This is a genomic window from Bradyrhizobium sp. 159 (genome assembly GCF_023073795.1).
In the GTDB taxonomy this organism is placed as follows: Bacteria; Pseudomonadota; Alphaproteobacteria; order Rhizobiales; family Xanthobacteraceae; genus Bradyrhizobium.
On sequence record NZ_JADPKE010000029.1, the window covers coordinates 1 to 215,386 of the forward strand.

180 protein-coding genes, 3 tRNA genes and 5 pseudogenes are annotated in these 215,386 nt (G+C 61.4%); 91 read left to right on the forward strand and 97 right to left on the reverse strand.

What is annotated here, in order from left to right:
- Positions 1–139: 139 nt before the first annotated feature.
- A complete protein-coding gene (gene pgm, locus IVA96_RS05250) occupies positions 140–1,786 on the reverse strand; it encodes a phosphoglucomutase (alpha-D-glucose-1,6-bisphosphate-dependent) (RefSeq protein WP_247415797.1) in 1,647 nt (548 codons plus the stop codon).
- A gap of 320 nt (positions 1,787–2,106) precedes the next feature.
- On the opposite strand from pgm, the gene IVA96_RS05255 reads away from it, so the two are divergent.
- Positions 2,107–2,904, forward strand: a complete 798-nt coding sequence (locus IVA96_RS05255; protein WP_247415799.1) for an MBL fold metallo-hydrolase — start codon at positions 2,107–2,109, stop codon at positions 2,902–2,904.
- Between the two features lie 8 nt (positions 2,905–2,912).
- On the opposite strand, the gene IVA96_RS05260 is transcribed toward IVA96_RS05255, so the two are convergent.
- On the reverse strand, positions 2,913–3,803 hold the full coding sequence (locus tag IVA96_RS05260; protein WP_247415801.1) for an aldose 1-epimerase family protein: 891 nt from the start codon (positions 3,801–3,803) through the stop codon (positions 2,913–2,915).
- A gap of 956 nt (positions 3,804–4,759) precedes the next feature.
- On the opposite strand from IVA96_RS05260, the gene IVA96_RS05265 reads away from it, so the two are divergent.
- On the forward strand, positions 4,760–5,050 hold the full coding sequence (locus tag IVA96_RS05265; RefSeq protein ID WP_247415804.1) for a hypothetical protein: 291 nt from the start codon (positions 4,760–4,762) through the stop codon (positions 5,048–5,050).
- Between the two features lie 628 nt (positions 5,051–5,678).
- Complete coding sequence (locus tag IVA96_RS05270) at positions 5,679–6,833, forward strand: glycosyltransferase family 2 protein (protein WP_247415806.1); 1,155 nt, start codon at positions 5,679–5,681, stop codon at positions 6,831–6,833.
- A 55-nt stretch (positions 6,834–6,888) separates the two neighbouring features.
- Here the strand turns inward: IVA96_RS05270 and IVA96_RS05275 are convergent, their stop codons facing one another.
- Together IVA96_RS05275 and IVA96_RS05280 are read right to left on the reverse strand one after the other, a co-directional pair.
- Entirely contained in the window at positions 6,889–7,347 is a 459-nt protein-coding gene (locus IVA96_RS05275) for a DCC1-like thiol-disulfide oxidoreductase family protein (RefSeq protein WP_247415808.1), read from the reverse strand.
- Positions 7,337–8,977: a hypothetical protein gene (locus tag IVA96_RS05280; protein ID WP_247415810.1), complete on the reverse strand. Its 1,641-nt coding sequence runs from the start codon at positions 8,975–8,977 to the stop codon at positions 7,337–7,339. The genes IVA96_RS05275 and IVA96_RS05280 overlap by 11 nt, the downstream gene beginning before the upstream one ends.
- Positions 8,978–9,398: 421 nt before the next feature.
- Here IVA96_RS05280 and IVA96_RS05285 point away from each other — a divergent pair, with 421 nt between their 5' ends.
- Positions 9,399–10,868, forward strand: coding sequence for a lipopolysaccharide biosynthesis protein (locus tag IVA96_RS05285; RefSeq protein ID WP_247415812.1), 1,470 nt, complete (start codon positions 9,399–9,401; stop codon positions 10,866–10,868).
- Here IVA96_RS05285 and IVA96_RS05290 read toward each other — a convergent pair.
- The 7 genes from IVA96_RS05290 to IVA96_RS05320 all read right to left on the reverse strand — a co-directional run bounded on the left by IVA96_RS05290 (position 10,855) and on the right by IVA96_RS05320 (position 24,877).
- Positions 10,855–16,077: an Ig-like domain-containing protein gene (locus tag IVA96_RS05290; RefSeq protein ID WP_247415814.1), complete on the reverse strand. Its 5,223-nt coding sequence runs from the start codon at positions 16,075–16,077 to the stop codon at positions 10,855–10,857. The two genes, IVA96_RS05285 and IVA96_RS05290, sit on opposite strands and share 14 nt — an antisense overlap.
- Before the next feature lie 208 nt (positions 16,078–16,285).
- Positions 16,286–18,079: an ABC transporter ATP-binding protein gene (locus IVA96_RS05295; protein WP_247415815.1), complete on the reverse strand. Its 1,794-nt coding sequence runs from the start codon at positions 18,077–18,079 to the stop codon at positions 16,286–16,288.
- A 47-nt stretch (positions 18,080–18,126) separates the two neighbouring features.
- A complete protein-coding gene (locus tag IVA96_RS05300) occupies positions 18,127–19,122 on the reverse strand; it encodes a glycosyltransferase family 2 protein (protein ID WP_247415817.1) in 996 nt (331 codons plus the stop codon).
- Positions 19,119–22,049 carry a trifunctional glycosyltransferase/class I SAM-dependent methyltransferase/polysaccharide deacetylase gene (locus tag IVA96_RS05305; RefSeq protein ID WP_247415819.1) on the reverse strand — a complete coding sequence of 977 codons (2,931 nt, stop codon included), beginning with the start codon at positions 22,047–22,049 and terminating at the stop codon, positions 19,119–19,121. Before IVA96_RS05305 ends, IVA96_RS05300 begins: the two co-directional genes overlap by 4 nt.
- Positions 22,046–23,206, reverse strand: coding sequence for a glycosyltransferase (locus tag IVA96_RS05310; protein WP_247415821.1), 1,161 nt, complete (start codon positions 23,204–23,206; stop codon positions 22,046–22,048). The genes IVA96_RS05305 and IVA96_RS05310 overlap by 4 nt, the downstream gene beginning before the upstream one ends.
- 12 nt (positions 23,207–23,218) lie before the next feature.
- Positions 23,219–24,202 (reverse strand): UDP-glucose 4-epimerase GalE, encoded by a 984-nt coding sequence (gene galE / locus IVA96_RS05315; protein WP_247415824.1) that lies wholly within the window; start codon positions 24,200–24,202, stop codon positions 23,219–23,221.
- Between the two features lie 288 nt (positions 24,203–24,490).
- Entirely contained in the window at positions 24,491–24,877 is a 387-nt protein-coding gene (locus IVA96_RS05320) for a hypothetical protein (RefSeq protein WP_247415826.1), read from the reverse strand.
- 227 nt (positions 24,878–25,104) lie between these two features.
- Between IVA96_RS05320 and IVA96_RS05325 the strand changes: the two genes are divergently transcribed.
- Positions 25,105–26,124 (forward strand): glycosyltransferase family 2 protein, encoded by a 1,020-nt coding sequence (locus tag IVA96_RS05325; RefSeq protein ID WP_247415829.1) that lies wholly within the window; start codon positions 25,105–25,107, stop codon positions 26,122–26,124.
- On the opposite strand, the gene IVA96_RS05330 is transcribed toward IVA96_RS05325, so the two are convergent.
- On the reverse strand, positions 26,113–27,309 hold the full coding sequence (locus tag IVA96_RS05330) for a glycosyltransferase (RefSeq protein ID WP_247415831.1): 1,197 nt from the start codon (positions 27,307–27,309) through the stop codon (positions 26,113–26,115). The two genes, IVA96_RS05325 and IVA96_RS05330, sit on opposite strands and share 12 nt — an antisense overlap.
- Positions 27,310–27,412: 103 nt before the next feature.
- Between IVA96_RS05330 and IVA96_RS05335 the strand changes: the two genes are divergently transcribed.
- A complete protein-coding gene (locus tag IVA96_RS05335) occupies positions 27,413–28,462 on the forward strand; it encodes a glycosyltransferase (protein WP_247415833.1) in 1,050 nt (349 codons plus the stop codon).
- A gap of 63 nt (positions 28,463–28,525) precedes the next feature.
- Here the strand turns inward: IVA96_RS05335 and IVA96_RS05340 are convergent, their stop codons facing one another.
- Positions 28,526–29,344, reverse strand: a complete 819-nt coding sequence (locus tag IVA96_RS05340) for a glycosyltransferase family 25 protein (protein WP_247415836.1) — start codon at positions 29,342–29,344, stop codon at positions 28,526–28,528.
- A 257-nt stretch (positions 29,345–29,601) separates the two neighbouring features.
- On the opposite strand from IVA96_RS05340, the gene IVA96_RS05345 reads away from it, so the two are divergent.
- Positions 29,602–30,750, forward strand: a complete 1,149-nt coding sequence (locus IVA96_RS05345) for an acyltransferase (protein ID WP_247415839.1) — start codon at positions 29,602–29,604, stop codon at positions 30,748–30,750.
- A 46-nt stretch (positions 30,751–30,796) separates the two neighbouring features.
- On the opposite strand, the gene IVA96_RS05350 is transcribed toward IVA96_RS05345, so the two are convergent.
- From IVA96_RS05350 to IVA96_RS05370, 5 genes are all read right to left on the reverse strand, one after another.
- Positions 30,797–31,975 (reverse strand): acyltransferase family protein, encoded by a 1,179-nt coding sequence (locus IVA96_RS05350; RefSeq protein ID WP_247415842.1) that lies wholly within the window; start codon positions 31,973–31,975, stop codon positions 30,797–30,799.
- 228 nt (positions 31,976–32,203) lie between these two features.
- On the reverse strand, positions 32,204–33,841 hold the full coding sequence (locus IVA96_RS05355; protein ID WP_247415845.1) for a glycosyltransferase: 1,638 nt from the start codon (positions 33,839–33,841) through the stop codon (positions 32,204–32,206).
- A gap of 81 nt (positions 33,842–33,922) precedes the next feature.
- Positions 33,923–35,512, reverse strand: coding sequence for a lipopolysaccharide biosynthesis protein (locus IVA96_RS05360; RefSeq protein ID WP_247415847.1), 1,590 nt, complete (start codon positions 35,510–35,512; stop codon positions 33,923–33,925).
- 57 nt (positions 35,513–35,569) lie between these two features.
- On the reverse strand, positions 35,570–36,928 hold the full coding sequence (locus IVA96_RS05365; protein WP_247415850.1) for a glycoside hydrolase family 16 protein: 1,359 nt from the start codon (positions 36,926–36,928) through the stop codon (positions 35,570–35,572).
- A gap of 148 nt (positions 36,929–37,076) precedes the next feature.
- The gene (locus IVA96_RS05370; protein WP_247415853.1) at positions 37,077–38,270 is read right to left on the reverse strand and encodes an acyltransferase; all 1,194 of its coding nucleotides are present in this window, start codon (positions 38,268–38,270) and stop codon (positions 37,077–37,079) included.
- A gap of 138 nt (positions 38,271–38,408) precedes the next feature.
- Between IVA96_RS05370 and IVA96_RS05375 the strand changes: the two genes are divergently transcribed.
- On the forward strand, positions 38,409–39,689 hold the full coding sequence (locus IVA96_RS05375) for a hypothetical protein (protein ID WP_247415856.1): 1,281 nt from the start codon (positions 38,409–38,411) through the stop codon (positions 39,687–39,689).
- 26 nt (positions 39,690–39,715) lie between these two features.
- On the opposite strand, the gene IVA96_RS05380 is transcribed toward IVA96_RS05375, so the two are convergent.
- Positions 39,716–40,786, reverse strand: coding sequence for a glycosyltransferase family A protein (locus IVA96_RS05380; RefSeq protein ID WP_247415858.1), 1,071 nt, complete (start codon positions 40,784–40,786; stop codon positions 39,716–39,718).
- A 300-nt stretch (positions 40,787–41,086) separates the two neighbouring features.
- Here IVA96_RS05380 and IVA96_RS05385 point away from each other — a divergent pair, with 300 nt between their 5' ends.
- From IVA96_RS05385 to IVA96_RS05410, 6 genes are all read left to right on the forward strand, one after another.
- A complete protein-coding gene (locus IVA96_RS05385; RefSeq protein WP_247415861.1) occupies positions 41,087–41,539 on the forward strand; it encodes a hypothetical protein in 453 nt (150 codons plus the stop codon).
- A 447-nt stretch (positions 41,540–41,986) separates the two neighbouring features.
- Positions 41,987–42,970 carry an NAD(P)-dependent oxidoreductase gene (locus IVA96_RS05390; RefSeq protein ID WP_247415863.1) on the forward strand — a complete coding sequence of 328 codons (984 nt, stop codon included), beginning with the start codon at positions 41,987–41,989 and terminating at the stop codon, positions 42,968–42,970.
- Between the two features lie 633 nt (positions 42,971–43,603).
- On the forward strand, positions 43,604–46,021 hold the full coding sequence (locus tag IVA96_RS05395) for a polysaccharide biosynthesis tyrosine autokinase (RefSeq protein WP_247415866.1): 2,418 nt from the start codon (positions 43,604–43,606) through the stop codon (positions 46,019–46,021).
- A gap of 56 nt (positions 46,022–46,077) precedes the next feature.
- On the forward strand, positions 46,078–46,719 hold the full coding sequence (locus IVA96_RS05400; RefSeq protein WP_247415869.1) for a hypothetical protein: 642 nt from the start codon (positions 46,078–46,080) through the stop codon (positions 46,717–46,719).
- A 273-nt stretch (positions 46,720–46,992) separates the two neighbouring features.
- Entirely contained in the window at positions 46,993–48,264 is a 1,272-nt protein-coding gene (locus tag IVA96_RS05405; RefSeq protein WP_247415871.1) for a hypothetical protein, read from the forward strand.
- 62 nt (positions 48,265–48,326) lie between these two features.
- The gene (locus IVA96_RS05410; RefSeq protein ID WP_247415873.1) at positions 48,327–48,965 is read left to right on the forward strand and encodes a hypothetical protein; all 639 of its coding nucleotides are present in this window, start codon (positions 48,327–48,329) and stop codon (positions 48,963–48,965) included.
- A gap of 1,057 nt (positions 48,966–50,022) precedes the next feature.
- On the opposite strand, the gene IVA96_RS05415 is transcribed toward IVA96_RS05410, so the two are convergent.
- The gene (locus IVA96_RS05415; protein ID WP_247415875.1) at positions 50,023–51,453 is read right to left on the reverse strand and encodes an undecaprenyl-phosphate glucose phosphotransferase; all 1,431 of its coding nucleotides are present in this window, start codon (positions 51,451–51,453) and stop codon (positions 50,023–50,025) included.
- A gap of 599 nt (positions 51,454–52,052) precedes the next feature.
- Between IVA96_RS05415 and IVA96_RS05420 the strand changes: the two genes are divergently transcribed.
- Positions 52,053–52,790: a metallophosphoesterase gene (locus IVA96_RS05420; protein WP_247415877.1), complete on the forward strand. Its 738-nt coding sequence runs from the start codon at positions 52,053–52,055 to the stop codon at positions 52,788–52,790.
- Between the two features lie 90 nt (positions 52,791–52,880).
- Here the strand turns inward: IVA96_RS05420 and IVA96_RS05425 are convergent, their stop codons facing one another.
- Positions 52,881–53,159 (reverse strand): hypothetical protein, encoded by a 279-nt coding sequence (locus tag IVA96_RS05425; protein ID WP_247415878.1) that lies wholly within the window; start codon positions 53,157–53,159, stop codon positions 52,881–52,883.
- A 577-nt stretch (positions 53,160–53,736) separates the two neighbouring features.
- Between IVA96_RS05425 and IVA96_RS05430 the strand changes: the two genes are divergently transcribed.
- Positions 53,737–54,003: a hypothetical protein gene (locus tag IVA96_RS05430; protein ID WP_247415880.1), complete on the forward strand. Its 267-nt coding sequence runs from the start codon at positions 53,737–53,739 to the stop codon at positions 54,001–54,003.
- Positions 54,004–54,635: 632 nt separating this feature from the next.
- On the opposite strand, the gene IVA96_RS05435 is transcribed toward IVA96_RS05430, so the two are convergent.
- Both IVA96_RS05435 and IVA96_RS05440 read right to left on the reverse strand, forming a co-directional pair.
- Positions 54,636–54,974 carry a hypothetical protein gene (locus tag IVA96_RS05435; RefSeq protein ID WP_247415883.1) on the reverse strand — a complete coding sequence of 113 codons (339 nt, stop codon included), beginning with the start codon at positions 54,972–54,974 and terminating at the stop codon, positions 54,636–54,638.
- Between the two features lie 77 nt (positions 54,975–55,051).
- Positions 55,052–55,291: a hypothetical protein gene (locus IVA96_RS05440; protein WP_247415885.1), complete on the reverse strand. Its 240-nt coding sequence runs from the start codon at positions 55,289–55,291 to the stop codon at positions 55,052–55,054.
- A gap of 176 nt (positions 55,292–55,467) precedes the next feature.
- Between IVA96_RS05440 and IVA96_RS35690 the strand changes: the two are divergent.
- A pseudogene (locus IVA96_RS35690) lies at positions 55,468–55,599 on the forward strand (hypothetical protein); the annotation flags it as partial.
- A gap of 187 nt (positions 55,600–55,786) precedes the next feature.
- On the opposite strand, the pseudogene IVA96_RS05450 reads toward IVA96_RS35690, so the two are convergent.
- A pseudogene (locus tag IVA96_RS05450) lies at positions 55,787–56,047 on the reverse strand (transposase); the annotation flags it as partial.
- 35 nt (positions 56,048–56,082) lie between these two features.
- Between IVA96_RS05450 and IVA96_RS05455 the strand changes: the two are divergent.
- The 4 genes and pseudogenes from IVA96_RS05455 to gmd form a co-directional block, all read left to right on the forward strand.
- Positions 56,083–56,492: pseudogene (locus IVA96_RS05455) on the forward strand (ERF family protein); the annotation flags it as partial.
- Between the two features lie 434 nt (positions 56,493–56,926).
- Positions 56,927–57,319 carry a transglutaminase-like cysteine peptidase gene (locus IVA96_RS05460; RefSeq protein ID WP_253075124.1) on the forward strand — a complete coding sequence of 131 codons (393 nt, stop codon included), beginning with the start codon at positions 56,927–56,929 and terminating at the stop codon, positions 57,317–57,319.
- Positions 57,228–57,458 (forward strand): transglutaminase-like cysteine peptidase, encoded by a 231-nt coding sequence (locus IVA96_RS35450; protein ID WP_253075125.1) that lies wholly within the window; start codon positions 57,228–57,230, stop codon positions 57,456–57,458. Before IVA96_RS05460 ends, IVA96_RS35450 begins: the two co-directional genes overlap by 92 nt.
- Positions 57,459–57,651: 193 nt before the next feature.
- On the forward strand, positions 57,652–58,743 hold the full coding sequence (gmd, locus tag IVA96_RS05465) for a GDP-mannose 4,6-dehydratase (protein WP_247415888.1): 1,092 nt from the start codon (positions 57,652–57,654) through the stop codon (positions 58,741–58,743).
- On the opposite strand, the gene IVA96_RS05470 is transcribed toward gmd, so the two are convergent.
- Positions 58,703–59,719 carry a methyltransferase domain-containing protein gene (locus IVA96_RS05470; RefSeq protein ID WP_247415889.1) on the reverse strand — a complete coding sequence of 339 codons (1,017 nt, stop codon included), beginning with the start codon at positions 59,717–59,719 and terminating at the stop codon, positions 58,703–58,705. The genes gmd and IVA96_RS05470 overlap by 41 nt on opposite strands.
- A 319-nt stretch (positions 59,720–60,038) precedes the next feature.
- Between IVA96_RS05470 and IVA96_RS05475 the strand changes: the two genes are divergently transcribed.
- The gene (locus IVA96_RS05475) at positions 60,039–62,042 is read left to right on the forward strand and encodes an acyltransferase family protein (protein WP_247415892.1); all 2,004 of its coding nucleotides are present in this window, start codon (positions 60,039–60,041) and stop codon (positions 62,040–62,042) included.
- 121 nt (positions 62,043–62,163) lie between these two features.
- On the opposite strand, the gene IVA96_RS05480 is transcribed toward IVA96_RS05475, so the two are convergent.
- The 3 genes from IVA96_RS05480 to IVA96_RS05490 form a co-directional block, all read right to left on the reverse strand.
- Entirely contained in the window at positions 62,164–63,471 is a 1,308-nt protein-coding gene (locus IVA96_RS05480) for a WcaI family glycosyltransferase (RefSeq protein WP_247415895.1), read from the reverse strand.
- Between the two features lie 60 nt (positions 63,472–63,531).
- Complete coding sequence (locus IVA96_RS05485; RefSeq protein ID WP_247416152.1) at positions 63,532–64,506, reverse strand: GDP-L-fucose synthase; 975 nt, start codon at positions 64,504–64,506, stop codon at positions 63,532–63,534.
- 769 nt (positions 64,507–65,275) lie between these two features.
- Positions 65,276–66,268 carry an ABC transporter substrate-binding protein gene (locus IVA96_RS05490; RefSeq protein ID WP_247415897.1) on the reverse strand — a complete coding sequence of 331 codons (993 nt, stop codon included), beginning with the start codon at positions 66,266–66,268 and terminating at the stop codon, positions 65,276–65,278.
- Positions 66,269–66,585: 317 nt separating this feature from the next.
- On the opposite strand from IVA96_RS05490, the gene IVA96_RS05495 reads away from it, so the two are divergent.
- The 4 genes from IVA96_RS05495 to IVA96_RS05510 all read left to right on the forward strand — a co-directional run bounded on the left by IVA96_RS05495 (position 66,586) and on the right by IVA96_RS05510 (position 71,579).
- A complete protein-coding gene (locus tag IVA96_RS05495) occupies positions 66,586–68,028 on the forward strand; it encodes an undecaprenyl-phosphate glucose phosphotransferase (RefSeq protein ID WP_346347883.1) in 1,443 nt (480 codons plus the stop codon).
- Positions 68,029–68,084: 56 nt separating this feature from the next.
- On the forward strand, positions 68,085–69,236 hold the full coding sequence (locus IVA96_RS05500) for a glycosyltransferase family 4 protein (protein WP_247415900.1): 1,152 nt from the start codon (positions 68,085–68,087) through the stop codon (positions 69,234–69,236).
- Between the two features lie 13 nt (positions 69,237–69,249).
- On the forward strand, positions 69,250–70,566 hold the full coding sequence (locus IVA96_RS05505) for a hypothetical protein (RefSeq protein WP_247415901.1): 1,317 nt from the start codon (positions 69,250–69,252) through the stop codon (positions 70,564–70,566).
- 437 nt (positions 70,567–71,003) lie between these two features.
- Positions 71,004–71,579: a glycosyltransferase gene (locus tag IVA96_RS05510; RefSeq protein WP_247415904.1), complete on the forward strand. Its 576-nt coding sequence runs from the start codon at positions 71,004–71,006 to the stop codon at positions 71,577–71,579.
- A gap of 29 nt (positions 71,580–71,608) precedes the next feature.
- Here the strand turns inward: IVA96_RS05510 and IVA96_RS05515 are convergent, their stop codons facing one another.
- From IVA96_RS05515 to IVA96_RS05560, 10 genes are all read right to left on the reverse strand, one after another.
- Positions 71,609–72,910, reverse strand: a complete 1,302-nt coding sequence (locus IVA96_RS05515) for a hypothetical protein (protein WP_247415906.1) — start codon at positions 72,908–72,910, stop codon at positions 71,609–71,611.
- Between the two features lie 225 nt (positions 72,911–73,135).
- The gene (locus tag IVA96_RS05520; protein WP_247415908.1) at positions 73,136–74,617 is read right to left on the reverse strand and encodes a hypothetical protein; all 1,482 of its coding nucleotides are present in this window, start codon (positions 74,615–74,617) and stop codon (positions 73,136–73,138) included.
- A gap of 14 nt (positions 74,618–74,631) precedes the next feature.
- On the reverse strand, positions 74,632–75,534 hold the full coding sequence (locus IVA96_RS05525; RefSeq protein WP_247415910.1) for a glycosyltransferase family 2 protein: 903 nt from the start codon (positions 75,532–75,534) through the stop codon (positions 74,632–74,634).
- Positions 75,531–76,706 carry a glycosyltransferase gene (locus IVA96_RS05530; protein WP_247415911.1) on the reverse strand — a complete coding sequence of 392 codons (1,176 nt, stop codon included), beginning with the start codon at positions 76,704–76,706 and terminating at the stop codon, positions 75,531–75,533. Before IVA96_RS05530 ends, IVA96_RS05525 begins: the two co-directional genes overlap by 4 nt.
- A gap of 409 nt (positions 76,707–77,115) precedes the next feature.
- Positions 77,116–77,850 (reverse strand): hypothetical protein, encoded by a 735-nt coding sequence (locus IVA96_RS05535; protein WP_247415914.1) that lies wholly within the window; start codon positions 77,848–77,850, stop codon positions 77,116–77,118.
- An 11-nt stretch (positions 77,851–77,861) separates the two neighbouring features.
- Positions 77,862–80,132 carry a polysaccharide biosynthesis tyrosine autokinase gene (locus IVA96_RS05540; protein WP_247415916.1) on the reverse strand — a complete coding sequence of 757 codons (2,271 nt, stop codon included), beginning with the start codon at positions 80,130–80,132 and terminating at the stop codon, positions 77,862–77,864.
- A gap of 273 nt (positions 80,133–80,405) precedes the next feature.
- Positions 80,406–81,032 (reverse strand): hypothetical protein, encoded by a 627-nt coding sequence (locus IVA96_RS05545; RefSeq protein WP_247415917.1) that lies wholly within the window; start codon positions 81,030–81,032, stop codon positions 80,406–80,408.
- A 139-nt stretch (positions 81,033–81,171) separates the two neighbouring features.
- The gene (locus IVA96_RS05550; RefSeq protein ID WP_247415919.1) at positions 81,172–82,674 is read right to left on the reverse strand and encodes an O-antigen ligase family protein; all 1,503 of its coding nucleotides are present in this window, start codon (positions 82,672–82,674) and stop codon (positions 81,172–81,174) included.
- Between the two features lie 31 nt (positions 82,675–82,705).
- Positions 82,706–83,374 (reverse strand): hypothetical protein, encoded by a 669-nt coding sequence (locus tag IVA96_RS05555; RefSeq protein WP_247415921.1) that lies wholly within the window; start codon positions 83,372–83,374, stop codon positions 82,706–82,708.
- A 59-nt stretch (positions 83,375–83,433) separates the two neighbouring features.
- Positions 83,434–84,636 carry a polysaccharide biosynthesis/export family protein gene (locus IVA96_RS05560; protein WP_247415923.1) on the reverse strand — a complete coding sequence of 401 codons (1,203 nt, stop codon included), beginning with the start codon at positions 84,634–84,636 and terminating at the stop codon, positions 83,434–83,436.
- A 617-nt stretch (positions 84,637–85,253) separates the two neighbouring features.
- On the opposite strand from IVA96_RS05560, the gene IVA96_RS05565 reads away from it, so the two are divergent.
- The 3 genes from IVA96_RS05565 to IVA96_RS05575 all read left to right on the forward strand — a co-directional run bounded on the left by IVA96_RS05565 (position 85,254) and on the right by IVA96_RS05575 (position 87,255).
- On the forward strand, positions 85,254–85,487 hold the full coding sequence (locus IVA96_RS05565; RefSeq protein WP_247415925.1) for a hypothetical protein: 234 nt from the start codon (positions 85,254–85,256) through the stop codon (positions 85,485–85,487).
- Between the two features lie 76 nt (positions 85,488–85,563).
- The gene (locus IVA96_RS05570) at positions 85,564–85,839 is read left to right on the forward strand and encodes a hypothetical protein (protein WP_247415927.1); all 276 of its coding nucleotides are present in this window, start codon (positions 85,564–85,566) and stop codon (positions 85,837–85,839) included.
- 78 nt (positions 85,840–85,917) lie between these two features.
- Positions 85,918–87,255 (forward strand): hypothetical protein, encoded by a 1,338-nt coding sequence (locus IVA96_RS05575; RefSeq protein ID WP_247415928.1) that lies wholly within the window; start codon positions 85,918–85,920, stop codon positions 87,253–87,255.
- Between the two features lie 11 nt (positions 87,256–87,266).
- Here IVA96_RS05575 and IVA96_RS05580 read toward each other — a convergent pair whose 3' ends face one another.
- On the reverse strand, positions 87,267–87,893 hold the full coding sequence (locus IVA96_RS05580) for a transglutaminase-like cysteine peptidase (RefSeq protein ID WP_247277329.1): 627 nt from the start codon (positions 87,891–87,893) through the stop codon (positions 87,267–87,269).
- 193 nt (positions 87,894–88,086) lie between these two features.
- Between IVA96_RS05580 and IVA96_RS05585 the strand changes: the two genes are divergently transcribed.
- Both IVA96_RS05585 and IVA96_RS05590 read left to right on the forward strand, forming a co-directional pair.
- Complete coding sequence (locus IVA96_RS05585) at positions 88,087–88,824, forward strand: metallophosphoesterase family protein (protein WP_247415929.1); 738 nt, start codon at positions 88,087–88,089, stop codon at positions 88,822–88,824.
- A gap of 59 nt (positions 88,825–88,883) precedes the next feature.
- A complete protein-coding gene (locus IVA96_RS05590; protein ID WP_247415932.1) occupies positions 88,884–89,546 on the forward strand; it encodes a hypothetical protein in 663 nt (220 codons plus the stop codon).
- Positions 89,547–89,593: 47 nt separating this feature from the next.
- On the opposite strand, the gene IVA96_RS05595 is transcribed toward IVA96_RS05590, so the two are convergent.
- Positions 89,594–89,929 carry a hypothetical protein gene (locus IVA96_RS05595; protein WP_247415934.1) on the reverse strand — a complete coding sequence of 112 codons (336 nt, stop codon included), beginning with the start codon at positions 89,927–89,929 and terminating at the stop codon, positions 89,594–89,596.
- A 2,169-nt stretch (positions 89,930–92,098) separates the two neighbouring features.
- Entirely contained in the window at positions 92,099–92,272 is a 174-nt protein-coding gene (locus IVA96_RS05600; protein ID WP_247415935.1) for a hypothetical protein, read from the reverse strand.
- A 177-nt stretch (positions 92,273–92,449) separates the two neighbouring features.
- Between IVA96_RS05600 and IVA96_RS05605 the strand changes: the two genes are divergently transcribed.
- On the forward strand, positions 92,450–93,193 hold the full coding sequence (locus IVA96_RS05605) for a hypothetical protein (protein WP_247415937.1): 744 nt from the start codon (positions 92,450–92,452) through the stop codon (positions 93,191–93,193).
- Between the two features lie 11 nt (positions 93,194–93,204).
- Here IVA96_RS05605 and IVA96_RS05610 read toward each other — a convergent pair whose 3' ends face one another.
- The 3 genes from IVA96_RS05610 to IVA96_RS05620 form a co-directional block, all read right to left on the reverse strand.
- The gene (locus IVA96_RS05610) at positions 93,205–93,483 is read right to left on the reverse strand and encodes a hypothetical protein (RefSeq protein ID WP_247415940.1); all 279 of its coding nucleotides are present in this window, start codon (positions 93,481–93,483) and stop codon (positions 93,205–93,207) included.
- A gap of 305 nt (positions 93,484–93,788) precedes the next feature.
- Positions 93,789–94,205, reverse strand: a complete 417-nt coding sequence (locus tag IVA96_RS05615) for a hypothetical protein (protein ID WP_247415943.1) — start codon at positions 94,203–94,205, stop codon at positions 93,789–93,791.
- A gap of 40 nt (positions 94,206–94,245) precedes the next feature.
- The gene (locus IVA96_RS05620) at positions 94,246–94,536 is read right to left on the reverse strand and encodes a hypothetical protein (protein WP_247415945.1); all 291 of its coding nucleotides are present in this window, start codon (positions 94,534–94,536) and stop codon (positions 94,246–94,248) included.
- 1,026 nt (positions 94,537–95,562) lie between these two features.
- Here IVA96_RS05620 and IVA96_RS05625 point away from each other — a divergent pair.
- The 3 genes from IVA96_RS05625 to IVA96_RS05635 all read left to right on the forward strand — a co-directional run bounded on the left by IVA96_RS05625 (position 95,563) and on the right by IVA96_RS05635 (position 98,677).
- Complete coding sequence (locus IVA96_RS05625; RefSeq protein WP_247415948.1) at positions 95,563–95,736, forward strand: hypothetical protein; 174 nt, start codon at positions 95,563–95,565, stop codon at positions 95,734–95,736.
- Positions 95,737–96,700: 964 nt separating this feature from the next.
- Positions 96,701–98,239 carry an EAL domain-containing protein gene (locus tag IVA96_RS05630; protein WP_247415950.1) on the forward strand — a complete coding sequence of 513 codons (1,539 nt, stop codon included), beginning with the start codon at positions 96,701–96,703 and terminating at the stop codon, positions 98,237–98,239.
- Positions 98,240–98,311: 72 nt separating this feature from the next.
- Positions 98,312–98,677: a VanZ family protein gene (locus tag IVA96_RS05635; RefSeq protein ID WP_247415953.1), complete on the forward strand. Its 366-nt coding sequence runs from the start codon at positions 98,312–98,314 to the stop codon at positions 98,675–98,677.
- A gap of 48 nt (positions 98,678–98,725) precedes the next feature.
- On the opposite strand, the gene IVA96_RS05640 is transcribed toward IVA96_RS05635, so the two are convergent.
- The 3 genes from IVA96_RS05640 to IVA96_RS05650 all read right to left on the reverse strand — a co-directional run bounded on the left by IVA96_RS05640 (position 98,726) and on the right by IVA96_RS05650 (position 100,198).
- On the reverse strand, positions 98,726–99,172 hold the full coding sequence (locus tag IVA96_RS05640) for a CHRD domain-containing protein (RefSeq protein ID WP_247415955.1): 447 nt from the start codon (positions 99,170–99,172) through the stop codon (positions 98,726–98,728).
- A gap of 134 nt (positions 99,173–99,306) precedes the next feature.
- Positions 99,307–99,591 carry a hypothetical protein gene (locus IVA96_RS05645; RefSeq protein WP_249816471.1) on the reverse strand — a complete coding sequence of 95 codons (285 nt, stop codon included), beginning with the start codon at positions 99,589–99,591 and terminating at the stop codon, positions 99,307–99,309.
- Between the two features lie 163 nt (positions 99,592–99,754).
- Entirely contained in the window at positions 99,755–100,198 is a 444-nt protein-coding gene (locus IVA96_RS05650) for a hypothetical protein (RefSeq protein WP_247415959.1), read from the reverse strand.
- Positions 100,199–100,531: 333 nt separating this feature from the next.
- On the opposite strand from IVA96_RS05650, the gene IVA96_RS05655 reads away from it, so the two are divergent.
- The 5 genes from IVA96_RS05655 (at position 100,532) to IVA96_RS05675 (ending at position 107,457) form a co-directional block, all read left to right on the forward strand.
- Positions 100,532–101,200 carry a hypothetical protein gene (locus tag IVA96_RS05655; protein ID WP_247305260.1) on the forward strand — a complete coding sequence of 223 codons (669 nt, stop codon included), beginning with the start codon at positions 100,532–100,534 and terminating at the stop codon, positions 101,198–101,200.
- Positions 101,201–101,220: 20 nt separating this feature from the next.
- Complete coding sequence (locus IVA96_RS05660) at positions 101,221–103,371, forward strand: adenylate/guanylate cyclase domain-containing protein (protein WP_247415960.1); 2,151 nt, start codon at positions 101,221–101,223, stop codon at positions 103,369–103,371.
- A gap of 344 nt (positions 103,372–103,715) precedes the next feature.
- Entirely contained in the window at positions 103,716–104,321 is a 606-nt protein-coding gene (locus IVA96_RS05665) for an NYN domain-containing protein (RefSeq protein WP_247416156.1), read from the forward strand.
- Positions 104,322–104,599: 278 nt separating this feature from the next.
- The gene (pncB, locus tag IVA96_RS05670; protein ID WP_247415962.1) at positions 104,600–105,904 is read left to right on the forward strand and encodes a nicotinate phosphoribosyltransferase; all 1,305 of its coding nucleotides are present in this window, start codon (positions 104,600–104,602) and stop codon (positions 105,902–105,904) included.
- A 245-nt stretch (positions 105,905–106,149) separates the two neighbouring features.
- Positions 106,150–107,457, forward strand: coding sequence for a GGDEF domain-containing protein (locus tag IVA96_RS05675; RefSeq protein WP_247280778.1), 1,308 nt, complete (start codon positions 106,150–106,152; stop codon positions 107,455–107,457).
- Between the two features lie 14 nt (positions 107,458–107,471).
- On the opposite strand, the gene IVA96_RS05680 is transcribed toward IVA96_RS05675, so the two are convergent.
- Complete coding sequence (locus tag IVA96_RS05680; protein WP_247416158.1) at positions 107,472–108,092, reverse strand: TetR/AcrR family transcriptional regulator; 621 nt, start codon at positions 108,090–108,092, stop codon at positions 107,472–107,474.
- Between the two features lie 675 nt (positions 108,093–108,767).
- On the opposite strand from IVA96_RS05680, the gene IVA96_RS05685 reads away from it, so the two are divergent.
- Positions 108,768–112,172: an acyl-[ACP]--phospholipid O-acyltransferase gene (locus IVA96_RS05685; RefSeq protein WP_247415964.1), complete on the forward strand. Its 3,405-nt coding sequence runs from the start codon at positions 108,768–108,770 to the stop codon at positions 112,170–112,172.
- A 21-nt stretch (positions 112,173–112,193) separates the two neighbouring features.
- Here the strand turns inward: IVA96_RS05685 and tcuB are convergent, their stop codons facing one another.
- Together tcuB and tcuA are read right to left on the reverse strand one after the other, a co-directional pair.
- On the reverse strand, positions 112,194–113,300 hold the full coding sequence (tcuB, locus tag IVA96_RS05690) for a tricarballylate utilization 4Fe-4S protein TcuB (RefSeq protein ID WP_247415966.1): 1,107 nt from the start codon (positions 113,298–113,300) through the stop codon (positions 112,194–112,196).
- Positions 113,287–114,678, reverse strand: coding sequence for an FAD-dependent tricarballylate dehydrogenase TcuA (gene tcuA, locus IVA96_RS05695; RefSeq protein ID WP_247415970.1), 1,392 nt, complete (start codon positions 114,676–114,678; stop codon positions 113,287–113,289). The genes tcuB and tcuA overlap by 14 nt, the downstream gene beginning before the upstream one ends.
- 152 nt (positions 114,679–114,830) lie before the next feature.
- Here tcuA and IVA96_RS05700 point away from each other — a divergent pair, with 152 nt between their 5' ends.
- On the forward strand, positions 114,831–115,514 hold the full coding sequence (locus IVA96_RS05700; RefSeq protein WP_247415972.1) for a GntR family transcriptional regulator: 684 nt from the start codon (positions 114,831–114,833) through the stop codon (positions 115,512–115,514).
- 12 nt (positions 115,515–115,526) lie between these two features.
- On the opposite strand, the gene ybaK is transcribed toward IVA96_RS05700, so the two are convergent.
- From ybaK to mobB, 7 genes are all read right to left on the reverse strand, one after another.
- Complete coding sequence (ybaK, locus tag IVA96_RS05705; protein ID WP_247415974.1) at positions 115,527–116,000, reverse strand: Cys-tRNA(Pro) deacylase; 474 nt, start codon at positions 115,998–116,000, stop codon at positions 115,527–115,529.
- A gap of 278 nt (positions 116,001–116,278) precedes the next feature.
- Positions 116,279–119,047, reverse strand: a complete 2,769-nt coding sequence (fdhF, locus tag IVA96_RS05710; RefSeq protein WP_247415976.1) for a formate dehydrogenase subunit alpha — start codon at positions 119,045–119,047, stop codon at positions 116,279–116,281.
- Positions 119,044–120,747 carry an NADH-ubiquinone oxidoreductase-F iron-sulfur binding region domain-containing protein gene (locus IVA96_RS05715; RefSeq protein ID WP_247415978.1) on the reverse strand — a complete coding sequence of 568 codons (1,704 nt, stop codon included), beginning with the start codon at positions 120,745–120,747 and terminating at the stop codon, positions 119,044–119,046. The genes fdhF and IVA96_RS05715 overlap by 4 nt, the downstream gene beginning before the upstream one ends.
- Before the next feature lie 149 nt (positions 120,748–120,896).
- On the reverse strand, positions 120,897–122,549 hold the full coding sequence (locus IVA96_RS05720; RefSeq protein WP_247415980.1) for an OFA family MFS transporter: 1,653 nt from the start codon (positions 122,547–122,549) through the stop codon (positions 120,897–120,899).
- A gap of 315 nt (positions 122,550–122,864) precedes the next feature.
- Positions 122,865–123,128, reverse strand: a complete 264-nt coding sequence (locus IVA96_RS05725; RefSeq protein ID WP_247415982.1) for a sulfurtransferase TusA family protein — start codon at positions 123,126–123,128, stop codon at positions 122,865–122,867.
- A gap of 46 nt (positions 123,129–123,174) precedes the next feature.
- On the reverse strand, positions 123,175–124,431 hold the full coding sequence (gene glp / locus IVA96_RS05730; RefSeq protein WP_247415984.1) for a gephyrin-like molybdotransferase Glp: 1,257 nt from the start codon (positions 124,429–124,431) through the stop codon (positions 123,175–123,177).
- Between the two features lie 9 nt (positions 124,432–124,440).
- Positions 124,441–124,968 carry a molybdopterin-guanine dinucleotide biosynthesis protein B gene (mobB, locus tag IVA96_RS05735; RefSeq protein WP_247415986.1) on the reverse strand — a complete coding sequence of 176 codons (528 nt, stop codon included), beginning with the start codon at positions 124,966–124,968 and terminating at the stop codon, positions 124,441–124,443.
- Between the two features lie 104 nt (positions 124,969–125,072).
- Here mobB and fdhD point away from each other — a divergent pair, with 104 nt between their 5' ends.
- Both fdhD and mobA read left to right on the forward strand, forming a co-directional pair.
- On the forward strand, positions 125,073–125,963 hold the full coding sequence (fdhD, locus tag IVA96_RS05740) for a formate dehydrogenase accessory sulfurtransferase FdhD (protein ID WP_247280789.1): 891 nt from the start codon (positions 125,073–125,075) through the stop codon (positions 125,961–125,963).
- Between the two features lies 1 nt (position 125,964).
- Positions 125,965–126,600 carry a molybdenum cofactor guanylyltransferase MobA gene (gene mobA / locus IVA96_RS05745; RefSeq protein ID WP_346275309.1) on the forward strand — a complete coding sequence of 212 codons (636 nt, stop codon included), beginning with the start codon at positions 125,965–125,967 and terminating at the stop codon, positions 126,598–126,600.
- 32 nt (positions 126,601–126,632) lie between these two features.
- On the opposite strand, the gene IVA96_RS05750 is transcribed toward mobA, so the two are convergent.
- From IVA96_RS05750 to IVA96_RS05760, 3 genes are read right to left on the reverse strand one after another with little or no spacing between them, the layout of a single operon-like run.
- Positions 126,633–128,582, reverse strand: coding sequence for a molybdopterin biosynthesis protein (locus IVA96_RS05750; protein WP_247415987.1), 1,950 nt, complete (start codon positions 128,580–128,582; stop codon positions 126,633–126,635).
- A gap of 13 nt (positions 128,583–128,595) precedes the next feature.
- Complete coding sequence (locus IVA96_RS05755) at positions 128,596–129,702, reverse strand: molybdopterin-binding protein (protein ID WP_247415989.1); 1,107 nt, start codon at positions 129,700–129,702, stop codon at positions 128,596–128,598.
- A gap of 54 nt (positions 129,703–129,756) precedes the next feature.
- Complete coding sequence (locus IVA96_RS05760) at positions 129,757–130,590, reverse strand: substrate-binding domain-containing protein (protein ID WP_247415991.1); 834 nt, start codon at positions 130,588–130,590, stop codon at positions 129,757–129,759.
- Positions 130,591–130,620: 30 nt separating this feature from the next.
- On the opposite strand from IVA96_RS05760, the gene IVA96_RS05765 reads away from it, so the two are divergent.
- Both IVA96_RS05765 and IVA96_RS05770 read left to right on the forward strand, forming a co-directional pair.
- Positions 130,621–130,872: a hypothetical protein gene (locus IVA96_RS05765; protein ID WP_247415992.1), complete on the forward strand. Its 252-nt coding sequence runs from the start codon at positions 130,621–130,623 to the stop codon at positions 130,870–130,872.
- A 97-nt stretch (positions 130,873–130,969) separates the two neighbouring features.
- A complete protein-coding gene (locus IVA96_RS05770; protein WP_247280793.1) occupies positions 130,970–132,199 on the forward strand; it encodes an ABC transporter substrate-binding protein in 1,230 nt (409 codons plus the stop codon).
- A gap of 19 nt (positions 132,200–132,218) precedes the next feature.
- Here the strand turns inward: IVA96_RS05770 and IVA96_RS05775 are convergent, their stop codons facing one another.
- Positions 132,219–133,184 carry a TAXI family TRAP transporter solute-binding subunit gene (locus tag IVA96_RS05775; protein ID WP_247415997.1) on the reverse strand — a complete coding sequence of 322 codons (966 nt, stop codon included), beginning with the start codon at positions 133,182–133,184 and terminating at the stop codon, positions 132,219–132,221.
- 106 nt (positions 133,185–133,290) lie between these two features.
- Here IVA96_RS05775 and IVA96_RS05780 point away from each other — a divergent pair, with 106 nt between their 5' ends.
- Both IVA96_RS05780 and IVA96_RS05785 read left to right on the forward strand, forming a co-directional pair.
- Entirely contained in the window at positions 133,291–134,265 is a 975-nt protein-coding gene (locus tag IVA96_RS05780; RefSeq protein ID WP_247416000.1) for a tripartite tricarboxylate transporter substrate binding protein, read from the forward strand.
- Positions 134,266–134,606: 341 nt separating this feature from the next.
- Positions 134,607–134,682 (forward strand) — tRNA-Ile (locus IVA96_RS05785).
- A gap of 674 nt (positions 134,683–135,356) precedes the next feature.
- Here the strand turns inward: IVA96_RS05785 and IVA96_RS05790 are convergent.
- From IVA96_RS05790 to IVA96_RS05800, 3 genes are all read right to left on the reverse strand, one after another.
- Positions 135,357–138,167, reverse strand: a complete 2,811-nt coding sequence (locus tag IVA96_RS05790; protein WP_247416002.1) for a winged helix-turn-helix domain-containing protein — start codon at positions 138,165–138,167, stop codon at positions 135,357–135,359.
- 294 nt (positions 138,168–138,461) lie between these two features.
- Positions 138,462–139,469, reverse strand: coding sequence for an aldo/keto reductase (locus IVA96_RS05795; protein ID WP_247416005.1), 1,008 nt, complete (start codon positions 139,467–139,469; stop codon positions 138,462–138,464).
- A 55-nt stretch (positions 139,470–139,524) separates the two neighbouring features.
- Positions 139,525–140,256, reverse strand: a complete 732-nt coding sequence (locus IVA96_RS05800; RefSeq protein ID WP_247416163.1) for an alpha/beta hydrolase — start codon at positions 140,254–140,256, stop codon at positions 139,525–139,527.
- Between the two features lie 152 nt (positions 140,257–140,408).
- On the opposite strand from IVA96_RS05800, the gene IVA96_RS05805 reads away from it, so the two are divergent.
- From IVA96_RS05805 to IVA96_RS05845, 9 genes are all read left to right on the forward strand, one after another.
- Positions 140,409–140,570, forward strand: coding sequence for a hypothetical protein (locus IVA96_RS05805; RefSeq protein ID WP_247416008.1), 162 nt, complete (start codon positions 140,409–140,411; stop codon positions 140,568–140,570).
- A gap of 48 nt (positions 140,571–140,618) precedes the next feature.
- Complete coding sequence (locus IVA96_RS05810) at positions 140,619–141,554, forward strand: AraC family transcriptional regulator (protein WP_247416011.1); 936 nt, start codon at positions 140,619–140,621, stop codon at positions 141,552–141,554.
- Between the two features lie 102 nt (positions 141,555–141,656).
- Positions 141,657–142,328, forward strand: a complete 672-nt coding sequence (locus IVA96_RS05815; protein ID WP_247416013.1) for a type 1 glutamine amidotransferase domain-containing protein — start codon at positions 141,657–141,659, stop codon at positions 142,326–142,328.
- A gap of 176 nt (positions 142,329–142,504) precedes the next feature.
- Positions 142,505–142,660, forward strand: a complete 156-nt coding sequence (locus IVA96_RS05820) for a hypothetical protein (RefSeq protein ID WP_247416166.1) — start codon at positions 142,505–142,507, stop codon at positions 142,658–142,660.
- A 122-nt stretch (positions 142,661–142,782) separates the two neighbouring features.
- A tRNA-Met gene (locus tag IVA96_RS05825) sits at positions 142,783–142,860 on the forward strand.
- A gap of 1,284 nt (positions 142,861–144,144) precedes the next feature.
- The gene (locus IVA96_RS05830; RefSeq protein ID WP_247416016.1) at positions 144,145–145,581 is read left to right on the forward strand and encodes a hypothetical protein; all 1,437 of its coding nucleotides are present in this window, start codon (positions 144,145–144,147) and stop codon (positions 145,579–145,581) included.
- Between the two features lie 232 nt (positions 145,582–145,813).
- The gene (locus IVA96_RS05835; protein WP_247416019.1) at positions 145,814–146,305 is read left to right on the forward strand and encodes a hypothetical protein; all 492 of its coding nucleotides are present in this window, start codon (positions 145,814–145,816) and stop codon (positions 146,303–146,305) included.
- A 141-nt stretch (positions 146,306–146,446) separates the two neighbouring features.
- Positions 146,447–148,183 carry an ATP-binding cassette domain-containing protein gene (locus tag IVA96_RS05840; protein WP_247416022.1) on the forward strand — a complete coding sequence of 579 codons (1,737 nt, stop codon included), beginning with the start codon at positions 146,447–146,449 and terminating at the stop codon, positions 148,181–148,183.
- Positions 148,184–148,233: 50 nt separating this feature from the next.
- Entirely contained in the window at positions 148,234–149,652 is a 1,419-nt protein-coding gene (locus IVA96_RS05845; RefSeq protein ID WP_247416025.1) for an HlyD family type I secretion periplasmic adaptor subunit, read from the forward strand.
- Here IVA96_RS05845 and IVA96_RS05850 read toward each other — a convergent pair.
- Both IVA96_RS05850 and IVA96_RS05855 read right to left on the reverse strand, forming a co-directional pair.
- Positions 149,649–150,431 carry a response regulator transcription factor gene (locus IVA96_RS05850; RefSeq protein ID WP_247416028.1) on the reverse strand — a complete coding sequence of 261 codons (783 nt, stop codon included), beginning with the start codon at positions 150,429–150,431 and terminating at the stop codon, positions 149,649–149,651. The two genes, IVA96_RS05845 and IVA96_RS05850, sit on opposite strands and share 4 nt — an antisense overlap.
- A 214-nt stretch (positions 150,432–150,645) precedes the next feature.
- Complete coding sequence (locus tag IVA96_RS05855) at positions 150,646–151,230, reverse strand: hypothetical protein (RefSeq protein WP_247416031.1); 585 nt, start codon at positions 151,228–151,230, stop codon at positions 150,646–150,648.
- A 336-nt stretch (positions 151,231–151,566) separates the two neighbouring features.
- On the opposite strand from IVA96_RS05855, the gene IVA96_RS05860 reads away from it, so the two are divergent.
- Positions 151,567–151,639 (forward strand) — tRNA-Met (locus IVA96_RS05860).
- Positions 151,640–151,707: 68 nt separating this feature from the next.
- Here the strand turns inward: IVA96_RS05860 and IVA96_RS05865 are convergent.
- Positions 151,708–152,052: a hypothetical protein gene (locus tag IVA96_RS05865; protein WP_247416034.1), complete on the reverse strand. Its 345-nt coding sequence runs from the start codon at positions 152,050–152,052 to the stop codon at positions 151,708–151,710.
- A gap of 451 nt (positions 152,053–152,503) precedes the next feature.
- Here IVA96_RS05865 and IVA96_RS05870 point away from each other — a divergent pair, with 451 nt between their 5' ends.
- Complete coding sequence (locus tag IVA96_RS05870) at positions 152,504–154,624, forward strand: MASE1 domain-containing protein (protein ID WP_247416036.1); 2,121 nt, start codon at positions 152,504–152,506, stop codon at positions 154,622–154,624.
- Here IVA96_RS05870 and IVA96_RS05875 read toward each other — a convergent pair.
- The gene (locus IVA96_RS05875; protein ID WP_247280805.1) at positions 154,619–155,281 is read right to left on the reverse strand and encodes a response regulator transcription factor; all 663 of its coding nucleotides are present in this window, start codon (positions 155,279–155,281) and stop codon (positions 154,619–154,621) included. The two genes, IVA96_RS05870 and IVA96_RS05875, sit on opposite strands and share 6 nt — an antisense overlap.
- 549 nt (positions 155,282–155,830) lie before the next feature.
- On the opposite strand from IVA96_RS05875, the gene IVA96_RS05880 reads away from it, so the two are divergent.
- Positions 155,831–157,243 (forward strand): OpgC domain-containing protein, encoded by a 1,413-nt coding sequence (locus tag IVA96_RS05880; protein ID WP_247416038.1) that lies wholly within the window; start codon positions 155,831–155,833, stop codon positions 157,241–157,243.
- Positions 157,244–157,593: 350 nt separating this feature from the next.
- Here IVA96_RS05880 and IVA96_RS05885 read toward each other — a convergent pair whose 3' ends face one another.
- Positions 157,594–158,391 (reverse strand): adenylate/guanylate cyclase domain-containing protein, encoded by a 798-nt coding sequence (locus tag IVA96_RS05885; RefSeq protein WP_247416040.1) that lies wholly within the window; start codon positions 158,389–158,391, stop codon positions 157,594–157,596.
- 193 nt (positions 158,392–158,584) lie between these two features.
- Between IVA96_RS05885 and IVA96_RS05890 the strand changes: the two genes are divergently transcribed.
- The 4 genes from IVA96_RS05890 to IVA96_RS05905 all read left to right on the forward strand — a co-directional run bounded on the left by IVA96_RS05890 (position 158,585) and on the right by IVA96_RS05905 (position 160,249).
- Positions 158,585–158,953: a rhodanese-like domain-containing protein gene (locus tag IVA96_RS05890; protein ID WP_247280808.1), complete on the forward strand. Its 369-nt coding sequence runs from the start codon at positions 158,585–158,587 to the stop codon at positions 158,951–158,953.
- Positions 158,954–159,329: 376 nt separating this feature from the next.
- Positions 159,330–159,536 carry a hypothetical protein gene (locus tag IVA96_RS05895; protein ID WP_247416068.1) on the forward strand — a complete coding sequence of 69 codons (207 nt, stop codon included), beginning with the start codon at positions 159,330–159,332 and terminating at the stop codon, positions 159,534–159,536.
- Between the two features lie 87 nt (positions 159,537–159,623).
- The gene (locus IVA96_RS05900; RefSeq protein ID WP_247280810.1) at positions 159,624–159,803 is read left to right on the forward strand and encodes a hypothetical protein; all 180 of its coding nucleotides are present in this window, start codon (positions 159,624–159,626) and stop codon (positions 159,801–159,803) included.
- A 158-nt stretch (positions 159,804–159,961) separates the two neighbouring features.
- On the forward strand, positions 159,962–160,249 hold the full coding sequence (locus IVA96_RS05905) for a hypothetical protein (RefSeq protein ID WP_247280811.1): 288 nt from the start codon (positions 159,962–159,964) through the stop codon (positions 160,247–160,249).
- A 38-nt stretch (positions 160,250–160,287) separates the two neighbouring features.
- On the opposite strand, the gene IVA96_RS05910 is transcribed toward IVA96_RS05905, so the two are convergent.
- The 3 genes from IVA96_RS05910 to IVA96_RS05920 form a co-directional block, all read right to left on the reverse strand.
- A complete protein-coding gene (locus IVA96_RS05910; RefSeq protein WP_247416070.1) occupies positions 160,288–161,481 on the reverse strand; it encodes an adenylate/guanylate cyclase domain-containing protein in 1,194 nt (397 codons plus the stop codon).
- A 60-nt stretch (positions 161,482–161,541) separates the two neighbouring features.
- Positions 161,542–162,180 carry a HutD family protein gene (locus tag IVA96_RS05915; RefSeq protein WP_247416071.1) on the reverse strand — a complete coding sequence of 213 codons (639 nt, stop codon included), beginning with the start codon at positions 162,178–162,180 and terminating at the stop codon, positions 161,542–161,544.
- A 71-nt stretch (positions 162,181–162,251) separates the two neighbouring features.
- Entirely contained in the window at positions 162,252–162,434 is a 183-nt protein-coding gene (locus tag IVA96_RS05920; RefSeq protein WP_247416072.1) for a hypothetical protein, read from the reverse strand.
- A 313-nt stretch (positions 162,435–162,747) separates the two neighbouring features.
- Here IVA96_RS05920 and IVA96_RS05925 point away from each other — a divergent pair, with 313 nt between their 5' ends.
- The 5 genes from IVA96_RS05925 (at position 162,748) to IVA96_RS05945 (ending at position 166,329) form a co-directional block, all read left to right on the forward strand.
- A complete protein-coding gene (locus IVA96_RS05925; protein ID WP_247416074.1) occupies positions 162,748–163,053 on the forward strand; it encodes a DUF2282 domain-containing protein in 306 nt (101 codons plus the stop codon).
- Between the two features lie 45 nt (positions 163,054–163,098).
- Complete coding sequence (locus IVA96_RS05930; RefSeq protein WP_247416077.1) at positions 163,099–164,013, forward strand: DUF692 domain-containing protein; 915 nt, start codon at positions 163,099–163,101, stop codon at positions 164,011–164,013.
- A complete protein-coding gene (locus IVA96_RS05935; protein WP_247416080.1) occupies positions 164,003–164,782 on the forward strand; it encodes a DNA-binding domain-containing protein in 780 nt (259 codons plus the stop codon). Before IVA96_RS05930 ends, IVA96_RS05935 begins: the two co-directional genes overlap by 11 nt.
- Entirely contained in the window at positions 164,782–165,291 is a 510-nt protein-coding gene (locus tag IVA96_RS05940) for a DoxX family protein (protein ID WP_247416168.1), read from the forward strand. Before IVA96_RS05935 ends, IVA96_RS05940 begins: the two co-directional genes overlap by 1 nt.
- A gap of 225 nt (positions 165,292–165,516) precedes the next feature.
- A complete protein-coding gene (locus IVA96_RS05945; protein WP_247416083.1) occupies positions 165,517–166,329 on the forward strand; it encodes a class I SAM-dependent methyltransferase in 813 nt (270 codons plus the stop codon).
- A gap of 28 nt (positions 166,330–166,357) precedes the next feature.
- On the opposite strand, the gene IVA96_RS05950 is transcribed toward IVA96_RS05945, so the two are convergent.
- Complete coding sequence (locus IVA96_RS05950; protein ID WP_247416084.1) at positions 166,358–167,911, reverse strand: L,D-transpeptidase; 1,554 nt, start codon at positions 167,909–167,911, stop codon at positions 166,358–166,360.
- Positions 167,912–168,187: 276 nt separating this feature from the next.
- Positions 168,188–169,624, reverse strand: coding sequence for an oligosaccharide flippase family protein (locus IVA96_RS05955; RefSeq protein WP_247416086.1), 1,437 nt, complete (start codon positions 169,622–169,624; stop codon positions 168,188–168,190).
- Between the two features lie 262 nt (positions 169,625–169,886).
- Here IVA96_RS05955 and IVA96_RS05960 point away from each other — a divergent pair, with 262 nt between their 5' ends.
- Together IVA96_RS05960 and IVA96_RS05965 are read left to right on the forward strand one after the other, a co-directional pair.
- Complete coding sequence (locus tag IVA96_RS05960; protein ID WP_247416089.1) at positions 169,887–170,975, forward strand: glycosyltransferase family 1 protein; 1,089 nt, start codon at positions 169,887–169,889, stop codon at positions 170,973–170,975.
- A complete protein-coding gene (locus IVA96_RS05965; RefSeq protein ID WP_247416092.1) occupies positions 170,972–172,039 on the forward strand; it encodes an endo-1,4-beta-xylanase in 1,068 nt (355 codons plus the stop codon). Before IVA96_RS05960 ends, IVA96_RS05965 begins: the two co-directional genes overlap by 4 nt.
- A gap of 83 nt (positions 172,040–172,122) precedes the next feature.
- Here the strand turns inward: IVA96_RS05965 and IVA96_RS05970 are convergent, their stop codons facing one another.
- Together IVA96_RS05970 and IVA96_RS05975 are read right to left on the reverse strand one after the other, a co-directional pair.
- Positions 172,123–173,073 (reverse strand): DUF6492 family protein, encoded by a 951-nt coding sequence (locus IVA96_RS05970; RefSeq protein ID WP_247416095.1) that lies wholly within the window; start codon positions 173,071–173,073, stop codon positions 172,123–172,125.
- Between the two features lie 261 nt (positions 173,074–173,334).
- Positions 173,335–176,799 carry an AAA family ATPase gene (locus tag IVA96_RS05975; protein WP_247416098.1) on the reverse strand — a complete coding sequence of 1,155 codons (3,465 nt, stop codon included), beginning with the start codon at positions 176,797–176,799 and terminating at the stop codon, positions 173,335–173,337.
- 208 nt (positions 176,800–177,007) lie between these two features.
- Here IVA96_RS05975 and IVA96_RS05980 point away from each other — a divergent pair.
- Positions 177,008–177,124: pseudogene (locus IVA96_RS05980) on the forward strand (LLM class flavin-dependent oxidoreductase); the annotation flags it as partial.
- Positions 177,125–177,154: 30 nt separating this feature from the next.
- Here the strand turns inward: IVA96_RS05980 and IVA96_RS05985 are convergent.
- A complete protein-coding gene (locus tag IVA96_RS05985; protein WP_247280824.1) occupies positions 177,155–178,180 on the reverse strand; it encodes a histone deacetylase family protein in 1,026 nt (341 codons plus the stop codon).
- Positions 178,181–178,557: 377 nt separating this feature from the next.
- Between IVA96_RS05985 and IVA96_RS05990 the strand changes: the two genes are divergently transcribed.
- The 4 genes from IVA96_RS05990 to IVA96_RS06005 all read left to right on the forward strand — a co-directional run bounded on the left by IVA96_RS05990 (position 178,558) and on the right by IVA96_RS06005 (position 181,221).
- The gene (locus IVA96_RS05990) at positions 178,558–178,791 is read left to right on the forward strand and encodes a hypothetical protein (protein WP_091884042.1); all 234 of its coding nucleotides are present in this window, start codon (positions 178,558–178,560) and stop codon (positions 178,789–178,791) included.
- Positions 178,792–178,801: 10 nt separating this feature from the next.
- Positions 178,802–178,978, forward strand: a complete 177-nt coding sequence (locus IVA96_RS05995; RefSeq protein ID WP_247280825.1) for a hypothetical protein — start codon at positions 178,802–178,804, stop codon at positions 178,976–178,978.
- A gap of 265 nt (positions 178,979–179,243) precedes the next feature.
- A complete protein-coding gene (locus IVA96_RS06000) occupies positions 179,244–180,833 on the forward strand; it encodes a gamma-glutamyltransferase (protein ID WP_247416102.1) in 1,590 nt (529 codons plus the stop codon).
- A 148-nt stretch (positions 180,834–180,981) separates the two neighbouring features.
- Complete coding sequence (locus IVA96_RS06005) at positions 180,982–181,221, forward strand: hypothetical protein (protein WP_247280827.1); 240 nt, start codon at positions 180,982–180,984, stop codon at positions 181,219–181,221.
- Positions 181,222–181,278: 57 nt separating this feature from the next.
- Here the strand turns inward: IVA96_RS06005 and IVA96_RS06010 are convergent, their stop codons facing one another.
- Genes IVA96_RS06010 through IVA96_RS06025 form a run of 4 tightly spaced genes read right to left on the reverse strand, consistent with a single transcriptional unit; the run spans position 181,279 to position 184,735 of the window.
- Entirely contained in the window at positions 181,279–182,565 is a 1,287-nt protein-coding gene (locus tag IVA96_RS06010) for an FAD-binding oxidoreductase (protein WP_247416105.1), read from the reverse strand.
- Between the two features lie 12 nt (positions 182,566–182,577).
- A complete protein-coding gene (locus IVA96_RS06015) occupies positions 182,578–183,309 on the reverse strand; it encodes an amino acid ABC transporter ATP-binding protein (RefSeq protein WP_247280829.1) in 732 nt (243 codons plus the stop codon).
- Entirely contained in the window at positions 183,306–183,959 is a 654-nt protein-coding gene (locus IVA96_RS06020; RefSeq protein ID WP_247416108.1) for an amino acid ABC transporter permease, read from the reverse strand. Before IVA96_RS06020 ends, IVA96_RS06015 begins: the two co-directional genes overlap by 4 nt.
- 17 nt (positions 183,960–183,976) lie before the next feature.
- Positions 183,977–184,735 carry an ABC transporter substrate-binding protein gene (locus IVA96_RS06025; protein ID WP_247416111.1) on the reverse strand — a complete coding sequence of 253 codons (759 nt, stop codon included), beginning with the start codon at positions 184,733–184,735 and terminating at the stop codon, positions 183,977–183,979.
- A gap of 191 nt (positions 184,736–184,926) precedes the next feature.
- On the opposite strand from IVA96_RS06025, the gene IVA96_RS06030 reads away from it, so the two are divergent.
- On the forward strand, positions 184,927–185,574 hold the full coding sequence (locus IVA96_RS06030; protein ID WP_247416114.1) for an XRE family transcriptional regulator: 648 nt from the start codon (positions 184,927–184,929) through the stop codon (positions 185,572–185,574).
- A 163-nt stretch (positions 185,575–185,737) separates the two neighbouring features.
- Here IVA96_RS06030 and IVA96_RS06035 read toward each other — a convergent pair whose 3' ends face one another.
- Together IVA96_RS06035 and IVA96_RS06040 are read right to left on the reverse strand one after the other, a co-directional pair.
- On the reverse strand, positions 185,738–187,003 hold the full coding sequence (locus tag IVA96_RS06035; protein WP_247416117.1) for a D-amino acid dehydrogenase: 1,266 nt from the start codon (positions 187,001–187,003) through the stop codon (positions 185,738–185,740).
- A gap of 71 nt (positions 187,004–187,074) precedes the next feature.
- Positions 187,075–188,403 (reverse strand): aspartate aminotransferase family protein, encoded by a 1,329-nt coding sequence (locus IVA96_RS06040; protein ID WP_247416118.1) that lies wholly within the window; start codon positions 188,401–188,403, stop codon positions 187,075–187,077.
- Between the two features lie 159 nt (positions 188,404–188,562).
- Here IVA96_RS06040 and IVA96_RS06045 point away from each other — a divergent pair, with 159 nt between their 5' ends.
- Complete coding sequence (locus IVA96_RS06045; RefSeq protein WP_247280835.1) at positions 188,563–189,111, forward strand: cupin domain-containing protein; 549 nt, start codon at positions 188,563–188,565, stop codon at positions 189,109–189,111.
- Between the two features lie 144 nt (positions 189,112–189,255).
- Here IVA96_RS06045 and IVA96_RS06050 read toward each other — a convergent pair whose 3' ends face one another.
- The 3 genes from IVA96_RS06050 to IVA96_RS06060 are packed head-to-tail and all read right to left on the reverse strand — an operon-like array spanning position 189,256 to position 193,059.
- A complete protein-coding gene (locus tag IVA96_RS06050; RefSeq protein WP_247416120.1) occupies positions 189,256–191,517 on the reverse strand; it encodes a xanthine dehydrogenase family protein molybdopterin-binding subunit in 2,262 nt (753 codons plus the stop codon).
- Positions 191,510–192,565: a xanthine dehydrogenase family protein subunit M gene (locus IVA96_RS06055; RefSeq protein ID WP_247416122.1), complete on the reverse strand. Its 1,056-nt coding sequence runs from the start codon at positions 192,563–192,565 to the stop codon at positions 191,510–191,512. Before IVA96_RS06055 ends, IVA96_RS06050 begins: the two co-directional genes overlap by 8 nt.
- Entirely contained in the window at positions 192,562–193,059 is a 498-nt protein-coding gene (locus IVA96_RS06060; protein WP_247280838.1) for a 2Fe-2S iron-sulfur cluster-binding protein, read from the reverse strand. Before IVA96_RS06060 ends, IVA96_RS06055 begins: the two co-directional genes overlap by 4 nt.
- 238 nt (positions 193,060–193,297) lie before the next feature.
- Here IVA96_RS06060 and IVA96_RS06065 point away from each other — a divergent pair, with 238 nt between their 5' ends.
- Positions 193,298–193,939, forward strand: coding sequence for a TetR/AcrR family transcriptional regulator (locus IVA96_RS06065; protein WP_247416171.1), 642 nt, complete (start codon positions 193,298–193,300; stop codon positions 193,937–193,939).
- A 55-nt stretch (positions 193,940–193,994) separates the two neighbouring features.
- Here the strand turns inward: IVA96_RS06065 and IVA96_RS06070 are convergent, their stop codons facing one another.
- On the reverse strand, positions 193,995–195,260 hold the full coding sequence (locus IVA96_RS06070; protein ID WP_247416174.1) for an MFS transporter: 1,266 nt from the start codon (positions 195,258–195,260) through the stop codon (positions 193,995–193,997).
- A 176-nt stretch (positions 195,261–195,436) separates the two neighbouring features.
- Here IVA96_RS06070 and IVA96_RS06075 point away from each other — a divergent pair, with 176 nt between their 5' ends.
- The 8 genes from IVA96_RS06075 (at position 195,437) to IVA96_RS06110 (ending at position 202,784) form a co-directional block, all read left to right on the forward strand.
- Positions 195,437–195,856 (forward strand): hypothetical protein, encoded by a 420-nt coding sequence (locus tag IVA96_RS06075; RefSeq protein WP_247416125.1) that lies wholly within the window; start codon positions 195,437–195,439, stop codon positions 195,854–195,856.
- Positions 195,857–195,929: 73 nt separating this feature from the next.
- A complete protein-coding gene (locus IVA96_RS06080) occupies positions 195,930–196,226 on the forward strand; it encodes a hypothetical protein (RefSeq protein WP_247280841.1) in 297 nt (98 codons plus the stop codon).
- A 9-nt stretch (positions 196,227–196,235) separates the two neighbouring features.
- The gene (locus IVA96_RS06085) at positions 196,236–197,675 is read left to right on the forward strand and encodes a TolC family protein (protein ID WP_247280842.1); all 1,440 of its coding nucleotides are present in this window, start codon (positions 196,236–196,238) and stop codon (positions 197,673–197,675) included.
- Between the two features lie 13 nt (positions 197,676–197,688).
- Positions 197,689–199,023 (forward strand): copper oxidase, encoded by a 1,335-nt coding sequence (locus tag IVA96_RS06090; protein ID WP_247416129.1) that lies wholly within the window; start codon positions 197,689–197,691, stop codon positions 199,021–199,023.
- Positions 199,024–199,054: 31 nt separating this feature from the next.
- Complete coding sequence (locus IVA96_RS06095) at positions 199,055–199,510, forward strand: cupredoxin family protein (RefSeq protein ID WP_247416176.1); 456 nt, start codon at positions 199,055–199,057, stop codon at positions 199,508–199,510.
- A gap of 17 nt (positions 199,511–199,527) precedes the next feature.
- Entirely contained in the window at positions 199,528–199,827 is a 300-nt protein-coding gene (locus IVA96_RS06100) for a copper-binding protein (RefSeq protein ID WP_247416132.1), read from the forward strand.
- A 321-nt stretch (positions 199,828–200,148) separates the two neighbouring features.
- Complete coding sequence (gene flhA, locus IVA96_RS06105; protein ID WP_247416135.1) at positions 200,149–202,290, forward strand: flagellar biosynthesis protein FlhA; 2,142 nt, start codon at positions 200,149–200,151, stop codon at positions 202,288–202,290.
- A 293-nt stretch (positions 202,291–202,583) separates the two neighbouring features.
- The gene (locus tag IVA96_RS06110) at positions 202,584–202,784 is read left to right on the forward strand and encodes a hypothetical protein (protein ID WP_247280847.1); all 201 of its coding nucleotides are present in this window, start codon (positions 202,584–202,586) and stop codon (positions 202,782–202,784) included.
- 307 nt (positions 202,785–203,091) lie between these two features.
- On the opposite strand, the gene IVA96_RS06115 is transcribed toward IVA96_RS06110, so the two are convergent.
- The 6 genes from IVA96_RS06115 to fliI all read right to left on the reverse strand — a co-directional run bounded on the left by IVA96_RS06115 (position 203,092) and on the right by fliI (position 209,374).
- The gene (locus tag IVA96_RS06115) at positions 203,092–204,309 is read right to left on the reverse strand and encodes an NAD(P)/FAD-dependent oxidoreductase (protein WP_247416137.1); all 1,218 of its coding nucleotides are present in this window, start codon (positions 204,307–204,309) and stop codon (positions 203,092–203,094) included.
- A 144-nt stretch (positions 204,310–204,453) separates the two neighbouring features.
- Positions 204,454–205,413 carry an AraC family transcriptional regulator gene (locus tag IVA96_RS06120; protein ID WP_247416140.1) on the reverse strand — a complete coding sequence of 320 codons (960 nt, stop codon included), beginning with the start codon at positions 205,411–205,413 and terminating at the stop codon, positions 204,454–204,456.
- Positions 205,414–205,668: 255 nt separating this feature from the next.
- Positions 205,669–206,709, reverse strand: a complete 1,041-nt coding sequence (locus tag IVA96_RS06125) for an anti-sigma factor (RefSeq protein ID WP_247416143.1) — start codon at positions 206,707–206,709, stop codon at positions 205,669–205,671.
- Positions 206,710–206,786: 77 nt separating this feature from the next.
- Positions 206,787–207,332 (reverse strand): sigma-70 family RNA polymerase sigma factor, encoded by a 546-nt coding sequence (locus IVA96_RS06130; protein WP_247280851.1) that lies wholly within the window; start codon positions 207,330–207,332, stop codon positions 206,787–206,789.
- Between the two features lie 175 nt (positions 207,333–207,507).
- A complete protein-coding gene (fliJ, locus tag IVA96_RS06135; protein WP_011084990.1) occupies positions 207,508–207,927 on the reverse strand; it encodes a flagellar export protein FliJ in 420 nt (139 codons plus the stop codon).
- Between the two features lie 121 nt (positions 207,928–208,048).
- Positions 208,049–209,374, reverse strand: a complete 1,326-nt coding sequence (gene fliI, locus IVA96_RS06140; RefSeq protein WP_247280852.1) for a flagellar protein export ATPase FliI — start codon at positions 209,372–209,374, stop codon at positions 208,049–208,051.
- 415 nt (positions 209,375–209,789) lie between these two features.
- Between fliI and IVA96_RS06145 the strand changes: the two genes are divergently transcribed.
- The 4 genes from IVA96_RS06145 to IVA96_RS06160 all read left to right on the forward strand — a co-directional run bounded on the left by IVA96_RS06145 (position 209,790) and on the right by IVA96_RS06160 (position 212,620).
- Entirely contained in the window at positions 209,790–210,491 is a 702-nt protein-coding gene (locus IVA96_RS06145) for a response regulator transcription factor (RefSeq protein WP_016848562.1), read from the forward strand.
- 166 nt (positions 210,492–210,657) lie between these two features.
- Complete coding sequence (locus IVA96_RS06150; protein ID WP_100181150.1) at positions 210,658–211,062, forward strand: DUF350 domain-containing protein; 405 nt, start codon at positions 210,658–210,660, stop codon at positions 211,060–211,062.
- Position 211,063: 1 nt separating this feature from the next.
- Positions 211,064–211,456 (forward strand): hypothetical protein, encoded by a 393-nt coding sequence (locus IVA96_RS06155; RefSeq protein ID WP_247280853.1) that lies wholly within the window; start codon positions 211,064–211,066, stop codon positions 211,454–211,456.
- A gap of 3 nt (positions 211,457–211,459) precedes the next feature.
- A complete protein-coding gene (locus IVA96_RS06160) occupies positions 211,460–212,620 on the forward strand; it encodes a glutathionylspermidine synthase family protein (protein ID WP_247416146.1) in 1,161 nt (386 codons plus the stop codon).
- Positions 212,621–212,638: 18 nt separating this feature from the next.
- On the opposite strand, the gene IVA96_RS06165 is transcribed toward IVA96_RS06160, so the two are convergent.
- From IVA96_RS06165 to IVA96_RS06180, 4 genes and pseudogenes are all read right to left on the reverse strand, one after another.
- The gene (locus IVA96_RS06165; protein WP_247416148.1) at positions 212,639–213,511 is read right to left on the reverse strand and encodes a protein-glutamate O-methyltransferase CheR; all 873 of its coding nucleotides are present in this window, start codon (positions 213,509–213,511) and stop codon (positions 212,639–212,641) included.
- Entirely contained in the window at positions 213,508–214,695 is a 1,188-nt protein-coding gene (locus tag IVA96_RS06170; RefSeq protein ID WP_247416150.1) for a chemotaxis response regulator protein-glutamate methylesterase, read from the reverse strand. Before IVA96_RS06170 ends, IVA96_RS06165 begins: the two co-directional genes overlap by 4 nt.
- Before the next feature lie 75 nt (positions 214,696–214,770).
- Positions 214,771–215,136 (reverse strand): response regulator, encoded by a 366-nt coding sequence (locus IVA96_RS06175; RefSeq protein ID WP_008138864.1) that lies wholly within the window; start codon positions 215,134–215,136, stop codon positions 214,771–214,773.
- 72 nt (positions 215,137–215,208) lie between these two features.
- Positions 215,209–215,386, reverse strand: a pseudogene (locus tag IVA96_RS06180) (chemotaxis protein CheW); the annotation flags it as partial.

Here is a 215,386-nt window from a genome sequence, read left to right on the forward strand (position 1 = left end):
CCTGACACCACCATCTCCTTGCGCCTCAAGCTCAAGCGCGCCGGGTGGAACGATGCCTTTCTTTTTGAGCTCCTCGGCCACATGCGATAGCCCTGCCCTCCAGGGGAGGGTAAGAGAGCGTCCGCCGCCACAAGATGCCTTACGTCCCGAACACCTTCTTCAGCCCGGCCTTGGCCTCCTCCTGAATTCGCGTCAGGTGCTCGGTGCTGCGGAAGCTCTCGGCGTAGATCTTGTAGACGTCCTCCGTCCCCGAGGGCCTTGCCGCGAACCAGCCGAAATCGGTCTCGACCTTGATGCCACCGAACGGCTGGCCGTTGCCGGGCGCCTTGCTCAGGGTGGCGCGGACGGGGTCGCCGGCGAGATCTTTCAGGCCAAGTTGCTCGGGCGTGACCGATTTCAGGATGGTCTTCTGCGGCCCGGTGGCCGCGACGTCGGTACGCGCGTAATGGGGCACGCCGAACTCGGCGGTGAGGTCGCCAAAGAGCTGGCTGGGGTCACGGCCGGTCCTGGCCATGATCTCGGCAGCAAGTAGACCAAGAATGACGCCGTCCTTGTCGGTGGTCCAGACCGTGCCGTCCCGGCGCAGGAACGAGGCCCCCGCGCTCTCCTCGCCGCCGAAGCCGAAGCCGCCGGTGAGCAGGCCGTCGACGAACCATTTGAAGCCGACCGGCGTCTCGATCAGCTTGCGGCCGAGCTTTTTCGCAACGCGATCGATAATCGAGCTCGACACCACGGTCTTGCCGATCGCGGCATCCTTGCCCCAGTCCGGACGGTGCGCGAACAGATAGGAGATCGCGGTCGCAAGATAATGGTTCGGATTCATCAGGCCGCCGGTCCGCGTCACGATGCCGTGGCGATCCGCGTCGGTGTCGTTGGCAAAGGCGACGTCGAAGCGGTCGCGCATCCCGATCAGGCTCGCCATCGCATAAGGCGAGGAGCAGTCCATACGAATCTTGCCGTCCCAGTCCACCGTCATGAAGCGGAAGGTCGGATCGATCGCCTCGTTCACGACGGTGGCCTTGAGGCCGTAGCGATCGATGATCGGATGCCAGTAATGCACGGCGGCACCGCCGAGCGGATCGATGCCGATCGTGACGCCGGCGGACTTGACCACGTCGAGATCGACGACATTGCCGAGATCGGCAACATAAGGTGTGATGAAATCGTAGGCGTGGACTTTCGAAGACTTGCGCGCCTTGGCGTAGTCGACGCGCTTCACGCTCCTGAGGGCATCGGCGAGATAAGCATTGGCGCGCTTCTCGACCACGCCGGTGACGTCGGCGTCGGCGGGGCCGCCATGCGGCGGGTTGTATTTGTAGCCGCCGTCTTCCGGGGGATTGTGCGAGGGCGTGATCACGACGCCATCGGCGAGGCCGCTCGTACGCCCCATGTTGTAGGTCAGGATCGCGTGCGAGATCACCGGCGTGGGCGTGTAGCCGCCGTCCTTGTCGATCATGACATCGACATCGTTGGCCGCGAACACCTCGACGGCGCTCGTGAGCGCGGGCTCTGCCAGCGCATGGGTATCGATGCCGATGAAGAGCGGGCCCGTCAGCCCCTTTTCTCGGCGGTAATCACAAATCGCCTGCGTGGTCGCGACGATGTGGCCCTCGTTGAAGGTGTTCTTGAACGATGTGCCGCGATGACCCGAGGTGCCGAACGCGACCCGTTGCGCGGGGTCGGCCGCGTCGGGCTTGCCGGCGAAATAGGCGGTCACCAGCCGCGGAATATTGGTGAGCGCGTCCGGCGAGGCCTGCTTGCCCGCCGCGAGATCAACATTAGCCACTGAAATACCTCGTCCTGTCGCAAGCGATCGCGGGATACAATAGCACCGACCGGCACCCCGCCAAGGGCACAACACGCGCGAAGGAGGGGGCGTTCCTTCCGCCGGCTGCGCCTCACATTCGGGTGTCGTTCTGGTGAAACCGGCCCATAGAACGACGCCATCTGCGCATCTCGGTGACGGAAGGCGAGCCAACCTAATCACCTCGCAGCTTGCCCCGCCGCGAGTTTCGCATCTAGTGTGCGTCGCAAGAGGCTGTATCTGGAGGAGCGCCATGGAGGTCATACTGCTCCACCGGCGGCCCACGCCCCGATCCGCGCCGGATGGCGACGACCACGCTGATCAGGCTCGGCGACCTAAACATCCTGATCGACGCCGGCCGCGGCGTTATGGTGCAGCTCAGCAAGGCTGGCGTGCCGCTCGGCGCCATCAACACGGTCTTCCTCACCCATCACCATTTCGACCACATCGGCGATCTCTACGACGTGATGCTGAATTCGTGGATGCATGGACGCAAGGACGAGCTGCGCATCTATGGCCCGCCGGATACCGAACGACTGGTCAACACGCTGATCACGCAGGTCTACGACAAGGACATCATCTGGCGGGATCGGGGCGAGCCGACCTTCGGCGGCTGGAAACCGGTGGTCGCAACGGACATCGTGCCGGGTCCGGTTCTCGACACCGGCCGCTGGAAGATCAGCGCCGAACTCGTCTCGCATGGCGACGGTCTCGACATGCCGCCTGCCTTCCTCCAACGCTGGATGTGCGTCGGCTACCGCTTCGAGGCGGAAGGCAAGGTCATTGCGATTTCCGGCGACACCGTCCCCTGCCCCGGCCTCGAGCGATTGGCGGAGGGAGCCGACCTGCTCGTTCAGTGCTGCTTCCTCGCAACGCCGGAGATCAGCAACGAGCACCTGCGCCGGCTTGCGAAATTCACGATCGCCTGCGGCGATACGGTCGGAAAAGTCGCAGCCAAGGCCGGCGTCAAGAAGCTCGCGCTGACCCATCACCGGCCGCGCACTGACGATGCCATGCTGAGCGCGCTGCTCAACGATGTCCGGCAGGACTACTCAGGTCCTGTCGTGCTCGGCGAGGACCTCACGCGGATCGAGCTCTGAGCGCGGTCTCAGGACGATCCGACTTCGATCCGAAACGACAAGCACTCTTGCGCACCCGGCGCGATATGCATCAGGCCGGGCTTTTCGGTGAACTCGCCGTCGAAGCCGGTGGGGCTGGCATGGCCGCGCCAGGGCTCGATGCAGAGGAACGGCGCGCCCGACGGTTTCGACCAGACGCCGAGTTCGCGAAAGCCGCGCCAGGACATTTTCAGCCAGGGCCCGGTTGCCGCGCCCTGCCCGGCGGCATAGCGGACCGAATTGCTCTCGATGCGGTCGAAGATGATGGCGTCATCCACGAACAGGGCTTCGGACAGGCGCAGCGCTCTATTCTTGACCGGGCTCGGCTCCGTTGCTGCGCGCAGCAAGCCGCCGTCGAGACGGCGGACGGGAGCCGATTCCGCGTTTGCAAAGGTCAGCGCGTAGCTCTCCTTCGCTCGTCCGGCTTGGAGCGGCCAGTTGAAGGCGGGATGGCCACCGAGCGAAGCCGGCAATGTCTCCTTGCCGGTATTGGCGATCGTGAACGTCAGATCAAGGCCGGAATCGTCGATCGCATAGGCAGCGGTGAGCCGGAATGCGAACGGATAGAGCGCGCGCGTCGCCTCGCTGTCTTCGAGCACCAGCGTGCAGCGGCCCTCGCCGCGTTCTGTCCACGCGAAACGGCTGTCGCGTGCAAAGCCGTGCTGGGTCATCCGATAGGTCTTGCCCCGGTGCCGCAATTCGTCATTGGCCAGGCGCCCGACAATCGGAAACAGCAGCGGCGCGTGGCGCTGCCATTGCGGCCCCGCTTGCCAGACGAATTCGATGCCGCCGCCGTCCTTGAGCGAGCACAGTTCGGCGCCATGCGCCTTGACGGTCGCGCTGAGCCGGCCGCTTCGAAGCTTGTGAGTGTCATCGCTCATGCGCGACATCTACACCGCGACCTCCGACGCAGCAAGGCGACGCCAGCGGAGGCGGTCATCCATGGCGCTTGAATTTGAGGCGAGCGCAGCCCCACCCGGACACGCCGGAACGACGTGCCTTCAAATCGTCAATTACGGCAGCTATCAACTACAGGATATAGACGGCAGCAGGTTGACTCCGAGGCAGAATTATGAGTGGGCACGTATAGTTCGATGGTGGGTCTCCTCATCATATTTGTTCTGCTCGCGATTGGCTTCGCGGCCGGCTACGGCACGCGCGAGCTGATCTCTCGTAAGCGGCACGCCGAGTACCTGCACTTGCAGCCCTACGTTTCGCCCGCGCTCAGAACCAGGCAACCATCTTCGGATGAAAGCACCAGGTCGCGATACGCCACACCTCAACCCGCAATGACTGAGCAGACGTACCATGACATGCCTCAGTCGTTTAAACCCGTATCCATTCGGGAGCCGACGCCAGTGAGACCCGCCGGGCCTGCTGGCGCAAACTTGCGTCTCATCGAGCCGCATTCGTCTGAGCCCGATACCAGATCTTTGCAGTCCGTGGATATTGAGCAGAGCCTCGAAGAACTGGTCGGGCGCCTGCTGCGTAAAAGCCAGGGGAGCTAGGACCGCTCTCCTCCCGGGGGCGTCTTGATCACAAACCTCTTGCCGCATCTGCGAGTGGGCCTGTTGCCGAGGTCGACCACCCGGGTGGAAAGTAACCTCCTGGAACCGAAAGCACCAAGTATTCAGCAGGAGAACTCCCGGATCCAAGGGTCCGGGTCGACGACCGCGCACGTTCCAGGACAGAACCGCCCGCCCGCAGCGCAGCGGCACGCCCAGCCAATGGCTGGCCACGGCTGCGCAAAAGTGGTATGTTTTTAGCAGTTCTGTGGCTACAATACGACCCGTCGTGCGTCCGGAACATCTCTGGTGCAAGAGCAGGAGGGCAGATTTTGGTCGTGCTGATAATCGCAAGCGGCGTGGCGGGTGTTCTTCTGGGGCGTTTTTTTCGCGCGTACGCCCTTATTCCGGCAACGATGCTGATCCTGGTTCCAGCGTGGTATTTGGGTCTTGAGCATGGTTTCGCCTCGGGCGCGATAGCATTCGTCGCCAGCGCGGCAATTTTGCAAGTCGTCTATTGCGCGAGCCTGCTGATCTATCTGCTCGTCGCCAACCTCTCGTTGCTCGATCAGGTGCAGTCGGAGGCATCACCGCAGATGCCTGAATCGCAAATCGCCGTCTAATCAGACTCGTCCTTCACCAGTTGCCAGCGAGGATGTTGTCGCATGGTCCGTGCATTGCGACATCCCCCTGTATAAGCTCCATACCTACTCGATTGCCATGCAGATCATGCCGCAGGAGTCGCATTCCTGCCGGTGCGCTTGTGAGCGCTTCGTTTGCGCGGATGATCCCGTGCACGAGTGATGCTCCGTAAAAAGTTGACCACAGCTCAAAGCTGCTCAACGGCTCGAAAGATCTCCTGCACCCAACTGAATACGCGCGTGAATACGCGTGGCGGAGGCTCCTTCCTTTGACTTCGCCTCCTTGAAACATTTCAGCGGATTGGCGGTGTTGCACGAAGTCGACCGGGCAAAATGCATTTGGACACACGACTGCGCGACAGGCTCGTGCGACACATCACTGCATGCTCGAGACGTTTCGGGAATGAATGGCAATGCAATCTACCTGGAACCGACGCGAAGCCGCTGGCCGATATTCCTCGATTGCAAAGAAGAAGCGCACATTTGTGGCTCGCCACGGGCTTACGAGACTAGATCAACCCGATGGGACAACGTGACCGTCCATAGCACCTATATTCGCCGTCTTTCTCGTAGATAATGCAGATGTGATCGGTTGGCTGGAAGATCTAAAATGGAATTGCCGGCGAGAGCAGCGGCGGGCAACGGCGCGCGGAACGCGTTAAAAGAGTCGATTGGAAGGGCTCAAGCGGCTGTCGCTCTGTTGACGCCAACGCGATCACGGGCCAAGCAGCGTCCCGATCCGGTCATTCACCGGATTGATACCCGGCCGCTCGACTTCGGTGCCGATGAGATCGTGGCGGTCGGCAAGCTCCGCAACGAGATGCTACGATTGCCCGATTTCCTGCGCCATCATCGCCGGCTCGGGGTCGGACGTTTCCTCGCGATCGATGACCGTTCGGATGACGGCACGCGAGCATTCCTGCTCGATCAGCCGGATGTTCACGTGTTCGAGATCCGGGAACCCTTTGCAGAATCAAATGGTGGTGCGCGTTGGACCAGCGCCGTGCTCGACCAATTCGCGCAAGGACGGTGGGCGCTGACGCTCGATGCAGACGAACTCTTCGTCTATCCCGACTGCGAAAATTTTGATCTTCGATGGCTGTGCCGTTATCTGGAGAGCACCGGCGCTGATTGCATGACCGCGGAAATGGTCGATATGTATCCACGCTGGCTCGGCGGTCCGGAGCGCTACCATGCCGGCGAGAGCCTCGTCGCTTTCTCGCCCTACTTTGATTCCGATACGTATGTGAAGCGCCGTCGGCGCGGCTTTCCGACCAACTATCTGGTGGGTGGTGCGCGAGCGAGGCTGTTTTATGACGAACCGATGCCGCCGAAGATCGCTCTGTACGACACACTTGTACAATTGCTTGAGCCATACGGGCTGGCGCGGCTGCTGCCTGCAGTTAACATCACGCGCTGGCAGCCACCGCTGCTCACTAAAGTGCCGCTCGCCCGATGGTTGCCCGGCCGTCGCTATATCGCCGCCGGTCACCTGATGGCCCCACGAGGCAAGGCAGGCGACGTCACAGGCGCCCTGCTCCATTTCAAATTTCTCCACGACTTCACCGACAAGGTCGCAATCGCGGTCCGTGAGGGGAACTACTATCTCGGATCGGTCGAATATCAACGCTACGCGGAGCGGCTCGATCAGAATCCGTCATTCGAGCTCATTTATCCGAAAAGCCTGATCTACCAATCATCAGACGATCTTGTCCGTTGCGGTCTGATGCGTCTCTCCCCGGCCTACCAGGCCGCGACGCGATAACCCTGACCCACCGCTTCCTGGACACAGGAAGCGCGCTGGAGCTTTCCTCCAATCGTCAGCGGACCCCGTCGTTGTGCTTGATGTGTTCGTCGGAAGGACCGACCGATATCTGCTGTTCTGGAGCATTGATTTCATCGATCAGCTTGCGGCCGAGAAGCCGAAGGAGAAGCTTCCTTCCGCGCACCAGCGCCGGATAAAGCGCCCTTGCGAGGCGCGGCCGCGAGAACACGAGCCGATTGAGGCGATTGAAGACGGTCGCCTCCCCGGCAAGCGTTGCCAACAGATGCATTGCAGCGGCCCCATAGTAGTGCCGCCCACGCCAGCGAACCACCATGCCTTCATTGAGATCGAGGTTACGCGCGCGGATATCGCGCACGATTGGATGCTCCGAACGCGCGTCGATCAGGTGAATGCGCTGCCCACGCTCCCGCAACTGGTACAGCAGAACATAGCGGCTGCATAACGGGCATTCGCCGTCATAGACCACCCAGATATCGTCATCACTATGGGTCAATTCGATAGTCCGTTCGCTTCCGAACGTCGCGCACAAGCTTGCCCTCCGCCAGGCCGAGGCATACTGAGTCCACCACATAGTGATAGGCGACAATATCGTCCATGGCCAGCTTGTTGAATTCGCCGTACAGCCATGGATTGGACAGCATGTGGTGCGGATAGGCATAAAAACTGTTGTTATCCTTCACCCAGGGATAGACACGGAAAAAGCGATCCGTCTCGCGGACCATTTTTTCCACGGCCTCCATGGCTACGCCTGTGTCCTGACGCGGAAGGATCTCCGGGCCGCAGGTGGTCGCGTCGTGCCAAGTCGCAAGATCGTGGTTGTTGCCGCCAACGCGAGCCCGGAAATGATTCTCAGGGATGTACATGGTTCCGGTCCCGATCATGTACGAGTAGATGCCGAAATACGTGGAAGGCGCGAGAACCTGGCGACCATCGCGGGTCTCGACGAAAAGCCGCGGGCTTGCCAGCTTCGGCCCGTCCAGCCATCCAAGGTAATTGGTGTAGAAGAAGAACCGGCCACAAATGACGGTCACGACCATCACAACCTTCATCGCCGGGGTGAACCCATCACGCGGCAGCGTGCGTGCCGCGGCTACGATGAACAGGTTGAGCGCAATCCAGAAGAAGAACAGAGCCCCCAGTGTGAAGTACACGCCGATGTGGAAGATGTCGAACAGCAGGCAGAAGAACGACAGCGCGCGCGTCGAGATCGCAGCCAAGGGCGACAGGAGCTGGGCACCCAGCACGAAGACGTTGAAGATCAGCTGGTTGCTCACGATCGCGTCCCAGATCGTCTGCAACGCGCCCGGCCATAGGCCGAGCGGGGCGTCGCCGCGTTCGAGACCCATCAGGATTGAGGTTTGCGTGGGATTTGCGAGCAGCCAGGTCCATGGCTTCTCGCCACCAGCCTGCAGCTTTGCGATTCCCGACCAGAAATAGCTGCCGAGATGTGCCCCGACGGCGCACGCCCAAATCAAGCCATAGGCGCGATCGCGAAGCTGCTTCACGTTGTCTGCAGAAGCGAACAGAGTTCGCAGCCACGGCACTCGATCCATCACCCAGGCGCTGGTGAGGACGATCGTGCCGAGCACGCCAAGGACGGCGAAGTTACCGACGTCGAGCATCCCGAGATAATCGGTCTCGGTCACGAAGATGCCGGACACGACGCTCACCATTTCGCGCCATGCATGATAAAAATAGAACAGCGGCACCAGAAATGAAGGGCGCCAGATCGCGGCTATTCCTGCCACAACTGCAAGCACCGCACCGTAGCGGAAGAACAGAATATTGTCGTTCGAACCGAACAGGATGTTGGGAGGCCCCGCGAAAGGCCCCAATGAATCGAACAGCAACTGCACGAAGATCGCCATTCCGATCGCGAAGGCGGTGATCCGCAATGGCGGCGAGAAATCACGGTAGCGAATGGAGCTGAAGGCGAGCGCGCCAGTAAATGCCAAGCAAACCAGCATCAAAGCGTAAATGTCAGACCAGCGCGCGAGATGCGTGACGGCCCGCCGCGAAATCGCAGAAAGAATGACGGCTACTGCGAGGAGGAAAAGAGGTCCCGCGAGCGACGAGACGCTAGACCGGGCTCCTTGCTGTGATGCAACGGTATACAACGTCATCCCGTCTTGGACCTCCGGAGCTTCGCAATCGAGATCAACCGAACATTATCGAATCACTAGCTGTCTGCAAGCATCGCAAGCGCAGCTTGCCCTTCTCCTGATGTGAGTGCTCACAAAAATCATCTCGCGGGAACCTCCACATTGCGAATTAAAATATGACAAACTACGGGCATTGATGTGGCAGAAGGCTCCGCATTGACCTTAGTGACGGGCAGGCCATCGTTGAAGTCAGTTTCGACCACACTCGCCCAGGTCCGCCGATCCCACATGGCCCGGTCACGTCTTCCGTTCGTGTCAAGGCCAAGCTAAAAGCGGCGACCATCGGAACCGCCATCGTTCAGTGCGCTGGATTTTCCCCGGCATTTGCTGGCAGCTGCAAGACCGAGCAGGAACCGTTTGAGATCGCGGGGGGGTGAGCTCGTTGGACAGAGACAGCAAGTCACGGGCCGTAACCAACATCCTCATAACTGGCGGGTCTCAGGCCTGGAAACTGTCGGCTGGTTTTGTCTTGACGATATTCTCGACGCGAAATCTTGCCCCGTCCGACTTCGGCCTGCTGGCCATGTCTGCGACCGCCGCGACGTTCCTCGGGCTCATCAAGGACGTCGGCGTTGGGCAGGCTATCATTCAACGCACGGAAATCGCCAAGGGCCAGATCGATGCGCTGTTCTGGTTATCGGTGCTCGCTTCCGCGGCATCTGCTCTCGTTCTGGCGCTGAGCGCGCATCCGATTGCGCTGTTTTACGGCGATACGAGGCTTCAACAGCTCATGATCGCAATTGCCGGCCTAAGCTTCATTGCTGGCCTTCCGACCGTTCCGTCGGCGCTACTTGCCAAAGAATCCCGGTTCAAGGCCCTGGCAATCCTGGATGTCGTTGCGACAACCGCTTCCGTTGTCGCAGGGATCGTCGCCGTAATCATCTTGAGAAACTATTGGGCCCTTTACCTGTCCACGCTCGTTCTCACGCTCATTTCGACAGTGGGGATCTGGGCCTATTCTGGCTATCGCCCGGGATATCCTCATTTGGACAGCGAGACGCAACACATGGCGCGATTCGGCTTGCACGTGTCAGGGTTCAATCTGGTCAACTATCTCTCGAGAAATGCGGACAACATTCTCATTGGCAAATTTCGAGGCGGCGACGAACTCGGCCTGTATGATCGGGCCTATAAGCTGTTGCTGCTGCCGATCGTCCAATTACACAACCCCATCGGCCAGGTGATTGTCCCGCTGCTTTCGCGGCTTCGTTTCGATAAGGAGAGATATCTGAGCACCTACAGCGATGCCCTTTCCATGGTCATGCTTATATGTCAGCCGGGCATTGTCTTCGCCATCCTGCTCTCGGAGCCACTCTTCAGAGTTCTCCTTGGTGAGCATTGGGTGGGTGCAGCCCCGATTTTTTCTTGGCTTGGCGTTGCGGGTTTGATCCAGGTCGCAACCGCGACGGCCGCTTGGCTGTTCCTCAGTCAAGGCCGTGGCCAGGAGTACTTCAGGCTCGGCGTTTGGACCGCCCTGATCAACGTGACCTCATTCCTCGTCGGTCTTCCCTGGGGCGCGCTTGGAATCGCTGCGGCGTATACGCTGGTGAACTGCACCGTCGTGCTGCCGCTTTATGCGATATCGATCGGTCGTCATGGCCCGGTGACGACTAGGAGTCTGGTCAAGACGACTGTCCCGCATTGGGTCGGTTGTGGCGTTGCGGCGGTCGTCACAAGGATTTCGATCATCTCATTGCTGGATGGAAACTCTTTCGCTGGGCTGGTTACGCTGCTGGCGCTTGCCTATGCATCATATCTCCTCGCGATGAGCTTCTTCCCGCGGAAACGGGAACTTGCGAAACGCGTATTGCGCAACGTTTTTCGAAAGGCAAAGACGCTCAGCGAAGGATGAAGTCATGCAACTCCGTCAGATGGACATCGATCGGGGCTACCGCGTGAACGGCTTCGACCTGATGAAGGCTTGAGTCAACATCTGGGTAAGTGGTGGCCACGCGGAGCACTGCCTGGGCCGATTCATGAAACGCCTCGTTGACTAAGTCATATACGTTGGGGGTAGCGGATTGCTCGAACACGAACCCGCCGTCTCCGAGGGCCCGTGCGGTAGCGGGAGGCTGCGACGGCGCAACCGCCGAAAAATCAAAGCTGGCTTTCGGAGGATCGATCACAAGCGTGCCGCCCATTCCGTCGCTCGAGAGGTTGAAGGTCGACCTGGTGTAGTCACCAACAAGCGAAATATGTGCCGTGTGATCCTGGGCATCGACCACGGTCAAGGTACCGCCGGCTGTGTTGCCCGAAAAGGACGCCGACGTTCCCGTTCCGTATGCGATGTCCTTTAGGTCGATATGGTTGGAATTGGAGGCGGTGCCGTCACCCGTCAGACCGATGAGCGTTCCCGTAAATTGCGACGCGTGGTCCAACACCAGATTGCCGGTCGACGCCTTGAAGGCGATCGATCCGGAAGCGGCGCCTGACAATTCGAGCGTGGCGCCGGGGTCGATCGTCGCGGCCTGTGACATATTGCCCAGGTTCAATACGACATTTCCGGAGATCTTGAGGACGGTCGATGACGTATTGATGACGCCATCGCCATTGAGGTCCTGATAAAACGTCGTCTCGATCGCTTTAACAGCGGGGTCAGTCGGGGACACCTTGTTCAGGAGGTTCGATACCCAGTTGCCATTGCTGTCCGTGGTCCACACACAGAGTTCGCCGGTGGCCGGAATCTTCCAGGCCACGTCATAGCCGCTGGTCGTTTGCTCCACGCCCACCGGCGTCCAAGCGCCGAATTGTCCCGACACAACCGCCACACCACCGTACTTCAACGTCGGCCCCGCGCCGCTGGCCATCGAGTCGAGCAAGTAATTCGAGCCGGCCAGAACCAGGCTGGTTGAGCCGGACGCCTCGACTATGGTGCCTGAAACCTTCTGGGAAGTCGGTGGAAGACCAATTACGCCATCACCGTTGAGGTCCTGGTGAAAGAGGGTCTCATTCGACTCAAGAGCCGGGTCGGTGCCGGACATTTTGTTCAGATAGGTGGATACGAAATTGCCGTTGCGGTCGGTGCTCCAGATCGTGAACTCACCGGTCGAGGGGATCTTCCACGCGACAAGATAGCCGTTCGACGACGCTTCCGCACCCACTGGCACCCATGAGCCAAGCTGCCCCGCGATAACCGCCGTTCCGCCATACTTCAGCAGAACCGACGACCCGGCTGTCGAAAGGTAGAAGTTGCTTCCCGACTTGATAAGCGATGTCGTGCCGGTCGCTTCGATCACCGTACCGACGGCGGAGCTGAAAGCGTTCGAAAGCTGGCTCCGATTGCCGGCGATGTCGGTGGCGGTCGCGATGAAGCTGTGTTGCCCTGCCGTGAGCGATCCGGTGGTGACGCTCCAAGCCCCACTCGTCGCCGCGACGCCGGTGCCGAGCAGGGTCGAGCCTTCGTACAGCCGGACAATGCTTCCGGCTTCTGCCGTGCCGGAAACAATTATGGCGTTCGAAGCGGCAGGAGCGCCCGAGGTCAGAATGGGCGCAACCGGGGCACGGGTATCGACCGTGACGTTCAGCGCGCCTGAGGACGCGCTGACATTTCCGGCGGCGTCCGCGGACTTGCCCGTAAACGTGTGATTACCGTCCGCCAACGTTGCGGTGGCAAAGGACCAGGCTCCGTTGGTATCGGCGATCGCCGTTCCGATCATCGTCGCGCCGTCGAAAACCTGCACCGCGCTCCCCGCGTCAGCGGTTCCAACCAGGTTCACCTGGTTGATGTTGGTGACGCCGTCGCCGGCAACGTTGCTGTCGGGAGAGAACGACGCGACTTTGGGCACGTTCGGGGCGACGGTATCGACGGTGACATTGACCCCGGCTGAGAGCGCGGTGAGATTGCCGACACCGTCCACCGCTGCCGCGGCAAAGGCATGCCCGCCTTCGGCCAGCATCGCGGCCGCCATGCTCCAGCTACCATTGCCGTCGGCGATCGCCGTGCCGATCTGAGTGGTCCCGTCGAAAACCTTGACGGTTACGCCTGCCTGCGCGTGACCCGTGAGGATCAGATGATTTGTATTGACAAGGCCCGATACGATCGAGCCGCCGTCGTTGACAGCTGAGATCGTCGGCACGGCGATAGATGTCATTGCCATCGGTGAATTCGTCGCGGAGACGAATGAATAGTCCGCTGACGTCATGCTGGTGACACCGGCAATGCGCAGGGTATCTGTTCCACCCGCGTAGTGAACAGTCCACACGTCGTTCAAATGGGTCAAATAGGCGCCGCTGTCGTAGCCTTTCACAATGAGCTTGTCATGCTCGGCAGTCGCGCTCGTTAAGATGTGGAAATCCGCGATCGTATCGTTGCCGCTGCCTGCATTGTAAATGAAAGTATCGTTCCCAGCTCCTCCAGAGAGCCAGTCATTCCCGCCGGCGCCGTCCAGAGAATCGTCACCGCTCGAGCCGACCATACGGTTTGCCATTTGGTTGCCGACGCCCGCGAGCCCGCCCATCATCAACGTCAGATTCTCGACGTTTGCTGGTAACGTGTACGACGTCCACGCCTCCACGCTGTCAATGCCGCCGCCGGGATTCTCGACGATTTTCTGGTTCGCGTTACCGATGACGTAGGTATCGTCGCCGTTCCCTCCGACGAGCATGTCATCGATATTGACCGCCGAGAGCTTGTCGTTCGCCGCGGTGCCGTACACCATGCGGCTGCTCGCTTTGCCGCTGATCCAGGACGTGATTGTCCCGCCGACCGGAAGTGTTGCTGGCAATTGGAAATCGTCGCTGGTGAATGCCGAGACCGTCGTGTTGCGGAACACCAGAGTGTCCTGGCTGGTCAACTTCAGATAGACGTCGCTTCCGACCTGGGTCATTGCCGCCCGCACGTCGTCGAATGAGGTGAAGGCAAAGCCGTTGAGCTGGACGACATCGTGGGCGGCGCCCGATCCCGGAGAAAAGTCGGTGATGATGTCCGAACCATCGCCGGAGTTGATTACGAACCTATCCGCACCGCCGCCGCCGGTCAGGATATCATTGCCGAGCCCGCCGGTGATCACATTCGCCGCGGAATTGCCGATGATGATGTTGGACTGAATATTTCCAGTGGCGTTGATGGCCGCCGAACCGGTGAGCGTCAGATTCTCGACGTAGCTCGAAAGCGTATACGTCACCGAGGAGTTTACCGTGTCGATGCCTCCGCGATAGGCTTCGACAATCTTCGCACCGGAATCGGTGACGACATAAGTGTCATCGCCGGCACCGCCGGTCATGACGTCGGCCCCTCCTGCCCCGCCGATCAGGTCATTGCCGGACGTGCCACTCAGCGTGTCAGCAGCCGCACTTCCCACGATCGTGTTGGTCGGTGTCCCACTCGTGAGCAGAGTGTAGTTCGCAAGCGTGTACTCCGGCAATTGATAGGCTTTGATTGAATCGATGGTCATCGTCGCCGTCGATCCTGGCGCGGCGTTGCCCGGCCAGCTCCCGCCCATCGCGAGGTTGGCGATCATGTACATCGCCGTATTCATGTCGGAGGGCGTCGCCTGCTGTGCGACCTCCTTCCCGTCGACGAAAAACGTCAGGTCGTAAGGCGTCCATTTGAGCGCGAACGTGTGTTCTCCAGTGGTCAGGTTGGCCGTATTGGCCCAGGCCCCATTGGTCGCGGGCGCGTAGGGTGAGTGAATGGCCCAATGCGCCTGGTCAGGATCCTGACCAAAGGCCTCGAGCACATCGATTTCCGTGTTGAGGTTATTGGCAGTGCTGGGCAGCATCCAGAACGCCGGCCACGCGCCGCTTGTGCTGGGCAGCGTGGCCGTCATCTCGAAATAGCCGTAGGTCTGGGTAAAGCTGTTCTGGGTCGAGATCATGCCCGACGAAAATATGGCACTCCCCGTATAAGGCGTCGCGCTCGCAGGCAACGGTTGCGCCGTAATGACGAGGTGACCGTCCTGAATCGAGAACGGATTAAGCCCGAGCGACGTTGATGCCTGAGTGGCCGGCAGCCCGGAAAAGCTGGGATCGACATAGACTTCCTGTTCGCCGGCCAGACCGTAGCCTGCGGCTCCGCTCCAGGCATAGCTCGTGCGCCAGGTTAGGCTCGGATCCTGGCCCGCGGAGAGCGTGTTGAAGTCGTCGTTGAAGGTCTGGACCAGTCCGTTCAGGGGACTGACGATGTTTATATTGGCGGCCGTGAGATTCTGGAGACTGGTGTTTTCAAGCGTTATGGTCTCGCCGCCAGCGATGGTCAGGACAAGGTCGGTGCCCACCTGCTTCATGGCCGCCGTGACATCGGCGAACGTCTTGAAGCCGGTGTTGTTGAGCTGCAGGATGTCCCCGCCCGCACCCGCCTGAAAGTCGGTGACGATGTCGTTGCCGTTGCCCGCTCTCACGACAAAGGTGTCGCGACCGGCCCCACCGGTCAGCACATCGTTGCCTCGCCCGCCGTCCATCATGTTGTCGCCGGCATTGCCGACAATGATGTTGTTGAGGTCATTACCCGTGGCAGGGGACGGAACGCTATCTGTCAGGACAAGATTCTCGACGTTCGGCGCATTGACGAGGCTGTATCCGTTGATGTTCCAGACCCGGATCGTATCGATACCCTCACCGGCCTGCTCGACGACCTTGGTGTTGTGGTCATAGACATAGTAGGTGTCGTCCCCTGCTCCGCCGATCAGCGTGACGCCCGTGCCGCCGGCCTGCATGCCGTCATTTGTCGCTCCCGTAGTCAGCGTGCCGCCCGCGGCGACGGTACCCGCCCAGTTCCATGCCGTTCCGCTCGTTGGCAGCGGGTTGTCCAGTGCAACATTGCTCGCAACCAAGGTCGAAAGCGCGACATTCTGCAGCGTCAGGGTTTCGGTGGACGACAGCGTTACGACCGTATCGGCGCCCACTTGGGTGGCCGCTGTCAGGAAACTGGCGAACGTCGCAAAGCCGTAGTTCTGTAATCGCAACACATCGCCGCCTAAGCCCGCCTGAAAATCAGTGAGGGTATCGGAGCCGTACCCCTTCGAGACGACGAAAGTATCGCTGCCTGCTCCCCCGGTCAGAACATCATTTCCGGTACCGCCAAACAGAACGTCAGCACCGGCGCTTCCATTGATAATGGCCATGATGGATTGCGTGCTCCCTTTTCATGGCACACAACTATGCACGCGTTCAAAAGAGCCTTATGGATTCGACGCAATTTGACGCATGACGAGAGAATCAGCTGACGGGTGCGGATTTCTGCGGAGACACCGTAATGCTACGGCTCATGCGAGGTGCGCGCTGCTTTGCAACGAGCGCGTTCGCCGCAGGACCCGTCCTAGTGGGTTCCGATTAGGGAACCGTATTCCGCATCCGAAATGTCAGCACATCGGCTTGCGAAGTTCCTGCTACGCACGTTCCTCGATCCACCAGGACTTTCGCCGGAGGGCCCTCAGCACGAACCCGGCCGTTTTCAATGCACACCACGTGGTCCGCATCGCGCACGGAATCCAGGCGATGTGTTATGAGCAACAAGGTTCGGTTCTTGAAGTGTAACTGGATCGCGCGTCGAATGCTGTCCTCAAGCGTCAGATCGAGCGCGCTCATCGCTTCGTCGAGGATGAGGAATTTCGGATTGCGCACAATCGCGCGTGCAAGACCAAGACGCTGCCGCTGACCGCCCGAGAAGCGCAGGCCATGCTGTCCTATCCAGGTGTCGTATTTGTCGGGTAAGGCCTCGACGACCTCTGAAATGCCCGCGACCCGCAGCGCCTGCCGCACCTCTTCCTCGGAAGCGTCGTTCTTGGCCATCCGAACGTTCTCGATCACCGTGCCTTCGACCAGGTCGACATCCTGGCCCGCAATGGCGAGCATGCCGAGCCAATCGGTTCGACGAACGTCTTCGATGGATCGCCCATCAACCCGTATGACACCCTCGTTGGCCGAATGGAGCCGCAACAATAGATTTACGATCGTGGTCTTGCCGGCGCCACTGGCTCCAATGAGCGCAGTGGTCTTCCCCGCAGGAATGTCAAACGAAACATCCAAAAGAGCCGGCTCCGTACCGGCATCATAGTGGAACGTCACGTTGCGAAATGAGATGCCGTCCTCGAGTTTAGCCACCGCCACGTGCCCGGCGTTCGGGTACTCCTTGTCATCTGTCGAGAGCATATGTCTGATGGACCGAAGCTGCGGCTCGATCTGCGCCATATACAGCAAGTTCCCTTCCAGATCTCGCATATGCGGCTGCAATCGATAGAGCAACGCGACCGCGGTCAGGCTCGTCGCGAAGCCGATTCCCCATAAATCAGCGAGCGCGATGACGAGAAACAGCACGACGAGATACCCCACCTCCGTCAGAGGCGAGACCAGGGCGGATAAGCGCGCAAGCCGCAGTGCGACCTGTCGGGCCTGAGTCGAGGCCTGCTCGAAGCGCTTCTGGTGAGTTTCCTCCTGGCCATATGCGCGGATCGTGCGCATACCCTGGAGTGTCATCAGCATATGCTCACCCAGTCTTTGATGAACCTGCTTTACTCCGGCGCCCAACTGCTGCATGGGCAACGAAAGATGGCGCAATCCGGCCGATACAATCAGCGAGGCGACGATGGCAAGGACCGTTACCTTGATCGAGAGCGCTAACAGAAAAGACGCGAAGAGAAAAATCGAACACGAGCTCACGATAATGCGGGTAAGGCTGGCGTATGCTCCAGAGATTATCCATGTCTCGGTTCCCAACACCTCCATGAGATATGCCTCCTCATGGCGCTGGAAGAATGAATACGAAGTCGACAGATATTGCAGATGGACGCGGTTGCGCGCGGCTTCATTGATCTGCTCTCCAACACGTGCACTGATTAGTGCGTTGATGAAGGAAATAGCACCACGAGCAATGATGAGAAGGAGTAGCACGACAGCAGTTTCGGTCGAGCTGTGAAACCAGTTCGCCGCATCTCGGAGCGCTTCGCCCAAGAGGCCGCTGGTCGACGTTGCAAGTTCCACCTGACCCATGGCAAAATAGAAGAACAGGAGCACGAGGGTAATCCCGACCGTCTCCGCCAACGATGCAGCCAGGCCAAGGACAATCAGCGCTGGCGTCACCCAACCGGGCAACGGCGCAAGTTTGAGCAGCTTGAACAGTTCGACCAACGCTGCGCGGCGAGCAGCTCTCGGTCTTGCATTGCCTGCGTTCTCTGTCATAGCGACTGATTTGGATCGCCGATAGCAAACGATGAAAGCGGATGTCGAACCGACTGGCGACGCTGATGACGCCATTTCCACCGGATTTCGGAGACGATATCCCGCGGCACATCGTGCACGCAGACCCTGAGCGCCAGCAAGGGATTCCGTCTGCACAGGAGTCCAACGATCGAAGCGAAGTACCACAACTGACCGCCCGTCAGAGCCCTCCGGAGCAGCCAACGTGCATAGTTTCTGAAGCCTTGCTCAAGCAACGGTCCGCGCCCGGGATGCCGCGTCATGATCTCATCGGCGACCAGCATCCACGACCGGAACATCCGGGGCATGTTGCTTGACATGTTGTTCGGAAGGTAGCGATAGCCGATCTGGTACTCGGGCACGACCGCGAAATGATAGGCCTCCGCGACACGGCAATAGAACAGCAGATCTTCGCAGCCTTCGGCGCCCGACGCCCGGAGTCCGCTCTCGAAACCTCTTGCAGCTGTGAGGGCTTCCCGGCGAACCAGTGCCGAGCTGCCGTTACCAATAAAATTTCCCTGACAGAGATAGTCTAGCACCTCGCCCGCATGGAACACGGGATCGGACCTGGCACTTACGCAACTATCGGCGTCGATCCAATCGTACCAGCTATAGACGAGACCTGTACTTTTGCCTCCATCGAGCAAGGCTCGAAGCTGTTGCTCAATCTTGTCGTGCGTCCAGAGATCATCGGCATCAATGAACGCAACGAAGTCCGCGCGCGCCACCTGCCATCCCGCATTCCGGGCGGCCGCCACTCCTGCATTCTGCTGTGCTATGATGGTTATTCTAGAATCCTCAGCTAAATGCCGCTGGATGACTGCAATCGTATTGTCGGTCGAGCCGTCGTCCACGACTATGATTTCCAGCTTCCGATGCGACTGGGACCTGACGCTGCGAAGCGTCTCGTCGATCGTTGCATCGGCGTTGAAGGCGGGAATGACCACGCTGACCAGGAGCGCCCCCGTATTCATTGGTACTGCTCCAGGCAACGAGCGAATGTGTCCAACGTAAAATCGCCTCTGACCTCAATTCGCGGCAGATCCAACAGATTGTCCTTCAGTGTTACGGCCCGTCCGACCGTGTTGAACAGAGTTTTGTAACCACATTCGGCGGCGAGAATTTCAAGCCGCTGATCGGTAGAGCCAAAAGGCGCGGCAAGCGACGTTATCGATTGCCCAAGCCACTGTTCCAACTGGGCGCGAGATCGCGTCAATTCCTCGGCGAGAGCCCGGGTCGCAAGTTGCTCGCTCCGCGGGTGGCTCGCCAAATGACTGCCAAAGGATACGCCCTCGGCGGCAAGCGCGGCGATCCTGGTCGGCCCAAGCAGCGACGCGGGCTGCCCAAACGGCGCATCCCACTCAGCCCGCTTTCCCACGAAGTCGGTCGCGACGAACACTTCTGCCGAGAAATCGTTGGCCTGGAGGATCGGCCATCCATGCTCGGCGAAATCTTCGTAGCCATCGTCGAAGGTGATCAGCACCGGCCTGCCGACGAACGGATGATTGTTTGCCACGAACCAGGCGAGCTGATCCGAATTGATCGTGTGGTAGCCATTTCGGCGTAGCCACAGCATCTGTTGCCCGAACACGTCCGGAGACAAGCGGTAACGCGCCAGTTCGCCTGGTCCTTCTGCCGCAATTCGGTGGTACATCAGAACCGGAACGTGCGTGCGTCTTTCGGATTGCGCGACGTCAAACCTGCGTGCCACGGCCCCATCCCACACGATGGACCGCGCAACCTCGACCTCGATCGGCGCGTCGATAGCCTCCCGTTTGACCTGTGTGTCAGGGGGCGCTTCGTCCGGGAGTAGCCGCCTGAACCGATCGATGCGGTAGAGTTCTGTCTCGATCGATGTCTCCAGGGCGAGTCCGGGTATGCCTTGGATAATCCGCGTGATCGTCTCCGCCCCATACGGACTCTCCCAGTCGAAACCCGTTCGAGACATGTTGTCCTTCAGCACAAAGGCGTGGCCAACCACTAGGTAACCGCCAGGACGCAGCGCCTGCACCAGTCGCTTCGCCACCGATTCGAGTTCAACCTCATCATTGAGGTAGTAAAGGACCTCGGAGCAGACGATCAGATCGATGTCCTGCGGGAGCGGATCGGCGGACAAATCCAGTTGGGAGAACTCGACATTCTGATGCCCATTGCATCGGACACGGGCCCGATCGAGCGCCTTGGTCGAAATATCGGCGGCACGCAGGAGTCTGACCCTGCTGGCCAATTGGCGCGTGAAGTGTCCTTCCGCGGATGCGAGCTCGAGTGCGTGATCCACTGGCTGGTCTGGCAGAAGTTCGAGCTGCCGAGTGTACTTTTCCTGTTCATACGGCGAACCATAGTTCCAGGGATCCTCTTGCTCGAAGAGACCCTCCCAATATTGCTTGCGTGCGGTGTCTCGAGATCCTCTGGCACATCGCATCGGACTGCTGGAAGCGGAGATGCCTGTGATGGCTCGCGACCGCGCCTCACGTGAGGCCCGCGAGGTCAACTCGCGCAGCCGCCCCCGGTGAGTATCTTGGCCGTCTCGCATGAAAGATCGAACCCGTTCGGTCCGCTTGTGGAATGCGATTTTTGCCCGAACCAGCCTTCCGATCTGGTCTTTGACGTGCAAATGAACGAGGCCATCGGCAGCCAGCGAGATCCAGAAGCGGCTGCCGACAACGCCGAGGACACCAATATCGACCAGCGTCAGGATGCGCGGGCCATCGCAGAGATAGACGTAAAATCGATCGACAGTCCCGATTGGCCGGATAGGGCGGATATGGCGAAGGTCAACGCGCGTGCCGAGCGTCAGTGTGAGGACCCTGGGCGCCGAAAGGTCATCATAGTCGAGCACTTTCCGCTCAAACCTGTATTGGCACTTTCGCCCCGCCGCGGGGTCGTTCCACGCACAACCGATTGCCAAGATGAGGCCGGTTATCCCGTCCCCGTACTGCGCCCACCGTTCCGCCAACTTGGCGGGCACCGTTCTTGCCCCGACCATCACGGCTTCGAGCAGGACGCTGGTGATCTCGTCCGCCGACGTCTGGGTCTTTGGAATGTCGCTGAGCGTTTCCAGCGATGGATCGCTGGCATTCCTGCGGCCGCATTCAAATCCGGCACACCAGAGCGCGAAATACGCGTACGCCGCCGCGGCGCTGCCGTATGCAGTTGATGCTCCAGCCCGATGTGCGGGTGCCGGCTCGCTGACGCGAGCATCGCTCGAAAATCCGCGCGCAATGACCAGCTGCGCGTCGGCCAGCATCCGTTTGACGTCTTGTGTCAGAGAATGGTCGCTCGCTCGATAATAGCTCAATTTCTCATCGACATGGATCCACCTGCCGCCGCAGCGAGCGATCCGTTGCCACAGGTCCCAATCTTCGCACGTGCGGAGACTGGTCTCAAAGCCACCGACCTTTGCGACCGCGCTCTTTAGGACAAGCACGCCATGGATGAACGTGGCACACGTGCGGGCAAAGCGCTCAAATGCGTTGTCCTGGATGGACGGGTCGCTCCGAGCCGGGGTCTCACCACCGTCAGGCATGACCCGGCAACCGTTGCAATAGGCGGCCACCGCCGAGGAATCGAGATCCAGCGCAGCATTCATCCGTGCGAGGAAGGATCGATCGATCCAGTCATCACTGTCCAGGAAGAGTATTCGTTCGCCGGTCGCGTTTGAGATCCCCCTGTTGCGAGCACTGGAAGCGCCTTCTCCGTCACAGGTCAGAACCCGAACGCGGGAATCCCGCGCCGCGTATTCAGCAACGATCGCGGCCGTGGCATCAGTTGAACCGTCTTCCACGACAAGAGCCTCCCAGTCGGGGGCACTCTGCGCGAGCAGGCTGTCGAGCGTTTCAGCGATGGTCCCTGCAGCATCACGGGCGGCGATCACGACGGACGTACGCGGATAGGCCGTCATCTTCGAAACCTTCGGCGATGATAGAATAGCAATCCCGCGAGATACCCCGTCAGCTCCTCCTTCAGGAAGCGGTCGCGAATGCTCTCTCCTTCCATTCCTTTCCGCAGCAGCCGATGGAGATACCAACGCGGCTTGTAATAGTACGCTAACCGTCGGTTTGCCGAGATTCCGGTTCGCTCATACTGCACCAGGAGTGCGGCCGCATGACCGCGCATGTAGTGATAGATCTGGCTGGCTAGGCCATCCATTGTCCTGCGGTGAAAGTGGAATGCGACTGACGCCGGAGTGTAACGACACGTGTAGCCGCCCGCGAGCAATCGATACCAGTATTCCGAGTCGCCCGAGCAGCCGGCCTGACCGACGTCCAGGCGCTCATCAAAAAGCCCGACGGCCTGAAACACCTCGCGCCGGAACGCCATGCTCGCTCCGGCGCCGATGTCCCACGCGGGAAGGACCTGGCCGCGATGCGATCGGAAGGCTGCGCTGTCGTAATCCTGTTCGCAATAGCCCTTACCAAATCCCCAATACGTCTCGAAATGCCGTTGCGCCTCGGTCGCGAGCTCGGCGGGAAGCACAAGCCCGGTCACCGCACCGATCTGGGGAGAGTCAAATGCACGTGTCAGTTGCTCCAGCCAACGCGGGTGAAGCAGCACATCGTCGTCCGTATAGGCGACAATATCTCCGGTCGCATGGAGCGCGCCGGCATTGCGCGCAATATCCAGACCGGGTCGCTCCTCGCGAATATAGGTTGCTGCCGCGGCCAACGCGACATCCCGCGTCCGCCGATCGCGCGATGCATTGTCCACCACAATGATTTCTCGTGGAGGATGGCTCTGTTGCGGCAACGACGACAAGCATTTTTTCAGCTCCTCCGGACGGTCGCGCGTGCAGATCACCACGCTCGCCGAGAGCCTCACTTTAGTCGGGGTTCGCTCTTTGGAGTTGACGGCTGACAGGAAGGTGTCGTCGATATGATCGATCCTGGCGTCGGTTATCTGGCCTTCATGCATCAGCACATGGCCGATCGGCCGGTCGGCGCGCCAGAACACTGTCATGCCTTCGCTCAATGTCGTTTCGGCAACATCGGACGCCGACGTCACGGAGACATGCGCCACGCCTCTTCCCAGTCCAATTTCTACGAATGGGGTGTCGGTCATCTTCGTGCGAAATCATGCCGGCGGGTTGCTATCGCTCCACCTGAGTGCAGTCTCAATAATGAAATCGATCTCGGATTGCCGCGGGCTCCAACCGAGCTCCCGCTTGGCTTTGGCAAAGGAGGCGACGAGCGTGGGCGGGTCGCCCGAGCGGCGTGGGCCGCGGCGGACGACCGGATCGCTTCCGGAGACACGCTTCACGGCATTTATTAGTTCGAGCACACTCGTGCCAACCCCCGTACCGAGATTGAAGACATGAGTACCGCCTCGAGCCACTAGCATGTCACCTGCGAGTAGGTGCGCCTGCGCAAGGTCATTGACGTGGATATAGTCCCTGATTGCACTGCCATCCGGCGTCGGAAAGTCCGTTCCCAGAATGGTGAAAGGCCGATCAGCTCGGCGCACCGCTTCGATCGCCAGAGGAATGGCATGCGTCTCCGGTTCGTGACGCTCGCCGATCTCGCCGTCAGGATCACAGCCCGCTGCGTTGAAATAGCGCAGCGAAACCGACGACATCTGGTACGCGCGACCAAAGTCCTCCAGCATACGCTCGATGATCATCTTGGACCAACCATAGGGATTAATCGGCGCCTGCGGATGTGTTTCGTCTATCGGGGTGTGCTTGGGTACTCCGTAACTGGCACACGTGCTGGAAAAGAGGACGCGCGAACAGCCGGCCGCTCGCATTGCCTCCAGGAGGGCAAGCGTTCCTCGCGTGTTATTGTCGTAATAGATGGCCGGGTCGGCCACGGACTCGCCGACATAGGCCAGCGCCGCAAAATGCGCGACGAGGTCCGGCTTGTAGGTTTCCAAGGCGGCGCGCACGCCGACGGAATCGCGAATGTCGCACTCGATCAGCGATCCCCAGCGTACCGCATCGCGCCAGCCCCGGGAAAGATTGTCGAGCGTCACGACGTTCCAGCCCGCCATCGCAAATGCCTTGCAGCAATGCGAGCCGACGTAGCCGGCACCGCCGGTGACCAGAACGGTCTTCTTCATCTCGCCCCGTCCGCGCGCTGCGCATCGATCGGAAGCGGCGGATTACCGAGATTTGTCGGTCCGGCGACATCGTTACGCGCCTTCATCAACCTTCGCGCCAACAACACTCAACTCCTTGTCACGAAGCATGAACTTGTTCTTGATCTCCAACCTTCCAAATTCCAGTCAAACCTTATCTAGATGGATTGTGGCGTCATTCGTACGATCAATCGCGGCGCGCAGGCGCGTGGAACCGCCGCGACGCGCAAAGGCCCGAAACGGTGCAATTCGTGGATTGATATTGCGAAACTATTGCTTCGCTGCGGTTTCGTCCGCGGGATAGAATCGCGCCTGATGCGCTTCCGATAGAACCTGTCCCGTCGATGATTTCACGAGCGCGGTCCATTCATACAGACCCGGCTTGCAAGGACCAAATGTCCGGATCGTGCCCGATGGCACGAGGCCATTGCTCGGAACCGGAACGTTCTGGCCTCCCATTTCGCGAGTGCCTTCCGCAAGTGTGAGCGTCATCGACGTGGCACCGGCGGGAATATTGCGCAGACGCATCTCCGGATTTGGGAACAGCGTGACACAGCCGCGTGCCCCGCGCCATGAAAAATCCAACGTCATCGGATCGGCCGATGCAGGATGACAGGCCGCCAGCAAAAAAGGGAAGACAACAACAACAGCTCTCACATATTGCTCCGGTCAGGTTCGCTTCCGATCTTCGAGCGATCGGGGCACGCACTATTCACGATTAACGCAGAATAGATCGCCCATTTTAGGGCGCCATCGGTAAGCCCGCTTGCAACCGATGCATCAAAGAAGCAGTCACGAGTTGGCCATTCTTTTGACGGACCGTCAGTACGTCCTTGGCGTGCATCAACGACCATTCCCGCGCCTGCCAACGGATTGAGCAAACAATGGCAAGTGGCAGCGAAACCGTGTCCAGAAACGTCCTGATCGTCGTACCCGTTTTGAACGAGGCTTCTCATATCGAGACCGTAGTCCGCAATCTGGCGCGGGACAGTCTCGACGAGGATCGCACGATAGTGGTTGCAGATGGCGGCAGCACCGATGGGACGCCTGACATTGTCCGCCAGCTCGGCAAGGAGATTCGCGGCGTCCATCTGTTGCACAATCCCCAGCGGCTGCAAAGTGCCGGGGTCAATCTAGCCGTACAGGTCTATGGTGCTGCGGCGCAGGTCCTGGTGCGGTGTGACGCCCATTGCGAATATCCAGCGGATTATGTTTCGAGCCTCCTCAAGACTCTGGACGAGCGCAAGACCGACTCGGTCGTGGTCCCCATGGACTCCCGAGGTGACGGCTGCCTGCAGAAAGCCGTCGCCTGGGTCTCGGACACCAAGGTCGGTTCGGGCGGATCGGCACATCGCGGCGGAAAGCAAAGCGGCTTTGTCGATCACGGCCATCATGCCGCGATGACCATCGACGCCTTTCGCAAGGCCGGTGGTTACGACGAAACCTTCACTCACAATGAAGATGCAGAGTTTGACTGCAGGCTGCGTGCACTCGGCGGCCGGATATTTCTGGATTCGGACATCCGCCTTTCATATCGACCGCGGTCGAGTTTTCTGAGCCTGGCGAAGCAGTACTTCAACTACGGGCGTGGTCGGTCGAGAACGGTGAGACGGCATCCAGGATCTTTGCGACTGCGTCAATTCCTGGTACCCACTCATGTTGCATTGACGCTCGGTGGCATCGTGCTGTCGCCCGCTGCGCCGCTGCTGTTGACATTGCCGGCGGCCTATCTGGCGATACTGGCCCTGACCGCAATGATGATTGCAGCAAAACGTCGCTCAATTTGCGGGCTGCTTGCACTGCCGGCCGCCGTCGTGATGCACTTCGCGTGGGCAATTGGCTTTTTCTGGGGCATCCTGTCGATCCGCCAGACCACCTGGCAGATGACCCCTTCAGTTTCCTGAACGTTGCAGAATTTGGGCACCGGCCGGCGTGTCCACACGCCGGCCGGCCTTCGCATAGGCGGCCTCGGTCAGGCGGGCAATCGAGGTCCACGTCGGCACGGAGTCGCGCAGATCGAGCATTCCTTGACCCTTGGCGTTTCGATAATCAGGGTCGCTGATCAAGCGCTCGAGCGACCGGGACAATGCGGCGGGATCACCTGGAGGAACGAGCGTCCCCTCCGCCCCATCGCTCAGCCATTCCGAAAACGTTCCAAGGTTCGAAGCGACGATCGGACGTCCCGCCGCGATTGCCAGCATCAGCACACCCGATGCGTCGATATCCCGGTATGGAAAAGCCAGGATGTCAGCGCGCGCGACCAGCGAGGTGACTTCGTCTTCCGGAATGAACCGCAGGTCGAATTCGACATGGTCTTCGAGCTGCAGATCCTTCACCATCGCAAACAACGGCTCTATCGGCATTTCCGGCCAGCCCACGATCTTCACCACGCAAAGTGCCCTGACCTCTCGGGGAAGCAGCGCAAGCGCGCGAAGCATGACGTCGACGCCCTTGTAGGGCTTTATCTTGCCGAACAGGAGTATTTGAACTCGCCCGTCCGCGGCCGGGGGCTCATCGGCCGGTCGGGCGATATGATCCGTCAGCAATCCGTGCGCGATGACGGATATCTTCTCGCCCGGGATACCAACGCGCAGCAGGCGATCGCGTGCAACGGTCGTATGAACGATAAGATGGTCAAAGCAATGCAGAATCTTGGAGGCGCCGATTCGCTGTATCCGCGAACTCGGATTGTTATTGAAGGGATTCGAGTCATGAACGGTCAGAACCGTTGGCGCGACCCTCCTGAACTTGGGAATGAACTGGCTATCGACGATCGCCAGCGGTGCCCATTGAAAATGGATCACATCGGGCGGCGTCTTCCTGAAGCGCCTGATCAGCCGTGTCATTGATTCAGCGTGACTGAGGCCCTTCAGCCCCAGTTGCACGTTGCGCGGAAGTTTCTTGAAAAAGCGCGACTGCAATCCCGGATAAAAATGCCGGTCAAGAAACAGGTCTTCATCAACGGAAGGCTTCTGCCCCAGCTGGCGCCCCACAATGCTGACTGCATGCCCAATATCGGTCAATCCTTTGGCCAATTTAAGATCATATGGCCAAGTGAACAGTGACGGATCGATCAGAGCGATTTTCATGCGATTGCCTCACCAACCATGCGGACCGTGAAATTACTTCTGGCCCATCAAGGCATGGATTGATAGCTTCTTCTGCCACTTGCAAATTTGTGAGCGACAAGCGTTGAAGATCAGCATCGTCATAACAGTCTACAATTACGAACGGTATGTCGGATTGGCAATCGACAGCGCGTTGAATCAGACCCGTCCGGCGGACGAGATCGTCGTCGTCGACGACGGATCGATCGACGGTTCCCGCCAGATCATCGCCGGCTATGGTGACAGGATTCGAGCCATATTTCAGGCAAATCAGGGCAACATCGCAGCATTCGAAGTTGGGTATCGCGCAGCGACAGGCGATGTATTGCTGTTCCTTGATGCGGATGACATCCTGATGCCGACGGCGGTCGAGAACGTCGCTGCGCACTGGCGTGAAGGTGTTTCGAAAGTTCAGTTCAATCTGGACATCATCGACGGCGCCGGCAGGCGACTTGGGCGCTCGTTTTGTGCGTTTCCTAAATCCTACGCACCAGACGATGTGCACGCAGAATTTACCCGATCGGGAACGTACATCTGGCCAGTCATGTCAGGAAATGCGTACTCCCGAGCGTTTCTTCGACAGGTCGTCCCGCTCAATCCGCCCGTGGGATACGACGGCGCCCTCAATACGATAGCGCCTCTTTACGGAGACGTGGTCACGGTGCAGGAAATCCTGGGGCAATATCGGCTCCATGGCAGAAATATCAGCCGAAATGACGCGAAGGGCCGGGCGCAGCGCTTTCCGGATTTTCCCAGACAGATCGGATTCCGCGTCGCAGAGTTCGATATCCTGAAAGCACATTGCGACAAGAAGTCCATGCACGTGCAAGCGGCAAGGCCAATCGATAACGAGATCGTCTTTGTCAACTATCGCCTCGCGTCGCGTAAATTGGGACTGCGCTATGTTGGGCAGGACGCGGACACGTCGAGTTCACTTCTGCGCCGTGGGATATGGCTTGCGCTGACCACGACCACACATTGGCGTGCAGCCGCCTCTCATATCGTCTGGTTCACAGGGCTGTTCTTGAGCCCTTCCTGGCTTGCGTACCGGCTGATCATGCTCCGCTTCAACAGGGCAGAACTCCTGCGGCCGCTCGTCAGGTTCGGAAGTGTCATCCGACGCAAGCCCGCCTGAGTGGGCAACGGCGCAAAGGCAACCCGCCTCGTCAGATCTCGTCCCATGCCCTCCAGGCGTCAATCACACGCTTTCGATCGTACGAATTGTGTCCGGCATTGGCCCGGAAAGATTGATTGCGCCGGCGAGGCGGGCGCGAATCCGCCTGTCGGACTGGCGAAGTCGGATATTTTCCGACAGGCGCAGAACGTATTCCTTTGATTTCCACGCAAACCGAGCCGCTCTGTCGAGCGCAGTGGGCCCGTGAACCGACTCCGCCGCCTTTACGATCGAAGATGTCAGCGTCAGCTCAAGACAGGGAAAAGGAAACAAGGCATAATTGTGGAGGCCATTTGCCCAGAAGCGGTCCATCTCCCAGTCGATTGGCCGATGGATCGTTGTCACGCTGTCGCTGAATCGACGCGCGGCATGGCCGGAGATCAGATAGGCCTGCGTTCCCATCGGCGCACGCTCAAACCGTACCAACTCCCGCTGATCCAGCCAGGCCACGTGCTTGCACGGCGCCATGTGTCGCCCATACAGCCGAAGATAGCCGATCTCGGCAGCCTTGCAGATGTCCGGAAGCGATCGAAAGCTGAACCCGGCATCGAGAATGACGTCGTCTTCGATTACAAGTGTCCATGAATCATCGGCGTCTGACGCTGCCACTTGCGCCATGACGCTCATATGACTAGCTGCGCAGCCGATCTCGGCACGTGAAAGGCCCCTGCCCCAAAAGCGGATGGCCAGCGCCTCATCATATTGCGGGAGCCCCTTAGCCGGCACACGCAAGGCATCAAAGAAGGTCCATGGAATCCCAAGCGACTCCAGATTTGCACTCGCGCGCTCGCGGCGCACAGAACCGGCCAAACTAATCGCCACAATTTTGAGATTGCTGTCCATTGATTGATCAGTCCGACGCTGTTGACTGGGAACCGGAATAGCGCGGCGGCACTTCAGGAGCGCACTTCGTTGAAGTCGACAAAGCGCAGGCTGTCAATAGTAACCGCAAGCTAGGCACCCAAGACGCCGACGGGACAAGACCTGCTCAGGTCGCCCGCACTTTTGGACGCGAGCTGCTGCAGCAGTATCGCAGACTTAATCTTGCCAACAACGCTATGACTAATGCCGTCAAGATGAACTCCAAGTGAAGGCACAACATGGTGAAACGCGAGTACTTCAACGAAATCGTTGGGCTGCGTTTTTATCTCGCCCTTTGGGTCGCCATCGGACATGGCCTCCAACTTTCCGGAATTATGGAGTCAGACAATAAGATACTGAAGGTCCTTCTGCGCGGCGACGTGGCCGTTCAACTGTTCATGATCGTGAGCGGGTTCGTCATCACGAATCTGATTATTCAACGAAATGAAACATACACGCCCTACCTGACTCGCCGCTTCTTCAGACTTTACCCGGTGTTCGTCATCGCTTCCGCGATCGGGTTTGCTGTTTTCCCCTACTGGGTTGCCCTATCGACGCTTGTGCCCTGGCAGACTTCTGCGGGCTGGGCCGCATACTCGCAATCGCTTGCCGAGATCGAGCAACAAATGACGACTAACTTTCCAGCGCATTTCTTGGCTCATTGCCTCATGTTTCATGGTGCGATTCCGAACGAAATTCTCAATCGATCAGCCATGACGTTCCTGCCGGCCGCTTGGAGCATCTCGCTAGAGTGGCAGTTTTACATTGTTGCTCCACTGGTCCTCTTGAGTCTGCGGGATTGGCGGTCCACCGTCTGCATGACAATTGTGTTCGGCCTGCTCTACATCGCCCACAGTAGAGGCATGCTCGGCACTTATGATCTCGCCTCCTCCCTGGCAGGCGCCAGCGGATATTTTGCTATTGGAATTGCATCTCGTATTGGCTTCAACAAGATCAGCGAGATGAATTTCCGCTCCATCGCGGTCGCAATTTGTCTGTCAGTCCTTGCCATCATGTTTCTACGCGATCCGCTCGGGCTCGTTATTTGGGCCGCATTTTACAGCTATCTGGCTGGAGCAAAAACGGATCAGATCGATGGCAAGATCTTTAGATTTGCCTTCACAAATCCACTGGTTTTTCGGGCTGGAGAGGCTTCCTATTCGCTCTATTTGATTCACCGCCCGGTGCAAGTATTGGTAGGCTATGCGTTGGTGAGAACAGTGCAGGTAACCAGCGCGACTATGTTGGCCGCTATGGTTGGAGCCATCGCGATCACCGTCTTGCTCAGCCTGATTTCGTATCAGCAGATCGAAAAGCGCGGAGAGCAGGTCGGACGAGCACTTGCGCGACGTTCGACCAGCTTTGCGGTGACATCGTCGGCTGCCTGACGTCTTGAGCTTACCCAAATCGATGGCAAGCCCGACGAATGCTGCCCTAGCGATTCTTTGACGCGGGCTTTGCATATAGCTCAGAGAGAGTATTCCGTATTATTGTCCTTACTGAGTGCGTCCGGCTTTCAAAAGCCCACCAAAAGCCTGCGGAAACGGCCAAGCAACTCGCGGTGACAAAAAGAAATGACGCGAGACTCCTCCAGCTTGGCGAGACCGGATGGATCTGCCCCAAAAGCGACAGCACGAAAACGGCTACCGGAACATGGGTGGCATAAAGCGAAAAGCTTACTTCTGAAGTCGCTTGAGCAAAGCCAAAGTCAGCGAAATAAGCCACGTCCCTCACCTCGAGAACTTTCAGAACGGAAACGAACGCGCATCCCAGCATAAGGTCGCTGGCTAGCCACAAATCCTGTCTTCGAAGATAAAGCCAAAGACAGGCGGAAAGCGCAGAGGCCAGAGCAAGCAGCCTCAACGACGGCTTTTCCAGACAAAACAATAGAGCGCCGGACATCCAGACAAGGAAGTAAACTAAATAGCTTAAGGCGGTGTACTCGGAGACATGGGTACGAGCTAATGAACAAACGACGATCAAAGCGACGACCGTCGGAATGGTCAAGAATATCCGCTGTCGAATACCAAGGACCAGCCCGAACCAGGCGAAATAGTAAAGTCCCTCGTTGGAGATGCTCCACAATGACAGATTGGACCCGTACTGCTTGCACCACAACATCTGTAGAAACGCCGCGTTGCACGCGGCTTCGCGAAGCCGGAGAAACGACCATAGATTTTCGCGATCGGGAAAAAATGAGACTCTCGCGTCTATGACGGACTGACCATTCAGCCAAGCCAGCGAACTTCCATCGAGGATTGCCGTCAAGAAGAGAGCCGGGATCAGAACAACAAACATCCTGGATACTCTTGCAATGAGGTAGTCGGCCGATACCATCTTGTCTTGCAAGAAACGAATGAGAAATGGTCCCCCGACCAGATAGCCGCTTAAGACAAAGAAAATAATGACCGCCTCGTGGCCCCATTTGGCAACAAATCGAAGGACTGAGCAGACGACGCCAAATAGCACTCCAGTGTTCTCGACTGCAGAGGGGATGAAGACCAGGGCGGAAGCATGAAACATCAGAACCGCGAGGGCAGCGAGACCGCGTAACAGGTTCAGCCACATAGAAAGCCGAGGGGCGATACGCGTGTCTTGCCGTAACGTCAACATATGCCTCTCTCTCGCCGATCTAGACGGGCCCAACCAACTCACCCCGGATTTAACTCTTCTCTCGCTCTCGCGCGCGGTCCTAACGAACCCGCGTGAGGCTTTCATTCACGCGATCGCTCCTCGATTGTGACGGCAGAATTGGCATTTCTGTGAAACGCAATTCCATCCAACCCATCTTGGCTTTCGACCAATAGCGCAGCAGGACGCTAAGCTGAGCGGTCGGATCGCCTAGATATACCTGCTCGCAAGGCGGCTGTAGGTCGAGCGGCCATTTCTTATCCAGTTCGAAAGGCCAGCTTCATCGGAGTGCACGAAGTACTTCTTGTAGGAATAGGACTCCCAAAGATGGTGGCAGACTGCATTGTCGAAACTATGGTTCTCTTCGAACATGAGCTTCATGCTCCGATCGTCCCAGCTCGGCCAGTGAAAGCGATCATGAGGCTGCACGTTGATTGACCAGAATCCACTCCGCCACATGACGTAAGGGAGCTGTACCGAAAACTGATCCCAAGTCTTGTCTGAAAATCGCTCGTACGAATTCAACCAGTCGACGAGAAACCCATCGTTCGGTGCGGCCAACATTACGGCATTGCAAAGTCCATCGACCTTATGCCCGATCTGCAGACCGATCGAAAACGAGCTGTCCAACATATCGTCGAACGGCTTTACCGTTATCGTGTCGAGATCGAGATAGATTCCTCCCATCTCCTTCAAGATGCTCATTCTGGTGATATCTGCCTTGTGGGCGAAGTGACTCAGCTTACGTCCCTTGAATTCGTGCGGGATAACGATCTTGTTCATCGAAAGCAGACCCTCGACGTCCCTGAAGCTGGGCGATTCAGGTTTGTAATGGTGATGAAAAAAGACCTCTTCCGGCTTGATCTTCTCGATGGCAGACCTGACTGCAACTTTATGCATGACATTGAATGGCTTTCCGCCGAAGTCCGGCGACAAGCCAAAAATGAAATGAATGATCTTCGGAACCTTATTTCTCAGAATTGCCGGAAAGGGTCTATCTGAGGCCAACTCGTCGGCTCTACGTTCCCGAATCGGATCGGGAACGTACCGCCGCACCTTGGATTTAGATTGGTTGCCTATAAGAGCCTTCACCCGGTGGCAAAAGTCCCTATTGGCATCCCGACACTCCTCCAACGCCGCGTTGTGGATCTCGGCTTCAGAAAATGCAGCAGTCCAGCAGTCCGGCTGCGCTATTGGCACTTGGTGCTTGAGCGTAAGCATCTTACTGCCGCCACCGATCGCGACGACGGGCTTCTTCACGAGCGTGCCCAGGTATGCCGCATGATATGAATTGGTAACGATGCGACGCGCGGAACAGATTGCTTGAATAAATTCCTGGCTGCTACAATCGTTAAACACGATCCTCGCGTCGTCTGGTGATTGCGACACGATGCACGAAATCTTTTCTTTGTCCGATCGAAGATCGCGATGAAGCAGGAAAAGCGTTCCGAAACTCGCATTGCCCGGTTCATCGAGTTGCGGGTTCATGCAGCTTGGGCACGGAACCCACGTAAATCCGGCGTTATAATCGCGAATTCCGACCAGGTTGAACTGGCGTAACTGGCCATACTCCTCAAACCCCGGCTGCCGTTTATCCACCGCGTGGATATCGTGACTGTTGTGACCGGCTCCCCACAAGATTGTCGGTATCTGACCGCGGGTCCAAGACGATATGTCGGCGTCAAAAAATGGCTGCCCGATCAACCCCCCGCCTCCTATGATGACGGCCTTGGCGTTCTCCCTCGTTAGCTTTCGCAAGGCGCGACGGGGCAGGCTTGCACCGGCATGGACTTCCTGGCGAACTGCCCAGTTGAATTCAGAACCGAAATAATTAAGCGGACTGGACATCACATCTCCGATGTTGCCATCGCTCAGTCTGCTTACAAAGATTACTGGTCTTCGCACTTGAACCTCTTTCCCTGATCTTGATCAAACTTCCAAGCAGCTTTCGCCGGCCCTAAACCGCAGCCGCCGGAATTTTCCTAACTGGTCGATGATCCTGCGCTCCGCGCCGGCGGGCGCTCCACACGCTATCCAAAGAAGTGCGTGGCTTATTACGTATATGCTCGCTCCCAGGACAATCTTCCCGGCAAATATCGCAGCGAGCGCCAGGGGACCGACATACCCGAAATGAGAGTTCGGTAAGAGCATCAATGTACCATACATGATTGCGACCGACGTGATGCTGCGCCAACTCGCCGTAATCGGATCCAGCATCCGGCTGTGCGTGATCCTGGCAGCCAGATGCAAGCCATATAAGATGAAAAAGGAGCCCGTTATCACCCTTCCAATGACAATTCCCATCAAGCCTCCCAAATGGAAACCCGCAACCAAGACCGAAACTCGGAAAATCAGGAAAACTGCCGCGCGAACGAAAAGGTCTCGTCCCCTATCCATCGACAAGGCAACTGTTTCGATTCCGGCGAGCATCGTCTGCAGGGCGATCAGGGGAGCAAGGTAAACCACTACGTTTACAGCGATCTCCCACTGCGGACCGACAAACAGATAAACGGCATCTCTTGCCACCGCAGACATGCCAAAGCCAATCGGCAGCGCCATGGCTAGAATAACCGACTGCGCCTCTCGGTACGCCTTTCGAAGTCGGTCCACGTCGTTCGACATCAGAGAAAATGCCGGAAACAGAGCGCGACTGAGAGGCGCTACGCAATCCCCAGTCGTCATCACCGTAATCTGTTGACCGATATGATAGGCTCCTAGAGTTTCGCTACCAAGACGTCTTCCGATGAGCAGATAGTCCACCCTGCCGTTCAGGTAATCCAGAGCTCCGATCAATATCAGCCAAATCCCGAACGAAACTATCTCCTTGGTTTTGGAGAGGTCTAGCCGAGGCCGCCAGGGGATATTGTAGTATGACAAGAAGAGCATGAATGTGCTCGACGCAATCGAGCCAAGGACGATCGCCCAATAGTTACGCAGCATGAACGCCGCTGTGATGCCTACCGCGGCTCCTATGACGGTCGATACGATTTGCCTCTTGCTTTCCCGGGCAAAGTTGAGTCTTTTTGAATAAACGCTCAAGAGCGGGTTATTGAGACAGGCCAGGAGGGATGGAACGGCCATGACGCACAGGACGTCTTTCAGCCGCTCGTCGCCTAGCAAATGCGCCAGGAGGCCTGAGGAAAGAAGCAGCAGAATACCTGTTATCAATCCGCGTATGAGGCTAATCGTAAACGCAGTATCGAGATGAGCTCGTGTCACGTTCTGCGACTTGATGATGGCACCAGCCACCTGAAAATCTGCCAAGATATTTATAAACCCGACTACTGCTGTAGCGAGTGCAATGATGCCGTAATCGTCCGGCGTGAGCATGCGGGCAAGGATGGCCGTCGAAATCAGTTGCGCAGCTCGCGAAAATGCGGTTGTGGCCCACAAGACCGCGGCGCTATTCACCAACCGCCCGCCGACCTCGTGCCGATTCTCATCCGCCAGAACGTCTATTTCGCGTTGCATCCAACTGCCCTTTTTGAATGGTGCCGTCCGCATCAACACCCGCGCCACGCAGGCCTTCCAAGGATCATTGCGACGCGAGGCGTTTTCCGTGAGGCGCGTGCGACTTCAGTGAGGCCGAACGCGCAGCAACGCGAGGCGACACGATCGCGCCTTAACCGGCTGACTTACATGCGTGCTGCACGTCACCGGGCTTGCCAATACCTCTTTCGCGCCATTTTCGCCGATTGTTTCTGCCACTAGCTTTCCGACCAAGACGTAGTCGCCGGAGCGCTGGATAGCGGGCATTGAAACCTCTACGACACGAACGCCGTCGGCGCGCCTCGTCATGGTGTTTACCTCCAGCTTGCTGGAGGTCGTGGACACGACCGCTCCTGTTGCCCCGTCGACCACCGAAACCTGGAGCAACCTGTTGGCAGGATAATTTTCCGGAATATTGAGCGGAATTTCGAAACGCAGTTGGTCGGTCGAACTTAAGGACAACGACCCGCTGCCGGATTGCCCTGCGACCGACGCCGTCTCGGCTCCCAAAAACGCGGGCTTCAGCATGTCGTTGAGTGCTGCCGTATATCCAAATTCATTCGGATCCGGTGTCACGTCGCTCGGACCGCATTTTCGGCTTCCCCGCTCGGAGGACGTGAACTGGCAGACGCGAACGTAGTCGATCTTGAACGTCTGCGGGAAGGCCGCATCATCGACCCCGTGCCGGCCTGCCCAAGCCGCTCCGCCGACGGCAAAATTGAGATCGATGTGCGCCGGCGGGCCGAGCTGACCATCCTTCCTAGTCCACTGATACGTGCGTGTGTAGATGAGCCGGCCGTCCCAGAAGAACGAAATGCGGTCAGGGGCCCAAACGAGGCCGGCAATATGCCAGTCCTTGTTCAGATCTTCCTTGCTGACCATGTCCTGAAACCTGAGCACGAACGAGCTGTCCACATACGTGTAGGACTGCGGCGTCCACTTCTCTTTACTCATGGCATTCGAGTGCAGCATGTTCGGCTTGTCTTCCACACCGTTGATGACGTACTCAAAAATGTCGATCTCCGGGGGATGCCAGAACTTTCCATCGATGTCGTAATCGGCTTCGAGCCAGAATGCCGGCCACGATCCCCGCGCGTTCGGAAGAAAGACCCGCGCTTCATAATAGCCGTAGTAGAATGTCTGATGGCTTCGGATCATCGCGGAATCGAATGTGTCCGCCCCCTCATTCTTTTTTGCGGTCAGGCTCAGCGCACCTTCGGACACCACATGATTGTCGCGGTAGCGCTGCTTTTCATCGTTGAAACGATCCATTGTTTCGTTGTTGTAGATGTATCGGGTCGCCCATTTGGTTCGATCAAGCTTGTCGCCATTGAACTCATCCGAAAAAACCAGCTCCCAGCCAGCGCACCAGGCCGGCGTTGCGCATCCAAGTGCAACAACTATCGAGGCGACACAAAGGACTTGCCTGCGCACGACTGCGATCATCAACGAGATCCTTTCGGTTCGGCTGTTAGTCGCGGCTGGGAACGCTGTGCCGGCTCAATGCCCAAAGACGATGGCGAGGGTGATGCTGCCACGTCGTGAGCCGGCACAATCAACCACACGGCTCTGCGGCTTTTTCCGGAGTAGACATTCAACTTGCGATCGTTTTGGGGCGGTGACTTGTCGAACAATCAAGAACATTTGACTGTTCCCCGATCAGGTTCCCTCCTTGAGCGCCGTCGAATGGTTGGTTGATTGATCGGACTGCCGGCTTCGCTTCCAGGCCCCTGTCGAGCCGTTTTCGAATCTGTCCCGTCACCTTCACTTCAAGGAAGCGGTGGCTGATCGCTGCAATGATAAGCGACGGCGGAAGTGAGACCAGGAGGAAAAGCAGTTGCGAGCCGCCCCCCAATGCCTCGACCATGCCCGTTCGATACATGATGAGCTTGACTCCGGCCATCACGATCGGAGGCCAGAGATAAAAACTGAAGCTGATCGTTCCCAGCCACTGCATGACCTGCCAACGCAGCATTCTTCCGAACAGCCCGTTTCCGCGGGACATGCCGAGCAGAAAAATGGTCCCGAAGACGCCACCAAGAACAACAAATGGAAAAGCAGAGATCCAGTCGTGGAATGACAGATATGCCGGCGTAACAAAGCCCACGTAGTCCGTTGCGCTGGCAAGCTCGAGGCCTCTCCAGACGGTCAGGAACAGCGCGAAGAAGATCGCCGGGTATTTCGCCAGGGAATGCAACAAGGTCGACGATAGATACTTCTCCGCAATGAATACGCCACCGATCATCAGGAGCGCGCGGGGATAGTACACGAGCAAGATCAGCGAACTGGCGGCTAATGCCAGCGCCAGCGGCCGACTGACGCCGCTGATCAGGAAAACGACAGCACATACTCCATAGAACAGGAATTCGTATCCGAGCGACCAAGCAGCGGGATTGATCTGGATGATGTCAATGAAAGGAGGCGGCGCCAACAGATTTGCACCAACCAGCAGCAGACTTGGACCCTTTCCTGAAAGCCAGCTAACGATCGCAATCGCGATCACGGTCGCCCAGAGCACAGGAAGAATCCTCGCATAGCGATCAAGAATAAAGGTCAACACCGAGGATGCGCGATACAGGCTTGGCAGAATGACGATTCCACTGATGCCGAAGAAGAACTCGACACCGAATTTTCCGGTCTGCAGCGCTTCTCCCAACAGCCCCCTGGCAAACAGATCGAACGTCGGGAGGCCGGAATGAACGACGTGATAGACGAATACCATGAGGCAAAACAAACCCCTGGCACCATGAACGTAAGGGTTAAATCTTGCGCTCGCGTTGTGTTCCATGTGGGAAGTCGCTACAGGCTCTAGTATAGAGGGTGAACAGCCTCACGAGAGAGACCAAGGTCGATCGCGATCGTTGCCCTGTGCCCAGACGCACCCACCAACCGAGGCGCCAAGAAACAGTAATCGACGAGTCCCAACATGGTGAGCCTCGACACATTCCCAGCCAGAACCTCGTCTAACAAGTGCGCTGCAGCAGCGTCAAGCGACGAGACCAACAGCGTCATTTTCGCGCATGTCGCCTTCATTCTGTGCATTTGCATGCAGCGTTTCGGACTCCTCATCGGAACCGGACAGATCTTCTTTTCGCTGTTCGGATTCCTCGCGCTCGTCGCGTGGGGATGGTGGGTTGGTCTGGTGAGCATTCGCGGGCCGCAGACGCTCGCCTTCGGATTAGTTGTCATCTGGTTTCTCTTCAGCGCGGTCGCCGCAGCCGAATCTCCCGATCGCGGTGTCGAGAGTAGCCCGGCATCACTTGCGATGGTTCTGGTCACGAATTCGATCTTCCTGTTCGGGCCGTCGACGAGATTCTCGAACGAAGCGGTCTTTCCCGTCTTCCTGTTCTATGTTCGCGTGTGCGCCGTTCTGGCAATCATCCAGATCGTTCTTCAATTCGGCGGAATACGCATCTTCTCGTTCAAGGATGCAATCCCGGCGCTCGATCCGGTCCTCGTCGAGTCCGCCTACAATCAAAATGCGGTGGAATTTTATGGGTCTTCGAATCGGCGCGCGAACGGGTTTTTCCCGATGGAGCCGGGAGCGTTATCCCAATTGCTCGCCATAGGTGTGGTCGTCGATGTGTTCATGTTGCGGCGACTTGCCAGTCTTCCGTTGTACGCCATCTCGTACGTGCTCACTCGGTCCGGATCGGGCCTCCTGGTGCTCGTCGTGTCACTCGGTGCCTATCCCCTGATTGCTCCGCTCAAATCGCTGCGGGTTATCGCCATCGGGACGGCCGTTGCCTTGCTGATCGGCACAACGTACCTCGTTGCACCGGAACCTTTTGAGCCCATCGTTAGTAGACTTAACGAATTCAGTTCAACCAAGTCGAGCGGCTATGCCCGCTACGTCGCACAACTACAGACCTGGGACTATCTCTTTCAGACCGACAGAGTGCTTATCGGCTCCGGACCCGGCGGATTGGAACGGTCGCCCGCCTACTTTGGCGGCAGCGGAAATCCCGTTCTCAAGCTTGTCGCGGATTACGGAATTATCGGGCTACTGATTTTCCTGTTCTATCTTATCCTCTCGATATTCAGGAAGGACAACTCGATGCTCGCACTGACAATGCTGGCCTGCTATCAGCTCGGCGGCGGCAACCTCGCCATGGCTCCATTCCTGATCATGATGGCAATGCTGTGCGTATGGTCGCAGCCACCAGGCGCCGGCCTGAGGTCGATTCGTACCAAAGCTGCCGTCTGACCGAAGGGTCCCAGCCCCGTCCCTGATCATCGAATGATGCGGAATCGACCGAGCAACGCGCGCAACCATTTCGGCCGCTGGGCGGGCACGTACCGCAAACTCACCAGGGCACGACGAAAGTACCGCGGACTGATTAGGATGCAGAAGATCCAAGCCAGCAGGGATACGCGCTGCGACCTTGAGAACCCTTGCGGCGACGCAGCTGCTCCAAGCGCATCGACAGCGATGCTCAATGAACTATCCGCGGCAATTGGATGAAGGTCCGGCCGCAGCCTGAACGACGCTGTCCGCAAACAAAGAAAAATCAAATTACTCTTGAGCGCATCGGGCGCAACCGGAAACTTCTCCGTGCGCGCGATCTCGGAAAAGAATTTGTATCTCCTCCGCGTGAGGTCGATCTCTCTCGCAAAGCGGGTATCGTCTAGTTGAAGGAAAGCCCCGTGATTGAGGCCGTGCACGCGATAATCCGCCAATGGCTTGGTGATCGTCACGATCTCGCCACACGCAGGAGCGGCCGCCAAAAGATAACTGTCCGGAGCCCGATCAACGAAGTCGGAATCAAAGCCGAAGACACGCTCGACAAACCATTTTGGGTAGGCATTTCCTGACCCGGGCGGCGTTGGATAAGCGCCGGTGGTTGCCATCCACTTGCGGACGTCCTCCGAGGACGGACAGGAGAAGTACTGCGGCAGAACATTTCCGGTCGGCTGCCCCTTGGCATCGATCACGCGCATCTGAAACTGATATTTGCTCGCGGCTTTGGACGAGACGGACACAATCTCCGTCATCACATCAGGATGCAAGGCATCGTCCGAGTCGAGAAATATAACGATATCGCCGGAAGACCTGCGAAAGCCGTTGACACAGGACATCATCTGCCCGGCGTTCGCCTGGCTGATGATTGTGACTTCGTCTGCAAATTCGTTGATGACGTCGAGTGAATGGTCCGTCGACCCGTCATCGACGACGATCACTTCGACGTTTGGCCATCGTATGTCCAGCGCGCTGCGGATCGCCGATCCCACGTAAGCTGCGTAATTGTGATTCGGAATGACGACCGAGAGGCGCGGCAGGGTCGCCAGTTCGACTTCCGGCAACACAGCGTGTCCTGGTATCTCCTTCAACATTCGCCGCCTAGAATACTCGCGTTGTAAGTACGTCGCATGACGGCCGACAGAACATCACAGTCGACGGGCGTCAGACACTTAATCCAGGAAAGTGCAGCCTCTAGCACGTGTTTACAAGCGCAAGGAATAGGCAAGATTCCTCGCCTGCAATCCCGGGAACTATTTTACCTGTCATTCTGTTGCCGCAACTGCAATCCTATCCTGCCGCCGACAACCGCGGCTTCTTTCGAGAGCTGGCCCCAACCATCATCGATGTGCAGAGCAGTGAAGATGCATGATAACCGATCTAGGCGCTCAGACGGTTATGTGGTGATATCTGTAGCTATCGCTTCATCGCTGCTCGCAACGACGGCCGATGCTCAAATTTCCGGCTTCGGTCGCACATCTCCTCCGATGTATGGCGGCTCCGGCATTTCCACTCGGCCTTCTAGTTCGATTCGACCGTTGGAAGGTACTTTCGCTCCAAATCACACGACAGCGGACGGAAAGCTTTGCATCTCGATCAATCCGCTGACGCACCCCCAAGCCAACAATCCCAAGATCATCGAGCAGATTGTGCTGGTTCAAAACATTTGCGGTCAATCGATCCGGGTTCGGGTTTGCTACGCGGGAAGTTCCGATTGCATTGTCGTTCCGCTCGCAGGCTACCAGAAGCTGCAAAGGCTATTGGGGATCGCCGCCGGAGCAACGAACTTTCAATTTGAGTATCGCGAGCTCTATTGAGTCGTTGATTCAGACGAAACCGCTAGTTGAACGCCAAATGATATCCTTACAAGAAACGTGCGATCATCCGCGGCGAAGACGACGCCCCATCTTACCCGCGTTGCGGCTTGAACCAGAGCCACCGCATTTCGGGATCGGCCAGCTGGAACTGGTGATTCCGAGCATGTCACACGCACTGCCGGTAACGATGTTGTTATCGCCGTATGAGCGACGCATGACTAACCAATTGCTGCCCCGATTTGCCCGCTTCATTGATGTCCAGCAGCGGAAACGCTCGTGGTCGCGGGCAGGCGCAATGCTCGTCAAGCAACCTTGCTCTTTGCGGGCACAACTCTTGCAAGGGCAGGTCGTGCAGCTCTCCAATGCGCGCGCTCGATCGTCAGGAAGCCTTGACCGAAGTTCGTCGCAGTTGATTCAGCACCTTCACTCACGTTGACCCTCGCGCACATGTCCAATCCCACCCAGGCTATTGTATTTGGAGGCGCAGGCTTCATCGGTACACATCTGATGACGCGGCTGCTGGCCTCCGGGCGCTACAACCGGATCGTCTCCGTGGATATCGGCAAGCCTAGGGCGCACGTCGAAGGCGTCGAATATGTCCATCATGATGTCCGTGAGCCAATCGACCCGAAGCTCGGAGGCGGGCTGCCTGCCGACATCTTCAACCTGGCTGCGATCCATGTCACCCCCGGTCATCCGGAGGGCGACTATTATTATACAAACGTGCTGGGTGCGGTGCACGTCTGCCGATTTGCGAAAGACACTGGCAGCCGGAATATCATCTTTACCAGCTCGATATCGGTCTACGGTCCGACCGAAAACCCACTTACTGAGGATGCGACGCCAGTCCCGGTCAGTGCCTATGGACGCTCCAAACTCTCGGCCGAAGCGATCCATCGTCTATGGCAGTCGGAGGACCCGGACAGGCGGCTGACCATCGTGCGGCCCGCCGTCATCTATGGGCGTTACGAGCGAGGCAATTTCACGCGATTGTCGAGGCTTCTCGAAAGGCGGGCCTTCATCTATCCCGGCCGAACCGACACCATCAAATCGTGCGGCTACGTGAAGGACCTGGTTTCGTCGATGTTCTTCATGGCGTCCCGCAACGACAGTCTGTCGATCTACAATTTCTGCTATGAGCCCCGTTACACCATTAGCGAGATTTGCTCCGCCTTCTCTCAAGCTGCCGAATACCCCAAGCCGACGATAACGATTCCGGTATGGCTAATGAATCTCGCCGTGCTTCCATTCGAGATGCTGCAGGCTATCGGCATCAAGACCGGCATCAATCGTGACCGCATCAAGAAGTTGTGGTTTTCTACGAACATTCTGCCGAAGCATCTGATCGCAAGCGGGTTCAAGTTCGACTACGACCTGGCAAGCTCGCTAGTGGATTGGAAACAGGAATCCTCCATCAAGGATTTTGATTGAGGTCTCGTTGGCTGGGTCTTTCAAGTGCCCGGACGATCACAGATTCACCGGTGGAACTCCAAAGGCGACCCTCACCACCATAGCGGATGCTCCGAAACCCAGGCTCGTTCGCATTCCGGCGTCTCGTGCTCGTGACGCAGAGACCAGAACGCCTTCGCCCGTGGCAGTTGCTCGATCCTCATGCTTGTCCGTCACACTCAGGCCGATATTGCATCGCAGAATTCGAGGCCGGTAGGGCGCTGTTCCATCGGTCGGTGCGTGGGATTTCGTGGAACCTGCCCAATTCATGAGCGAGCCATGATCTTCTCAGGCGGCGTAAATTGTCTCACTCTTGAAAGTCGCTTTTTTGGCAAAGTTGGTGGGCATTATGACGATTGTGCGGCGAGCGGCATCGACGGTAGCCCGGCAGCATTGCCGAAACTTCTCTGACTAACAACGTATCGAATGATCCGACGAGGTGTTTCGCCGAGGGTTTCGATGGCGCTGATCAACTCTCGAGCGCCGCGACCTCGATCACCGCATCAGACGTGTCGAATTCGAACTTTTACGCTGCACTTTACATGTTCGCGAATTCAGCGCGGCGGCAAGGCCAGCCTGATGCCGCATTCACAGAGATTTAGGTAGGCGGGCCGGATGCTCCAAACAAAGATCACATCTCGCGAGATCGAAACCACGGCGCCGCATGCCCCATCGCTGGAGCAGACCATCTCCTCTGCGCTTGCGCTGGTGAGCCGCCAGTATCCAGTGATGATTTTCACGTTGCTCCTGTGCATCTGTCTTGCAGGCGTTTACGTGTTCACGGCACCGAAGCGATATACCGGAACGGCCATCCTGATGATCGACAGCCGCAAGATGCAGGGCCTGCAGACGCAAGCGCCCGCGACCGGCGGAGACAACCCGATCGATTCGGCGATGGTCGATAGTCAGGTCGAACTTCTCAAGTCCGAAGCGATCGCCTCCAAGGTCATCAAGGACTTGAAACTTGTGGAGTCGGCAGACTTCATGAGCGACGGTGGCGGATTGCTCAGCAGCATCAGTGGCGCGATTACCGGAATATTCTCCGAGTCGACCCCGCCCACCGAAGAGCAAATACTGCGCGCAGCACTCGCTCGCTTTGCAAGCGGCCTCAGCATCAAACGCGTCGGCGTGAGCTATGTTATCGAGATCTCGTTTCAAGCATTGTCGCAGGAGCAGGCAGCGCGGATCGCCAACGCTGTCGCCGACAGCTATATCGTGGACTCGTTGGAATCGAAATATCAGGCCTCCAGGCGGGCGGCGGTCTGGCTGCAGGACCGATTGAAGGAGCTGCGCTTGCAGGCGTCTTCCGCCGAACGCGCCGTTGCCGATTTCAAGGCCAAAAACAACATCGTCGACGCCGGCGGGCGACTACTCACCGAGCAGCAACTCGCTGAAATCAATACTTCGCTGACGACCGCGCGTAGCCAGCGTGCGGAGGCACAAGCTAAGCTCGAACGCATCACCGCGATATTGAATGCAGACGGCGACGATTCGAAGGTCATTCTGAATGATTTGGCAACTGTGAGCGAGACGATGGCCAACCCGGTCATCACCAAATTGCGCCAGACCTATCTCGAGTACGCGGCCAAGCAGGCCGATTGGTCGAACCGGTATGGATCGACGCATCTGGCGGTTGTCAATTTACGCAACCAGATGCGAGAAATTCGACGCTCGATCATTGACGAATTGCGACGCACGGCCGAGGTCTACAAGAGTGATCTTGAAATTGCCAAAGCGCGCGAAGAGTCCAGCCAGAAGAGCTTGAACGATACCATCGCGGTCTCGAACAATACCAGCCAGGCCCAAATCATACTGAGAGATCTGGAAAGTAACGCTCAGAGCGCTCGCGCATTGTCTGACAACTTCCTGCAACTCTACATGGTCTCGGTTCAGCAGCAGTCGTTTCCCATTACCGAAGCGAGGGTGATCAGCCAGGCCGCGTCGACCCTTCCCAACAAGACGTCGCCAAGAACGACACTCATCCTGCTTGCAGCGATCGTGGGTGGGTCGATACTCGCAGCTCTCGTCGCAGTCCTGCTTGATATGATGGATCGCGTCTTCCGTACCGTTTCGCAGGTCGAGCAGTTCGTGGATACCCGCTGTCTCGCTTCGATTCCAGTCATAAAGCCGGGTGCCGTCAAAGCGAATTCCGCTCAATCCGGCAAAGCCGCCTGGCGATTCGGTAAACGCGACAAGCCCAAACCGCAGCAGGCACCACCGAGGTACCAGGAATCCGGCACGACCTTGCCAATTCAGGGGTCCGCGCCGGGATTTAGTCACCCGCAGCCGCATCGCGACCGTCTGCTTTCAACCGAGGAGAGCGTCGGGCGGCACGTGATCAATGCCCCATTTTCACGTTTCGCAGAGGGATTTCGGTCGATCAAGCTAGCCAGCGATTTTGCAAATTTCGGTGCAGGGTCCAACAAGGTCCTGGGGATTACCTCCGCTCTTCCGAACGAGGGAAAGTCAACCATCAGCGAAGCGCTGGCACAAACCTTGGCGCAAAGCGGCTGCCGCACACTGCTGATCGACGGCGACATCCGCAACCCAAGCCTCACCGCAAGGCTTACTCCGGCTGCGCAGGGCGGCTTGATCCATGTCGTCATCGGCCAAGCCGACTGGACGGATGTGGTCTGGATAGACCCGCAGACGAATCTACATTTTCTTCCTTGTGCCATCACATCGCGCTTCTCAAATTCGAGCGACCTGCTGGCCTCGCAACAGATGGAAGACCTGTTCCAGCAACTACGGCAGCACTTTGATCGCATCGTTCTTGATCTTAGCCCGCTGGCGCCGGTCGTCGACGTTCGGGCGACCAGAGGGCTGGCTGATTCCTATATCCTCGTCATCGAATGGGCGAAGTCCAAAGTGGATATCGTCCAGCGCGTGCTAAGCGAAACGCCGGTTGTGCAGGAGCGCATGCTCGGTGCGGTTCTTAACAAGGTGAACGTGTCGGTGATGAGCCGCTACGATACGTACGGCGCGGCCTACTATCGCAATCGATACTACAAGAGGTATGGTTACGTCGATTGACGTCCGGAGCTGTGGGCAGCGCTTGCCCGATTTTTGACAGGGCCGTTGGATACAACATGAATGATTTGGCGCTAGCGAATGTTAGGTCGGCGCTTCTGATGGTGCGCTCAGTTCTGCTCTGTGCTGGTCTTCTGATGACGACAGCTCCCGGCCGAGCCGAGCCGGTGCGTCCGGGCATTCTGAATTGCGGGTCTGGGGTCAGCGCCGAGCAGCGTCGACGTTGCGACGAAGAAGCGTTCAAGCAGATCGAGTCCGGCAGCCAATCGACACAGCTTGAGGGCGGATGGCGACTGGTGAAGAGCAAAAATCCAGACGGCGGCGCCGATGCCATTTCAGTGATGCATGTCGTCGATACTGCCAAGTCGGATACAGGCCTTGCTGGCCTGAGCCTGCAATGCGGGAAAGGTGGTATCGAAATCGTACTCATTGTACTAGAGCCACTGTCCCGCTCGGCGCGACCGAACGTGGCCCTCATAGCAGGAGAGAAGCGCGCAGAGTTCCAGACATCTGTGATCCAGGGCGGCATGGCGCTTCTACTACCCGCCGACGCCTCGAAACTTGCTACCAGCGATTGGCAAACCGCAGACGAGCTTGCGGTTGAAATTGGAACCACACCGAGCGCGATCCGCGGCGCGGTCCCGATGGCTGGACTGGCGACGGCTCTCCGTTACTTGTCGCAGTACTGCTATGCTCGATAGTCTAGCCGGTCACGGAACTGTCATGCAGGGCGAATCCCGCAAATCGACTGCATGTGACCAATTGGCAGGCCGCGTTGTGATGATGCGTCATAGCGGCAACTATCCGGCCATCCGTCGCCGAGACGACGGTGGCATTGCATGCTCGGCTATGCGACGCGTATCAATGTCCCACGTGTGCAATGCTGCACTCCATTCGCGCTTCCACGTCTCACGGTTCTCCGATTGCTCACCGCTTCCTGGCTTTTAATCACATTGCTGGCCGCGACTCCGATCTTGGCCATCACAAGCGGCTCCTTCGCACAGCATGTGATTTCACTTGCTACTGCGTTGATGATGACCATGGTAATAAGAGGTCCGGAGGCGCAAATCGCGTCTGCTGCGCAGTTGCTGAAGCAATTTATCCTTATATTCTTGCTTCCGATCGTCTGGATGACATTGCAGATCTTTCCAATCTCCACTTCTTCGCTTGCGAACCCGATCTGGTCAGCGACTTCGATCGCATTGAATCAACCATCGCTGCCAGGCCGCATCAGCGTTGATCCCGGCGCAACGTTGCAAAGCCTCTTTCAATATCTGGTCGATGTGTCGCTCCTGGTGTCGACCGTCATCATCGCCAGGGATCGGCGTACGGCCGAAACAATCTTGTTCGTATTGTGCGCAGTGACGACCCTCATGTCAGTCGAGTTCCTACTCAGCCGGCTCGATTCATTCGCCGGAATCATTCCCCAGACAGGTGCGGCTACGAGCCTGTTTCCAGCAGCAGCCGCTCTTGCGATACTGGCAAATGGCGCACTCGTCGCCAGGGCACTCGAACGCCACCTGCACCAGCAGAACATCCACAATCTGGCCTCGCCCCAGCTGTGGGTGGGCGTTTTTTCCGGTCTGTTGGGAATTGCCGTGGCGTTCGCCGCACTTGCGGCCCTCGGACAACACAAATTGGTGGCGGTTACTGGCTGCGGATTGATGGTCCTCGTGTTCATAGCCACTGTCCGGCGCTTGGGATTCCGGTTTTGGCCTTCGGCGCTTTTGTTCTTGGTCCTTGCAGCAATCGCCAGCGCGATGGCCCTGCCGCACTCTTTATCCGGAGGCTTGGGCCTCCTTGGATTCGTCAGCCTCCGCCCTGAAGTAGTTGCCCCGGCAAAGCACCTGCTCTCTGATGCACCGACGTGGGGGAATGGCCTCGGGACCTTTGAGCTGACTTCGATAGCCTATCAGGAGTTCGGCGGGGCGCTGGCGGACCCTCCTTCCACCGCAGTCTTGATGGCCATCGAGGCGGGAAGATTGGCGAGTGCCATCCTGGCAGCCTTCGCCGGCCAGTTCTTCCTCGTTAGCTTTCGCGGCGCCGTTCAGCGAGGACGCGATTCCTTTTTCGCGGCCGCCGCGGCCGCCGGCGTTGTCGTTGTACTCTGCGAGAGCCTTCTTGATTCGAGCCTCTCAAACCCCACGCTTCAAGCGATCGTAGCGGTGATGGTCGGAGTTGGACTTGCACAATCCGCGGGGCGGACCAGCGGCACTAGCCGCTCGGCGGCATACCGCGCGCCTTAAGATTGGCCTTATATTGAACTAGTCCATCGAAGATGAGTTCATCGAGATTTCGCATTCTTCTGATGGCATTGGCCTTGACGGTCGGACCCTATGCGATTGTGTCGGCCATAACGGAGGTGACGGCGCCGAGGCGGACGGCATTTCCCACGGATGCAGCCAAGATTGGGGCGCGCTGGACTGGAGAGGTGCCCTCATTGTTGGCAACGCTCTCGCCGTTTGGATCGGAGCTGGAGAGCAATCATGCCTTGAGCGCCGCGCTGCAGACAATCGAGTCCGGTCAACAGAGGCCCACGATCCTGCGATCAATAGCGCATACCGACCCTCTCGGCCGGGTCCGGCGGACGCTGTCGATGTCTCCTTACAATCCTGAACTATGGCTGGCGCTAGCTCAGCTTCAGGTCCAGCGCGACCCGCACGATCCGGTCGTGGTCGAGGCCCTGAAGATGGCGTATTTCGTCGCACCGAACGACGCGCGATTGATGCCGGTGCGGATCGACATGGCGGCCCGCTTCGACGCACTCGCCCTTCCCGATGTCAAGGACCTCGTACGCAATGACGTTCGGCTCATCCTGATTCGCCGACCTGGGTCGAGATCGGCACTTGTATCCGCTTATCGGAGGGCATCAAAACTGGGCAAGGCTTTCCTGGAAGATGCCGTTGAATCGATCGACCCGTCCTTCCTGGCGACACTGCGCGGTTGAATTCGGACAGCACTCCTGATGAAGCGCGGGGACTCTCGGCACCAAAGCACGAGGCGTGAACTTGTTCATCTCGGTCACAGTTCATCCAATTTGAGACGAAGATCTAGTCGAAGGTGCGATTTCCAGTGCTGGTACGGCGCTTGGTCCGAAGAGTGCTTCCCGGAGCAAACATCCACTCGTGGCGTTTGGTGGACGCGCTTAGATGTCATACGAACCGAATTGAGCCAGGCCTTCTCAAGCTCACCACGTCGATCCGGGTGATGCCGAAATTGACTTCACAGGTTCCAGATCTTCGATCGTTCAGGCAAACCGGCGTGCTTGGCGCGCCGCTGCGCGTTTTCTGTTCACAATCAATTCTCTTGCGCCGCGCGGGGCGGTTGCCGCCGGCGGCGAACTCACCTAGCGCTCGCGCGATCCATAGGTCCAGCCGACCGTAGTCGTACGGAGTCCACAAACAACGTTCATTGTCGTAGCCGATTTTGCACGGATTGATGAAGGCGGGCGTGAGGTGATCGAGATAGAGTATCTCGGGAACTCATCGGCTGGAAGGAGCCGGCCGGCGCTCCAAACGCGTTGCGCGTCCTTTCCTTCTGAGGTTCCGAGGGTTAATTGACCCATACTTGGTCTTGCATTTCGGTGGGACTCGATGACGGTACTTGCGATATTGAGCATCTGGCTGCTGCTCAACGTTTTATTCGTGCTCATCGTGGTCCCTCCCCGCGGGTCGCGATCGCGGCTCAAGAGGTCGGGAACAATCCTTGCGCCGGTCCCGATTGAAAAGCATCAAGACCAGCCCGATCCCAATGAACAATTCTCCCTTCGTTACGCCCTCGGATCATTCGCAATGGGAGCCTTTTTCGTCCTAGTCCCCCGGCTGATCGCAGTGCGGGAGGTCATCGTGCGGCTGTGGAACAGGATGCGCAGGCATAAGACCTGAAACGTGGTGATTGGCGCGACGCCTAATTCAAAGGCTCCAAAAGGAGCTCTCGCCTCAATCCGCATCTAGCTCAGCGCCTATGAGTCCGTGCCGTCGGCCGCCAAGGCCGCCTGCGCTGACCTAGTACGCCTCCTGGGAAATGACGGTAGCCGCCGTTCGCGCCATGATTTTCAGGTCGAGCCAAATACTCCAATTCCTTACATACCAAACATCATATTCTACCCGCTTTTCCATGAGGTCGATGGTCGGCGTCTCGCCTCGGAAGCCGTTAACCTGAGCCCAGCCCGTGAGGCCTGGCTTCATGTGGTGGCGGTATACGTAATTGCTGATGATCTCGTCATAGTAGTTGTCGTGGGCGAGCGCATGTGGGCGTGGTCCGACCAACGACATGTCGCCGCGCAGCACGTTCCAGAGCTGGGGCAACTCGTCGATGCTGGTCATGCGGAGGAAGCGCCCAATCCTCGTGACGCGCGCGTCCCTTTTGGTTGCCTGAGTAATCGAGTGACCATTCTCGCACACGTACATGCTGCGAAATTTCCAGATATCAAACGGCTTGCCATTGAAGCCGCGGCGCGTTTGTCGAAAGATCACGCTCCCAGGCGAATCCAGCTTGATCAGAATGGAGACGGTGATCAGCACAGGCGCTAGGGCCACTAGCGAAAACAAGGCCAGACCGATGTCGAGGCAGCGCTTCTGGAGACGTTCAAACACGCTGAGTGGTGGTCGCTGAATCTCGATTGCCACCGTGCCGCTGACCGGCAAAAACGGGCGCGACACCAGATCAGCGATGGAATTATCCGGCAAGAGACGGATCGGCTGTGGTACAGCGCGCAAGTGCAGTTCGAGTTGCTGCAACAACGGCAGTTCGTTCCAGTCAACCGCCAGCAGGTACTCCTCGACATCTGCTGCACGGGATTGGAGAATGACATCGCGGATTTGCCTCTCCCAGCCGGTCCCATTGTTGTTAGCGGGAAGCACGAAATGGCGAACCACGTCGAATCCGTTCTTGCGCAGGTCCTTGAAACGGCTCGAGGTGAAATCAAGCGGCTTCAGGCTGAGCAGGGCAACCTTGCGATCGACCAATCGGCCCTTGGCAAAGCTCGTGCCGAGCGCCCACTGCCACACAAAGCGCAGGCTGAGCAACCCAACGCCGCCAACTCCGGTGAAGATGAGGAACGTGCCGCGGGACAGATTGTCCGACGATTTCAATAGAAACGCCGCGACCGCAAGGATTGTTAGTGACACCAGCCAGATGATCACCGCTTTGCGCAATTGCCAGACCAGACTTAGCAAACGGTGCGTTGCGTACACACCCTGAAAATAGGCGATTGCAACGAACAATGCGCTCACGATCAGTCCGGCGCCGAGGGGCGCTCCGTCTCTGGATGACGGCGTGGCGAGGCTGTAAAGCTCCGACGCCACTGCGTAGCAGAGCAAGATCAGCAAAAGGTCGGCCGCGATGACGAGGAGCTGAAAAGGCCTTTGAAGAGCCGTGCCCCGTGCGGAGGAGACCGCATAGGTGCTATCCGAACCATAAGTTGCAACAACCATTCGATCCTCTACTTGTGGAGAGTGCCTGGCGGTCATTGTGATGCTGAAGATTTCCCGCTTCCCAGACGAAGGGTGTTAAGTGATCGCAGCGATATTGTGGCGCCGCACGCAAAACTTTTGCGATGCACGGATAATGCGTGACGTAGACATGCGCATCGACAATTCGTGGCTCTCGTCACAGTGCTGACACATCGGCGACGCGCTGCCCTATTTTGAATCAAGTTCCACATCCAACAGATGCTTCAGCGATCGCGCGAGCGCGTCTTCGCTCATCTTTGAGGGAGCCCAATCCCGTTGCGGGACCGCGACGAGTCATTTGCGGGAACTTCGATTGGTTTCTATCTGTGGATGCATCGCTAGATTTGCAACGAGGGATGCATCTTTGCCGCGCTCTGCACTTCAGCAATGCAATTCGCACGGGCCACTTTTGGGCGCGGCGCGCGCAAACGGGGTATGTAACAATTTCCGCCCTTCTTTTGGCGTGATCACGCCAGAGAACGATGACGCTACTCCATCGACCGTGCGTTGTGCGCGACTTGGGGAGTTCTCAGGTGCCGGCGACTTGGGGAAATTTCTCGACCACCTGATCGATTAGCGCCATGATATCTTTCGCCAGACCACGTCGGCCAATCCACAAGCCGCACCTGCCGGAGGGAGTTCGCATCTATGCGATCTCGGATATTCACGGCTGTGCGCATCTGCTCCAGCCCATGTTGCGGGTAATCGACGCCGACGTGGCTCGCAGTCGCCCGCGCTATGCGATCGAGGTTTTCATGGGCGATTATATTGATCGCGGTCCGAACACGCGCTCTACACTCGACATCCTGGTCGAGCGTAGTCGCCGAGGAAATGCGGTCTTCCTGAAGGGTAATCACGAGGCCTTTCTGGTGAGGGTGTTCGAAGACCCTTCACTGTTCGAGCATTGGATCGCCGTCGGTGGGACCCAGACATTGATGTCTTACGGGCTCGCCCCGCCGGATCTGAAGCGGGACGAGCCGACATCGATCTTGCGCGATTTGATTCGCGCGATGCCGACTGAACATCTGGAATTTCTGGACGATCTGCGGCTGAGCTTTACGTGCGGGGATTTCTTCTTCGTGCATGCGGGCGTTCGACCAGGCGTGGCGTTATCCGAACAGCAAGAGGACGATCTTTTGTGGATTCGCCATGAGTTCCTGGAGAGCGAGAAGCATTTCGGCAAGTATATCGTGCACGGTCACACGCCGGTGCGGAGCGCCGACGTGCGAAATAATCGCGCCAACATCGACACCGGGGCCTATGCGACCGGCAATCTCACCCTGATGAGCATCCAGGGAAGCCGCATGCTCGCGGTGTGACATGGTGGCAACCGCTTGCCATCTGCCTGCCAAAGCCCTTCCGCGACGAGGGTCGAATGGGCCTCGGCGCTCAGAGGTGAAGCGCCTCGCCTAATTGAGCAAGCAGGGTTTCTGCGGCCGGGCACGCGTCTCGGCCATCCAATCATTCCAGGCTCGCTCATGCTTGACGTAGAGCTCCAGCCAACGTGCGCCGTGCTCGTTCTGCTGCAGAGGATGCTCCTGGTCAGGCAAACCGGCGCGCAATCGCGCATCCGGATTGTCCAGCGTTTCGAACTCGACCGTCTCCGAAATCGTCAGGCCGACGAGAACACGCTCTCCCGCGCCATCCACGATGTATCGGCGCGGAGAGTCCTTCTTGGGTTCACTCATCTCGTCATGCCCCTATTCGTTTCAGTGAGACCCCCGAGTGCCCGCCGGCGAGCCGGACGGTGCCTAAAAGACTCGTCTGGCATGGCCGAATGTTGAGGTGGGAGTCTCAACGGAGCTTGCAGCCCTTCGCTGGACGCGCCAAGCACGCAGCGCGTATCCCAAGATGAGGCCAGCGCCAAAAATGGAAGCGGAGACAAATGTAGAAGCCATGGAGAGTCGTCCCGGATAGTCCGGGGACACATCAAGACCGAGCAGTGTGTCGACATCATGATTCTCGATGACTCCCGGCGCCGAAAGATTGTTCACGCCTCGACCACTTGTGTGCATGCAAGGCGATGCCGTGTCCGATCATCCTCCCCCACCTCTCATTTCGGCCGGCAACGATCACTCTCTATATATATATAGAGATGCTTTTGCGAGCTTGCGGGCCCGAGGCTTTGATCGTCGAGCAGGAGCGCTTCGCGCAGACCCCGCTTCCCGCAACGGGAATTTCGGGCCGATCGGTCGGCCGATGCTCTTGCAACTGTCCGGGAGCCGTCGCATTATTTCGCATCGCATTTAGAAGGGATTCAATCCAATGAACTTCCGCGTGCTTATTCCATCGATTGCCCTGTCTGCTCTTGGCCTCACCTTGACGGCGTCCGTAGCGCCAGCCGCCGAGCTCGCGCTTGATCCGGCGTATCATCGGGCGGCCGCCCTCCAAGGCGGAGTTGTGCTGTGGGATGACGTCTACCCGCCCGCCATCTATGGCCCGCAGCTTCGCCCGGTCGAGGAAGTCGCGGCCATGAAGGCGCAGGCACGACCCGTGTCCCAGCGCTGGTGGGGATATTGGTACGTCCGGTAAATTCGAGAGCGCTTGGCTGAGCGCAGCCTGACTCTATCAACGACCGCCGCCGTTTCGGACAACCCGGCCGGCGGCGGTTTGTTTTAAGCCGCGAGGCCAGCCGATCAGCATGGCCCAACGAGCAATCCAGCCGTAAGAAGACCGGCCAACGCAGCGAGCGCAGCTCGGCGATGTACCTCATCGGCCACGACGTGCTTGAGCGCATCCGTCACCGCAAATTGCGCAGAACGAAGCCAATTTTTCAGCAACGCCCCCCACGTATTTGGAATCCCGCAGAAATTGGCAGGCATACGAGCTCATTCAACAACGTTTCTCCGCTTCGATCGGGCGCGCTCGAGATAGCGATCCAGCGCGGCGAGTCTTTTCAGGCTTTCAAGAACGGGCTCGGAGATGGGTCGCCATCAATTCATCGATGGAGCATGCCAGCTTGAGGCGCTCGTCCTCGATTTGCGCGATTCGAGCCCAGATTTCCTCCACTGAGGTCGAAGAGTTCTGATCCCAGGTCTTGTTTTGCCCCGGCGCTTTTGCCGCAAACCCGTGGCGAAGCGCATTCATCCGAGAACGAGCCTTGCCCTGTTGCGTGCGCGGCCCGGTGCTCCGGGCCGCGTTGCGTCGATTTTGCTGCGATTTGCTTACGCGTCGCCATTCTGAGCCGCCTTCTTGGATTTCTCCAGCAAGCGCTCCTGCCTCCTCAGTTCCTTTTCCTCCCGCATCTCATTATAGAGGTTACGCGACGCTGCCATGCTGAGCGGCATACGCTGCTGGGGATGGCGGACAGAAAAGGCGCGCTCAAGCTCCTTAAAGGCCTGATCGCGTTCCTTGATCGCTGATTTGCGCATAGCCTCGATCTTCTGCAACGAAGGAAGGGCACGCTGAAACGCCTCAGTGTCGACAGCATCGCCGCCAAAGCCGCCGCGCGCCAGTCTTGAGCTGAACTCCTTGCGATGATCAGCATCGGCGAAGTAGTCCATCGCGACTTCCCCCGCGAAGCGATCGTAATCGTCCTTTTTCTTCTTGGAGGACGGCACAACGGCGTGCAGCTTCTTATCTAACGCTTCACCGCCTCGCGACGGTTGTTGTTCACAACCCCGGCGGTCAGGCCGTCGAGCCACATGAGGCGGGCGATCGCCATCGCGGCATCGAACACGGCGAGAAACTCCAAGTCAGACTTCGGACGGTGTGGCTTCATCCTCTCGGCGACGGAGGTAAAGAGGGCATGGAAGAGATCCGCCGTCATGCCAGGCGGCAAGGGCGGATTGTCCAGCTTTTTCTTGATGAAGTCGGGCATGTGGTTGCGGGTCTCTTCGTCCTCCTGAAGAGACTCGTAAAGATCCTAATGCTTTCCTCTTCTTCTTCCTCCTCGGCTTCGTCCTCCTCTTCGCCTTCCCCCCTCCTCCTCCTGCAACTCCCGACGGGACAGCCTCGGGTGACCTCGCACGTGTCGGGACAGATGCGTTCACCGGCGTGACTGCCGTCCGTGGTTCGTCGTTTGCCGACGTCATCCTCGGAGATGCCAATGCCAATACGCTCGACGGCAGGGATGGCAACGACCGGATCGATGGCCGTGGCGGTGCCGATATCCTGACTGGCGGGAACGGCTCCGACATTTTCGTCTATGCCGATGGCGGCGGAGCAGACACCATCACGGACTTTGACCGCACCCAAGGCGACACGATTGATCTGACAGGTTTGTCCGGCATTTTCACGCTCGCAGACGTTCAATCGAAATCGACGGTGAGTGCGCCTCCGGAACTAGAGATTCGACAATCTCCTGCCATCTGCCTGTGTCGCGCCAAGCGTAATAGCCCTGCACTGTCGAGTATGGCGGGAACCCCTTCGGCAAGGCTCGCCATTGGCAGCCACTCCACAGGACATAGAAGATCGCCTGGACGATCTCGCGCAAATCGACCTCCCGCGGCCGACCCAATCGCCGTCGCGGCGGCATCTTCCGCGCGATCAGCGCCCATTCGGCATCGGTCAGATCGCTTGCGTAACGCAGTCCATCGCGCTGATACTGGATGCGAGCGGTTTTGGTCCACGGCATGGTGTCCTCCCTCGAATCTTTGCAAATCCGAAGGAATCACAAGCCGGCCAAAACCGCTCACCCTTTTTCGGTCAGGCTCTGAGAATACACTAACGGCTACAATCCAGTCGACCTTCCCGAGAGAGGGAAGCCGAACCTTCCGCTACGCCTCGCTTGCAAGCGGGCTTGACGTGGTGCGGAAGACGCTGAGCCAGCAAGAAATTGCAACAATTCAGACGACGCGAACCGAGCAGGCGACCGGCCATATCTACCTCACCACGCCTCTTGCCCAGTCGTCGGGGGAGTGGATTCCGTCGGACCTCCGGTGTGTGCCGGCAAAGACCTGGAGGCTCCCCATCGAATGGGAGCGGCACTCACATACGCGCGCAGGTATGCGCTCTTTGCACCAGTTGGCATTGCCGGTGAGGATGATCTCGATGCTCCTGATAGCTCGGCCGCGCCGCCCCCGTTCACAGAAGCTCGGCCCCACAATGATGCTCTAGAATTTCTTGTGAGTACTGATGACGATTGAAATTAAAATCTCACCCTCGAACACTGGGCGTCTTGCTCGTATTGAGGTCAGCCCAGGCGGCGCCGAGTTCCTCAAGCAGGTGTTGCTGACGAGGTTCTGCATGGATAGCGCTAGTATGTAGGAAGGGCACGAAGCAGGAACAGGCTGCGTGACACAGGAGGGCAAAGCTCGTGAGAGACGACGTAGCGGATTATGCCTGGTCGCCGTCAGCCGGTCGAGATCGACTCGGCGCATTGCGCCACGATTGTGCACCGATTGCCTCACAATTGTCATAGCGCTTCCATTGCGCCGCAATATAATTCGACTAGCAATCAAGAATGTCAGGCCAACTTTCGATGATCAGACATGCGATCCGCATGCTGGCCATAATGTATTGCGTTTGCAGCCAGCCTGCCTATTCAAACTACGAATCCCAAGCGGTGACGCCACCGCTCTCATTTTCACAATTCTGCATTCAATATCCCGAGGACTGCCAGCACCACGAGGATCGCAGGATCAGAGATTTCCGCTCCTCAATTCAGCGCTGGCGAGAACTCGCCCAGATCAATTCAACGGTGAATTCCGGCATAGCGCCGAAAGATCCGCCCGCAAGCCGGCGTGACGCGGAGTGGCAGATATTCCCTTACGAAGGCAATTGCGCGTTATGCGGTCACCAAGCGCCATCTACTGCTGCGATCCGGCTGGCCCAGCTCATCAGTCCTTCTCGCCGAGGTCATCATCCGATCAACCGGAGAGCACCACCTCGTGCTGCTTGTGCGTGAGGGAAGAGCGGTCCTTGTACTCGATGATCTGAGCCCGGTCGTGACGCCGCTAGTCGATGCGCTGGATCGGTACGTTATCGTGCGCGCGGACTCTGGTACAGATCCACAACGGTGGACACGAGACGTCACCGCCTTCTAGCTAGGCTACTGGCCGACTACCGGGGCCAAGCCTGAAAGCTGTCATCAATCCGATCCACCTTTTCTCTGCGGAGGACTTTTGGCACACCCGCTGCAGCCAAGCTGCCGTTAATCTAAGCTTGATTTTCGTTCGGCTTCACCCTCCCTATCCAAATCAATTTCGTGTAAGCACAAATTTCTATTTTGGGACTGATATGACAAAGAAACGAGCACTTATTACCGGCGTCACCGGCCAGGACGGCGCTTATTTGGCCGAACTTCTTCTACAGAAGGGATACGAGGTCCACGGCATCAAGCGCCGGACCTCCCTCTTCAATACCGACCGAATCGATCACCTTTACCTTGACCCGCATGAGCCGGACCCGCCGTTCCGGTTGCACTATGGCGATCTAACGGATTCATCGAGCCTGATCCGGATCGTTGGCCATGTGCAGCCAGACGAGATCTACAATCTCGCGGCGCAGAGCCACGTTGCCGTTTCGTTCGAGGAACCCGAATATACGGCGAATTCCGACGGCCTCGGTACCCTTCGAATTCTGGAGGCGATGCGGATCGTCGGATTGGAAAAGACGACCCGGTTCTACCAGGCATCGACGTCCGAACTCTACGGCCTCGTTCAGGAAATCCCTCAAAAGGAGACCACTCCTTTTTACCCGCGTTCGCCGTACGCTGTCGCCAAGCTCTACGCTTATTGGATCACGGTCAATTACCGCGAAGCTTACGGGATGTATGCTTGCAACGGCATCCTGTTTAACCACGAATCTCCCGTCCGCGGCGAAACCTTCGTAACCCGAAAGATCACGCGAGCTTTGGCGCGGATCCATTTGGGCCTACAGGAGCGGCTCTATCTTGGTAATCTCGATGCACTGCGCGATTGGGGACACGCGCGCGACTACGTCGAGATGCAGTGGTTGATGCTGCAACAAGAAAAACCGGAAGATTTCGTCATCGCAACCGGCGTTCAACATTCGGTACGAGATTTCGTGAACGTGGCGGCGAGCGAAATCGGCATCAAGATCCGGTGGAAGGGAACCGGTGTCGAGGAAAATGGATACGATGCTGCTACAGGGAAATGCATCGTTTCCGTCGATCCGCGCTACTTCCGTCCCACCGAGGTCGCGACGCTTCTTGGTGATCCGTCAAAGGCCAAACGGAAACTCGGCTGGGAGCCCAAGACGTCGTTCGAAAGCCTGGTTCGAGAAATGATGAAGGAAGATCTCGAATCCGCGAAGCGGGACGAGCTGATCAAGCAGCACGGCTTCCGCTACTTTGCGCGACACGAATAGCCTGTCGGTAGGTCGTCATCGCGATTGATGAGAAGCAAGTAAGTGTTCTCGCGGCGCTTACTGTTGGCAGCTCTTGCCTAAGCGAGGTCATCGGGGAGTCATCCTCTTTAGGCAAGCGAACCGCATCTTCTACCAGCAGTGGGAATGAGGCGTTAGAGACCGGACCGACGTCTCGCTGCTCTTGCCAAGACCCAAGCTTTCCGAGGAGATGTCTTGCCGCTATCGCCGCACTCTTGCCTTCGGTGGCTTCCTGGAGCTTGTACTCAAAGTAGTCGGGCAAGACGCGATCCAGATCGAAGGGGCTGGTTAGAGAGGAAAAACCTTCGGGACAACAATCGCCCCGACAAAAGACGAGAAGGTTCTGTCGATACCAGGGCCGAATTCGGCTGTCGTCATATATCTGCGGTCGGACGCAATCGAAGGCGTTGTAACCATGGCCGCTGAAACGTTCTGCCCAGTAGGATGGCCACTGCTCGTTCAGGTGGTTTCTACCGCCTTGACCCTTGATGGCAGCAGAGAACAGTACGATTGGCGCAGCGTCCACGAGCGCGGAGACGAACTCATTCGCGCTACTCTCGGGCAAATGCTCGGCCACCTCTAACGAACAGGCCAAATCGAATTTGCGACCGAGATCGGTGATGGACCGAAGGTCCATGGATTTGAACCTTTCCGACGGAATCCTGAGCTGATCGCGAGGCACGTAGTCACCGTCAATTCCGAGATAATCGCTCACACCGTTCGTAGCGAATTCGTGCAGCCAGGCACCGACACCGCAGCCGACGTCAACCACCGAATTCACTTTGAAAAGTCGAAGCACCGGTGGGACGATCACCGACGTAGATTCGAAAGACCCGCCTGACTGCTCCTTGAAGAACTGCGGGCGCTGCAATAACGCGGGCTCTGTCGCGGCAATACTTTCGGGTGCTTTCGGAAAAGGCCTTCCAATGAGTGACGGGTTTGCGTTATGCGCCGGCATGGCGCAGCCTTGGTTGTCCGGAGGGTTGGATGCGGGGTGTCGATATGGAGAAGTCTGTCGCTGAGCACCGGTTTGCGAAGCGTGCCTCTGGGGGCGCCTATTTCGATATTTTGTGAACAAGTCTAAGGCTGAAGTCATCGAATGACGGCCACCTCTCGGCTTTGGTCCGAAGCGGATCTGATCTGCTGATTGCCTCTCGACTCCTGGCCGGCCGCGCCCGTTCTCCCGCGCGTATCCGGCGACAGTCGCCCTTGCCTCGCCGCCGCCCTACGAACAACCGAAAACGGCCACACTCCCCGAACGAAATGCGCAGTACTGAATGTCTCCGCGTTTTGATTCAACGTATGCGGCAATAGATATGCAACCCGTATCGCGAGCGGCGGCCCATTTCAGAGCTGATGTCGAGGGGCTTAGGGCGATCGCAGTTCTATCGGTCGTCGCCTTTCACTACGGAGTTCCAGGCTTAACCGGCGGATTTGTCGGCGTAGACGTCTTCTTCGTCATATCCGGTTTCCTGATCACGCAACTTCTGCTTCGGGAGATAGCCGCGACCGGGAAACTCGATTTTCTTGGCTTCTATGGTCGCAGGGCTAAGAGACTCTTGCCTGCCGCCTTCGCAGTCACGCTAGCGACCTTGATCATCGGATACTTCGTGCTGGCGCCCTTTGAACAGAAGGAAATGGCCAAGTCGGCCGCCGCTTCAGCGCTGTATGCCGCCAATGTCTGGCTCCTCCACCAGTCCATGAACTATTTCGCCCCCGAAAGTTCGCTCAATCCCTTCCTTCATACCTGGTCACTTTCAGTCGAGGAACAATTTTACTTAGTCTGGCCCGCGTTTCTCCTCATTGTCGGTCGGTTCAGCCAAAAGATCCTCCTGCTAGCCTTATTGATTGTAGTGTTCGGATCGTTCGCTAGCTGCATCCACCTGACCTACGGCAAGCAAGCTTGGGCGTTCTATCTCGCGCCCCCTCGAGCGTGGGAGTTTGGAGCAGGAGCTCTGATCGCAACAAGACCCTTCGAGCGTTGGGCAAAGCAGCCGGGCTCAAGTTCAATCATCGGATGGTTGTCATTTGCGATTCTCATCCTGTCATTCTTTGCTATCGACGGCTTCATGCCGTTCCCGGGAGTAGTTGCCGTTGTTCCAGTGATAGCTACGGCACTGCTGCTGCTCACAGGGGACAATCCTGCTGGACCGTCCCCTTTGCTCAGGACGCAGCCGTTTCAGTTTTTCGGTGCCCGGTCCTACGCCATCTACCTCTGGCATTGGCCGATTGCAGTTCTCGGTACGGTGCTTGTCGGCAGCACGGCACTCGCTAACTGCCTTTTCTTTGTCATGACGGTCGTTCTCTCCTCGCTCAGCCTCGCCTGGCTCGAATACCCGATCAGAGCTAGTCACTGGCTGGCACAACGATCTGTACGATCAATTGTCATGGGCGGCGCCCTTACGCTAATCGCCACAGTTGCCGGCATCCTCTCGTTCGCGATTGCGCAGTACGTCACGAATGCCGCGCAAGCGAAGATAGTCGCCTCGACTTCGAAATATTCACTTTCGAGCGAGAGTGGTTGTCTGGCCGGGTTCACGACACAAAGTCCCATCCGCTGCGTGTTCGGCCCATCGAGCTATACAAAGACAATTGTGCTGTTGGGAGATTCTCATGCCGATCAATGGACGACCGCGCTTGCGACTGTTGCCGAACAGAGAGGATGGCGGCTTATCACTTACCTAAGGGCTTCCTGTCCTGTCGCCGATATCCCGGTTTCCAAAGTCTACAGTTTGCGACTTCGGCGGCTTTCGCCCCAGTGCGCAAGCTGGCGCGAGCAGGCAATCGCGATGATAAAAACTCAAGATAGCCCGGACGCGATACTGTTGGCGCAGTTTTCGAGCGGAAACGTCAAGGGACCATTCACCAATCTGGGACCTCACGCAGTGAGCATTGAAACGTGGGAGCGTGGATTATTTGGAGTCCTCAAGAAGCTCGAAGCGGCCAAGGCCAAGCTCATTGTGATCCGCGACAATCCCACTCCTTACCACCCGGTCGGCAATTGTCTCGCTCGGGCGGAATGGCGCGGCCTACCATTCAGCACGTGCAGCAGTAGTCTTTCGCTCACTACAAGCAACGAAGTGTTCGAAGCAGAGCAACGTGCCGTCTCGTCCATCAACAACGCGCGCATGATCGACCTAACATCGTCGATTTGCACAGGCTTGGTATGTCCGGCCATGCGCGACGGCGTCGTTGTCTATAGAGACGCAAACCATCTCACAGTCGATTTCACGCTAGTCCTTATGGATCGTCTCGCCGCAGAACTAACAGCTGCCCTCTGAGGAAGACCCAAGCATCGCAGCGAGCGAGACTCGGGTGTAAGCGCGCTCATCGCGGCGCTTTCTCTCGGCTAGTCTCCGTGGACAAAGCTAGCGCGGGCGCAGCTGGTTGAGGCCAGGCACCTCAGGGGACACGAACCGCATTCTCCTTCGGCAGTGCAACGTTGTCGTTGGCGCCTGCCCGGCCGCCGCTCTCTTTCCCAGCTGAGTTGGACTCGCCCGCCATGACTTCCGCCCACCGACGAACGATGGTCCGCCGATCCCATCGATCCAGCGCGCGCTTTCGTCCTTCACCGCCGTAATGCTGGCGAAGCGCGGGCACCTCACTGAGCTGGCATATCGCAAGTTCCAGAGCGGACGAATCTCCGGGCGGGATTACGAGACCGGCGCCGGTCACTTCCGCCGCCAGCCCCGTACCTTCTTCGGCCATCGCTATGACCGGCCGAGCAGACGCGAAGATCGCGCCAAGTTTCGAGGGCAACACCAGATCGGCCGCCTCGGCCTTCTGCGGAATGAGATGAAAATCGGCCGTCGCCATCAGCTCATTGAAGCTCTCGTTGGGCTGAAGCCCAAAGAAATGGATGTTGGAATGTCCCGCGGCCGTCTGCTCAAGCCTCATCTTGTGAGGCCCCTCACCTGCAAGGATGAAATGGATATGCGGATGGCTTTGCTCCAAGCTGACCGCAGCCTCGATTACGAGATCGAGCCCCTGCTTGTTCGACATCGTTCCAGAGTACAGCGCAACAATATCGCCCTCAGCAAGGTTTAACTGCCGGCGGTATTTTGTCATTCGTGATCCGGGGCAGACCGCGCTGGTATCAATCCAGTTTCTGACCTCAAGCGCTTTGTTGGGCGCTAGCCCCTTGATTACCAGGCGCAGCAGCATCGCCTCAGAAATAGTTGAGACGCGATCGAAGGATTTGAGGATTGCAGCTTCCGTTCTCAACATCCACTTGCGCAGTGAATGGCTGCGCAGCAGACCAAGATCGAACGCCGCGTCGACCTCGAAATCCTGAACATGAAGCCATGATTTACCACCGACGCGACGAGCGACGAACGAGACGAAGGCAGCCGACATCAGCGATGGCGCGACAGCGATCATAACGTCGGGACGCCAGGACAGCGCTTCATAGAGGACTGGCGCCGCGCTCGTGAGCGCGAATGAAGCGTGATGGATCAGCCGTTTGGCGCCCGAGGGATGTCCGGGTACATAGATCGGCGTACGTGTCACGCGAACGCCGTCAACATCTCTCGATCTGAAATACGACGATTTGAACTCAGGGGGGATCTTCCAGGCCGGATAATATGGAGGCGCCGTGATCACTCTAACTTCATGACCTTCGGCTAGCAAACTTTCGCAGAGCTCGGCGTTGTATTTCGCCACGCCGATCAGATCGGGGGCATAATTTATGCCGACCAAGAGAACACGCATAAAGCCCGCCCCAATTCAAACTTCAGAATAAAAAAGTCGCTTGCAGTCTAAGTAGTCCACTCAGCGTGTTGCGCCGACTTCCAGATGACGTCCGTAGCCTTCTAGATAATCTGCGTAGGCCGCCACGAGGCCGGCCCGCAAAGCAATTTTAGGTCGCCACCCAAGCCCCCGTATTCTCGAGCTATCGAGCAGCTTGCGTGGCGTGCCATCAGGCTTTGACGTATCAAAAATCAACTTACCTTCATAGCCGACGACCTCCGCCACGGCCGCTGCGAAGTCAGCGATCGATACCTCATCGCCGCTGCCGACGTTTATCGGGAGATCGCTCGAATAATTCTTCAGAAGGAAAACGCAGGCATCGGCAAAATCCTCGACATTGAGAAATTCGCGCAGCGGCGTGCCGGTGCCCCAAACGGTGACTGTCGGCGCCTTGGCAAGCTTGGCTTCGTGGAAGCGCCGGATCAACGCTGCCGGGACGTGACTATGATCCGGATGATAATTGTCGCCGCGGCCGTACAAATTGGTCGGCATCACCGAGATGAAATCATCGCCATATTGCCGACGATAGGCCTGACACATCTTGAGGCCGGCAATCTTGGCGATTGCGTACCACTCGTTGGTCGGCTCAAGCGGCCCCGTCAGCAATTCGCTTTCGGCGATCGGCTGCTTGGCGTATTTTGGATAGATGCAGGACGAGCCGAGGAACAGTAGTCGCTGCACGCCAACCGCGTGACTTGCGCGGATCACGTTCAATTCCAACGCAAGGTTGTCGCAGAGAAAGTCGACCGGGAAATTGTTGTTGGCTGCGATACCGCCAACCTTTGCAGCGGCGTGAACCACGACCTCTGGACGATTGGCCTCGAGCCATTTCAGCGTCGGCTCTTCCTTTGTGAGGTCCAGCTCACGCCGATCGGCCGTGAGTACGGTGCAATTCTCTGAGGCAAGCCTGCGGACGACAGCTGATCCCACCATGCCGCGGTGGCCCGCGACGAAGACACGTTTGCCCGTGAGATCGTAAGTTGAAGCCCCTGTCATCGTATCCTCTATCAGCATCCGCTTGGCCGGATCACCACCACTGTGGCGAGATCCGGCGGCCGGTCGCATTACGCAATCACGCTGTCGATGCAGCCCCGCCAAACAGCTAACACAATCTTCACCATGCGCCAGTCTGTCCCGGCCCGACGAAGATATTCATGGTGAACCTGCGCTGCGCGCACAAAAGGTCAGCACACAATGAAACAAAAACGAGCAAGGCAGCCGCATCAGCTGTGCGGCTGCCTTGGAAGATCGTTGAAAAACGGCAGCCGCCGCTCGGCTAGCTCAACCTCAGTACGCCCGGCGCAGGACAGGACCAACAGGCGCGCAAACCCGATCCATGTACCACCCATAGGGCGTTTCGACCCGCACCACGGGGCAACGACGCCACGGCACATACCGGTAGGGATACGGCTGCGCCCAGAACGTAATAGGCGTTACCTTGCTCTCGCTGGTGAGCAAGGCTGCCGGTGCGGGCATCTGCATCGCGGCGCTTGCTCCACTCGCTGCGCAGAAGGTAACGGTCACGGCCAGAAGGCCCGCTCGCATCAACGTCTTAAACATCCCAAAAAGCTCCTCGCCCCTGCGGATTTGATTTCGACTCGCGCTCGTCAGATCCAGCCAACCGACGTCACAATCCGTAAGCCACTCCGCGACTAGCCCAATAGTGAGCCGAACTTTACCAAGGCCATCGGCAGAAATGCAACCGATGCCCGGCCGGCCACAGGGCTTTTGGGGCGATATGGCGCACGAGTGTGGCTTCTTGGTCCTATCTTTCCTCGCTCCAGGCGCCCGGAGCAGCGAGGTCGGGCGAACGGCGGTACACATCCCGAAGGAACTGGTAATTGACCGTCTGAGCCAAAGGCACGTCCTCCTCCCCGAGCTTGGCGAAGAGGAGGATATCCCGAAGCGTCCGCCAACGGCTTTCGTCGTAGTCGCCGATGCGGCCGCCCGTCGGAAGTACCAGCGGGCGCTGCTGCTGCAGCTCGAATTTGAGCCGCTCGGAATTCAGCCTGGCTGGGCCGGCGCCGGCGAGAACGGGCACGCTCCGTGCATAGTCCGCATAGGCAAATTGCCACCCTCGGATGAGCCCCTGAAGGACGTCGGCGATCGCGGACGGCTGATCATGGATGAGATCATTGCTCGCAAAATAGACCTGGCCTGGAACATGGATGCCGTAGTCCTGCGGTTTGATGACGTTCAGCTTCACGAAGGTCGAACTGGAGGGATCAGGCTGCTCGTCAATCGCGGCAACGATCGCATCCACCTCCCCGACCCTCAGGGCTTCGAAGCTGTCGCGGTCTGGGACCTTGGTGATCTGGCTGCGGGGAAGCCCGAGCTGCGCCATCATGGCATCGAAAACGACGTCTCCCTCACTCGCCCTGCGGTACCCAACCCGCTTGCTGACTAGATCAGCCGGCCGACGCAATCCCGAGGCTTCGAGCGTGAAAACGGCGACAGAGGTGTCGAGAAAGCTCGCAGCGAAGGCGGTTACGGGGACGCCACGCCAGCTGGCCAGCAGGAACTTCTGGCCGCTCGTCACGCCGATGGCATGTTGGCGTGCAATGGTTTGGACGAACTCAAGGTCTTCGGGCTGAGCCGACACCTCAATGCGGGAGGAGAAATATCCCTGCCTCGATGCAGCGAGTTCGCCGGCAAACCGCGCGCCGTATCGCCCGTCAAGGAGGAGCTTGATTGCGACGGGCCTGGAAGTCGTCGGAGCTCGTATGGGGGCGGCATCGGGGCGAAGAAGGAGAAGCACGATTCCCGCCAAAGCGACCGCCGCAAGGCCAATGGCAAGGTACCGCTTCCCTCTCGGCCGAGGTCGCCGCCGGGATTGGGTTGGAGCCAACGTAACTTCCTAACGGGTTGTGAAATTTAAACATATCAGCCGAGGCGAGATGGGCTACAATGCAGCTTGTGGGGTAAGGTTAATTTTTCCTTCGCCTTGTTGTAACAGCGATTTTGACCGATAGCACAGCGCGTTCGGGCAATGAATTTTGCGTTAATGGGTTTGGCAGGATGACGATTCTTTCCACTCGGCCGGTGGCCGTCGCTGATTCTACGGCGGGAATTGGCGTGGTCGAGCCAGTCGCCGAGACATCTGCAGGGTTTGCGCCGAGCTGGCTGCGACCTGTGGTTGTGGAGCGGCTGATGGCGGTGGTCGATGCGGCGCTGATCGTGGTCAGCGGGATCGGCTGCGCGGTCGGCTATCACGTCGTGACCGCGGGCACGCTCGGCAAGGCGGACGTCTATGCGGCGGCCAGCGTGCTGGTTGCGATCAATTTCATCCTGCTGACCATCGTGCAGCAGGGCTATCGCCTCAAGACCGTCACCAACCTGCCGCGCACGTTCCGGATGACGCTGACGACGTGGACCTTCCTGTTCGGCGCGTTGCTGGCGATCGCCTTCACGATGAAGGTCAGCGACGAATTCTCCCGCGGCACCACGATCTCGTTCTATCTGATCGGCCTCGCCGTCCTGCTCGCCTGGAAAACGGCCGCGGCGCGCTGGACCGCGCGGGCCCTGCGCACCGGCGCCTTCGCCAACGGCCGCGCGATCATGATCGCCGAGTTCGGCCTTGCCGCCTCCTCCAACGCGGTCGACGACCTCGGCCAGCACGGCTACCGCCTGATGCGGGTGATGGAGGTCCGGCCCAAGGACCTCGATTCGCCGCTGCTGCTGTCTTCGCTCGCGCCGCGCTTCGAGGAGCTGATCGCCTATGCGCGCGAGAGCCGGATCGAGCACGTCTTCCTCTTGATCAACTGGAGCCGGCAGCATGCGATCGACAGCATTCTGGACGTGCTGAAGATCCTCCCCGTTCCGGTGCATCTGGTGCCGGACGCCAACACGGCGCGCTTCCTGCGCTATCCGCTTGAGGGCACCGGCAACACCTTCACCGCCGAGCTGCGCCGCGCCCCGCTCACCTTGCGCGAACGCGCGCTCAAGCGCGCGCTGGACCTCGTCGGCGCGAGCCTTGCGCTGCTGGTGTTCGCGCCGGTGATGCTGGTGACCGCGATCCTGATCAAGCTGAGCTCGAAGGGCCCGGTGTTCTTCCGCCAGACCCGCAACGGCTTCAATGGGCGCGCGTTCAGGATCTTCAAGTTCCGCACCATGCGCGTGCTCGAGGACGGCCCGACGATCGTGCAGGCGCAGAAGAACGACCCGCGCGTCACGCCGATCGGCAAATGGCTGCGCAAGACCTCGATCGACGAGCTGCCGCAGCTCCTCAACGTGCTCAAGGGCGACATGTCGCTGGTCGGCCCCCGCCCGCACGCGGCCGCCCACAACACCGAATATGAGCAGATCATCGGCAACTACGCCTTCCGCCACCACGTCAAGCCCGGCATCACCGGCTGGGCCCAGGTGAACGGTTATCGTGGAGAAACCCGCACGCTCGAGCTGATGCAGAAGCGTGTGGATTATGATCTGTGGTACATCAATAACTGGAGCTTGTGGTTGGACGTCAGGATTTTTCTCAGAACCGCAACGAGCACATTCGCACAATCTCGCGCCTATTGAACTCCCCAGCGAACTGTTGTCTCAGCATCTTCGGACGAACAGTGGCTCAGGCAACCATGATCTATTCTGTCTCCTTAGAACGCGCGCACAAGTCGCATCTCGTATTTTCTGCGCTCGAAACCTACTCGTTAGTGGGTGGCATGCAGAATTTCAATCGGCGAGTTATTCGAAGTCTAGTATCTCGTACTAAGATCCGAAAAGAAGCTTTACCGCAAATTCAAGTGCTGCGGGACGGATCAAGCGTACCAAAGGCTTTGTCGCCCTTTGTGCAAAGCTATCCAAGTCGATTTGTCTATACTCTTGCGAGCGCATTTGCGGCCCGTCGAGCGAGCGTCTTCATTATCGGACATATAAACCTTCTCCCTCTCGCGGCTCTAGTGCGGTTCCTTCATTGGAAGACACCAATTCTCCTGTTTGTGCACGGGGACGAAGTTTGGAATGAGCCGGGCCGCCGGAAGAAGCGCTGGTTCGAGTCGCTTCTTCTTTGCGCTGTGGATCGAATCGCATCCGTGAGTCGCTATACCGCTGATATTATGTCGCGGGAATTTCACGTGGACGCTGCCAAATTCAGGATTCTTCCGAACGCTGTCGACCTGATCGAACGATCAACGAGCATTCCTCGAACAGACTCGCACATTGTATTGACCGTTTCCCGTCTCGGTTCCGGCGACCGCCCCAAAAACATTGATCAGATGCTCAAAGCGATCGCCATATTGAAGCAGAGATTGCCGAACGTCCGCTATGAGATTGTAGGCGACGGCTCACTGCGGAGCGAATTGGAGGGCTTGGCGCGAGAGCTTGATATCAGCAACAATGTTGCTTTTCTGGGGCGCGTAAGCGAGGCAGACCTTTCGCAGGCCTATGGACGTGCATCCGTTTTCGCCATGCCCTCCTCGAAGGAGGGGTTCGGAATAGTCTATCTCGAAGCGTGGCTGCGCTCTCTACCTGTGATCTGCAGTTCGTTCGGAGCGTCGAAGGAGGTTGTTTCGGACGGTTCTGATGGTTTTGTGGTGGACCACAGGCGACCGGAAGATATTGCAAGTCGGCTTTATGCACTACTTGTCGATACGGAGTTGGCTCGACGACTCGGCGAAAATGGCAGAAAGAAAGTCGAGTTACAGTACCTAAATAATTCCTTCCAAGACAATCTTGACGCAATTATAGACGATCTGCTGGCACCACCAGGTAAGCATCCCTCTTCCAAGTGAGCACCAATGCCTTATGAATAGGTTAGAAGCTGCTTGGTCACGAAAGCGCCTTGCGTTGACTTTTGGCGCGCAGATCTACAACCAAATCGTCACTCTCCTTGTCCAACTAGCCCTCGTTCCCATCCTGTTGCATCAGTGGGGTGCGCAACGCTACGGCGTTTGGCTCTTGTTATCTGCAGTACCCAGTTACTTGGTATTTGCAGACTTCGGCTTCACATTATCCGCAAAGAACGAACTGACCACCAGTGTGGCATCTGGTGATCATAAGAGAGCGATTCACATATATCAGAGCACGTTCGCGCTGCTGAATATTGTCGTGTTCGTCGTCCTTGCGATCTTGTTTTCAGCTATTTCTCCTTCGAACCTGGCGCACACGTTTTCACTTGGTGAAGTGAGCGGCGAGAGTGCGACCCGGATTCTGCTATTCCTCGCCGGCAATGTGCTATTGAATCAATATCTTCTGCTATTCGCAGCAGGGTTGCGAGCGTCAGGACGACCTGCGGAGGAAGTCCTGTGGAACGCCTCCTCACGGCTTGCGGAAGGTATTGTCACCATCATAGCCGCGACGCTTAGCAACGACCTTCCAACCACGGCCCTAACCATATTCTTGTGCAGGGGCGGCATTGCGATTCTCGTCTGGGTTAGACTGCGTACGGTCGCGGGCTGGCTACAACTGGGATTCACCTATGTGAGTCTGTCCGAAGTTCGGCGTCTTGCCGCACCCTCATTTGCATTTCTCGCTCAATCTTTTGCGCAGGTCCTGCTCATTCAGGGACCTGTAGTCCTCCTAGGGAGCTTAACCAATCCGCTAGCGGTTGCCACGTTCTCCACGTGCAGGACTCTTGTTCGCCTCGGAACGACAGCTGCAAACCTACTGAATGCTACCTTCATTCCCGAATATACACGCCTATACGCCTCAAGCAGATCATTGCTGTGGGCAACGTTCAGATGGCATGTGCTTGCGACCGGGTTCATGTTGGCAGGATACATTGCACTTCTCGTTTCTTCCGGAGAATACGTACTGCATGTATGGACGAAGGATAGGATACATGCTGGATATCCGTGGTTCTTCCTCATGATTCTGGCAGCTTCGTCTGAGATGGCATGGACGACCGCTGCGATGCCGATCTTGGCGATCAACAGACACGTCCGTTTATCCTACGCTTATCTCGCAGTCAGCTTCATTTGTTTGGCCAGCCAAGCCGCCGCGCTGGAGAGGTTTGGACTCAATGCCGTTGCGATCTCATTGCTGGTTGCTCACGGAACGATGCTCATCGTAGTTGCATTCGACATACGCAAACAGTTCTGCCAAGAAACCATTCAAAAATGAGAATACTTTACATCGGATCGAGCAGTGGGACATCGCTCCACCGCTCTGTTGCAATGGCTCGCCTCGGCCATAAGATAACCAGCATAGACCCTCATCACGCAGTTCCGCAGGGCCTCAAGAGATGGGCCTTCAAGACAGGCTGCTTGGGTCTAGCCGGCTCAATTTCCCGGCATGTCCTCGAGCGAGCTATGAGCGACCAATTTGATCTGGTGTGGGTCGACCATGGGGATCTTTGTAGCGCCTCACTCGTTCGAGCGTTGAGACGCCTTGGCGCACCTATTGTGAACTACTGTCAAGACAATCCCTATGTTGCACGGGACGGCTTTCGTTGGCGGCTATTCTTACGGGCGGTTGCCGAATACGATCTAATCGTCACTCCTCGTGCTTCAAGCATACAAGCCGCGCGTGCGGCGGGAGCGCGGCGTGTCCTGCGTGTAATGTTCGCCGCCGACGAGATCGCTCACCGCTCAGTGGATCTCTCTGCCGCCGAAAAGGCCAAGTTTACTTCTCAGGTTAGTTTTATAGGGACCTGGATGCCTGAACGAGGGCCGTTCCTAAGACATCTCATTGATAGGGGAGTGCCTTTAACGATTTTTGGGCCAAGATGGGACAAGGCTCCTGAATTCTCAGCGTTGAAGCAGCATGTGAGATTGGGAGCGTTGTCGCCTGAAGATTATGTCAAGGCAGTTCAGTGCACGTCGATTGCAATAGGCCTGCTCTCGAAAGGCAATGAGGATCTCCACACGACCAGATCGATAGAGATCCCGGCAATTGGAACGCTGTTCTGCGCTGAAAGAACCTCTGAACACATCGAAATGTACACGGAAGGCGAAGAGGCAATCTTTTGGAATAGCGTAGAAGAATGCGCAAACAAATGTCTCGGCCTTCTTGAGGACCCGCCTCGAATTGCCAGGATATCGAGGGCGGGGCACGCGAGGGCGCTGCAAAACGGGTACTTCAATGAAAACTTAGTCAACTCGGTCCTACGACATGTCACATGTCTTGCCGTTTAACGAAGCCTACTTGCGCATATCTTTATAGCTCAGTTCGACTCTATACGGATTTCAATTGAATGGTTCTCGCCCAAGAAGACCGGCAACCTTGCCGCCGCGGTGGCTGGAGAGTGAAGAACAGCATTCACATTGCGCAGAGTTACGTTCGAGCTATTCGCATCAAGGATTCCTCCGATCGGTGCGATTGTAGCCTTCTGGGCTCTATCCTCGACTTCTACATTCTCAATGATAACGTTATGATATGGCCCCACCGGAAACCGGACCGCCGGATAGATGTTGTTCAAGAAGGATGAATCGTAAGCGCCCCTAAGTCCATCAATCACGAGGCGCTCGCTCGGAAGAAGGTCCAGCAGCCCATCCGGCCGATAAGATGTGTAGTCCTTTACGCTGGAATCAGAAGCGCTGATCTTGAGAGATAAGGCGTACCCACTACGGTTCGCATCATGCTTGTCCCTTGCCACTCCAACACGCTGGCCCCAATCCAACACCCCTGAAATTTCCAAATGCGAATTGCGAAGATCATTGAATTTTGGTGACGTGATGTAAAAAAGATGCGGGGGCGCAAACCATTTTCCCACTCCTCCTACATTCTCTCCTTCGTCGTCCTGTAGATCGCCATATCGAAACGATCTTATGTTTCGGAAATGCGAACTCTTTAGGCTTCCAAGCCATCCCATGTACGTGCCGTCGAGTTCTAGATTTGACACCTCGATTTCACTGGGCAGAGCCGCCGAGTTTGCATCAATGGGAACCGCAGCAGTTATTACCTGATTGCTCTTAAATCCGACGGTAGTAAGAAAACACACTGGAACGAAGTGAGCTCCGTCCGCTCGCTCTGGCACGAAGATCTTCATGCCGTCAATTTTGACGGAATTGGTGGTCCCCAATATGTAAAATACTGCGGATGTGCCCGTGGGCCCCGGCCAGGGAGAAGTCACAGTCCCGCTGGTCCGATCGAAGCGAATACCCCTGTTTGCTGTCAGCCAGGGAGTTAGAATCATATCGTGAAAGGCTCCAGCAGGCTGATATTTGCCTTTCATTGGCACGAATGTGCCATTTGCTACATATCCTTTTGTATCCGGATCAACTGGGAGCTGGCCTATATACTTGACGCGCCAGTCCCGGAGATCAATTTGGCTGCTATTAGCTATGACCCATGTGGGTATGAAGACGTTGTCCGTAATGAACAACCCATTGCCGACGAATCGGACACTCGTTCCATCTTCTACAAAGATAGGTCGTGAGATGTCGCTACCAACATGAACGTAAACTGGACAATCAACCACCAGGGTGAAAGCATGATTCTTTGCGTCGCTGAAGGCCGCGGCCACACCATTTCGATCATCTTGCTTTCCATCGCATGTAGTCCAATCATGGATACTCCGAGCGGGCGGAGCGTCTGGACCAGCAGCTCTGAGCTCGTCTACGCTAGCATGCGCAAGTATCAGCAGACTAAGTAGAAAGCTTAGTTTTCGCCCAAACTGATCGATCAGGTCCATAGCATTCGGCCAGACAGCTAGACGCCTCATTGTTTCTTGCGAAGCAATGAATTCGAACTAGCCATGCTTTAGCGCCTTAACTAAATTAACTGAGCGAAGACCTTGTAGTACAATCAAGGCAAGAAAGAAGAATGGGATACCCCTCGTCAATTCGGCCAAAAGAACTTCGGTTGTGGATTCGACGAACACATGCTGATAAATCGAGAAGAGAAATATGCTTACAACCGATACGTTGCGGAAGCTCGCAATTCTGGAAAGAACAAACAGTAGCGGCAGCATGAACAGGAACGGGTAAATGAACAAGCCCACCAACCCATACGATGCGAAGCCCTCCATTGCCAAGCTGTAGTTCAAGAACGCCGAATTGCCGACGTGCAGCTGTCCGGTATTCCAAGCAATGAAATCTCCGATGCCATAGTTCATCGCCTTCTTGTCTGGCCAGATAAAGGACGGAGTAACCCGCTGAAGGCTCTCTTCGAGAACCCGCATGCCCAGAGGAGCCCGGCCAGCCATTCCCGTGTAGGCCCAGTCTACCAGCGCGACAAACGACAATCGGTTTAGTACGTTGGATCTACTCCCCAATCGATAATAGTCGTAACCTACAATGTTTTCTTGCTTTATTCTTGCAAGCGAGCTGTCGTTTTGGCTGGACAATGACTGTAGGAACTCAGCATCGACTGCAGCTCGCATTGCCGTCGTCAACGCCAGCTCTGCAAACTCCGCGATCGGCATGTTCTCTTTCTTTGTCCTCAGATACAGTGTGAGGGGTGAGATCAGGAAGCCGAACAACGAGACAAAGATTGCGCCGACGATCACGTGCCTCAGCCTGATCGCCCGGCAGTAATATGAAGTCAGCAATACGCCTAGAAGGGCTGATAGCAGACCCTCACGGTAGTTGAGCACCAAGCTAGTCAAGAATTCGAAAGCAAGAGCTGCGAAGAGGCCTATGGTCAAAAAGCCATCGCGTCCGAACCGCTGGGCCCCGTCGCGTGTCTGCATTATCAGGCCTAGGACGAATAGCTTAGCGAGCGCGGCAAACACGACAAAAAGCCCAGTGCCTGCAGTCTGGGCTGAGGTAGGCTTTACAGCTGCTAAGCCGATGTAAGCCGCTATTCCAAGACCAAGAGCCAAGTTCTTTGTAGACAACAACTCTGATGATTGCTCCTTCAGAGAAACAATCGATGCTCCGTGATCGAAGAACCGGACAGTATAAATCACCACGGTTTCGGCTGAGAGAATACAAAGGGTCAGAGAGAAAGCCTCGAGCGGATAGACAAGATGCTCATCGAGCGATTGTCCGTAGAGTGTCTTGGCTGCCAGAGGAAACACAACGTATCGGATACCTAGGACAATGTTCAGCAGGCCATACAAATCAAAGCGATAGATAAATGCGGGCACAAAGCAAACCGCGATGGTAGCCGCGCAAAGAGTAAGGACAGCGAGGCTGCAGCCTAACGCAAGTTGCGCTAGCATCAGTACGCTGATCAGCACGACGAAAACAACTGCGATTGTTCCTCGCGTCATCTGCCGATCACCCATCCCAATCTTGATGCTCAGATCTTGACGCCGTGGCGCTCTTCCATCATGACCTTGAACGCAGTCAGTCCGTTAGACCTAATGAAGTCAGTTGCTTCAAGTATCTGTGTATCGACGAGCAGTCTGTACCAGAGACCTTGCATCAAGTGGAAGACCAAGCCCGCCCGCCCGTCAAGAAACCCCAATCGCAAGAAATATCGATAGCAAAAGTAGCAGACCGCTCTATAGATCACCGGCAGCCGCGCGTAGACATTCTTTTTGGCGGCCCTCTTTACCAGTGCCTGCGCCGAGAGAACCGAGGTCGACTCCTCGAAAAACTTGAACTCCGGGTTCAGAGCGTCAATCATCTCGCGCGTCGCATATCGGTTGTGTTTATCGACCCAAAAGCCAAGCCCTTTGAGGTTGTCATCAATCAAAAGACCAGACAAATTCGCCGTTCTGCCTTCGAACAGAATTGTATGCTCGTCCATCCATCGATTTTCCACCGCTCCCTTATTTGTCCTCCAAATCTTCAGGACGAACTGAGGAGAAACTCCCCCGCCGAATCGGATCATTCTTCCGAGAAATGTCACTCTACGCTCGACGACAAACCCGTTGATCTCCGGGCTTGCCGTGGGCAGCTGGGAACGCATTTGACCGGCCAGCTCCGCATCGATGAATTCGTCGGCATCGATGCGCATAACCCAATCTGTGGCCACTGCACAGTTTTCTAACGCCCAATTGAATTGAGTTGCGTAGTTCCTGAACGGATGAGTGTATATGTCCGCTCCGCATCGCTTTGCGATGTCCACGGTCTGATCGGTCGATCCTGAGTCAACGATCACGACCCGCTCAACGTTTGATTTAAGGCTTGCGATACAACGCTCAATATGGAGTTGCTCATTGTGAGTGAGCACTATCGCGGTCACCGAAACTGTCATCGCAACAGCCTCTTGGCCGTGCTCGAGCTGCTGTTCTCACCCAAGATCGATTGATACTCCGACTCTAGTTTTCCGGCTATGTTTGACCAGTCATAGTTCTGTCTGCAGAACTCTCGGGCGCGGTTCGATAATGTTTTTCGTCGTTCGGAGTTGACGAGCAGTTGATGCAGTGCGGTTTTAAGCTCGTCTACCTTTGTATCTACTACAACGCCAGCGTCGGCTGCGGCGATTTCCGGCCAACTATTCACCTGGTTTGATATCACTGACGGCGTGCCGCAAGCCAATGCTTCAAAAAGCGCGTTTGCAAAATTTTCCGAATATGAGGGCAAGACAAACACTTCAGCGTCGGCCAAAGCCTCGAACTTTTGCGGAGACCCAAGAAACCCGGTAACCGTGCAGTCAGTAGACAGCCCGTGAACTCCGATTAGCTCTTGGACCGCGGAGAGATGTCCGTCGTCATTGCCAGCGATCACGAGATGGATGTCCGAGATCGTTTGTCTGAGCTGCGCAAATGCCGGTATTAAAAGCTCGAAGCCCTTCTTGTAATTGATACGTCCGAGAAAAAGTATCAGTCTCTTGGATGCAGCCACTCCCAGTGTATTTCGGAATCGTCCTTTTTGGGCAAGGCTTTCGATTTGCGCGATATTCAAGCCGTTCGGGACGACGAAAGCCTTTCTTCCGTATGTCCGCGGCTGGGAAATCTTGCTTTCGATTTCGGTCGTGAAATGGAAGGCGGATGCATTTCGCAAAACTCGGTTGTGAACAAGATGATCGAAAAGTGCCTTCTTTAGTGCTTTGCGGCGGAGGTGGTAGGGATCCAACGCTCCTGCCGGCCTGATGACGTAAGGCACGCCAAACTTGTGCGCCAATTGAGCGGCTCGCACCGTCGAATGGAGGTACAACGCGTGAATGTGCACAACATCGGCGCTTGGCATCAGCGATTCAAGTACGCTCGACATTTCAGGGGCATAAGCGTAAGGCGCGAAAGTTTCCTTCAAAACTGTCACAGTAACATTTTGGAGCGATCCGACATCGGCAACGCCGCCCCGATCGGTCGTAATAAGATGTACTGTGTGGCCTCGATCCGCCAACGCCTTCGACAGATTGATCGCCACGAAGGTGGGACCTCCATGCAACGGCGAAAGGGACGGAATGACTTGAAGAATGTTCATCAAAGCTACTTCTGTATCGTCGAGTAGCGAAAAAATTTCGCACCGCGCATGGACCCGAGAATCGTATCGACTCTCTTGTAGCCCTGAACCACAACATCGTTGCAGCGATACGAATTGAAATAGCAGACCTTCGCATGAATAACGCGCGGACAGTTGTTCTTAAGGCTAACGACGTGATCAAGCATATCGGAATTGCCGGTGTGAGCCCGAGCAGCCGCCTCCACGTCGAGACACGGACGCCCTAGTGCGTCTCGAATGACCGACGCTCCCGCTTGATCAGCAGGGCCTTGCAAAGTGAGGCTGGAAGACGGCGCGGTGGTAGCCGTTTGAGCGCAAGCCGATGATGAGAATTCAACGCCAGCCAGAGCGGCAACCAAAGAGCAGCAAGCCAAAATGGCTAAGATCCGTTTCATTTCCACGGCCTATCTTGGGTTTCAATACCGGGTATCTTGATTTTCACGCCATCCTTCGAAAGCCGCTTAGCAAAGCTTTCCCGGGCGACTATGTCCGTCCCTGCTAGGCTCGCCGCAAGGCGTTCGCGATGTACCCAGCCGACCGTCGTAAGGTTCAACGAAGCATCCTCAATGAAGTCAGAGTCGACCAGGGATGCGAATTCAGCAACAACGCGCTCCTGCGTTGTGCCACCTAGCATTGGCAAAGCGGCTAAGGCCAGTCGATTCCGCCGAAGTGAGATCCACCCCTCATAAGGTCCGATCATGTAGGACTGCATAAGATAGCTACTGTGATCAGTATCAAAGCCGTTGCGGGTCATCTCGATCGAGTGGAGAAGAAGCCAGAGAAATGAATCGTTAGGGCTAGTCGAAAGTGAAGCCCTAAGCTTGTTCTCAGCCTTTTCGACTTCACGATCGGCCTCATCGGGACTCTTCCGCTGTATCGCTTCTTCAGCCTTCTGCAGCCTGATGAGAGCCTCGGCGTGCAGCAGTTCCGGCTGCACGATGAACGGCGCAAAATCATTCGTGATACGAGAGAGCGCGTCGGAGAGAGCGCCGGGCCTGAAGCGCTGGTCCTCCATAATACGTGCCGCGATGGCGCGCGCCGGTGTTGTTAACCAAAAGGAGGGTAGTACTGCTAGTGACCAGAGCATTCCGCCTGCGCCAAGCAGCAGCAGTACACCCCGAAGCATAAGGCTCCCCACTATTCCACGTACCCATAGCGGGCGTAATACTTCTGGTAGTAATAGCGGCCGTGGTATGATTCGTAGCGCGCCAACGCCTTGGTATCGGCTTTGTTCAGAACAACTCCGAGCAGTTTGTCCTGGATCTCGGGCGAACCGCGCAAATTGTGCCTGACCACATCGATTTTGGTCTTGCCCCATTCCACGACGAATACGTAAGAATCGACAAAAGTTGAGGTGACGCGCACGTCGACCACCGGCGCCATCGGCGGCATGTCGAGCACCACGTAATCGAATTTCGAACGAAGCTGCGTTACTAGCGCGTACATCGCCTTCGACGCCAGGATCTCATTGGTGTGCAACAGCTTCGAGGTGGTGCCCGCTGGCAAGATTGAGAGCTTGGTCACGGGATCGACGATCAGCGCGTCCTCAAGCTGCGCCTTCTGCGCGACGACGTCGACAAGGCCAATCTTCGCATCGGGCACCAGCGCGCGTGACAGCGAGGGGTTGCGCAAATCGGCATCGACCAAGATGACGCGCGCCCCGCCATGCGCCATCAGCTGGGCGAGGTTGGTCGAGAGCGTGCTCTTGCCCTCGTTCGGCAGGGTCGAGGTGGTCGCCAGGACGCGGTTCTCGCGCACAATCGAATTGAGGTCGACCGCCACCTTCACCGAGCGGACGGCTTCTGAGAAGCGCGACAGCGGGTTGTCGACGACGTAGCGCAGAAGATCGGGGTGCGGGTTGCCCTTCCTGGCGAGCTTGCCGCCCAGCATTCTTTCGCCAAGCCGCGGCCCGGCGGACGCCGCTGCGCCGAGCGCCGGCAGGATGGCGATGCAGTTTGCGCTCAGAACCTCCTCGACCTGACCAGTGGTGCGGAATACCTTGTCGGCGAGCTCGCGCGCCAGGGCCGCGCCGAACGCCAGTATCAGGCCACCGAACAGGCTGGCGACTAGGACGAGCAGCGACTTCGGAGAACTCTTCTTGAGCGGCGTGGTCGCCGCGCTGATTACCCGTGCCTCGGTGATCGGAAAGGACTGCTGCTGCACGCTCTCCATGTAGCGCTGCAGGAAATTGTCATACATCGCCTGGTAGGACTGCGCGTTACTTTCGAGCTCGCGGAGCTGCACCTGCGCTTGGTTGGTGAGCTGCGATTCCGACACGACGTTGGCGAGGCTTGACTTGATGCTCTCCTCGCGCGTCACCGCGATGTCGTAGTCGCTTTTGTAGGATTCCTGGATGCGCTTCAGCTCATCGATGATGTTCTTCTTGATCTCGGCCATCTGCCGGCGCAGGTTGACGGCGGCGAGATGATCGGAGCCGTACTTCATCGACCAGATAGATTCTTTCGAGGCCATGTCAACATACTGGCCGCGCAGCTTGACGATTGTGTCGTTCTTCAGCGCGTCGGCGACGTTGGCGTCTGGAATGTCCTGCTTGAGAATGTCGTTGATACGGTCGAGCCGCGCCTTCGTCTCGGCGGTGGCCGCATGCGCCATGATGAGCTGGCTGTTGACCTCAGCGAGCTGCTGCTCGTTCATCAGCCGGCCGCCGGCGTCGACGATGTTGTTGGACGTCTTGAAATCAACGACCGCCCGTTGCGCGGCGGACGCCTGAGTGCGCAGCTCTTTGATGCGGTCTTGCAGCCAGACGCTGGCACGGCGGGTTGCCTGGTACTTCGCCTCGAGTTGGTCGACGATATAGGCGTCCGCGATAGCGTTGGCGATCTTGGCGGCCTTCCCTGGGTCCTTCGAGGTGTAGCCGATCTCCATGACGTAGGTAAGGCCGAGCCGCTTGACGGTGCGGCTCTTCTCGAAGCGCTCCAGCGCCTTACGGGTGAGCTCGAATTCAGACAAGGCGTGCCTATCGGAGAACAGGCCGCCAACAAAGCCGAGGACTGAGCCGAGCACGCCGCCGCCGGAGCCGGAGAACTCGGGATCCTCGATCAGATGCAGGTCGCGGATCACCGCGAGGCTAATGTTCTCGGATTTCAGGATCTCGACCTGGGTCTCCACCGACGCGGAGTCGACCGCGATGTCGCCGAGCACGGATTGCTGCTGGAACAGCTGCACCTTGCGGGTGTCGATCACCATCGAGGCGGTGGAGGTGAATTGCGGTGCAGCGGTGAAGAGATAGAGCAGCGCCAGGATCACGCAGGCCGAAACAATGGCGACCATCGTCGGGAACTGGCGCTTGATAATATCGACATAGGAGGTGAGCGTCTGGGCCGGAGAGCTTTCAACCTCGGCATAGTCGCGGTTGATCTCCGACGACGGCTTATTCACCTGCAGCATTGTGCAATTCCTGAAATCGTCCAGTGATTGGCTCTGGAGGATGGCATTGGGATGAGAAAGTCACGCGAGCAAAGGCACTCGAAAAGAACCGGCGGTTGAGGGCGAATATAACACGCAGCGAAATGCGGCTGAACTCAATTGATGCAGCGCAACGATGTGCGCACATTATAATTTGTGTGGAAGCTTAACGCCGTAAACGCGAAACGGCGCTGCAAAGCGCCGTTCCGTCGTGGAACGATCCAGCCTGGACCGCTCCTTGAAGCTCGTCTGCGCTCAGCGGCGCGGGCTGACGTTATTGGAGGCGTTGGTGATCCCGGCGGTACCTGCGGCGGAGTTCGGTGAGACGGTGTTCGCATAGTGGAATCCGCCGAAGCTCGGCGCACCGTTGTTAGCACCACCGGTGTTGCCGGGATTGCCAACCGGCCCGCCCGCGCCGGAGCTACCACCACCACCGCCGCCGCCGGTCGCGGCGATCGCGACGTCGCCGGTCGCGGCCTGATAGGCGGCGATCACGTCGGGGTTGCCGATGCCGGCGATCGCGGTCTGGATCTCAGTGGCGAAAGCCGCATCGCTCTGCGCCGCCATGCGGGCGACCTGGGCGAGGCCGCCGACGATCGCGCGCATTTGGTCCTTGGTGGTCGCGGGATCCTTCAGAAGCGCGATCAGGCCCGGGAGCGTGGTCGGATCGGAGGCGCCGAGGTCGCGCACGCGCGAGATCAGCTGCGGGCCGCCGGTCGGATATTGCTGCAACAGGCTGTTGGGCGAGGCCTTGAACTCGGTAATGACCTGGGCCGGCAGCTGGCGCTGCGGCGGATAAACGGCGGCGCTTGCGGCTGAGGTGATCGTCGCGGCGAGGGCCGCGGCGGCAGCCATGCGAAGCGCAATCTTGATAACGCTCATAAATAGACCTCCAAAAAATCAGTTGCCCCGATTTGCTTCCTCGGCCCGGGCAATGGCTTGCAGTGCAGGAACCTATCCGAAGAGAAAACGACTGTCCACTTATTCTAAAGACTTCGTAAACAGCGCAACTGCTTCAAATCTAGACACTTTTATGAAGCTGGCGCACTCGCCGCGCGGTTGTGTCAACGGTTGTCTGACCGCCCTCGCCTCGCCCGCCGGTATCGAGGGCATCCGCGGCCGAGCGGCCCTGCCGGGTCGGGAATGATTGCGCAAGGCCGGCGCCGAAAAGCGCAAAGAATGGAATGCTGTAGCCGGGCACCTGAAGCGTGAAGTCGAGGCACGAATGCAGCAGCGACAGCGTGGCGGTGGCCGCGGCAGTCAGCGGGATGATGGCATCGCGCCGCCGCCCGAACACGCCCTTGGCCAGAACGAGCAGCATGATGGCCCAGCCGACCGCGACCAAGAGCGCCATCGGGATGCCCACCTCGGAGGCAAGCTCCAGCGGCGTCGAATGCGCCGCATCCCAGATGCCGCGAATCGAAATGTTTGGGCTCCGATAGGGCGGGAAGGCCCATTGGAACGTGCCCATGCCGGTGCCGACCCAAGGATTGTCGGCGATGATCCGAAGCGTCGATTTCCAGGCCTCGATGCGGCCCTCATCGACCAGGCCCTGGCTGTCGAACCGGCTGGAGACGCGGCCGCCGAGCAGCTGCAGGAGGCCGAGCGCGACGGCGAGGCCCGAGCCGAGCGAGATCCAGATGCCGGTGCGCGGCGGCAGGTCTTTTCGCAGGAACAGCGTGAACGAGACGATCATCGCGAGCAGCGACAGGCCGACGCCGGCGCGCGATCCCGTCATGAACATCGCCATCAGACAGATCAGCAGGCAGCCAAGCTGCGGCAGGATTTCTCTTGGAGGGATCGTGCGCAGATCGAGCGACAGACGCCGCCATTCGATATGCCGCTCCGGCAGGCGGCGGCGGACATCTTCCAGGATCAGCAGCATCCAGATCACCGCGCAGGAGCCGAAATAGGCCGCCGCCGTGTTGCGGTTGATGAAGGTGCTGGTGACGCTGCCGAGATAGGCCGTCTTGTCCCGCCACAGGATCATGGTGGGCTCGATCAGAAACGAGAGCACGCCGTACAGCGCATAAGCCGCGCCCGAGATCGCGATCACCCACAGCAATCTTCGCGCGCGCTCGCGATCGGCGCCGACGGTGATGCCGAGCACGATGGCGAGGATGTTGGCGAGCGGGGCGCCGAGCGCGAAGAACGCCTCGTTCTTCACGATGGACGCGGACGGGGCGATCGGCACCCCCAGAAGATCCGCGGCCTGCTTCCAAATCGGCTGGAATGGCGCGAGGAAGGGATGATCGGACAGCTGCTCATGCAGCACGACGGCATAACCCGCGACGATCACGGCGATGCCGGCGAGCAGCCACAGATGCGGCGCCCGCAGCTCACGCGTCGGCGCGAAGATCACCGCGATTCCCAAGCACAGGCACCAGAACGCGATCGACAGATCGTTGGTCGAGCCGAACGGAAACGGTGCGCCCGCGGCCACGAAGAACAGGATGAAGCTCGCGGGCAGGCTCCACGACCAACGAATCCGGGACCAGCTGATGTTGGGAGGCCAAAGGCGCATCGTCGTTCTGGAGCGAGCCTTGCTTTAGCTTCTAGAGGAAACAATCGATCGGATAGATCTTCACATCAACGTTGAGGCGGCTGTTCCGGCTCTGCGCCCGGAAGGCGTAGAATAGCCCAAGATTGTCACGCCCCGGGTCGAGTTTTATTCCAGGGGTTAATTCATCCGGCGGGACTGGGACGCCGATATGCCGGCTGACGGCGGAAATCTCGATCCGTCCCTCCCCCTCGCCAAAATGGCCGCCGAGCTGGGTCACCGTCACCTTCGGCAGCCCACGCCGCTGATGACAGACCTCCTCCTCCCACAGCTTGGTCTGCTGGGCCAACGGCTTGTTGGCAACATCGGGGACGACGATGTCCGGGAACGACGGGTGCAGCATCCCGAAGAACCGGCTCTCCTTGGAATTTGCTGACAAGCGAACCGTGAACGAGAGCTCGCCCTTGGTGCCCTTCAAGCGCCGAAAGATCGGCGCATCGGGCTCGGCGGAGACAACCACGTCGATCCGGTGGCGAACACCGAGCTCTCCAGCCGCGCCGCAAGCTTCGTCAAGCAGAGCGGGGCCGGCGATGGCCACGGTCAGAAATCCCCAGGATGCCTGCGATCTAAAGCGCATGAAGCCCTCGCAACACCGCGGAATGACCGGCCGCCTTTCGGTGGTGCCCTGATCCATAACCCGAACGATACCGATTGGATCGCTCAACGAAAATGGCACCGGGACAAGACCCCGGTGCCATCGCTTTGATCGATCAAGTCGGCGTCTTACGGCGCCAGCTTGACGTTGTTGCGGAAGATCAGCGCATTGTTCGAGAGATTCACGGCATCGTTGCCGGTCGCCATGATCACGCGCAGGTAGTTCAGGAACTTGGCAACTTCGACGTTGCGCGAGTTCGAGACGTAGAGGATGTCGCCATTCTTCATCATGACCTTGGTGGCGAGGAAGAAGCCACCGGGATCGCGGAAGTTCACGTTGAAGATGACCGGGACCGTCTCTGACGTGTACTTGCTGACGTCGATGCCGAGCTGAGCTGCAACCTCGCGCGGCTCGCGGCGATAGAGATACACGGCAGCCGGATCGGCTTGGCCATCCAAAAGACCACCGGCCTTGCCGACGGCTTCGCCGAGGTTGATGCGCCAGGCATCGAAGTTGAACTCGCCGCTCTGGCCGCTGGCACCGAACGCCAGGAACTTCTGCTGCTCACGATAGACATAGATGCTGTCGTCCGGCCGAACATAAATGTTGTTCTCGGGCGCCATCACGAGATTCTCGAACGGCACGGTTGCCCGCCGTCCGCCGCGCTCCAGCATGACCCAGGTCTCGAAGCCCTGGCCCCTGATGCCGCCGGCGCGGGTGATCGCGTCAAGCACGCGATCCTTCGCACCCGCCGCGCTCGCTGGAAAACGGACTGGCGTGTTGACTTCGCCCAGCACGCTGATGAGCTGGGTACGCTGCGACGACATCGCAACGACAACCTGCGGCTCGATCGCGCGATTGGAGATCTTCTCGACGATAGCCCGCTGGATTTGCACCGCCGTAAGGCCGGCCGCCTTGACCTGGCCGGCATAAGGCACGGTAATGAACCCGTCATTGTCGACGGATTGATCAGGAATCGTTACGAAGTTACCCGGACGGACGCCGGCTTCCGCCGGGATGAACAGACCGCCTGCGGCGGCTTCGAAGATGGTAACGCTGACGACGTCGCCGACCCCGAACACGATGCTGGCCGGCGGCCGCTTGTCCGTGAACGCACCGGCGAGTCCCTTGGGCTCGTGGGTATGCAGGATCTTTACGGTAGCCGGATTGAGCGGCACCAGTTCGTAGGCCGGCGCATTTTCAGTCTGAATCTTGTTGTTGACGTCATCCGTCAGCGGACCGGAGCCGGGATTGGTCGAACACGCCCCGAGCGCTAGAGCGGCCACCAGAAACGCCGGCTTCAATAAATAAGATTTGGCAAAGCAATACATCAATCGCGCCCCTGGAGACCCCAATGAGCTTCGATTGGTACGGCGGCGCGGGCGGTGCGACAAGGGTTCCCGCGTGGTTAACGGTGCGATCGGTCGGCTAGTGTTGCGTGGGGGACACTCTTTGGGGCTTGGTTTAACCCTTTGTGACTATTTGTTGTATTTCGTGTGCCCGGTCGGCGAGCAAACCGCCCAACTCGAGGGCCCGACGTGTCAAGCGCAAGGCTTCTTGACCTCGCGGCCGTCTGCTAAGGCTGGGCCATTAAGAGTAGGAATCCCCGTGTCTGGCCTCCTTCTGATTCCGCTGCTGGCGGGTTCCCTCCTTGGCGCCGCCGATCGCTCCTGGAACCCTGCTGCCCCATGCCCTGGCAGCCCGGGGCTCTCCTGCCACGGCGCACCGGTTGTTGCGGTGGCCGCCCCTGCCCCTTCTTCCGTCTGGAAATTCACCCGGACATAAGGAGCGAAGGACGGCGAGAGCTTCGCCGCGATCATGAAGACCGCGGACACGATCCAGTCCGGATCCGGACTTCGCCGGCTTGATCGTCCGGTGTGCGCCGAAGGGCAAGATCGACGTGCTGGTGGCCTAGATCCGGCCCTTCCCGCCCCGGAGCCACCCCAAGGTGACCATTGCCGCGAGCGGCGGTGGCACCCTGACGTTTGACGCCAGCATGGCCGCCGCGGGGGCCGCCGTGCTGTTGCCTGACGAGGTCTCCGCCTTTGCCGCCGGGAAATGGCAGACCAAGCCCTCGCTGTCCGTGGTGGTGCGGGAAGGCGACAGCGAGATCAAAGGTACGGTGGCTCTCAATGGGCTGCGGGAGGCGTGTCATTCGCTGCTGGCAAATTGCAGCCAATAGGCCAAATTTAGCCATACAACTTAAGGGTCTTTTTAGGTTGGGGAACCTAGGGTCCGGAGCACGGAGAGTGTTTCGGATGACCGCGTTTTTGATTTTCAGCTTTCTCGTAGGTGCCGTGCTAGGCCAGCGCTTTCGCGTCCTGGTGCTGCTGCCGTTGAGCTTCGTCCTGATGCTCGCCGCCGTCCCAGTCGGCTTGATGTTCGATCTCAGCGTGATCGAGAGCCTGAAAGGCGCGGTGATCGCAGCGATCGCCCTGCAGGGCGGCTATCTCTTTGGTTCGGGGGCTCGCTTTGGCCTTGCTGCCGCTCGCGCCGGCCGCGTCTTCGCTCGCCCGGTCAAGGCCACCCGCTGATCGCGCCGATCATCGCTGAGACGAAGCCGCGCGCGCGATCGGTCATGTCTTAGGTGTTGGTCCGAAGCAGGCCTCTGTTTGAAAACCCACCGCCCGCTAGTATGGTGGCCTGACCGTTTCAGGATTCCCTTCGAGCGCGCCGTTTTGTCCCTCGCTTATTTTGCCCTCATCGTTTCCATCGTTTCCGCTTCCGCTCTCGAAATCGCCGGCGCCAAGTTCGGTGCGCAGCTCGGGACGATGGCCGCAGCGCTAAGCTTGCTGGCAGCTGCCTCGAGTACGCGAAAGGCCGACTATGAGCACTATGTTCGCGCGACCTCCTGGGGCCGCTGGATCCTGATCGCCATTCCGCTGTGCATCGCGGCTCAACTCGCCCCGCTTCCGCTGGGCTGGGCGCACCCGATCTGGGCCAGCGCTCACGACGTCCTGGGTGGCCGGTCGCTCGGGCCCGTCACCGCCGATGTCGGCTTGACGGTGAATTCGCTGGTGTTGGCGGTTGCGGCGATCTCGTTGCTCGGCGTCACCATCCCGGTGGTCCGTAGCCGCAGCCGTGCCGAACTGGTTCTCTTTGTGCTAAGCGGAGTAACGGCGGTCGCCGCCTTGATTTTGGATCTGCATCGGCTCTCGCCGGCGCTTGCTGCAGCCGTGCCCCATGACCTCACGATGACCTTGGCGGGCCTCGGTCTCATGCTCAATCTGGCGGTCATGCAGCTCGCGGCTGAACGGGCCGAAACCCGTCACTCGGTCCTTCGCTCGGTCACGATCGGCCTGTGCGGCCTCGTCGGGGCCCTGGCCAGCGCAGCCGCGCTCTTTGGCTTTGCGGAAACGAACAGCGCGATCGCAGCGGCCTTTGGCGTTGTGCTGATCCTGCTGATCCTCGTTATCCGCAGACTGGACCTGTCACCATTGGCCGCGAGCGCATTATCGCTGGCAGCCCTGATCGGCGCGGCGATCGTCCTGACCTTCCTCTTCGAGAAGAGCCCCGGACCAATCCTCCTGCGGATCGTTCCGGAGATGGCGACCGAGACGAAGGCCGCGCTCGAGCGCATGTTGGCCGATACACGCTGGTTCGGCGCCGGCGCCGGGACCTTTGCGGCAGTGGGCAGGATCTATCAGAGCGACGCCGGAGCTTTTTTGGCCGCACCCTCGGCGGCCATGGCCGTCTTTGCGGGGATGGGATGGATCGGCCTGACCGCCATGATGGCGGTGAGCCTGATCGCTTTCGTCCGCCTGTTCTTCGGCGCCTTGCAGCGCGGACGCGACTCGTTCTTTCCCGCGGCGGCTGCCGCCTGTGTTCTCTTTGCGCTGGTCCAGAGCTTTGCGGGTCCCGGATTGCTGCGCCCGGCGGCAATCCTGTGTCTTTCAGTGATCGTGGGACTCGGCCTGTCGCAGAGCGTCAGCCAATCCTCATCACGATAGAACGCGGGTGGTCAGACGGCGCGATCGCCGAGAGAGGCCCAGTAGTTCGGGTTCTTGGGCGACTGAATGCGGACCCAGCGATAGGGCTTCTTTGACCAGGGCATGATGTGGCCGGAAAGATTGTCCAGCACGAGATCGCCTGAGAAGGTGCGCACCACGACCACGAGGTGATGCTCGCCCCAGGTGGTCACGACCTCGCTCAACAGCACCGCGCGCGCCGGGAAGCCCTTGGCGATCAAATCATGGCGTTTTGTCACAGCGTAGTCGTTGCAGTCGCCGCTGGTCGGATGCAATAGCCACTTCTCGCCGCGCAGCCCTTCCAGATTGGCCTCGGGACGGATCGCGCTATTGACCCGCTGGTTGACCTCTTGCATTTGCGCCATGCGCTCGGCCGTGAGCTTCAAGCGACCGCCCCTGAACACGATCTGCTGCGGCCGCGGCTTGCATTCATCCTTGTACTTCAGGCAGAACATGGTGAATGCCATCGGCGCCAGCGTGGGCTGGTCGAACTTGATGTACTGGATGGCACCGCGCAACCCCAAGGGCGCGCCGACGAAAGCCGCTTCCGCTTTCTGCTGCACCCCGGCAGCAACCACGATTGCGGCCAGAACCGCCAGGAATTTTACCACTTTGCGCATGTCGCGCTCCCCGTTCTTGTTGAGGAGACGCTACGCGAGATGTCTTGAAATACGGCTCAAAGGCCGCACGATCCTTTAATCAAAATGCGGGCCAATCGGTCGGAAACAATTAAGAATACCGATGTGTGGCTTGTTCTGCTAAGAGCGGTCACGACGTTCCGCTCGTGACGCTGGATGCGATTCGACCGACCTGATGGACCTTTCCTCACGCTTTCGAAAGAAGACCAAGCCTCGGCTTCCCGATGGCGTTCGCGTCTATGCGATCGGCGATGTGCACGGCCGCGCCGATTTGCTTCAATCGCTGTTAACTGTCATCGATGCCGACCTTGCCCGCTCGGCCCCCCAACGCGCCATTCAGGTCTTTCTCGGCGACTATGTCGACCGCGGCCCGGATTCACGCGGCGTTCTTGATCTGTTGATCGCGCGCTCGAAATCTCACGAGACGGTTTGTCTGAAGGGCAATCACGAAGTCTTCCTGCTCGAGGTGCTCAAGGATCCCGCCCGCTTGCAGGAGTGGCGCCACTATGGCGGCCTCTTGACGCTGGTTTCCTACGGCATCACGCCGACCATGAATCCGTCCGCGGAGCAGCAGGTCGAACTGATCGAGCGACTGAAACGCGCGCTCCCGCCGGAGCATTTGACCTTCCTCCAGCAATTGCGCTCGTCCTTCACCTGCGGCGACTTCTTTTTCGTCCATGCCGGCGTCAAGCCGGGCGTCGCGCTCGATCGTCAGAAGGACGAGGACCTGCTCTGGATCCGCGAGGAATTCCTGAACTGCGAAGACCGCTTCGGCAAATATATCGTCCACGGTCATACGCCGGTCGGCGCGCCCGATATCCGTCCGAACCGCATCAATATCGACACCGGCGCCTACGCGACCGGAAACTTGACGCTGCTAACGATCCAAGGCGATAGTCTGCTCGCAATTTAGGCTCTGGCTGGACCTCGGTCCTCTCGTTCGCTCGCCCTCACCGGCTCGTCAATTCCATCATGAACCGCATCATCCTGCTTCGCGTCGTCGGCATCTGCACCGCAACCGCGCTGGCGCTTCACGCCGGCACGGCGTTCTACGGCGATCTCATACGGCCGAACTTTCGCGCCAGCGATTTGTTCTCGGGCGAGATCCCGCCCGGCGAGGCCAAGCTGGCGGCCGCCGGCAGCCTGGCATCTTTTTCATGGGATGGCGACCTGCTGGCGAATTACGCGGCAGCGACGGCCGCTGACGTTCTTCACCGTCCGTCAACCGAAGCGGGCGGGCGGGCCAGCGAAAACAAGGCAGCTCAAGGCGCGGTCGTAGCCGCCTTGAAAGTCTCACCGATCAGGCCTGCGCTGTGGCTCACGCTCGGCACGCTGCAGGCACAGGCCGGCGAGGCGGTAACGCCCGCAGTGAAAATGTCCTACTTGACCGGTTCGGTGCCGATCGACGTTGCCTTCTCTCGCGTCCAGATTGTCACGTCGAGCGCGGCCGCGACCGATGAAGAGATCAAGCTGCTGGCGCAATCCGACATCCGGTCGGCTCTGGCCAATCGCTCTCGTTACGAGCCACTGCTGATCGCGGCCTATGTGCAGGCAACGCGGCAAGGCAAGTCGCTGCTGCTGGAGACCACGAAAGTGACCGATCCCAAATTCAACGAGATTATGCGGCGATACTGAACCTGTATGAGCTTCGTTGCCATCGCTCCTTGGGCTGCAGCGAATTCTCAGCGCACCGATTTCGGGTTGACCGGCACAAAATCCTGATCGCGGCGCGGTTGGTTGGATCGGCCCTGGTAGACGAACATGCCCTTCTTGGTCGCGACGATGTCGCCGCGTTGCAGGCTCTCGTCGCGGAAGAGACGTTCGGTCGCGACAAGGTCCGGATCTTCCGGAATCGGCTTGTAGAGCTCCGGATGCTCCCGCCGCTCGCGCGAGACCTCCTTGGCCCGGCGCCGTGCGTCCTCGATCCGTTGCCGCCATTCCTCGCGCGAGACTTCGGGCTCGCTTGGTGGAAGAAAATCGCTGAGCGAGGGCTCCGGTTCGGTCTGAGCAAAACACAAGGCCAGGCTGGCGAGACCCAGGCCGAGCGCACCGGCAACAATTATGACCGCGCGAGACGGCGCCCCAAACCATTTTCCCTCGTGATCACGCCGACCTGTTCGCAACTTGATGACTCCAGGCAGAACGATAAGGACGACCATTGGCCATTTCGTTATCTTCAGCTCTTCAGTCTATACCTTTGCGAGTAGCAAGAAAGCCGGTTCGCGGGCAGACTTTCCACTTTAGTCCGCAGGGATTTCAGCACGTGGTTCGGGACGCCCGGCGGCAGGCCAGATCGAATATCCGCAACTCATCGATACTAGTATGAAGCTGACCGGTCGATCAGCGCCGGAGGTCACTTCGTCCTATGGTCGGAGCGCGAGAAGATCTTCTATGGCCTCGACCAGAAGCTCTTTCCTGACGCTAGCTACATCGACATCACGCAGGTTACGCAAGCGTAGGATTGATCACGCTGACCTATGCCGAGGTGCGGACCAGTCAGCAGCACCACTTCGGACTTTGGAAATGTCCGCTTCCGGGTCAGCGGAATGACGCTTAAGTCCGGCAACTTTCCCGGCGGTGCCGAAATGACGCCCGGAAGCCAATGAGGGAAGCGCAATGGCGCCGACAAATTCACCCTGCTGATCTCGGGCAAGAACCGTCACCATGCAGGAATATCGCCACTGGAGGCGAGGTGAATCCCCGACAGCGGCTATGACGCCTTCCTTTGAGAAAGGGGATCATTCAGAGCAGCCGAGCAAATCGGTGTCACAGGCCTGGAGCGAGTGAGCCCCTTGAGATCGACGCCTCAGTAACGCTCCATTTGGATGCTCATTGACAGGCGACAGCCGAAGGCCGGCCGATGCCTGGAAGAACACTCGAAGAACAGCTTGACCGAATTTGCCGCGAAATCGACTTGTACATAGAAGCAGACAGGTCGGAGAGATATCGCTTCGAGCGAGAGTCTCTTCTGTGGACTGCCTCAGACCGCATCGAGTGGCAAGAAACTCGAACTGGCAACACTCAACGCTTGCGCGAACTGATTGAAGAGCGTGACATTCTGCTCAAACAGCTCCGCAGCCGCGTATAGATATTAATCGAAGGAACCTATCATTTGATCGGAGGGCGCTCACCGGAAGGCAAGAGCTGAGAACGAGACCGGAACTGGCCAATGCGTCGCCATGCCCTTCAATGGCACCTTTGTCTGCATTCGGCGTCTCGCTTCCCAACGGCCCCTTACTGCCGACGAGGCAACCTCTTACCCGGTCCGAGCGCCTGTGAGGCTTCCTATTGGCCTTTTGGAAAGAGCTAAGGCTCAATCTCTCCAACTGGACAACACAGGGCGAGCTTTCCGCTCCCCAGCCGAGCCGCCAACACAATTACCGCCTGCTCGACTCGCTGCCCCGAGTTCTGTTCCCGTAATAGGGCCGGGCAGAGCCGCTCGTCACGGGGGGCTCGATTCGGCTCGGAATATTTCGCGTCGCCGTGGAGGGCGACGGCTGCGGTGGGTTGACGATGATCACATTGCGATTGGGCGTCGACGGATCGTTGACGCCCTGGGCCCAGGCGGCGGCCGGCACGACAAGCGCGAATATGATCAAGACTAAGCGTTTCATGTGCGACATCTCCCGAGCAGGAACGTCAGGGAGGCGAACACCGTTCCTTCACGGTTGCTTGCGTTGCCTTTACCGAGGCACGGCAATCAGCTTGCCATCCCTCCAGACGCCTTGGGCCGCCCTTCCGGCAGGAAGGCTCCCCGTCACATTTCGGACCGCGGTGGGCCGGGACGCGGCTTGGGTAGTTTGCGCCTTTTTCGTAGGCGTTGTGATGATGCTGGAACTGGTGGTGTTGGCCTGATCTTTGATCCCTTGCGCCGAAGCGGGCTGAACCAGGAGGGCCAAGAAAGTGATTGCCGTCAAAACGCCGCGCATGGTCAAACACCGGAAAAGATGAGCTCGGCGAAATGTCACAGGTTTTTGCCCAAAAGCAAGCTCTTCGAGACGATCGCGCAGGACCTTTGCAGGCCGGATCATGAGCACGATCCACCGCCGCACAGGCATGCGAATGAAAAGGCCTAGCGAAACAGCCCTATCCGGGTTAGTTGATCGGCCTTGATGACCGAGCCCGGCGACACTGCAGCCAACGCCCCGGGGGCGACCGAGATCAAGGCCGGATTTGTCCGCCTGCTATCAGGCCGGATCCGCGAAATCTCCGACGATCCCCGGCAGATGCGGGATGTCGTTTACGAGTTGGCCCGTATCAAGCTCCTGGAACAATTCACCCACGCCGACGCGCAGGAAGCGCGAGCGCTCCAGCAAGTCCTCGAACGCGCCATCGGGGAGGTCGAACGGTCCTTTGAGCAAAGCGCGACGTCCTCACCGGCAAAGACTGCCGCTGCGCCCGCGCCCAATTCTCCGCCAGTCAACCTCCCCGTTCCTCCGCCCATTCCGACGCCGCCGGCTTTGGCTTCACCGGCCGCCTTGAACGCTGCGGAGGCGCCAAGCCGTCCCGCGGCTCCGGCAACCAAACGGCGCGCGGCCTTGAATTCTCTCGTTCGATTGACCGCCATCCTCCTGCTCATTGCGGGCGCCGGGATCGCGGCTGCCTATTGGCCACGGCTGCTGCCTGAGCGCACCCCGAAAAGCTCGGAAACTCAGCCGACCGCCATCCCGACTCCCTCAATGGGAGATACCGGTGAACGGACGCCGGAAAGCCCAAAGGAGCCGGCGCAAGCTGCGCAACCCTCGATGCCCTTGCCGACGACCTTCGGCGTTTACGCCTTGAGCGAAGGCCAGCTGCATGAGCTCAAGCCGGTGCCTGGAAAGATTCCGGACCGTCGCGTGGCGATTTCGGCAGCCATCAACACGCCGAGCGCGACCATATTGACGGACGGCGACGTCAAATTCATCGTGTTCAGGCCCGACGGGGGTGTCGACGCAAGCGGGACCGAAGTTCGGGTGGTCGCGAAAGTCTCCCGGGCGATGGGCGTCGATGCCACGGGGAAAGCCGCCATGGTCAGCGCCGGCGATTCCTGGGTCATTCGCAGCATGTCCTACCCCTACAAGGTGGGTCCGGTCGACGACCAGCCGAGAATGCTATTGCTCCAACCGGAGCAAGACGGCTTTACGCTCGCCCCCGGCCGCTACGTCGTGGTGATCAAGGGCATGGGCTACGACTTCACGGTGGCCGGAACGGTCACTGATCCCAATCAATGCGTCGAACGCATCAATGCAACGAACGGCGCGTTCTACTCGCCCTGCCCGCCGCCCCGACGCCAGCCGTAGCCGCCTTGTTCTTATTTGGCCGGCTTGTTGTCCTTTGGCGCGTCCGCCGGCATGTCGTCGACCTTGCCGTTGTTGGCGACGCATTTTTGGAAGTATTCGCGCTTCTCCTTAGCCGTTCCCTTGGCGCTCCCCGCCGCGGGGTTGCCGATTTGTCTGGGCGGAAAGGCCTTGGCCAGCGCCGCATCGCATGCGCGCGCCACCTCGGCAGTGATGGCCGAAGCCGTCGCCGGCGCGGCCAGTGTCAAAGCACCTGCCAGTCCAATCAACGTCCGCAAATTCTTGACCGGCACCTCGTCGCTCCTTCAATTCGTGGATGCTTGCCGGGACCATAGCAAAAAGGATCGCAGCACCAAACGGCAAAGCGGTGCCGAATTGTCACGCGGCCCTACCTGCTCGGCGCAGGACTATGCATGTGAGAGTGTTTCCCCTGGGGCTATCCTTCGAGACGCCCGCTTTGGGCGGGCTCCTCAGGGTGAGGACGGAGCGCGCGCAAGCAGTTTTAAACGGGCACCGACGCCGATTATCTGGTTCACCTCTGCCTACGGGAGAGGTGCCCTCCTCGGCTCGCACCGATTCAACCAAAGCTCATCTCGCTTTAGCTGTTGAGCTGCGGCGGCTTGAAATCCGGAAAGCGCGTGAGCATTGCGGTCTTGACGAACTTCAAGTGAGCAATGCTGCTTGCCAATTCCTTGAGCCGTCGCTGGCCATTCGAGATGTCGGCCGCGAAGAGATCCTGATGATAATTGTCGAGCGGCTCTCGCTCGAGATATTCATCGGTGCCATTTCCGAAGGTGACGGACGCACGCGCGAGGGCATCATCAACACGCCGGTTGAGGCCGGCCTGCTCCCTCTCCGCCTCCTGCAATGCTGTTTCAATCGCCGCCAGGACGGCACCGATCCGCACGCGGTCGGTCTCCGCATCACGCTCGACAGAGCGCGCCTTAAAACCCTTGGTCTCGCGGCGGGAGCCGAGAAGATTGTGTGCGCGCGCTCTCAGGAACAGCTGAAACATTTGGGCCATCCCACATTCGAGATCAGGCGGCTACCATCGGTCAGACATAGTTAACAAAGCCTAAATCTTGCGCCCGCTCCGCCTGGCTTTGTTCGATCCATGCCCGCCAGGCTCGTTCGTGCCTGGAATAGAGCTCAAGCCAGCGAAATTCGGCCGCGGCGGCGGCTGCTTCGCTCACGCAAATCTCCGACGCGAATTGCACCTTATTGTTCGGTGAAAGATCCAGCGCTTCGAACTCCGCAGTTTCCTGCAGCGAAAGGCCGATCAGGACACGACGCCCTTGGGCGTCGACGAAATACCTACGGGGCGCATTGCGCCTTTGATCAATCATCTCGAATGGCCCTCATCCATGATCCAAGGCCCTGGAAGGTCTTTCAGCCGACGATCAAAGCTACGAACAAACGCGACCAAAATGAGGACGCAAGTCGCGCCCAGCAACACAATCAAATACGCCATCTACGCCTACCCTGCGAGGCGCGAAAAATCGAGATGACTAAACTCTCGCCATGAACTGATCCGTCTTAAGTTGCCTTTCCGAAGCGCTCAAGGACCGCGCCACGTTAACCTAACTGCACATGGTTATTCGACGTTGCCACAACATCAACTCCAACCGAAACGTCGCGCCCGTGGTGTTGCCATCACGATGGACGCTCGCTTTGCCTGACTCTCATCGAGGCCGGCGTGTAGGGCGCATACAGACGATATCGCGCTGATCGCTTGCGCGAGCGCCACGCCCGCACACCATAGCCGCAGCAAAAGCCAGCTGCAAAAATCGACATCAAAACCAGAATTGCAAGCATGTGGAATGTTCCCAGTTTTCGGAACGCTCCTCCCGGTCCATTTCAACGTGATGTCATGACGACTTCAAGATCATCGGCGCTGAAACTTTTGTCAGACGAACATGAAGTTTGTGCAACGTGGTGCTCGGAGTTTGGTCGTCGCGGGAAAACCTAGGCCGGGCGGATGACGAAATCTCTCATTGTTCAAGAGCGACATCCTGCTGGCGATGCTAACCCCTGTTCACCTCGGCAAGCAGCCTGAGCCACGCGCACCGGTGATCGAGCGTGCCTGTACTCTGCGTGATGACGTCGCTTCCGACACATTTTTCGCACGCCGCTGCTGGCGATTGCACACCGACGAAACATCCGTGGTTATACGGAGCGTCATGCACCAACTTCATCCCGGTAAGGTTGAGCAGTTAGCTTAATCCGCGTTGGTTGTTGCGAAGTCTCGCATTTCGCTTATCCATCTTCGCACCGGGTTCCCCCAAGCCCGGCCCCACCCAAGCAAAGCCGTCGAGCGAACATGGGTCGCTTGGCGGCTTTGTCCTTATGTCGACGAGAGGATCATTTCGGTTATGGCTCGCAAGCCCTGGTCGTTCAAGGAAGACCGCCGGCTCATGGAGCTGGCCAAGTCTTCGGCTTCGCTGGAAGAGGCCGCGAAAGTTCTCCGACGCTCGCCTGATGCGATCAAGCGCATGGCGTTGCGACTCGGTCTTTCGTTGAAGTCGAAGTCGGACAAGAAGTCCTAGCAGCGGAAGCGCGGCAGCGCTCGCCTTGCGCCTCGCAGCCGACCTCCCGCGCTGCGGTGCACGCGAACGACGTCACCGACGAGCCCAGCAGGTCATCCCATCCTCCACAGCGCCGCAACACGCCTTCGACGCAGCCACAGCTTCATCCCGGCGGGCGGAACCGAACCAACGCTCGGATGTTGATGCCAGACTTCACAGCGAGGCCTGGCAGTGCTCAACTTGGCCATTTCCGCGATGTTGATTTGGCTGGCGATCAATATCGCCTTCGTGGTGCTTCGGCTCCGGACCCCCCGCCATCCGGCCACGTCCCACACCCACAGGCCCAGCCCACCTTGTCCCGACGTGATTCCTCTGCGCCATCGCCTCAGGCGGTGAGCGGCGATAGACGCCCGAGGGTCCGTTCGGCTCGTTCATACCTAAAGCGCGATGAGATCAGGATGAATCGTCATCGCGCTGAGGTTATTGTTTGAGCATGATCTTTTCGGAAAACCGCTTCGCACTTTTCCGGATCACGCCTTAGTTGTTGGTCTTCTTCTGGGAGCCCATCCCAGGGCTGGTCCCGTAATTGGGCGTCCCCGTTCCTTTGAACGCGCCACCCATGCTGTCCGAACCGGAATTCGTCCCAGTGCCGCTGCGGGTCGCCGAAGTGGGCTGCGTGCCCGATGGCCTGTCTTTGGTTCCCTGTGCCGAGGCCGCAGAGCTCCCGGCAATTAGCGCCAGGAGAAGGATGCTTAACGTCCTGATCATACTGCTCAACTTTCCATGCTCGTTCTAATGCTTGCGCCGCGAGATCATCGGCCAGCCATCACTCCGGTCGGCCCGACCGCGCCGGTCCGCCCGTTAAACCCTATCTTAGCCCCCGCTGGCTAGGATCAATTCTCCAAGCCTTGCCTCATTTCGCCTGACCCGGATGAAACGACCACGACCGAATCTCCCGTTTGCGGCGCTCGTGCTTGCGAGCACGATGGCGTTCGCTTTGTGCGGCCATTTCGCCGTGCAGGCCGTCATTCGCCACCAGCAGGCGCATCAGCTGAACGAGTTGACCGAGGTCGTTCTGCGGCGCTCCGAATTGGCGGTCGATTTTGCCGCGGCCAGCCTGGACGAACTCCCAAAACGCAATCTCGCCAGCTGCGAGCCCGCGGCGTTGCAAGCCATCCGCCTCCACGTCTACCAGCGCTCGGCGATCAAGGACGTCCGGCTCGTCAAGCCGGATGGCTCGGTGATCTGCTCGGCCTATTCCGAGACGCTCGAGTTCGACAAGGGATGGGCGGATCGCCATGACATGCTGCCCTCGCGCGACAAGGCGCTGTCGCTGTTCCGCGTGGAGCAATTCGGCGGGGACGCCCTAGGCGTGCTCAGGGACATCAATGACAGCTCCGCCCTTATCGCCATTGTCGGCATCAATGCCAGCCTGTTCGACATCATGCCCGCCGAGCTGCGCGCGCACAGCGAGGTGATCCTCACCTTGAGCAATGGCGAGAAGCTCGGCGAATTCCTACTCGATGCCGACAGGCCCCTGGTGAGACCAATCAGCTTCGAGAGGCATTCCACGCACTTGCCGCTTCATGCCACGATCCGGCTCGAGCACGCGGTGCTCTCGAGCTGGAACAGCGAGGCTTATTGGCCGGCGCTCGCAGTCGCACTTGGCCTTGGCACACTCTTCGGCATCCTGCTGGCACGCAGCCGCCGGATGGAAGGGCCGGTCGCCGATCTCGATCGCGGACTGGCAGCTGGCGAATTCAAGCCATACTACCAACCCATTTTCGACCTCAGGGCGGGCCGGATCACAGGCTGCGAGGTTTTGGCGCGCTGGGTGCGCCGAGACGGCTCGGTCGTCCCGCCGATGAACTTCATTCCGCTCGCCGAATCCAGTGGACGCATCCAGGCGATGACCTGGCAGATCCTGAGATCGGCGCTGTCCGACCTGCAGCCAATGCTGAGGGCGGACAAAACCTTCAAGCTGTCCCTGAATGTCGTGCCCAAGCAGCTGCTGAGTGCCGGCTTCGTCGAAACGCTGCGTCGCACGGTCCTGACGGCCAGGGTCTCCGCGCGCCAAATCGTGGTCGAAGTCACCGAGCGCGACGAGCTCGACGATCTTGCGCGCGCCGCGGCGGTTGTCGCCGAGCTGCGAGACCATGGCTTCCGCGTCGCCATCGACGACGTCGGCGTCGGCCACAGCGGACTGTCCCGATTGAAAGGCCTCGGCGCCGACACGATCAAGATCGACAAGTTCTTCGTGGACACGATCACCGTGGACGCGTCGACGACGATGATCGTGGAGATGCTGGTGGCGCTCGCGAGGGACCTCCATATGAGCGTGGTCGCGGAAGGCATTGAGACGGAGGAGCAGCTCCGCGCGCTGGTCGCATCCGGCGTGGAAGAGGGCCAGGGCTATCTCGTGGCGCCTCCGCTTCCGTTCGCCAAGTTTAGTGAGCTCGTCGAGTGCCGGCGCGCGGCGCAATCAGGCGCGGCGGTGTCAGACGACACGGCTTTGGTGGCGTAACCGCGGCGCGAGCTTTTAACGATATTTTCTGCTTTCGAGGCAGACCGGCAACCGACCGGCTATGCTGGCGCCATGCGCAGAACCCATCTCATTGCAGCCGCGAGCATCTGCCTTGCCCTCATCGTCTACGCCACGCTGGCGAAGCTGGCAGGAAGACCCGCGCTCTTGGGCCATCACGAGGCGTACTGGGTCGTCGTGATCGAGCGCTTCAGTGCCTATGGGCTGCTCGGCTTCCTTCTTTCCTTCTTGCTGCCAGGACGGCTCGGTTTGGCTTGCTCGCTCGTCATCGCGGTCGCGATGGGGCTGGAGCTGATGCAAGCGTTCATACCCGATCGGGATCCGGGCTTTCTCGACGTGCTCCAGAAGGCGGCAGGAGGCACTGTCGGCGTCATGCTCGCCCAGATGATCCTGACGTTCTTGCCCAGACCGCCGTCCTGAAGCCACCGGTATCGCAGCAAGATGACCGTTCGGACGTACAACCGGTCCTTACTTCATCATCTGGCCGCGCAATTCACCGCCCGGGTTCGCGGCCGTATGGATGTTTGCGTACCATTTTCCGGCCAGTAGATCTGCCGCCTGCGCGTCGGTGAGCGTGGCACTGCCTTGGATTGGGCTTTGCACTGTCTTGAACGGCAAGACGATGCCGGCGTTCTTGCCGGCTTCGCCTGGGCCATGGAAATGCGCGCCCATTGCCGCTCCCGTAAGCCCGGCATAGGTGACGCTGTAAGTCAGAACTTTCGTTTCAGTGTCGTAGCTTGCCTCGGCCTTGCCTGACCCGGTTGAGCTGTTCGGGGGCACTTCATTGCTTCCCTTGAGCTCGGCTTGCAGCTTCACGACTTCCGCGTTTGCCGTGCCGCTCGTCGCAATGACGCTTCCAACGAGCGCGAGCATCCCCAACAGTGCCACCGACGGCCGACACCCGGCTTTGCTCATGCATCCCTCCTGCGGACTTCGCGACCCATCGGCAGTGAACACCGACGACAGCCGGAAATTCCGCCACAGAGCTTATGCTGATTCGGGACGAACGCGGGAATTAGCCTTCGGCGTGGGCCGGAACACGCGGAGGCTCAGGCCGCTCCACGCCTGTTGTGGTGCTGGGTGGGAGCCAGCAGTTCGGCCATCTGCCGATGGGTGTTGTGCAGCGCCTCAATGGCGCAATCCAGATCGAAATCCGCCTCACGAACGGCTGCAAAGAACTTGGCCGTCAGCGCCAGATCGAGTTTGACGCGCGTCGTCCCGTCGCGACTCTTGCGGCGATCGAGCGACAAATGGATGGCACGCTCCCTGGCCTCCATTGTGCCGCAGCCGCAAAGCGCACCGAGCTCGTCGTATGTCATCCAGATTTGAGGCATGTTCTTCCACCACACTTGATCGGCCGCGAGACTAGTTCTCGCGTCTAAAGGCAGGGTTGCTGCAGCGCGGCCGCGGTGTGATTTCGAAACAATAGTGTCAATGCAATGCTAATGATCGCGGCGGCCACCCGTGGAGCTGCGCGGATGATCGTCGATTTGGCTTTCACCTGGGCGGGCCCGCCGTGAACGGATGCCGCGGCCGGGAACGGCTGTCGGACCCCTTGGGCAGCTTGTCGGCATTGAGCTTCACGACCGCGCTCCTGATATCGGCAGCCGGGGCATCTTCCTGACTGTAGATCAGCGTCGCCTCGAATTTCACGTCAGGCGCTTGCTTCGCCGTTCCGGAGCAGGTCGCCATAGCGCCGCTGAAGACGCCGGAGAGATAGACTTCGACCTCGTCACGCCCGAACACGGTCGGCGGCCCGTCGGCATGCCGGCGCGTGGTCAGAACGGCCGTGAAACGCTGGTCGTCATCGAATTGATAGGAGCCGCCATAGGTGAAGAAGCTGTCACTGCCCGAAATCCGGCCCTGGGCCAGATGCACGATACCGGTGCCTTGCGCTTGTGCGGTTCTGAACCACGCCGCGTATTTGCCTTCTTTCAGCATGGGAACATCCGTCGTGATTTTCACCCGTATTTGCAACGAACTTGTGGGGCGCGACAATGGCTGGCGCGGCGAGCATTCCGCCACGGTTAACACGCTGCCAAGTCAATCGATCAAATTCCTGCGGGCCGCGAGGCGAAGCCGGCAGCGACGTCAAAACAGTTCTAAGCCATCGTGCCCATGGCTTGATACCCGGTCGCCGATTTGAACCTGTTCCCGATAAAGTGCACCAATATCAAAGAGTGATTCTGGTCACACTTGCCTGGGCGCCCCGCTGCTAAGCATCGGACCGGGACGGGGACCGGTAGAGCATCGTCGAATTGGATGAGAATTCCCATGAAAAGCCTGATCGGCGCCCTTGTCGGCGCGTTCTGTATTGCGGCCCCCGCTCTGGCGGAGACCCCGGCCGCGATTGTCGAGGATGTGCAAGGCAAGGTCGACGGCGTCGAGTTCATGGATTATGTGGCGCCGGGCAAGATCATCAAGCTCGGGCCCAAGACCAGCGTTACCCTCAGCTATCTCAAATCCTGCTTGCGCGAAACAATCAGCGAAGGCGTCGTCCTGGTCGGCACCGAGCAGAGCACCGTACAGCTTGGCGACGTTCAGCGCGCCAAGGTGCCCTGCGATACCAAGGCGGCGCAGCTCTCCGAACGCGAGGCCAACCAGAGTGCCGCGACCACGTTCCGGACCGTGCGGTCCGATGCCAAGGGGGCTCCGTCCAAGCTGCCGACGATCTATGGCGTCGCGCCGCTGGTCCAGGCCAAGAGCGGCAGCACGCTCGTGATCGAGCGCACCGACGGCAAGGAGCCCACGATCAGCGTGCCGCTCAAGAACGACGTCATGATCCGCGGCAAATTCTATGACTTTGCCAGGGCCGGAAAGTCACTGACCCCGGGCGGCAGCTATCTCGCCATTCTCGGCGCCAAGCGTTACGCCTTCCAAGTCGACGCCGGCGCCACGGCATCGCCTACCCCGGTTATCGGCCGCCTGCTGCGGCTCGAATAGACGGACCTAGCGAGGCCGCGATGCGGCGGATTGGCAGGCGGGACATCGTTGCGGCGATCCTGATTGCGCTCCTCGCGGGCGCGATCGTCACGTCTCCGCCGCTTCAGACGCTGCAAGGCCTGTCGCTCGACATCCTCACCGCGCTGCGCGGCAAGCTGACCGGTGAGCGCCGCGATCCTGCAATGTCGCCAGTCGTTGTAGTCGCGATCGATGCGGAAACCTACGACACGCCGCCCTTCAAGGGATCGCCGACGCAAACCTGGACGCGTGAGATTGGACGGATGCTCGGCAGCATCACCGAGGGCGGCGCCAAGGTCATCGGCTTTGACGTCATCTTTCCGAGCTCGATCGAGCAGTCCGAGATTCCCTTCGGCGACGCGCCGCTCGGCACCCGCATGAAGGGTTTTGATCGGGACTATCTGATCGCCCTGCGGCAAATCTCCGACGGCGGCAAACTGGTGCTCGGCGAAATCCTGAACAACGACCACCCGGAAGTGCCGTATCGCGCACAGCAAGTGGCCGTGCGCAACACCATCCGCGCGCTCAATGTCCACACTGACCCCGACGACGTGATCCGGCGCATGCCATTGAGCTTTGCCATCGAGGGCAAGCCTGTCCCCGCGATGGCGGTCGAGCTGGCTGCGCGTGCGCTTGGCGCAAAGCCTGAGATTGCGCCGTCCGGCGCGACCGAGTTGTCCGGCTATGCGATCCCGAGCGCGATGCCGAATACAATCACACTCAACTTTCGCGGGCTGGGACGCGACGTTCCGACCTTCTCCTTCGCCGACCTGCGCGCCTGCGTCGAGAAGGGCGATCGCGATTTCTTTCGCCGCGCCTTCGACGGCAAGGTCGTGCTGCTCGGCACGGTCCTCAATTTCGAGGACCGTAAGCTCACCTCGCTGCGCCTGTCTGGCGGATATGACGGCACGCCGGCGGCGCGATGCGCCCTGCCCGCGCCGGAGCGTAGCGCGCAACGCCCCCGCAGCGATGTCGCCGGCGTCTTCGTGCACGCCACCGTCGTTCGCAACTTGATCGAACGCGACGCCGTGACCGAGCTCGGCTTTCCCGCGCGGAGCATTCTCACGATCCTGTTCGCGCTCGTCATCGCTTGCGCGGCCTGCGTGCTTGCACCGAGCGGCGCCCTGATCGCCTGGCTCGGCCTCACCGCCGTTTACGCCGCCATGGCTGTCGGTGCGTTCGTTCGCGCACTGGCACTGCCGCTGACCGAGCCTGCGCTCGCAAGTCTTGCCGCGCTCGCGATGATGATCGGCTACCGCTTCGTGCTGGCTGATCGCGACGAGCGCTTCCTGCGCAAGAGCTTTGCGTTCTATCTCGCGCCTGAAGTGATCGACACCATGGTTGCATCCGGCAAGATGCCGGCGCTCGGCGGCGAGATGCGCAACGTCACCATGTTCTTCTCCGACCTCAGCGGCTTCTCCTCGATCGCGGAGACGATGACACCTGGCGAGCTGGTGACCCTGATGAACGAATATCTGTCCGCCATGACCGACATCATCGAGGGCCATGGCGGCTACGTCGACAAATATATCGGCGATTCCATCGTCGCCATGTTCGGCGCCCCGGCCGACGACGTTGCACATGCGCGCAATGCGGTGCGTGCCGCGCTGAAATGCCACGAGAAACTCGCAGAGCTCAACGCCAACAATGCCGCCTTTGCGGGCCACGGCCTGTCGCATCGTATCGGCCTCAACAGCGGCGAAGCCGTGGTCGGCAACATCGGCTCGCGCCGCCGCTTCAACTATACCGTGATGAGCGACACCGTGAACGTTGCCTCGCGGCTCGAGGGCGCTAACAAATATTACGGCACCGCGATCATGGCGTCCGAAACCACGATGGCGCAGACCGGTGACACCTTCGCCTGGCGCGAGCTCGATGCGATCAGGGTGTTGGGACGCGGCGAGGCGGTCAGGGTGTTCGAGCCGCTGGCGGAGAGAGGCGCGGAGAGCGCCGAGCAGGCGAAGGTGGCCGCGGCGTATGCGGAAGGGTTGGCCTGCTGGCGGGCCAGGGATTTTGTGAACGCGGCCGAAGCGTTCGAGAGCGCGGCGAAGATCGATCTACCGTCATCAATGTTCGCCAAACGCGCCAGAATGCTAATCGCGAATCCGCCCGCGTCGGATTGGAGACCGGTCAATATGCTGGAGGGGAAGTAGCAGTTGATCGCCTCCCTCCAGGGCAGGGTAAACGCGTGCCACCCTAAACCGGCAGCTCCGGGAGGCGCGCATGGGGAGGAAGTCTGACGACCTCGGCCTTTGTTGGCCGGCACGGCCACTTACGTTCGTATATGGTGTCCTATCCTTTGAATAGAGGCCGTTTACCTCAGTACAATTGAGTACGGAATGCTCGCGCCTTAGCGTGACTGCATTCGGCGCCCTGGCGCTGGTGGCATGAAACCTCCCTGACCTTGGCGCAAGACGGCCACCCCTGTCCGGTCGTCTGCGCCGCTTTTTTCAGCAAGCCATCGCCAGATTTTTGCGAGACTGGAGATTTGTGCACAATGTCTTCTCTTGAGAAGATCGCACTCTTTATCGATGGCTCCAATCTGTATGCCACCTCCAAAGCGCTCGGCTTCGACATCGATTTCAGGCGGTTGCTCAGCGAATTTCAAAGCCGAGGTGCACTGTTGCGTGCCCTTTACTACACGACCGTCATCGAGGATCAGGAGTTTTCGTCAATCCGCCCGTTGATCGATTGGCTCGATTATAATGGGTACACCGTCATCACCAAGCTCGCCAAGGAGTTCGTCGACGCCACCACCGGCCGCCGCAAGGTGAAGGGCTGCATGGATGTCGAGCTCGCCGTGAGTGCGATGGAGCTCGCCGAACACGTCGATCAGATCGTATTGTTCTCGGGCGATGGGGACTTTCGTTCCCTCGTGGAAGCCCTGCAACGCGGCGGTGTCCGCGTGACGGTCGTCTCCACGCTCTCCACTCAGCCGCCCATGGTCGCCGACGACCTGCGCCGACAGGCGGACGTATTCCTCGATTTGGCAGACCTGAAACCAAAAGTGGGGCGCGATCCCGCCGACCGGCCCCGCGAGCTTCGGCAGCGACCGCAATTCCTCGCGCGCGGATCGATCGATCGGGGCGATCGGGTGGAATGATCCTGGGACGGCCGCCGGCACCGTCGAGCACCCTGCCTTCCAGCGTGATGCGTTCGCCCTTGGTGCTCGGCGTCACCAGGACGTCCAAAAGTTCTTCTTGAAGACGTCGAAGCTGGCCATCGCCCGCACGCGAAGGTTGGCCGGCTGCCGATGTTCATGGCGAGCCAGCTCCAGACTGTCGCGGCGACGGCTGCCGCTTGAGCCGGCCCTACCCCACGAAAACCTGATTCCCGCCAAACCCACTGGTTGCGCAAGGGGAGCCACGCTAAAATCGCGCCATGACAGTGACCGACATTGCGAGCCGAACCTACAATCACAGCTGGCGGCTGGATCCCATCATCCGCAGCCTGCTCGATACCGATTTCTACAAGCTGTTGATGTTACAGATGATTCGGGAGGATTACCCGAATCAGCAGGTGACGTTTTCGGTCATCAACCGCTCGCGCCATGTGCGTCTCGCCGAGATCATCGACGAGGGCGAGCTGCGCGCCCAGCTCGACCATGCCCGCACCATCCGCTTCACCAAGAAGGAGCTGATCTGGCTTGCCGGTAACACCTTCTACGGCAAGACCCACATGTTCTCGGCGGACTTCATCCGCTGGCTGGCCGAATTCCGCCTGCCCGAATACGAGCTGCGCAAGGTCGACGGCCAGTACGAGCTGCATTTCCACGGCCCCTGGACCCACACCACGATGTGGGAGATTCCGGCACTCGCGATCCTCAACGAGCTGCGCTCGCGCGCAGCGATGAAGGGCCGCGGCCGCTTCGAGCTCGACGTGCTCTACGCCCGCGCCAAGGCCAAGCTGTGGACCAAGGTGGAGCGGCTGCGCAAGCTGGAGAACCTCCGGCTGTCCGACTTCGGCACCCGCCGCCGTCACGGCTTCCTCTGGCAGCGCTGGTGTGTAGAAGCGGTGAAGGAAGGCCTCGGCTCGTCCTTCATCGGCACCTCCAACGTGCTGCTCGCGATGGACAACGATCTCGAAGCCATCGGCACCAACGCGCATGAGCTGCCGATGGTCGCGGCCGCGCTCGCCAGGGACGACGAGGAATTGCGCTGGGCGCCCTATCGCATCCTCGACCAGTGGCGCCAGACCTATGGCGGCAACCTCCTGATTGCGCTGCCCGACGCCTTTGGCACGAAAGCTTTCCTGCGCGATGCGCCGGAATGGGTCGCCGACTGGACCGGCTTCCGCCCCGACAGCGCGCCGCCGATCCAGGCCGGCGAAGAGATCATCGCGTGGTGGAAGAAGATGGGCCGCAATCCCAAGGACAAGCTGCTCGTCTTCTCCGACGCGATGGACGTCGGCTCGATCGAGGAGACCTATCACCACTTCGCTGGCCGTGTGCGGCTCTCGTTCGGCTGGGGCACTAACCTTACCAACGACTTCGTCGGCTGCACGCCGGACGGCTCGTTCAATCTCGATCCGATCTCGCTGGTCTGCAAGGTTTCGTCCGTCGACGGACATCCGGCCGTCAAGCTCTCCGACAATCCGGAGAAAGCGACCGGCCTGCCCTCGGAGATCGAGCGTTACCTGCGCGTGTTCGGCGATGCCGGACGCGTGCGCAAGCCGGTGCTGGTCTAGCAGCGGACCAGGCTTCTTTCGATCCGGTAAACCGCGCACGATGAATATGAGGCTTTGGTTCGCCGATGCCGCGCCAGTTCCGATTGACCAGTATTTGACGCGATCTGCGCGCATCCACTTCACAGCGCCTTCACCCTGGATGCAGTCGCTCGCGTTTTCAGGTCGAGTTAAGCAACATTCTGCTCTACTTCCCGTTGCAGGCCCAACGCTCCGCTGGGATCGTTGATCGATTTGGGGAACGCAGGGTGTTTCGTAGAACAGCGACGTCGACGAAGGGACACAGTCTCCTTCACGTCATCAAGCTTGTCTCGCCTTTCGTCATGGTCGTCGTGCTCCAGGCGGCAATCGCAGGATTCAGCCTCGAGGTGATGTCCTCGGTCCGCGCCTATGTCGCCGGCGAAGCGTTGTGGTCGCGCTCGCAGAAGAATGCCGTTTACTTCCTCAATCGCTATCTGCATTCGGGCGAGGCCAGCCAGTTCGCGCAATATCGGGCCGCGCTCGCCGTTCCCATTGGCGACCAATTCGCGCGCTGGGCGCTCGAACGCGATCCGGTCGACGTCGAGGTTGCCCGCATCGGCTTTCTGCAGGGCGGCAACCATCCCGATGACGTTCCGGGACTGATCTGGCTGTATCGCTACTTCAACCGTGTCAGTTTCCTCCATGAAGCCATCCGGGAGTGGGCTGCCACCGATCCCATGCTGCTGGAGCTCAGCGTGTTCGGCGAGGTCATCCGGTCCGAGTTGGAGAACGGCCCCATTCAAAACGACGGTCGCCTGCAATTCCTGTCGTCGCGGCTCTCGGAGCTCAATACCCAATTCACGGTGCATGCCAAGCGGTTCTCCACTGTCCTCGGTGAAGGCTCTCGTGCCATCAAGGTGACGCTGACGTGCATCAACATCGTCACCGCCGCGACGCTGATCCTGCTCCTGATCTGGCATACGCGGCGGCTGGTGCTGCAACGGCAGGCATTCGAGGAGGCCTTGCACGCCGAGAAAGAGCGCCTGGCCTGGCAGGCGTCGCACGACTGGCTGACCGGCCTGTCCAACCGCCGCGCCTTCGAGGCGAGCCTGCAGAGCGAGTTGGACAATGCCGCCGCGGGTCCGCTGGGACTGATCCTGCTCGACCTCGACCAGTTCAAGAGTGTCAACGATACCTGCGGTCACCTCGCCGGCGACCGCCTGCTCTGCCAGGTCTCGCGCCTCCTGCAACAGGACCGGCATGCCCATGATCTGGTGGCCCGGCTCGGAGGTGACGAATTCGGCCTGATCCTGCCGCGGTGCCCGCCCTCGAATGCCGTCGATATCGCCGAACGGCTGCGTCGATCGTTCGAGCTGTTCAATTTCGCCTGGGACGACCGTTGCTTTGCGGTGACCGCCAGCATCGGCGTCGCCTGCATCACCGACCGCAACACCACGCTCGAGGATGCGATGCGGCGCGCGGATGCCGCCTGCTACCGTGCCAAAGAGAAGGGACGCAACCGGGTTCAGGTCGACGGCGTAAGGCCGGATGTCGTCGTCGCGGCAGCCCGGCCGCGCGAAGCGGCGCGCGCTTGACGCTGCCCGCGCCGTCACCGTCGAGGCAAAATTCCAAGGCCGGCGAGATGGGCGTCGAGGAACTGCTCGATCTGCTGACGCAGCATCTGCGGCGGCACGGCCACCATGCGCTCCTCGAGGCCGAGCGAGATGATTCCATGCACGGCCGAAAACAGCGTACGCGACAAAAGCGCGATCTCCACGTCATTCGCATCCGGCAATAGCCGCACCAGCGGTGGATGCATCAGCGCGAAGGCGTCCATGACCATCTGAAGGATGTCGTCCGGATAAGGGCGATCGTCCTCCATCCGATGCTCGAACAACGAGCGCAGCAAATTGGCGTGCTCAGCAAAGAAGTCGAGATAGGTCGCGGCAAGGCCATAGAGCTGACGGACGGGATCGTTGGCAGGAACTCCGCGGAGCCGCGCTGTGAGCGCCTGAACCGTCTCCCGATTGACGGTCAGGATCACCCCATCGAAGTCGCCGAACTCGTTATAGACGCTGCCGACCGAGCAACCGGCGGGTTCCGCGACATCACGGACCTTCAATGATTTCAGCCCCTTAGCTGAAATGATGCCCCGGGCGATCTCCACGATCTGGAGCCGTCGCCCACTTTTTTTCTGCCCGCGCAGTGATTTTTCTTGAACATTGTTCATTTTGAGGCTACCCATGTGAACATTGTTCAAATTAGCCCGGAGACCTGCAAAATGCAAACCCTCGCTTTTGATATCGCCGCCACCTTCGTCGATGACGCCGCAGCTCTCGTGACCGGCTTTGGCCACGCCCTGCTGCGGTTCGCCATGACTCCGATCGATCGCGTCGCAAATGCCTGCGACATCGCCGGCGTGCTTACTGAGCGGCGCGCGACCTTCCGGATGTGGCGGGCCAACCGTGCCCGTGGGCGTCTCGAGGGCCGCCGGTTCAGCCTGCTCGGCCGCCTCTCGCCCTTTCGCCACCTCTCCCATCTCACCTGAGACAGGCACAGCCGGCACGTTCCGATCGGCTCGAATGCAAGATCGGGTTGCAACGAAGGACTCACCATCTCCGGACATTGGCGGTCGATCTGGCGGACTTCGGCGATGCGGTTCAGCTTTTCCTCAGAACCGGCGCGATATCCGGCAAGCGCGGCCATCTCGCCCGAACTGCGGTCGCGCTCAGATATTTGCGAACCTAACGAGACCACTTGGAGACCAACAGGATCGGAAGAATCGAGGCGACGAAGCAGGCCGGCAACCGTCGTCGCCCTGCAATCACTCATCCCATACCCTTCCGGTCGTGACGCTTAACCGACAACGTAAATCTCAGGCTGCCTTTCCAAAACAGGACTAGTCATGATCAGGGAATTGATGTCGTCACGCCGCTTCGCGCCGCTCTTCTGGGCGCAATTCTTCTCGGCGCTCAATGACAACGTGCTCAAGAACGCACTCGTCATCATCCTGCTTTACAGTGCCGCGACCGGCCATGGCGATGCTCTGGTGACGATCGCAGGCGCCGTCTTCATCTTCCCCTATTTCATCCTGTCCGGGCTCGGTGGCCAGCTCGCCGACAAATACGTCAAATCCGTCGTCGCAAGGCGGCTCAAATTCGCCGAGATCTTCGCCGCTTGCTTTGCGGCCGCCGGCTTCTTCCTGCACTCAGTGCCGCTGCTGTTCGCAGCGCTCGCGCTGTTCGGCATCATCGCCGCCATGTTCGGTCCGGTGAAATACGCCATGTTGCCGGACCAGCTCGAGCTCGGCGAGCTCGCGACCGGCAACGCACTGGTCGAAGGCGCAACCTTCATGGCCATCCTGCTCGGCACCGTCGCCGGCGGCCAGTTCGTGGCCGGCTCCGCGCATATGGGGTGGGTCGCGTCGGCCGTGGTCGTGCTGGCCCTGTTGTCCTGGGCCTTCGCCTCCCGCATTCCGGCGACCACGCCGTCTGCGCCCGATCTGCCCGTCACCGCCAATCCCTGGACCTCGACGCTCAGCCTGCTTAGGACCCTGCACGCAGACCATCGGCTGTGGGACGGCACCGTGATCGTCTCCTGGTTCTGGCTCGTCGGCGCCATCGTGCTGTCGCTGCTGCCGGCGCTGGTCAAGGACGTCGTGGGCGGCACCGAGGGCGTGGTGACGCTGTGTCTTGCGATCTTCGCGATCGGCATCGCCGTCGGCTCGCTGTTCGCCGCCAGCCTCAGCCACGTTCGCCCGAACCTCGCTCTCGTGCCGATCGGCGCCATCATCATGGGATGTTCTGGCCTCGATCTCGCCTGGGCTATCGGCGTGACCACCAGGGGTCAGGACATCACCGCGGCCGGTTTCGCAACCTCGTTCGCGGGCTTGCGCATGATGATCGACTTCGTCGCTTTTGCATTCGGCGGTGGCTTGTTTGTCGTTCCCTCATTTGCGGCTGTTCAGGCCTGGTCGGCGCCGTCCGAGCGCGCCCGCATCATCGCCGCCGGCAACGTGCTGCAGGCGGCCTTCATGGTGGTCGGCTCGCTGTTCGTCGCGCTGTTGCAGGCGGCCGGCCTCCATGTCGGCTGGATCTTCTTCGGCCTCGGAGTCGCGAGCTTCGGCGCGGTGTGGTTCGTGCTGACCAAGTGGGGCAAGGAGGGCGTGCGCGACTTCGGCGGACTGCTGTTCCGCGCGCTGTTCCGCACCGAAATTCGCGGGCTCGAAAACCTGCCGCCGTCAGGCACGCGCATGCTGATCGCGCCCAACCATGTCAGTCTGATCGACGGTCCGCTGCTGCACGCCGTGCTGCCGATCGACGCGAGTTTCGCGGTGGATACCGGCATCTCGAAGGCCTGGTGGGCCAAGCCGTTCCTGCGCGTGGTCAAGCACTACACCATGGATCCAACCAAGCCACTGGCTGCGCGCGACCTGATCAAGCTCGTCGCCGCCGGTGAGCCGGTCGTGATCTTCCCGGAAGGACGCATCACCGTCTCGGGCTCGCTGATGAAGGTCTATGACGGCACCGCGATGATCGCTGACAAGGCCGACGCGGTGGTCGTGCCCGTCCGCATCGAGGGCGCGCAGCGCTCGCATCTCAGCTATCTCAATAGCAGCCAGATCAAGCGCTCCTGGTTTCCGCGGGTGACGGTCACCATCCTGCCGCCGGTCAAGCTTCCGGTCGACCCGTCGCTGAAGGGCAAGGCGCGCCGCAACGCCGCCGGCAGCGCGCTCCAGGACGTGATGATCGATGCTCTCGTGAAGAACGCGATGCTCGATCAGACGCTGTTCGAGGCGCTCGGCCACGCCTATCGCGACCGCGACACCGGCAAGGTCATCGTCGAAGACGCGCTCGGCACCAAGCTGACCTATCGCAAGCTGATTCTCGGCGCGCAGGTCTTGAGCCGCAAGCTCGAGGCAGGCACCGCCGCCGGCGAGAATGTCGGCGTGCTGCTGCCGAACTCGGCAGGCGTCGCCGTTGTCTTCATGGCGTTGCAAAGCATCGGCCGGGTGCCTGCGATGCTCAACTTCTCCGCCGGCCCGGTCAATGTGCTCGCCGCCATGAAGGCGGCGCAGGTCAAGACCGTGCTGACGTCGAAAGCCTTCATCGACAAGGGCAAGCTCGACAAATTGATGGCGGCGATCTCCGCAGAGGCGCGAATCATCTATCTCGAGGATGTCCGCGCCTCGATTGGCGTGGCCGACAAGATCCAGGGCCTGCTCGCAAGCACCGCGCCGCGCGTCACCCGCCAGGCCAACGATCCGGCCGTCGTGCTGTTCACGTCGGGCTCGGAAGGAACGCCCAAGGGCGTGGTGCTGTCCCATCGCAACATCCTCGCCAACGCGGCGCAGGCGTTGGCGCGGGTCGACGCCAACGCCAACGACAAGGTGTTCAACGTGCTGCCGGTGTTCCACTCCTTCGGGTTGACTGGCGGAATGATGATGCCGTTGCTGGCGGGCATTCCGATCTACATGTACCCCTCGCCGCTGCATTACCGGATCGTGCCCGAACTGATCTACCAGACCGGCGCCACCATCCTGTTCGGCACCGACACGTTCCTCACCGGCTATGCACGCTCGGCGCACGCCTACGACTTCCGCACCCTGCGCCTCGTGATCGCCGGCGCCGAAGCGGTCAAGGACCGGACGCGTCAGGTGTTCATGGAGCGCTACGGCATCCGCATCCTCGAAGGCTATGGCGTCACCGAGACTGCGCCGGTGCTGGCGATGAACACGCCGATGGCCAACCGTCCGGGCACCGTCGGCCGCCTGTCGCCGCTGATGGAAAGCCGGCTCGATCCGGTCCCCGGCATCGAGGACGGCGGTCGCCTCTCGGTGCGCGGACCGAACGTGATGCTCGGATATTTGCGGGCTGAAAATCCCGGCGTGCTCGAGCCGCTGGCAGAAGGCTGGCACGACACCGGCGACATCGTTTCGATCGACGCGGCCGGCTTCATCACCATCAAAGGCCGCGCCAAGCGCTTTGCCAAGATCGCGGGCGAAATGGTCTCGCTGTCGGCGGTCGAGAGCATCGCGACGACGCTGTGGCCGCAGGCCGCATCGGTCGCCGTCTCGATCCCGGACCAGCGCAAAGGCGAGCGCATCGTGCTGCTGACGACGGAGAAGAACGCCGAGCGCAGCGCGATGCAGGCCCAGGCCAAGGCGCTCGGAGCGTCCGAGCTGACCGTTCCCGCGGCGATCATGGTGGTCGACAAGGTGCCGCTGCTCGGCACCGGCAAGACCGACTATGTCACGGCAACAACAATGGCCCGCGAGCAAGCGTCGGCACCGGAGCGCGAGGTGGCGTGACGACCGATCGGGGCAAGCCTCTCAAGCGCTGGCTTCGCTACGCCGCTCCTGTGCGTAACGCACCAGCGCCGCGAAGCGATAGATGCCGTGCACGAACTTGCCATAGGGCATGGTGATGAACAGCGCGAACACCGCGCCGAGATGCAGCGCCAGCAGCGGCCCCATCGCAGAGGTCTCGCGCAGGAGCAGGAGGGCCATGCCCGTAAGACCCGTCAGGAACAGCATGGCGATGAAGCCCACGTCCATGCCGTAGCGGCTCTCGTCGAGCAACGCTGGATCGCGGCGCATCTTGGCGGCGAAGAGCCCGATCGGCCCAATGATCAGGCCGATGCCGCCGAGCGTGCCGAGCACGACAGGCAGGTCCCACCACGGATAAGGCGCCTCCCGGCCGAGCACATAATGATACAGCGTGGCGACGGACGTCGCCGCAAAGCACAGCAGGAAGCCGTAGAAGGTCAGGTGGTGATAGAGCTTGCGCCGATCGGTCGGCTTGTCGTCTTCGTTGTAGCAGCCGACGCCGCCGCCATGGAGGTAACGCAGCTCGCCGGCATCGCGGATCGCTTGAAAAATCGAACCGCCGTCGGCGCGGCCGCCAATCGGCGGACCGATGTCACGCCAGAAGGCGCGCACGCTCAATACGAGCGCGAGGATCGCATAAAGCAAGGCAGCGCTGAACAGCGCGGCCATCGCGTTATGGGGCATCAGCCTGTAGAACGCGCCGGGTCCGGTGTGCACGCCGAACAGCACGCTGCGGTCGTTCCAAATGGCGAAGCCGAGGATGAAGGCGGCCATGCTGACCGCGGCGATGATGCTGATGACCAGCCCGTTGCGGGCAAATGTCCCTGATAGCGCCTGCGGCCAGGCATAGGCTGCGTAGGACTCGGCGCGCGCAATTGCCAGCGTCTTCGGAACGTTGACGTTGAATTCGTGCGGCGGCGAGAACTGGCAGTCGACATAGCAGGCGCCGCAGCCATGGCAGAGATTGGCGAGATAATTGAGGTCGCCGTCGGAGAAGGCGCGCCGCATCTCCATGGCCGGAAACACCGCGCACAGACCCTCGCAATAGCGGCAGGAATTGCAGACCGTCATCAGACGGTCGGCTTCGTCCAAAATCCTAGTTCCGTGCATGTTTCGCCGCTTCCCGTCCTGCGATCCGCCCGAACACGCTGCCGATGGTCATGCCCATGCCGGCGGCATAACCCTTGCCGAGCACGTTGCCGGCCATGATCTCGCCGGCCGCGAACATGTTGGCCGACGGCCTGCCGTCAGCCATCAGCATCCGCGCCTCCTTGTTCACGCGCGTGCCGAGATAGGTGAAGGTGATGCCGGGCCGCACCGGATAGGCCAGATAAGGCGGCGTCTCGATCCGGCGCGCCCAATGGGTTTTCTGCGGCGTGATGCCTTCAGTGCGGCAATCATCGAGGATGGTGTGATCGAAGGTGCCGGGCTGCACGGCGGCGTTGAATTCGGTGATCGTCTTCTCCAGCGCGGCCGGATCGAGATCTAACTTGCCGGCGAGCTCGGTCACCGTCTGCCCGGCGATAGGCGGAAACAGCGTCGGCATGAAGCTCGTGACCACGGTCGAGTCGAAGATGATGTAGGCGATTTGGTCGGGCTGCGCCGCGACCAGCCGGCCCCAGATCGCGTAGCGCTTCGGCCAGATGTCCTCGCCTTCATCGTAAAAGCGCTGCGCATGCTTGTTGACGACGATACCGAACACGACGGAGTCATGGCGGGTGATGATGCCGCCGTCGAATTTCGGCGCACGGGCGTCGATCGCGACCGCATGGCACTGTGTGGGATCGCCGACTTCCTGCACACCCTTATCGAGCAGCATCTTCAGGATCGAGCCGCGGTTATAGGGCGTGCCCCGGATCAGGAAATTGTCGGCGGCCTCGCCCCAATATTGCTTCAGCCATTCGATGTTGGCCTCGAACCCGCCGGCCGCCGCCACCAGCGAGGTCGCGCGGATCTCGGTCTCGCCGTTGACCGGCCGCTTGAGGCGGGCGGCGAGAAACATGCCATGCTCGATAACCAGGTCGATGACTTCGGCATCATACTCGACCTCGACGCCGAGCTGCTCGGCGGTGAGATAGAGCGCATTCAGCATCGCTCGCCCGCCGCCGAGGAAGAACGAGTTGGTGCGGCCGAGGCTCAGCGTGCCGCCGAGGGAGGGCTGCCAGCGCACGCCCTGCTCGACGATCCAGTTCAGAATGTCCTTGGACTCCCGGATCATGTGACGGGCCAGCACCTCGTCGGTCTGCCCGCCGGTGACGCGCAGCAGGTCCTCCCAGAACTCCTCCTCGGTGTAGGGGCCGGTCAGGATTTCGGTCGCGGCATCATGGGTGCAGCGCATGTTGCGGGTGTGACGGGTGTTGCCGCCGCGATAGAATTTTGGCGCCCCCTCGAGCACCAGCACCGACGCCCCACTGCGGCGCGCGGCGATCGCTGCGCACAGAGCGGCATTGCCGCCGCCGATCACCAGCACATCATACTTGCTGCCCATACCGTCTGCCCGATGGCACGCCAGATTAGAGACAATCCGCCGTCAGCGGCCATGTCCAAGCACGACCGATGTTGCGTACCTTTGTATACAAAGATATACATAAGGGACGCAAGCGGCGCGTCTTGCATGGGCAGGATGCGCATCGAGGAACAATGGCCAAACGCCCGGCAAGGACAGGCGGAACGATCGCGCGCGGCGGTGGTGTCGCGCTGGGCGAAGCGGTGTTCCGTTCGCTCTGCGAGGCGCTTCAGGCCGGCAGCTACCGTGCCGGCGACCGCCTGCGCGAGGAAGAGGTCGCGCAGCGGCTGAAGGTCAGCCGCACCCCGGTTCGCGAAGCCCTGGGACGCCTCGCGGCACGCGGCTTCGTCGAGCCGGCCGGCGGCCGCGGGCTGATCGTGCGCAATCTCGACATATCCGAGGTGCTCGAGCTCTACGCCATGCGCGAGATCATGGAAGGCGCCGCTGCGCGCCTAGCCGCCGAACACGCCTCCGCCACGGAGATCGACGCGCTCCGCGATATCGAGCAAGCCTTTGTCGAGACCTCCGCGAGCCACGCTGCCGAGCTGGCGCGGCTCAACCGCGCCTTCCACGAGGCAATCTGCCGCGCCGCGCGCAACCGCTACCTCGACAATGCGTCGCGCGAATTGCAGGACTGGATCGCCCTGCTCGGACTGACCACCTTCACCGTGACAGGCCGCCCCAAGACAAGCCACGGCGAGCACCAGGCCATCATCGGCGCTATCGCTGCCCGCGACGGCGGCAAGGCCGAGCAGCTCGCGCGCGCCCATATCCGCGAGGCGCTGCGCTGCCGGCTCAAGCTGCTGCAGAAGCAATAGGCGCGAGGCGCCTCAGGCAATCACATCCGCGACGACTGCTGTCAGAACGTCGCGCACATCAGCCGGCCTCACCCGCAGCTGCAAGCCGCGCTGGCCGCCATTGAGATAGACCTGGTCATGCACGAGCGCGCTCCGCTCGAGCACAGTGCGCACCGCCTTCCGCTGCCCGAACGGACTGATACCACCAACCTTGAAGCCGGTCAGGCGCTCGGCCTCTGACGGCTTCATCATCTGCGCCGACTTGCCGCCCGCAGCGATGGCGAGCTTCTTCATGGAGACTTCCTGGTTGGACGGGACGATCACGCAGACCGGCTTGCCGTCAACCACCGCCATCAGCGTCTTCAACACGCGCGCCGGGTCTTCACCGAGCGCGGAGGCGGCCTGGAGCCCGATGCTCTCGGCGTCGGGATCGTAGTCGTAAGTGTGGAGGGTGAAGGCAACTCCGGCGGATTCAAGCGCCCGCGTGGCTGGGGTGGCTTTGGACATCAGTCGCATTTACCACCGTCATTGCGAGGAGCGAAGCGTTGTGGGGGAGCCGTGACCACACGTTCGCTGTCATCGCCCGGCTTGCCGTCTTCGCTAAAGCTTCGCCGGCCGAGCACCATTGGGGGCCCGGCGTAGCTTTGCGGAGACGGGACCGGGTGATCCAGTACTCCGAGACGGCTGTGATCAAACCGATGGGCGGCGGCGTACTGGATGCCCCGCCTTCGCTGAGCATGACACTGATTTGGGAGCAGCCCGAGCGATCGTATCGCGGCTTTCCCCTACTCCGCAGCGTCCCGCATTTCCACGCGTTCGGCCCTGGCCGCGCAGAACTTGAATTCCGGGATCTTGCCGAAGGGATCGAGCGCCGGGTTGGTCAACAGGTTCGCCGCCGCCTCTGCGTAGCAGAACGGCATGAACACCATGTTCTCCGGCACGTCGCGGTCGGAGCGCACTTTGACCTCGACGGCGCCGCGGCGGGTCTCCAGGCGAATGAAGTCGCCCGGCGCGAGCCTCTTCTTGCGCATGTCCTTCGGCGACATGAACGCGACCGCCTCGGGCTCGATCTGGTCGAGCACCTGCGCGCGGCGCGTCATCGAGCCGGTGTGCCAGTGCTCGAGCACGCGGCCCGTCGACAGCACCATCGGATATTCGGCGTCGGGCAGCTCGTCCGGCGGAATGACCTTGGCCGGCACGATCTTGCCGCGGCCGCTCGCGGTCGGGAAGCCCGTGGTGAAGATGATCTCGTTGCCGGGCTTGTCGGGAGAGTCGGCCGGATAGGTGACTGCGCCTTCGCGCACTAGCCGTTCCCAGGTGATGTTCTTCAGCGACGGCATCAGCTCCGCCATCTCGGTGTAGACGTCGCCGGGGCCGGTGTAATTCCACGGCAGCCCCATGCGCTTGCCGATCTCCTGGATGATCCAGAGATCCTGCCGCGCATCGCCGGGCGGCTTGATCACCTGGCGCGCGAGCTGCACGCGACGGTCGGTGTTGGTGAAGGAGCCGTCCTTCTCGGCGAAGGCCGAGGCCGGCAGGATCACGTCGGCGTGGAACGCTGTCTCGGTAACGAAGAGATCCTGCACCACGAGATGATCGAGCATGGCCAGCGCGTGGCGTGCGTGCTGGAGGTCGGGATCGGACATCGCGGGGTTCTCGCCCTCGATGTACATGCCCTTGATCTCGCCGGCGTGGATGGCATTCATGATCTCGACCACGGTCAGGCCGCGGACGGGGTCGAGATCCTGTTGCCACAGCTTCTCGAAAGCGCCGCGCATGTCGTCGCGTCCGACCGGCTGGTAGTCCGGCAGGAACATCGGGATCAGGCCGGCATCGGAGGCGCCCTGCACGTTGTTCTGGCCGCGCAGCGGATGCAGGCCGGTCCCGGGACGGCCGACCTGCCCGGTGATCAGCGCCAGCGCAATCAGGCAGCGCGCATTGTCGGTGCCATGGACGTGCTGGCTGATACCCATGCCCCAGAAGATGATCGACGATTTTGCGCGCGCATAGGTCCGCGCGACCTCGCGCAAGGTCTGCGCCGGGACGCCGCAGATCGGCTCCATCTTCTCCGGCGTGAACTCCTTGATCTTCTCCTTGAGCTCGTCAAAGCCTTCGGTATAGCCGGCGATGTATTGGTCGTCGGTCAAGCCTTCGGTGATGATCGTGTTGATCATCGCATTCAGCATGGCGACGTCGGAGCCCGGCTTGAACTGCAGATGCTTGGTCGCATGACGCGACAGCGACTGCCGGCGCGGATCCATCACGAACAGTTTTGCACCGTTCTGCTTGACCGCGTTCTTGATGAAGGTCGCCGCGACCGGATGGTTCACGGTGGGATTTGCGCCGATCACGACGATGACCTCGGCATCCATGGCTGCGGAGAACGGCGCCGACACCGCGCCCGAGCTCAGGCCTTCGAACAGCGCTGCCACGGACGAGGCATGACACAGACGGGTGCAGTGATCGACGTTGTTCGAACCGAAGCCGGTACGCACCAGCTTCTGGAACAGATAGGCCTCTTCGTTCGAACCCTTGGCCGAGCCGAAGCCCGCCAGCGCCTTCGCGCCCTTCTCATCGCGGATCTTGACCAGACCCTTGGCCGCGATGTCGAGCGCTTCGTCCCAGCTCGCTTCGCGGAAATGGGTGAAGGGATTGGCCGGGTCGACCTGGTCGTTGGCATCCTTCTTCGCATTCGGCAGCCGCACCAGCGGCTTGGTCAGGCGGTGCGGATGGTGGATGTAGTCGAAGCCGAAGCGGCCCTTGACGCAGAGGCGGTTGTGATTGGCGGGGCCGTCGCGGCCCTCCGCGTAGATCACCTTCTCGTCCTTGACCTCGTAGGTCACTTGGCAGCCGACGCCGCAGAACGGGCAGAGGGAATCCACCTTCCTGTCGGCATAGGTGACGCGCGTTTGCTTGTCGTCGAGCATCACGGCCGGCATCAACGCGCCGGTCGGGCAGGCCTGCACGCATTCACCGCAGGCGACGCAGGTCGATTCCCCCATGGGATCGTCGAAGTCGAACACGATCTTGGCGCCGGCATTGCGGTAGGCCATGCCGATGACGTCGTTGACCTGGACCTCGCGGCAGGCACGCACGCACAGGCCGCACTGGATGCAGGCGTCGAGATTGACGCGCATCGCCGGATGGCTCGCGTCGGTCGCCCAGCGCTCGGCAGCGGGGAAGCGGCTCTCGGTGACACCCGTCGTCTCGGCCCAATGCCAGAACTTGGAATCCGGATCGTGCGAGGTCTCACGCGCCGGCTGGTCGGCGACGAGCAGCTCCATCACCATTTTTTGCGCAGCGACGGCGCGCGCGCTTTCGGTCTTCACCTTCATGCCGACCGACGGCGTGCGCTTGCAGGACGCCGCGAGCACGCGCTCGCCCTCGATCTCGACCATGCAGGCACGGCAATTGCCGTCGGGGCGATAGTCGGGAGCCGGCGAATAACAGAGGTGCGGGATCTCGCGGCCCTGGCGCTGGGCCACCTGCCAGATCGTCTCGCCGGGTTTCGCTTCGACCTGCTTGCCGTCGAGCTCGAACGTAATCTTGGTCATTCGGCCGCTTCCTTGAACTCGTCAGGGAAATATTTGATTACCGAGGACAGCGGATTCGATGCCGCCTGTCCGAGCCCGCAGATCGAGGCGTCGCGCATCGCCTGGCTCAATTCTTCCAGCAAGGCCCGGTTCCAGACCGGCTTCTGCATCAGCAGCGCAGCCTTCTGGGTTCCGACGCGGCACGGCGTGCACTGACCGCAGCTCTCGTCCTCGAAGAACTTCATCAGGTTTAGTGCCGCTGCGCGCACGCTGTCCTTGTGCGACAGGATCACGATCGCGGCGGAGCCGATGAAGCAGCCGTATTTCTCCAGCGTGCCGAAATCGAGCGGGATGTCGTCCATCGACGCCGGCAGGATGCCGCCCGACGCGCCGCCCGGGAGGTACGCGTAGAATTGATGGCCGTCGGCCATGCCGCCGCAATATTCATCGATCAGCTCGCGCACGGTGATGCCCGCAGGCGCGAGCTTCATGCCGGGATTCTTGACGCGGCCCGAGACCGAGAAGCTGCGCAGGCCATGCCGCTCATGGCGGCCATTGCCCTTCCACCAGTCGGCTCCCTTCTCGACGATGTCGCGCACCCACCACAACGTCTCGATGTTGTTGATCAGCGTCGGCAGGCCGAACAGGCCGACTTGGAAGGGATAAGGCGGCTTGTGCCTGGGCAGGCCGCGCTTGCCTTCGATGCTCTCCAGCAGTGAGGATTCCTCGCCGCAGATATAGGCACCGGCGCCGCGGCGCATATGCAGCGTCGGACCGCCCGGCGGGAGCTTGGCGATCTCGCGCTCCAGGATCTCGCGTGAGGCCGGATATTCGTCGCGCAGATAGATGTAGACGTCGGAGGCTTGCACCACATGCGCGCCGATCAGCATGCCCTCGATGAAGCGATGCGGATCGGTTTCGAGATAGTAGCGGTCCTTGAACGTGCCGGGCTCGCCTTCGTCGCCGTTGATCGCCATCAAGCGCGGGCCGGGTTCGCCCAGCACCGCACGCCATTTGCGCCCCGTCGGGAAGCCGGCGCCACCGAGACCGCGGAGCGAAGCGTCATCGAGCGCCTTCAGCAGGTTGTCCTTCGGTAATTCGCCGGAGCGGAGGCGATTGAGCAGCTTGTAGCCGCCGCCGGCAACATAGGCGTCGTAATCGACATATTTCGGCAGATGCGCGTGAGTGTCGCCGGCCTTCGCGGCCGCCATGACATTGGCGACGGTCGCGTGGTCGACGAAGTTGTGGCCGACCTCAGCGGCAGGCGCCGTATCGCAACGGCCGACGCAGGGCGCGCGTACCACGCGAATGCCGGGACCCGATGCGCTCTGCAAATCTTGCAGCAGCTTCTCGCCGCCGAGCATCGCGCAGGTCAGCGAATCGCAGACGCGGATCGTCAGCGGGTCGATGTCAGGCTCACCTTCTTTCACCACGTCGAAATGCGCGTAAAAGGTCGCGGTCTCGAACACCTCGGCAAAGGCGAGCTTCATCTCGTCGGCGAGCGCGGCGAGATGCGCGGCCGAAATCTGGTGGTACTTGTCCTGGATCAGGTGCAGATGTTCGATCAGCAGGTCGCGCCGCCGCGGCCTGTCGCCGAGCAGCTGCTCGATTTCGTGCGCGGCCGTGGGGTCGACCTGTCTTCCCTTAGAGGTCGCCTTGGCTCGCTTCCGGCCCTCGCCGGGATGTTCGAACGAGCGGACCTGTTGCACGTCGTGGCTCATCGCTGCGTCTCGTAGCCCTTCTTGGAATATATCCAATCCTAGTCCCTGGCATACCAGATGCCAAGAGAATTCTTGCGCTCAAATAAGCATTTAAGGGCATGCGGCCAATAAGGCCGCATGCCCTGCACGCCACGAAGAGGTTTGCGCGATCAGAGGATCTTAACCGCGCTCTCGAGCGTCTTGTAGACACCCCACGCCAGCGGAACGCAGACGAAGAGCCAGAACAGTGCTGCCTTGACATCGAGGCCGCCGGTGCCGATTCCGAACGAGCCGGTCTGCACGGTGGCGGCGCCCGCATTCGCCGCCTGCAATTTGGCGACGTCGGCCTCGCTCATGTACCATTTCGGATCGACCGGCTTGACCAAGTAGTTGCAGATGATGCCAGCGATCAGCATCGCACAAAGAATGTACATAGTGGTGTTGTAGAGCTGGTCGCGCGGAACGCCCGCCGCGAGTTGGAACTCGCGAATGTAGTTCACCACGACCGGGCCGATGATGCCTGCGGTGGACCACGCCGTCAGGAGCCGGCCGTGAATGGCGCCGACGAACTGGGTACCGAACATGTCGGCGAGATAGGCCGGCACGGTCGCGAATCCACCGCCATACATCGACAGGATGATACCGAAGCCGAGCACGAAGAGCAGCTTCGAGCCCATCGCCGCAAAGGTCGGCGCCAGCGCGTAGAGAACGATGCCGAGAATAAAGAACGTGTAGTAGGTGTTCTTGCGGCCGATCGTGTCCGACAGCGTTGCCCAGAAGAAGCGGCCGCCGATGTTGAACAGCGATAGCAGGCCGGCGAAGCCCGCCGCAATTCCAGCGATAACCGTCTTCTGCTCGACCGAGAGCTGACCAAAGGTAAGCTCCGGATGTCCGATCAGCTTGCCAGCAAAGATTTCCTGGAGCATCGGAGAGGCCATTCCGATCACGCCGATGCCCGCCGACACGTTCAGACACAGCACCCACCAGATCAGCCAGAACTGCGGCGTCTTGTGCGCGTTGTTGAGATGGACATGATGCTCGGAGATCATCGTCTTCTTCTCGCTCGGCGGCGTCCACCCTTCAGGCTTCCAGCCAGCCGGCGTCACGCGATAAGCGAAAGCGCCGATGGTCATGAAGATGAAATAGACGACGGCCATGACGACGAAGGCCTGCCATACACCGACATCGGTCGAGGTCTTGAAGTAGTTGATCAGGAGGTTGGCAAATGGCGCGCCGATCATGGCGCCGCCGCCGAAACCCATGATTGCCATACCGGTCGCCATGCCGCGGCGGTCGGGAAACCATTTGATCAGCGTCGACACCGGCGAGATGTAACCGAGACCAAGACCTATGCCGCCGATCACGCCGGAGCCCAGCCACATGATCCAGAGCTGGTGGGTATAGATGCCGATCGCGCCAAGCAGCAGGCCACCGCACCAGCATAGCGCAGCAACGAAGCCTGCTTTGCGCGGACCGACCCGCTCCAGCCAGCCGCCCCAAACAGCGGCGGCAACGCCGAGCACGACGAAGAACAGGGTGAACATCCATCCCAGACTCGCAACCTTCCAGTCGCAGGTGGTGGTGAAGAGCTCTTGCCACAGCGACATATCCGGACAGGCTTTCGGCGCCGTGATGCCGATGGCTCGGGAAAGCGGCAGCCAGAACACTGAGAAGCCATAGGCCATGCCGATGCAGAGATGAATGCACAGCGCCGCCGGCGGCACCAGCCAGCGATTGAATCCGGCGGTCGCGATGGTCCGCTCGCGATCAAGAACCCCCGCACCACGGCCCGAAATGGTCCCGGCGCTCTCAACACTAGCCATGCATTCCTCCCCTGAGGCCGCCCTTCTGAGCAGCCTGCCCTAAGATCCTGATCTCCAGTCCAGCGACGCAGCCAAGTGTCCCTGCTGCTCCGCTCAGTGATTCGACGCGCGTCAGGATCGTCACGCGCATCCGAAATGCTAACCCTTCGGGCGGGATGCTATGCCCTATACGACATACAGGCATTGTGAGCGCGGCCCGTCGATCAGCGTGTCGCAGACAAGACTCAACCTCCGCGCCTGAACGGAGAAAGCCAATTTGCAGAAGCCATGAGCGATGTCGATAGACAAATGGTCGGTATCAGCGCGGTAACGTTCTCAAGAACGCGACGCACCATTAGCACTCTCTATCGAACGATTTGTTTTCTCTATCAAGAACACGATGCGCGCGTCGTTGCGCTCGGTGATCTCCACCGTGTCGCCGGTCTCGCGGATCAAGTTCGGAATGTCAATCACCGACAAGGGATCGGTGCAGTGAACCTCGAGCTGATCGCCGGGCTGCAACGGCTTCAGCGCTTTTCGGGTCTTCAGGGCGGGCAACGGACATTTTAACCCGGTGAGGTCGAGCGTCGTTCTGGTCATGGGCGTACCATGGCGGGGCCGATCGATGGCGTCAACGCAAGGACCGCTAGAGCAGATCGGCATAGAACAAGAAGCCTACGTCCTGTCCAGGTTCGACCTGCGTGATGTCTTCGCCAAGCTCAACGAGGCCACCGGTCTCCACCAGTGAGGACAATAGCCCGGCTCCCTCGCGCGGGAACTTGATGACCTCCAGCGTGCCATCCTTTCCGCGCCGCAAGGAGGCGCGAACATATTCGCGCCTGCCTTCTTTCTTCCTGTAGGTGAACGCAGCACGCACAGGGATCGGCAAGTGCGGCTCCGGCAGGGAACCGGCCAGCGCCAGCACCGTCGGCCGCACCACATGCACGAAGGTGACAAAGCTCGCAACGGGATTGCCGGGCAATCCGATCAGCGGCGTGCCGTCGATGATGCCCATCGCCACCGGTCGGCCGGGCTTGATCGCCATCCGCCACAGCACCAGCGAGCCGACGCTCTCAACCGCCGCCTTGACGTGATCCTCCTCGCCGGTGGAGACGCCGCCAGTGGTGAGGATCAGGTCATGATCGCCTGCAACCTGCTTCAGGCCATGGGCAAGCGAGGTACGCTCGTCCCGCAAGATGCCGAGATCGCTGACCTCGCAGCCGAGCCGGCGCAGCATCGCCATCAGCATGAAGCGGTTGGAATCGAACAGTTGCGAGGCCGCGCGCGGCTCGCCGGGCGAGGCCAGCTCGTCACCGGTCGAGAAAACTGCGACGCGGATGCGCCTGACGACGTCGAGGCCGGTCAGGCCGAACGCCGCCGCAAGGGCGACATGCTGCGGCCGCAAGCGCTGCCCGGCGCGCAGCGCGACATACCCTTCAGGAATGTCTTCGCCCGCAGGGCGGACATTGGCACCCGGCTTCAATCCCGGAGGCAGCACCACCTTGCCGGACTTATCGACGCGGACATCTTCCTGCATGAAGACGGTTTCGGCGCCCAGTGGCATCGGCGCGCCCGTGAAGATGCGCGCGGTGTGGCCGGGCTTGATCGGCGCCTGTGCAAGGCCGCCGGCCTGGATACGGCCGTCGAGCGGCAACGCTTGCTCGGTGCTTTGCGGAAGATCCGCGTTGCGCACGGCGTAACCATCGACGGCGGAGTTGGTGAAGGGCGGCAGCGGCAAAGGCGCTGCGATGTCGCGCGCCAGTACGCGTCCGTCCGCGTCGACGAGCGCAACCGTTTCGAGATCGGCGATCGCATTGACGCGCGTGGTGATCAGGCCAACGGCCTCATCCACCGACATCATCGGGCCGCCGAAGGCAAAGCAATCGTCCGATAGTTGCGCCATGGTGCCTCGTCAGCGCATCGCGGCGCTTTTCGCCACCGCTTCGTCGACCGGCATCGCCGCGCGCAGCAACAAAGCCGCGGCGGCCGGAATATCGTCGAGATGGACAGTCGGCAGGCGGGTGTCAACCGCGACGTCGGCGACAATCCCGGCAATGCCGGGATCGTCTGGAAACAGCAGTGGCTTGCCATTGCCGCCGCGATGCACCTCGATCTTGCGATGTGGCTCGCGCTTAAAACCTTCGACCACGACCAGATCGACCGCGGATAGCTTGCTCAACAGTTCCGGCAGCCGCGGCTCCTTGGCGCCGCGCAGCTCGTGCATCAGGGCCCAACGGTTCGCCGAAGCAACCAGCACCTCGGCCGCGCCGGCCTCGCGATGGCGCCAGGAATCCTTGCCGGGCACGTCGACGTCGAACTGGTGATGCGCATGCTTGATCACGGAAACACGCAGGCCCTGCGCGTTGAAATGCGGGATCAGCCGCGTCAACAGCGTGGTCTTGCCCGCCCCACTCCAGCCTGCAAGCCCGATGACTTTCATAACCGCCCGATCTCCGCCAACGGCTCACGAGCCGATGGAACCTCCGGCCTTTCCCCGCCATGCTTATATCGGCTTGATCCGAATGTCATGCTAACCTCGTGGCCATGATGAAGATCGACAAGACGCCGGTGCCCCTGATCGTCCCTGACACGGACGACCCGCGCCTGACCCAGAGCGTGACCGGGACTGACCAGACTGGCGCCAGGGTCGAGATCAAGGTGCCGATGGAGCGGCCACTGACGCTCTACCTGAATTCGCAGGAGATCGTCACCATGATGACGATCGGCGACTATCCGGAATATCTGGCGCTCGGCTACCTACTGAACCAGAACATGCTGAAATACAATGACGAGGTCACTGAGGTCGAATACGACGACGACCTGCAGGTGGTCGTGGTGCGCACCTCACATCACACCAATTTCGAGGCCAAGCTGAAGAAGCGCACGCAGACCTCGGGCTGCGCGCAGGGCACAGCTTTCGGCGACCTGCTGGAAGCGGTCGAGAGCGTCGCACTGCCGAAGGCAGAGCTGCGCACCTCGTGGCTGTACCAGATGACCCAGACCATCAACACCATGCCCTCGCTCTATCTGGAGGCCGGCGCAATCCATGGCTGCGTGCTGTGCAAGGAGGGCACCCCGCTCTGCTACACCGAGGACGTCGGCCGCCACAATGCGGTCGACAAGATCGCGGGCTGGATGTACCGCCACGGCGTCGATGCCTCCGACAAGATCCTCTACACCACGGGACGCCTCACGTCGGAGATGGTGATCAAGACCGTGCGGATGGGGATTCCGATCCTGGTGTCGCGCTCCGGCTTCACCGCCTGGGGCGTCGATCTCGCAAGACAGGTCGGGCTGACGCTGGTCGGGCGCACGCGCGGAAAACGCTTCATCGCACTCGCGGGCGAGGACCGCATCGTCTACGACCAGAATCTCGCTTACGTCGAGGAGGAATCGGCCAAGCACAAGCGCAAGGGTGAAGGTGGTGACGACTAGGATTCCGGCGACGAGTGTTCCGCCGACTGTTGGCGTGCTGCTCGCCGGCGGTCTCGCCCGGCGCATGGGCGGGGGTGACAAGCCAATGCGCAGCATCGGCGGCTGCACCATCCTGGAGCGTGTGATCGCGCGCCTTGCACCCCAATGCAGCGGGATGATCCTCAATGCCAACGGCGATCCCGCGCGCTTCGCCGCGTTCGGCTTGCAGGTGGTCGCCGACGACGTGCCCGGCTTTCCCGGCCCGCTCGCCGGCATCCTCGCGGCGCTCGACTGGACCGCGGCGAACCGGCCGAACATCGAGTGGGTGCTCAGCGCCGCGGGCGACTGCCCGTTCCTGCCGCGCGATCTGGTCACCCGCCTGCATGAGGCGCGCGCGCGCGAGAACGCGCAGCTCGCGGTCGCGGCATCAGGCGATCAGTCGCATCCGGTGATCGGTCTGTGGCGCGTGGACCTGCGTGAGGAGCTACGCCACGCGCTCGTGGTCGAGGACCTCCGCAAGATCGACCGCTGGACCGCTCGCTATCCGCTGGCGACGGTGAGATGGCCGACCGAGCCGCTCGACCCGTTCTTCAATGCCAATACTGTCGAGGACATCGCCGAGGCCGAGCGGCTGGCGGCGCTGGATGAGGCGTCCTAGCGCGCTTACGACGTGGCCGCATGCGGGGCCGTTCACGCAGGCCGAAATCCGGCGCGCTCCAGCGCCGCGCGCGCCTCATGCGAGCCGAGCGCATCGAGAAAGGCCTGCACTGCCGGCCGGTCTTTGCGCGCCGTCACCAGCGCGAAGTCATAATGCTCCTCCGCGAGCGGAATGAAATCGAGGTCGCCCGCATGGGCGACCGGCGCAATGGTCACGCCCCAGTCGGCGCGGTGCTGGGCGACGGCGGCGGCCACCGCATTGTGCGAGCGCGGCTGGTTCCAATAGCCCTCCGGGCGGGCGCCGCCGAGCAGCCGATCGATCAGGATGCGCGTGCCGGCGCCTTGATTGCGGTTGACCATGATGCAGGTGGGATCAGAGATCGCAGCCGCGACCGCCTCCTTCGCACTGAGGCCTTCGAAACGCTTGTCGCCTTTGCGGAAGACGATGCCCTGCATCCGCCGCCAGCCCGGCACGAGCACAAGCCCCTCGACGAGATAGGGCGAGTTGTAGGTCTCGCTTCTGTCGTCGAACAGATGGATCGGCGCGAGATCGCATTCGCCGCGCCGCGCCGCCGCGAGCCCGCCGAGGCTGCCGACGGCGATCGAGCGGACGGAAAGACCGGCACGTGCGAGGTGTGCCGTGACGAGATCGAGGCCGGTGCAATGGCTGCCGACGATGACGAGATCCGGCACGCGCACATGCGGCGTGAACAGGGTTACCTCGGCTTCAGTCTCGGCCGGCATCTGGTCGGCGAGCGCGTCGATGCGCAAAAAGCCGTCGGCCTGCGCGAATGACGTGATCGCACCAGACCCCTTGCCGGAGGGGTAGGCGATCAGGCCGCCGCGCCCCTCGACCAGCGAGACCATGACGAATTCGGTGCGGCCGAGCTCCGAGGCGATGCGGACCGGCACGGTCGCGCTGACCTTGGCATCGGAGCGCGGCGGCAGCCCGGCCATCCTGCGCAGCACCGGCACGATCATGTCGTGGAAGGTGAACATCGCCGAGGTCGGAAAGCCCGGCAAGATCACCACCGGCTTGCCGTCGCACACCGCAAGGCACAGCGGCTTGCCGGGCTTGAGCGCCACGCCATGCGCGATGATTCCGGGCTGGCCGAGCCGGCCGATGATGCGATGGGACAGGTCGCCCGCGCCTTTCGACGTGCCGCCCGACAGCACCAGCATGTCGGCATCCGCCAGCGCGCGGCGCATGGCGGCTTCGAGCTTGGCTTCATCATCGGGAATGGCGCCGAGGAAGACCGCCTGGCCGCCATTCTCGTCGATCGCAGCAGTGACGATCGCACCATTGGTGTCGTAGATCTCGGCGGGCGCGAGCAGCTCTCCTGGCTGCACCAATTCGTCGCCGGTGGAGATGACGGCCACAAGCGGCTTGCGCGCGACATTCACCTCGGCGACGCCGCAAGCGGCCAGCATGCCGATCTCGCGCGAACCGATGATCGTCCCCGCACGCAGCAGCGCTTCGCCGCGCGCGATGTCGGATCCGGCATAGGCGACGAATTGCCCGGGAGACGTGGCGCGACGGACCTCGATCGCGTCCGATCCTGCCGGCTGGGTGTGCTCGACCATGACGACAGCGTCGGCGCCGCGGGGCAGCGGACCGCCGGTGGCGATCGCCGTTGCGGACCCAGCCGCCACTTGCAGCCTCGGGGCGGTGCCGCAATGGATCTCTTCATCATTGAGCTCGAGACGAGCGGGTGCACCTTCCCGCGCCGCAACGACATCGGCGGAGCGGACGGCAAAACCGTCGACATTGGAGCGGTCGAACGGCGGAACATCGATCGGTGCCGTGACGTCTTCGGCGAGCGCCGCACCGAGTGCATCGGCGAGCCTGCACGGTGCACTCGGAATCGACCGCGGGAACAGCGCCGCCTCGAAACGTGCCAGCGCTTCCTCGCGCGACAGGATCTTAAGGAATTGCTCCTGTTCGAGCGCGCTGCGCTCTTGCGATCGCGGAATCATCGTCATGCCGGACCCCATATCATTCCCGCATCAGATAGGCACCGACCGGCGTGCCCGCCGCAAATCCCTCGTGGCTGGCGGGGACGAGCAGCCATGCATCGGCGCGGACGATGGCCTGGAGCGGCCATTCGCCCACGGCAAGCGGCATCCACGCATGATGTTCCTCGACCAGCAGGGCCATTTCTGCGATGCCCACACCGGATGCAATCTTGCGTGCGAGCGGCAAGGTCAGCTGTCGGCGTGGCCGGCGCGCCGACAAGTGATCGATGAGCGGCAGCACGAGCGCGAGCCAGGCCGCGAGCGCATGATCGGGCGAGCCGGGCAAGGCGACAATCGGAACCTTTGCGAGCCGGCCGACCGCAGCGGTGCGTCCAGGCTGGAGCGCAAGGCCATGGGCAAGCACCTCGCCACGCTGGGCCAGCGCCGCGACAGCTGCATCCCCATGGCCGACGCCACTGCCGCCGACCGTCAGCAGCAGATCGCAGGAGGAAGCGTCGAGCGCCTCGGCAATCGATGCTCCGTCGCGCGCGCCGGCCTCACACGTCTTCACCTCCAGCCCCGACGCGCGCGCGATCCCGGCGATCATCTGCGCCGTTGCCGTTGCGCCCGGCACGTTGACGATGCGCAGCCGCGGCCGCCGCACGCTGAACTTTTCCAGATGCGCGACGCGCGCGATCAGCAGATCGGCCGCGCCGATCGGATAACCCTCGGCGCCAGCGGGCGTGCGCGCGGCGACGTCGCTTCCGGCGCGCCTGACGCCCTGCCCCGGCACGGCCTCGGCCAGCACCTGCGCGAGCGGACCTGACAGCTCGACCGCACCGGCGTCGAGCACGCAGTCGCATCCCTCCGGCATCGCCTCACCGGCATCGACCCATGCAGGAGCCATCGCCAGTGGCAGCGGCGAATACGCGGACGCACCGACGAGATCATTGGCGGAGAGCGCCCAACCGTCTGCGGCGGCAATGTCGCGCGGGGGATAGGCGGCAAGCAGCGGAGCGCCCAGCGCGACGCAGCCGCTCGCTTCTGCCAGCGGCAACTCCATCGGCGCGACAGGATCGACGCCTCGCAGCAACGTGGCGAGCGCAGTGTCGAGCGGCGTGAGCGAGGACGGCAGGCGCTGAATCATGCGCCATGATGGACCATGCATCGCCCGGTTTGGCAACCGCCAGCGCTACGGACATTACCCGCCCGACCTGTCCGAATTGGGGAAGAACAGCTGCTGCCCATCGATCTTGTAGCCGGCGATCGCGGTCTGCCCCTCCGGCGAGGTCAGCCAGTCGATGAAGGTCTGCGCGAGGTCCTTCTTCACGTTCGGAAACTTGTCGGGGTTCACCAGCATCACGCCGTACTGATTGAGCAGTCGCCTGTCGCCTTCGACGACGATACCGAGATCGCCGCGATCCCTGAACGAGATCCAGCTGCCGCGGTCCGACAGCGCATAGGCGTTCGCGGCGCGCGCGGCCTCGAGGGCCGCCTTCATGCCCGGCCCGGCCTCGCGATACCAGGCGCCCTTGGCGCTCGCGATGTCGATGCCGGCGACGATCCAGAGCGCGAGCTCCGCGGCATGGGTGCCCGAGCGGTCACCGCGCGTCACGAACGGCGTCCCCTTGGCCTCGATCGCCTTCAGCGCGGTCGCGATGTCTTTGCCCTTCACGCCCGCGGGATCGCTCTTCGGCCCGATCAGCACATAATCGCTGTACATCACGTCGAGGCGCTTCACGCCAAAACCGTCGGCAACGAATTTCTCCTCCTGCGGTCGCGCATGCATCAGCACGACGTCGACTTCGCCCCTTCGCGCCCCGTCGAGCACTTCATCGGCGCGCCGCACGATCACCGTCACGTCGATGCCGGTCTTCGCGCGGAAGATCGGCAGCAGATAATCGAGCAGGCCGGACTCCTGCGTCGCCGTCGTCGACGCGAGGACGATGCCGCGCTCCTCAGCGGATGACGCCGCAACGCCCGCGGCAAGGCCGCAGAGAAGCGCGAATGCAACGGACAGGCGGCGGACGGCCATGATCGGGTTCCCATTGGCTTTGTCGGAATCATGATGATGATCGATTGCGCCGCACTCGTGACGCATCGGGGCTCCTTGCGCTCCGCGCCGGCCAGACCGATTGCGGCATCGCCTGCGCGCGGCGGCGGCGCGCTCGACCTCGCGATGCGGCAGCGCAGCTATTTCCGCCCCGCCATGCAGGCCCTGCCCCGGCTGCTCGGCGAAGCGCGGCCGCGCCAGCGTGCCAAGGAGCCCACCGGCTACGACCCTTCGCCGGCCCGACGGAGCCGCTTCGCCGCCTGACATTGACGCCCGCCCCCAAATAGTTGCAAAAGAAACCAATTCAGCCGGGCATACCCGGGCAACACCGGCCAACGAGCCGGATCAGGGGAGGAGAACCATGAATCCAATCAGGTTTGGACTGCCGGTCGCGGCCGCCTTCGCCGCGACGTTCTCGGCGGCGGCGCTGCTGCCGGATGCGGCAATGGCGCAGGTGTCCGACGACGTCGTCAAGATCGGCGTACTCACCGACATGAACGGGCCGGCCTCCGCACCGACCGGCCAGGGCTCGGTGACGGCGGCGCAGATGGCGATCGACGATTTCGGCGGCACCGTGCTCGGCAAGCCGATCAGCGTCGTGATCGGCGACCACCAGCTCAAGGCCGACATCGGCGGCACGATCGCGCGGCGCTGGTACGACGTCGACCAGGTCGATCTGATCGTCGACGTGCCGGTCTCCGCGGTCGGGCTCGCGGTGCAGAACGTCGCCAATGAGAAGAAGCGGCTGTTCATCACCCACTCAACCGGCACCGCGGATTTCCACGGCAAGTTCTGCTCTCCTTATGCGATCCAATGGGTGTTCGACACCCGCGCCCTCGCGGTCGGCACCGCCGATGCGGTGGTCAAGCGCGGCGGCGACAGCTGGTTCTTCATTACCGACGACTACGCCTTCGGCCATTCGCTGGAGCGCGACGCTTCCGCCGTCGTCACCGCCAATGGCGGCAAGGTGCTGGGCTCGGTCCGGCCCCCGCTGGCGACGCCCGACCTCTCCTCCTTCGTGCTGCAGGCGCAGGCCTCCAAGGCCAAGATCATCGGCATTGCCGCCGGCCCCCCCAACAACATGAACGAGATCAAGACCGGCTCCGAGTTCGGCGTGTTCAAGGGCGGCCAGCAGATGGCGGCGCTGCTGGCGCTGATCACCGACATCCACGGCCTCGGCCTGCAGGCTGCGCAGGGCCTGCTCCTGACGACGTCGTTCTATTGGGACATGGACGACAAGACCCGCGAATGGTCGAAGCGGTATTTCGCCAAGATGAACAAGATGCCGTCGATGTGGCAGGCCGGCGTCTATTCCAGCGTGATGCACTATCTCAACGCGATCAAGGAAACCGGCACAGACGATCCGCTCAAGGTCGCCGCAAAAATGCGCGAGAAGCCGATCGAAGATTTCTTCGCCCGCAACGGCCGCTTGCGCGAGGACAACCTGATGGTGCACGACCTCTGGCTGGTGCAGGTGAAGACGCCGGAGGAGAGCAAATATCCGTGGGACTATTACAAGATCCTCACGACCATTTCCGGCGACAAGGCGTTCGGGCCGCCGGATCCGGCGTGTCCGCTGGTGAAGAAGTGACGATCGCCTAAAGCGATCGTCACTTCGCCACGCCGATCTCGCGAAAATACGTCATCACGCCCGGATGGATCAGCTCCGGCTTCGGCGCTGCCGCGACTGTGTTCGCGGCCGTCGTCTCGCAGGCCTGGGCGAGCTTCTTGCAGAACGTCGCCTCGACGCCGTGCAGCGTCTTGGCGAGGCGATAGGCGACATCGTCAGGCAGATCCTCGCGCGTCAGCACAAAACTCCACGAGCCGAGCGAGGCGATCGGCTCCGTCTGCTTCGGATAACTATTGGCCGGCACGGTAAGCGGCTTGAGGAACGCATGCTTGGCGCGGATGCGCGCGATCTCGTCCAGCTCAGGCGCAATGAAGCGCGCGCCTGATGCGCTCGATGCCACCGCGGCAAAGCCGGGCCAGCCGATGCCGGCGCCCCACAGCGCGGCGACGCGGCCGTCTTCGACCATCGCCGGGCCGTCGCCGGCGCGGTCGAGATAGACCGCCTTGAAATCCTCGTCCTGCTTCAGGCCGAGTCCGTCAAGCACATAGCGCGCCAGGATCGGCAGGCCCGAGCCTTTGGCGCCGAAGGCCACGGGCTGTCCGACCAGATCGTGAATCGTCTTGTAGGGACTGTCCGCCCGCACCACGAACATGCCAGGGTTGGAATAGATCGCGGTGAGAATCTTCAGCGCCACCTTCGCACGGCCAATGCCGGCGAAGGCCTCGTAGGCCGGCTCGCCTGCGACCAGCGCGAGATCAAGCTCGCCCTTCTCCAAATGCGGAATGTTCTCGCTGCTGCCCTTGGTGTTGCGCGGGACGACGGAAATTTGCGGGTCGGCTGCGTTCATCACCTCCGCGAAGGCGTTGCCATACAGTGGAAAGCCGCCGCCGGGTGTTGCGGTGCCCAAACTGATCGTCGTGGTCGAAATGGCCGTGCCTCCGGTCTGGGCAGCAGCGGGGCCAAAGAGCAGCGCCGCACTGACGAGGATGAACGTTGCGAATCTCATGGTCGCTCCCGCGGACCTGCGTCAACACCGACTTGCGACGATGTAGGCAGCAGCCGGATTTTGTGAAAGCATGTCGCCCAAAGACAATAAAGCAATGGGAGGCGTGATGTTGCGAATTTTGCGTAGTGGTGTTTTCGGGCTCGTCGTTTTTGCCACGCTTTTCGGCGCCACGCCGCGCGCCTCCGCTGCGTATCCCGACCGCCCCGTGCACTGGCTGATCGGCTTTTCCGCCGGCGGCCCGGTCGACATCGTGGCGCGGATCATGGCGCAGTGGCTGTCGGACCGCCTCGGCCAGCAATTCATCGTCGAGAACCGCACCGGCTCCGGCGGCAACATCGCGGCCGCCGCCGCGATCAATTCGCCGCCGGACGGCTACACGCTGCTGTTCGTCGCGCCCAACAATGCGATCTCGACCTCGCTCTACAAGAAGCTGCCGTTCGACTTTCTGCGCGACACCGTGCCGGTCGCCAGCATCATGCAGCTCACCAACATGCTGGTCGTCTCCAACGCGTTTCCGGCGAAGACGGTTCAGGAGTTCATCGACTATTGCAAGGCCAATCCCGGCAAGGTCTCCTTTGCCTCGTCCGGCAACGGCACCTCGGTGCATATGTCGGCGGAGCTGTTCAAGGTGATGACCAAATGCGACATGGTGCACGTGCCCTATCGCGGCTCGGCGATCGCCTTCCCCGACATCATCTCCAACAAGGTGCAGCTGATCTTCGACAACCTGCCCTCCGCGCTGGAGCAGGCCAAGGGCGGCAATGTCCGCGCGTTAGGGGTGACCTCGCCGCAGCGCTGGCCGAGCGTTCCCGACGTGCCCGCGATCGCCGAGACCGTGCCGGGCTTCGAAGCGGTCGGCTTCTACGGCATCTCCGCGCCGAAGGGCACCCCAAGCGAGGTGATCGAGATCCTCAACAAGGCGGTGGGCGAAGCGCTGAAGGACCCGAAGCTGGTGGCACGCCTGGCGGAGACCGGCGGCATCCCCAAGCCGATGACGCCCGCCGAGTTCGGCAAGCTGGTCGCGGACGAGACCGAGAAGTGGCGGAAGGTGGTCGAGTTCGCCGGCGTGTCGGTGGATTAGGGCCCCGCGGCGGGTGCGGTTGCTCGCCGGCAAAACGTTCGGGGGACCGGCGGGCCCCTCACCACAAAAGTGCGAAAACAACCCCATGCACAGTAGAAGACGTGAGCAATTTCAGCGGGTTAAGACGGCCGCCGGCACATGACCGCAGAGCCGTTTGACTCGTCGGGCAAAACAGTGGCAAAATGCGACTATTCCGAATCCCGCAATCCACCGAAAGGCCGCGCTTGCCACGCGGCGCCGGCGTTCCGTTGAGCAGAGCCAGCATTGCACCCCCGCCCCAGGCCCTGTAAACGAACCGCGCACCGTTGCCGGCCGCTTGCAAAAGTGGCCGCCTCGCGGCGGGGCCTGTAGCTCAATGGTTAGAGCCGGCCGCTCATAACGGTCTGGTTGCAGGTTCGAGTCCTGCCGGGCCCACCAATGAATCAAGGGCTTAGCTGCTTCACGGCTTATTGGTCACTGCACCAGAAATGCTCCGCTTCGTTGCTCCAAGCGGAGGTTCAGCAGTCCGCAAGCTACTTCTCCGGCTTCGATGTGGCTACCATGGCTCCGCGCAATCGTAGATTTGGCGGCGAATTCGCAATCGGATTCCAGGCATCGGGCGTCAGTTCTGTGATCCGATGAGCCTTAAGCAATCGAGAACCTGCGAGCGGAACATGCAGCTCGGCGATATCGACAGCGGCGCATCCAGATGAGCCTGGGATTGTGGACGAATTGGAATAGGTGGGCGTACTCTTTGGTCTGCTCCAACCTCGAAAGCAGACATAGCCGCTCCCTGATCGAAGGTCGGCTGAGGGCCCAGGCTGTGAAAACTCAAAGGCTGAACTTGCGCGTGGAATTTTCATCTCTATTGCGTCGTTGCGGAAACCAATCGCACTGATAGGTGCTTCCGGCAGAAGGCGATTGAGAAAACAATTCTGAGCGTCACTGGCTCAGACGCGTTTTCACACAGCCAAGGCCAAAAGCGGAAGTATCCGCGAGAGCAGCGGATGCCGGAGGCAATTACCGCCCTCCAGAAGTCGAGCAAATATCCAATTAGAACCCCTGATCCTTCTCGAGGATAGCTTGCCAATTGCATCAACTCGATTTCGGGATCATTTTTTTAAGAGTCCCACGCCACTCGTCCTATCCGCTATCTGAGTCAACAGTCGGGAGGCACGAACAAGGTCTTGCGTACCAAACCCTTCGGTAAATTCATCAAGGATCGGAGCGAGCAATCGAACCGCATTTGTCTCGCGGTCTGTCGCCGCCCAATGAGCGGCGATGTCGGTGGCGATCCGAAGCGCGAAGGTCAACGCGCCGATGGCGCGAGCTTCAGCCAGCGCCTGTTGCAACAGCTTTTCAGCGTGCACAGTTTCGCCGGCGTGGAGAAGGATCGATGCATTGACGCGCTGAAGTTCCGAGCGGCACCAGCGCTCGTCTTGCCGTTCCTGATGGTCGATGGCTCGCGTGATGGCATCACGCGCTTGCTCGATCCGCCCTTGCCGCAGATAGGCTCGAGCGAGGAAAGCCAGATAGCTGCCGATCCGCATCAGGAAGCGGCATTCGATCAGTTCGTCAATCGCGGCTCGAATATCCTCCACCGCGCGCGGATCGCCGCGCAAGTCGCGCAGGCAGGCGGAGAAATAGCGCTCGACTGAAACCCAGCGCGAGATGCGCTCGCGTTCCAGGTTGCGACGCAGCCGTTCTGTGAAAATCTCGAGCGCGTCAAGATCGCCGGTTTCGAGCGAGATAGGAAGTGCGGCGAGCCCAAGTGCGTTCGACTGCGACACCCAATGGCCCCCGCGGTCCGCAGCATCAACGGCGTCGCGCGCCAGCCTGGCGGCGTAGTCGGCCTGTCCCTGCATCCACGCTACAAAGGGCAGGTTGAAGCGGACGGTGATGAAGCGGTAGACCTCGTTCGCATCCTTGCGCGAACGGCCCTCGGCCAGCGAATGGGTTGCCGCGAGACGATCGAGAACCGGGCGGCTTTTGCTTAATTCGCCTGCAAAGGCGCGGGCCCAGGCCAAGGCCCTGTCGGCTTCGGATGTCGCCGTCAAATCGCGGTCCCGGTCAGCCAGCGAGGTGGCCTCCTCAAGATAGGTTATGGCACGCGCGACTTCGCCGATCTGCAGCAGGTAGAACGCAAAACCCACTAGCGCGCGCTGCTGATAGTCGATGCTGCCGGCGCGCCTTGCGAAGGCGATCGCATCGAGCCAGGCGACCTCGTTCTCATTCGAACTCTTGCGGGCGTAGAACAGGCTCCATCCGAGGGCACAGGCCAGCTTTGCCTTCGACAGATCGTCGCACGCGACGCTCTTGGCCAAGGCGAGTGCGCCCTCTAGCCGCGCCTGCGCCTCCGACAAGATGGAGGTTTCCGACCACAGAGTGATCGCCGCAACCGCAAGCCTGATGCCGAGGATGGCATCGCCCTGCTCGCCGAACGACCATGACAGCGCGGTTCTCAGGTCGGCTATGCGGCCAAGGTAACGCTCGGTCCAATCAGCCGGCTCGCGCCAGTTCCACTCCTCCTCGGACTGCTCGAACAGCGCAAGCATGCGCTCCGCATGGCGGCGCAGCGCCCGGCCGCACGCCGGATTGCACTGACGCCGCTCGGCGGCATAGCGGCGTGTACTGTCGAGCAGCCGGTAGCGCAGGCTCGCGCCCTGGGCCTGCGCGCTCAACAGTGATTTGGCGACGAGGCTGCCGAGTCCGGTCACGACGTCGACTGGCGTGAGCCCTGCCGCCTCCGCGACGAAGAGCGCATCCTCGACCTCGAACCCATCGCTGAACACGGACAGCAGGGCGAACAGCCTGGCTTCCTTCTGCGACAGCAGCCGGAAGCTCCATTCAATCGTCGCCATCAGGGTCTCATGGCGCGGCGGCGCGCCCTCGGCCCTGGCAGCGCTGAAACCGAGCTTCTGATCGAGGATGACCAACAATTCCCGGGGAGTGAACCTGCCGATCTGAGCCGCAGCCAATTCGATGGCCAGTGGAAGTCCGTCCAGCGAATGGCAGATCGCGGCGATGGCTTCGCAATCATCGTCGACGAACTCGTACTCCGACCATTCGGCGGCGCGGCGGACGAACAGCTCCACGGCCGGGAACCTGACAGCCTCATCAACCGACAGTCCCAGGCCAGATCTCGGAGAAGGTAGAGAGCCAAGCCGCACGACATGCTCAGAGGTGGTGCCGAGCGGCTCGCGACTCGTCGCAAGCAGCCGGGATGGCGATGTGTCCGTCATGAACTTGCTGGCAAAGATCATGGCGGCGGGCAGCACATGCTCGCAATTGTCGAGGATGAGCAGCATCTGCCGCGGTCTCAGATAGTCGAGGACAGCAGCCAGACCAATGTCCGTATTGCCTCGGATACCTAGTGCTGTCACCAGCGCCGCGCCGAACAGAGTAGGATCGGAGATCGTCGCGAGATCGACGAAGCAGACGCCGTCGCGATATCTTGGCGCAAACGCCTGGGCGACGGCCAGGGCTACGGTCGTCTTACCAATCCCTCCTGGGCCGGCCAAGGTCACGTGCCTGTCCTCAACGAGCAGATCGGCGATTTCGCCGATGTCGGCTTCGCGGCCGACGATGCCGCGCGGCAATGGCGGGTGCGAAAGGGGGAGCGGATCGGCCAGCGTAGGCTCCTCCTCGATCTCGCCGATCCCGACCCGGACATCGGCGATGAATTTGTATCCGCGCCGCGCCACGGTCGCGATGTAGATGGGCTCGATCTGGGTGTCTCCCAGCGAGCGCCGCAAGCTCCACATATTGACCTTAAGATTGCTGTCGTGGACGAACGTGCCCGGCCAGGCTGCCGCCATCAGCTCGTTCTTGCTGACCAGCTCGCCACGGCGTTGCACCAGCAGCCGCAAGAGCTCGAACGCGCGTCCGCCCAGTTTGACGGGGCGCTCGTCGAGAAGGAGCAACTGACGGCCGGGGACCAGTCGAAACGGGCCGAAGCTGAATGACAGCTCCTGTCGAGGTGCGCCCCGTTGCCGTGTGGCAGTCCGCATTGAGCATTGCCAATCGATCGAAGAGATCGACTGGTATTATCATGCGCTGCAAACTTGTTGAAGCGAGCCGTTTGGAAATTACACCAATGCCGCGCAAAACCGCTCGTGGTGGGGGGCTTCTGACTAGTTTTTAGGCTTGCCAGACCCGCAATGCGCATAATTTCGACGCTATCATTGGCGAGTTCCGAACTGGTCTTTCACTTGCACTCAGGCCGGGAGCGGAGCTGCGGGGTTGACGAGCGCCTCCAAACGTAGCTCGCGCCAGAAATCGGCGGGGATGACTTCCTCGAGCGCCGCGCGATCCTCGGCAATGCGGCCCGGACGGCTTGCTCCGGGAATGACCGCAGCCACCACCGGACTTGCCAGTGCGAACTGCAGGCCTGCCGCCTTCATGCTGACGCCGTAGCGGTCGGCGATCGCCTTGATCCGCGCCACCTTGCTAATGATCTCCGCAGGCGCCGGGGCATATTCGAAGTTCGGGCCGCCGACGAGTGCGCCGGAACTGTAGGGGCCGCCGACGATGATCGCGAGCTCATGCTCCGCAACCATCGGCATCACTCGCTGCAGCGCCCTTGCGTGGTCGAGCAGCGTGTAGCGGCCCGCGAGCAGGAAGCCGTCAGGGCGCGGCTCTTCGAGCGCGAGCAGCAGTTCGATCGGCTCGACCCGGTTGACGCCGAGGCCCCACGCCTTGATCACGCCCTCGTCGCGCAGCCGGTCGAGCGCTCTAAAGGCGCCCTTGCGTGCGCTTTCGAAGACCGAAAGCCATTCGTCGCCGTAAAAGTCCTGCGCCACGTCATGCACGAAGGCGATGTCGATGTGGGAGGTAGCAAGCCGCTTCAGACTATCCTCGATCGAGCGTAGCGTCGCGTCCCGGGAACAGTCGTTCACGATCTTGTTCGGACGCCCGTATTTGAAAACGTCCCCCTTCTCGCCGAGGTCGCGGGCGCCGACATCTTCGATCTCGTCCAGGATCAATCTTCCGACCTTGGTGCTGATGACATAGTCGCTTCGCGGCCGGCCTTCGAGCGCGGCGCCCATGCGGATCTCGGCAAGACCCGCGCCATAGAAGGGCGCGGTGTCGAAATAGCGGATGCCGTCGTCCCAGGCCGCATTCACTGTCGCGAGTGCTTCTTGCTCCGGGATGTCGCGAAACATGTTGCCGAGCGGCGCCGCGCCGAAGCCCAATCTTCCCGGCAGAATATCCTTGAGGGCCATGTTGCGAGTCCCTGTCTGCGGCAGGCAAGTCCGTCTGTGCGCGGCGCCGCCGGTGTCACTCGGTTGCGGACGTATCTGCGCTTTTGATGAACGCCGCGACTTCGCGCGGATGCGACAGCATCACCGCGTGGCTGCTTTTGATCTCCGTCACCTTCGCGCCCGAGCGCTTGGCCATGGTGCGCAGTAAGCTCGGAGGGATAATGTGATCCTCCATCGTCACCATGTAATAGGTCGGCTTCGTCTTCCAGGCCACGCGCTCGACCTTGGTCTGCACCGCCTGCAATCCAAACGGCAATTGCGCCGCAGCCATGAAGCGGGTCGTGGCCGGGTCGACACCGGCGGCGAAGGAGGTCGGGAATTTATCGCGGTCGACGAAGAGATAATTGCCTTCAGTGACCAAGGGACCCTTGTGCTCGCCGGGCGGCACGGGTGCTTCTGACAGCGTGCTGACCGACTCCCCGACATCGGGCGCATATGCCGCGAGATAGACCAGGCTCTGAACCTTCGGATTGTCGCCGGCTTCCGTGATGACCATTCCGCCATAGGAATGTCCGACCAGAATGACCGGATGCCGCGCCTTGGCGATCACGCGTTCGGTCTCCGCGACATCGTCTCGCAGCGAGATCGTCGGCTGCTGGACGACGAGCACTTCATAACCGGCATTCGAGAGGATGTCGTAGGTGTCCTTCCAGCCCGAGCCATCGACGAAAGCGCCGTGGACAAGGACGATGGATACGGTCCTCTCGGCCGCGACGGCGGTGGCGCCTTGGGCTGTTGCAATCGACATCGCAGCAAGCGCGGTGATAAGCGGCTTCATACCAGACTCCAATCATTGATACGGCGGCATTGCCGTTGACGGGCCCACCACTAGCCCACGCCGGCACTGCGGTATTTCCTATTACTGCGCGATGACCGACGCATCTTGCTCATCGCGGCGAGATGCTCTCCAAGGTGATCGAACGCATGATCCCAAGTCTCTGGTACGCCTGGCTTTTACCTCTTTTAACCGCGCCGCCTATGGACTTCGCCATCGCCGCTTGTGAGAAATTCGCTATCGGCGTGGCAGCGGCCGGGGCTGCAACTCACCACCGGATGGAATGATCGCTCGCGATACGGGGCCGGGATTCGCCGCAACTTGCGGAGGCCGTGATGGCACTCGTGACTCATGGAGATCAGAAGTATCAGAACAGCGAGAAGCTCGCGGCGGCCAACGACTGGCCGGGGCTGAGCATCGAGCATCGCAAGTTCGAAGCAGGGCGCCAGGCGACGCCCGTTCCCATGTGCACTGAGCTCGTCATGGTGCTGTCAGGCGGCGGGATGGTGTGTCGCGCCGGCAACGGTGAAGTCCAGAAGAGCCTCGCGCGCCCCGGCATGAGCTACCTCGTCCCGGTGGGGACGCAGGAGAGTCATCTCGAGCTTTCGGACCGGATGGAGTGTCTTCATCTCTACCTCCCGCCGGCGCTGCTGGACCAGAGCGCGCTTGCGGACTTCAATATCGATCCGGCAAAGATCGAGATCGCCTACGCCCACGGTCTGACGGACCAGGTGCTCTTCCACATCTGCTCGCCGCTTCGGGATTTGCTTCATCGTCCGCGCCAGTCGACTGACGCGCTGTTCGTGGAGGGAATTCAAGTCGCGCTCGCGGCGCATCTTCTGGGCAACTATACGATCGACCGCTGGCGCGCGCCCGACAGGTCTCCGTCGCTCGATCCACGGCGCCTGCAGCGCGTGCTCGACTATATCGAGGCTTATCTGGGAGACGAAATCAGACTCGAGGATCTGGCGGCTCAGGCCTGTCTCAGCCCCTATCATTTCTCCCGGCTGTTTCGCGAGGCGACCGGATTGTCACCGCACCGTTACGTGACCGATCGGCGCGTCCAGGCTGCGCGGCACGAACTCGCGGGCAACCGACTGTCCCTGGTCGAAATCGCCCTGGAATTCGGCTTCGGCTCGCAGGCAAACTTCACGCGCGTGTTCCGGAAGGCCGCAAGTCTTACGCCGGGGCAGTATCGCGAATTGTGCTGCGGCCAGATCGAGGTGAATGCCGATCGTTCCGATCCGGGGCACCGCAGGGATTGCTCATGATCCCGCAGGATTCGGAAATACGATTCTTGGCTGTCCGGGTAGGGTCGTTGCGACGACAGATCTAGCGCCTCGTCCTTTGTGGACTCCTCCAGGAAACGCATCATGACTCAACATGTCCTGTTTATCGTCAGCAACGCAGCGGTGATCGGTCCGCAAAACCGCAAGACGGGGTTCTTTTTCGCTGAGGTCGCGCATCCATTCGATGTTCTTGACAAGGCCGGTATCGCTGTCGAGTTCGCTTCTTTGAGAGGTGGATGGACGCCGTATGATGCTTACGACGAGAAAGATCCTGCGGAGAAAGCCTTCTTTGAAAGCAAGGCTTTTCGCCGCCTCAATCGCAGCCGCAAACTGGCCGAGGTGGATGCTGCGGATTTTGATGCCATTCTCGTGCCCGGCGGGCTCGGACCGATGGTCGACATCCAGCGTAACCTTATCGTTCAAAATGCAGTCGTGCGCGCCTGGAGCACGGGCAAGCTTGTGACTGCCGTTTGTCATGGTCCGTGCGCGCTTCTCGGGGTGGACCTTGGCGATGGCAAGCCGTTCGTGCAGGGCAAGAAGCTGACTTCGTTCTCGAAGAAGGAAGAGTTTGACTATGCGCGCGAAGACGTTCCCTACGAACTGGAAGATGCCTTGCGGGCAGAGGGCGCCGAATATACGTCCGTAGCAAACTGGCAACCCCACGTCGTCGTCGATGGACGCCTCATCACTGGACAGAATCCGGCTTCAGCTGGGCTCTTGGCAAAGGAGCTGCTGGCAGCACTGAGAAAATTGTGAAATAGGCAGCCGAACATCGCTGGCTGAAGTGAAGCCAGCAGTCACTCTGAAAAGGTTTGGCCGATAGCGATGCCGTCGAAGATCACTGCTATTCTGGTTGCTCACCCGGGCAAAAGCGTTGAGCTGAGAGAACTCTAGTCGGTCTGGCGCCGCATTGCAGGGCAGAGCCCGGTAATCTGCGGTGGGACGTTTGGCGAGACAATTCGAACGATCATTGTTGCGGCATTGATGAGCTGTACCGAGATGCGACAGCGGTCGAAGCACATCGCGGCTCGCGACATTGCCTGGCCTGCTTGGCCAGGTTCCCGAACGGGCCGAACGTACCGCAGTAATCGCGGAAGCCGTAGACGTGAAATGATCGGTGTCAGCGACCAGACTTGGACCGCACCAGTTTCGCACCAGAAACGAATTGATCAAACGACAACAAACGCGAACGAAGACAAACAAAAGCCAAGGGAAATCAACGGGCCAGATCGCTATTCCGCCGCTCATAACGGTCTGGTTGCAGGTTCGAGTCCTGCCGGGCCCACCAGTAAATCGATCATCACCACTTGGCAGGCTTTCGTTTTTCCCTTGCTGCAACAGAAACGCCGCGCGCTGCCGCTCATTGCTCGCTTCAATGGTTATCAAACTCCCGCTTAACGTTCGATCTAGCGAGCCTCCCCGCGAGGTCGCGTCTTGACCAGCATCAGCCTCTGGCAAGCGAAAGAAAGGTGGGGCTGCGGCACGGCCCAGCGAGTGGTTCGGCTCGCTCTCAAGACGGAGACGAGCCCCAAGGCCATCAGCAGCATGCAAAGCCAGGTCCAGCCCTGCCCGCCATCACCCGCCTCGGCGGTGGAAAAGGCGAGCGGCGTCGCCGAAGGCGCCGAGGCGGCAACCGCGTCACTGGCGGCCGGAGCGGCCGCCAAACGTGCATCCACGTCGACTTGGCGCGACGCGATTTCGTCCGGCGTGAGCCGGTCGGCGCGTTTGGAGAGGGGGCCGGCGACACGCGGGTCGCAATCCCGGTAGCAAGGATGGGACCGGCATCAACCACCTGCACGGGCGCGGACGGGCTCGGCCGAGACGTATCCACCGCTGCGGAGCGCTGCAGCTCCGCGCGCGCATCTACCATCGCCTTCCGCTTGCGCGCTGCGGACTTGTTCTCTTCGGCCGCGGCGGCACGATATCTGGCGGCGCGATACCGAACCGGCATCTTCACCGGCTCTGTCCCTTCGGCGACCTGGAACCAGCATCTGCGCCGGCCTTCCACCCGATAGACCCAGCGCTGGCCGTCGGCGGTCGACCTGCCGGGCCGCGACAAGCACTTCACTTCCGCGACTTCCGCGGAACTGGGCGCAGAGGCTGTCGCGGGACTGGCATTGAAGAATCCAGAAAATGGGTTCGAAGACGCTGATGACGTCGGGAGGCCTGCAACAAGTACAAAAGCGGCGAAACAAAATCGCAAATGACCGGACATGGAAACCCCGGTGTTGCGCCCCTGCCCGAACACGAGCTTTGGCCGTGACCTAGGTCGCAATGCGACTTAAGTCGGGCATTGCGGTGGATTGGTTTTGGCCACAGACCCTACGACGACCTCTCCACCAGCCCGATCGTCCATTTTCGCCATCCCCTCAAGGTCGCACTTCCAAGCTCGGCCCGCGCAAGCTTGCAAAGGCTGTAGCCCACCCGAACGGATGTAGCCGTTGTTACGGGTGCCCGACGAAGCGCCATATCCGAACTGACGACTGGGCATTCGACCTTCCCGGGATGACATTGTGTCCGGAGCGCAGAACCCGTCCGATCGCGCGGAGCGATCGCGATGAGGGAGGCTACGATGGATTTTTCGCGGATGTCGGATGGAATCCGGCTGCATCACGCCTCGCATCACCACGATGGCTACGATGGCGAGCGCGGACCGGGCCCTGGGCCGAGTGCTTCGTTAGTAGCTCAGGTCGGCGGTGGCGCTCTGCTCCATGGTCCGGGCCCTCTTGCGGGTCAATTTGCTGGTCCTGGAGCCCACCACGCGAGCGCGAACATCCAGCATCACGAGGCCGACCCGGTTCAATCCAAACATCCCACATCGGGGGTCGACACGGGCGGCCACGCCGGCAACCACGCTGCGGCGGGCCTGGACGTTTCGTCCACGAAGCCTGCAGCCGGCGCATCACATCCAGGGACGGGCATTGCTTCGGTCGAGAGTGGGGCGAACACGGCTGGGAACGGCGGGGGTGGCTACTTTTATGGAGGGATCATTCACGCGTCCCTGCTGATCTATGAACCGATCAACATCTCGGTGAGTATGGGATACGGCTCGGTCGCCCTTTCCAACCAGCCCAACAATTTGAATGTCGATCAATCCGCTCTTCAGGTGGCCGGCGTCGGCGGCCATGGCGGCAATGACAACATTGTATCGGGAGGGAGCGTCAGTACGTCCTTGGGCGGCGGCGTGATCGCGAGCGGCGACAACAGCGCCGGAAACGGCGGCAGCGGCTATTTCTCGGGTGCGATCGTGGACGCTCCCGTGGTGATCTATCATCCGATCAACATTGCCGTGGCGGGTTCGGGCGGCACTGCGCTTGCAAGTCAATCGAACACGGTCCACATCGATCAATCGGCCACTCAGGTCGCGGGCGTCAGCGGAAGCGGTGGAAATGCAAACGTAGCCGCCGGCGGCAGCGTCATCACGCTCGACTCCAGTTGGGGATCAAGCAACGGAGGGGGCGTCTTCGACGTTCAAACGGGCGGAAGCCAGGCTGGCAATGGCGGCGATGGCGCGTTCTATGGCGGGCTCGTCCATACTTCCTTCGTACTGTACGACCCGATCAACATCGCAGTCGCGGGCTATGGTTCCAACGTTTACGCGGTTCAGACAAATGACGCCTACGTGGATCAATCCATCATTCAGATCGCCGGCATTGGCGGGTACGGCGGCAACGGCAACGCCGCGGCGGGCGGCCATGCAAGCCTTCTCTCCCACGGCTTGTGGGGCGGCTCCGACACGATCGCGACCGGTTCGAACGGCGCAGGCAATGGCGGCAAGGGCTATTTTGCCGGCAGCCTGATCGATGTCAGCGTCGCGATCTATGCACCCATCAACATCGCAATCGCGGGTCCGCATTCGACGGCCGTAGCCGATCAGGTCAACAACGTGCACATCGACCAGAGTGCGATCCAGATCGCCGGACTTGGCGGGGACGGCGGCCACGGCAATCTCGCGCTGGGTGGCGATCTTTCCGCCCACCTTCTGTCGGATCTTCACCTGCTGGGATAGCGAAATATCGCGCCGCTCGCACAAGCCCGATCGCGAGCCGCGTCGACACTCTGCGCATGCAAGCTCGCCCTGCGGGCTCTCCCGGATGTTTCGAGTTCCGATGTTGCGCGACGAATGTCGTACTTTCGTACGTAGGTCGACCAAACCGGATGGTGTCCGATTTGACATCTATCGCCATCGCGCCTGGGCGGATCAGACTTTGCCGCGCGCGTCCGCCCGATCGGGATGGACGATGCGCGAAGCCAGCAGAAAGAGGGAGGCTCAAATGTTGCCCAAAGCGATCAGCATCTCGGACTCGATCGAATTCAAATCGATCAGCACCGGTGGTCAAAGTGTCGGAAATGGAGGCGACGGCACCTTCAAGGGAGCCATCATCAGCAAGCCGACGCTCAACTTCGATCCAACCAACAAGGCGGAAGGTGCCGACGTGCACGTGAGCACCGGCGATCACGTCAAGCAGACGGCAGATTGGGATGCCGGCGGGGCCAACGCGAAGGCCTCGTGGTTTTCGAAGGCCCATGGCGGAGACGCCGAGTCGAACGGAAGCCAGAAATCCTACAGCGGTCACGATACCTCCAAGGTATACGCCAATACGGATGCGACCCAGATCAACAAGGTCTGGGTGGATCAGCACCAGGAGGTCGTGGCCGGCATCGGCGGCAATGGCGGAGACGGCAACGCGGCGGTGGGCGGAGAGGTGAGCTTCCATCTCGATACGTTCTGACCATCGGCTCGTCCGACTGGCAGGACCGGTGGCTTCCGCCACCGGTCCTGACGCTCGAGCCAATACCCCGCCGATACCGTTGGCAGATGACGTTAGCCATCGGTCAAGTGCGCCGGACCTCGATTTCAGGCGGTAACGATCATGCTGATGCCGCCCCTTCAATGGCCTATCCTGCCGCAGATCCGGACGCCACTGCACGCGGCCCTCCGGTCCTGCGCGGGACCGCTCGGTCTCGTATTCGCCTATAGCTGCAGCTACAACCTGCTTCTGTTTGCGCCCTCCATCTATCTTCTTCAGATCTACGACCGGGTGTTGTCGAGCCGGAGCGGCGACACGTTGCTTCTGCTCACGCTTATTGTCGCGATCACAGTGGTCGTGGGCGGCGTGTTCGATGCATTGCGGCGCGCCGTCCTGGGACGCCTTGGCGCCTGGCTCGACGATCGCCTTCGTCCTTGCGTGCTTTCGGCCGGCCTCGAATCGGCGTCTCGCAGCGACTCGACGCAAGCGTCGGGCGCATATCGGGATCTCACCGTGCTGCGCCAGTTCGTCGAGTCCGGCGCATGCACGCTGCTGTTCGACGCGCTCTGGGCGCCCTTGTTCCTCCTTGTCCTCTTTCTGATCCATCCCCTGCTTGGCGTGGTGGGCGCCTGCTGCGTCGCCTTCCTGTTCGCGCTCACGGTTGCCGGAGAGCTGGTCACGGAAGACGTTCTGCAAAGATCCGGCGCCGCACTGTCCAGAAGCTGCGGCCGCCTCCAGACGGCCGCGGGCAACATCCACATGATCCGCGCCATGGGAATGTTCGACAGCGCAGCGCGCATGATTCACCGTGACGCGCAGCACGCGCGCAGGGAGCACGATGTGGCACTCCGGCGAGGCGAGATCGTCATGCTGGCCACCAAGCCGGTTCGCGCGCTGTCGCAGGTCTTGATCATGGGGGCTGCCGCGTGGCTCGTCCTCGATCACGGGAAGAGCCCCGCAATCATATTTGCTTCCACGCTGATGTTCAGCCGGGCGCTCGCGCCGGTCGAAAGTGCGCTCGCTGGCTGGAAATCACTCGTAACGGCCCTGAGCGCCTGTCAGCGGCTCGGCGCACTTCTCGCCGCATTCCCCGTCGCGCTGCAGCAGAGCGCGGAGGTTTCTCCGCCGCAGGCGCGAAGCGGCCTCGTCGTCGACAATGTTAGCGTGCGGCTTGCGGGGACCGACCATGTTCTGCTGAACGGCGTCTCGTTCAGCCTCATGCCCGGACAATGCCTTGGCATTATCGGTCCGTCCGGGTCAGGCAAATCCTTGCTCGGCCAGGTGATCGCCGGGCTATCGATGCCAACGGATGGCCGTGTCCTCCTCGACAATACCGGCGTCCCGCTGCTTCGCGAGGGCCGAAACGGCGACCGCCTTGGATATCTCCCCCAGGATATCAACCTGCTCGGCGACACGATCAACGACATCATCGCACGCCTTGAAGATGCCGACCGGCGGGAGGTCGTCGAAGCGGCCAAGCTCGTCGGAATCCATGGGGCGATCATGCGCCTGCCGCAGGGTTACGACACGATGGTTCACAGCGAAACAAACTTCTCGCGCGGCTATCGGCAGCGCCTCGGACTTGCCCGCGCCTTTTTCGGCAGTCCACGCCTCATCGTTCTCGACGAACCCAACGCCAGCCTCGACTACGGGGGCGAGCGAATGCTCCTGGATGCCATCGAGCGCATGAAGCTCGCAGGTGTCATCCTTGTCGTCGTCACTCACAGGATGGGTCTCCTCGCAGCCACGGACAAAATTGCCATCATGGAAGACGGTGCGATCGCCGCATTCGGCGACAGCGAGGACATCTTTGAACGGCACTTGAGCCGCCCCCAAGTTACTTCGCAGATTGCGCCATGATTTGGAATTCTCTCATCATCCGGAAGTTTCCCGCCGTCTCGAGACTTCCCATGATCTGGGAGCAGCTCATGCGAGCTCCGGCGCGCCCCGCGCCCGCCCGGCGATTTGGCGTCGTGGTGACCGCAATCGACGATTTCGAGCCGCTGGAATTTCCATGGTGCTCGACGCCCACGCCGACCTCTCCGCGCGGAAGGCTTCGCGGTCTCACAGTCGCGGGCAATCTGCTGGTGCTCTGCTTCATGCTGGGGCTTGGTACATGGGCTAGCCTCGCGCCTCTCGAGAGCGCCGCGATCGCGTCTGGCGTCGTGGAATCGGAGTCGAGCCGCAAGACGATTCAGCATCTGGAAGGCGGTATCGTCAGGAGGATCCTTGTTTCGGATGGCGATATCGTGCGAAGCGGCCAAATACTGATCGCGCTGGACGACACCCGGGCCGCCTCGGAGATGCAAAGCCTTCAAGGCCAATTGTGGGATGCAGTTGCTCGTGCCGCACGGCTTCAAGCCGAGCAGCAGAGATTTGAGAGGATCGCAATTCCGGACGCGCTGGAACAGGACAGCAAGCAGAACGGGGTGGCCGCCGCTGCGGTTTCGGCGCAGCAGTTCATTTTTCAGGCGCGCCTCCAGGTTCACGAGTCGCAGCTTACGGTCATTCGCGAACGAAGGCGTCAAGTCGAGAAGGAGATCGAAGGTCTCAAGGCTCAGGAGAGCGCCACCGGGCAGCGGGTCGACATCGTCCGGGAGGAACTGGATATGGTCGCGACCCTCGTCAACAAGGGGCTCGAGCGGCGACCGCGGCTTCTGAACCTGCAGCGGGAGCTGGCCGACGTTGAAGGCCGCCGCGGCGAGATCGCCGCGCAGATTTCTCGCGCCGCGCAGGTCATCAGCGAACAGCAGGCCACATTGTTCAAGCTCGAGAGCGAGAGGCAGAACGAGATCGCACAGTCGCTTCGTGAAGCGCAGAACCAGATATTCCAGCTCCGCGAGCGATTGCTTGCGGCCAAGGATCAGCTATCGCGAACGGAGATCAAGGCGCCCGAAGACGGCGTGATAACCGATCTGCGGATTCATACGGCCGGCGGCGTCATCGGAGCTGGTGCTCCGCTCATGGACCTGGTACCCCGGCAAGATCGCCTCATCGTGACCGCGCGCCTGAGGCCCGAGGACATCGACGTGGTTCATCCCGGCCTCAATGCCGAGGTTCACCTCCTACCGTACAATCAGCGTCGCGTGCCTCGCCTGAAGGGAACCGTCGTGCACGTATCCGCGGACCGGCTCCTCGACAAGCGTACCGACCAGCCATACTACGCGACCAAAATCCGGATCGACGAGGCGCAGATCGCGGCAAACGACATCCAGATCGTCCCCGGTATGCCGGTTCAAGTGTTCATCACGACAGGGCGCGGTACTGTGGCTCTCTACGCGCTCAGGCCCCTGCTCGACAGCTTCCGTGGTGCATTCAGAGAGGACTAGTTTTCCAGCATTGGAGCTGCGCCGGGATCGTCATCGCGACTCTGCGCGGGCAACCGGCCGCGCCAGCGGAGGACAGCTTCCGTGCGATTGTGCGCAGCACATTTCCTCATGATATGCTGGATGTGCATTTTGACTGTGCTTTCCGAGAGGTTCAATTTGGCGGCGATCAGCTTGTTGGGCAGGCCGAGCTCCAATTCCGCCAGAACTTGTTGCTCACGAGGCGTGAGATCGGTCACGCTCCTGTCGATAGCCACTCCGACTCCCTCGTTCATCAGATATGCGGGCGCAAGCCCGCGCGTATCCGACGGCTCCAGATCCGCTATCCTGTTCGTCCGGGCCACGGGCAACGGCCGGTAGACGCCACCAACAAGAACAAGCCGCAGGCCAGCCATGGCGATCTCGATCGATAGCGAGGTGGAAAGAAAGCCGCGCACGCCCCGCTGCATCGCAGCCTGCACGGTCGGCTCGTCATCATGGTTTGACAGGACTGCAACGGCGGCGTTGGGACAACACTCCGCAACGAAGGCGAGATCGTCCTCAACCGAAGGATCGCCGATGGGCCTATCCGCGATACTCAGCACCACCAGACGAACATCGCGGGCTGACGTAGAGTCCAGGCTTTGGACCGTTGCCATGTCAAGGATCTCAAGGTGGTCCAGCTCCCGCCTGAGGACGTTCAGCATGCATGTGCGAGGCAATAGGAGCGGCTCGATGATTACCAGAACCGGCAAGTGAAGCGATTCATTGAGCCGTTTTGAGGTGTTCGTTATGTCGTGCATGATTTCCTCGAGATGAAAAGAACTTCCGCGATATTCCCATTCCGTATTGCGTCTTCCCCTGCTGCTGCTGCATTCATTCTGAATGCATCATCACGAGGCGCAGTGCCGCCGTTAGTGCCGTATCCACTGCGGGATCACTTTGCGGCTGGGTGGAAATTCTTTCCGCTCAAATCACTTGGGTGCGTACCGCGCCGTGGCGCAGTCGACGCCTCCCCTAATTGCAGATATTTCGATACGCCGTTGACGCCGCCGACCCTGACTTGCCGTCGACGACATATGCTTCATCCTCCTTCACGAGGTAAAGAAACGGCCTGTCCGCGGTCTCGCCGCCTGGCGCGCTTCTTCCTTTCACACGCCCGCAAATTGTATCCACAGGGCGTCCAAGCGTGTTCTTTCGCATCGTGCGCTTCATATCGGTGAATTCGGCCGATTCTGGATCCTCCATCTTCGCCGAGATCGTGGCCTTCGCCTTGTCCAGGACAGGATCTGAAGTTTCCGCGGAGTGTTCGGATGCCGGGACGCCGATCCTCGTCCGAGGCGACGCCACCTTGGCAAGGTCGGCCGCTCCACGCTTCTTCGGGGAAGATCTCTTGCCGGACCTTGCCGGAGTAGCAGAATTCGATTTGACGGCCGCAGGATCTGGCGCCAAAGCCATCTGCATTGGCAGCGCGGGTCGGGCGACTGCGCCCCCGTTGAAACAGGGGCGTGACGCGCAATTAAGGAAATACCCTCGGGAAGGCGCGAACCAGCCAAAGCCGATCAGGACTCCCGCCAGCACTCCAACAAAAAGCAGTCCCATCCGATTCCCCTCCGCGGGAGGTCGGTTCGCACTCGTAACTAAGGACTAACTGCGCGCTGGTAATCTATCTGTTGCGCAAAAGCGTTAAGCGCTCATTAAGCGCGCGCGGTTGTCCGGCACGTGCCTGGATGAGCGGATCAGATCCGTGCCGAACTACCGCAAAGGGCCAATCGTGAAAGCAATCATGGCCGATTTGGTCCGCTCTTGGACCCTTCTGCCGATCGCCGGCTTGTGTGGCCCTCAGGCCAGTTTCGAGGCACCGCACCAGTTTCGCACCAGAAACGGCGTGAACGAAACGGAACGAAGGCCATCGGACTCGAACAAAAACGCACGAAGGTCAACGAACCTGATCGAAATTCTGCCGCTCATAACGGTCTGGTTGCAGGTTCGAATCCTGCCGGGCCCACCAGTGGATCAATGGTTAGCAGCTTTCCATTGTCTTTCGGTTGGAGGCGGCACCAGAAATTGCCTGTGTAGCTACTCGTTGTTTTGCTTCAACGGCGACCAACTACCGATCCAGATCCGGGTCCGGCGCCGGCTCTTCTTCTTGAGTGTAGATCCCGCGGCTCTATCGCACCAACCCGGGGCAACAACGTTGAGAGTCTGTTGCATCGAACGGCCGACTAGGTCGACGTTGTCCCTTCCGTACCGCTGTAAGAGCCGCCGTCTGGTGTAGTCCTTCGTCGCCAGGAAATACAAAGTTGCGGACACGATCGCCTCAAAGACGAGTTCGAGTTGGCGATGGTTCGACCAAAGGAGAATTGCGCCGCTCATCGCAAACGCCACCGCCGACGCAAACGGACTCAGCATCTCATCGGTCATGGGGATGCTTCTATTCCGGAGCCAAGCTGCGCTTCCGGTCCGCCACAGCACCTATCGTGCAAGTGGTTTGGTCCCGAGACTCCAACGAGAGATAGGGCCCTGGTCGCACACAGCGACTTGGTCCGGATCCAAATCCAGCCCTTTCGGAGAGCCTGTCTTCGTCGTACGATGCGTCCCCCGAAAGCTCGGGTGAACACGAGACGGCGCGAATTTCTCCGGGCGCAACGGCGGCTGTTCGTCTCCCATTGGTGCTGAGGCGATCCGCACGGATTGACCGCAAGCCGGCCGGATGCTCCTCCATCGCACGCGCCGTCTCTTGGTCCGCCAGCAGTGCGGTGATCATTTCGATCTGAGCGCATCTGCCGTATCGAGCTAGCGATCTTTGATTTTCGGCCAAGAGATCAACAGTCAGTCATGTGAACGATCCAATTGCCTAGTCCGGACGCCGACCATGTCCGATCAACGATCAGCAGCTTCCGACATGGATGCATACCGCGGCCTCAGCTACGTCGGCGGTTTGGTCGTGATTGGAGCGATCTATCTCGCCTCGGCAAAGGGCGGCCTTGCCCTCGCCTCTATCCATCCCAGCGCAACGCCAATTTGGCCGCCGACAGGTGTCGCGCTGGCGGCGGTGCTGTTGTGGGGATATCGAACTTGGCCCGCAATTTTTGCGGCGGCGATGATCGCCAATGCGACGACGGCCGGCTCCGTTGCCACCGCATTTGCGATTGCAACAGGCAACTCGCTCGAAGCGGTTGCCGGCGCGTATCTCATTAAGCGGTGGTCAGGCGGCTGTGAGACGTTTTCAACGCCAGATTCTGTTGCAAAGTTTACCCTGATCTGCGTCGTGATCGCGACACCGATCAGCGCCAGCATTGGACTGAGCAGCCTGGCACTCTTCGGGTACATCGAGCCGAAGAATTTCGCGGACGCGTGGATCACCTGGTGGCTGGGAGACGTGACCGGCGCACTGGTCATTACCCCTGTTATCGTGCTGTGGGCATCAAACCAACATCATGGCTTCAACCGGCACGATTTTTTGGAAACGGCCGGGGTCCTCGCGACAGCGGCGGCTGTTGGCCTCATTGCTTTCAGCCCCCTGATCGAGCAGACGCCCGGCCGAGATCCACTCGGCTTTCTGGCGATCCTGCCCATGCTATGGGCGGCCCTGCGTCGCGGTCCACGCGATACCGCAACGGTTGCCCTCGTGCTTGCGGGCATTACGATTTGGGCAACGCACACGGGCGGCGGCCCCTTTGCGACGCCAGATCGCAATGCGTCATTCCTGCTGGTGTTGATGTTCTTGATCAGTATAACCGTTCCAAGCTTGCTGCTGAGCGCGGATGTCGAAGTCCGCAAGAACGCGGAAGGAAACCTGCGCCGCGCGCACGTCGAACTCGAGCAGAAGGTCGCAGAGCGCACGCAGGAACTGGAGCTCGCCAACACAGCGAAGTCGCGCTTTCTCGCCATGGCAAGCCATGATTTGCGGCAGCCTTTACATGCGTTGGGCTTGTTCGTCGCCCAGCTGCGCACGCCGCTCAAGCCGGAGGAAAGGACAAGAACGATCGAACGGGTCGACGCAACCCGCAAGGAAATGGATGAAATGTTCAATTCGCTCCTGGACATTTCCAGGCTCGATGCCGGGATGCTTACCCCCAAAATCACCGAGTTCCCGATCGGACGCCTGTTGCAAAAAATCGAGACGGCGTTTGACCAGGCGACGCAAAAGAAAGGTTTGCGGCTACGCGTCAGGCCAAGTGACGCCTGGGTGCGAAGCGACGCGATGCTGCTCGAACGCATCATGCTGAATCTTGTATCAAATGCGGTGCGCTATACGTTGCAGGGCGGGATTCTGGTCGGATGTCGTCGGCGCGGTGAAATGTTGCGTATCGAAGTATGCGACACCGGTCCCGGCATTCCCGAGGATCAACAGCAGAATATCTTTGGCGAGTTCTTTCAAGTTCCTACCTCAGAACAGAACCGGTCCGGCGGACTCGGCCTCGGCCTCGCTATTGTCGACAAGCTTCGCCTGCTTCTCAACCATCAAATCGACCTGGCTTCGACGGTGGGCCGAGGTTCGCGATTTGCGATCCTGGTTCCGAGAGTCGATCAATGCGTCAGGTCCGCGGCGCCCGCCGACTTACCCTACCCCGGCGCCTTGGCGGCCGACGGCAAGGCAATCCTTGTTATTGCCGATACTCCGATCGTGCAGGAGGGAACGGGCGGATTGCTTAGCAAATGGGGATATTCGGTTCTTGCCGCCGGATCCGACGAAGCTGCACTGGTCCGGCTTGCCGAGTGCGCACAACGCCCCGATCTCATAATCTCGGACTATCATCTCGCAAGCGGGAAGACCGGAATCCGGGCTATTGAACAAATCAATGCAGCGTTTGGCTCGTCAATTCCCGCCATTCTCATCAGCGGCGATACCGCAGCTGAACCTCTGCGGGACGCTAGGGACAGAGGATACATTTTGCTGCACAAGCCCGTCGACCCGATGCGGCTCCGCGCTGTCATGCATGAGCTCCTTAGGAATCATGATGGTGAAAGAGGCACGGGGGCAGTTTCATGATTCGGATTTCGGCGGCCATTCCCAGCCCATTTTTCCGACTTTTATGACGGCCTCGGTGCGCGTCGCCACGCCGAGTGCCTTGAGAACGAACGTGATGTGGTTCTTCACCGTCGGCACTGCCATATTGAGCGTCCTGGCAATGACCTTGTTGCTTTTTCCTTTCATCAGGAGCGCCAGTACGTCGATCTGACGATCGGTCAACCCGAGTCCCTTGAGCGAGTCGCGAGCCAAAGGTTTATCTGCGAACCGCGGACCCGCTGTTTCCTCCAGAATCTTGGAGGGAATGTAGACTCCGCCGGAGAACACCAACTCAATGGCGTTGAGCATCACTTCACGTTCCGTGGTCTTCGGGATGAAACCCAGCGCGCCAAGTTTGAAAGCGCGCCTGACCGTATCCTGATCATCGGAGGACGAGAGAATGACGATAGCAATCGTCGCATAGCGCTGGCGCAGTTCGCAAAGGACAGAGAAGCCGTCGCGGTCAGGCAAATTGATATCGAGCAAAATGAGGCTGATATCGGGATGCTCCTCGACAATGTGCATGGCCTCTCGACTGCTCGATGCTTCCAATATCACGGCTTCTCGCTTCAACTCCTTCAGGACAGCGTGCAACGCTTCGCGAATCAATGTGTGATCGTCAACAATAAGTACCTTCATAAAAATGCTCTCCGTCTTCTGACGCCCGGAGATCAATGAAAAATCATACACCCAGCTTCGAAACCGTCCATCTGCTATCTCTGGTCCAGCGGTTCGCCGCCCGCACTCAAAGTAGGAGCCGCGGGCTGCTGTGTGCTATGGTTGCAATCGGCACACATCGTAAGCAACGCGAACTACACGAAGCGCGAAGCTCACTGGTCCTTCGTCCACGCGAGCGATGAATTGCTCATCACGTGTCTCACCGGCGTCAAATAGATGCCGCGGCCCGGACGGTACCTTGGTCATAGGACCTAGGCACCTCTCTGTACCGACCTCCGACCGGTTTACACACTGCGCCACTTGAACGATGATGTCGACAGTCAGCTTCTCCACCAGCTTTTTGCTCAGCGCGGCCATTGTCTCAATTGCTGTCGTGGCCCGGTCGGTGTGAAGCAACGCTGGACTGCTGCGCTGTCACGAACCCGCCGCCGCAGGCCGCTTTTTTGTCAGATTCGATTCCTGTCGATCGTTCCTCTTGAAGCGTGCGCGCACGCTGGACGAGGCAAGCCAATGCATGACCGAACCGCCACCCCGAAGCCATCGGCGGCCGCGCTGCCGGAGCTGAAAGCCAACGGCCGCGACCTGCGCATTGACGCCTGCCGCGGCATCGCGCTCTGGTGCATCTTTCTTGATCATGTCCCCCATAACATTGGAAGCTGGCTGACGCTACGGAACTACGGCTTCAGCGATGCCGCGGAAGTGTTCATGTTCGTTTCGGGCGTCACCTGCGCACTGGCCTACGGCAAGGTATGGAGCTGCGAAGGATGGACCAGCGTGATCCGCCGCACGCTGCGGCGAAGCTGGGACATCTATATCGCATTTCTTCTGCTCACGCTCGCCTGCGCCATCCTAGTCCACATCGCTGGCGTGGAACGCCTTGCTGACGAGAGCAATACGCGCATTCTGCTGGACCAGCCTGGCGCGACGCTCGCGCACGCGGCAATTCTGCAATACCGCCCGGTCAATACCGACGTGTTGCCGATCTTCGTGCTTCTCCACCTCTTGTTCGCGCCGTTGCTGTGGTTGCTGCTCCGACTGCCGAACCTGACGCTGGGCGCCTCGCTGGCGCTTTATGCGCTGGTGCATATGTTCGGCTGGTCCTTGCCGGCGTGGCCGAACGGCCACTGGGCTTTCAATCCACTGGCCTGGCAGCTGCTGGTGGTGCTTGGCGCGTGGGTGATAATCGAGGGCGAAAGAGTGCGCCCCTGGCTAACGTCACGCATGGCGCTTGCGCCTGCCATTCTCTATCTGGTCGTCAGCCTCGTCATCGCATTGAGCTGGAGAATCAAGCCGCTGGAAGCGTTGATCCCGCAGGGGCTGACGAAGTTGGCTTATCCGGTAGACAAATCGAATCTCGATCCGTTGCGTCTATTGCATTTCTTGGCTCTTGCGGTTGTAGCGGTATGGCTCGTGCCACCCAATCGACAAGCATTGACGACTGCGGTGATGCGCGGCGCCATCCTCTGTGGCAAGAACTCGTTGCCAATCTTCTGCCTCGGCGTTCTGCTTACGCTGGTCAGTCTCCTGGCTTTGCTCGACATATCGGAGGGGCTTGCGATGCAGATCACGCTCAGCGTCGGTGGCGTCCTAACGATGATCGTGGCGGCGACGCTGCTGAACTTGATCAAGATCAAACCCAGGTCGCAGCCGATCATTGCACTGCAGATGAGTGTGCGCGCCCCTCAGGACGCGTGGCGCACAGTTGGCGGGCGCACCCTGGAGGCGTTTCGCCGAGGACTGCGCGAGTTCGGATGGGCCCGCGGCCGGAATCGCCTCGGCGATTGCCAGGTCGCGAAGCGGCAATCCGACCACGGGCCGTGTCTCGCAGGCGAATTGGTACGGCTCAAGGCGGATGCCATCGCGGCGGCGGCGAGACCTGCAGCCATGGCGGCCAAGAATGCAACCGCGACGGTTCCAGTCTGAGCGATCATTCCTCATGTCCGACGGTCGTTAGCCGGGCGCCCCCTCGCGGCGCTCGGCCTTTGCGCGCTCCCGCGCCTGGCCGCTCATAACGGTCTGGTTGCCGGTTCGGGTCCCGCCGCGCCCATCACCCAAATTATGAACTTGTCGGTGCTCGCCAAGCCACTGCACCTGAAGCGCACGCTTGGTCGCCCGTTGCCGCATTTCGGTGCGCACCAAGTCAGTGCTCTTGCGTGTCCGTCTGACCTGATTTCTATCGCTCAAGCGGCGATTACGGTGACAGTGCACCAAATTTCAATTTATTGGCAGGTTCGAAAACCGGAGGCGAACTGCCTCCCCGCCCAGACGTCCCTTCACCCCTCCACCCGCCACAGCCTCCACCTTTCCGGCACACCCTTCAGCCGGTGCACGCCGTGATCCTTCAAGCTGATCGCAGATTGCGTCTTCATCAGCTCCTTCACCGCGCTCGAGACCAAAACCTCCCCGGCGCGCGCCTTGGCGGCCACGCGGGTGCCGATGTGGAAGGCGAGGCCGACCATCTCGCCGCCGCTGATGGTGTATTCGCCGGCGTGCAAGCCGACCCTGATCTCGAGGCCCAGCGTGCGCACGGCTTTCTGGATCGCGGTCGCGCAATTGACGCCGGCGGCGGGCTTCTTGAACGTCGCCAGCACGCCGTCGCCGGTGGTCACGACTTCCTTGCCGCGCGAGCTCTTCAATTCCTTGCGGACGGCCGCGTAATAATGGCCCATCACCTTGGTCCAACGCGCATCGCCGAGCTTCGCAGCCTTCGCGGTCGAGCCGACGATATCGACGATCAGGATGGTGGCGAGCGCCTGCTTGAGCTCGGCGCCACCGTTCGCGGACCGACGCCGCAGCGCGATCGGTCCGGTCAGCGGCTCATAGCGATGGCTGCGGCGCCGAGCGATCGCTGCTTTGGCGTAGTCCTGCGCGCGCTGCGCCGTGCCGCAACGGATCGTCTTCTCCTGCGGCGATCGCGACCAGGAGACCTTGCGCCCATCGCCGGCGCCATTGACCTCCACGGCGCCCCATTTCAGGAAGACCGTCGAGCCGACCCGCCGAATGCACCAGGCCTTTGAGGTGTATCCGGATACGTTCGACTGAAGGACTCCGATGCGAAGGAATTTGGGCATGAATGTGCGGCCGATCGAGGGACCGTTGAGCGCTTTCGGGACGGAGCCTATTCGTACAATCCTGCATCGGCAATAGGGCTTTGCCATCGTTCGGCGCGGTGGAATCCATGGGGCCGACGTCCACCGACAGGAGCAGGCGAAGCACAGATCGATGTGCTATCCTCATGCGAGGGCAGCAAGGGAGAGAGAAAAGATGTCAACAAGCGTCAAGCAAATGCTGGAAGCCGCGAACGCGGCAGTCCCCAAGATCACCTCGGACCAAGCGGCCGAGATGATCAAGAACGGCGACACGCTTGTGGTGGACGTTCGCGATGCCCCGGAAGTTGCCGCCAGCGGCAAGATCGCGGGCGCCGTGAATGTCTCGCGCGGGATGCTGGAGTTTCGCGCCGATCCAGAGTCGCCGTATCACGACAAGGCGTTCGACAAGAGCAAGACCGTCATTCTCTACTGCGCGTCTGGCGGCAGATCGGCGCTGGCCGGGAAGCTCTTGAAGGATATGGGGTACGAGAAGGTCTACAACGTCGGCGGCTTCAAGGACTGGTCGGGGGCTGTCGAGAAGTAGCAATCACCGGCCGGCGCGCCGCGTGAGCGATCGGCCGTAGAGACAATCAATGTCCGAATAGACTGACGCTGCCGCCCTGGCGGGGCTCGCCGTTCACAGGTTCGGCGGGCTCCGAAGCCAAACGTCGTCCCGGCGGCAGGCGCTCAGGATGAGGCCTAGGTTGCGGCCAAATCTTGGGGCCCGCATGGCGAGGAGCCGGCCTCAGCGGGGCGTTGCGAACCATGCAGGCCGAGCACGTTCGCTGGCCTCGCAGCTGTCATATGCGATCGCGCTGTTCCCGGTGGGGAGAGATATTCCGAGGTCCCGACTCGCATGGTTTCAGCCAATTGGCACTTCCTGCGGCAAGGCGCGTTGCAGTCCTTTCGAGGAGGTGCAGATGACCAAGGCCAAGACTTTCGACGTGCAAAGCGCAAAGACGGGGACGCAGCCAACGCTCAATCCCGGTGACGAAGCCCCGCGGGGAACGACCGGGACCGGCGAAGATGTTTGTCCGGATTGTCACGGCAAGGGGCGCATTGACGGCGCTTCTTGCGCCACCTGCGGCGGGAGCGGGACCGTCATCCGGGCAGTTGGCGGCGCCTGACTTTGCTCCGTCAATGGGCCTTCGTCTTCATAGCAACGATCAGCCTTCACGCGTGTTTTCCGGACTCTGGACACAGCGAGGCGCGCCATGAGCAAGGAAGCCGGACTGACCCCTGACGACTTCCCGATCGAAGCCGACAAGGACAAATTGAAGACACACAAGGGCGACCCCGTCGCCTCGGCCGAGTCGGAGCAGATTGCGGACCAAATCGCCGACCGCCTGAACGAGCATGCTCACCAGGAAGAGCAGGATCGCTGGTCAGCCTAGCGGCATAGCTTCGGCCAACCGGGAATAGGAACGCCCGGCGTTCCCGCGCATTGGCCTGCCGCCGGGGTTCCACAATTCCGGCAAATGGCGGCCTCGGCTCGACCCCCGCCCCCGGACCGCCGGGCCGGGGCTGCCTGGCTTTGCGCAAAGGAGCGGACATGAAAGCACTCGTCATCGCAGGGCTCATTGCGGCGCTCGCGTCTCAATCCATCGCGCTTGCGCAAGGCGGCGCGGGTGCGTCCAGGACCGGGTCGAGCATCGATTCGACCGGGACAGGCGGCACGACCGGAGCAGGCGCCTCGGGCCTCAATACGTCATCGGATAACAACAGCGGCGGCGCGAGCGCGCCGGCCAAGTCATCAACGACCCGGCCAGGGGACAACGACCCCAGGCAAACCCAGGGCGGTCAGCAGGCCATGCCGAACTCCGGCTCGAACCGCAAATAGGCGCCGCTGGGTCGAATTCAGCCGGCGCCGTGCGCCGCTCACCCCTGATACGCAAACAGCTCGATCGGGTCGCTGAAGCCGCGCACCTCGTGCTGGCCGACATGCTCCAGCGCGAACTCCTTCTCCACCAGTTCGGCGAAGGCGCGCGACAGCAGCACCGTTCGTCCGAGCTGCTTCGTGAGCGCCTCCAGGCGCGAGGCCATGTTGACGGCGGGGCCGATCACGGTGAAATCGAGCCGGCTGGTTGAACCGATATTGCCGTACATGACGTCGCCGACATGGACGCCGATACCGTAATTGAGCGGCGCGCGGCTGGTCGCACTGTTCCGCTCGTTCAAGGCGGCCATGGCCTTGCGGGCTTCGGTCACGGCATGGAGCAGGTTGGCGCAAGCGTCGGGCTGGCTGAGCGGGAAGATGGCGAGCAGGCCGTCGCCGATGAATTTGAGGATTTCGCCGCCATACCGCGCGATGGGTTCGGACATCGCGTCGAAATAGTCGTTAAGGAGATCGATGACGTCATCGCGCGGCCAATTGTCCGAGATTTTTGTGAAGTCTCTGAGGTCGCAGATCATGATCGCGGCGCGCACCGTCGTGCCGGTACCGCGCCTGGTGGCGCCGGCCAGGATCAACTCGCCGGCATGGTGGCCGACATAGGTCTCGAGCAGCGTGCGCGCCAGGCGGTTCTTGACGCGGATCTCGCTGACCAGCGCTAACACCGGCAGCAGCTTCTTCAGGCCGGCGATATGCGCATCGTCGAACCCGCCGGGACGATCGGTGGCGAAGGTGACGAGGTGGCGCTTGCCGAGCGTGTGGTAGAGCGGCCAGGCCACATAATCGGTCAGGCCTCGCGCCCGCATCTCGTCGTAGAGCGCGTGCCTGCGGCCGAGCGAACGATCCTGCTCCAGCCGCTCGCGCACCTCGTCGGCGCCTTCAAGGATCTCATTGGCGGCGCTGCCGATGTATTCGGAGCGCTCACGAACGTCGTAGTCGACAAGTGCAATCTCCGCCTCGCGCATCCCGTCGGACCACATCATCCGCGCTCCCAGCCATTGCGGGTGATGGATCAGGATGTGAAGCGTCGACCGCTTGAGCGGGATGCCGGCCTGCTGGAGGCGGACGCACATCTGCGCGAAGATGTTATCGACGAAGCGCTCGTCGCGCGTGCCGTTGGTCAACCAGTCGACGACATTGTCGGCTTGCGTGGCGGGGGCGTGAATGTCTGGCGCGTCCATATCTTGCCCCTTTGAGCGGCGGTCTGCATCGCGCAGATATCGTGCTCCGGCGCGACGGCGTCAACCTGGCCAGTTGCCCGGTTTGTGCGCAGCCGCCGTTTGGGGAGGCGCCATCTCACCGACGATCCGGATCGACCCCAACACCGCCAGACCCGATGCGAGCGCGAGGCTCGACGGCTCGGTGAGTTCGACCTTCAGCGTGCCGCCATCGGGAATCGCGAAGCCCTCCCCGCCAAGACGGACGCTGCAATCGCCCCGAACCGCGTAAACCAGATGCGTGCCGGCAAACAACGACCGATCGCCGGGCGGCCTGAGCGCTTCGAGCTCGACCTCGACCGCACCACGCCGCGCCATCAGGTTCACGACCTCGACCGGACCGGCCTCGAGCTTCGTCACGATATCGAGCTCCCCGGCGAAGCGCACGGTCGTGAAAGGTTCTCGTTCATCGAATTCCTGCGCAGGCGACTTCAGCACCAGCCCGCGCCCGCCCACAACCATCTGGAGGCGGTCGATGCCGGGCATGTAGGAGAACGGACCGGGCGTAACGATAGGCGTACTGGCAAAGCGCCAGAGCAGGCTGTCCCAATCCTTCACCGGTGCATCACCGCGATGGGCATCCGCGATGTCGGTGAAAAAGCCGCCGCCGTTTTTCCACGGCGAGCGGGTGTAGTGTTCGGGCTTGAGCAGCGTGGTTTTCATATCCGCATCATGCCCGTGCTGGGCAGACTTTGCCAACCGGTTTGGCGGACGGCGCGCGCTTCTGCGTCGTGCTATTTCGCGGTCAACGCTGCAACCGGACGGCATGAGACATCGGGCGCCGCGGCTGAATATTGCCGACAGCGGTCGCGCGCGGCTTCGCCGGTGAACTTGTTGGGACCAGGGCCGAGACGGCCAGGCGTGCTGACCGTTAGCCTGGCGATCGCCCGAAGCTGCCGTCCTGGATCGACGTTCATGGTTGTTTCCCCCCTTCGGTCGGACACGGCTCCCCTGTCATTGCTCTTCGCTGGCTTCCGCCGTTCGTTACCTCTGGCCGGTCCAATCCGACGCGGCCAATGCTCTCCCGCTAATGTCTCAATAGCGCCAACGCATTGGATTTGAACGGCCGCCTGCCCGCTAATCCTGACCCAAGCGCGCCTTCGTGCGCCAGATCCAAGCGGTCTCACGGATTCGTGAGTAGCTTCTTAGTAACGCGCGCTGCGCGCGGAGCGAAGGAGATTATGCGCTTTCGCCTGCCAGGCGATGCCATTTCGAACAGGAGAAACTCCGATGTCTGCCAAGCACGTCGTCACGTCGATCGTTCTCGCCGGCGCGGTGTCAACCGCCCTCGCCACCCTCGCGGCCGCCGGTCCGCTGACCAAGGCGGAGGCCGATGCGGCCGTCGCCGCCAAAAAGGAAAAATGCTTCGGCGTCGCGCTCAAGGGCCAGAACGATTGCGCGGCGGGGCCGGGCACGACCTGCCAGGGCACATCCACCGTCGATTTCCAAGGCAACGCCTGGAAGTTCGTGCAGGGCGGCACCTGCACCAGCATCGAGCTGCCGAACGGCAAGAAGGGTTCGCTCAAGCCGGTCTAATGCACCGCGTCGCGCCCACGACAACAGTGAAGAGCGGAGAAGACAATGACGACGGCAACCGTGCCCGAGGCGTCTGCGGTGCCACTCCGCTACTCCGCTCCCATCGGCGGTGTTGCCGGGACGAGCTTCAAGCCCGAGCACCTCCAGGCCATCCTGAGCACGGGCCGGCAATGCGGCTTCTTCGAGGTACATGCCGAAAACTATATGGGCGCGGGCGGCCCGCCGCATCGCGCGCTGGAGGCGATCCGCCGCGACCATCCGCTGTCGCTGCACGGCGTCTGCATGTCGATCGGCGGACCCCCGCCGCTCGATAAGGCGCATCTGGCCCGCTTCCGAGGTTTGGTAGCTCGCTACCAACCAGCGCTGGTCTCCGAACACCTTGCCTGGTCAACGCATGAGACCAGCTTCTTCAACGATCTTCTGCCGCTGCCCTACACCGAAGCGACGCTGGCTTGCGTCTGCGACCACATCGACCAGGTGCAGGACGCGATCCGCCGTCCGTTGCTATTGGAAAATCCGTCGACCTATGTCGCCTTTCGCGAATCGTCGATGAGCGAGACCGATTTCATCCGCGCCATTGCCGAACGCACCGGCTGCGGGCTGCTGCTCGACATCAACAACGTCTTCGTATCCGCGACCAATCACGGATTCTCCGCGCTTGAGTACCTCGCGGAATTTCCGCTGGCGCACGTCGGGGAGATTCACCTCGCCGGCCACGCAGAGCAGGCCGATGACGAAGGCGACCTGCTGCTGATCGACAGCCATGACGGCCCGGTCGCAGATGCCGTTTGGAAGCTATTCGAGATCGTCATCCGGCGCCGCGGTGGCGTGCCGACGCTGATCGAATGGGATAGCAAGATTCCGGACTGGCCGGTGCTGCAGGCGGAAGCCGCCGCCGCACAGGCAATCCTCGATCGCTGCAATCAGACTGCGACTGCGGGAGACCGTCATGCCACCTGAGCAGGACCTGTCCTATGCCGCCGCCTTTACGCCGGGACTGCTGGACCCCACGCGGGCGGCGCCCGCGATCGTGGCGGGTCCGAACGGCAAGGCCGCCGGCAAGCGCTACGCCGTCTACCGCAACAATGTCACGGTGAGCCTGATCGATGCCCTCGCTGCGATCTATCCGGCGGTGCAGCGCATCACCGGTCCTGATTTCTTCCGTGCCATGGCGCGCTTCCACATCCGTAGCAGCCCGCCCACTTCCCCGCTGCTGTTCGAATATGGCCGCGAGTTTGCCGACTTCATCACACGTTATGAGTATGCGCAGACAATGCCCTGGCTTGCGGATGTTGCACGCATCGAGCGGGCGTGGCTCGATGCCTACCATGCGCAGGACGCCGCGCCGTTATCGGCCGCTGCGCTGGCGGCCTTCGCCTCGGAACGGTTGGCCGATCTCGTCTTCATCGCGCATCCGGCGCTGCGCATCGTGCGCTCGCCCTTCTCGGCAGTGACGATCTTTGCCGCCAACCGCGACGACGCACCCGTCGGGCGCATTGACGCGTCGACGCCGGAAGACGCGTTGATCACCCGGCCCGAATTCGACGTCATGGTGCGGCGCCTTCCGCCCGGCGGCGCAGTGTTTGCCGAACGTCTTGCGTCGGGCGAGCCACTCGGCGGGGCCGCCGCGTCGGCGCTGGATGCATGCCCCGATCTCGATCTCGCTTCCAACATCACCGGCCTGATCGAGGCTGGCGCATTCACTTCGCTTGCTCTCGGAGACGCATGATGATCACCGACCAACGCATGACTGCGGGAAGCGCCCTGCCATCACTTGGGTTGCTGCTCGACAAGGCCAACTCTCTGATACGGACGATTGCCGCGCCCTCGCTCGTTCAGCTCGTGCTGCGCGCGGCGCTCGCCGTTCCCTTCTGGCGCTCGGGCATTCTCAAGTGGGACGGCTTCCTCAGACTCAACGACACCGCGGTGACGCTGTTCAGCGACGAGTTCATGCTGCACCTGCCCGGCGGGCCCTATCACTTTCCTGCGCCGGCGGTAATGGCCTTCCTGTCGGGATGTGGCGAGATCATGTTTCCAATCCTGCTGGTGCTGGGTCTCGGCACACGGTTCGCTGCGCTCGGATTATTGCTCATGACCGTTATCGTCGAGCTCACCGTGCCCGACGGCTGGCCGATTCACCTCACTTGGACGGCCATGGCACTTGCCCTCATGGCTTACGGACCCGGGTACATCTCGCTCGATCATCTAATCTGTCGCGCGCGATCGCACGCACGATAGGACGCTGGGCGCCTTACATCCCGCTCAACCCGCTATCGACGGCGGGCGTCTGCGCGGTGCGGCCCGCAGCGGCGAGGCGAAATCGTAGAACGGATGGCCGGCTTGGCCGACACCGCCTGGAGCGCGCCCGATGCGGAAACCGGCCTGGTTCGCATCTTTGCTGGCGCGGTGAGCTAGCGGTCCATGGTAGCTTGATCTCGCGTCTGAACCTTCAGCGAGGCAAGCATGACCGACACCGACAAGGTTTTCGCCGGCTCCGTCCCAAAACTCTACGACGAATATCTCGTCCCGATGATCTTCGCCGCCTATGCCGATGACATCGCAAGACGCGTCGCCGCGCTCTCGCCTTCCGTATTGCTCGAGATCGCGGCTGGCACCGGCGCGGTCACGCGCGCCGTGGCGGCGGCGCTGCCACGCAGCGTCCGCTATGTTGCGACCGATCTCAACGAGCCGATGCTCGCGGTTGCAGCGCAGCGTCAGGCAGACGATGCTCGCATTGTCTGGCGCCAGGCGGATGCGTTGGCCCTTGCGTTCGGCGACGCCGAATTCGACGTGGTCTGCTGCCAGTTCGGCGCCATGTTCTTTCCGGATCGCGTCAAGGGCTATTCCGAAGCAAAGCGCGTTTTGAAGCCGAGCGGCACGTTCCTCTTCAACGTCTGGGACCGCATCGAGGACAACGTGTTCGCCCACGATACAACGATCGCCTTGGCCAAGCTGTTTCCCGATGATCCGCCGCGTTTCATGGCCCGGACACCGCACGGCTATTTCGACCATGCGATCATCAGGGCCGATCTCGAACGGGCAGGTTTTGGCAGCGTCTCCATCGAAACGCGATCCGCAATCAGCCGCGCGCCAACGGCGGAATACGTGGCGATCGCCTACTGCCAGGGCACGCCGCTGCGCGGCGAGATCGAGGCAAGAAGCGGCGGCGACCTTCAGGCTGCGACTGACGCGGTCACTGAGGCGATCCGGATGCGCCATGGCTCCGGTCCGGTCGAAGCCAAGATTCAGGCTCTGGTGATCACGGCGCGGCCGTAAGCCTGCGCCGCAGGCGATCTCCGCGTCGCTACCAAAAGCCCCGCTGCACCGGCTGCGTCGATTGGTAATACTGATACTGGCCTCTCCGGCGCGGATTGACCGGTTGCACGTACGGATCGCGCTGGAAGAAGAAGCCGAAGCCGTTGCCGCCATTGTCCCAGCCGTCATCGCTCGCGATCATGGCAGGCGCGGTCGGCTTGCGGGTGATGAAGCCGCCCTGCGGCTGATTGCTCAGCACCGCGACGAACTCGGTGCGATAGTTGGTCTCGCTGCTCAGCGGCTCGTCCGAGATGATGATCGAGGAGCGCGGCAACGCGGTCGGCGCGATACGATCGAGCACGTCCTGCGGGATGGTGATCCGGTCGAGCGCGGCCCTCGCCTCGTCGCCGTTTTCGATCGTGACCACGCTCCAGCGCAGGCCCGTATCGGTCCTCGCCATCGCCGTGAAGATATGCGTGCCGAGCGGCTGGTCTGGATTGCGGATCGTGACGGGGACCTCGATGCTGGTGTCGAACACCTCGCCGCCGCCATCGGGTGCCGGCTTGTGGGTGTTTCGCCGCACGTACAGCTTCTGCGTCGCACGACTGATGTAGACCGAGACCGGCTCGAGCGCGAGCTTTGCATCGGTCGCCGCCTTCACGGCGTCGGCTTTCCTGGCCGCCGCGACCTTGGCGGCCTCCTTGGTGGCGGCGACGGCCTCGCGCTTCGGCTGCGCCGCGGCCTTTGCGGCATCGAGCTGCGTCGCTGCATCCGCAGCCTTGGCGGCGGCCTTCTGCTTCAGCTCCTCGGCCTTGGTCCGGGCCTGATCGGTCTTTGCGTTCGCGAGCATCTTGTCGGCGAAAGCGAGCTCGGCGTCGGCGCGAGCCTTCTGCTGTTCCAGCTTGCGCAGCGCCGCCGGCAGCGAAGCGGCTTCTTTTGCGGCTGCCGATGCGGCCTTCTTGGCCTCGTCGGCGGCCCTGGTGGCCTCCTCCGCCTCGGCGGAGAGCTTGTCGGCACGGCTCGGCGCCGCCGCAATGGCCTCCCGCTTCGGCATGAAAAGCGCGGGGTGGGAGAACTGGGTCGGGACCGTATCGTCGGGCGAGATGATCACGCGCATCCCGATATACGTCTTGTCGAACAGATTCTCGGCAAAGCCGAACGGCATGCGCACGCAGCCATGTGAGGCGGCATAGCCGGGCAGCGGCCCGCCGTGCAGCGCGATGCCATTCCAGGTGATGCGCTGCATGTGCGGCATCCAGGCATCGTCATACATGGTCGAGCGGTGGTCCTTGTCCTTCTCGATGATGGCAAAGACGCCCGCCGGCGTCTCGCGTCCCGTGGTGCCGGTCGACACCGGCGCGCGCAGGATCCAGCCGTCGGAATCGTAGAAGGTGACCTGCTGGCTCTTGATCGACACGATCGCCATGATCGGCTCGCCGGCTACGCGCGGCGCCACCGCCTCGACCGGCTGACGGGCTTGCTTGGCAGCCGTCACCGGCGCCACCGCCGCAAACATGGCCAGCGTCGCAAGCGCAATGATCCCGGTAGGCCCCTGACGCCGCACCGCTCTGGTGGATTGCGCCGTCGTCGATCGGTTTTTCATGCCATCCTCGGTCGAACTGCCAGTCCGCTGGTGTCGGTCAAATGTCAAATTGCGATCTCTGGATTAAGAAATCGCATCCGCCTTACGTTCCGTCTGTGGCGAGATTCGGCACGTTCCCGCGACAAATCTCTCATATACGACGGTTCACATCGGCGGAAGGCGGCCTCCGGCCGAAGCTGGCCCGAAGCCGGCCCTCGATCGCTGCGGCAGAATGTCCGGCTAAGCTGGTTCAGCTGCACGGGACAATGCCGGGAGCGGTCAGGCTCGCCTTGGTCGCTAAACGCCCAGCGCCTTCCGGTTGAACGTTCGCAGGAGGCGCAGGGACAACGTTCGCACGTTCGCGACGTTCATCAGCCACGCCGCGGCGGCGTAAGCGAAGCCACCGGCGAGGCTCACGACGATGAGCGACCCGAGACCAGTGCCGCCCGCTTGCGATCGCGCGATCAGGATCGCGGCCGCCATCGCCGCAGCGGAAGCGGCAACAGCGGCGAGGCGGTTGAGATCGAACGGGACCGGGTGGGCCCGATGCATCAAGAGGACAGCCACGAGGAAGCCGATCGCCTCGGTCGCGAAGGTCGCCAGCGCCGCACCGTAAAGGCCATAGCCGGCGACGAGCGCGAACATCAGGATCACACTGACGACCAGCGTGAGGAAGGACTGTGCCGCCAGCATGAAGGGGCGTTCGGCGAGTTGGAAGCTGATCTGGACATAGAACTGATTGGCGATCCCGAACAAGCGGGCGAGCACCAGGGTCGGCAGCAGCGCGGACACGCCCGCGCGGAAGTCGACGCCGACCAGCGTGCCGGCGACCTGGTCCGCCGCCAGCGCAAGCCAGACCGCGACGGGCGCAACGACGACGAGCAGCAGTTCGAGGCTTTCGGTCAGCCGCTCCCGCGTCGTCTCATTGTTTTTCTCCGACAACGACCGGAACACCAGCGGCACCGTCGCCGCGGCAACGCTGGAGGCGATCATGACCATGAATTGGCGCGGCAGGTCCGCAGCGACGCCAAAAATGCCGGCGGCATCCTTGCCGAGCAGATAGGCGACGATGAGCCGGTCGCAGGCCGAGTAGACCGCAACGGAAAGCCCGGCCAGCGTCAACGGAAGACCGTAGCGCGCCAGCTGCATGAACTGGCTGCGCTGGAAGCGTGCGATCTTGGTGCGGTCACCGACCAAATTCAGGATGATGCCGGCGAGCGAGCCGAGGCCGAATGCCGCGAGCAGCCCCAATCCACCCCAGCCGAGCCAGATCCCGGCGAGCCCAAAGCCGACGCTCGACACGCTGCGCACGATCGAGATCGCCGCGAAGCGGTAGGGCCGCAGCTTGGCGCGCTCGAACTCCTGGCCGACATCAACCGCATTGGCCATGATCGCGACGAACATGCTGGCGAGCAGCAGCTCGACGCTGACGTCGCTTCGGAACAGGAAGACCAGCGGAGTGGTCGCGCAGAGAACCGCCGCCGTGAGCGCAAAGACGACCATCGCGGTGCCGCGAAAATCCACCTCCGCCGACATCGCCTGATAGCGGGATACCGACAGCTTGATCCAGGCGAAAAAGATCGCGCCCAGGATTCCCGCAAGGCTGATGCCGACCACATAGACGCCGTACTCCGCCGGCGTCAGCAGCCGTGTGTAGGCCGTAACCGCGAAGAACCCCACCGCCGCAGGCAGGATGTAGGCGACGAGATAAATGGAGAAATGACGATTCAGCATGCGGACTTTGGACCGGTGGCGGCCGTGAGGATTAACGAAGCGTTAAAACACTTGGACTTTGGTGGAGCAATCGGACGGCGCGCTGGCGCCGGCAGGATAGCCGCATAAGTCTGCAAATCGGACCGCGAATGGAGCAATCGCGCGGTTATCGCGCGTTAGCGTTAAATTTGCCCTGTCCTTGAAGGGGCCGGCGCGATCACAGAAAAGAAACAATGATATCGCAACGTCGCCCCGAATCCTCCGATGTGCTGATGTGACTGACATGGACGTTGCCGAACAAGCACGGGCGAAGCCGGCCTCTCGGCCGCATCGCGGCACCGACGCGCCGCTTGCGCCGGCAACCTCCGGCAATGCTGGCGGCGACAGGATGGTCCTCAACCTCTTCTTCGAAGAACGGGACGACCGCTGGTTTCCCGGTGACCGCCATCTCCGGCCGCTGCTGCGGCGCTTGCTGGTTGGCAAGTCCTATATCAGCGGCCAGCGGCGCGTGCTCCTCAATCTGTGCGCGGGCCTCGATCGGCTCGGCATCCGCTACCGCGTCAACGACTATCGCTACATCCAGAAGCACCCCGAGGAACTGGCCTGCATCATCGGCCGGCCGTTCGTGCTCGACTGGTTCAAGTGGAAAAACCCGCTACTGCTCGGCGTCGCCATGTACGACCACCCGATCGATGCGCCGGAGACTCTGAAGGATCTCGACGTGAAGCGCGTGCTGGTGCCATGCGCCTGGTACGCCGAGATGTTCCGTCCGCACTGGCCCCATGTCGGCGCCTGGCCCGTCGGCATCGAGACCGATTTGTGGACACCAGCGCCAACCGAGCAGAAGAGCGTCGACGTGCTGCTCTACGACAAGATCCGCTGGGATTATGGGCGCTACGAGGCGGAGCTGATCGAGCCGATCCGCAGGCATCTCCAAGCAAGCGGCCGCACTGTCGAAGTGATCCGCTACGGCCATTACAAGGAGGACGACTACAAGGCGGCGCTGGCGCGCTGCCGCAGCATGGTCTTCCTGTGCGAGCACGAGAGCCAGGGCATCGCCTGCCAGCAGGCGCTATCGAGCGGCGTGCCCGTCTTTGCCTGGGATCGCGGCGGGCCGTGGCAGGATCCGAAGTATTTTCCGCACAAGGTGAGGTACGAGGGCGGCGTGTCCTCGGTCCCTTATTTCGACGCGCGCTGCGGCATGACCTTCACGGATGCGGATGGTTTCACAGCCGGCTGGGCCGGCTTCTGGTCGCACGTCGCGGCGGGAGACTTCGCACCGCGGGACTATGTGTTGGACAATCTGACGCTCGAGAAAGGCGCGCTTCACTATTACGAGATCGCCGAAGCGGCGATGCAGCCTCACGCGTGACCAGGCTCGACCGACGCGAATTCTTGCTCGGCGGCGCCGCAACGCTCGCGGCGGGCGCATCGGCGTCCGCAGTGCGGGCGTCGAAACGTGCCCAGCGCCGTCCGGGCTTTGGCGCTGCGGCCACGCTCTGGGACCTGCAAGCTGATCCGCGGCTTGGCGACGCCATCAGCACCTATTGCACGCAGGTGGTGCCGGTGCTCGAGCTGAAATGGCCGATGCTGCGGCCGGATGCGCACACATTTGCTTTCGAGCGTGCCGACGCGATCCTGGATTTTGCGCAGGCGAACGATTTGACGATGCGCGGTCACGCGCTTGCCTGGTATCACGACATTCCCGACTGGACTAAGCAGATCAAGGACGGCAAGGGCGTCGAGCGCGCCTTGGTCGATCACATCGGCACCGTCGTGTCCTACTACAAGAACAAGCTGACGTCGTGGGACGTCGTCAACGAGCCGATCCCGGACAATCCGAAGAAGGTCACCGACCGGCGCGACACATTCTGGACGCAGCATCTTGGTCACGGCTGGATTCCGCTGGCCTTCCGCACCGCCGCCGCGGCCGATCCCTTCGTCAAGCTCGCGATCAACGAGTATGACATCGAATCGGCCAAGGACTCCTTCATCGCCAAGCGCGCGGCCTACCGCAACCTGATCATGGACCTGCTCGACCAGGGCGTTCCGCTTCACGCCGTCGGACTGCAATCGCATCTGCATGCGGAGCTCGAAATCGACACACACGGGCTCGCCGAGTTCGTCACCGAGCTGCGTTCCTGGGGGCTCGAGGTGCTCGTCACCGAGCTCGATGTCGACGATCAGAAGCTGGCGGGGAGCCCGGCGGAGCGCGACGCCATCGTCGCCAAGCGCGTCGACGATCTGCTGACGGCCATCTCAAGCAGCGGACCGGTGCGCTCGATCCTGACCTGGGGCATCTCGGATCGCTACAGCTGGATCAACGGCACCTTCGCCCGCAAGGACAAGCAGCCGAACCGTCCTCTGCCGCTCGACGGCGAGTTCAAGCCGAAGCCGTTCATGGACGTCATCAGCAAATTCACGAAGGATGCTTGAGCGCGCTATCGTATGAGCATGATCTTTGCGGAAAACCGCTGCACATTTTGCGCGAACGCCGCCCTTCGGGGTCGAATCATGTTCTAGCGCGTTTTCGGCACCTCGAATGCTGCAACCTCGCCCATAAGGTCGGGCGACAGGCTCGGCGCGCGCTGGTCGCGCGAATTCAACCGGAATACCTCGCGGATGTCGACGATCGAGGTCGACGAATAGGACTGGATGCAGAGCGCGACCTGTTCTGGCGAGGCCGCGCGCATCATCGCTTCGATGGCCGGACGGTCGAGACGCGTGTCGTCCCAGTGCGAGACCGCGATACTGTCTTCCGTGACCCGATGCGCAGCCAGATGCGCGGGCGAGCTCGCGACGAAATGACCATAGAGCAGGTATTCGGAAAACTTCTTCTTGCGGCACAGCGCCAGGACCCAGTTCAGCCCTGTCGCCGCCTTGATGGCGCCGGTCATCGCCCGCGCGGTGTCCTTGTCCCAGACCAGCGCGTTGCCGACATAATCGTCCGCCGGAAACGAGCGCTCCTCGATACCCAGAAGCTGATCGACGGTACGGAGCCACAGGCCATGCAACGGGTGGTCGGCGCCGATCGCCTTGCGAGTGACGAAGAGCGGCGTCTTCTCGCCGCCGGCGTACTGGCCAACGTCGAATTCGCGGAAGAAAAGATTGTCCGAATCCAGGATGCAGACGCGCTGCTCCGGCGCGTTGAGAACGCCAGCGATCTTCAGGATCTGCTGGATGTGCCAGCCGTGCACCGGTGACGAGAGCAGCGAGAGCCAGACGCGCCGGCTGCTGATGAACTGGAGGGCCGGCGGGAGCGCGAAGAGCCATTTCGGCAAGTAACGCGAGGCCGGGACGATGACGCGCTTGTCGGAGGCAAACCGCTCGAACAGCGGCACGTCCTCATCGTTAACGAGAACATAATGCCGCGTGTATCCCGAGAGCCAGGTGTCGATGCTCTCGCTGAGCAGCGAAAAGCGCTCGATATCCTTGGCGTAGCTGGCGGTCAGCAGGGCAACGGAATGCATGGGCGCGCTCAAATGGGCCATCGGGCCGCAGTCATAGCCGCGCTGGGAGATGCTGGAAACTCACAAACGGAATCAAGGTAAAATGAAACGAAGCATTAGCCGTCCGCCTGGAACCCCGTTCAATGCCCCGAAGACGCAGCGGTGCCAGTGCGGAAGCGCGCCATGGACCACCTCAACATTGCGATAAGCGCGGAGGTAACCCGCAGCGCGCTCGGCAAGCCGCTCCAATGGCGCGCATGCTCTGCGGCAAGATCGCTCATGTCAGGGGGCGACCTGTTCACGAACGGGCGCGTCCGCACCGAGCTCGTTGATCAGCTGCATCGCCTGCTTCAGGTCCGGCGTGTAGAAGCCCTCGCTGAACCTGCCGACGATGGGCACGAGCAGGAGACTTGCGTGCTCGCGCCTGCCGGCCTCGTGCCACAGCCGCGCCAGGCTGACGGCGGTGCGAAGCTCCCAGGACAATGCGCCCTGCTTACGCGCGGTTTCCAGCGACAGGCCGAACATATCCTCGGCCTCCCGCACCGATGCCGGGTCGCCGTCCGACAGCGTGATCTCGCCTTGCAGGCGATAGACTTCGGCGAGATAGGAGTGATCGCCGGTCCGTCTTGCGGTCGCGAGCGCGCCGTCCAGTGCCCGCAAGGCGGCGTCGCGCATCCCGACCTTGGCATAGGACTCCGCGAGCAGGCAGCGAAACCAACAGCCGGCGAGCCAGGAATCCATCGCCTCATACTCGTCGAGGCCGACGCGCATCTGGCTCAGGCCTTCGTCGGCTTCGCCGAGCTGAGCCAGCGCCCAGCCGCGCAGGATCGCCGCCTGCTGCTTCCAGTGCAGGAAATTGTGCTCGGTGGCGATGATCATCGCGCGATTGGCGTGGTCACGCGTGCCCTCGACATCGCGCAAATGCTGGCGGAGATAGGCGCCGAACACGAGCGCGAAGGCGAGCGTGAAGGGATGGCGGATCTTCTCGGCGTTCGCGATCGCCTGCTCGCTGTGCTGGCGCGCCGCGTCCGGACGGCCGAGGAACCACAGGAGATACCCGAGGTAGGACAGCGAGACGACGCCGGGATCGATGCCGTGGCGCTCCATCAGACCGGAATGCAGGTCGGGGCTGTAGACGTTGATGCAGCGATGCAGATGATGCTGCGCGGCGGCAAAGCGGCCGCGATACAGCATGGTCATCGCGATCGCGCGGTGCGCCTCGATCAGATAACCGGTCTGCTGCGCCGGCTGCGCCCGCTGGTTCAGCCGTTCGCGCTTGGCGAATCTCAACAGCTCGACGCTGAGATCGTGCGCGCGCGTGAGATCGGCGCGGATGAAATGGCACACCCAGAGCCCGCGCGTGGCGGCGAAGGCCTTTTCGTCGTCGTCGAGCTGCTGGCCGAGCTCGAGCGCGCGGATGTAGTTCTGCTCGACCTCCTGCACGGCATAGCCTTTGGCGGCGATCAGGGCGGTGCCGAGTGCGATCCGGAGCTCGAGCTCCATCTGGTCGGCGCCTTGCACGCGCGCATTGGCCTGCACGACGCTCAAGCCGCGGCGCAGATGACCGATCGCTTCCAGATTGGCGCCGCTCTTGGCCGCCTGCTTGCCGGCCTTGAGCCAAAAGCTGGCGGCACCCTCGCTCTGGCCGGATTCGGTCAGGTGATAAGCGAGCAGCTCCGGTTCGCGCTCGGTCTTCTCCGGATACATCTCGGCGAGCACCTGGGCGATCCGGGAGTGCAGCTTGCGGCGCTCGCTGTGCAAGAGGCTCGCATGCGCGGCGTTCTGGATCATCACGTGCTTGAAGGAGTAGAGCGCGTCCGGCGGATGGCCGCGGCGCATGATCAGGCCCGCCTGCTCCAGGTGATTGAGCGCGGCTTCGATCTGCTCGGCTGGCGTGTTGGCGACTGCGTGCAGCGTCTCGTAGGAAAACTCGCGCCCGATCGTGGCGCCGATCTGGGCGACCCGCTTGAACGGTCCCATGCGGTCCAGTCGCGCCATCAGCGAGTCCGTCAGGGTTGCCGGGATCGCGAGCTGCCGCCACGGGCCCGACAGCACGTAGCGCCCGTGCCGCTCGGTCAGGAGGTTGGATTCCAGAACCGTCTTGGTCAGCTCTTCCAGGAACAGCGGCACGCCGTCGGTCTTGACGATGATCTCCTCGACGACCTCCTTGGGCAGCTCCCTGCCGGCAACGCGCCCGACCAGCGTCGTGCGCAGCGGCCGGCTCAGGCGGTTCAGCACCAGGGTCGTGATGTGCGAATGCGCGTTCCAACTCGGCTGGAATTCGGATCGCGCGGTGATGATGGCCAGGATCGGCCGGTTCTGCACCCGGTCGACCAGCAGGTCGATCACCTCGCGTGAGGTCGGGTCGATCCAATGCAAATCCTCGAACGCGATCACCAACGGCATCTCGCGCGCAAGGCCCAGGAAGTGATTGACCAGCGCCGTGACGGTGGCATCCTTCTGCTGCTGCGGCGAAAGGTCGAGCCGCGGATAGCGGTCGCCGGTCGGCATCGACAGCAGCGCGGCAAACAGCGGCGCGACCTGCTCGATGTCGCCATGCGCGGTGGCGATCGCGGTCTCCAGGCTCGCCAGCGACAGCGCGGACGCATCCTCCCGATCGAGGCCGAGGGAGAATTTGAGCTGCTGGACGAACGGATGGAACGCCGTGGAGGTGTAGTAAGGCGAGCACTGGAGCGAGACCTGTCCATGGCGATCGCCGGATATCCGCTCGAAGATTTCCTGGATGATGCGCGACTTGCCGATGCCGGGCTCGCCGAACTTAACGACGACCTGGCCGTCGCCGTCTTTGGCCTGCTGCCAGCGTCCCATCAGCAGCGCGATCTCCTCCTCGCGGTTGACGAGCGGCGTCAGCCGCGTGCCCATGGCGGCGGCGAAGCGGGTCTCCATCCGCGAGGCGCGCACCACGTGCCAGGCCTGCGCTTTCTCGGAGATGCCCTTCAAGTCATGGACGCCGAGATTGCGGTAGTCGAACTTCCCCTTCAGCAGCGCTTGGGTCGATGCGGAGATCACGACTCCGTTGGGCGGCGCCAGGCCTTGCAGCCGCGCCGCGAGATTGACGGTTTCTCCGACCGCGGAATCGCGCTCTTCGGTGCCCTGTCCGACCAGATCGCCGACCACGACGAGGCCGGTCGCGATCCCGATGCGGACGGCGGGCGAGTGGCTGAGCGCACCGCGCGGCTCGATCGCATGCGCGCTCGACAGCACCCGCACGATCTCGAGCCCGGCGCGAACTGCGCGCTCGGCATCGTCCTCATGAGCGGTCGGATAGCCGAAATAGATCAAGATACCGTCGCCGACGAAACGGGCGGCAAAGCCCTCGTAATGCTTGACCACGCGGACGCAGGTTTCGCGGAAGCTCGCAATCATGTCGCGCACGTCTTCCGGATCGAACTGAACCGATAGCGAGGTGGAATCCACCATGTCGCAGAACATGGTGGTGAGCTGACGCCGTTCCGCGCCGACCTCCGAGCGCGTTTGCGGCGGCGCCACTGCCGCCGACGGCTCCGCCGTTTCGGCCTGGAACAGCGCCGACATGGCTCGCTGAAGCCGCTTGCGATCACCGAGCGGCAATCCGAGCTCGACCAGATCGGATTCGGTCAGGTCCGCCACGACGTCGAGATCGAGACGGTGCTGCGCAAAGAGATCGGTGTAGTGGCCGAGACCGATGCCCTCGAGCCAGCGCTTCAGCCCGCCCTCCGTTCCCGTGCCCGGTTCGTTCTCCAGCATGGTGATTTCTGCCCGACCTATCGTTACGTCGAAGGGGCTTTGGGGTCCCCTCAATCACAGATTTGGGGCCCGACTTCACCTCAGACTGGACGCGTTCCCTAATCCTTGGGAAGAATAGCTCAATCAGATCAGAAGGGAATGGCGTTGTCGGATGTTATCCCGATCTGACCGCGGACGAACTGCAGCGCTATTGAAGCTGCGGCGCTCTCTCGTCGGCAGCTATGAGGAGCTCGGCGCAAGATCGAAGGATTGTACGGCGACGGGATTGACCACGATCATGCTCGACATGGTCGCGGACGAAGCCGAGATGCAGCACGTCTGCTAGGTGCTCGCGGCGAGCGAGATGCTTTCAAGCTCACCGCGCCTCTTCGAATCCTGCCAGCACTGAGGTGAGGTTCGCGCCCAAAATATCCGAGAGATAGCCACCCTCCTGCACGAACACGGTCGGCAGGCCCATCTTCGCGATGGCCTGGCCGATGCGGCGGAAGCCTGGTGTGGTGACGGCCAATCCCTTCAGCGGGTCGTGTTCGGAGGCATCGAGACCAAGCGCGACGACGAGCGCGCTCGGCGCAAACGATTCGATCGCCTTGCGCGCAACGTCCAGCGCCTGCATGTAGCCGTCATCGCCGGTGCCGATGGCGAGGGGAATGTTGAGGTTGGTGCCGAGACCCGGACCCTCGCCGTGCTCATGGGCATAGCCCCACACGAACGGATAATACGCAACCGGATCGGCATGGATCGAGATCGTGTAGACGTCAGGCCGCGCGTAGAAGATGCCCTGCGTGCCGTTGCCATGATGGACGTCGACGTCGAGGATGACGACACGCTCGTGCTTCTGCCGCAGATGCGCCGCCGCGATCGCACTGTTGTTGAGGAAGCAGAAACCGCCCGCCATGTCGCGATAGGCGTGATGGCCCGGTGGGCGGCAGAGCGCATAGGTCGCATCCTCGCCGTCCATCACCATCTGCGCCGCGGTGACCGCGACGTCGGTCGCGGCACAGGCGGCCGCCCACGTGCCCGGCCCGATTGGCGCCGCCGTGTCGGCGGTGTGCCAGCCGAGCTTGCCGACGATATGGGTGGGATAAGTCGCCGCGTGGCGCACCGGATGGATATTGCCGATCATCTCCGGGCCGGAATCGCCGAGCGCCGTCCAGGCCTCCCAGGCTTCGCTCAGGAACGACAGATATTCCGGACTGTGGATGCGCGCGCGGGGCCCTTGCCCGAATTTCGTCGGCTCGACCAGCTGATGCTTGCCGTCCCTCAATCCCTTGAGCAGGCGATCGACGCGCTCGGGCTGCTCGGTGGTGCGCTTGACGAGCCCGCGAACCAGGAAGAATTGCGGATCATGGCTGCGGTGCAGCTCAGTATGGACGGCTTTCACTCGAACACTCCGTGGGGCGCATGCTCTTTGATGTGCCGCAGAGTCTTGGTCCCCGCGGCGGCCAGATGCAAGCCTCCAGGCCGGGACGACGCTATGCTTCTTGTAATCGGCAATGAACATGGTGCCGTTCCGAAGCGGATGGCATTACCGACGCTGCCTTCGGAAGGACCCATGTCGCCCCTCGACTTTCGTCGGAGGTTGTTCCATGCCGCCCAAGCGCGGTCCAGCTGATCATCACCCGCCTGTGATTAAACCTGTAACGACCTTGCAGGCGACCAATCTCCGTAAATTCCCTTACCGGGTTCGACCCGAATGTTTCGCGAATGCCTCGGGTGGTATCAATTTGCCATCCCAATCGCTCCCTACAGGAGGCGTAGATGGTCCAGGTCTACTTTCACTGCTCCAATACCGAGGGCACCCTGATCGATCGCTACGGCGCCGCCGTCTCCAATCTCACCGAGGCCCGCGACCGCGCCGCCCAGATCATGCGATCGATGATTCTGACGCCGAGCAACGAGGACTGGCGCGACTGGGTGATCCACGTCAGCGATGACGACGGCGAGGAGATTTTCGATCTTCCCTTCACCGCCATGCTCGGCAAGCCGCATTGAGGTGATGCCGATGTTGCTCCCTTCACTGAGCCTCCTTCGCCAGCCCCTGAACTTCGTCGCCATGAAATGGCAGACCCTGATCCGGGTCGCCGGCGACCCGTACCGCCCCGAGCTTCACTACATGCGCGGGCCGGGCCCGAAATGGCGTGCCAAGTATCAGGCCAGCCGGTTGAACCGCTCGCTCTGAGCGGTCGCCGCGTCGTCCTTATTCGCTGTGTCTTTCATGGCCGGGCTCGTCCCGGCCATCGACGTTCTTGGGCCGCTTGCGGGAGACCTGGATGCCCGGGCCAAGCCCGGGCATGAGGGCTTGGTAGGCGGTCGCCACCCCGCACCATCCCGCGTCTGCCTCACACCAGCCATGTCGCTCCTCGCTTTGGATGTTCTCGTTGGCGGCAGTGTGCCATTGTCCGCGCGCCTAGCCAGCCAAGACAACCGAAGACAAAGACGACATCATGCCTCACCAGTTCAGCCGCGCCCAGCACATCCGCAAACCCGCAGTCAGAGCCAAGGGCGGCATCGTCGCCGCGCAATCGCGGCGGGCGGCCGAGGTCGGCGCAGAGGTGCTAGCGGCAGGCGGCGACTGTGTCGACGCCGTCGTCGCTACCACCTTCGCGCTGAACGTGCTGGAGCCCTGGATGAGCGGCATGGGCGGCGGCGGCGCGATGGTGCTCTACCGCGCCAAGGACAATCGCTACGAAGTGATCGACTACGGCATGTGCGCACCGCAGAGCCTGCGCGTCGCCGACTATCCGATTACGGGCGAAGGCGCGGCCTCCGACCTGTTCCCCTGGCCGCGGGTAGAGGACGATCGCAACATTCACGGGCCTGGCTCGATCGCGGTGCCCGGCGTCGTCGCCGGCATGGAGGAAGCGCATCGCCGCCACGCCAGGATGCCGTGGAAGGATCTGGTCGCGCCCGCTGCGACGATCGCCGGCGAAGGTCTGCTGGTCGACTGGTGGACGACGCTCATGATCGCGAGCTCCGCCGCTGAGCTCCGGCGCTATCCCGCCAGCGCGGACATCTTCCTGAGGGACGGCCTGCCGCCGAATGCGCCCTGGGGCATCAAGGCCGAGACGCGGCTGCCGCAGGACAAGCTGAAGGCGACGCTGGCCCATCTCGCAGCCGCTGGCCCCCGCGATTTTTACGAGGGTGACCTCGCAAGAAGCATTGCATCCGACATCAAGGCCGACGGCGGCTCGCTATCGACGGAGGATCTCGCCGCGTTCCGCAGCCACCTGCGCGAGCCGCTGGCGATCCCCTATCGCGGCGGCAAGGTGTTTGCGACGCCGGAGCTCACTGCCGGACCGACGATGGCGCATGCGCTACGCCTGTTGCAGCAGAATCTGAAGCCGGGCGGCACACCGGACGCGGCCGCCTACGCCGAATATGCGCTGGCGCTGCAATCGGCCTATCGCCAGCGGCTGGGCGACATGGGCGATGCCGATGGCAAGCGCGCGCTCGGCGCGGAATACCTGGCGCCGGCCTGCACCACCCACTTCTCCGTGGTCGACCGCCACGGCAACATGGCCGCGGTGACGCAGACGCTGCTGTCCACCTTCGGCTCGAAATATGTCACGCCGCACACCGGCATCCCCATGAACAACGGCATCATGTGGTTCGATCCGACACCTGGCACCACCAACTCGCTCGCACCTGGCAAGCGTTGTCTCACCAACTACACGCCCGTCATCGCCGAGACCCCGGATGGCAAGCGCCTCGCGGTCGGCGCCTCCGGCGGCCGCCGCATCCTGCCGGCGGTGATGCAACTCGTCTCCTTTGCGATGGATTTTGGTATGGACCTCGATGCCGCCATCCACCAGCCGCGCATCGACGCCAGCGAAGGCCCGGTCGTTATCGGTGATGCCCGCCTGCCGGCGGACGCGCGCAAGACGCTGGCGGCGCGATTCGACTATCAGGAGACCCAGGTGCAGGCGCTACCGATGAAGTTCGCCTGCCCGAGCGTGGTGATGCGCGAGGGCGAGACCAATTCGGGCGCGGTCGAGATTTTCCAACCGTGGGCCGAAGCGGTGGTGGAAGGCTGAGCGCACGGATGCAATGTGCTAACGCGGATCGAACTGGTGCGCGATTGCGCATCTGCGCGAGCGTCACGACTTCTCCACATTGGCAGGGAACTTACCTGCCCACCGTTCGTTCATTGAACGGACAAATGCGCTCGCCCCAGTGGAGGACATGATGAAGAAACTTGCGCTCGCCGCGTCGCTGATCGTTGCAGCCGGCCTCACATTTGCCGGCCCTGCCCTGGCCAAGGGCGGTCATGGACATGGTCATGGACACGGGCACGGTCATGGCCATGGTCACGCGATGGGCCATCATCACCATGGCACGCCGCCGGGATGGTACCACGGGCGCAAGGTCGGCTGGCGCGGCATGGGCTGCCCGCCCGGCCTGTGGAAACAGGGCCGCTGCTGAACATCGGATCGAGCAAGGCGCTGCCTCGGCGGCGCCTTCTCCAAATCCCTAACCGATCTATATGCCTAACCGATCTCTCATGCGGCCCGCGATGACGGCGCTCGTCACGCCGAGCGGCCAGAACGCGTGCATCGGGATCGGCTTGATGCCCGTGATGGGCATGTCGATCTCCACCTTTGGCCCGCCGATCAGCCTGCGCGCGAGCTGTGCGCCCATCGCGGTGGAGAGCGCAACGCCGCGGCCGTTGCAGCCGAGCGAGATCAGGATGTTCTCCGCGGGCTCATGCACATGCGGATAATGATCGCCGGTGATCGCGAGCCGGCTGTTCCAGCCATGCGTCCAGGCGACGCCCTTGAGCTGCGGCCATAGCCGCTCGGCGTAGCGCATGAGGTAGGCGACGTCGTTCGGCGACTTTATCCAACGCATCGGGCCGCGGCCGCCCATCAACAGGCGGTTCTGCTGATCGATGCGGTAATAGACCGTGATATAGCCGCTCTCGTAGAGCACGGGACGTGTCGGCATGATCGAGCGCGCGACAGCGTCCGAGAGCGGCGCAGTAGCGGCGATCGAGGAAAACACCGGCACGATGGTGCGTCGAAGTGCCGGCCAGAGATCGTCGGTGAAGCCGTTGGTGGCGAGCAGGACTTTTTCGGCATGCACGATCGCGCGCGGCGTCGCGATGCGCCAGCGCGTGCCGTCGCGGCGCAGCGACAGCGCCGGCGTCTCACCAAAAACCCTCGCGCCGGCCGAGATCGCCGCGCGCGCGAGGCCGCGAGCATAGCTGAGAGGATGCAGATCGCCGCCACGCGTATCCAGCATCGCCCCGATATAGCGATCGGTGCCGGTCATCACGCGCAACTGCTCGCGATTCAGGAATGACACCGGCATGCCGCGGCGGATGCATTGCTGCGCGGTGTTCTCGATCGCGGCGGCGCTGGCCTCGTTATAGGCGGCGCGCAGCGTGCCGTTCTGCCGCGCCTCGCAGGGAATCTGGTAACGGCGGATCAATTCGTGGGTGAAGTTCGTGGTGCCGTAGGAGAAGTCGATCATGCGGCGGCCGAGATCTGCGCCGAAATCGGCCTCGATCTGATCGGGATCGTGCTTCAATCCGGGATTGGTGTGGCCGCCATTGTTGCCGGACGCGCCCCAGCCGGGCTCCTGCGCCTCCAGCACCAATGCCTCGACACCCTGCTCGGCCAGATGCAACGCCGTGGACAGGCCGGTATAGCCGCCGCCGACGATCGCGACGGAGGCGGTGTTGTCGACATCGAGCGGCGGCGTGGCGACGGGCGCGATGGCGGTGTCGGCATAGACAGAGGGCGGCAGAGGCAGGCGCGCGTTCATGGCGAACACCGATCAGAGCGGATGCAGCACACGGCGCAAAAAATCCTGCGTGCGCGGATGCTGGGGTTGGTTGAGCAGCGCCTTGGCCGGCCCCTGCTCGACGATGACGCCGCCGTCGATGAACAGCACGCGGTCGGCGACGTCGCGGGCAAAGCCCATCTCGTGGGTGACGACGACCATGGTCATGCCGTCGTCGGCGAGCTTGCGCATCACGCCGAGGACGTCGCCGACCAGTTCAGGGTCGAGGGCCGAGGTCGGCTCGTCGAACAGGATCGCCTTGGGCTGCATCGCCAGCGCCCGCGCGATCGCGACGCGCTGCTGCTGGCCGCCCGAGAGTTGCGGCGGATGCGCATCGGCCTTCTCGGCGAGCCCGACCTGGGCGAGCAGCGCGCGGCCGCGTTCCAACGCTTGCGCACGCGGCTCCTTCTTCACATACAGCGGCCCCTCGATCACGTTCTCCAGCGCCGTGCGGTGTGGAAACAGGTTGAAGCGCTGAAACACCATCGAGACCCGGGTACGGATGTTCACGATCGACGGCGCGTCGCGGTCGACCTTCAATCCCTCGACGCTGATCTCGCCGCGGTCGTAGCTTTCGAGGCCGTTGATACAGCGCAAAATGGTCGACTTGCCGGAGCCTGATGGCCCGATGATGCAGACCACCTCGCCCTTCTGAACGGAGGCCGTGATGCCCTTGAGCACCTCGACTTTGCCAAAGCTCTTGTGGACGTCATTCAGTTCGATCATCGCTTGCCGGCCCGCTTCTCGAAGTGACGGACCAGCAGGATCAAGGGAATGCTCATGGTGAGATACATCAGCGCAACAAGGGTGAACACGCTGGTGTTCTTGAACGTCGACGAGGCGATCAGCTTGCCTTGCAGGGCAAGCTCGGCGACGGTGATGGTGGAGGCCTGCGAGGAATCCTTCAGCATCATGATCATGACGTTGCCGTAGGGAGGCAGCACGATGCGGACCGCCTGCGGCAGCACAACGCGGCGCATCGTCAGCCACCAGCCCATGCCGATCGACTGCGCCGCTTCGATCTGCCCCTTGTCAATCGCCTCGATACCGGCGCGGAAATTCTCGGCCTGATAGGCCGAGTAGGCAATGCCGAGCCCCAGGATTGCGGCCTGCAAGGCCGACAACGTGACGCCGAGATCCGGCATCACGAAGTAAAGATAGAACAACAGAACGATGATTGGGATGCCGCGGATCACGTTGATCAGACTGGCGCTGAGCATCGACAGCACCCTGATGCCCGAGACCCGCATCATCGCCCAGACGAGGCCGAGCACCGTCGAGAGCAGCAGCGAGCCGATGGTGACGACGATCATCAGCGCAACGCCGTTCAACAGGATCGGGAAGAACTCGACGGCGTCGCGCCAGAAGCCTTTCATCGGCCAGCCTTCATCGATCAACCTTGCGCCTTCAGACCCCATTTATCCAAGATCTTGGCAATGGTGCCGCTGGCCTTGAGCTTCGCGAGCGAGGCGTTGATCTTGCCCAGCAGCGCGGTCTCGCCCTTGCGCACGCCAATGCCGACCGAGCCGACCGTGACGGGCTTGTAGCCGTCGACCAGACGCACTTCGGGGAAGCCGCCCTGTTTCAGATTGTAGGCGAGGATCGGATAGTCGGCATAGCCGGCCTTGAGGCGGCCCGTGTTCACGTCGCGCAGGATGTCGGGAATGGTGTCGTAGGCTTTGACCTCGGCGAACAGGCCGGACTTCTTCAGCGCGTCGACGAAGGCAGTGCCGACCTGGGCGCCGACGGTCTCGCCCTTCAGATCTTCCTGAGACGCATAGACCTTGGTGTCGCTCTTCGGCACGACGAGGCCCTCGCCGTAAGTGTAGATCGGGTCGGAGAAGTCGACGACCTCCTTGCGCGGGGGCGTGATGAACATCGCAGCGGCGATGATGTCGATCTTGCTCGAGGTCAGCGACGGAATCAGCGCCGAGAACTGCATCGGCTCGATCTGCACGTTGAAACCGGCATCCTTGCCGATCTCGGTGACGAGATCGACCATGATGCCCTGAATGGTATTGGTCTTGGTATCGAGGAAGGTGAAGGGAATGCCTGTCGGCGTCGAGCCGACTTTCAGCACCTGCTGGGCCGAGGCCGGAGCCACGGCTGCAATTGCCAATGCCGCGACCGCGGCCAGACCAAAACGCTTCATCGCATCCCCCTTTGGGCCTGGCCGATGGCGGCGCTCGCGAATGTCGTCATCACACGTTGCAGGAGACGTTGCGGGTTACGCCGTTTCGGCCTATTTTCACCGATATGAAAATTTGGTCACACTTTCGCGGCCCGTGCAAGCGGTTTTCATGCACATGAAGGAAGCGGTCTGACGTGAGCGGTGGCAAAAGAATGCGCAAGCCGACCGCCGCCAAGTCGGCCAAGAAGGTGAAGGCCAAGACTAGACCCAAGGCCGTCACCGAGCCCGCGATGGACGTCGCGGTTGGCCGCCGTATCAGGGATCTCCGGCGCGTCAGGGAGTTTTCGCTGGAAGCGGTCGCGGCGCGCACGGATCTATCGATCGGCTTCCTCAGCCAGATCGAGCGCGGTCTTTCATCACCCTCGCTGCGCGTGCTGGCGACGCTCGCAGACGTGTTCGGCGTCGGCATCGCCGCACTGTTCGGCGCGAGCCCGAGCGCCGACGGCGGATCGGACCAGGTGGTGACGCGCGGGCTTCAGCGGCCCGAGCTGAAGCTCTGGCGCAGCGGCGTATCAAAGCAATTGCTGAGTCCGGCGAGCGCCGACAACAAGCTCAATCTGTTCCTGGTGCATCTGGAGCCCGGCGGCTCGACGGGCGACGAACTCTACACCCATGATGGCGAGGAGGCCGGGCTCGTGCTCGAAGGCGAGATGATGCTGACGGTAGACAGCGAGACGTGGTCGCTGAAGACCGGCGACAGCTTTCGCTTCGCCAGCAGCCGGCCGCACCGGTTTTCCAATCCTGCGCAGGATGCCAAGGCCGTGGTGCTGTGGGTGAATTGCGCGACGGGGGCGGGGTAGCCCCGTGTTCGCCTCTCTCGCCGCACTCGGCGTTGAGAGAAATGAGCCGCGCCGCCTCCACATCATCATTGCGAGGAGCCCTTGCGACGAAGCAATCCAGAGTGTCGCCGCGGAAAGATACTGGATTGCTTCGCTGCGCTCGCAATGACGAGCGGATGGAGCTTCACCCAAACCGATGCGCGTACCGGTCCACCGTCAGCGCGCTGACGTCGATGTCCGGATTTCTGCCCGACAGCATGTCGGCGAGCACGCGCCCCGAGCCGCAGGCCATGGTCCAGCCGAGCGTGCCGTGACCGGTGTTGAGGTGGAGGTTGGCGTATTGCGTTGGGCCGATCACGGGCGGGCCGTCCGGCGTCATCGGGCGCAGGCCGCTCCAGAACGTCGCCTTGGCGAGATCGCCGCCGCGTGGAAACAGGTCGGTCAGCGAATGATCGAGCGTGGCGCGGCGTGCATCGTAGAGCTTGCTCGAATAGCCGGAGATTTCCGCGGTGCCGCCGACGCGGATGCGATTGCCGAGGCGGGTGATCGCGACCTTGTAGCTCTCGTCCATCACGGTGGATTCCGGCGCGCCGGAGGCGTCCTTGATCGGCACCGTGATCGAATAGCCCTTCACCGGATAGACCGGGAGCGAAATGCCGAGCGGAGCCAGGAGCCGCGACGACCAGCTTCCGAGCGCGAGGACGTAAGCGTCTGCCTGCAACAGGCCGGCACTGGTTGCGATACCGCCGATGCGCGCGCCGTCGGTGACGATGCGATCGATGCTCGTGTTGAACATGAAGCGCACGCCGAGCGCCTCGGCGTGCTTGGCCAGCGCCTGCGTGAACATGTGGCAGTCGCCGGTCTCATCCTGGGGCAAGCGAAGCCCGCCGACGAACTTCTCCTTCACGCCGCCGAGCGCCGGCTCGACCGCAATGCAGCCCTCGCGGCTCAGCAACTCGAAAGGCACGCCGTACTGCTTGAGCACGGCGATGTCCTCGGCCGTGCCATCGAGCTGCGCCTGATAGCGGAACAGCTGCAGCGTTCCCTGCGAGCGTTCGTCATACTGAATACCGATGTCGCGGCGCAGATCGCGCAAGGAATCGCGGCTGTATTCCGCGATCGGAATCATCCGGCTCTTGTTGACCGCATAGCGCGCGCTGGTGCAGTTGCGCAGCAGCTTGAGCAGCCAGACCCACATGACAGGATCGAGCTTCGGCCGGATCACCAGCGGGCCGTGCTTCATCAACAGCCACTTGACCGCCTTCACCGGCACGCCTGGGCCGGCCCAAGGCGAGGAATAGCCGGGCGACACCTCGCCGGCATTGGCGAAAGAGGTCTCCAGCGCCGGCTCCGGCTGGCGGTCGACGACCGTCACCTCATGACCGGCACGCGCAAGATAGTAGGCAGAGGTGACACCGATGACACCGCTGCCGAGGATCAAGACTTTCACGCTTCGTCAAACTCCCGCGGCATCACGCGCGCCGCTGCAAGAAGAAACTCCGTGAACCGCAGGAGCAATTATCAGGCCACCTTCTTGATGGCATCGCCGAGGATCGAGACCATCTGGTCGATGTGGCTCTTCTCGACGATGAGCGGCGGCGACATCGCGAAGCTGTCGCCGCTCATGCGCAGGTAAAGCCCGGTGTTGAAGCAGTCGACCATCACGTCATAGCCGCGCGCGCCGATGACGCCGTCGCGCGGCGCGAGCTCGACCGCGGCCATCAGGCCGCAATTGCGGATGTCGACGACGTTCGGCAGCCCCTTCAGCGAATGCAGCGCATCGCGCCAATATTCGGCGATCGACGCGCCGCGCGTGAGCAGGCCTTCATCCTTGTAGATGTCGAGCGTCGCGATGCCGGCGGCGCAGGCGGTCGGATGCGCGGAATAAGTGTAGCCGTGGAACAGCTCCATCTGGTTCTCGGGGCCGACCATCAGGCCGTCATGTACCTTGCGGCTCGCGAACACCGCGCCGCAGGGAATGGTGCCGTTGGTGATGCCCTTGGCCGTCGTCATCAGGTCCGGCGTGACGCCGAAGAAGTTGGCGGCAAACGGCGTGCCCAGCCGGCCGAAGCCGGTGATGACCTCGTCGAAGATCAGGAGAATGCCGTGCTTGTCGCAAATCTCGCGCAGGCGCTGGAGATAGCCCTTCGGCGGCGGCAGCACCGCAGTCGAACCCGGCACTGGCTCGACGATGACCGCGGCGATCGTCTCGGCACCGTGCAGGCCGACCAGGCGCTCGAGATCGTCGGCAAGCTCGGCGCCGTGCTCAGGCTGATCCTTGGCGAAGGCGTTGCGGGTGAGATCGTGGGTGTGACGGATATGGTCGACGCCCGGCAGCAGGGTGGCGAAGGCGCGGCGATTGGCGACCATGCCGCCGACCGAGGTGCCGCCGAAGCCGACGCCGTGATAGCCGCGCTCGCGGCCGATCAGCCGGGTGCGGCTCGCCTGACCGTTGGCGCGGTGATAGGCCAGCGCGATCTTCAGCGCGGTGTCGACCGACTCGGAGCCGGAGTTGGTGAAGAAGACCCGATCGAGGCCCTTCGGCGCGATCTCGGCGAGACGCTCGGCGAAATCGAACGCCAGCGGATGGCCCATCTGGAACGACGGCGCGAAGTCCAGCGTCATGAGCTGGCGCTCGACCGCAGCCGCAATCTGCTTGCGGCCATGGCCAGCATTGACGCACCACAGGCCGGCGGAGCCATCGATCACCTTGCGGCCATCGACGGTGGTGTAGTGCATGCCCTCGGCCGAGGAGAACAGGCGGGGCGCCTTCTTGAACTGACGGTTGGCCGTGAACGGCATCCAGAACGAGTCGGTCTTGATAGTGTTCGGAATCTGATGAAGGGTCACGGCCGCGCTCCTTTGCTGACCTGCCAGCAGAGCCACGGCTTACAAAGCGCAACAAGTCCTTTTCTGATCAGCTGCAAGCCATTGATTTAATTGGAGCTGCCGGTCCATATTTGAGCGATCCGCAACACTTGCAACACGGACCAAGGCAAGGACCAGGGCATGAGCGTCGACATCGGTGGACGGCTGCGATTCATCCGAGCGCGCAACAAGCTGTCGCAGCGTGAGCTGGCAAAACGTGCCGGCGTCACCAATTCGACGATCTCGCTGATCGAATCCAACCAGATGAACCCCTCGGTCGGCGCGCTCAAGCGCATCCTTGACGGCATCCCGATGGGGCTCGCCGAGTTCTTCGCGCTGGAGCCGGAGTCGAGGCGCAAGATCTTCTACCGCGCGGAGGAACTGACCGAGGTCGGCAAGAAGCCGATCTCCTACCGGCAAGTCGGCGACAATCTGTTCGGCCGCAGCCTCCAGATCCTGAAGGAGCGCTACGAACCCGGCAGCGACACCGGGCGCGTCCACCTCGTCCATGACGGCGAGGAAGGCGGCATCGTGATCTCCGGAAAGCTCGAAGTCACCGTGGAGGACGAGCGGCGCATCCTCAACCCGGGCGATGCCTATTATTTCGAGAGCCGCCGCCCGCATCGCTTCCGCTGCGTCGGCGGCAAGCCGTGCGAAGTGATCTCGGCCTGCACGCCGCCGACGTTCTGATACGGGCGGTTCGCCCCCTCTCCCGCTTGCGGGAGAGGGTTGGTGAGAGGGTGTCTCCGCCGAAAGATTCTCTCTGCGGAGAAAGCCCTCACCCGGCGCTTCGCGCCGACCTCTCCCGCAAGGGGGACAGGTCAAGAAGAAGCCTCAACGCTGCGTCAGCAACTCCTCGATCCGGATCGGGAAGCGGCGGACACGCACGCCGGTCGCATGCCAGACCGCGTTGGCGACCGCGCCGGCGCTGCCGGTGATGCCGATCTCGCCGACACCCTTGATGCCCAGCGCATTGACGTGGGGGTCATGCTCCTCGACCGTGATCACGTCGAGCGGCGGCACGTCGGCATTCACGGGGATGTGGTACTCGCCGAGATTGGCGTTCATGATGCGGCCGGTACGGCGGTCGGTGATGGCCTCCTCGTGCAGCGCGAAGGACAGACCCCAGATCATGCCGCCGAACAGCTGGCTCTGCACCATCCGCGGATTGACGATGCGTCCCGCCGCGAAGGCGCCAACCATGCGGGTAACCCGGACCTGACCCAGCTCGGGATCGACCTTCACCTCAGCGAACACCGCGCCGTGGGCATGCATGGCGAATTCCTCCAGCGCCGCAGGGTTCGGCGCGCCGGTGCCGCGCGCCTCGACCTCGGAGATGCCAGCGCGGGCCAGGATCTCGGCATAGCTCTCGCCACGGCTTTCGTCGTCGCGTCGAAACAGCTTTCCGTCGCGCGCAACTACGCCGGCATTGCCGGCGCCGAACAGCGGCGAGCGCTCGTCATTCGTGGCGAGATCGGCGAGCTTTGCAATCACGGCCGCCCCGGCGCTATGGATCGCCGCACCCGCGGTCGCCGTGTGCGCCGAGCCACCAGCGATGCCCGCGTCGGGCAGGTCCGAGCTACCGGCCTTGAACTCCACGCGGTCGATGTCGAGCCCGAGTTCGTCGGCCGCGATCTGGGCCAACGCGGTCCAGGCGCCCTGCCCCATGTCATGCGCGCCGATCTCCATGGCGCCGGAGCCATCACGGCGGATCACCGCGCGCGCTTCGGCCTGGAACATCAGCGCCGGGAAGGTCGCGGTGCCCATGCCCCAGCCGACCAGCAGGCCGGCACCGTCGCCCATCTGCCGTGGCGGCAGCGGACGCTTCGCCCAGCCAAACCGCGCCGCGCCCTGCTCGTAGCAGGCGCGCAGCGCCTTGGACGAGAACGGTTTTCCGGTGATCGGCTCGACCTCGGCATAGTTCCTCAGGCGGAAAGCGAGCGGATCCATGCTGCAGGCCCAGGCCATCTCGTCGATCGCACTTTCGAGCGCGATCGATCCCGTCGCCTCGCCAGGCGCGCGCATGAACAACGGCGTGCCGGTGTTGACGCGGACCGCGTCATGTGTGGTGCGGATTGCAGGCGCCGCATAGAGCGTGTGCGAGGCATCGGCCGCGGGCTCGTAAAAATCATCGAACGTGCTCGATACGGTTCTGGCGTGATGATCGAGCGCGGTCAGGCGCCCCTCGCCGTTCGCGCCGATGCGCAGCCGCTGGCGCGTCGGCGCACGGTGACCGACCGGGCCATACATTTGCTCACGGCGCAGCACGAGCTTGACCGGCCTGCCGACCAGCTTCGCCGCCATCAAGCCGAGGATCTGCGGACCGGTCAAGAATCCCTTCGACCCGAAGCCGCCACCGAGAAAGGGGCTGCGGATGTGAATCTTCTCGGGCGCGAGGCCGAACAGCTCGGCGACGCGCGCGCGGGCCATCACCATGGCCTGGCTCGGCGTGTCAATGGAGAGTGTATCGCCGTCCCAATGCGCCACGATCGCATGCGGCTCCATTGCGTTGTGATATTGCGACGGCGTCTCGTAGATCGCATCGATCCGCTTCTCGGCAGAGGCAAGGCCCGCCTCGACATCGCCGTGGTGATGCGCCGCGGGGTTGCCGACGCCGACCACCGGCGGCACGAAGCTTTCGCCGGCCTCGAGGCCGACAAGCGGGGGCAGCGTGTCGTATCGCGGCGCCAGCAGCGCCGCGCCTTCCGTTGCGGCCTCCAGCGTCTCCGCGATCACGACGGCGATCGGCTGGTTGGCGTAGCGGACCTCATTGCTCTGCAACACCTCCATCCGGAAAACGAACGGGTTGGTCTTGATGTCCGGGTCGATCGCGAGCGCTGGCTTGTGGTCGAGGGTCATGACGTCCACGACGCCGGGATGGCGCTTGGCGGCGGCGACGTCGAGCGAGATCACGTGACCCCGCGCGATACTGGCCACGGCCATCACCGCAAACAGCATGCCCGGCGGATGATTGTCGGCGGCATAGGTCGCTCGCCCCGTGACCTTGAGGACGCCGTCACGGCGCGTCAGCGGTTGGCCGATATTCGAGCCATGGCGCAGATGGGCGGGCGCACTCGTGAGATTGAGCTCAGGCATGGACGGCTCCGGAAGTCGAGGCAAAGGGAGAGGCCGGCAGCGCCGGCGGGCGCGCGGGCGTGCCCGCCGCGGCCAGGGTCAACGCGCGCACGAGAATACGGTGCGCGAGCTCGATCTTGTAAGCATTGTCACCGGACGGCTTTGCATCAGTGAGCGCGCGCCAGGCGGCGTCCCGGAAGGCGTCGGCCATGGGCGTGACATTCCTGAGAACGTCCTCCGCGGCGCGGGCACGCCAGGGCTTTGCCGCGACGCCGCCAAGCGCAAGCCGCGCCTCGGCGATCTTGCCGTTCTCGATCCGCAACGCGGCCGCAGCCGATACCACGGCAAAGGCATAAGACGTACGCTCACGAACCTTGAGGTAGCGCGCATGCGCGGCAAAGCTGCGCGCCGCCGGCGGCAGGCGCAGCGCAATGATGAGGTCGCCGGGTTCGAGCGCCGTATCGCGCTCCGGGGTGTTGCCGGGCAGGCGGTGCAGTTCGTCGAGCGCGATCTCGCGCCGGCCGGTCCTGCCCTCGATCTCGACAACGGCGTCGAGTGCGACCAGCGGGACGCAGAAATCGGACGGATGCGTGGCGATGCAGCTCTCGCTCCAGCCGAGCACGGCGTGACTGCGGTTCTCGCCGTCGCGGGCGTCGCAGCCGCTGCCGGCCTCGCGCTTGTTGCAACGGCTCGCCGTGTCATAGAAATACGCGCAGCGCGTCCGTTGCAAGAGATTGCCGCCGACCGTGGCTGCGTTGCGCAGTTGCGCGGATGCACCGGAGAGGAGCGCTTCGGCGACCGCGGGATACGATCTCGCGAATTCGGAATCATGCGCGAGATCGGCGTTGCTGACGAGCGCGCCGACGCGCAACGACCCGTCGGCGAGACGTTCGATCCGATCGAGTCCATCAAGATGCGTGACGTCGACGAGACGATCCGGACGGCTGACGCCGCCCTTCATCAGATCGAGCAGATTGGTGCCGGCGGCGAGATAGACGGCGCCCGGCTGGGCCGCGGCGGCAATGGCCTCGGCAACCGTGCCGGGCCTGACATAATCGAACGGCTTCATGCGGAGCGCCTCTGATTGGATTCGTCCATGCGTGCTTGTGCGTCAAGCACGGCATCGACGATGCCGGCATAGGCGCCGCAGCGGCACAGATTGCCGCTCATGCATTCGCGGATGCGCTCGGGATCGTTGCCGGCCTGCGCTTCACTCATCATGCCGATGGCGCTCATGATCTGGCCGGGCGTGCAGAAGCCGCACTGGAAGCCGTCGTGGGCGATGAAGGCGGCCTGCACGGGATGAAGCTGGTCGCCGCGCGCAACGCCCTCGATGGTGAGAATGTCGGCGCCATCATGACTGATGGCGAGCGCGAGGCAGGAATTGATGCGCTTGCCGTCGACGAGAATGGTGCAGGCGCCGCACTGGCCGCGGTCGCATCCCTTCTTGGTTCCGGTCAGATGGAGGCGCTCACGCAGAAGATCGAGCAGCGTGACGCGCGGGTCGTCGAGGTCGAAATCGCGCCGCACACCGTTCACGGTGAGGCTGATGGAGTGGTTCATACAAGGCTCCGATCAGATTTGGTCATGAGTCATCGCGCAGCGTGCCACCGCCGTGGCCGCGGCCGATACACATCGGCCAGGCGGGAGCCGGGCCAACACTCGGGGGAAGATACGGAGGCACCCTCCGCTTAGCAAGGGCCGTCGCGAAAATATTGGAATTCGTCAAAGCCCGTGCGCAAACAAGGCGATGCAGCTAGCCAGGGTTCAATCTAACCAATTCGTGATCTACACTGCCGGCATGGACGACCAGACCGACCAGACCCGGAAGCCCCGCGCCGATGCCGTGCGCAATCGCGAGCGCGTGCTCGAAGCCGCGAAAGTCGTGTTCAGCGCCGGCGGCCCGGAAGCGAGCCTCGAAGCTGTGGCAAAGCGTGCCGGTGTCGGCATCGGCACGCTCTATCGGCATTTCCCGACACGCGAGGATTTGTTCGAGGCGGTCTACCGCCGCGAGGTCGAGCAGCTCAGCGAGCTCGCCGAGCATCTGCGAAGCGCCAACGATCCGGTCGACGCGCTGCGACGGTGGCTGCGCTCCGCCGTCGAATTCGTTGCCACAAAGAAAGGCATGTCGGCCGCGCTGGCACTGACCTATCAGAGCTCGTCGGAGCTCGCCGCCTTCTCGATGGAGCGGCTGACCAAGGCGATCGGCTCGCTGCTCGACCGCGCCGTCGCAGCCGGTCAGATGCGCGGCGATGTCAGCCCGGAGGACCTGCTCAGGGCCCTGATCGGCATGTGCTACATGCACGACCAGCCCGGCTGGCAGTCCTCGGTGCTGCGCATGCTCGATGTGTTCGTGGACGGGCTGCGGGTGCAGCCCCGCACCAAGGCCAGGACGCGCGCCGCCGCCAAACCTGCGAAGCGGGGCGCGAAGCGCAAGCGATAGCCGACGGCGGCTACAAGATCACCGGAGGCTCGCTGCTGAAAGCCGGACAGGAGGCCTAAGTCGCAAAGCCCGGGCCAGCCTTCGTCGCGTTCATCCGCGAGCGGATCAGCAGCAACACGACGATGCCGATGTTCAGCGCGTTCCATGCCACGCCGTTCGCAAACGCCGCGGCATACGAGCCGGTGGCATCGAAGATGACGCCCGACACCCAGCCGCCGAAGGACATGCCGAACACGGACGCAAAGATCACGATGCCGACGCGCGTCGCGGCTTCGCTCGCCGGCATCGCCTCGCGCACGATGATGGCATAGCTCGGCACGATGCCACCCTGGAACAGGCCGAACATCGCGGAGATGAGATAGAGCGAGGTGAGGCTGTCGAAAAACAAATAGAACACCAACGCAAAGCCTTGCGCCAGCGATCCCACCAGCAGCGTGCGGATACCGCCGATCTTGTCGGCGAGATAGCCCGAGCCGATCCGGCTGACGATGCCGCAGCCCATCATCAGCGACAGCATCTCGGCGCCGCGCGCGACGCCATAGCCGAGATCGCCGCAATAGGCGACGATATGCACCTGAGGCATCGCCATGGCGACACAGCAGGAGATGCTGGCAATCGAGAGCAGCACCGTCAGCGTGTTGGTCGACAGCTTCAGATCGACTTGAGGCGGCGGTGCATTGGCGTGATCGCGGATATGATCGTCGCCCATCTGCGCGCGGAGGACGAGGACGAGAAGTGCCATCGTGCTCGCGCAGACGATGCCGATGCCGATATGGGTATAGCGCCAGCCGGCGGTCTGTGTGCCCCAGCTCACAATCGGCGGCCACATCGTGCCGGCGACATAATTGCCACTGGCGACGATGGTCACGGCTAGCCCCCGATAGCGCTCGAACCAATGCGAGGCTTCCGCCATCAGCGGCGCGAAGGTCGCGGAGGTGCCAAGGCCGATCAGGAAATACGCCGCCACGAACTGCCAGAGCTGAGTTGATAAGCCCGCGAGCACATTGGCGACGCCGAGGAAGGCGATGCTGATTGCCATCGCGGGCACGATGCCGAACCGGTCGGTGATCTTGCCGGCGATCACGCCGCCCAGCCCGAAACCGAACATCATGAGCGTGAAGGCCAGCGACACCGCGCCGCGTGTGGCACCGAATTCCGCCTGCACCACGGGAATCACGACCACGACCGCCCACATGCCGACGGCGCCGATCGAGCCGATCACAAGCGCAATCGCGAGCCGCACCCAGGCCTGACGGGAATCAGGCGTGAAGGAGGCCGGTCTCTGTCCTGGGTGATTTGGCGCAAGCACGGTCGGGACCATGTTCGCTGGACGCTTCATGGTCAAGCATCGTGGCGCGATATTGGGCATGCGCGGTGCGCTGCGGTAAGAAGGAGCTTGGCGAAGGCGCGTTTTGCCATTAATTTGCAATCAGCGTGTGCAACACCGCCGCGCGGGGAACTTAACGACGCAATATGTTGCTGCGATTGACACGATCGATGCGGATCAAGCTGGGGCGCTTCGTTGCCTTGGCCTATCTGTTCTGCGTGGTCGCGCCGGCAGCAGGTCTCGCCTGGAGCAATGGCCCGGCGCGCTGCCTGGATGAGGCCGTGCTGGCTGACCTCGTGCCGGCGCATCATCAGATGGCGGCCAGCCACGCCCATGACGGCACCTCGCATCACCACGCCGGATCACATACGCATCACCAGACCGCCGAACAGGACGCGCCAGCCTCGCATCATCATGGCGGCAAGGGAACAGTCGGACCCTGCTGCGCGATGATGTGCGTGAGCGCGCTGCCGGCCGATCTGCCCAGCGTGGCCAAGCCGCTTCTGCCTGTCGCCGCCTGTGCAACCGAGATCGTGGCGATCCTGCACAGCGCAGCGCCGCCCCTGCACTACCGTCCTCCCATCGCCTGATCTGACGCGACGGCATCAGGTCGAGCGCATCCGCGCGCGCGCCTGTGGTCTTACGACAGATCAGGGATGAATCATGCTTACGCTTTCCGGGGCGAAGTCCGCGGCAGCACTCGCTGCGCGTGGACGACACTTTCGACACGATTGGCCGCTGCTGGCCTTGGCGCTGGTCTTGGCCGCATTGGCGTTGTCCGGCTGCATGCCGGCAACGATACCCGTCGCCAGTGCGGACCCTGCCGATCCCGCGGCCAAGGTCGCGTCTGTCGGCTATCGGTCGACGATTGCGCCCTACACGAGCCTGCGGCCTGCGGCGCCGGCCCCATGGCGCGGCCGCAACGACGCGGTCACACCGCAGCCAAAACAAGAGCAGTAGGAGCGCGCCATGATACATCATCTCGCGCGCCCCCTGCTCGCTCTCGCCGCGCTCGGTCTTTGCGCAGCCGGTCTTGCCGGCTGTGCTGCGTTCTCGCCCGACAGCGGCATGACGACAGTCTCGGAGCTGACGAATCAGAGCATCAACAAGGACGTCGCCTTCGTGCGAACAACCGAGGGCGCCGGCGCGGTTGACGGGCGCGTGCGCCAATTGCTGTCGCGGACATTGACCGCAGATGCTGCCGTGCAGATTGCGCTGCTCAACAACAAGGGATTGCAAGCGGCCTATAACGAGCTGGCGCTCGCCGAGACCGATCTGGTCGAGCAGAGTCTGCCGCCCAATCCCGTGTTTTCGATCTCGCGGATCTCAGGCAATGGCGCCAGCGAGATCGAGCGCCAGGTAGTCGGCGATATCCTTGCGCTCGCCACCCTGCCGTTCCGCTCCGACATCGCGCGCGACCGCTTTCGCCAGGCCCAGTTGCGCGCCGCACTGGCAACGCTGCGGCTCGCCGCGGACGTCCGCAGCGCTTATTGGCGCGCCGTTGCCGGCAACGAGATGGTGGTGCTGCTGACCGACGCGAAAGCGACGGCGGAATCGACCGCACAGCTCGCGGTCAAGCTCGGTGAGACCGGCTCACTCAACAAGCTCGACCAAGCACGCGAGCAGGTGTTTTACGCCGAGACCACCGCCGACCTCGCCACCGCGCGGCAAACGACGGCAAGCGCCCGCGAAAGGCTCGCGCGCCTGATGGGGCTGTGGGACGGCGGCCTCGACTTCCGCCTGCCCAACCAATTACCGCCGCTGCCGCGACGCCCGCACGCGTTGCCCACGATCGAAGCCGACGCGGTCGCACATCGCATCGACTTACAGATCGCGCGGCTGGAGCTGACAGCGCTGGCGAAGTCGCTGAACCTCACCGAGGCGACGCGCTTCGTCACCCTGCTCGATCTCGCCGGCATCTCCCGCCGCACCCGGGATCCGGAAGGCCCCCCGTTTCGCGAGCGCGGCTTCGACGTGCAGTTCCAGATTCCGCTCTTCGACGGCGGCGAGGTGCGCGTGCGGCAGGCGGCGGAGATCTACAACTTCGCCTTCAACCGCCTCACCGAGCGCGCCGTCAATGTGCGTTCGGAAGCACGCGACGCTTATCGCATCTATCGTTCCAGCTACGACATCGCCAGCCACTACCAGCGCGAGATCGTTCCTTTGCGAAAAATCATCACCGAGGAGATGCAGCTGCGCTTCTCCAGTATGCAGGTCGATATTTTTGCGCTGCTCACCGAGGCACGGCAGCGCCTCGCGTCGCTGCGCGGCGCCATCGACGCCAAGCAACGATTCTTCCTCGCGCAGTCCGGCTTGCAGACCGCCGTCAATGGCGGCGGCTCCCCTGCAGCCGGCAGCGACAATCCAACCACCATCGCCGCGGCAGCGCCTGCCGATGGCGGCCACTGAGATGGAGGCCAGCATGTTTTCCCGCCGAGGATTTTTGGGCACTGCCGCGCTCGTCAGCGCCTCCGCGATTCAGGGCCGCGTCCAGGCCGCTTCGATTCCGGAGGCTGCGCATATGGACAAGGTGGTGATGCAGCCGCCGCTGCATCCGATCAGCGGCCCGGACTATCGTCCCGTGGTCACGCTGAACGGCTGGTCGCTGCCGTTCCGCATGAACGGCGACTGGAAGGAATTCCATCTCGTCGCCGAGCCCGTGGTGCGCGAATTCGCCGAAGGCATGAAGGTGAATTTGTGGGGCTATAACGGCCAGTCGCCGGGCCCGACCATCGAAGCCGTCGAGGGCGACAAGCTCCGCATCTTCGTCACCAACAAGCTGCCCGAATACACCACCGTGCACTGGCACGGCATGATCATTCCCAGCGGCATGGATGGTGTCGGCGGGCTGAACCAGCCGCATATCCAGCCGGGAAAAACCTTCGTCTACGAGTTCGAGATGAAGAAGAGCGGAACCTTCATGTATCACCCGCATTCCGACGAAATGGTGCAGATGGCGATGGGCATGATGGGCATGGTCGTCGTGCATCCGCGCGATTCGAGCTTCCGGCCCGTGGACCGCGACTTCGTCTTCGTGATGAGCACCTATCGCGTCGATCCCGGCACCTATCTGCCGCAGGTCAACGAGATGACCGACTTCAACATGTGGACCTGGAACGCGCGGGTGTTTCCCGGCATCGATCCGCTGCCGGTCAGGCTCGGCGACAACGTGCGCGTGCGCATCGGCAATCTCAGCATGACCAACCATCCGATCCATCTGCACGGCCACAGCTTTGCCGTGACCTGCACCGACGGCGGCTGGATTCCGGAGAGCGCGCAATATCCGGAGACCACGACGGACGTCCCGGTCGGCGCGGTGCGTGTGTTCGACGTGCTCGCGGACAATCCCGGCGATTGGGCGTTCCATTGCCACAAGTCGCACCACACCATGAATGCGATGGGCCATGACGTGCGCAACCTGATCGGCGTATCGCGCAAGGATCTCGCCAAGGCCGTCGGCAAGCTCGCGCCCGACAGCATGGCGATGGGTTCGACCGGCATGGCGATGGGCAACATGGAGATGCCCGCGCCCGACAACACGCTGCCGATGATGACCGGTACCGGCCAGTTCGGGCCGATTGAGATGGGCGGAATGTTCACGGTGATGAAGATTCGCGAAGAGCTCGCGCGCGACGACTATCGCGATCCCGGCCCCTACCAATTCCCGAAAGGCACTGTCGCGTATGAGGTCACGCCGCCGGCCGTTGAGCCGGCACGACAAAAATCAGGCAGTTCGCCAATGAAGCACAAGATGTGAGCGTTCGATGAACCACCAACTGGAGACGACGATGAAGAAAACGATCAGGCTCGCCCTGGCGCTGACCGCGCTCTCGGCCGTGCCGGCCCTTGCCCACGACAAGCACGGGCACGGGACCTTTTCGGCCGGCGAGCCCGGCAATCCCAACAAGCCCGCGCGCACCATCGAGATTCTGATGAACGAGATGGACTACACACCCGCCAGGATCGAAGTCAAACGCGGCGAGCAGATTCGCTTCGTCCTGCGCAACGTCGGCAAGGAGGACCATGAATTCCTGCTCGCGACACCTAAGGAGAATCTCGCCCATGCGGTGGAGATGAAGAAGCATCCGCACATGGAGCACGACGACCCGAACGGGGTGCGTCTCGCCCCGAACAAGACGGCCGAGATCCTCTGGAAGTTCAGCAAGGCCGGCACGTTCGAATTTTCCTGTCTGATTCCCGACCACCGCGAGTACGGCATGGTCGGCCACGTCACCGTGAAGTAACGAAAAGGGAGACTGCCATGAACCGCATCATCCGTATCACTGCTGCGCTGGCGCTGACGTTAGGCGGTGCCACTGGAGCCCTGGCCGGCGCTGCCTCGATCAGCGGCGAGGTCAAGAAGATCGACGAGGGCGCCGGTAAGATCACGCTCAAGCACGGCCCCGCGAAAAGCCTCGGCATGGAGGAACCCATGACCATGGTCTACCGCGTCAAGGATCCCGCGATGCTGAAGCAGGTGAAGGTCGGCGATAAGGTGACCTTCGAGGCCGAGGAGGCCGCCTCGGGTTATTCGGTGACCAAGATGGAGAAGGCGAAGTAGGGCGGCCTTCCCTCTGCGTCATTCCGGGGGCGGCTCGAAGAGCCGAACCCGGAATCCCGAGAATTTCGGGTTCGATGCTCCGCATCGCCCCGCAAATGACTCCCAAAAACCCCTCGCCTCGCTCTTCCGCACCCTCCGTTAACCCTTTGCTAACCATACACCGGGCAAAAATTGCCGGGTGAAGTCGAGTGTCGTCAGCCGCGTAGAACGGGAGCCCCCGTGGACGCCAGTGCGGTGCCTCACTTTCGGAACGGCGGCCCCTCGGCCGCTGCGCAGACGTTTGGGGCGCGCGGACGGCAGTCGCGCGGGGAGGCAGCTACCATGGTCGATGTCACCGCGGGACAAGGCGTAGGCGGGGCAAGGCCCGGGATCCCCTCCGTCTCCGAAATCGTCAACGTCCTCAAGCGCGGCGATATCGCGCTGGCGCTCGGCATCCTCACCATCCTGGTGGTGCTGATCCTCCCCCTGCCCGCGATCGTGCTGGACCTGTTCCTGGCGATCTCGATCACGCTCTCGATCCTGATCCTGATGACGTCGCTGTTCATCCAGGCGCCGCTGGAATTCTCCGCCTTCCCGACCATCCTGCTGATCTCGACCATGCTGCGCCTGTCGCTCAACATGGCCTCGACCCGGCTGATCCTGTCGCACGGGCACGAGGGCACGGCTGCCGCCGGTCACGTCATCGAGGCCTTCGGCAGCTTCGTGATGGGCGGCAATTTCGTCATCGGTATCATCGTCTTCGCCATCCTGATCATCGTCAACTTCGTCGTCATCACCAAGGGTTCGGGCCGCATCGCGGAGGTCGCCGCCCGCTTCCACCTCGACGCCATGCCCGGCAAGCAGATGGCGATCGACGCCGACCTCTCCGCCGGCCTGATCGACGAGAAGGTCGCCAAGGAGCGACGCAAGGAACTGGAGGATGAGAGCGGCTTCTTCGGTGCCATGGACGGCGCCTCCAAGTTCGTGCGCGGCGATGCCATCGCCGGCCTGCTGATCGTCTTCATCAACGTGGTCGGCGGCATGATCATCGGCGTGGCGCAGCAGGGCATGTCATTCGCCGACGCCGGCCGCAGCTACACGCTCCTGACCGTTGGTGACGGCCTCGTCACCCAGGTGCCGGCGCTGATCGTCTCGACCGCGGCCGGCCTGCTCGTCTCCAAGGCCGGCGTCTCCGGCGCCGCCGACAAGGCGTTGATGAAGCAGTTCTCCGGCTATCCGCAGGCGCTGGCCATGTCCTCGGCGGTGATGCTGGTGCTAGCCGCGCTGCCGGGCATTCCGACCCTCCCCTTCCTCGCGCTCGGCGCCGGCGCCGGCGCGCTCGCCTGGCAGGCGCGCACCAACAAGAGGATCAGCATTAAGGCCGAGGAAGCCGCCAAGGCCGCGCCTGCTCCGGGCACGCCGGGTGCGCCGGGCGCGGCTGCGGCCGAAGAGCCGATCTCGGCTGCGCTCAAGATCGACGACCTCAAGATCGAGCTCGGCTATGCCCTGCTGCCGCTGGTCAACGGCCCCGATGGCACCGACCGCCTCACCGAGCAGATCAAGGCGCTGCGCCGCTCGCTCGCGGTCGAAATGGGTTTCGTGATGCCGGCGGTGCGCATCCTCGACAACGTTCAGCTCGAGGCCAACACTTACATCATCAAGATCAAGGAGGTCGACGCTGGCAGCGGCAAGATCTGGCCGAACCAGTTCATGGTCATGGACCCCGGCGGCAGCCAGGTGCAGGTGCCCGGCATCCACACCACCGAGCCGACCTTCGGCCTGCCTGCGACCTGGGTGGACGCCAGCTTCAAGGAAGAGGCCTCGCTCAAGGGCTACACCGTGGTCGACGCCGCGACCGTGCTCTCGACCCAGCTCACCGAGCTGCTCAAGGCCAACATGTCGGACCTGCTCTCTTATGGCGAGGTGCAGAAGCTGCTCAAGGAGCTGCCGAAGGAGCAGAGCGAGCTGGTCAAGGACATCGTGCCGGGACAGGTCACGGTCTCCGGCATCCAGCGCGTGCTGCAACTCCTGCTGGCCGAGCGCATCTCGATCCGCGACCTCTCGACCATCCTCGAAGGCATCGCCGACTCGCTCGCCTTCTCACGCAATCCCGCGACCATGGTCGAGCATGTCCGCGCCCGGCTGGCGCGGCAGATCTGCGCGCAGAACACCTCCTACAACGGCTATTTGCCGCTGATCGCGCTATCGGCACGCTGGGAACAGGCATTTGCCGAGTCGATCATCGGCCAGGGCGAAGAGCGCAGCCTTGCGATGCAGCCCTCTAAACTCTCTGAGTTCATGACCGCTGTGCGCGAGGCGTTCGAGCGCGCCGCCCGCGAAGGCGAGGCGCCGGTGCTGGTCACCTCTGCCGCAATTCGTCCCTTCGTCCGCTCCCTGGTGGAACGGTTCCGGGCCCAGACGACCGTGCTGTCGCAGGCCGAAATCCACCCTAGAGCGAGGTTGAAAACAGTCGGAAGCATCTGATTTGGCTCAAGAAGCCGCGTGTTTTTTGGCCACATGCAAATGGTTTTTGAGTTCTTGGCGGCTTGCGGGCCAAAAGCCGAAAAGGCGCCTCACAGGCAATTAAATTGTTGAAATAATTATATAATCGAACGACCAAAGATCGCTTTTGATCGCGACCTTTCACGTCCTGTCACGCTCTTGTGATGGCCTCTTGGGAACGAATCCTCCCAATACTAGGTTGTTGGGCACCGGAAGCATGAACCTGCCTGAATGGGCTGGCGACTACTTCGGGTAGATGGCGGCAGGAGGCTTCCATGAACCACTCGATCTACAGCGCAGACCGCGCGACCCATCTGAAGATTGTGGTCGTGGCCCTCGTCGCAGGGATCGTAGTGGCGGGCCTCGGCATCACGGCACGCACGGGTTCGGATGAAGGCCTGACCCAGAGCGCCCGCGTCATCAAGGCCGGCCAGCCGGTCGTGATTACCAGTTCGAACGCGTCCCTCGTTCGCTAAGGAGACCTGACGAGTTTTGTGAATTCACGCGGCTCTTTACCAGCCCCCCAAAGTCGCCACGTGGATATGTAGACGACCCCAACCCCAAGTCGACTACAGAAAGCGCCCGCCCCCCACGGGCGCTTTCTCATGTCTGGGGTATGTTGCGGAAAATGAATTCGGCGCGGATGTAGCCAGCGATACCACGACGGTCACAATTGCGATTCCCCGCAAAGGCGGACAATCCAGTGCGCCGCGGACGGCTCGTTTTCCATTCCTTTTGGAATACTGGATCACCCCTTCGCGGACGATGACAGTGCGCTTGCGGCTACCGCGCCCGGTACGTCGGCGGCGGCGTCTGCACCGTCGGCGCCGCGGCAGCGAAGAGCTCGTCCCTGCTGCCCGTGAGCGGCGGATAGATGCGCCTGCGGTTGATCGTCTCCTTGGTCACTTTCGCGGCCGCGCCGGTGGCGCGCACCTCACGATTCCAGCCTTCCGTGTAGAGCGCGCCCCAGGTGCCGAGATCGAGCACGGTCACGTACCAGTCGATCCGCAACGGCAGCATCGGCAGACCGGCGAGATCAGCCACCACGTTGTGACCGGCGAAGCGGCCCATGGGGCGCGCGAACTGACAGGACATCACGGTCGGATGCAGCCCGTCGATCACGCTCGAGGCAACGTCGCCGGCCGCGAACACACCGCCGACATCCGCAACCCGCATGAAAGGATCGACCAGGATGCGCCCGAGGCGATCGCGCGCGTCCGGAAAGCTCGCCGCCAAGGGGCTTGCACGGAGCCCGGCACACCAAATCACTGTCTGCGCCGAAATGAACTCGCCCGAACTCAGGCGCATGCCGGCAGCCTCGACCGAGACGACGCGCACACCAAGCCGCATCTCGACATCGAGCGAGGCCAAGGCCGTCTCGATCACGGGACGCGCCTGCGCGCCGATGGTGGCGCCGACCGCTGGATTGGGATCGACGAGGACGATGCGGCGGCTGCCGCTGATGCCCGCACGCGTCAGCCTCGCGGGCATCTCGGCCGCGACCTCGATGCCGGTGAAGCCGGCGCCGACCACTACCACCGTCGAACGCCCCGGCGCCGGCACGCTGCGTCCAAGCGAGACGAGATGATCCTCGAGGCGGAGCGCCGCGGCATAGGTATCGACGTCGAAAGCGTGCTCGGCAAGGCCTGGAATGTCGGGACGCATCACCTCGCTGCCGAGCGCCAGCACGAGGCGGTCATAGTCCAACCTCTCCTCACCGCCGCTCGTGACCAGCGAGATTTCACGTCGTGTCGGATCGATGGCTTCAACTTCGCCGATGCCGTGGCTGACGCCGATCGGATCGAGCAGTTGCGGCAGCGGTAGCGCGACCTCGCCGAGGTCGGCCTCGTAATTGCGGACGCGGATGTTGTGATAGGGATTGCGGTCGACGAGACGGATATCGATGTCGCTGTTCGCGCCGATCTCGTCGCGCTTGCGCGCAGCGCCGATGGCCGCCCACAGGCCTGCAAACCCGGCGCCGAGCACGACGATACGCGCCATGTCCGCCTACTGCGCTTTCCCAACGGCCGATACGAGCGACCGACATGCGGATCGAGCGATCCGCCGCAGCCAGATATAGCGCATTCGGCCGCCTTGACCAACTGCGGCAGCATTGACGCGCCGGACAAGATTAGACCGGCCGGATCACGCCTCGCGCAGTTCCGACGGCGTCGCGCCGAAGCGCTTGCGGAAGGCGCGATTGAAATAGGACAGATCGGAAAAGCCTGAGGAATGCGCGATGTCGCTGATCTTGCGCGTCCTGGCGCGGGGATCGCAGAGCAGTTTGCGCGCCTGGAGCAGGCGCTGCTCCAGCACGAATTCGGTGAAGGTCGTGCCGGCCTGCTCGAACAGGCGCTGCGCCTGGCGCGGGCTGAGGCCCGAGCGCGTCGCGATCTCGGACAGGCAGAGATCGTTGCGGCCGAGCGCCGCCATCACGTCGGCGCGCATGAGATCGAGACGGGCCGCCGCATGCCCGCGTCCGCGCGCAAGGCTGGCATGCTCGGCGTCGGTCCCGAGCAGAAGACCGACGAGATCAATCATGTGCTGCGCGGTCAGACGCTGCCCGACCGCATCGAGATGCGGCGCCTGATTGGCGGCGAGCGCATGGTAGCGGAAGATGGTCTCGGCGACCGCGCCGTCGGAGAGCACCTGCGACAGCTTCTCCTCTGCGCGCGGATTGATGTCGAGCAGCGCGCGGCGCGGCATGCGGATGGTGGTGAAGCGCTCCTCGTCGGTGTGGCCGACAGTGCCGGTGATGCTCATGTCGGCGAGCACCATCTGCGCCGGCGCGAGTTCGACGGTGTGACCGTTCTGCCCGACGCGGACGCGGCCCGCATGTCCGACAATCAGGACGAGATCGTCGCTGCCGTCGGCAAGGTGGCTCTGCGTGCGTGAATATTGTGCGGAAGCGCCTTCGGGAATGGCGAGCGCGATGTTGTCGACGACGCTGACCTGGAGCCGGCAGTCGATGCTGTCGCCCCGGCTCGGCCCGATATCGAGGCCGCAGGACCCGAAGACCCGCTCGCGCCAGTGCTCGAACTCCGGACCGTGCGGCAGCCCCGCATATTGGTGAATGAAGATGCCGGGAGCCTTCACTGCATCCATCTGATTTTCTCACCCTCTCCGGCATCGCGCTCAGCGGCGCCGCCTTCAAATTCCGGGCATTTGACGCCGCCAAGTGCAGCCAGGTTCAAATCGGGAGCGGGAATCGGCGGGACTTGTCGGATTACGACGACAGGATGGACCGTGGCGACAGTTTCTGCTGGTAGCTCGAAGCAGAGCGGAATGCCGGACAGTTGTCGTCCGGATTGCGCTCCATCCGGGCCACGACGCTCTTCGCCAGGACGATGAAATGTTGGGCTACTTCGCCGGCTGCGCCGGCGGCACGGTTTCGATCAGCTTGCCGGAAAACACCGGCGCCGAGGTCGGCTGGCCATTGGGCGAACCGCCGGCCTGCTCGACCGTGACGGCGTAAGTCGCGCCGTTGACGACGTCGAAATCGTAGGAAGCCAGCAGCGGACGCGCGGTGAAATCGCTAGCACCGATCACGCCGAGCGAACGCGGGCGCGGCAGCTTGTCGGAGATCAGCCAGAGCTCGAAGCTCTTGCCGGGCTCCGGGGTCGCGCCGACCTTGCGGACCGTGAAATTCCGCGTCGCGCCGTCGATGGTGAGAATGAAGGCGGGGCCGCCGCCCTGGCCCTGCAGCAGCGCGACATATTGCGCGGAGGGGGCGAGCGGCGCGGCCGGTGTCTTCACTTCCACAGTCTGGATGCGCGGCGCGGGACGCAAGGCACCCGGCAACGCATCAGGGAGGAATATCTGAAGCGACAGCGCCACGAGCAGCGCGGCCGCAAGCGCGCCGACGGCGGATGCGATGTTGCGCCAGCGCTTCACGCGCCCCTCGATACGGATCACATTGCCGTCCTCGACGGCCGGCGCCTGCGGCGCGCGACCGACGTTGAGATCCGGAGCATGGACTTGCGGCATGAACTGCGGCGCGATGTCCGGAATAGCGTCGGGCTCGGCACGCGATGTCTGCGGCTGCTCCGCTTCGGGATGCGGCGGCTCCGGGGACTGCACGCCGGCCGTCGACGATTCCGAAGAGGCAATGTCCAGCGAAGGCAATTCCGGTATGGGTGGCGGTGCAGCCTCGACATGCGGCTCCTGCGCAAGGGTCGTGCGCGCGATCTCGGACCTGATGTTCTCCCACACGATCGGACGCGGCTCGACCAAGCCGACCATCTGGTTGAGCGCGCCGAGCCGGAAGGCCCAGGCCTGCACGATATCGGCGAACGCCTTGTCCACCGCCATCATGGTCTCGACCTGCGCGCGCTCGTCGGCGTCGAGCGTACCGAGCGCATATTCCGCGGCGAGCGCGATATGGTCCTCCGTGTAGGCCATCACTGTCCTTCATCTCTCCCCATTGGGGAGAGGTGGACAGTCGTTGCCGCGCTGGTACCTGCCACTCTCATCATCCACTAAAGCCCGAGGCACTCCCGGATATCCAGCATGCTGCGCCGCAGCCACGTCTTCACCGTGTTGACAGGCGCAACGAATTTCTCCGCCAATTGCTCACGGCTCCAACCGTTGTAATAGGCGAGAAGCACGAGCCGCTGGCGGTCCGGCTCAAGCCGGCCGATACATTCCAGGAGCCGTTTCAACTCCTCGGTCATCTCCCTCCGCGCCAGCGGATCAGGACTATCGGCCGCCACCTCCATCGCCTGAGGCTCTTCCTCGATGGAGACTTCCGACTTCTTGCGCACAACGTCGATCGCACGGTTGCGGGCGATCGACGCCATCCACGTGATCGGCGAGGACATGGCCGGATTGAACTGGCCGGCGCTGTTCCAGATCTTGACGTAGGTCTCCTGAATGACCTCCTCTGCGAGATCCTGCCGGCGCAAGATACGGAGCACGACGCCATAAAGTTTCGCGCGCGTGGCGACGTAGAGCCGCTCGAATGCGGCCTGATCGCCCTTCGCCACCGCCTCAATCAGCCCGACCAGCTCTGCTGGCGTCAGCATTCAGCCCCCCACCGCCCGTCGCTTTCCGCGCAAGCCCAGGCACGTCGCTACCATAGCGCGCGACAAACCTGACCACCAAGAGGCGCGGCGCCTCCACTGTGGACAGCAAATATGAAAACCCGGACCTTGCGGTCCGGGTTTGGCAGATTTTTCGGCGGTCGGGCTGCTGGCGCCGTTAGGCGACGGCGCCGATGCGGGCGCGCATCAGGCCGATGCTGTCGAGGTCGGCCTGCTCGCGGGCGTTCTCTTCGGCGCGCTCACGGGCCTGGTCACGCTCGTCGAGGAGCTCGACCTTCTTCAACTCCTCGAAGGCTTCGGCCAATGCGGCCTTGGCTTCGTCGAGTTGGCCCTTGAGCTCGTCGGCCGAGCGGGTCAGGTTCTCGCGGCGCTGGATCGCAGCCTTGGCATAGGTCGGGTAGGCGAAGTGCGAGGGATCGTTGATCCCGGCGCGCTCCTGCTCGGTTTGGATCTCGCGCTCGAGATCAACCGACATCCGCTGGAAGTCGGCGATCATGGTCTCGATCTGGGTGACCCGGCGGCGCTTCTCGTCGACCTGAAATTTCTTCAGGCGAATGAGGGTATCACGTGACTTCATCGACTCGTACTCCCCAGAAGTCCCCTCGCTGCACGTGGGACGGCACCGGTCTCCCCACAGGCCCGATTGCGGCCAAGACCGGCTCTGCTACTCTGTGGGATCGGATGATGACCTGACAAAGTTAGCGTTCCGTTTCCAAATCACCCAGGATTTGCGCCAACTGGCGATAGCCGTCCGCGAGTGATGCATTTTCGTCCTTGCGCTGGCGGAGGAAGGCCTCGAGCGGCTCGTGCAGGCGGATCGCTTCGTCGACCTCGGGGCTGGAGCCGGCCCGGTAGGCGCCAAGCCGGATCAATTCCTCCATGTCGGCATAGGTCGCCATCACCTGTCGTGCCCGCTGGATGGTTGGCCAGAATTGCGGATCGGCCGATTTCGGCATGGTGCGGGAGACGGATTTGAGGATGTTGATGGCGGGGTAGCGACCGCGCTCGGCGATCGAGCGCTGCATCACGATATGGCCGTCGAGGATACCGCGGACGGCGTCCGCAATTGGCTCATTATGGTCGTCGCCGTCGACCAGCACCGTGAAGATCGCGGTGATGGCGCCCTCTCCCAGGCCGGGTCCGGCGCGCTCCAGGAGTTTGGGCAATTCGGTGAACACGGTCGGCGTGTAGCCCTTGGCAGTCGGCGGCTCGCCGGCGGATAGACCAATCTCGCGCTGGGCCATGGCAAAGCGCGTCACCGAGTCCATCAGGCAGAGCACGTCCTTGTCCTCGTCGCGAAAATACTCAGCGACCGCGAGCGTCAGATACGCCGCCTGGCGGCGCATAAGCGCCGGCTCGTCCGAGGTCGCCACCACCACGACGGAGCGCGCAAGCCCCTCCTCGCCGAGATCGTCCTGCAAGAATTCCTGCACCTCGCGGCCGCGTTCGCCGATCAGCCCGATGACGCTGACCGCCGCATCGACGTTGCGCGCCAGCATCGACAGCAGCACCGACTTGCCGACTCCGGAGCCCGCGAAGATTCCCATGCGCTGGCCCCGGCAGCAGGTGAGAAAGGTGTTCATCGCGCGCACGCCGAGATCGAGCGGGGCGCCGACGCGCTTGCGCGAATGCGCGGGCGGCGGCGTATTGCGGAACGGCATCGGCGAGGAACCTTGCGGCAGGGGCCCCTTGCCGTCGATCGGCTCGCCCAGCGCATTGACGACGCGGCCGAGCCAGGCCGCTGACGGCCGCACTTGATTGGCGGCATTGGCGATGACCGCCTTGCAGCCGCGGCGCACGCCGTCGAGGCCGGCGAACGGCATCACCACGGCATTGTTGCCGGAGAAGCCGATCACCTCGCAGGGGATCGAGCGGTTGGCGCCGGTCTCGATCACCAGCCGCGCACCCACCGACATTGCGTGAATGGGACCGGCCACCTCGACCATGAGGCCGCGCACGCCGACTACACGGCCATAGATATTGACGCCGTCGATGTCGCCGATCTGTTCGGCCAAAGCCTTCATAGGTGGGCCTTCATGAGGTGCGCGCCTTCGTCGTCCGGGGCTTCAAGGTGAAAACCTTAAGTTTCGCCATATTTCTGAACGGCGCTTAACTTCGTGTTTACCCGCATCATTAATCATTGCGTCACTGTCTTTGAGACTGAGCGTGACTTCCCTTCAGAAGAAGGCTGAGTCGCGGGAGTCGGTTAGGCCCGCCTCTTAAAGTGGAGCTTGAACAGAACCGGGTGACGAAAGCTGCTTCGCACGCAAGACCTTAGGGCGATTCGACAAAAATTGCACCGGGGGGACTTGCGTTCCAGAATCAGAGTTTGTTAACCATCTGTTGTCAGGATCCGAATCAGTTGTTCAAAGGCGTTTTGTTGAGTGCCGCGAATGCGGCCGACCTGACGCCCAGGAGCGGCGACTATGGGGAACTGGCATGCGCGTTTTGCTGATTGAAGATGACAGCGCCGTCGCGCAGTCGATCGAGCTGATGTTGAAGTCGGAGAGCTTCAACGTCTACACGACCGATTTGGGGGAAGAAGGCGTCGATCTCGGTAAACTATACGATTACGACATTATTCTCCTCGACCTCAATCTGCCCGACATGTCCGGCTACGACGTGCTCAAGCAGCTCCGGGTCTCCAAGATCAAGACACCGATTCTGATCCTCTCCGGCCTCGCCGGCATCGAGGACAAGGTTAAGGGTCTCGGCGTCGGCGCCGACGACTACATGACCAAGCCCTTCCACAAGGACGAGCTGGTGGCCCGCATCCACGCGATCGTGCGCCGCTCCAAGGGCCATGCCCAGTCGGTCATCCAGACCGGCGACCTCGTCGTCAACCTCGACACCAAGACGGTGGAAGTCGGCGGCCAACGCGTGCATCTGACCGGCAAGGAATATCAGATGCTGGAGCTCCTCAGCTTGCGCAAGGGCACGACCCTCACCAAGGAAATGTTCCTCAACCATCTCTATGGCGGCATGGACGAGCCGGAGCTGAAGATCATCGACGTCTTCATCTGCAAGCTCCGCAAGAAGCTCGCCAACGCCTCCGAGGGACGCAACTTCATCGAGACCGTGTGGGGCCGCGGCTACGTGCTGCGCGAGCCGCACGAGGCCGACGAGCGCATCCCGGCCTGATCCTGGTTTACGTCGCGAGCCCTCGGGCTCGCTCCTCCCAGCCTGAACCCCGCCGCAAATGGCGGGGTTTTGTTTTTTGGGGACGCCAAGGCGCCTCATCGTCCTCCCGACATTGAACCGCTATCCTTTCTCCGCCGACGAATGGTCGCTGCACGATGGGGGAACGATGATCCTGCAATCACTCGCCGGCCTGCCCGCCTTCCTGGTCTATTTCTGCACCGGGCTGATCGCCATCGTGGCCTATCTGTTCGTCTACACGCGCATCACTGCGCATAACGAATTCCAGCTCATCCGCGACAACGAGCCGGCCGCGGCGATTGCGCTCGGCCTCAGCCTGCTCGGCTTCGTGGCACCGCTGGTCAGCGCCATCGCCCATTCGGCCAATGTGCTCGATTGCCTGATCTGGGCGACGATCGCACTGGTCGTGCAGGTCATCGTGTTCTTCCTCGTGAAGGTCCCGGTGCCGAACCTGTCGGCGCGGATCTCTGCCGGCGAGCTTGCCCCGGCGATCTGGCTTGGCCTGTCCTCGCTCGCCGCGGGCCTGCTGAACGCCGCCTGCATGATCTACTGACATGGCCGACAAACCCTCCAAAAAGGAGTTCGGCAAGCGCCGGCAAGTGGCCGAGCTACCGCCTCGGAGGCCGCCGGTGAAGCGCTCCGGCCATGTTGCACTGCTGGTGATGGGCACGATCGCGGTCGGCACCACCGCCTACACGATGATGCCGCAGACCTGCGAGCCGCCTCCGCCCGGAACGGAAGCGCCAGCTCAGGCGAGCACCCCGTGCAGCAGCCGAAGCAGTTCCTCGAGCGGTGGCAGCAGCTCGCGTTGGTCGTCGCGATCGAGCTTCTTCAGCAGCGATTCCTCGAGCCATTCCTCGTCGGGAACGTCGTCCGAGTCGGGCTCCGGCAGCGTGAGCCGCGGCGGCTTCGGCTCGTTTGGCCATGGCTTTTCAAGCGGCGGCTGATCCATGCAACGCATCGTCTGTCTCGAGCGCAACGACTGGCGAGAAACCGCAGCGCAATGCGGTTTCGTCTTCCACACCATCGACGGCGAACGCTATTGGGACGAGCGCGCTTATTACAGCTTCACCCTCGACGAGATCGAGCGCGACATCGAGACGCCGACCGGCGAGATCGAGGCGATGTGTCTGGAGCTTGCCGGCCGCGTCATCGGCGACGAGCGCTACCTGCGCAGCCTGAAGATTCCGCGAGCATTTTGGACCTTGATTGCCGAGAGCTGGGAGCGCGACGACCGCAGCCTCTATGGCCGGCTCGATCTCAAGTTCGACGGCGAAGGTCCGGCAAAGCTGCTCGAATACAATGCGGATACGCCGACTTCGATCTTCGAAGCCGCGGTATTTCAATGGACATGGCTCGAGCAGGCGATCGAACGGCGCATCATTCCGTCGCATGCCGACCAGTTCAACTCCATCCACGAGCGGCTGATCGCCGCGTGGAAGGAGATCGCCGCCGGCCGCCACGTCCATCTCACCGGCATTACCGGCAATGAGGAAGACGCCGGCACGCTGGCTTATCTCGAAGACACCGCGCGCCAGGCGGGGCTCTCGACCAGGCTGCTCGACATCGAGGCGGTCGGCTGGCGCGATGATGGTGGCGGCTTCGTCGATCTCGACGATTGCGATATCGGGCTGGCCTTCAAGCTCTATCCCTGGGAGTGGATGTTCCACGACGCCTTCGGCGCCAAGCTCAAGGACGCACCGACGCGCTGGATCGAACCGCCGTGGAAGGCCGTGCTCTCCAACAAGGGAATCCTGCCGCTGCTGTGGGAGATGTTTCCGAACCATCCCAATTTGCTGCCGGCCTTCTTCGAGGATGATCCTCGCGCTGCTGAACTCGGAACGTCCTATGTGCGCAAGCCGCTGCTGTCGCGTGAAGGCGCCAATGTCACGCTTGTATCTGGCGGCATGCCGCTCGACGCGCAGGCGGGCCCTTACGGCGCCGAAGGTTTCGTGCGGCAGGCGCTATCACCGCTGCCGAACTTTTCAGGCTTCTATCCTGTGATTGGAAGCTGGCTGGTGAACCACGAGCCGTGTGGCCTCTCGATCCGCGAAGACGAGAGCCCGATCACGGGCAACCGCTCGCGGTTTCTGCCACATGCGATATTGTGAGGCGTATGACAGATGAGATCACCGCGCCGCAGCCACCTTCAACGACGGCGGCATCAAACCGCCCATAGGGCGGCCGGAGCGCAAGGGGTTGAGCTGATAGAGACCGCGGCGATCGGCGATGGGGCGGAACGCATCAGAGATGCCGATGACGGATTCGGCGGCGCCAAGCAGCAGCGTGCCGTCGGGCTCCATGGCCTTCGCCATCCGCTCGAAGATCACCGCCTTGGTGTCCTGGTCGAAATAGATCAGCACGTTACGGCAGAAGATCACGTCGAACGTGCCGAGATGGGAGAAGTCCTGCAACAGATTGAGCTGGCGGAACTGCACCATCGATCGAATGTCGGGATTGAGCTGCCAGACGTCCCCGACTTGCGTGAAGTGTTTCACGAGGAGCTGAATCGGCAGGCCGCGCTGCACCTCGAACTGGCTGTAGATGCCGGCTTTGGATTTCTCCAGCACCTCCTGCGACAGATCGGTGGCGACGATCTCGATACGCCAGCCGGCGAGCGCAGCACCCATCTCCTTCAGGCACATCGCGATCGAATAGGGCTCCTGCCCCGTCGACGATGCCGCTGACCAGATCCGGAGTGACCTGCGTGCCGCGCGCGCCTGGACCAGACCTGGAATGATCGTCTCGCGCAAATGGTCGAACGGGATCTTATCGCGGAAGAAGAAGGTCTCGTTGGTGGTCATGGCTTCGACCACGTCGGTCGCGAGCCGGCCGTCACCATTCCTGATCTTCAACACGAGATCGGGAATGCCCGATAGGCTCGCCTTGCGGGCCAGCGGCAGCAGCCGGCTCTCGACCAGATATTGCTTGTCGGCCGACAGGTCGAGACCGGAGCGCTCCTTCAGGAACTTGCGCAAATATTCGTAGTCAACCGGCGTCACGAGCGGTCCCCCGCGAACAGACGATTGACCTTGGCGCCGATCTGGTTGAGCGGCAGGATCGCCGCGCAGATGCCGGCATTGGCGGCCGCGCCCGGCATGCCCCAGACGACGCTGGAAGCCTCATCCTGCGCGATGACACTGCCGCCGGCAGCGACGATGTCCTTGCCGCCGCGCATGCCGTCGGAGCCCATACCCGTCAGGATCACGCAGAGGATGCCGCCGTGCCAGATGTCGATGGCGGAGGTGAAGAGCGGGTCGACCGCAGGCTTGCAGAAATTGACGGCGGGGCCGTCGTCGAGCGCGATCACAGTGTCGGTGCCGCTGCGCACGACGCGCATGTGCTTGCCGCCGGGCGCCAGGTAAATCCGTCCCCGCTTCACCGGCTCGCCGTCGATCGCCTCGGCCGCCGGCTTGCGGCTCGAACGCGCCAGATGCTCGGCAAGAATGGTGGTGAAGGTCGGCGGCATGTGCTGGGTGATCAGCACCGGGACGCGATCGATCACCGGGCCGAGTTCGGTGACGAGCGCCATCAGCGCCTGCGGACCGCCGGTTGAGGAGCCGATCAGCAGCACCTTTGGCGCCTGGGTCGAGAACGGGCGCGTGGCCGGCGCTCCCGCCGACGGCGCGGCCGAAGCCGGCGCGGTGGACCGCGCGACGGCCGCTGCACGTACAACCGACGCGGGGCTCGCGGGCGCCAGCGGCGGGCTCGCAACCGCGGACCTCCTGCGCAGGCGCGCGCCGAGGTGGCGGATCTTCTGGACCAAATCGTGGTGGAAGATGTCCGCGGCCGACGCCTCGCGCGTCGACTCCGGCTTCGGAATGTAGTCGGCCGCGCCGAGCGACAACGCCTTGAAGCTGATCTCCGCGTTACGGCGGGTCAGCGTCGAGGCCATGATGATGACCAGATCGCGCTTCTTCGCCAGCAGTTGCGGCAGTGCCGAGAGGCCGTCGAGCTCGGGCATCTCGATGTCGAGCACGGCGACATCGGGGTTGATGCGTTCGATCTGGTTGACCGCCTCGAGCCCGGTGCGCAGCGAGGCCGCAACCTCCATGTCGTGCTCGGCACCGACCCAGCGCGAGATCAGACCGCGAATAACGACGGAATCGTCGACGATCATCACCCGCAACGGGCCCGCCTCGCGCGACGAGCCCGTGGTCGAATTACCTGCGAACGCAACACTCATTACTCACCAACTCAGACTGAAACGGTTCAGTTGAAAACAAGCGCCGAAGGATCCGTTCAGCCTCCGGGCGATCGCTCAGATAAGGCCGACTTCCTGGAATTTCGCCGTCACGATGTCCTTGTCGAAGGGTTTCATGATGTACTCGTTGGCACCGGCGTGCAGCGCGCGCGCGATGTGCGCGACGTCGTTCTCGGTGGTGCAGAACACCACCTTGGGCTGATCGCCTCCGGGCATGCGCCTGAGATGGCCGAGGAACTCGTAGCCGTCCATGATGGGCATGTTCCAATCGAGCAGCACCGCATCGGGCAAGCCGCGCTTGCAGGCTTCCAGGGCCTTCTCACCGTCTTCGGCTTCGAGGATCTGGAAGTCGAGGCCCTCCAGGATCCGGCGCGCAACCTTGCGGATGACGCTGGAATCATCAACGACGAGACAAGTTCGCATGTGAACCTCTGCTTCCTTCCCCTTTGCCGGGGCGCTTTCAGTTGCAGGCCCGATAACGGCGATGCCGCCGTATCAGGCTGCCATCATCTCGGGCGCGAGCTCGAGGACGCGATCGACGTCGAGGACAACCATGAGCTGGCCGTCGAGGCGATGGACGCCGCCGGCGAGCTTGGCCATGCGGGGGTCGAGGTTGACGGGGTTGTCTTCCTTGCCGTCCTCGGGCAGGCGCAGCACCTCGCCGATCTGGTCG

What these genes read in the sequence shown, in the direction of transcription:
- IVA96_RS05950 (WP_247416084.1), bottom strand. Translation starts at nt 167,911, where the DNA reads ATGAAAAACCGATCGACGACGGCGCAATCCACCAGAGCGGTGCGGCGT.
- IVA96_RS05895 (WP_247416068.1), top strand. Translation starts at nt 159,330, where the DNA reads ATGACCAAGGCCAAGACTTTCGACGTGCAAAGCGCAAAGACGGGGACG.
- IVA96_RS05550 (WP_247415919.1), bottom strand. Translation starts at nt 82,674, where the DNA reads ATGCGCCTTTGGCCTCCCAACATCAGCTGGTCCCGGATTCGTTGGTCG.
- IVA96_RS06170 (WP_247416150.1), bottom strand. Translation starts at nt 214,695, where the DNA reads ATGAGTGTTGCGTTCGCAGGTAATTCGACCACGGGCTCGTCGCGCGAG.
- glp (WP_247415984.1), bottom strand. Translation starts at nt 124,431, where the DNA reads ATGGCGCAACTATCGGACGATTGCTTTGCCTTCGGCGGCCCGATGATG.
- IVA96_RS05430 (WP_247415880.1), top strand. Translation starts at nt 53,737, where the DNA reads ATGAACTTCCGCGTGCTTATTCCATCGATTGCCCTGTCTGCTCTTGGC.
- IVA96_RS05930 (WP_247416077.1), top strand. Translation starts at nt 163,099, where the DNA reads ATGACGACGGCAACCGTGCCCGAGGCGTCTGCGGTGCCACTCCGCTAC.
- IVA96_RS05525 (WP_247415910.1), bottom strand. Translation starts at nt 75,534, where the DNA reads ATGACAGTTTCGGTGACCGCGATAGTGCTCACTCACAATGAGCAACTC.
- IVA96_RS05580 (WP_247277329.1), bottom strand. Translation starts at nt 87,893, where the DNA reads ATGCGCAAAGTGGTAAAATTCCTGGCGGTTCTGGCCGCAATCGTGGTT.
- IVA96_RS05305 (WP_247415819.1), bottom strand. Translation starts at nt 22,049, where the DNA reads ATGACGGCCTATCCGCGTACGTCCGTCGTGATCGCCGCCCGTGATGCT.
- IVA96_RS05955 (WP_247416086.1), bottom strand. Translation starts at nt 169,624, where the DNA reads ATGCTGAATCGTCATTTCTCCATTTATCTCGTCGCCTACATCCTGCCT.
- pncB (WP_247415962.1), top strand. Translation starts at nt 104,600, where the DNA reads ATGACAGTGACCGACATTGCGAGCCGAACCTACAATCACAGCTGGCGG.
- IVA96_RS05935 (WP_247416080.1), top strand. Translation starts at nt 164,003, where the DNA reads ATGCCACCTGAGCAGGACCTGTCCTATGCCGCCGCCTTTACGCCGGGA.
- IVA96_RS06115 (WP_247416137.1), bottom strand. Translation starts at nt 204,309, where the DNA reads ATGGCGCGTATCGTCGTGCTCGGCGCCGGGTTTGCAGGCCTGTGGGCG.
- IVA96_RS05630 (WP_247415950.1), top strand. Translation starts at nt 96,701, where the DNA reads ATGGCGTTCGCTTTGTGCGGCCATTTCGCCGTGCAGGCCGTCATTCGC.
- IVA96_RS05345 (WP_247415839.1), top strand. Translation starts at nt 29,602, where the DNA reads ATGGTGAAACGCGAGTACTTCAACGAAATCGTTGGGCTGCGTTTTTAT.
- IVA96_RS05615 (WP_247415943.1), bottom strand. Translation starts at nt 94,205, where the DNA reads ATGTTTCAGCTGTTCCTGAGAGCGCGCGCACACAATCTTCTCGGCTCC.
- IVA96_RS05650 (WP_247415959.1), bottom strand. Translation starts at nt 100,198, where the DNA reads ATGCTGAAAGAAGGCAAATACGCGGCGTGGTTCAGAACCGCACAAGCG.
- IVA96_RS05805 (WP_247416008.1), top strand. Translation starts at nt 140,409, where the DNA reads ATGCTCTCCAAGGTGATCGAACGCATGATCCCAAGTCTCTGGTACGCC.
- IVA96_RS05970 (WP_247416095.1), bottom strand. Translation starts at nt 173,073, where the DNA reads ATGCATTCCGTTGCCCTGCTGACCGCCAGCTACGCCAAGGATATCGAG.
- IVA96_RS05715 (WP_247415978.1), bottom strand. Translation starts at nt 120,747, where the DNA reads ATGAGCCACGACGTGCAACAGGTCCGCTCGTTCGAACATCCCGGCGAG.
- IVA96_RS05300 (WP_247415817.1), bottom strand. Translation starts at nt 19,122, where the DNA reads ATGAATACGGGGGCGCTCCTGGTCAGCGTGGTCATTCCCGCCTTCAAC.
- IVA96_RS05505 (WP_247415901.1), top strand. Translation starts at nt 69,250, where the DNA reads ATGAATAGGTTAGAAGCTGCTTGGTCACGAAAGCGCCTTGCGTTGACT.
- IVA96_RS06130 (WP_247280851.1), bottom strand. Translation starts at nt 207,332, where the DNA reads ATGCTGACGCCAGCAGAGCTGGTCGGGCTGATTGAGGCGGTGGCGAAG.
- IVA96_RS05855 (WP_247416031.1), bottom strand. Translation starts at nt 151,230, where the DNA reads ATGGGACTGCTTTTTGTTGGAGTGCTGGCGGGAGTCCTGATCGGCTTT.
- IVA96_RS05400 (WP_247415869.1), top strand. Translation starts at nt 46,078, where the DNA reads ATGAATGATTTGGCGCTAGCGAATGTTAGGTCGGCGCTTCTGATGGTG.
- IVA96_RS05530 (WP_247415911.1), bottom strand. Translation starts at nt 76,706, where the DNA reads ATGAACATTCTTCAAGTCATTCCGTCCCTTTCGCCGTTGCATGGAGGT.
- IVA96_RS06145 (WP_016848562.1), top strand. Translation starts at nt 209,790, where the DNA reads ATGCGCGTTTTGCTGATTGAAGATGACAGCGCCGTCGCGCAGTCGATC.
- IVA96_RS05330 (WP_247415831.1), bottom strand. Translation starts at nt 27,309, where the DNA reads ATGAAAATCGCTCTGATCGATCCGTCACTGTTCACTTGGCCATATGAT.
- IVA96_RS05375 (WP_247415856.1), top strand. Translation starts at nt 38,409, where the DNA reads ATGGTGAGCCTCGACACATTCCCAGCCAGAACCTCGTCTAACAAGTGC.
- IVA96_RS05890 (WP_247280808.1), top strand. Translation starts at nt 158,585, where the DNA reads ATGTCAACAAGCGTCAAGCAAATGCTGGAAGCCGCGAACGCGGCAGTC.
- IVA96_RS05460 (WP_253075124.1), top strand. Translation starts at nt 56,927, where the DNA reads ATGTATTGCGTTTGCAGCCAGCCTGCCTATTCAAACTACGAATCCCAA.
- IVA96_RS05480 (WP_247415895.1), bottom strand. Translation starts at nt 63,471, where the DNA reads ATGCGTGTTCTCTTGGTCGGCATAAATTATGCCCCCGATCTGATCGGC.
- IVA96_RS05640 (WP_247415955.1), bottom strand. Translation starts at nt 99,172, where the DNA reads ATGAGCAAAGCCGGGTGTCGGCCGTCGGTGGCACTGTTGGGGATGCTC.
- IVA96_RS05340 (WP_247415836.1), bottom strand. Translation starts at nt 29,344, where the DNA reads ATGGACAGCAATCTCAAAATTGTGGCGATTAGTTTGGCCGGTTCTGTG.
- IVA96_RS05365 (WP_247415850.1), bottom strand. Translation starts at nt 36,928, where the DNA reads ATGATCGCAGTCGTGCGCAGGCAAGTCCTTTGTGTCGCCTCGATAGTT.
- IVA96_RS05975 (WP_247416098.1), bottom strand. Translation starts at nt 176,799, where the DNA reads ATGCTGGAGAACGAACCGGGCACGGGAACGGAGGGCGGGCTGAAGCGC.
- IVA96_RS05865 (WP_247416034.1), bottom strand. Translation starts at nt 152,052, where the DNA reads ATGACCGATGAGATGCTGAGTCCGTTTGCGTCGGCGGTGGCGTTTGCG.
- IVA96_RS05750 (WP_247415987.1), bottom strand. Translation starts at nt 128,582, where the DNA reads ATGACGATGATTCCGCGATCGCAAGAGCGCAGCGCGCTCGAACAGGAG.
- IVA96_RS06020 (WP_247416108.1), bottom strand. Translation starts at nt 183,959, where the DNA reads ATGAAAGGCTTCTGGCGCGACGCCGTCGAGTTCTTCCCGATCCTGTTG.
- IVA96_RS06150 (WP_100181150.1), top strand. Translation starts at nt 210,658, where the DNA reads ATGATCCTGCAATCACTCGCCGGCCTGCCCGCCTTCCTGGTCTATTTC.
- IVA96_RS05940 (WP_247416168.1), top strand. Translation starts at nt 164,782, where the DNA reads ATGATCACCGACCAACGCATGACTGCGGGAAGCGCCCTGCCATCACTT.
- IVA96_RS05725 (WP_247415982.1), bottom strand. Translation starts at nt 123,128, where the DNA reads ATGACCAGAACGACGCTCGACCTCACCGGGTTAAAATGTCCGTTGCCC.
- IVA96_RS05880 (WP_247416038.1), top strand. Translation starts at nt 155,831, where the DNA reads ATGCATGACCGAACCGCCACCCCGAAGCCATCGGCGGCCGCGCTGCCG.
- IVA96_RS05815 (WP_247416013.1), top strand. Translation starts at nt 141,657, where the DNA reads ATGACTCAACATGTCCTGTTTATCGTCAGCAACGCAGCGGTGATCGGT.
- IVA96_RS05510 (WP_247415904.1), top strand. Translation starts at nt 71,004, where the DNA reads ATGTTCGCCGCCGACGAGATCGCTCACCGCTCAGTGGATCTCTCTGCC.
- IVA96_RS05260 (WP_247415801.1), bottom strand. Translation starts at nt 3,803, where the DNA reads ATGAGCGATGACACTCACAAGCTTCGAAGCGGCCGGCTCAGCGCGACC.
- IVA96_RS06075 (WP_247416125.1), top strand. Translation starts at nt 195,437, where the DNA reads ATGCGGATCAAGCTGGGGCGCTTCGTTGCCTTGGCCTATCTGTTCTGC.
- IVA96_RS05570 (WP_247415927.1), top strand. Translation starts at nt 85,564, where the DNA reads ATGACCGCGTTTTTGATTTTCAGCTTTCTCGTAGGTGCCGTGCTAGGC.
- IVA96_RS05425 (WP_247415878.1), bottom strand. Translation starts at nt 53,159, where the DNA reads ATGAGTGAACCCAAGAAGGACTCTCCGCGCCGATACATCGTGGATGGC.
- IVA96_RS05535 (WP_247415914.1), bottom strand. Translation starts at nt 77,850, where the DNA reads ATGCTTCGGGGTGTACTGCTGCTGCTTGGCGCAGGCGGAATGCTCTGG.
- IVA96_RS05545 (WP_247415917.1), bottom strand. Translation starts at nt 81,032, where the DNA reads ATGAGCGTTATCAAGATTGCGCTTCGCATGGCTGCCGCCGCGGCCCTC.
- IVA96_RS05960 (WP_247416089.1), top strand. Translation starts at nt 169,887, where the DNA reads ATGGACGTTGCCGAACAAGCACGGGCGAAGCCGGCCTCTCGGCCGCAT.
- IVA96_RS05625 (WP_247415948.1), top strand. Translation starts at nt 95,563, where the DNA reads ATGGCTCGCAAGCCCTGGTCGTTCAAGGAAGACCGCCGGCTCATGGAG.
- IVA96_RS05765 (WP_247415992.1), top strand. Translation starts at nt 130,621, where the DNA reads ATGATGATGATCGATTGCGCCGCACTCGTGACGCATCGGGGCTCCTTG.
- IVA96_RS05415 (WP_247415875.1), bottom strand. Translation starts at nt 51,453, where the DNA reads ATGGTTGTTGCAACTTATGGTTCGGATAGCACCTATGCGGTCTCCTCC.
- IVA96_RS05845 (WP_247416025.1), top strand. Translation starts at nt 148,234, where the DNA reads ATGATCTGGGAGCAGCTCATGCGAGCTCCGGCGCGCCCCGCGCCCGCC.
- IVA96_RS05475 (WP_247415892.1), top strand. Translation starts at nt 60,039, where the DNA reads ATGTCTCCGCGTTTTGATTCAACGTATGCGGCAATAGATATGCAACCC.
- IVA96_RS05995 (WP_247280825.1), top strand. Translation starts at nt 178,802, where the DNA reads ATGTTGCTCCCTTCACTGAGCCTCCTTCGCCAGCCCCTGAACTTCGTC.
- IVA96_RS05905 (WP_247280811.1), top strand. Translation starts at nt 159,962, where the DNA reads ATGAAAGCACTCGTCATCGCAGGGCTCATTGCGGCGCTCGCGTCTCAA.
- IVA96_RS05685 (WP_247415964.1), top strand. Translation starts at nt 108,768, where the DNA reads ATGATCAGGGAATTGATGTCGTCACGCCGCTTCGCGCCGCTCTTCTGG.
- IVA96_RS06070 (WP_247416174.1), bottom strand. Translation starts at nt 195,260, where the DNA reads ATGGTCCCGACCGTGCTTGCGCCAAATCACCCAGGACAGAGACCGGCC.
- IVA96_RS06065 (WP_247416171.1), top strand. Translation starts at nt 193,298, where the DNA reads ATGGACGACCAGACCGACCAGACCCGGAAGCCCCGCGCCGATGCCGTG.
- IVA96_RS05620 (WP_247415945.1), bottom strand. Translation starts at nt 94,536, where the DNA reads ATGATTGATCAAAGGCGCAATGCGCCCCGTAGGTATTTCGTCGACGCC.
- IVA96_RS05410 (WP_247415873.1), top strand. Translation starts at nt 48,327, where the DNA reads ATGGCATTGGCCTTGACGGTCGGACCCTATGCGATTGTGTCGGCCATA.
- IVA96_RS05885 (WP_247416040.1), bottom strand. Translation starts at nt 158,391, where the DNA reads ATGCCCAAATTCCTTCGCATCGGAGTCCTTCAGTCGAACGTATCCGGA.
- IVA96_RS06175 (WP_008138864.1), bottom strand. Translation starts at nt 215,136, where the DNA reads ATGCGAACTTGTCTCGTCGTTGATGATTCCAGCGTCATCCGCAAGGTT.
- IVA96_RS05945 (WP_247416083.1), top strand. Translation starts at nt 165,517, where the DNA reads ATGACCGACACCGACAAGGTTTTCGCCGGCTCCGTCCCAAAACTCTAC.
- IVA96_RS05850 (WP_247416028.1), bottom strand. Translation starts at nt 150,431, where the DNA reads ATGCACGACATAACGAACACCTCAAAACGGCTCAATGAATCGCTTCAC.
- IVA96_RS05910 (WP_247416070.1), bottom strand. Translation starts at nt 161,481, where the DNA reads ATGGACGCGCCAGACATTCACGCCCCCGCCACGCAAGCCGACAATGTC.
- IVA96_RS06005 (WP_247280827.1), top strand. Translation starts at nt 180,982, where the DNA reads ATGATGAAGAAACTTGCGCTCGCCGCGTCGCTGATCGTTGCAGCCGGC.
- IVA96_RS05915 (WP_247416071.1), bottom strand. Translation starts at nt 162,180, where the DNA reads ATGAAAACCACGCTGCTCAAGCCCGAACACTACACCCGCTCGCCGTGG.
- IVA96_RS05540 (WP_247415916.1), bottom strand. Translation starts at nt 80,132, where the DNA reads ATGCTGCAGGTGAATAAGCCGTCGTCGGAGATCAACCGCGACTATGCC.
- fdhD (WP_247280789.1), top strand. Translation starts at nt 125,073, where the DNA reads ATGATGAAGATCGACAAGACGCCGGTGCCCCTGATCGTCCCTGACACG.
- fdhF (WP_247415976.1), bottom strand. Translation starts at nt 119,047, where the DNA reads ATGACCAAGATTACGTTCGAGCTCGACGGCAAGCAGGTCGAAGCGAAA.
- IVA96_RS06090 (WP_247416129.1), top strand. Translation starts at nt 197,689, where the DNA reads ATGTTTTCCCGCCGAGGATTTTTGGGCACTGCCGCGCTCGTCAGCGCC.
- IVA96_RS05775 (WP_247415997.1), bottom strand. Translation starts at nt 133,184, where the DNA reads ATGAGATTCGCAACGTTCATCCTCGTCAGTGCGGCGCTGCTCTTTGGC.
- IVA96_RS05310 (WP_247415821.1), bottom strand. Translation starts at nt 23,206, where the DNA reads ATGACCGACACCCCATTCGTAGAAATTGGACTGGGAAGAGGCGTGGCG.
- IVA96_RS05830 (WP_247416016.1), top strand. Translation starts at nt 144,145, where the DNA reads ATGGATTTTTCGCGGATGTCGGATGGAATCCGGCTGCATCACGCCTCG.
- IVA96_RS06095 (WP_247416176.1), top strand. Translation starts at nt 199,055, where the DNA reads ATGAAGAAAACGATCAGGCTCGCCCTGGCGCTGACCGCGCTCTCGGCC.
- IVA96_RS05370 (WP_247415853.1), bottom strand. Translation starts at nt 38,270, where the DNA reads ATGGAACACAACGCGAGCGCAAGATTTAACCCTTACGTTCATGGTGCC.
- IVA96_RS05270 (WP_247415806.1), top strand. Translation starts at nt 5,679, where the DNA reads ATGGAATTGCCGGCGAGAGCAGCGGCGGGCAACGGCGCGCGGAACGCG.
- ybaK (WP_247415974.1), bottom strand. Translation starts at nt 116,000, where the DNA reads ATGTCCAAAGCCACCCCAGCCACGCGGGCGCTTGAATCCGCCGGAGTT.
- IVA96_RS06045 (WP_247280835.1), top strand. Translation starts at nt 188,563, where the DNA reads ATGAGCGTCGACATCGGTGGACGGCTGCGATTCATCCGAGCGCGCAAC.
- IVA96_RS06015 (WP_247280829.1), bottom strand. Translation starts at nt 183,309, where the DNA reads ATGATCGAACTGAATGACGTCCACAAGAGCTTTGGCAAAGTCGAGGTG.
- galE (WP_247415824.1), bottom strand. Translation starts at nt 24,202, where the DNA reads ATGAAGAAGACCGTTCTGGTCACCGGCGGTGCCGGCTACGTCGGCTCG.
- IVA96_RS05800 (WP_247416163.1), bottom strand. Translation starts at nt 140,256, where the DNA reads ATGTCGATTGCAACAGCCCAAGGCGCCACCGCCGTCGCGGCCGAGAGG.
- IVA96_RS05810 (WP_247416011.1), top strand. Translation starts at nt 140,619, where the DNA reads ATGGCACTCGTGACTCATGGAGATCAGAAGTATCAGAACAGCGAGAAG.
- IVA96_RS06085 (WP_247280842.1), top strand. Translation starts at nt 196,236, where the DNA reads ATGATACATCATCTCGCGCGCCCCCTGCTCGCTCTCGCCGCGCTCGGT.
- IVA96_RS05280 (WP_247415810.1), bottom strand. Translation starts at nt 8,977, where the DNA reads ATGACGTTGTATACCGTTGCATCACAGCAAGGAGCCCGGTCTAGCGTC.
- IVA96_RS05585 (WP_247415929.1), top strand. Translation starts at nt 88,087, where the DNA reads ATGGACCTTTCCTCACGCTTTCGAAAGAAGACCAAGCCTCGGCTTCCC.
- IVA96_RS05395 (WP_247415866.1), top strand. Translation starts at nt 43,604, where the DNA reads ATGCTCCAAACAAAGATCACATCTCGCGAGATCGAAACCACGGCGCCG.
- IVA96_RS06030 (WP_247416114.1), top strand. Translation starts at nt 184,927, where the DNA reads ATGCGCAAGCCGACCGCCGCCAAGTCGGCCAAGAAGGTGAAGGCCAAG.
- IVA96_RS05385 (WP_247415861.1), top strand. Translation starts at nt 41,087, where the DNA reads ATGCATGATAACCGATCTAGGCGCTCAGACGGTTATGTGGTGATATCT.
- IVA96_RS05660 (WP_247415960.1), top strand. Translation starts at nt 101,221, where the DNA reads ATGCGGCGGATTGGCAGGCGGGACATCGTTGCGGCGATCCTGATTGCG.
- IVA96_RS05440 (WP_247415885.1), bottom strand. Translation starts at nt 55,291, where the DNA reads ATGCCCGACTTCATCAAGAAAAAGCTGGACAATCCGCCCTTGCCGCCT.
- tcuB (WP_247415966.1), bottom strand. Translation starts at nt 113,300, where the DNA reads ATGCACGGAACTAGGATTTTGGACGAAGCCGACCGTCTGATGACGGTC.
- IVA96_RS05760 (WP_247415991.1), bottom strand. Translation starts at nt 130,590, where the DNA reads ATGGCCGTCCGCCGCCTGTCCGTTGCATTCGCGCTTCTCTGCGGCCTT.
- IVA96_RS05720 (WP_247415980.1), bottom strand. Translation starts at nt 122,549, where the DNA reads ATGGCTAGTGTTGAGAGCGCCGGGACCATTTCGGGCCGTGGTGCGGGG.
- IVA96_RS05840 (WP_247416022.1), top strand. Translation starts at nt 146,447, where the DNA reads ATGCTGATGCCGCCCCTTCAATGGCCTATCCTGCCGCAGATCCGGACG.
- IVA96_RS05875 (WP_247280805.1), bottom strand. Translation starts at nt 155,281, where the DNA reads ATGAAGGTACTTATTGTTGACGATCACACATTGATTCGCGAAGCGTTG.
- IVA96_RS06120 (WP_247416140.1), bottom strand. Translation starts at nt 205,413, where the DNA reads ATGGATGCAGTGAAGGCTCCCGGCATCTTCATTCACCAATATGCGGGG.
- IVA96_RS05435 (WP_247415883.1), bottom strand. Translation starts at nt 54,974, where the DNA reads ATGGACTACTTCGCCGATGCTGATCATCGCAAGGAGTTCAGCTCAAGA.
- IVA96_RS05520 (WP_247415908.1), bottom strand. Translation starts at nt 74,617, where the DNA reads ATGGGTGATCGGCAGATGACGCGAGGAACAATCGCAGTTGTTTTCGTC.
- IVA96_RS05635 (WP_247415953.1), top strand. Translation starts at nt 98,312, where the DNA reads ATGCGCAGAACCCATCTCATTGCAGCCGCGAGCATCTGCCTTGCCCTC.
- IVA96_RS05470 (WP_247415889.1), bottom strand. Translation starts at nt 59,719, where the DNA reads ATGCCGGCGCATAACGCAAACCCGTCACTCATTGGAAGGCCTTTTCCG.
- IVA96_RS05755 (WP_247415989.1), bottom strand. Translation starts at nt 129,702, where the DNA reads ATGATTCAGCGCCTGCCGTCCTCGCTCACGCCGCTCGACACTGCGCTC.
- IVA96_RS05255 (WP_247415799.1), top strand. Translation starts at nt 2,107, where the DNA reads ATGGCGACGACCACGCTGATCAGGCTCGGCGACCTAAACATCCTGATC.
- gmd (WP_247415888.1), top strand. Translation starts at nt 57,652, where the DNA reads ATGACAAAGAAACGAGCACTTATTACCGGCGTCACCGGCCAGGACGGC.
- IVA96_RS05700 (WP_247415972.1), top strand. Translation starts at nt 114,831, where the DNA reads ATGGCCAAACGCCCGGCAAGGACAGGCGGAACGATCGCGCGCGGCGGT.
- IVA96_RS05665 (WP_247416156.1), top strand. Translation starts at nt 103,716, where the DNA reads ATGTCTTCTCTTGAGAAGATCGCACTCTTTATCGATGGCTCCAATCTG.
- IVA96_RS05680 (WP_247416158.1), bottom strand. Translation starts at nt 108,092, where the DNA reads ATGAACAATGTTCAAGAAAAATCACTGCGCGGGCAGAAAAAAAGTGGG.
- IVA96_RS05655 (WP_247305260.1), top strand. Translation starts at nt 100,532, where the DNA reads ATGAAAAGCCTGATCGGCGCCCTTGTCGGCGCGTTCTGTATTGCGGCC.
- IVA96_RS06080 (WP_247280841.1), top strand. Translation starts at nt 195,930, where the DNA reads ATGCTTACGCTTTCCGGGGCGAAGTCCGCGGCAGCACTCGCTGCGCGT.
- IVA96_RS06010 (WP_247416105.1), bottom strand. Translation starts at nt 182,565, where the DNA reads ATGAACGCGCGCCTGCCTCTGCCGCCCTCTGTCTATGCCGACACCGCC.
- IVA96_RS05485 (WP_247416152.1), bottom strand. Translation starts at nt 64,506, where the DNA reads ATGACAGGGGCTTCAACTTACGATCTCACGGGCAAACGTGTCTTCGTC.
- IVA96_RS05390 (WP_247415863.1), top strand. Translation starts at nt 41,987, where the DNA reads ATGTCCAATCCCACCCAGGCTATTGTATTTGGAGGCGCAGGCTTCATC.
- IVA96_RS05590 (WP_247415932.1), top strand. Translation starts at nt 88,884, where the DNA reads ATGAACCGCATCATCCTGCTTCGCGTCGTCGGCATCTGCACCGCAACC.
- IVA96_RS06155 (WP_247280853.1), top strand. Translation starts at nt 211,064, where the DNA reads ATGGCCGACAAACCCTCCAAAAAGGAGTTCGGCAAGCGCCGGCAAGTG.
- fliI (WP_247280852.1), bottom strand. Translation starts at nt 209,374, where the DNA reads ATGAAGGCTTTGGCCGAACAGATCGGCGACATCGACGGCGTCAATATC.
- IVA96_RS06110 (WP_247280847.1), top strand. Translation starts at nt 202,584, where the DNA reads ATGAACCACTCGATCTACAGCGCAGACCGCGCGACCCATCTGAAGATT.
- mobB (WP_247415986.1), bottom strand. Translation starts at nt 124,968, where the DNA reads ATGAAAGTCATCGGGCTTGCAGGCTGGAGTGGGGCGGGCAAGACCACG.
- IVA96_RS05355 (WP_247415845.1), bottom strand. Translation starts at nt 33,841, where the DNA reads ATGTCCAGTCCGCTTAATTATTTCGGTTCTGAATTCAACTGGGCAGTT.
- IVA96_RS05500 (WP_247415900.1), top strand. Translation starts at nt 68,085, where the DNA reads ATGATCTATTCTGTCTCCTTAGAACGCGCGCACAAGTCGCATCTCGTA.
- IVA96_RS05780 (WP_247416000.1), top strand. Translation starts at nt 133,291, where the DNA reads ATGTTGCGAATTTTGCGTAGTGGTGTTTTCGGGCTCGTCGTTTTTGCC.
- IVA96_RS05920 (WP_247416072.1), bottom strand. Translation starts at nt 162,434, where the DNA reads ATGAACGTCGATCCAGGACGGCAGCTTCGGGCGATCGCCAGGCTAACG.
- IVA96_RS05325 (WP_247415829.1), top strand. Translation starts at nt 25,105, where the DNA reads ATGGCAAGTGGCAGCGAAACCGTGTCCAGAAACGTCCTGATCGTCGTA.
- IVA96_RS06000 (WP_247416102.1), top strand. Translation starts at nt 179,244, where the DNA reads ATGCCTCACCAGTTCAGCCGCGCCCAGCACATCCGCAAACCCGCAGTC.
- IVA96_RS06050 (WP_247416120.1), bottom strand. Translation starts at nt 191,517, where the DNA reads ATGCCTGAGCTCAATCTCACGAGTGCGCCCGCCCATCTGCGCCATGGC.
- fliJ (WP_011084990.1), bottom strand. Translation starts at nt 207,927, where the DNA reads ATGAAGTCACGTGATACCCTCATTCGCCTGAAGAAATTTCAGGTCGAC.
- IVA96_RS05925 (WP_247416074.1), top strand. Translation starts at nt 162,748, where the DNA reads ATGTCTGCCAAGCACGTCGTCACGTCGATCGTTCTCGCCGGCGCGGTG.
- IVA96_RS05770 (WP_247280793.1), top strand. Translation starts at nt 130,970, where the DNA reads ATGAATCCAATCAGGTTTGGACTGCCGGTCGCGGCCGCCTTCGCCGCG.
- IVA96_RS06100 (WP_247416132.1), top strand. Translation starts at nt 199,528, where the DNA reads ATGAACCGCATCATCCGTATCACTGCTGCGCTGGCGCTGACGTTAGGC.
- IVA96_RS06055 (WP_247416122.1), bottom strand. Translation starts at nt 192,565, where the DNA reads ATGAAGCCGTTCGATTATGTCAGGCCCGGCACGGTTGCCGAGGCCATT.
- IVA96_RS05420 (WP_247415877.1), top strand. Translation starts at nt 52,053, where the DNA reads ATGATATCTTTCGCCAGACCACGTCGGCCAATCCACAAGCCGCACCTG.
- IVA96_RS05795 (WP_247416005.1), bottom strand. Translation starts at nt 139,469, where the DNA reads ATGGCCCTCAAGGATATTCTGCCGGGAAGATTGGGCTTCGGCGCGGCG.
- IVA96_RS06160 (WP_247416146.1), top strand. Translation starts at nt 211,460, where the DNA reads ATGCAACGCATCGTCTGTCTCGAGCGCAACGACTGGCGAGAAACCGCA.
- IVA96_RS05350 (WP_247415842.1), bottom strand. Translation starts at nt 31,975, where the DNA reads ATGTTGACGTTACGGCAAGACACGCGTATCGCCCCTCGGCTTTCTATG.
- IVA96_RS06125 (WP_247416143.1), bottom strand. Translation starts at nt 206,709, where the DNA reads ATGGCCTACACGGAGGACCATATCGCGCTCGCCGCGGAATATGCGCTC.
- flhA (WP_247416135.1), top strand. Translation starts at nt 200,149, where the DNA reads ATGGTCGATGTCACCGCGGGACAAGGCGTAGGCGGGGCAAGGCCCGGG.
- IVA96_RS05560 (WP_247415923.1), bottom strand. Translation starts at nt 84,636, where the DNA reads ATGTATTGCTTTGCCAAATCTTATTTATTGAAGCCGGCGTTTCTGGTG.
- IVA96_RS06060 (WP_247280838.1), bottom strand. Translation starts at nt 193,059, where the DNA reads ATGAACCACTCCATCAGCCTCACCGTGAACGGTGTGCGGCGCGATTTC.
- IVA96_RS05870 (WP_247416036.1), top strand. Translation starts at nt 152,504, where the DNA reads ATGTCCGATCAACGATCAGCAGCTTCCGACATGGATGCATACCGCGGC.
- IVA96_RS05835 (WP_247416019.1), top strand. Translation starts at nt 145,814, where the DNA reads ATGCGCGAAGCCAGCAGAAAGAGGGAGGCTCAAATGTTGCCCAAAGCG.
- IVA96_RS05645 (WP_249816471.1), bottom strand. Translation starts at nt 99,591, where the DNA reads ATGCCTCAAATCTGGATGACATACGACGAGCTCGGTGCGCTTTGCGGC.
- IVA96_RS05900 (WP_247280810.1), top strand. Translation starts at nt 159,624, where the DNA reads ATGAGCAAGGAAGCCGGACTGACCCCTGACGACTTCCCGATCGAAGCC.
- IVA96_RS05290 (WP_247415814.1), bottom strand. Translation starts at nt 16,077, where the DNA reads ATGGCCATTATCAATGGAAGCGCCGGTGCTGACGTTCTGTTTGGCGGT.
- IVA96_RS06025 (WP_247416111.1), bottom strand. Translation starts at nt 184,735, where the DNA reads ATGAAGCGTTTTGGTCTGGCCGCGGTCGCGGCATTGGCAATTGCAGCC.
- IVA96_RS05990 (WP_091884042.1), top strand. Translation starts at nt 178,558, where the DNA reads ATGGTCCAGGTCTACTTTCACTGCTCCAATACCGAGGGCACCCTGATC.
- tcuA (WP_247415970.1), bottom strand. Translation starts at nt 114,678, where the DNA reads ATGGGCAGCAAGTATGATGTGCTGGTGATCGGCGGCGGCAATGCCGCT.